Consider the following 200,059-nt stretch of genomic DNA (forward strand, 5'->3'; position numbering starts at 1 on the left):
CGAAATCCACCTCGAGACACTCGGCCGGAGCCCGGAGGAGATGGCGGAAGCCCTCGAACACTGGCTGACCGAGCGCGACATTGCCGAAGAGCAGTATGACAATGGCGGCGGTATCTGACGACGAGGCGATGCTGGGCGTCTTCGAGTGCCTTGCGCTCGACGCCGGGCGCGAGGTGATGCGGGTCTTCCACGAAGGCTGCGCCGTCGACAGCAAGGCCGACTCCTCGCCGGTGACGGAAGCCGACCGCGAAAGCGAGAAGATCATCCTCGCCGGCCTCCGCGCGGCCTACCCTGAAATCCCTTGCGTGGCCGAGGAGGAGGTGGCGGCCGGTATCGCCACGCCCGACCTCGAAGGTGCGTTCTTCCTGATCGATCCGCTCGACGGCACCAAGGAATTCGTCAATCGCCGCACCGACTTTACCGTCAACATCGCGCTGGTCCGTCATGGCGTGCCGGAAGTCGGCGTCGTCTACGCGCCGTGCACGGGGCGCTTCTTCAGCGGACGGCCGGGCAGGGCGGAGGCGCTTGAAGTCGATGCCGATTATCGGATTGCCGATCGACGGCCGATCGAGGTCAGGCAGGGCGCCACGCCGCTCGCCGTCGTCGCCAGCCGCTCGCACAACACGCCCGAGACCGACGCCTTCATCCGCGACCTGGGCGCCGCCGAGATCGTCTCGGTCGGCTCGTCGCTGAAATTCTGCCTGCTCGCTGCGGCGGAAGCCGACGTCTATCCTCGTTTCGGCCGCACCATGGAATGGGACACCGCGGCAGGGGACGCGGTACTACGCGCCGCCGGCGGCATGACCCGCACGCTGGACGGTGACCCGCTGGTCTACGGCAAGCGCAACCAGGCGAGCGACAGCGATTTCGCCAATCCGCATTTCATCGCGACGGGGAAGAGCGCGGGCGCGTAGTCAGCGTCGCTGCTCAGAGACTTCGATATGTTGGCGGGACAGCGCCCCCCTCTGTCCTGCCGGACATCTCCCCCACAAGGGGGGAGATCAGACGTCGCCTTGGCTTTCGCCAATCTCCAACGCTACAGGATGAAGAGGGGGTGCTGAAGCTGCCAATCTCCCCCCAAGTGGGTGAGATGTCCGGCAGGACAGAGGGGAGGATCGCGACCTCGCATCTCAGGCGTACAATCCGCGCCTAAGCCGCCGCGACATGCGCCGAGTTCGAACCGATGTAGTTCCGGATCGTCTCGATAATGCGGTCCTGGTCGGCTTCGCTGAGATAGGCGTGCATAGGAAGGCAGAGGATCTGCTTCGGCAGTGCTTCCGAGACGGCAAGACCAGTCGGCGTGCGCGGGTAATCCTTGTAGGCGACCTGCTCGTGCAGCGGCTTCACATAGTAGATCACCGATGGGATGCCCTTTTCGCCCAGATGGGCCTTCAGCCCGTCGCGCTTCGGCGTCTCGATGGCGTATTGCGCCCAGGCCGAACGGCCGTGGCCCAGATTGCGTGACGCCTTGACGATGTCGCCGAGGCCTTTGGCATACCGGTCCGCCACCACTTGCCGCGCCACCATCTCGTCCTCGAGGATGGCGAGCTTCTCGATCAGGATCGCCGCCTGCAGCGTGTCGAGGCGCGAATTGATGCCGACGCGGACATTGTCGTACTGCGTCTCGCCCTTACCGTGGAAGGCGAAGGAACGGAGCTTGTCGGCCAAGGCGCCGTCATTGGTGAACATCGCGCCGCCATCGCCATAGCAACCGAGCGGCTTGGCGGGGTAAAAACTTGTCGAGCCGACATGGCCGAAGGCGCCGCACATCTTGGCGTCGGCGGAACCGCCCATCGACTGCGCGGCGTCCTCGATCACCAGCAGGTTCTCGCGCTTGGCAATCGCCATGATCGCTTCGTAGTCGGCTGAAAGGCCGAACAGGTCGACCGGGATGATCGCCTTCGGCTTCAGCCGGCCTTCCCTCTTGATCATCTCGATCGCCGCTTCGAGGCTGGCGATGTCGATGTTGTAGCTATCACGGTCGACGTCGACGAAGACCGGCTCGGCCTTGGCCAGCGCCACCACTTCGGCCGTCGCGGCGAAGGTGAAGCTCGGCACGAACACCGCGTCGCCCGGACCGATGCCGGCCGCAAACAGCGGCAGCAGCAGCGCGTCGGTGCCGTTGGCGCAGGCGACCACATGCTTGACGCCGATATAGGCCGCGAGCTTGTTTTCGAATTCGGTGACCTGCGGCCCGAGGATATAGCGGCCGTCCTCGACGACGTGGTCGATCGCGGCTTCGAGCCGGTCGCGGATTCGTTCGCGCTGCGCGCCAAGATCGATGAACTGCATGTCGGCCTCGAATGCTGCCAATAAACCGGCCCGCTGGTACCAGACTTGGCGCGGCCGAGAAAGCCGGCCGGGTCCGAGGCAAATTGCCTATGTGTCGCAGCCTATTACCGCTCTTTGCCGGCGCAATGCCCGAAGAAACCGGAAAACCGGGCTAAAACGAGCATTTTTCAATGGTTTTTATCGCGCTGTTCCCAGCCGTGGAAACATAAAGTGATCGGCTACGGGAGGCCTTCGGGCCAATCCGGACAATCGCTTACGCGATTTCGTGCCGCCAGGGCGGGTTGGCGCCGGCCCGCGAAACCGTCACCGCGGCCGCCTTGGCGCCAAGTTCCAGCGCCTTGCGGATCGCATCTTCCGGCAGGGCGCCGATCGCCGCCTTGGTGAGCAGGCCCTGCTCGTGCAGCGAGCCGAGGATGCCGGCATTGAACGTGTCGCCGGCGCCGACGGTATCGACCACCTTCACCTTCTGCGGCATGACGGTGACCTTGTGCGCCTTGCTGTAGCCGACGGCGCCTTCGCTGCCATGCGTGACGACGATCAGCTTCGGTCCACGATCCAGCCAGTTGCGCACCACCACCTCATGTGAGCCGGCTTCGTCGAACCATTTGAGGTCTTCGTCCGAGAGTTTCACGATGTCGGCCATCGCCATCATCTCGCGGATGCGCCTGAGATGCTTCGCCTTGTCCGGGATGAAATTCGGCCGGATGTTGGGGTCGAGCATCATCACACGGCTTTCGTGCTCGCGCCGCATGAATTCCTCATAGGCCGAGCCCGCCGGCTCCGAGATCAGGCTGATGGCGCCGAACAGCATCGCCTCGATTTCCGTCCCGAGCTTCGGCAAATCCTCGATGGTCAGCATGCGCCCGGCGGTGTTCTCGTCATAGAAGGTGTAGGTCGCCTGGCCGTTGGTGAGCCGCACGAATGCGAGTGTCGTCGGGCGCGGCGAGGTGTGCGCATAGGTGGAGCTGACCTTGCTCGCCCCCAGCGCGTCGCGGAACTGACTGCCGAACAGGTCGGAGGAGAGGCCGGAGAAGAAACCGGCTGGAGCGCCGAGCCGGCCGAGCGCGATCGCCGAGTTGAACACCGCGCCGCCGACATAGGGGGCGAAGGCCGCTTCGCCTTCGGTGGTGGTGCGCGGCAGCATGTCGATCAGGGCTTCGCCACAGCAAAGGATCATGTCGTCTTGGTCTCCGGCGGATGGATCACGCCCTTGCGAATGATGATATTGGCAAAGAGCCTGGGTTCGCTGGTCGCCACGATGGCGTGTGCGGCCTTGACGCGTGCATAGAAGTCAGGCCCGGCCAGCGCAACCACCTTGTGGCCCGGCGCGCGTTTGGCGCACACCGCTTCCATTTCGTGATGCACCGGATCGGCAAGCGCCGGGTCGCCCTGCACCGAGGCGCGGAACAGTGCCTCCGGTACGGCCTCGTCCACCGGCAATACGCTCAGCACGGCATCGAGCACGGCGATCATGTGGTGGCCGTCGGCGCGGATCAGCCGGCGCGCCTGTTCCTCGGCCGGATAGTTGCCGTCGACGATCGCGATCTCGTCGCCATGGCCCATCGCCCTGAGCGTCGCCAGGAACTGTGGCCCGAGCAGCGAGGGGATGCCGATCAGCATGCTCAGGCGCCTCCGGTCGTGTTCGGTCCGATCAGGAAGCGCTCGGAAAGCGGCAGGCTGGCGCCGCCGAGCGCCCGAGCATGGATGCCGACCGTTCCCTCGCGCACGAAGGGCAGCTTCAGGCCTTCGGCGTCGATGCCGGCAATGGCCTGCCGGATTGCCTCGACGAGCCGGCGCCGCACATCGAGCGGCATCCAGCCGTCGATCACGGCCGCCTCGAAATCGATGACCGAGGAGGCGGCGACGATGGCATAGGCGAGCGCGCGCGAGGCGCTGGCGATCCAGTCGTCGAGCTCGGCGCCAATCTCGCCCCATTCCTGCGGCGAGGTCCACAGATAGGAGCCGTCGATGCCCTTGGCCGAAAGCGCTTTTTCCAGCATTGCGATCGAGGCGACGTCGATGAGCTGCGTCGGCTTGCCGTCAGGCCCGGGAACCGGCATCGAGCCGAGCGCGCCGGCATTGCCCTTCGGTCCGCTGTAGAGCCGGCCGTTGAGCACGATGCCGCCGCCGGCAAAGGCGCCGATGTAGAAATAGACGAAGTCGCGCGCCGCGCCCGTCTGGCCGAAGACCAGTTCGGCGCCGCAGGCCGAGGTCGCGTCGTTCTGCAGATAGACCGGAAAGTCGCATTGCCCCTGGATATCGGAGCGGATGTCGCGATGGCGCCATTCGTCCATGATTTCGCGCGGCGCGCCGGCCGTATCGGCCCAGTTCCACAGTTCGAACGGCATGGCGATGCCGAGCCCGGCAATGCGCTTGTCCTGCGCCGGCGTCAGTTCGCCGCGCATCGTCTTGATGCCGTCAGTGACGAACTCGACGGTCTCGCGTGGCGCGGGATAGCGGTAGGAGTGCTGCAGCATGGCGCGCACATTGCCGAGGAAGTCGATCAGCACGAGCTCGGCCGAGCGTCTGCCGATCTTGAGGCCGATGAAGAAAGCGCCTTCCGGGTTGAGCGCCATCGGGATCGAAGGTTGGCCGATCTTGCCGCGCAACGGCGCCTGGCGCACGAGCAGCTTGTCTTCCTCGAGCTCGCGCATGATGACGGACACCGTCTGGGCCGACAGGCCGGTCATGCGCGCGATGTCGGATTTGGCCAGGCTGCCATGCTGGCGCACCAGGGACAGCACGAGCCGCTCATTGTGGTCACGCATTCCGCTCTGGTTGGTGCCGCGATGCAGCCGGCTCTCCAAAGCCTCGGGCGAACCGTGCCTCGCAATGCCGGTCTCCACCCTGTTCCTCCCGTCTGTTTCCCCGCGATGCTTTTCGTTCAGAATGAGTGAACGGCGCAAGAGTGTCAATAATAAATAAGAGTGATTTAATTATTGACAGCCGTTCTATCCTGGTGTTTTTTGAGGTGTGTCCACGCTGGGAGAAATCGGTGGATGCGCTTGAGGCGCCGGGTGGCCGGCGTCCGGAACAGTTCCATTGGGAGGAATATCGTGACCAAGAAATCACTGCTGAAGTCCACTGTGTTCGCGGCCGCCGGCCTTGGCCTGATGGCGTTCGCTTCATCGGCATCGGCCGCCGGCGTCGGCGCCTGCCTGATCACCAAGACCGACACCAACCCCTTCTTCGTCAAGATGAAGGAAGGCGCGACCGCCAAGGCCAAGGAGCTCGGCGTTGACCTCAAGACCTATGCCGGCAAGATCGATGGCGACAGCGAAAGCCAGGTCGCGGCGATCGAAAGCTGCATCGCCGACGGCGCCAAGGGTATCCTGATCACCGCCTCCGACACCAAGGGCATCGTGCCGACGGTGAAGAAGGCGCGTGACGCCGGCCTGCTGGTGATCGCGCTCGACACGCCGCTCGATCCGATCGACGCCGCCGACGCCACCTTCGCCACCGACAATCTCGAAGCCGGCAAACTGATCGGCGCCTGGGCCGCCGCCACGCTCGGCGACAAGGCCAAGGACGCCAAGATAGGCTTCCTCGACCTCACCCCCTCGCAACCCACCGTCGACGTCCTGCGCGACCAGGGCTTCATGATGGGCTACGGCATCGACGTAAAGGACCCCAACAAGATCGGCGACGAGACCGACCCGCGCATCGTCGGCCACGACGTGACCAACGGCAACGAGGAAGGCGGCCGCAAGGCGATGGAGAACCTTCTGCAGAAGGACAACACCATCAACGTCATTCACACCATCAATGAGCCCGCCGCGGTCGGCGCCTACCAGGCGCTCAAGGCCGTTGGTCTCGAAAAGCAGGTTCTGATCGTCTCGGTCGACGGCGGCTGCCCGGGCGTCAAGTCGGTGACCGAAGGCGTCATCGGAGCCACCTCGCAGCAATATCCGCTGCAGATGGCGGCGCTGGGCATCGAGGCGATCGCCGCTTTCGCCAAGGACGGCACGAAGCCGAAGCCGACCGAAGGCAAGAACTTCTTCGACACCGGCGTCAACCTCGTCACCGACAAGCCGGCAAACGGTGTCAAGTCGATCGACACCAAGGAAGGCCTCGCCAAGTGCTGGGGCTGATGCCCTGACAGCTTGATAAACCTTGCGGCCGGGGGCTTGATCCTCGGCCGCATCGGGTGGACGATGCGCTTTCGTAAGCGCTGACAATCCTGGCGACAGACCGGATAGCGTTGACGGCGTGTGGAGCAGTGAGAAAGCTCCACGCAGACGGGAGGAGACATGTCTCAGATTCAGGAATTCGAGAAGGTGCTTTCGAGCAGCGACACCAGCGTCGCCGCCTTCGACGAGCACGGCAAGTCGTTCGTCAAGCGCGCCCAGCATTTCCTGCACTCCACGCCGGCGGCGGTGCCGCTGATCGTGCTGGTCTTGTCGATCATCATTTTCGGCATCGCCATCGGCGGGCGTTTCTTTTCGTCCTACACGCTGACGCTGATTCTGCAGCAGATCGCCATCGTCGGCATTCTCGGCGCCGCCCAGACGCTGGTCATACTCACCGCCGGCATCGACCTGTCGATCGGCGTGATCATGGTGATTTCGGCCGTCATCATGGGCAATTGCGCCATCACTTACGGCATGCCGACCATCCTCGCCGTTATCGTGGGTCTTGCCGCCGGCGGCGCCTGCGGGCTGCTCAACGGCCTTTTGGTCGCCTACATGAAGCTGCCGCCGTTCATCGTCACGCTCGGCACCTGGAACATCGTCATGGCCACGAACTTCATCTATTCGGCCAATGAGACGATCCGCGACGCCGATGTCGATGCCCAGGCGCCGCTGCTGCACCTGTTCGCAATGAGCTTCAGGGTCGGTTCCGCCGTGCTCACGGCCGGCGTCATCGCCACGGTCGTGCTGGTGGGAGTGCTCTGGTATGTGCTCAATCACACCGCCTGGGGTCGCCACGTCTATGCTGTCGGCGACGATCAGGAGGCCGCCAAACTCTCGGGCATCCAGACCAAGAAGGTGCTGATTACGGTCTACGCCCTTGCTGGGCTGATCGCCGCTTTCGCGGCCTGGGTTTCGATCGGTCGCAACGGCTCGATCTCGCCGTCGGCCGCCGTCACCGACTACAATCTGCAGGCCATCACCGCGACGGTGATCGGCGGCATCTCGCTCTTCGGCGGCCGCGGCTCGATCCTCGGCACGCTGTTCGGCGCCATGATCGTCGGCGTCGTCTCGATGGGCCTCAACATGCTGGGCGCCGATCCGCAATGGAAGGTGCTGCTCACCGGCGTGCTGATCATCGGCGCCGTGGCGGTCGATCAATGGATCAGAAAGGTTTCGGCATAATCATGACCCAGGAACCCATCCTCACCGCGCGCGGTCTTACCAAGCGCTATGGCCGTGTCACTGCCCTCGACAATGCCGATTTCGACCTCTATCCGGGCGAGATCCTGGCGGTGATCGGCGACAACGGCGCCGGCAAGTCATCGCTCATCAAAGCGATTTCGGGCGCGGCCGTGCCCGACGAAGGGGAAATCCGGCTTGAAGGCAAACCCGTTGCCTTCAAGTCGCCGATGGAGGCCCGGGAAGCCGGCATCGAGACCGTCTACCAGAACCTCGCTCTGTCGCCGGCGCTGTCGATCGCCGACAACATGTTCCTCGGCCGCGAGATCCGCAAGCCGGGTCCGCTCGGCAGCTGGTTGCGCATGCTCGACCGGCCGGCGATGGAAAAGCGCGCTCGCGACAAGCTGACCGAGCTTGGGCTGATGACCATCCAGAACATCAGCCAGGCGGTGGAAACGCTTTCCGGCGGCCAGCGCCAGGGCGTGGCGGTGGCGCGTGCCGCCGCCTTCGGCTCGAAAGTGGTGATCATGGACGAGCCGACGGCGGCACTCGGCGTCAAGGAAAGCCGCCGCGTGCTCGAGCTGATCCTCGACGTCAAGAAGCGCGGCCTGCCGATTGTGCTCATCTCGCACAACATGCCGCACGTCTTCGAGGTGGCCGATCGCATCCACATCCACCGCCTCGGCCGCCGCCTCTGTGTCGTCGATCCGAAGCAGATTTCCATGTCGGACGCCGTCGCCCTCATGACCGGCGCCAAGAAGCCGCCGGAGGACGCGCTGGCGGCTTGATCTCCAGTATGGGTAAATTGCCGCAGGGTTGGCCGGCGGCTCTTTTGCCTAAATCGATTGAACGCATGCTGCAATGCGATAGGATAGGCTGGGAGAAACGGTGAAAGCCGCTATGATCAGGCCAACCGAACGAGAGGCGATATGACATCCGCCATGACGATCGAAGCCCCAGCTCTCGACAATCCAGACCCCAAGACACTCGCCGAAGAGGTGTTGCTGTCGCTCAAATACCGGGTCGGCAAGGACACCACCGTCGCCACGCCCTATGACTGGCTGACGGCTTCGATCAAGGTGGTTCGCGACCGTGTCGTCGATCACTGGATGCAGGCGACCAAGGAAGCCTACGACCAGCAGGAAAAGCGGGTCTATTACCTTTCGCTCGAATTCCTGATCGGGCGCCTGATGCGCGATGCCTTCTCCAATCTCGGTTTGATGGAGAACATGCGCGAGGCGCTGTCCTCGCTCGGTGTCGACCTCGACCTGATCGCGGGGCTCGAGCCGGACGCCGCGCTCGGCAATGGCGGCCTTGGCCGTCTCGCCGCCTGCTTCATGGAGAGCATGGCGACCGTCGATATCCCCGCCCATGGCTACGGCATCCGCTACGCCAACGGCATGTTCCGCCAGGAAATCCAGGGCGGCTGGCAGGTCGAGCTGCCGGAGACCTGGCTCGACCACGGCAACCCTTGGGAGTTCGAACGGCGCGAGCGCTCCTTCGAGGTCGGTTTCGGCGGCTCGGTGGAATCGATCACCTCGAAGGACGGCCGGCTCGAACGCCATGTCTGGAAGCCGACCGAGCATGTTCTGGCGGTCGCCTATGACACGCCGGTGGCCGGCTGGCGCGCCAACCGCGTCAACACGCTGAGACTCTGGTCCGGCATGCCGATCGACCCGATCCTGCTCGACAGGTTCAATGCCGGCGATCACATCGGGGCGCTTGCCGAAAGCAACAAGGCCGACGCGCTGTCGCGCGTGCTCTATCCGGCCGATTCCCACATGGCCGGCCAGGAGCTGAGGCTGCGGCAGGAGTATTTCTTCTCAACCGCTTCGCTGCAGGACATCGTCCAGCGCCATCTCAGCCAGTACGGCGACCTGAAGTCGCTGCCCGACAAGGCGGCGATCCATCTCAACGACACCCATCCCGCGGTCGCAGTGCCGGAGCTGATGCGGCTGCTGATGGATGTCCACGGCATGGACTTCGACCAGGCCTGGGGCATCACCAAGCGCACCTTCGGCTACACCAACCATACGCTGCTTCCCGAAGCGCTGGAAAGCTGGCCGGTGCCGCTGTTCGAGCGCCTGCTGCCGCGTCACATGCAGATCGTCTACGCCATCAATGCGCAGGTGCTGCTCGAGGCGCGCGCCACCAACCAGTTCTCGGGCGATCAGATCGCCCGGATCTCGCTGATCCAGGAAAACGGCGACCGCCGCGTGCGCATGGGCAATCTGGCCTTTGTCGGCTCGCACTCGATCAACGGCGTCTCGGCCCTGCACACCGAGCTGATGAAGGAGACGGTGTTCGCCGATCTCCACAAGCTCTATCCCGACCGCATCAACAACAAGACCAACGGCATCACGCCCAGGCGCTGGCTGATCCAGTGCAATCCCGGCCTCACTGCGCTTGCCCGCGAGGCGATCGGCGACCGTTTCATGGACGACATCGAAGCGATCAAGGCGCTCGATCCGCTCGCCGAGGACGCCGCCTTCCGCGAAAAGTTCGCCGCGGTGAAGCGGCAGAACAAGGTAAGGCTCGCCAACCTCGTCGCCGACCGGCTCGGCATCAGGCTCGATCCCTCGGCGCTGTTCGACATCCAGGTCAAGCGCATTCACGAGTACAAGCGCCAGCTGCTCAACATCCTGGAGGCGATCGCGCTCTACGACCAGATCCGCTCGCATCCCGAGCGGGACTGGATGCCGCGCGTGAAATTCTTCGGCGGCAAGGCGGCGCCCAGCTACCACAACGCCAAGCTGATCATCAAACTGGCCAATGACGTCGCCAAGGTCATCAACGGCGATCCGTCGGTGCGCGGCCTGCTGAAAGTGGTGTTCGTGCCGAACTACAATGTCAGCCTGGCCGAGGTGCTGATGCCGGCCGCCGACCTCTCCGAGCAGATCTCGACCGCAGGTATGGAGGCCTCGGGCACCGGCAACATGAAGTTCGCGATGAATGGCGCGCTGACCATCGGCACGCTCGACGGCGCCAATGTCGAGATGAAGGAACATGTCGGCGCCGACAACATCTTCATCTTCGGCCTCACCACGGCCGAGGTCGCCGACCGCCGCAACAGCGGCTACAATCCACGCGGCGTTATCGAGGGGTCCCCCGAACTGGCGCAGGCCGTCGCGGCGATCTCGTCAGGTGTCTTCTCGCCCGACGATCCAAACCGCTACCGCGAGCTGATGAACGGTCTTTACCAGAGCGACTGGTTCATGGTTGCGGCCGACTTCGATTCCTACGCCGACTGTCAGCGCGAGGTCGACGACGTCTGGCGCGACAGCCCCGATTGGAACGCGCGCGCCATTCGAAACGTTGCCCGCATGGGCTGGTTCTCGTCCGATCGCACCATCCGCCAATATGCGAAAGAAATCTGGAACGTACCCGTCTGATGTGATTGCATGAGGTCACGAACAATGTGGCCCAGCGCAAGTCGCCCAAAGATGTCCAACGGATTTGGGACGGCCGGCGCAGAACAAAGGTGCCCGGGGAGGGCGACCGCCTGATGAGGAAGCCGCGCGTGACCGCTGCGACAAGCGGGCCGGACGGACTGGCGCCAGCCGGCGATGTCGCGGCGATTGTCGCCGGAACGCATGGTAATCCTTTCGCGGTCCTCGGCGTGCAGGAAGCCGGCAAGAGTTTTGCCGCGCGCTGCTTCGTGCCCAACGCCGAATTCGTCACCGCCCACACGCTGGCCGGCAAGGACGTCGGCGAGCTCTCGCGCCGCGACGACGCCGGCTTCTTCGAGGGCAAGGTCTCGATCCGCAAGCGTCAGCCGCTGCGCTATCACGCCAGGAATGCCGGAGGCGACTGGTGGCTGACCGATCCCTATTCCTTCGGCCCGGTGCTGGGACCGATGGACGATTACTACATGGCCGAGGGCTCGCATCTGCGGCTCTTCGACAAGCTCGGCGCCCACATCATCGACCACGAGGGCGCGACCGGCGTGCATTTCGCCGTCTGGGCGCCCAACGCAAGGCGCGTCTCGGTGGTCGGCGCCTTCAACGACTGGGACGGCCGCCGGCATACGATGCGCGACCGCAAGGACACCGGCATCTGGGAGTTGTTCATTCCCGATCTCGTCGCCGGCCAGCCATATAAGTTCGAGATCATCGGTCCCGACGGCGTGCGGCTGCCGCTCAAGGCCGATCCGTTCGCCTTCGAGTCGGAACTGCGTCCGGCGACCGCCTCGGTGACGGCGCCGCCGATGGCTCATCAATGGGGCGACGAGGCGCATCGCAGCTACTGGCGCAAGGCCGATACGCGGCGCGAGGCGATGTCGATCTATGAGGTCCATGCCGGCTCGTGGCAGCGCCGCGACGACGGCACGTTCCTGTCATGGGACGAGCTCGCCGCCCGGCTGATCCCTTATGTGGTCGAGACCGGCTTCACCCATATCGAGTTCCTGCCGATCTCGGAGCACCCCTACGATCCGTCCTGGGGTTACCAGACCACCGGCCTCTACGCGCCGACCGCCCGCTTCGGCGATCCCGACGGCTTTGCCCGCTTCGTCGACGGCGCGCATCGCGCCGGTGTCGGCGTCATCCTCGACTGGGTGCCGGCGCATTTCCCGGTAGACCAGCACGGCCTTGTCCAATTCGACGGCACCGCGCTTTACGAGCATGCCGATCCGCGCCAGGGTTTTCATCCCGACTGGAACACCGCGATCTACAATTTCGGCCGCCGCGAAGTGGTTTCGTTTCTCGTCAACAACGCGTTGTTCTGGGCCGAGAAATACCATGTCGACGGACTGCGCGTCGACGCGGTCGCCTCGATGCTCTACCTCGATTATTCACGCAAGGCGGGCGAGTGGATCCCCAACGAGAAGGGTGGACGCGAGAACCTGCAGGCCGTCAGCTTCCTGCAGAAGATGAACAAGGAGCTCTATGGTCACCATCCCGGCGTCGTGACGATCGCCGAGGAATCCACCTCATGGCCGAAAGTCTCGCGCCCCGTGCATGAAGGCGGGCTCGGCTTCGGCTTCAAGTGGAACATGGGCTTCATGCACGACACGCTGGAGTATCTCTCCAAGGAGCCGATCTTCCGCAAGCACCACCACAACGACATCACCTTCGGCCTGACCTACGCCTTCTCGGAAAATTTCGTGCTGCCGCTCTCGCATGACGAGGTCGTGCACGGCAAAGGCACGCTGCTCAACAAGATGGCCGGCGACGACTGGCAGAAGTTCGCCACGCTGCGCGCCTACTACGCCTTCATGTGGGGCTATCCCGGCAAGAAGCTTTTGTTCATGGGCCAGGAATTCGCCCAGCGCCGGGAATGGAGCGAGGAACGCGCGCTCGACTGGGACCTGCTCGAATTCGCGCCGCATCGTGGCGTCTGGCAGACGGTGCGGGATCTGAACTACCTCTACCGCTCGCGCCCGGCGCTGCATGCCCGCGACTGCGAGCCGGAGGGCTTTTCCTGGCTGATCGTCGACGACCGCGACAATTCGGTTTTCGCCTGGGTGCGCAACGCGCCGGACGGCGATCCGATCGCCGTCATTTCCAATTTCACGCCGGTGCCGCGCGAGAACTATCGCGTGCCGCTTCCGAAGGCGGGAAAGTGGCGTGAAATCATCAACACGGATGCCGCCGACTATGGTGGCTCCGGCATGGGCAATGGCGGCACGGTCGAGGCAAGCGGGGAAGGAGGCGGCGTATCGGCGACGATGCTGTTGCCGCCACTGTCGACGATCATGCTGGAATTCGTCGCGGACTGAAGCAGATGATGTTTCATCTCGCTCTTGCAACGGTCCGAGCAGCTTGTTTGGGAGGGTAACAAAATGGCAGAGATCAAAAGAACCCAGCCGCTGGCACGCGATGCCATGGCCTATGTGCTGGCCGGCGGACGCGGCAGCCGGCTCAAGGAACTGACCGACCGGCGCGCCAAGCCCGCCGTCTATTTCGGCGGCAAGACGCGCATCATCGATTTCGCGCTCTCCAATGCGCTGAATTCCGGCATCCGCCGCCTCGGCGTCGCCACCCAGTACAAGGCGCATTCGCTGATCCGCCACCTGCAGCGCGGCTGGAACTTCCTGCGGCCCGAGCGAAACGAGAGCTTCGACATCCTGCCCGCATCGCAGCGCGTTTCGGAAACGCAGTGGTATGAAGGCACGGCCGACGCCGTCTACCAGAACATCGACATCATCGAGGCCTACGGCCCGGAATACATGGTCATCCTCGCCGGCGACCACATCTACAAGATGGATTACGAGCTGATGCTGCGCCAGCACGTCGACGCCGGCGCCGACGTCACCGTCGGCTGCCTCGAAGTGCCACGCATGGAGGCGACCGGCTTCGGCGTCATGCATGTCGACAAGAAGGACAACATCATCGCCTTCGTCGAAAAGCCCGCCGATCCACCCGGCATCCCCGACAAGCCGGAATTCGCCCTTGCGTCGATGGGCATCTATGTCTTCAGGACCAAGTTCCTCATGGAGCAGTTGCGCCGTGACGCGGCCGAGCCCGGCTCCAGCCGCGACTTCGGCAAGGATATCATCCCCTATATCGTCCAGCACGGTAAGGCGATCGCGCATCGCTTCGCCAAATCCTGTGTGCGCTCCTCGCACGAGGCCGAGCCCTATTGGCGCGACGTCGGAACCGTGGATGCCTATTGGGAAGCCAATATCGACCTCACCGACGTCACCCCCGAGCTCGACCTCTACGACCGCGACTGGCCGATCTGGACCTATGCCGAATTGAAGCCGCCGGCAAAGTTCGTGCATGACGAGGACGGCCGCCGCGGCGAAGCGATTTCCTCGCTGGTCTCCGGCGACTGCATCGTCTCCGGCGCATCGCTGCGCCGCAGCCTGATCTTCACCGGCGCGCGCATCAATTCCTATTCCAAGCTCGAGGAAGTTGTGATGCTGCCCGACGTCCAGGTCGGCCGCAACGCGCGCCTCAAGCGTGTCGTCATCGACCATGGCGTGAACATTCCGGAGGGACTGGTGGTCGGCGAGGATCCGGCGCTCGACGCCAAGCGCTTCCGCGTTTCGGAGAAGGGCATCTGCCTGATCACGCAGGATATGATCAACAAGCTGTCAACCTGACAAGGTTGATCAATCTGTCGACCGGATCAGTTGATCAGCAAGCTGTCAGGTCGATCAACAGATTGTCACTTTGACCTGTCACTTTGAGATCGGAATGTGGAGCGCATGCAGGTTCTCTCGGTCACGCCCGAAATCTTTCCGCTGATCAAGACCGGCGGGCTTGCCGACGTGACCGGCGCCCTGCCGATCGCGCTTGGCCCCAAGGGCGTGGCGATGCGCACGCTGGTCCCCGGCTATCCCGTCGTGATGGCGGCCTTCACCAAGAAGAAGGCCGTCTACCAATATCCGCTGCTGCAGGGCGGCAAGGCTTCGGTCCACGCCGTCAAGATCGGCGATCTCGACCTCTTCGTGCTCGACGCGCCGCACCTCTTTGATCGCCAGGGCGGCCCTTACGGCACCGCTTCCGGTGCCGATTGGCCGGACAATTGGCGGCGCTTCGCGGCCTTGAGCCAGGTCGGCGGCGACATCGCCGGCGGCGCCATTTCCGGCTACCTGCCTGACCTCGTGCATGCCCATGACTGGCAGTCGGCGATGACGCTTGCCTATATGCGCTACGGCAAGGCGGTCGGCGTGCCGTCGCTGATCACCGTGCACAACCTTGCCTTCCAGGGCCAGTTCGGCGCCGGCATCTTCGGCGAGCTCGGCTTGCCGGCCGTGGCGATGCAGCTCGACGGCGTCGAATATTATGGCGGCGTCGGCTATCTGAAGGCCGGCCTTCAGGCCGCGTGGGCGATCACCACGGTAAGCCCGACCTATGCGCAGGAAATCCGCGCGCCGGAATTCGGCATGGGCCTCGATGGGCTGATCAACATGCGCGCCACCGATCTCTACGGCATCGTTAACGGTATCGATGTCGATATCTGGAACCCCGGGACCGACAAGCATCTGGTCGCCAAATACTCGGCGGCGACCCTCGAAGCCCGAGCTAAGAACCGCAAGGCGGTCGAGGAGCGCTTCGGCCTGGAAGCGGACGGCAGTCCGATCGTCTGCGTCATCAGCCGGCTGACCTGGCAGAAGGGCATGGACATCCTGGCGGCGGTCGTCGACGGCATCGTCGCCGCCGGCGCGCGGCTGGCGATCCTGGGCTCGGGCGATGCCGGTCTCGAAGGCACGCTGCTTGCCGCCGCCGCCCGCCATCGCGGCCGTATCGGCGTCGTCGTCGGCTATGACGAAGGCCTTTCGCACACCATGCAGGGCGGCTGCGACGCCATCGTCATCCCCTCGCGCTTCGAGCCTTGCGGCCTCACCCAGCTCTATGGCCTGCGCTATGGCTGCGTGCCGATCGTCGCCAGGACAGGCGGCTTGGCCGACACCATCATCGACGCCAACGAGGCGGCGTTGTCGGCCGGTGTCGCCACGGGATTCCAGTTCGCGCCCAACAATGGCGGCGCGATGGTCCATGCCATCCAGCGTCTGGTCGAGGTTCACGCCAAGCCGACTGTCTGGGCCTCGATCCAGCGCCAGGGCATGAAGGCCGATGTCTCCTGGGACAAGAGCGCCGAGAAATACATCGAACTCTATCGCTTGCTGCTTTCGAAAAGGGCTGCCTGAGGCATGATCAGAACCGTCCCCACCAAACCCTATACCGACCAGAAGCCGGGCACGTCCGGTTTGCGCAAGAAGGTGCCCGTGTTCCAGCAGGAGCACTATGCCGAGAACTTCATCCAGTCGATCTTCGACGCGCTGGACGGTTTTCAGGGCAAGACGCTGGTGATCGGCGGCGACGGCCGCTTCTACAACCGCGAAGTCATCCAGAAGGCCATCGCGATCGCCGCCGGCAACGGCTTCGGCAAGGTGATGGTCGGCCAGGGCGGCATCCTGTCGACGCCGGCCGCCTCCAACATCATCCGCAAATACAAGACATTCGGCGGCATCATCCTGTCGGCCAGCCACAATCCGGGCGGCCCGCACGAGGATTTCGGCATCAAGTACAATGCCGGCAATGGTGGCCCGGCGCCGGAGAAAATCACCGACGCGATCTTCGCCAAGTCGAAGGAGATCAAGAGTTTCAAGATCGCCGACATCGACCAGATCGACATCGACAAGATCGGTACCGTCAAGGCCGGCGGAATGACGGTCGAGATCATCGATCCGGTCACCGACTATGCCGAGCTGATGGAGAGCCTGTTCGACTTCGACGCCATCCGCGCCAACTTCAAATACGGCTTCCGCATGCGCTTCGACGCCATGCACGCGGTGACCGGCCCCTACGCCAAGGAGATCCTCGAACGTCGTCTCGGCGCGCCGAACGGCACCTGTCGCAACTTCAAGCCACTGCCCGACTTCGGCGGCCATCACCCCGATCCAAACCTGGTCCATGCAAAGCATCTCTATGACGAGATGATGGGACCCGACGCGCCGGATTTCGGCGCCGCCTCCGACGGCGATGGCGACCGCAACCTGATCATCGGCAAGGGCATCTTCGTCACCCCGTCCGACTCGGTGGCGATGTTGGCCGCCAACGCCACTCTGGCGCCCGGCTACAAGGAAGGCCTGAAGGGCATCGCCCGCTCGATGCCGACCAGTGGCGCTGCCGACCGCGTCGCCGAAAAGCTCGGCATCGGCATCTATGAGACGCCGACCGGCTGGAAGTTCTTCGGTAATCTGCTCGACGCCGGCATGGCGACGATCTGCGGCGAGGAGAGCGCCGGCACCGGCTCCAACCACGTGCGCGAGAAGGACGGGCTGTGGGCCGTGCTTCTGTGGCTCAACATCCTCGCCGCGCGCGGCGAGAGCTGCAAGCAGATCGTCACCGAGCACTGGGCGACCTACGGGCGCAACTACTATTCGCGCCACGATTATGAGGAGGTCGAGAGCGATCGCGCCAACGCGCTGGTGGATGAGCTGCGCGCCAAGCTCGGCTCGCTGCCCGGTACCAGCGTGCGCGGCCTCAAGATCGCCAAGGCCGACGACTTTGCCTATCACGACCCCGTCGACGGCTCGGTGAGCAAGAACCAAGGCATCCGGATCCTGTTCGAGGGCGGCTCGCGCGTCGTGCTGCGCCTCTCCGGCACCGGCACCTCCGGTGCCACGCTGCGTGTCTATATCGAGCGCTACGAGCCGGACAAGGAGCGGCACGACCTCGACACCCAGGAAGCGCTCGCCGACCTCATCGCCGCCGCCGACGACATCGCCGGAATAAAGAGCCACACCGGCCGCAACAAGCCGAGCGTGATTACTTGAGGGTGGGGGTGGAGGTTGCCCCTTCTCCCCTTGTGGGAGAAGGTGGCCGAGCGAAGCTCGGACGGATGAGGGGTACTCCCGCTTGGCGCAAACCTGCGCCCAGAACACCGGCGCCTCATTCCTTCCAACACCCCTCATCCGTTTCGGCGCTTCGCGCCGATCCACCTTCTCCCACAAGGGGAGAAGGGAAGGCGCGCCCGTGACCCAACTCGGCGCTACCGTCACTCCCGAAGGCATCCGCTTCGCCGCCTGGTCGTCGTCGGCGAGACGTCTCTGGGTCTCGATTTTTGACGACAGCGGCGCACGCGAAGTCGATCGGCTGGAGCTGAAACCGGCAGGCGAGGGCGTGTATGCGTTGCTCGTCCCCGGCCTCGCCGAGGGCACGCGATACGGGCTTCGCGCCGATGGCGATTATGCGCCGGAGCGCGGCCAGTGGTTCGATCCGAACAAGCTTCTCACCGACCCCTATGCCGTCGAGATCGATCGCCCCTACCAATATCATTGGCGGCTGGCGGCCAAACGCAACGAAGGCGCCGACACCGCACCCCTGATGCCCAAGGCGATCGTGGTCGCGCTGCCAAAGGCCGTGGCGCCCCGGCCGCCGCTGTTCCAGCCTGGCGGCCTGATCTACGAGCTCAACGTCCGTTCCTTCACCAGGCTGCACCCAGATGTGCCGGAAGCGCAGCGCGGCACGATCGCGGCGCTCGCCCATCCGGCCATCATCGATCACCTGCAGCGTCTCGGTGTCTCGGCCGTCGAGTTGATGCCGGTCACCGCATCGATCGACGAGCGCCATCTGCCGCCGCTGGGCCTCAGCAATGCCTGGGGCTACAACCCCGTGACCTTCATGGCGCTCGACCCGCGCCTGGCGCCTGGCGGCCTCAAGGATTTGCGCGACACCGTCGCAGCGCTCCGCAAGGCAGGCATCGGCACCATCCTCGACCTCGTCTTCAACCACACCGGCGAAAGCGACCGGCTTGGGCCGACGCTGTCGCTGCGCGGGCTCGATGCGCAGGCCTATTACCGGCATCAGCCGGACGGCCGGCTGGTCAACGACACCGGCACCGGCAACACCATCGCCTGCGATCATCCTGTCGTGCGCGAGATGGTGCTCGACACGCTGCGCCATTTCGTCCGGCTCGCCGGCGTCGACGGCTTCCGCTTCGACCTGGCCCCGGTGCTCGGCCGTATCGACGGCGCCTTCGATCCTGACGCGGCGCTGCTTCGGGCCATCGCCGACGATTCCGTGCTCGCCGACCGCGTGCTGATCGCCGAGCCCTGGGATGTCGGTCCGAACGGCTACCAGCTCGGCAATTTCCGGCCGCCATATCTGGAGTGGAACGACCGCTGCCGCGACGATGTCAGGCGCTTCTGGCGCGGCGATGCCGGCGTGATCGGCTCGATCGCCACGCGGCTCGCCGGATCCTCCGATGTCTTCGGCCGGGACGGCCGGCCGACGAGCCGCACCGTCAATTTCATCGCCGCGCATGACGGCATGACGCTGGCCGACATCGTCGCCTATGAGCGCAAGCACAACGAGGCCAATGGCGAGCAGAACCGCGACGGCCACAATGACAATCTGTCCTGGAACAACGGTGCCGAGGGCGATACGGACGACGCGGCGATCGCCAACGCGCGTTTCGATGACCAGTGCGCGCTTCTGGCGACGCTTTTCGCCTCGCGCGGCACCATCATGCTGACCGCAGGCGACGAGTTCGGCCGCACGCAAAAGGGCAACAACAACGCCTATGCGCAGGACAATGCCATCACCTGGCTCGACTGGGCGGGCCGCGACCTGGCGCTGGAACAATACGCTTCGTCGCTCGCCTCGCTGCGCCACGCCTTCCCGGTGCTGGCGGATCCGAATTTCCTGACCGGCGAGCCCGTGGACGGATCGGAAATCCCCGACGTGGCATGGCTGACCGAGACCGGCACGCCGCTCGGCGAGTCCGACTGGAACGATCCCGGCCGGCATCGCCTCGTCATGCTGCTCGGCGACAGCGGGGGCGGGCGCCTTGCGGTCATGATCAATGGCGACCGCCGCCAATCTGTCTTCAGTCTGCCGGCACGGGACGGATTTGAATGGCGCCCGGCAATCGAGACGCAGCCGGTCGACGTCGCGCGGCCGCTGCCTGGCCGAAGTGTGAGTTTCATGATTGAGCGGCAGGCGGCGAAGCCCCACGCCAGGAAGGGTTCGTAATGACTGGCGACAATCCGCAACAGGGCAACGAATGGTGGCGCGGCTGCGTCATCTACCAAGTCTATCCGCGCTCCTTCCAGGATACGAGCGGCGACGGCAGCGGTGACTTGAAGGGCGTCACCGCACGGCTCGCCCATATCGCTTCGCTGGGTGCCGACGCCGTCTGGCTATCGCCCTTCTTCAAGTCGCCGATGGCCGATATGGGCTATGATGTGTCCGACTATCGCGATGTCGATCCGACGTTCGGAACACTGGAAGATTTCGACGCGCTCATCGCCGAGGCGCACCGGCTCGGTCTGAAACTCATCATCGACCAGGTGATTTCGCACTCTTCCGACGAGCATGAGTGGTTCGTCGAAAGCCGCGCCAGCCGCGACAATGCGAAAGCCGATTGGTACGTCTGGGCTGATGCCAAGCCTGACGGCAATGCCCCCAACAACTGGCTGTCGGTGTTCGGCGGGCCGTCCTGGGAATGGGACGCCACTCGCCGGCAGTATTACATGCACAATTTCCTCGCCGCGCAGCCGGACTTGAACTTCCACAATCGCGACGTTCAGGACGCGCTTTTGGACACCGTGCGCTTCTGGCTGGAGCGCGGCGTCGACGGCTTCAGGCTGGACACCGTCAACTACTATGTCCACGACCGCTGGCTGCGCGACAACCCGCCCTTGGCGTCAAGCGTGGCCGGCACCAACGGTTCGACCAGCACCTATGGCTTCCAGGAGCATCTGTTCGACAAGACGCGCCCCGAGAACCTCGATTTCCTGAAACGCTTCCGAGCGCTGCTCGATGAATATCCGGACCGTGCCGCGGTTGGCGAGATCGGTGACGAGGAGCGTTCCCTGCAGACGCTGGCCGCTTACGTGTCCGGCGGCGACAAGCTGCAGATGTGCTACACCTTCGACCTGCTCAGCCCGCAATTCTCAGCCGCGCATGTGCGGGGCTGCGTCGAGGCTTTCGAGAACGCCGTCGCCGACGGCTGGGTGTGCTGGGCCTTCTCCAACCATGATGTCGTGCGCCATGTCAGCCGCTGGACCAGGCCCGGCGGCAATCCCGACACGGTGGCGAAATTCGCAATCGCATTGCTTTCCTGTCTGCGCGGCTCGATCTGCCTCTATCAGGGCGAGGAACTCGGCCTCGAGGAGGCGGAGCTCGCCTATGAGGATCTGCGCGATCCGGTCGGCATCCGCTTCTGGCCGGGCGTGAAGGGCAGGGACGGCTGCCGCACCCCGATGGTCTGGCAGGCGGAGGCGGACAATGCCGGCTTCTCCACCGGCAAGCCCTGGCTGCCGGTGCCGCAGACGCATCGTGCCCGCGCGGTCGACGTTCAGGATGGCGAGCATGGTTCGGTCGTGTCCGCCTATCGCTCCATCCTGGCGCTGCGCAGGCGCCATCCGGCGCTGGTCGGCGGCTCGATCCGCTTCCTCGATGCCGACGGCGATGTGCTGGCCTTTGTCCGCGAAGACGGCGGCGAGAGGCTGCTTTGCGTCTTCAACTTCGCCGGCGAACCGGCAGGCTGGACGCTGCCGGCGGAGATCGGGCAGATCGAAGCGATCGACCTCGCGGTCGATGCGTCCGGCTCTCCCGAGGAGGGAGCGCTCACGCTGCCTCCGCTCGGCTGTTTCCTCGCGCGGGTAGCCTGACGGGCAGCTTACTGGACGAGCACCGAGCGTCCGCAACTTGCGCCCGTGACACGCACGTCGGCCTCGCCGACATGCACGCCAAGTGCGCCAAGCACGTTGTAGACGAGGTCGTCGACCGGGGCGGTCACGCCGTTCAGCAGCGTCGTCACCGCCGGCTTCACCGTGCCGAGCAGGGCGGTCACGTCGATGCCGAGCCCCAGCGCATTGACCGACAGCGACAGATTGTTGACCAGCGATGTCGTCAGCGACTGCGTCAAATTCTTCGTCGACACCGTCTTGATCGTCTTGTTGGCGATGTCGGTGGCGCTATAGGTCAGGGTGGTCGGCGTCATGTTGGTGACCGAGAAGGCCGACTGCCCGTTGATCTGCAGAAGGTTGAGGTTGATCAGGAGCAGCTTGAGGCTGACATCCGCGATCTCCGCGTCGGAGAAGGATTGCGGCCTGGTGAAGTCGGCGAAGCCGCTGGCGCTGCTGTCGGCAAGGTGGGCCGCGACCACACCCGGCTGCGCGGCGATCGAAACCTTGATGCTGGAAGGGCCGGTCGGGCAGCTGATATCGGTCAGCTTGGCTTCGGCATAAGCGACCTCGACATTGAGCGGCAGGTTGACCGAAAGCAGCTTGACGCCGCCGCCCAGGTTTACGCCGGCGTTACCATTTCCGTTGCCGTAACCGTTGCCATTGTTGCCGTTGCCAATGCCGACGCTGGCGTTGAGCTTGATGCGCGTCTGTGCCGTGCGCACCACGGTGCCCGCTTCTCCCACCGCCAGCCAGGGCGAGTTCTGCATCGGCTCGCCGATAGCGATGGCAAGCGTCGTCGAGGTCAGCCCCGGCATGGTGGCGCCGAGATCGACCGTGGCCTGGTTCGTGCCGTTGGCGAGTGCTGCCGCCGCCGTCAGCATGCTGAGCGCGCTGGCATTCACCGATAGCCCGGCGGGTTGTTGTCCGAGGCCGAGGCTGCCCACCGAGCCCAGGTCGACGAGATTGCTGAGCGGAATCCTGGCCGTATTGGTGGCGCTCGAGGCCATGGTCTGCAGCGCGATCTTGGCCGTGCGGTCGAGCCCCGGCACATTGGCCATGGCGGTGGCGATCTGGCCGATCGTCGCCTTCGAGGCGAGCACGTCGGAATAGGAAACGCCGGTCAGTCTCAACTGCACGGCAAGCTGGTCGACGAAGGAGAGCACGTCGACGTCGGCCGAAATCAGCGAATTGTAATCCATCACGCTTAGCGAGATGTTGCCGCCGAGAAGGCTGCCGAGAAGCGCGTTGATGATGCCGCCATTGAGGCTGGCGAGCCGAGAGCCGACCGAAAAAGCCGCTTGCGGCTGGGCGCTGGCGATTGCCGTCGTGCCGATGGTGGGCGGTGCCATGATCGAGCCGGCGAAATAAAGCGTGCCCTGCTTCTTCAGCGACACCTGGACGGCATTGTAGGGCAGCTTGCCTGCCTCGAACCGGCTGCCGGCAGCAATGGTGCTGACGCCCGTGTAGCGCCCGGGCACGACCTGGACGACGGCCTTGGTGGCGGTTGGCGCTATGGTCTTGCCTTCTTGCTGCACGGCGACCGAGGTGATGCCGTTGTCGCTGAGCGTCGTCAGCACCGCCTGCTGGGCATTGGTGATGTTCGATGCCGCGGTGATGGCGGCAAGGTCGACGATCGACTGCGCGGCGCGTCGTTCGTTGTAAAGCGAACCCTCGTCGATCGCGAAGGCGGTAAGTGCCAGCGCCACTGGCGTGCACAGCGCCGTCATCACGGCGAAATTCGCGCTCCGGTCGGCGAGCAGCCGTCTGATCGCCGACATCAATCCCCCCTTGATGGCATCATATGCCTCCGACGCGGATCGTCGATTGACTCTGGATCGTCGTGCCTGGCAGCGGCAGAGTCCGGAACAGGTTCCAGATCGGCAGGTTGCGCGCATCGTAGCTGACCGAGACGATGAACTGGCTGCCGTCGGCGGCGCTGTCCTGTGCGTTGACGGTCAGCTTGTTCGGATCGACGAAGGGATAGCCCGCGACGTCGTGAGCGATGAAATCGGTAACCAGCGCCTGCCGTTCGGTCTGATTGAGGCCGGCAATCGCCGTTCGCGCTGCGTCGGCGGCGATCTGCTGCACCGAATGGCTGGCACCGAAATAGACACCATATGCAACCATGCCGAGCAATAGCAGGATGAAGATCGGCGCCAGCATGGCGAATTCGATTGCTGACGTGCCCGCGGCGTCCGCCCGGAAACGAGACCAAGAAACGGGGAGTTTTCGGTTCTTCAGCATGGTGCGAACAATGCCAAAACCTGCCTGCAAAAACAGAAAACGCCTCGAACAACCGGCAGGTGTGCCAAGTTGAAAGCAAGCTATAAGTTTTAGATATCGCTGTTTTAGCGCGATGACGCTCACTTAGCGTCAAGCAGGCAAATGGTTGAAATAAGATTTCGCTCTGTCTAGTCTCCTGCCACCAGTCGCCGGAAGAGACCGGCGGCACGCTTGAAACGGGGCTGTTTCAACGGTTCCGGAGCGTCAACACTTAAGTAGGCGCGGCTGAGGGGCTGCGCCGACAGGGAGAGACTTCATGCTGAAAAACATGCTGAAGGCGACGGTGTTCGCCGCCACCATGGCTCTGGCCACGGGTTCCTTCTATACGCACGCTTTTGCCGAAACCGTCTACAACCGCGGAAGCGCCGCCGAGGCGGAGACGGTCGATCCGCACAAGACGTCGACGACCTACGAAGCCGATATCATACGCGACCTGTTCCAGGGTCTCGTCATGCATGACCAGAAGACGAACCTCATTCCAGGTGCCGCCGAAAGCTGGACGGTGTCCGACGACGGCACTGTCTACACCTTCAAGCTGCGCAAGGATGGCCTCTGGTCGGATGGCAGCCCGGTGACGGCGGACGACTTCGTCTATTCGTTCCATCGGCTGGAAGATCCGGCCACCGCCGCCGAATATGCCTCGATGCTCTATCCCGTGAAGGGGGCCGAGGACTTCAACACCAAGAAGGGCAAGGCCGAGGATATGGGCGTGAAGGCGATCGACGCCAACACGCTGGAAGTCACGCTGAAGGCGCCAACGCCTTACTTCCTGGAGATGCTGACCCATCAGGCGACCTATCCTGTCAGCAAGGCCTCGATCGACAAGCTCGGCGCCGACTGGATCAAGCCCGGCAAGCTGGTTTCCAATGGTGCTTATACGCTGGCCGAATGGGTACCCAACGACCATCTGAAACTGGCCAAAAATCCGAAATTCTGGGACGCCGCGAGCGTGAAGCTCGACGTGGTCAACTACATTCCGACCGAGGATCGCTCGTCGGCGATGAAGCGCTTCGAGGCCGGCGAACTCGACAGCTATGGTGATCTGCCGACCGAACAGCTGGCCGATCTCAAGGCCAAATTCGGTGACCAGGTCCGTGTCGGGCCGTATCTCGGCACCTATTATTACGCGGTCAAGACCGACAAGGCGCCGTGGAACAATGTCGAGCTGCGCAACGCCATCTCGATGGCGATCGATCGCGACTTCCTCGCCGAGAAGGTCTGGCAGAACTCGATGCTGCCTGGATATTCGATGGTGCCTCCGGGTATCGAGGGCTACACGCCGGCACTGGCCAAATATGCCGACATGCCGCAGATCGATCGTGAGGACGCTGCCAAGAAGATCCTCGAGAAGCTCGGCTATACACCCGAGCATCCGTTGAAGATGGAAATCCGATACAATACCTCGGAGAACCATAAGAACACGGCGGTCGCCATCCAGGAGCAGCTGAAGCCTCTCGGCGTCGAGGTAACGCTGCTCAACACCGACACCAAGACCCACTACGGCTTCCTCGAGCAGAAGGGCAATTACGACGTCGCCCGCGCCGCCTGGATCGCCGACTACAAGGATCCGGAGACCTTCCTCGGCATCTCGCGCAAGGCGAGCGGCAACAACTACTCGAACTATGACAGCCCGGCCTATGAGGCCGCGATGGACAAGGCAGCCGCCGCCGGTGGCAAGCCTGAGGAGCGCATGAAGGACCTCTCCGAGGCCGAACGCATCCTCATCGACGACGTCGGCGAAATCCCGCTTCTCTACTACAGTTTCCACGACATCGTGTCCTCGAAGGTGCATGGCTTCGACGACAACGTGATGGACATTCATCCGTCCCGCTTCATCTCCAAGGACTGACAAGTAAACTTGGCCGTGCCGCCGCTCCCTTTTTGGGAGCGGCGGCCGCGGTCTGTCGTCGTGCCGGGCCGAAAGTCGGGTTGGATTTTCGGTGATGCCGGTGCGAAGATCAGAGATGCCAGCGCGCCACGGATCTTCGACTGGAGAGCTGTCGCCCTGGCTGAAGCGGGGCGCCGATGCTGCGTTATGTCTTCCGGCGGCTGTTGACCGCCATCCCGACGCTTTTCGTCATCGTGACGGTGGCGTTCTTCCTGATCCGCGTCGCCCCTGGCGGCCCGTTCAACCAGGAACGGGGCCTGAGCCCTGAGATCAAGGCCAATCTCGAAGCACAGTTCGGCCTCAACGATCCGCTCTGGCTGCAATATGTCCACTATCTCGGCAACCTTTTGCGCGGCAATTTCGGCCCGAGCTACAATCTGCCGGATTTCACCGTCACCGAGCTCTTCGCCAAGGGCCTGCCGATCTCGATCCAGATCGGCACCTCGGCGCTGGTGCTGGCGCTGCTGCTCGGCTCCGTCCTCGGCACCATCGCGGCGCTCAACCAGAACAGAATGGCCGACTATTCGGTGATCGCTTTGGCCACCGCCGGCAGCACTATCCCGACCTTCGTCATCGCGCCGGTGATCCAGCTCGTCTTCGGGCTGTCCTGGAAGCTGTTGCCGATCGGCGGCTGGGGCGACGGCGCCTTGATCAACAAGGTCGGTCCGGTGCTGACGCTGGCCTTGCCGCAGATCGCCATCGTCGCCCGCCTGATGCGCGGCTCGATGATTGAAAGCCTGCGCTCGCACCATATCCGCACCGCCCGCGCGCTCGGTCTGTCCGACTGGTCGGTGGTGGTCAAGCACGCGCTGCGCGGCGCCGTCCTGCCGATCGTCTCCTTCACCGGCCCGGCGGCCGCGGCGCTGCTTACCGGCTCGATCATCGTCGAGACCATCTTCTCCATTCCGGGCGTCGGCCGCTATTTCGTCGATGCAGCCCTCAACCGCGACTACACGCTGGTCATGGGCACCGTGGTGGTGATCGCGGTCTTCACCATCGTCTTCAACCTGATCGTCGATCTTCTCTACGCGGTCGTCGATCCGAGGGTGCGCTATGACTGACCTTGCAGTCGCCGTTCCGGAGCCGATCGTCGGCCGCTCGCTCTGGGGCAACGCCTGGGCGCGGCTGAAGCGCAACCGCGCCGCCATGTTCAGCCTTTATTACCTGGCATTCATCGCCGTCATCAGCGTGTTCGGCCCAATGGTCGTGCCGCACGAATACACCACCATCTACGGCGACTATGTGCGCATGCCGCCGAGCCTGTCGGCCTATCCGAAGCCCGACATGATCCAGGGCGCGCTGAGCGATGCCATCAAACGCATGCGCGCCGACATCAAGGAATGGCACCAGGACGGCAATCGCGTCATCGTCACCGTCACTTCGACCAAGCCGATCGACGACCGCAACATCCGCTATCTCGACCGCTCCGACGCCTTCGACGACACCAGGATCGAGAACAAGTCGGCCGACGGGCTGCAAGTGACGATGAGTTCGGCCATCAAGCAGCAATATTTCCTGTTCGGCACCGACAACACCGGCCGCGACCTGCTCTCGCGCACGCTGATGGCCGGCCGCATCTCGCTGGCGATCGGCCTGCTTGCCGGCGTCGTCGCCGGCGTCATCGGCGTCATCTACGGCGCGGCCGCGGGCTTTGCCGGCGGCCGGGTCGACGAGGTGATGATGCGCATCGTCGACGTGCTCTATTCGCTGCCCTTCATCTTCTTCGTCATCATGCTGGTGGTGTTCTTCGGTCGCAACTTCGTGCTGATGTTTTTGGCCGTGGGCGCGGTGTTGTGGCTCGACATGGCCCGCATCGTGCGCGGCCAGGCGCTGTCGATCCGCAGGCAGGAATACGTCCAGGCGGCGGAGGCGATGGGCGTCGGCCAGCGCGGCATCCTGTTGCGCCACGTCATCCCCAATCTGCTCGGCCCAGTCGTCATCTACATGACGCTGCTGGTGCCGCAGGTCATCATCCTGGAGAGCTTCCTCTCCTTCCTCGGTCTCGGCGTGCAGGAGCCGATGACCAGCTGGGGCGTGCTGATCTCGGTCGGCGCCAAGAACATCGGTTATGCCAATTGGCTGCTGCTGTTCCCGGCCTTCTTCCTCGTCTCGACGCTGTTCGCCCTGAATTTCGTCGGTGACGGCCTGCGCGACGCGCTCGACCCGAAAGATCGCTGACATGGCTTCTGAAACGATCCTCTCCGTCAAGGACCTGCGCGTCCGCTTCCAGACGCTCGACGGCGCCGTCGATGCGGTCAAAGGCATCAACATCAACGTCAAGGCAGGGGAGACGGTCGCCGTCGTCGGCGAATCCGGGTCCGGAAAAAGCCAGACGATGATGGCGGCGATGAACCTTCTGTCCTCCAATGGCGAGGCGACGGGCCATGTCGACTATCGCGGCCGGAACCTTCTGACCATGCCGAAGAGCGAGCTCAATAAGGTGCGCGGCCGCAAGATCAGCATGATCTTCCAGGAGCCGATGACCTCGCTCGACCCGCTCTACACCATCGGCAACCAGCTGATGGAACCGATCCGCCGCCACCGCGGGCTCTCCGGGCCGGCGGCACGCGAAGAAGCGCTGAAGCTTCTGCGGCTGGTGCACATCCCCGATCCCGAGCGGCGGATGAAATCCTATCCGCACGAAATGTCGGGCGGCCAGCGCCAGCGCGTCATGATCGCCATGGCTCTGGCCAACGATCCCGACATCCTGATCGCCGACGAGCCGACCACGGCGCTCGACGTCACCATCCAGGCGCAGATCCTGATGCTGCTCGCCGAATTGCAGCGCAAGCTCGGCATGGCGATCGTCTTCATCACCCACGATCTCGGCATCGTGCGTCGCTTCGCCGACCGCGTCTACGTCATGCGCCAGGGCGAGGTGGTGGAGGAGGGCGAGGCCGAAGCGCTCTTCGCCAACCCTCAGCACGCCTACACCAAGATGCTGCTCGCGGCCGAGCCGACCGGCACCAAGGCGCCGCCGCCGGCCAACGCGCCGGTGCTGCTCGAAGGCCGCAACGTCGAGGTCGTGTTCAAGATCGGCGGCGGCTTCCTCGGCGGCGAGCCGCTGATGCTGCGCGCCGTGGACAAGATCTCGATCCGGCTGAAGCGCAACCAGACGATCGGCATCGTCGGCGAGTCCGGTTCGGGCAAGTCGACGCTCGGCCGCGCGCTGCTCAGGCTGCTACCCAGCGACGGCGTCATCCGCTTCGGCGACCGCGATATTTCCGAGGCCGACAGGCGGGCGATGCGGCCGCTGCGGCACGAACTGCAACTGGTCTTCCAGGACCCGTTCGGCTCGCTGTCGCCCCGCATGACCATCGGCCAGGTGATCACCGAGGGCCTTTTGGTGCACGAGCCCGCGCTGACCGGCAAGCAGCGTGATCAGCGCGCCGTCGAGGCGTTGCGCGAGGTCGGCCTCGACCCCAATGCGCGCAACCGCTACCCGCACGAATTCTCCGGCGGCCAGCGCCAGCGCATCGCCATCGCCCGCGCCATGATCCTGAAGCCGAAAGTGGTGGTGCTGGACGAGCCGACCTCGGCACTCGATCGCTCGGTGCAGAAGCAGATCGTCGAGCTGTTGCGCAAGCTGCAGGCCGACCACCAGCTTTCCTACCTGTTCATCAGCCACGACCTCGCCGTGGTGCGCGCCATGGCCGACTACATCATCGTCATGAAGCAGGGAAAGATCGTCGAGGAGGGGCCGACGGAAGAGATCTTCGGCAGTCCGCGCGAAGCTTACACGCAGACGCTGATGAACGCGGCGATCGATTCGACACGGTTCCGCATGAGCGCTTGAAGCCTGGCGGCCGGCTCACTGCGCGGAGGCGCACCTTTGCTTCCGCGCCGCGCCGATCGCCTGCTGCTGCCGTTGCAGCCGTTCGATCTTCGCCGTTTCGCGATTGGCCACCGCCGTCTTCACCCGCTCGCCGCCGAGCAGCCACGTTGGGACACTGGTGTTCGCGACCCTGCCGCGGGCGATCGCGGTGCGCGAGATATCGGTCGCGATGTCGCCGAGTTCGCTGTTGAGCTCGACGCAGCTCATCCTGTCGTATTTCGCCGGACTGATCGACGCGACGGTCGACGAGCAGCCTGCCGCCAGAAGCAGCGTTGTGATCGAAATGGGGGTAAGCGTGAACTTCATTCTCTTGTTAAGGCGCTCCGCTGGGTCTGTGCTCGGTCAAACACGACAGAACGGCCATTAGGTCAAAGTAAGGGCCGGCTGTCGAGCACAATGGGCGGCGGCAGTCGTTCCAGCCGCGGTTCGACGCTGAAAGGTTAATGCGGGAAGGTGGGCGAAGCCAAAGGCAACCGTCGACCTGATGCTCCTGATGCGCGTCGCAACTGGGGCAATTGCAACAAAAGCATGTACCGGCGTTCCGCGAGAAATTACGTAAAAACAAAGGCTTAGAGATGCTCTGTGATTTTGGTAAATCGTGGAATGCTCTAGGTTGCCTGCCATTCGTGCCGTCGACCTGCCGGCGATGGCTGACGCGCAGTCTCTTTAGACCTCGGATAGGTTTTCCCGATATTTTTCGGGGAAAAGGAGCAGGAACGTCATGACCGAAATCTGGCACTCACTCCTCGCCAATCTTGCCCTGGTCTCCATCCTGGTCGTCGCCTGGGACCTTGTGGCCGATTTTACCGGACGCCTGCCGCGGCTGATACAGTCGCTGCTTCTCGGCTTGGTGATGTGCGCGGGATCGGTCATTTCGATGGCCACCGCGCTCAACGTCTCCGGCTTCGTCGTCGACCTGCGCGCCGCCTTTATCGCCGCCGCCGCGTTCTTCGGCGGATGGCCGGCAATGTTCGTGGCCACCATCGGCTCCGTCGCCTACCGCCTCTATCTGGGCGGGCAGGGCGCTAATGTCGGCGTCATGGGCATCCTGATCACCGCCATCGTCGGCATGGCGTGGTACCACGTCGTCGCGGTCCGCTCGCGCACCATGTTCGATATACTCGGCCTCGGCGTGTCCGTGGCGCTCGCCGGACTGATCACGCTCGTGGTGATCCCCCAGCAGGTTCTCACCGGCTTCATTCAGCAGAGCACGTGGCCCTCCCTCGTCTTCCGCTTCATCAGCACCTTCATCATCAGCGTGCTGCTCGACCGGCAGCAGCGACGTCGCGAACTTGCACTATCCAACATGGTCTACCGCGCCATGGTCCGCGAACTGCCGGATTGCCTCAACGTGAAGGATGTCGACGGCCGCTTCGTCGTCGCAAATCCAGCCACAGCCGAAATGGTGGGCGCCGCGTCGGTCGAGGACCTGATCGGCAAGACCGATTTCGATTTCTATCCGAAGGAGGTGGCCGAGCGCTTCAGGCAGGATGAGGCTGGCGCGCTGGAGGCCGGGCAGACGTCACGCATCGATCAGCCCGCGCAGTTCCCGGACGGCAGGCAGGGCTGGCTCTATACGATGAAGGCGCCATTCCGCGACCAGGCCGGCAAGACCGTCGGCGTCATCACCTACAATCGCGACATCACCGAGCAGAAGCGCAACGCCCAGCTCAAGAACGACTTCATCTCGACGGTCAGCCACGAATTGCGCACGCCGCTGACGTCCATCCGCGGCTCGCTCGGCCTCATTGCGGCCGGCGTCGCTGGCGAATTGTCGCCAAAGGCCGCCAACCTCGTCAACATCGCCCACAACAACAGCGAAAGGCTGGTTCTCCTGATCAACGATATTCTCGACATGGAGAAGATCGAATCGGGCGTGATCACCTTCAAGATCAAACAGATGGCGGTGCGTTCGGTGCTGGAGCAGGCCATAGCCGCAAGTTCCAATTACATGGCCGAGAACAAGATCCGCATGGTGCTGGTCGATGACGCCCCGCGCGCCGAGGCCAATATCGACCCGGACCGCCTGCATCAGGTGATGGCTAATCTGTTGTCGAATGCAATCAAGTTCTCCGAACCCGGCGGCACGGTGATGGTGAAGCTCCAGCGCCGCGACCGCGACATGCTGCGTATCTCGGTGATCGACCATGGCGCGGGCATTCCGGAGGCGTTCCGCAGCCGCATATTTGGAAAATTCGAGCAGGCGGATGCGTCGAGCACCCGCAAAAAGGGAGGCACCGGCCTGGGCTTGAGCATCGTCAAGACCATCGTCGAAAAGCTGGGCGGCGCCGTTTCCTTCGAAACCGAGGAGGGCAAGGGGACCTCGTTCCATGTCGACCTTGCCGAAGCGCACAGGCAGGCCGAGAAGCCGGTGATTGTCGAGCGCCGGGCGCGCAAGCGCGATGGTCGCCTGCGTGTCCTTATTTGCGAGGATGAGGCTGACATCGCTGTGGTGATCGCCGCTCTTCTCGACGCGGACGGCTTTTCCAGCGACGTCGCCCCCGATATCGACACCGCCAAGGCGCTTCTGAGCTCTCGCGACTATGTCGCGCTGACGCTGGACATCAAGCTTGCCGGCGAGTCCGGCATCAAGCTCTTCCATGATATCAGGGCATCACAGGCGAATTCCGACATTGCTGTCGTCGTCATCTCCGCCGTCGCCGACGAGGCCAGGCGTTCGCTGAACGGCACAGCCGTCGGCATCGTCGACTGGCTGGAGAAGCCAGTGGATTCGAAGCGGCTTCACGCGGCTCTCGCCAAGATCGTCGGCCGCAGGGTCGAGCCCAAGCCGCAGATTCTGCATGTCGAGGACGACGAGGGCGTGCTTGCGGTGATGTCGGAGGGGCTGGGTTCCGGCGTGTCGATCACCTCGGCAAGAACGCTGAAGGACGCGCGGGAGGCGATCGCGCGTCGTCGCTTCGATCTGGTCATTCTGGACATTGCGCTGCCCGATGGATCGGGGCTGGACCTTCTGACCGACCTACCGCTCGACACCGGGGTCATCGTGTTCTCGGCGGCGGAACTCGACCAGAAACTCGGCGACCGGGTGCAGGCGATCATGACCAAGACCAAGGCCTCGGAAATCGACGTCGCCAGGCTGGTCAAGAACATGCTGGCCTCGTCGCGCGACGGCGCCGCATTCGCCCATGCCAAGGAGTGACACCATGCCGGCAAGGATCCTCTATGTGGATGACGAAGACGACATCCGCGAAATCGCGCAGATGTCGCTGGAGCTCGATCCGGGATTCGAGGTGCGGTCCAGCGCCTCGGGCATCGAGGCGTTGACCGCCGCCGCCGCCTGGCAGCCGAACCTCATCCTGCTCGATGTGATGATGCCGGATATGGACGGGCCGGAAACCTTGAAGCGCCTGGGTGAAGCGCCGGCGACGGCATCGATACCGGTGGTGTTCATCACGGCGCGCACTCAGACGCATGAGGTGGAGCGCTATCTCGCCATGGGAGCGGTGGGCGTCATCGCCAAACCTTTCGACCCGATGGCGCTTGCCAGCGAAGTCAGGAAGCTGCTGTCGGCGGTCTGACGCGCCGTGGCGTTGGGAGAAGCTTGTCGGTTAGCTCAATATGGCGTTTACGCCTCCTATACCATGCCCCGATATTCATCTACTGATTGTATCGAAATGCGGCCGGCGCGAATCGCTTTGTATTTATGATTGCGCGGCCTTGGCCGGCGCGAGGTGGGTCCCGCGCGGCTTTCTGTTGTTGAACCGCTTTGGCGGATGTCGGTTCATATTTGGATTACTCCGGGGGGCGACGAGGCATAAACCGGAGCAGGACTGGTGGACGGAGCGAAGGCAAGAGTTCTGATCTGCGACGACGATCCCCTGTTGCTCGAGCTGATGGAATTCAGGCTGAGGGCGAAAGGGTACGAGGTCGACAAGGCCATGGACGGGGCCGAGGCGCTCTCGAAGGCGCGTGATCGGCCCGACATCATCGTGCTCGACGCGATGATGCCCAAGGCGGACGGCATCGAGGTGCTGGCCCGCATCAAGGGCGACCCGGCTCTGTCGGAAACCCCCGTCGTCATGCTGACCGCGCGCAAGGCGGAGAAGGACATCGTCGCGGCCCTGGAAAAGGGAGCCGACGACTATCTGGTCAAGCCATTCATTCCCGAGGAGCTTTTGGCCCGCCTTGCGCGTCTCATAGCCCGCAAGAGTGGGAAGCGCTGATGCGGCGCGGCCGGCGCGCAACCTTTGCCGCATGCATGTTCCTGGCGATCGTCGCGCCTTCCGGTGCCGCGTTGGCGCAGACCGTTGACGAGCTTTACGCATCCGCCGTCAAGGCAAGGCAGGCTGAGCATTTCGACGAGGCCGCCGACCTGCTCAAACGTGCGCTGGCGCTCGAGCCCGACAATGCCGATGCCCTGGTTCAGCTCGGCTTCGCCCAGCTGGGCCGCAACGATCTGACGGCGGCGCGCGATGCCTTTTCCAGGGCGCTCGCAATTGCCCCCACCTATCGCGATGCCAGTTTCGGCATGGCCGAGGTGGAGTTCCGCGCCGGCAATCTGGACGTGGCACTCCCGCTCGCCGAGAAGGTCGCTCAGGCCGACCCCGCCAATACCGACGCCGCCGCACTTGTCGAGAACATCCGCAAGGCCAAGCAGGCCGCTGGCGCCAAAGCCAAACAGGCCGCCGGCAGCAAGGCGAAGCCGACTGCAGCGGCAGATGCGCCGGCGAAGAAGCAGCAACGCGGGCCCGATCCGGTCGCTGGCCTGCTGGAGCAGGGCAGGCACCTGCGCACGGCAGGGAAGCTGTCTGAGGCCGAAACCGTCTATCGTCGCGCCCTCAAGCTTTCGCCAAGAAACACCGACCTTCTGGTCGCGCTCGGTCTTGTCGTGGGCTCCAGCCAGCGCTTCGACGAGGCCGGGCGCTTCTTCGACCGCGCGCTGGCCATCAGGCCCGGTCTGCTCGATGCGCGGCTGGGCAAGGTCCGCCTGGTGATCTGGCAGGGCGACACGCCGCGCGCCCGGGCGCAGGTCGACGACGTGCTGGCGACGGCGCCGAACAATGCCGAGGCGCTCGACCTCGACGGACGGATCGCTCTCCTCGACGGCGACGACGAGCGGGCCGGGCAATCGTTCCAGCGCGTGCTGGCGTCCGATCCGCGCAACACCGAGGCGCTGGTAGGGATCGGCGATGTGCGCCGCGCCCAGGGCGATGACGAGGCCGCGCGGCAGGCTTACAACCAGGCTTTAGCCATCGAGCCCGGCTCTTCCGAGATCGAGCAGAGGCTGGCCGTGCCGCCACCGCGCAAATGGCGGCTCGATATCGGCACAGAGGTGAGCGATCTCACCGATGGGCTCGGCGACTGGACCGACAGTTCGGCCGGCCTTGCCTATCGGCTGTCGCCGCGCACGACCATTTCGGGTCGCACGCGGCTGGCGACCCGCTTCGGCCACACCGACGTTCAGATCGAAGGCCGCATCGACCAGGCCTTGACTCCGGCCTTCTCGGCTTATGCGCTCGCCGCGGCGACGCCTGATGCCGACTTCCTGGCGCGCTATTCGGTCGGCGCCGGCGCGTCGTGGCAGATCGTGGCGCCGGCAAAGGCGTTCGGCCCGCTTTCGCTCAACATCGATGCCCGCTACGACAATTTCGCCGATGCGAACATCACCAGCATCTCGCCCTGGGTGCAGGGTTATTTGTTCGATGGACACCTGGGGCTTTCCGCCCGCTGGGTGCACGCCCAGGACAATATCGGCACACGCGCGGACGGCTATGTGCTGCGCACCGATCTCGCTGTGACGCCGCATGTCGACATCTTTGGCGGCTATGCCGACGCGCCCGAGATCGACGACGGCGCGCTGGTGCCGACCCGCACGGTCTTTGGCGGCATTTCCTGGGATGTCAGCGATCCGCTGACTCTGCGCGCCAGCTTCGCGCATGAACAACGACCTACATTCGACCGAAGCATATTCGGGCTCGGTCTGACAGCGCGGTTCTGATCATGTGGATGATCTGGGAGCTCTCCATTCTGCTCAGTGCTCTTTCCCTGCTGATCATGTTGTTCCTGATAGTCCGGCGGGTGCTGCAGGAGCACCGAGACAAGGCGGCGGCCGACCAGCGGCGCCAGCTTCTGACCGCGTTGATCGCCTTCACGGAAAACCGCGATAGCGAGGCCCTGAAGGCGGTGGTGCTCGGCGTGCCGGCGAGCGTTGCGATCAACGCCGGCTTCGAGTTCATTTCGCTGCTGCGCGGCGAGGAGCGTAACGGAGTGCTTGTCGCCTTCCACGAATGCGGTCTGCCAGCCCTCGTCGGCAGGCTGCTGGAACGGGGCAATGTGGCCGAACGCATCCACGCCGCCGAAATGCTGGCGGCGTTGGGTTCGGAGGATGCGACGGCAAGCCTGCTTTCGGCGCTCGACCATGACCGCTCGCGCGATGTCAGGATCGCGGCGGCAATCGCGCTTTGCGATCTCGGCAGCCTGCCGTTGCTCGGCATCGCGCTGGACAAGATCGGTGTGGCGGGGCAGCGCTCACGGCGCCTGATCGATCTGTTCAGGCGCTTTCCGCGCTCGCGCTTCAACGAGCTGGCGGTTCATGCATCGCGTGCGGACGCCGTGCCCTTCGTCAGGGCAGCCGCGATCGACGCGCTGGCGCGCACCGGCGGCTTTGGCTTTGCCGATTTCTTCGCCGGCCTGGCTCGCAGTGACTCGCCGGAGGTTGCCGCCGCGGCGCTGCGCGCGCTGGGCCTCACGGGGCACGGCGCGGCACCGGCCATCCTCGCTGTCGCAATGACGAACGCCGACTGGGATGTGCGCACCGCTGCCGCCGATGCCGCGGGCCGCCTCGGCCTTTCCGAGCTCGCCGCGCCGCTGTCCATGCTGATGGACGATGAGTTCTGGACCGTGCGCTATGCCGCGGCCAACGCGCTGCGTTCGCTGGGCAATCCGGGCGAGCGGCTGCTGCGCGAGATGGCCGGCAGCGAGGTCTCGCGCAGCCAGCGCACCGCTTCGCTTGTTCTTGCCGAGGGGCCGGCCGCATGATCGCTGATTGGAGCCACCAGATCGTTCTTGCCGCCACCATCCTGTCCTGGTTCATCATCGGGGCGGGACTGGCGCAGACGACGATCTATCTGCTGCAGCTGATCTTCGCCGGCTACGCGCTCTCCAAGCGCCCGCCGGTGGCGCGCTCGGCGCTGCTGTGGCACCGCTATGGCGACGTTGCGCCGCCGATCGCGCTCCTGGTGCCCGCCTATAACGAGGCGTTGAATGTGGTCGAGAGCGTCCATTCGATGCTGGCGCTCGAATATCCGAACTTCGAGGTGGTCGTCATCAATGACGGCTCGAAGGACGATACGCTGCAACGGCTCATCGAGGCCTTCAAGCTGACGAAGTTCCACCGGCCCTATGAGGAGGCGCTGGCGCATAAGCCGATCCGCGGCCTCTATTCCTCGCCGATGACCGAGCGGCTGTTCGTGGTCGACAAGGAGAATGGCGGCAAGGCCGACGCCCAGAATGCCGGCATCAATGTCTGCCGCGCGCCGCTCTTCTGCGTGATCGACGGCGACTCCATCCTCGAGCCCGATGCGCTGATGCGCGCCGCCCAGCCTTTCATCGACGACCCCGAGCGCACCATCGCCGTCGGCGGCACGATCCGCATCGCCAACGGCTCGAAGATCGAAGCGGGCAGGGTGCGCGAGATCCACCTGCCGCGCCGGCTGCTGCCGCTGTTCCAGGTGGTCGAATATCTCAGGGCCTTCCTCATGGCGAGGCTTGCCTGGAGCAGCATCAACACGCTGATGCTGGTGTCCGGCGCCTTCGGCATGTTCCGCCGCGCGGAAGTGGTGGCGGTCGGCGGGTTCACCAAGGGTTCGATGGGCGAGGACCTCGACCTCGTCATCAAGCTGCACCGCCACATGCGCGATATCGGGCGAAAATACCGCATCCAGTTCATTCCGGAGCCGGTGTGCTGGACCGAGGCGCCGGAAACGCTGAGCGTGCTTGCAAGACAGCGCTCGCGCTGGCAGCGCGGCGCGCTCGAATGCTTCTTCCGCTACCGCTCCATGCTGTTCAACCCGCGCTATGGCCGCGTCGGCTTCCTCGGCTTCGGCCACATCCTGATCGTCGACGTGCTGGGGCCGGTGGCGGAGGTGCTGGGCTACATCCTGATCCCGGCCTTCTGGCTGCTCGGCATCCTGTCGGCCGAATATCTCCTGGCCTTCACCGCGCTGATCTTCACCTATGGCGTCACCGTCAGCGTCTGCTCGCTGATTCTGGAGGAGGCCGAACTGCAGCGCTTTCCGCGCGCCAGGGATCTGGCCGTGCTGACGGCGGCGGCCGTGATCGAGAATTTCGGCTACCGTCAGCTCAACAATTTCTGGCGCGTGAAGGGCTGGTGGCAATATCTGCGCGGCAATCAGGGCTGGGGCGAGATGACCAGGACCGGCCTCGGCGGCGCCAAGAAATAGGCATGACCGGCCGTCCTATTTCAGCGTGCGCTCGATCTCCGCGATGAGCGCGTCGAGCGCGGTGCGGACCGTCCCCCCATCCGCCTGTTCGACCAGCAGCGTCTCCAACGCCGATGCTCGTGCGCTGATCTCGGCGTATCCGAACGTTCCCGCAGCGCCGGCGAGCGAGTGGGCGATCCGGATCAGCGGGTCGTTGGAACGGATAGGTGAGGAACCCTGCCCATCGGCGATGGCCTTCAGCTCGGCAAGCTGATCGGCGCACCGGGTGAGGAAACGTTGACGCAACGGGGCGAAAGGATCGTTCGAGATGAGGCTGCGCTCCATTCAGAGACATGTGTGCGCCAGCCGCGCCGAACGGTCCAGATGCTCACTTGTTTTTTCTGTGGGGGCGTCTTCAGGGCAGCGGAAACGCCAAATCGCTAACCCTTTGTTTTTTCTGGTCGGAGTGGCAGGATTTGAACCTGCGACCCCCTCGTCCCGAACGAGGTGCGCTACCAGACTGCGCTACACTCCGCGACCAGACCGCGGGCTTATAGCCGCCACTTTCCGATACTGCAAGCGGCAATGGTTGCACTTCTGTCGCATTTGTTCGCTTTCGCGAGAAGCCGGTCGGGTCCGCCGCGAAAATGCCCGGCCTTTGGTCCAATGGCTTCGCTCCGGATCGGCTTCCGAATCGGGTAAATACGACGTGGAGGCGGGTGTGCTATCGATCGACCAACTCCAGAGCGAGACCTGAATGAGCCAGCGCATCGTCAGTTTCGTCATGAGCGGCGGCGTCGGCTCCCGGCTGTGGCCATTGTCGCGCGAGGACAATCCCAAGCAGTTCCACGACTTCTCCGGCGACGGTTCGATGCTGGCCAGGACCTTGCGCCGGCTAGCGGCACGGCCTGAAGGCGCCACACCGATCTTCCTGATCGCCTCGGAACGCCACGCCGAGCGCGTCCATGCCGACCTTGCCGGTCTCGATCTCGGCGGCGGCGGACCGCTGTTCGAGCCGACGGGCCGCAACACGGCGGCCGCCGTGGCGCTGGCCAGCCTGCGGACGCTCTCCGAATATGGCGACGAGCTGGTGCTGGCTGTCCCTTCCGATCACGAGATCTCGACGTCGAACCAGTTCTGGCAAAGCATCGAGGCGGGCGCAGCCGCTGCCAACGTCGGCCGGCTCGTGGTGTTCGGCCTCAAGCCGACGCAGCCCGAGACCGGCTATGGCTATATCGAGGTCGGAGCCGACAAGGACGGCGTGTTCGATGTCTCGCGCTTCGTCGAGAAACCCGATCTCGCCACCGCGCAGGCCTATCTCGAGGCCGGCAGTTTCTACTGGAACACCGGCATCTTCCTGTTCCGCGCCGGCGCCATGCGCGATGCCTTCGCCGCGCTTGCGCCTGATATCTGGCAGGCGTCCGAAGCGGCCTATCGGGCCGCGACGAGCGATCTGTCCGGTCTCTACATGCCGCTGGATCTCTATTCCGCGATCCCGTCGACCTCGATCGATTACGCCATCATGGAACGTGCGAAAGACATCGCCATGGTGCCGGCCGGCTTCCGCTGGAACGATCTCGGCTCCTGGCAGTCGCTGCTCGACGTCGGCCCTTCCGACGGACAGGGCAATGTCATCGTCGGCGACGTCGTCGCCATCGATTGCGAGAACTCCTATATCCGCAGCGAGGGTCGCCTGCTGTCGGCGATCGGCATGAAGGACGTGGCCATCGTCTCCACCGCAGACGCGACTTTCGTCGCCCCTGTCAGCCACAGCCAGCACGTCAAGAAGATCGTCGAGCAACTGGAAAAGTCGGGCCGGCTGGAGACCAGGTTCACGCCCGCGCCCGACCGCGTCATCGAGACCGGCGCCTGGCAGCGGCGCGTGCATCACTGGCTGTTCGACGAGACGCTGCCGTTATGGTCGACATCGGGTGTCGACGAGCATTATGGCGGCTTTCACGAGGCGCTCGGCCTCGACGCCGCGCCGCTGATGAAACCCAAGCGCATGCGCACGCAGGCGCGCCAGGTCTATGCTTTCGCGGTCGCCAAGGAGCGCGGCTGGGACGGCCCGGCCGATCGGCTGATCGCGCACGGCATCGACTTCATGGCCGGTCAGGGCCGCACGAAGCGCGGCGGCTGGGTGCGCACGCTCAACATCGACGGCTCGGTCGCCGATCCGGTCGAAGACGCCTACGATCATTCCTGCGTGCTTCTGGCGCTGGCGCATGCTCATATCTCAGGCCATCCCGATGCCTTGCGGCTCGGTGAGGAGACCTTCGCCTTCCTCGACGCGCACCTCGAAGACAGCCGCATGACCGGCTTTCTGGAAACCTCCGACGGCGCGGACGAGCGGCGCTCCAACCCGCATATGCATTTTCTGGAGGCCTTCCTAGCCTGGCATCAGGCAACCGGAGATCGCGCCTATCTGCGCCGCGCCGCGCGCATCATCGACCTCTTCCGCAGTCATTTCTTCGATGCCGAGAGCTGGACGCTTGGCGAATATTTCGACGAGGGCTGGAGGCCGGCGGCTAACGGGAAGGGCAGCTGGACCGAGCCCGGCCATCATTTCGAATGGGCAGCGCTGTTGGTCGATTTCGCCGCCCGCAGCGGCCAGAGCGAGCTCAGCGGTTTCGCCCGCAAGCTCTACGCCTCGGCCATCGCCAACGGCCTCAACCGCGCCACCGGGCTCGCTTATGGCGCCGTCTCGCGCCAGGGCCTGCCGCTCGACCTGGTGTCGCGCAGCTGGCCGCAGGCGGAGGCGGTGAAGGCCGCGATAGCGCTCGACGGCTCCGGCGGGCCCGACCTCAAGCCGGAGATCGAGGCGCGAGTCGGCCGGCTGTTCCGCTGGCACATCGATCCGGCGCCGCTCGGCCTTTGGATCGACCGCATCGACGAGCGCGGCCGCTCGCTGGCGACCGACGTGCCCGCCAGTATCTTCTACCATCTGGTCTGTGCGCTGACGCAGTATCTGGACGGGACGGCGGAGAAGCCTCAGTAAGGCGCCGCCACGTCCCCCGTCTCGACATAGACCGCCTTCAGCTGCGAATAGAGCGCCAGCGCGGCAAGTGAATTCTCGCGGCCGATGCCGGATTGCTTGACGCCGCCGAAGGGCATTTCCACCGGCGTGAGATTATAGGCGTTGATCCAGCAGGTGCCGGCCTGCAACTCGGCGATGACGCGGTGCGCGCGCGGCAGGTCGCGCGTGAACACGCCGGCGGCAAGGCCGAACTCGGTGTCATTGGCGCGCTCGATCACCTCGTCCTCGCCGTCGAATTTCAAGACGCTCATCACCGGGCCGAAAATCTCTTCGCGTGCGATCCGCATGTTGTCGGTCACGCCGGTGAAGACGGTCGGCTCTATGAAGCAGCCCCCATCGAAGCCCTGCAATGACGGCACGTGGCCGCCGCAGGCGAGCTGAGCGCCATCCTGCTTGCCGGCTTCGATGTAGGAGACGACCTTGTCCTGCTGCGCCTTGTTGACCAGCGGCCCCATCTGCGTCTCAGGATCGAGCGGGTCGCCGATGCGGATCTTCTTGGTGCGCTCGACCAGCCGCTCGACGAAGCGGTCATGCAGGCCTGCCTGCACGAAGACGCGCGTGCCGTTGGAGCAGATCTGGCCGGAGGAGTAAAAATTGCCGAGCATGGCGCCGCCGATGGCGTTCTCGAGATCGGCGTCGTCGAAGACGATCAGCGGCGACTTGCCGCCGAGCTCCATCGTCGCGTGCTTCATCTTCGAGCCGGCAAGCGACAGGACCTTGCGGCCGGTCGGCACCGAGCCGGTCACCGAAACCTTGGCCACGACATCATGGCCGACGAGACCGGCGCCGACATCGCCATAACCCTGCACGACGTTGAACAGCCCGTCGGGCAGGCCGGCTTCCGAGTAGATCTCGGCCAGCGCCAGCGCCGACAGCGGCGTGTTCTCCGAAGGCTTGAACACCATGGCGTTGCCCATGGCCAAAGCCGGAGCCGATTTCCAGCCGGCGATCTGGATCGGATAGTTCCAGGCACCGATGCCGACGCAGACGCCAAGCGGCTCGCGCCTTGTGTAGGCGAACGGTCCGCCGAGATCGATCATCTCGCCGTTGAAGGTGGCCACTGCGCCGGCGAAATATTCGAGGCAATCAGCGGCCGAAGGCGCATCCGCCACCAGCGTCTCCTGGATGGCCTTGCCGGTGTCCAGCGTCTCGATCCGCGCCAGATCGGCATTGCGCGCACGCAGAATGTCGGCGGCGCGGCGCAGGATGCGGCCGCGCTCGACGGGCTTTATGCACGCCCAGGCCGGCTGCGCCGCGCGTGCCGCCTCGATCGCCAACTCCAGCACATTCGGCGTCGCCGAATGCAGCGTGGCGATTGTCTCTCCCGTTGCCGGATAGATCACCGGCAGTGGTGCGCCGCCCTCATCCTCGATATAGCGGCCGTTGACATAGTGCGAGGCCGTTGGCTGGGCGCGCATGCTGTTCTCCATTGATGGTCGCTGGGCGGGGAGGGCGCCCGCGCGACAATGCCCTATCGGTCCGCCACCTGCCAGCGCGGATTGATCCAGGGTTCCTGGTTGGACGGCGCCAGCGGCGTGCGGCCGAGAATGTGGTCGGACGCCTTCTCGCCGGTCATGATCGAGGGCGCGTTGAGATTGCCGTTGGTCACCCGCGGGAAGATCGAGGAATCGGCGACGCGTAGCCCCTCGACGCCGATCACCCGGCACTCCGGATCGACGACGGCGGTCAAATCGTCGGCGCGTCCCATCCTGCAGGTGCCGCAGGGATGGTAGGCGCTCTCGGCATGGTCGCGGATGAAGGCGTCGAGCTCGTCGTCCGACCGCACGTGACTGCCCGGCGAAATCTCCTTGCCTCGAAAACCATCGAAGGCCTTCTGGCCAAAGATCTCGCGCGTCAGCCGGATGCAATGGCGAAACTCGCTCCAGTCGTCCGGATGCGACATGTAGTTGAAGCGGATCACCGGCTTGGCGCGGGCGTCGGGCGAGCGCAGCGTCACCGAGCCCCTCGACTTCGAGCGCATCGGCCCGACATGCGCCTGGAAACCATGCGACTTCGCCGCCGCCTTGCCGTCATAGCGCACCGCCGCCGGGATGAAGTGGTATTGGATATCGGGATAGTCGACGCCGGCAGCAGAGCGCACGAAGGCCGCCGCCTCGAAATGGTTGGTGGCGCCCAGCCCGGTCTTGAAGAACAACCACTGCGCGCCGATCATTGCCTTGGAGAAAGGGTTGAGCACGGAATTCAACGTGATCGGCTTGGTCGCTTCCTGCTGGATGTAGAGCTCCAGATGGTCCTGCAGATTGGCGCCGACGCCCGGGCGGTCGGCGACCACCTGAATACCGTTTTCCTGAAGATGCGCGCCTGGGCCGATGCCGGACAGCATGAGGATCTTGGGCGAATTGATCGAGGATGCCGCGACGATCACCTCGCGCCGCGCCTTAACGACCTGAATCTTTTTGTTAGCTTCGATCTCGACGCCGATGGCGCGTTGATTCTCGATGACCACGCGGCGGGCGAAACCCTTGACCAGGCTAACATTTCCGCGCTTCAGAGCCGGCTTAAGATAGGCATTCGCCGCCGACCAGCGGCGGCCGCCCAGAATGGTCTGCTCCATCGGCCCGAAACCCTCCTGCTTCGAGCCGTTATAGTCGTCGGTGAGCTCGAACCCGGCCTGACGGCCGGCCTCGACGAAGGCGCCGTAGAGCGGGTTTTTGCGTGGACCGCGCTGCACGTGCAGCGGGCCGCTTTTGCCCCGCCAGCCGTCTTCGCCGCCGTCGGAATCCTCCATGCGCTTGAAGTAGGGCAGCACGTCGGCGAAAGCCCATCCGGTCGCGCCCTGTTCGGCCCAGTGGTCGAAGTCATGCGCATGACCGCGCACATAGACCATGCCGTTGATCGAGGACGAGCCGCCGATCACCTTGCCGCGCGGCGTCGCCAGCACGCGGCCGCCGAGATGCGGCTCCGGCTCGCTGGCAAAGCCCCAGTCGTAAAGGCTCATGTTGAGCGGGATCGACAGCGCCGACGGCATCTGGATCAGCGGCCCGATGTCGGTGCCGCCGAACTCGATGACGATCACCGAATGCTTGCCGTCCTCTGACAGCCTGTAGGCCATGGCCGAACCGGCGGAGCCGGAACCGATGATGACGAAATCCGCTTCAAGCATCGTTCATATGCGCCCATCGTTCATATGCGAGATGAAATCGGCGAGCGAGACATTGCCGCCGGTAGCCACAACCAGGACGGTCTTGCCCGCCACATCCACCTTGCCGCCGAGCAGCGCCGCCAGCGACGCTGCGCCCGAGGGCTCCAGCACCAGTTTCATCCGCTCGAAGGCGATCTTCATCGCACGCCGCACCGATTGATCGTCGACGGTGACGCCGCGCACGCCGGCGGCACTCACCGCCGCGAACGGCGCCTCGCCGGGTTTGCGCGCCATCAGCCCGTCGCAGATCGATTTCGGGCCGATCGGCATCGTTTCGATCGCGCCATGCGCCAATGACGAGCCCATGCCGTTGAAACCCTCGGGTTCGACGGCGATGATCTCGGTCTTCGGCGACAGATAGTGGAAGGCGAGCGAGACGCCGCCGATCAGCCCGCCGCCACCGACCGAACAGAAGACGAGATCGGCGTGAACCTTCTTCGCCGCCAATTGATCGAGCGCTTCCAGCCCGGCGCCGGCCTGGCCGGCGACGATCTCGGGATCGTCAAAAGGATGGAGAAGCGTGAGATGCTCGGTCTCGGCGATCTCGCGCGCCTTGGCGGCCGCGACTTCCTCGCGGGCGCGGTCGCCATGATCGGTCAGCACGACGCGCGCGCCGTAGCCGGCGGTGGCATCCCGCTTGGCGGCGGGCGCATCGATCGGCATGACGATGGTGACGGGAATGCCGAGCGCCTGGCCCGCCGCCGCCAGCCCTTGCGCGAAATTGCCGGAGGAATAGGCGACGACGCCCTTCTTCGCAGCATCCGCCGACAACTGCTTCAGCCGCCAATAGGCGCCGCGCACCTTGAAGGAGCCCGCCCATTGCAACGACTCCGGTTTGACGAAGACGCGCGCCGCGCCCATCTCCCTGGCAAGCGCTGCCGACTCCAGCAGCGGCGTCTCCTGCGTGGCCGCCGAGGTGACGGCATAGGCGTGCTTCAGATGATCGAGGGTTGGGACGAGAACGTCTGCCATCATTCGCCTCTCGGATACCGTTTGCTCTCTTCGAGATTGTCGAGGTTCATGTGATTGCGCATGTAGCGCTCCGACGCCTTCTGCAGCGGCTGGAAATCCCAGGGATAGTAGGCGCCGTTGCGCAGTGCCGGATAGACGACCCAGCGGCGCGCCTGGCTTTCGCGCACGGCGGCGTCGAAACCGGCCATATCCCAGCGGGCGCGGACCTTTTCCATGAACGCCGCCACCAGGGCCGCATTCGCCGGATATTCAGCCAGATTGTCGCGCTCGAGCGGATCGGCTTCGCAATCGAAGAGCTGCGGCGGGTCGAGCTCGCAATGGACGAACTTGTATTTGCCGTCGCGGACGGCGACCAGCGGTGCGTATGACCCTTCGGCGGCATACTCGATCAACACCGGCGCCGTGCGCGCCTTGCCGTCGAGCAGCGGCAGCAGCGACTGGCCATCGGTCCAAGGCGCGATTTCAGCGATGTCGATGCCGGCGAGGTCGCAGAGCGTCGGCGTCACGTCGAGATTGGAAACCGGCGCCTTGATCAGCCCTGCCGGCACGCCCTTGCCGGCGATCATCAGCGGCACGCGCGCCGAGCCCTCGAAGAAGCTCATCTTGAACCACAGGCCGCGCTCGCCCAGCATGTCGCCGTGATCCGAGCAGAACAGGATGGTGGTGTCGTCGAGCATGCGGGCGCGCTTGAGAACGTCCAGGAGCTCGCCGAGCTTGTCGTCGACATACGAAATGTTGGCGAAATAGCCGCGCCGCGAACGGCGCACCTGCTCAGGCGTAATCTCGAAGGATTGATAGTCGCTGGCGCGGTAGAGCCGCTGCGAATGCGTGTCCTGCCGGTCATGCGGAATGAACGGTGTTTCAGGATCGAGCGCCTGGCAGTTCTCGTACAGATCCCAGTACTGCTTGCGCGCGACATAGGGATCATGTGGATGCGACAGCGAAACGGTCAGGCACCACGGCCGGCGGCCAGCATCGTCCTGTTCGCGCGACAGCTGGTAGAGTTTCTGCGAGGCGAGGAACACGACCTCGTCGTCATATTCCATCTGGTTGGTGGTTTCAGCGATGCCGGCTCCGGTCACCGAGCCCATATTGTGATACCACCAGTCGATGCGTTCGCCAGGCTTGCGGTAGTCCGGCGTCCAGCCGAAATCAGCCGGGTAGATGTCCGTGGTGAGCCGCTCCTCGAAGCCGTGCAACTGGTCTGGCCCGACGAAATGCATCTTGCCGGACAGGCAGGTGTAGTAGCCGGCGGCGCGCAGATGATGCGCGAAGGTCGGGATCGAGGAGGTGAACTCGGCTGCGTTGTCGTAGACGCCGGTTCGAGACGGCAACTGGCCGCTCATGAAGGAGGCCCGGCCGGGCGCGCAAAGCGGCGAGGCGGTATAGTTGTTGGCAAAGCGCGCCGAGCGGGCGGCCAGCGCCTTCAGATGCGGCACATGCAGGAAGTCGGCCGGTCCATCGGGGAACAGGGTGCCGTTGAGCTGATCGACCATGACGATCAGGAAATTGGGTCGCCGGGTGATCAAGGCAGGCTCCGTCCATTGAGCTTGGTTTCGAGATAGTCCTCGACGAGCGCGATCGCGGTCTGTGCGTCGGGTACGCCATCCTTCAGCGCACGCCTGATGTAGAGCCCGTCGATCAGCGCCGCGGTCGCTTCCGCCACTCGATCCGCCTCGGCCCTTGGCAGTATGCCGGTCAGCCCGCTCATCAGGTTCGAATGCAAACGCCGCGCATAGATGCGCAGCAGCCGCCGCAGCTCAGTCGATTTCTGCGCCTCGACATAGAAGGCGAGCCAGGCGGCGATGATTTGAGGCTGGAACTGATCTTCGGAGAAGCTGACCGCAACGACGGCCGAGACGCGCTGGCGCGGCGTGACGGTGTGGCCCACCGCGCGTCGCGTGTCGATGTTGAGCTCGGCCAGGATATGCCGCATCGTCGCGAACAGCAGCTCGTCCTTGGCGCCGAAATAGTGGTGCGCCAGCGCCGACGACACGCCCGCGCGCCCCGCGATCTCCGACATCGTCACGTCCAGCGATCCGCGCTCGCCGATCGCAGAGATCGTCGCGCTAATCAGCGCCTTGCGGCGCACTGGCTCCATTCCGATTTTCGGCATTTGGGGATCCGGTTTGGCAGCTAGATTATTTTTTATTGACGGATCAATCAATAAAAAATCCGACCTCGGATCAACCGATCGTGTCGTTCTGGCCCATCGCGGACATCTGGAAAACGGTTCACTATTGAACAATATTGAATCACGTGCCGCGCGCGATCATGGTAGCGTGTGTTGAGGTTCAGGTCAGCCCGCGCCGAGAGTGGCGATTTTTCGAGTACCGGAGCGGAGCGTACTTAAGTACGTGAGCACCGGAAGCGCAGGAAATCGTCATTCGCAGGCCGGCATCACCTGAAGATCAACATACGCTGGGCTCGGCGGCAAATGGAGGCTGTTATGACTGCATGCATCGTCGGCTGGGCGCATTCGCGCTTCGGCAAACTCGAAGGCGAGACGCTGGAGGGGCTGATCACCAAGGTCGCCGTCGAGGCGCTCGATCATGCCGGCATCGGCCCGGACGATGTCGACGAGATCGTGCTCGGCCATTTCAACGCCGGCTTCTCGCCGCAGGATTTCACCGCGAGCCTTGTGCTGCAGGCCGACGACCGGCTCCGCTTCAAGCCGGCGACGCGCGTCGAGAATGCCTGCGCCACCGGCTCGGCCGCCGTCCGCCAAGGCATCCGCGCCATCGACGCCAACGCCGCCCGCGTCGTGCTGGTGGTCGGCGCCGAGCAGATGACGACCACGCCCGGGCCCGAGATCGGCAAGAACCTGCTCAAGGCTTCCTATCTGCCGGAGGACGGCGAGACGCCGGCCGGCTTCGCCGGCGTCTTCGGCAAGATCGCACAAGCCTATTTCCAGCGTTATGGCGACCAGTCGGACGCGCTCGCCATGATCGCCGCCAAGAACCATAAAAACGGCGTCGACAATCCCTATGCGCAGATGCGCAAGGATTTCGGCTACGAATTCTGCCGCCAGGAAAGCGAGAAGAACCCGTTCGTCGCCGGTCCCCTGAAGCGCACCGATTGCTCGCTTGTGTCGGATGGCGCGGCGGCCCTTGTGCTCACCGACACCGCGACGGCGCTGAGGATGCGCCGCGCCGTGACCTTCCGCGCCAACGAGCATGTCCAGGATTTTCTGCCGATGTCGAAGCGCGACATCCTCTCCTTCGAGGGCTGCGAGCGTGCCTGGGAGCAGGCGCTGAAGAAGGCCGGCGTGACGCTCGACGACCTTTCCTTCGTCGAGACGCATGACTGCTTCACCATTGCCGAATTGATCGAATACGAGGCGATGGGGCTGGCCAAGCCCGGCGAGGGCGCCAAGCTGGCGCTGGACGGCACCACGGCCAGGGATGGCCGCCTGCCGGTCAATCCATCCGGCGGCCTGAAGGCCAAGGGCCACCCGATCGGCGCCACCGGCGTTTCGATGCATGTGCTGACCGCCATGCAGCTGACCGGCGAGGCGGGCGGCATCCAGGTGCCGGGCGCGAAACTCGGCGGCATCTTCAACATGGGCGGTGCTGCCGTCGCCAACTACGTTTCCATTCTCGACCGCATCAGGTAGAAGCGGCCCGCGTAAAGCCGCGCCCTCTGGGGCGCGCGTGCGGGAGGCAACATGACAAATCCGGTTCTGGTCGAAGTCACACGCGGTGCGGTGATCGAAAGCGTTCATCGCGGCGCCGTCAGCGTGTTCGACGCCGACGGCAAGCCGGTCTGGGAGATCGGCGATACGGAGCGCCCGGTGTTCCCGCGCTCGGCCGTGAAAGCGATCCAGGCATTGCCGCTGGTCGAAAGTGGTGCTGCCGACGCCTACGGCTTTGGCAACCGCGAATTGGCGCTGGCCTGCGCCTCGCATTCCGGAGAGCCGGCGCATGTCGAATTGGCCTCGGCGATGCTCGCCAAGGCCGGCCTCGACAAAACCGCGCTGGAATGCGGCGCGCATTGGCCATCGAACCATGCCGCCGAGATCGCGCTTGCCCGCGCAGGCGGCGCACCGAACGCGCTTCACAACAACTGCTCCGGCAAGCATTCCGGCTTCGTTTGCACCTGCGTGCATGCCGGCATCGCGCACGCCGGCTATGTCAAGTCAGGTCATGCGCAGCAGGAGATGGTGCGCGACGCCATGCAAGCCGTGACGGGCGCGGCGCACGGCGTCGACAATAGCGGCATCGACGGCTGCTCGATCCCGACCTATGCCGTGCCGTTAAAAAGCTTTGCGCTGGGCTTTGCCCGCATGGCGACGGGCAGGGGCTTTGCGCCCGAACGCGCCAAGGCGGCAAAGCGGTTGCTTTCGGCCTGCATGGCCGAGCCGTTCCTGGTCGCGGGCACCGGCAAGGCCGATGTCGCGCTGATGCAGGCCGCGCCCGGCCGCATCTTCGTCAAGACCGGCGCCGAAGGCGTCTATTGCGCGGCACTGCCCGAGCTCGGCCTCGGCATCGCTTTGAAATGCGATGACGGTGCCGCCAGAGGGTCCGAGGTGATGATCGCCGCCGTGCTGGCAAAGCTGCTGAGCTCGGATGAAGCGGTTGCGGCAAAGCTCAGTGAACTCGCCCATCCCGCAGTTGAAAGCCGCATCGGCGCCAAGGTCGGCTTGCTGCGGCCGACTGCGGCGCTGAACTAGCGCGTTCGCCCACTCACGAGCATCTGCCGGGCGGGTAAGCCCAAGACAGAAATTATGTGCTAGCCTCCACCATCAACGGACGGCAGGTGCTGACCATGTTGGAAACGGACAAGGTGTTTGCCGGGTCGATCCCGGAAAATTACGATCGCCATATGGTGCCGTTGATTTTCGAGGCCTATGCCGCGGAGACCGCGCGGCGGGCGGCGTCCTTCTCACCCCTCGCCGTGTTGGAAACCGCCGCCGGCACCGGGGCTGTCACCCGCGACCTGGCACCGAAACTCTCGCGCGATGCCAGCTACACCGTAACCGACCTCAACCAGCCGATGCTCGATTATGCGGCTTCGCGCCAGGGTTCCGACAGTCGCATCTCCTGGCGCCAGGCGGATGCGCTGAAGCTGCCCTTCGACGATGCGGCCTTCGACCTCGTCTGCTGTCAGTTCGGCGCGATGTTCTTTCCCGACCGCTCCGCCGCCTATCGCGAGGCAAAGCGGGTCCTGAAACCTGGCGGACATTTCCTGTTCAGCGTCTGGGATCGCATCGAGGAGAACATTTTCGCCGACGACGTGACGAATGCCCTCGCCAGGATCTTTCCGAACGATCCGCCGCGCTTCCTGGCGCGCACGCCGCATGGTTACCACGACAAGGACCTGATCCGCGCCGATCTGTCAGCCGCCGGTTTCTCCGATCTGGCCATCGACACCAGGGCCGAGCAGAGCCGCGCATCCTCGCCGCGCGTTCCGGCCGTCGCCTATTGTCAGGGGACCCTGCTTCGCAACGAGATCGAGGCCAGGGAGGCCGGACGGTTGGCATCCGCAACCGACTACGCCGAATCCGTGATCGCCGACAGACATGGCCGGGGCGCGGTTGCCGCCAAGATCCAGGCGCACATTATCGTGGCCGTGGCCTAGCTTACCTTGTTGCGCTCGACGGTGAGATGCGCGTAGCCGGTATCCGTTGACTGGGACAGGTCCCCGGTCGCCGTATCGGCCCAGCGCTGGCCGACGATGGCGCCGTTCCGAGCGCCGTCGATGACGTTGTCGCAGATTACGGCGGTGCCGGACCCTTCGACGACCGAAACGACGATACCGGTACCGGCCTTGCGGATGATGTTCCCCGTTGCCACGACATTGCGCAGATACGGACCCCAGCCGAGTTGCATGCCGTAGAGCGGGGCGTTCTCGACCACATTGCCTGAAACCGTGGTGTCGGCTTCGGCGCTGATGCCGACACCTAAGCCGGGCGGGTCGGCCGTGTAGGGACCAACCGTCGTAAGATTGCGCACGATGTTGTTCGAGCAGACCGCCATGCGGCCGCCTTCGTTGAAGTTGACGATCGAGATGCCGTTGGCGGCGCCGTCGACCAGATTGTTGCTGAGGATCGCGCCCTCGAAGGAGAATTCCGAATAGATCCCGGTCTCGCCCGAGCGCGAGCAGGTGTTGCCGGTGATCTGCAGATTGCTGGCGCTGTTGGCACGGATCGCGGTGAAGGCGCAGTCGGAGACGACGTTGCCCGAGATGATCACATTGCCGGCGCGGAAGGCGTTGATGCCGTTGCCGTTCTGGCCGGTGCCGCCGCTTCTTGCGCCGATCCTCTGGACGCGGTTGCCGCTGACGATGGTGCCGTCCTCCGCCGCCTGCCAGCGATGCACGAGAATGCCGCCATTGGCGCAGTCCGAAACCGTGTTGCCGGAAATCTCCAGCCCGCCCGCCTCGACCGAATAGATGCCGGCATCGGCCGCGCCGGAAATATCGGAGCGGCCGACGCGGCCGACCGCATGCTCGAGCGCCAAGCCGTTCTTGCCGCTGCCGGTCACCTGGCAATTGTCGATGACCAGATGGGCGACGCGACGCAGGTCGAGCAGCCCCTGCGTGTAGTCGGCCAGCCATTGATTGCTGCCGTCGAAGACGAGGCCCGTGAGCTCGATATGCTCGGCCTGCTCGGCCATCATCAGATGGCCGTTGCCGCCATAGACGATGCGCGTCGCGCCGGGCACGCCCGACAGGCGCACGCGTGCGGGCAATTTGAGGTTCGAGACAAGATAGGTGCCGGGCGGCAAAAAGACCGGTTGGTCGCGGTCGCTGGCCTCGGCAAGCATCTTGGCGAAAGCCTTGCTCTGGTCGTCCAGCGCGCCCGGCTGCACGCCGATCTCGGTGGCGTTGATCGAGCCGCGCATCGCGGCCATCTCGATACCCGGCAGCGATTTCGCCGCTGCCTTGCCGAGGCAAAGGCCGGCCACGGCAAAGCCGGCCGTCTGGGCAAGCAGCGTTCGTCTGTTCAACATCGGCACAGGTCCTGGCGTCTCGCCTGACCTGTGGCAGGAATCGTGCCAAGCTCGTCGTTTGACTGTGACTTGTGCAGTCGCCTCGCCAAGCCTAAGTTCATCGCATGAGCAGAGCTTTTACTCGCGAAGAAGACAGCGAAAACGCCATTGCCGGCGTCGGCGAACGCCCCGTCAGTACGCATCGCAATCTGGTGACGGAGCGCGGCCTGGCGATGATCGAGGACAATCTCGCCGACCTGCGCGACATCCTGGCCAAGGCCGAAAGGAAGGGCGACCGCGAGCGCATCGCGGTGGTCTCCCGCGACCTGCGCTACTGGACCGCGCGGCGCGAGAACGCCGAGCTTTCGGTGCCGGAGCCCGGCAGCGACGTGGTGCGCTTCGGCATGGGCGTCACGCTGGAAGGCGATGACGGCAAGAAGGTGCATTGGCGCATCGTCGGCGAGGACGAGGCCGACCCGTCAAAGGGCAGCATTTCCCACGTCTCGCCGATGGCCGTCGCGCTGTTCGGCAAGAAGGTCGGCGATGTGGCCGCCGTGAACGGCAAGGAATGGGAAATCGTCAAGCTCTCGGACAAGGCCGAGAATTAATAGCCAGCCTCCTTTGCAAGCTTCTGTAGTGCAGCTTCGTACTTGTCCATGACAACGCGAGCGGCGTTGATTTGCCGTTTGTAGTTGTCGTGGCGGACTGGCCTTAGAATGACGCCGTCGTCGGTATCGATGATCTGGAGTTCATCGCCAACTTGAAGGTTCAAGCTGTCAAGCATTTCGCGTGGCAGCAGCACGGCCCCTCATCCGTCCTCAAGCCCATGGATGATCGTCTTGAACTTGATCGCGCCCTGGTTGTGTCTATTTCCATAGAACAACCTTTCGACCAAATCAGCAAGGCTTCAGCGATCAGCCAGCAGCCGATCCATCAACCGGTTCGCCGCCTCCGGGATGACGGTCCCAGGCGGGAAGATCTCGGCCGCGCCCGCCGCCAGCACCGCATCATAATCCTGCGGCGGGATGACGCCGCCGGCGACGATCAGCATGTTGGCATGGCCGAGCTTCTTCAGCGCTTCCTTGAGCTCGGGGATTAGCGTCAGATGGCCGGCCGCCAGCGAAGACGCGCCGATGATGTCGACGTCGTGCTGCACCGCCAGCCTGGCGATCTCGTCCGGCGTCTGGAACATCGGCCCGACGGTGACGTCGAAGCCGAGATCGGCAAAGGCGCTGGCGATCACCTTCTGGCCGCGGTCGTGGCCGTCCTGGCCCATCTTGGCGACCAGGATGCGCGGTTTGTCGCCGGACCTCTTCTCGAACGCCTCGATCTTCTCCTGCAGCCGGTCGAGCGCGGGGTTGTCGCCAAGCGCGTCACGGTAGACGCCGGAGATCGTCTGCACCGCCGCCGTGTGGCGGCCGAACACTTTTTCGAGCGCCAGCGAAATCTCGCCGACCGTCGCGTTGGCGCGCGCCGCGCGGATCGCGAATTCGAGCAGGTTCTCGCCGCTTTCGGCGGCACGGGTCAGCGCCGCCAGCGCATCCTCCAGCGCCGCGACGTCTCGCGTGCCCTTGAGCCGCTGCAGCTTTGCCAACTGCCGGGCTTTCACCTCGGCATTGTCGATCTTCAGCACGTCGACCTCGATGTCGGTCTCGGGCCGATGCGCGTTGACTCCGACCAGAATTTGCTCGCCGGAATCGATGCGCGCCTGGGTGCGCGCCGCCGCTTCCTCGATGCGCAGCTTCGGAATGCCCTTCTCGATCGCCGCCGCCATGCCGCCGAGGCTCTCGACCTCCTCGATATGGCCGAGCGCGCGCGCCGCCAGATCATGCGTCAGCCGCTCGACATAGGCCGAACCGCCCCATGGATCGATCATGCGCGTTGTGCCGGATTCCTTCTGCAGGATGAGCTGTGTGTTGCGCGCGATACGTGCCGAATGGTCGGTCGGCAGCGCCATCGCCTCGTCGAAGGAATTGGTGTGCAGCGACTGGGTATGACCCTGCGTCGCTGCCATCGCCTCGATCATCGTGCGGGTGATGTTGTTGTAGGGGTCCTGCGCCGTCAGCGACCAGCCCGATGTCTGGCAATGCGTGCGCAGAGACAGCGAACGCTCGTCCTTCGGCGCGAAATTCTTCTGCATCAGGCTCGACCAGAGCAGCCGCGCCGCCCTGAGCTTGGCGACCTCCATGAAGAAGTTCATGCCGATCGCCCAGAAGAAGGAGAGCCGCGGCGCGAAGCGGTCGATGTCGAGGCCTCCCGCAACGCCGGCGCGGGCATATTCGATGCCGTCGGCAATGGTGTAGGCAAGCTCGAGGTCGGCCGTGGCGCCGGCTTCCTGCATGTGGTAGCCGGAGATAGAAATCGAGTTGAATTTCGGCATATGCTTCGAGGTGTAGGCGAAGATGTCCGACACGATCCGCATCGATGGTTTCGGCGGATAGATGTAGGTGTTGCGGACCATGAACTCCTTCAGGATGTCGTTCTGAATGGTTCCTGCCAGATCCTTTTGCGCGACGCCTTGTTCCTCGGCCGCGACGATGAAGAGAGCCATGATCGGCAGCACCGCGCCGTTCATCGTCATCGACACCGTCATCTCGTTCAGCGGGATACCGTCGAACAGCTGCCGCATGTCGAGGATGGAATCGATCGCCACGCCGGCCATGCCGACATCGCCGGCGACACGCGGATGGTCGCTGTCATAACCGCGATGCGTGGCGAGGTCGAAGGCGACTGACAAGCCTTTCTGGCCGGCGGCGAGATTGCGCCGGTAGAAGGCGTTGGATTCTTCCGCCGTCGAGAAACCGGCATATTGCCGGATCGTCCAGGGCTGCTGGACATACATGGTGGGGTAGGGGCCGCGCACGAAGGGCGGCAGGCCCGGATAGGTCTCGAGATTGGCAAGCCCCTTGAGATCGCCCTGCGTGTAGAGGTGTTTGACGGCGATGCCTTCCGGCGTCATCCGCTGGCCCTTGAGCTCGACCGGCGCGCGACGCGGCTCCGACCAGCCGACCTTGCTGAAATCCGGGATCATGATCCGGCTCCGATCGACTGATCGATGCGCACCGGAAACAGCGGCTCGCAGATCGCCACGCCTTCCGTCAGCGCCGGCCGCCGCTGCTGCGGCAGCGTCTCGACCGGGCGCTCCCTGCCGACGCGGTACAGTGTCGTGCCGACAATGCCGCGCTCACCCGACCGATAAGCGGCGTTGCGCCTGGCGGCGGCCGTCTGCACGCGGTTCTGGATATAGCCCTGCTGCAGGCTGGCGAGCACGCCGCCCTCTGTCTCGATGCGCTGGAATTCCTCCCAGGCCGAGGCGCAGAGATCGTTGGTCAGCGCCTCGACGGCGCCCGAGCCGCTGGCCGGGTCGGCGACATGGTCGACATGGCTCTCCTCGGTCATGATCAGCTGGGCGTTGCGGGCGACGCGGCGGGCAAAGCCGGCCGGCAGCCCATGCGCGATCGTGTGCGGCAGCACCGAGATCGAATCGGCGCCGCCGGTCGCCGCGGCGAAGGCCGCGATCGCGGTGCGCAAGATATTGGTCTCCGGATCGGCCGTCGTCATCATGCGATAGGAAGTCTCGGCATGGATGCTGGCGATCGCGGCCGGGATCGAGCAGGCCTCCTGGACGCGAGCCCACAGCTTGCGCAATGCCCGCACCTTGGCGATCGAGACGAACTGGTCCTGGTCGACGCTGAGCGCGAAACCGATATGGGGGGCTGCGTAAACCAGCGGCTGGCGCGCCTTCTCGAACATCCTGAGATAGGACACGACCGAGGCCATCATCGTGCCGAGTTCCTGCGCCTCGGTGGCGCCGGCATTGTGGAAGACGCGGCCATCGGCCTCGAGCAGCACGCCCGGCACGCCCATCGAAAAGAAATGCGCCAGCGACTGCGGCATCGATTCCTGCAGCGCCTCGATCGAGGTGCGCAGCCGCCCGGTTCCGGCGAAGATCGCCGCCGGGTCGATGCCGAAGGAGAGGTTGAGCTTGGTCGGATCGGAGCGGCGGCGGCTCAGGAAGGCGAGCAGCCAGTCGGCCACGGCGCGGCTCCACGGATGCGCGTCGATACGCACCTGCACGTGATTGAGCGGCACGCCGTCGAGCACCGCCTCCAGCGCTTCCGCCGTGCGCGGCAGGCCGTAGCCGAACGCGTTCGGTGCGCCCTCGAACACCAGCGACAGGCCGGTCGCCCCTTGGGCGATGTCTTCAAGGGCTTGCGCTTTGGCCCGGGCGATGTCCGGGTCGTCGACGCGCTGGCTGACGATCCAGGACGCTGTCGGATTGGTGCGCGTCAGCGGCTCGGCGGTCGTCGAGCGCTGGCTGAGCGGCTCGATGCGGATCCCGTCATCGGTGCGGGAGACGAGCTTTTCCTCGAAGGAACCGCCGGCAAGCGCCTTCTCAGCCAGCGCCTGCCAACGCTTGGCGTCCGGGTTCGGAAGGTCGACATCCCTGGTCAAGGCGCCGGCGGCCATCGCACTCCTCGTCTCCGTTCGCATCAGCGGCTCAGCCAATCTAGGGCGCTCCACCGTATATCACAATGCGGCATCCGCCGTGGCCGCTATCCTGGTCCCTAACCCATTGCCAAACATGCGCAAAATCCGCAAGCTTCGCGGCCTCGATTTCGATGGCGCCCGCAAATTCTTTGGCGGGCATTGTCGCCCGGCGATAGCGTTACTATACCTCCGGTGAGACTAGGCATTTTTGGCCAAACAGATTGCGGAGAGCGGAACCATGGCTGACGAAACCAGCATTTTCATCGGCGCCAGTCGCAAGCCCGACGATTCCTACCAGCGCGCTGAAGAACTGCTCCTGCGCTACGGCAACCGCCACGGCCTCGTCACCGGCGCCACGGGCACCGGTAAGACGGTCAGCCTGCAGATCCTGGCCGAGGGCTTTTCGAACGCCGGCGTGCCGGTCTTCTGCGCCGACATCAAGGGCGACCTTTCCGGCATATCCATGATGGGCGACGCCAAGGATTTCCTGGTCAAGCGCGCCGCGCAGGTAAAGCTCGATCCCTACCAGTTCCAGGAATTCCCGGTCATCTTCTGGGATCTGTTCGGCGAGCAGGGCCACCCGATCCGCGCCACCATTTCTGAGATGGGGCCGCTGCTTCTGTCGCGGCTGATGAACCTCACCGAAGCGCAGGAAGGCGTCATGAACATCGCCTTCCGCATCGCCGACGAGGAAGGCCTGCTGCTGCTCGATTTGAAGGACCTGCAGGCGCTGCTCGCCAACATCGCCGAGCGCGCCGACGAGCTCAGCGCCCGCTACGGCAATGTCACCAAGCCTTCCGTCGGCGCCATCCAGCGCACGCTCCTGGTGTTGGAGCAGCAGGGTGCTGCGAACTTCTTCGGCGAGCCGGCGCTGCGCATCGCCGACATCATGCGCACCACCCGCGATGGTCGCGGCGCGGTCAGCGTGCTGGCCGCCGACAAGCTGATGATGAATCCCAGGCTCTACGCCACCTTCCTGCTCTGGCTGATGTCGGAGCTGTTCGAGGAACTGCCCGAGGTCGGCGACCTGGACAAGCCGAAGCTGGTCTTCTTTTTCGACGAGGCGCATCTCCTGTTCGAGGACGCGCCGAAAGTGCTGGTCGACCGCGTCGAGCAGGTCGTGCGGCTTATCCGCTCCAAGGGCGTCGGCGTCTATTTCGTCACCCAGAACCCGCTCGATATCCCGGAAAAGGTGCTGGCCCAGCTCGGCAACCGTGTCCAGCACGCGCTGCGCGCTTATACACCGCGCGAGCAGCAGGCGGTGCGCACGGCGGCCGACACCTTCCGGCCCAATCCCGATTTCGACTGTGCCACGGCGATCACCCAACTTGCCACCGGCGAGGCGCTGGCCTCGATGCTGGAGGACAAGGGCGTGCCGGCCATGGTCCAGCGCACACTGATCCGCCCGCCTTCCTCGCGGCTCGGCCCGATCACGCCGGACGAGCGCCGCAAGATCATCGCCGAGAGCCCGGTCGCCGGCCAGTACGACCGGGTGGTCGATCGCGAATCGGCCTTCGAGATGCTGCAGAAGAAAGCCAAGGAAGCACAGGACGCCGAGGCTCAAGCACAGCAGCAAAACAGCGGCGGCTCGCACTGGACCATTCCGGGCTTCGACGATGTTCTGGGAACCGGCAACCGGCGGTCTTCCAACCGCCAGACCGTCGCCGAAGCCGCCATCAAGTCGGTGGTGCGCTCGGTCGGCTCATCCGTCGGGCGCGCCATCGTGCGCGGCATCCTGGGCAGCCTGGCGCGCGGGCGCTAGGGCGGCGCGCTAGCCCGCCGGATCAAACGGCGTCCGTCCACTACAGTATGTGGCACGGTGGCGGGCGAGCAGCTTCGGATTCTGCATGTTGGCTCTCCCGCTCGCCGGGTCAAGCGAACTTAGATGGCGCCCTTACGCGTCAGAGCTGTCTTTGTTACCTCACGACGAAAAAATCTTACTTGAGAACAATCAGATAGCATCAGCGGCATCTAAAGTTTTCGTGAGAGAAGTTTTTCCTCGCCGAACCGCAATTTCATGAAATACCGGGTGACCCAAATCGTGGCCTTTGGCAGGGCTGCAGCCGGGGCAAACCCCGGTTGCCTGACAACCATACGCGCGATCACGAATTACTTTGCCCAGGGAACCGAAAACACACGTTCAGGTTGGGCTGGGATCGGCGGGGGCTAGGCATCAGGAGGCCGAGTTGCGGCGCGACGATGATCTGCCGGCCCGATTTTCGATCGATTCCCACAAGCCTCCGTTGCTGAACGCGAAAGGCGGGCTGTCGGCCAGGCACACCTACCAAATCCAGCAATTCCTGAAAGAGAATTTCTCGCGCAAGCTGTCGCTGGCCGAGATGGCGGCCGTGTGCGACTTGTCCCCCTACCATTTCGCCCGTGCCTTTTCGAAGACGTTCGGCGTGTCGCCTTATCAGTATGTTCTGGCTCTTCGCCTCGACCTTGCCGAAAAGCTGCTTGCCGACAGCCGCATGTCGATCACGGACATTGCCGATTTAAGCGGATTTTCGAGCCAGAGCCACTTCACCACCATGATGAGGAAGTATCGCCATGCGACACCTCAGCAGGTACGCACGGGGCGGCGCCGCTCCCAATCCGAAAAGTAAGATTATTCTAATTTAGAAAAGCGCAAGTTGAACGCTTGCTAATTGAATTTATTGCTTAAGTAACTCGCTGTTAACTACCGGTATCTCACGTAATATTTTTGGATAGAACAGCAATTTATTGGAATACCTGAGTCGAAAAACATGACCTCTTGAAGCGGTTCCGGTTGTTTCGGATTCTGATTTGGCCGCGGGGGAACATGAGCGACGACACGGCGATCCGCCGGAGCCTTTCCGAGGAGATCGGCTACTGGCTGGAGTCGGCCTCCAGGACGCTCGAGAAGCGCTACGGAAGCGGCGTGCCTGTGACCAAGCAGGATGTTCTGCTGGCGCATTATCTCTACGGCCTCACCGCCGTGGTCCATGCGAGTGATGCGCCGGCGGCCCATCTGGCGGCCGTGCGGTCCTACCTCCTTCGGCTCATCCCCGAGGAGCGGGTCACGCGAGCGCTCCAGGCCGTGCCCGAGGAGGGCGACACCTGGCTTGCGAACGCGCTCGATCGCGTCGAGGCGATCGGCGGGAAGCAAGGCTATGTGCTGCTCTCGCGCGGCGCCGACGTCGTCATTCCATTTTCGAGCAGAAACGCCTCGGCGGCAGGGTCGGCGGAACCTGTCGTCATTGAGCGCGACCCACCAAAGGAGGCATTCTCGCAATGAATCTCGGGCAAGGACGAACCATTCGGCGCGCTTCAAATGGCTTAGCTGGAAACTGGATTTCCGGCGCCGCCGAAAGCCGCTCGCTCCGGCGCCGCCTGATGGCGGCGCTGCGCAACGCGCATCGAGTGCTCGGCATGCGCCGCAAAGGTCTGGGGCTCGGCGCGCTGGGCGGCGGCAATATCCTGACGGCGGCGCTGGGCACGATCGCATTCGCGGGCCTCGCCACGCCGGCTTCGGCTCAGTATGCCGCCGGTGGCGGCACAGCGACCGGCAGCAATTCCGTCGCCGTCGGACCTGGCTCGACGGCAAACGGGCTGCGTGGGGTGGCCGTTGGAAATGGAGCGACACAGACCGGAATAGATTCTATCGCCCAAGGCACCAGCGCCAACGCTGGCAGCCAGAACGCCGTCGCGATCGGCTTCCAGTCGATCGCCTCTCAACTCAACTCCATCTATCTTGGCTCGCGGACTGTCGCAGGAACAGGTGCCACTGCCACGAGCGCCATCGGCATCGGCACGGATGTTACGGCATCGCAGGTCGACGCGATCGCGGTTGGACGTCAATCGCTTGCGTCGGCACAATATGCGGTCGCCATCGGCCTGAACGCCAAGGCCACCGGCACCGGCGGCGCGATGGCGCTGGGCCAAGGCACGGTCTCGAGCGGCGTCAATTCGGTCGCGCTTGGCGTGCAAGCCCAAGCAACCGGGGCCGGCACCAGCGCGCTAGGCACCTTTGCCGTTGCTTCGGGCGGCAATGCCACCGCGCTCGGCGTTAGCTCCTTGGCCAGCAACAATTATGCGACAGCCGCAGGCTGGTCCTCCGTCGCCAGCGGCGCCAATTCCACTGCCATGGGACGTCAGGCAACTGCCAGTGGAATAAACGCCTCCTCATTCGGGACCGGAGCGAATGCGGTAGCAGACAATTCTCTCGCTGCCGGTGTCAGCGCCAACGCTGGCGGAGTCGCCAGCACCGCGCTCGGCATCGGTACCTCGGCCGGCGGCGCCAGTTCGGCAGCCGTAGGCTTCCAGGCCCAGGCCGCCGGTACCAATGCCGTCGCCGTTGGTCCCCAGGCAAATGCATCGGCCTCAAACTCGGCGGCCTTCGGCAACGTCGCGACGGCCTCGGGCAATTTCGCGTTGGCTCTGGGCAATTCGGCTGTATCGAGCGGAGTAGGCTCGGTGGCAGCGGGCTCGGGAGCCCAGGCCACGGGCGTATCCGCCACGGCGCTGGGCAACAACGCCTCGGCGAGTGCCGCCAGTGCAAGCGCGCTGGGACTGGGCGCCACGGCGAGCGGTATAAACAGCACCGCGGTTGGCAAGCAGGCCAATGCGAGCGCGCAGGATGCCATTGCCTTCGGCACGAGCGCCAAGGCCGATTCCGCCGAGGCGGTCGCCATGGGCACCAACGCGGTGGCGACCGGCGGCAAGGCGGTCTCCATCGGCTCGGGCAACACCGCTTACGGTGACGGCGCGGTCTCGATCGGCGATCCGAGCTATGCCAGCGGCACCGGCGCCTTCACCGGCGGCGCCAACAACATCGCCAACAGCGACGGCACGGCAACCGCCACCGCCGCCAACCAGGCGGCAGGCGCGGTCGCGATTGGCAATAGCAACAAGGCGATCGGGCAGGGCTCCGTGGCGTTGGGCAATGGCTCGACAGCGGGTGCCGCAGGCTTCACCGGCAATGTCGCGTTGGGCAATGGCGCGACAGCGGCGGCAAGCTCCGGCGATGTCGCGCTTGGCTCCGGCTCGGTGACCGCCGCGGCGGTCGGCACGCCGAGTGCGGTGATCAACGGCACGACCTACACCTTCCAGGGCACCACGCCGACCTCGACGGTCAGCATCGGCGCGCCCGGCGCGGAACGCACGCTCACCAATCTCGCGGCGGGGCGCATCAGCGGGTCCTCGACCGACGCGGTCAACGGCTCGCAGCTCTTTGCGACCAATCAGGCCGTCGACAGTCTCGCCAGCACGGTCACCAACATCAACGCCGGTGGCGGCATCAAGTATTTCCACGCCAATTCGACGCTGCCGGATTCCCAGGCGCTCGGGACGGATTCCGTCGCCGTCGGCCCGAATGCCGTGGCCAACAACGCCGGCGACGTGGCGATCGGCCTGAATTCCGCATCCGGCACCACGACGGCGGTTGGCGGCACGACGATCGGCGGCGTCGCCTACACCTTCGCCGGAACCACGCCGGCCGGCGCGTTCTCGGTCGGCTCGGTCGGGGCGGAGCGTCAGATCCAAAACGTCGCCGCCGGACAGTTGAGCGGCTCGTCGACCGATGCGATCAACGGCTCGCAGCTCTTCGCCACCAATCAGCAGGTGACGAAGAACACGACCGACATCGCCGCCAACACCGCCGACATCACCAACCTCGGCAACACCATCAACAACATCAACACCGGCGGCGGCATCAAGTATTTCCACGCCAATTCGACGCTGGCGGATTCGCAGGCCCTTGGCACGGATTCCGTGGCGGTCGGCCCCAATGCGGTGGCCAACAACGCCGGCGACGTGGCGATCGGCGTGAATTCAGTCTCCGGCACCACGACCGCGGTTGGCGGCACGACGATCGGCGGCGTCGCCTACACCTTCGCCGGTACCACCCCGGCCGGCGCGTTCTCGGTCGGCTCGGTCGGCGCGGAGCGCCAGATCCAGAACGTCGCCGCCGGACAGTTGAGCGGCTCGTCGACCGATGCGGTCAACGGCTCGCAGCTCTTTGCGACCAACCAGCAGGTGACGCAGAACACCACCGACATCGCGGCCAACACGGCCGACATCACCACCCTTGGCAACACGATCAACAATTTTGCCGGCGACACCTCGACGGCCTATACCGACGCCAATGGCGACGGCATCCGCTACGTGCGCACCAACGACACGACGTTGCCCGTCACGGACGCCTTCGCGCAAGGGGTCGGCTCCTCCGCGCTCGGCTACCAGGCGACGGCCTCTGCCGCCAATTCGCTGGCGCTCGGCCGTGGCACCACGGTCTCCATCACCGACGGCGTTGCGCTCGGCTCCGGCTCGGTCTCCGACCGTGCGGTGGCGCCGGCTTCGGGATCGATCCTCGCCGGCACCGGCCTCGTCCCCTACAACACCACCGACGAGACCTTGCTCGGCGCCGTCTCGGTCGGCACCTCCACGTCCTATCGCCAGATCATCAACGTGGCCGACGGAACAGAGGATCAGGACGCGGTGACGCTTCGCCAATTGAAGGGCGCGCTGAGCTCCTTCGCGGTGACGCCGACCATGTACTTCCATGCCAATTCGACGGCTTCGGATTCGGTGGCGGTCGGCACCGATTCGGTCGCGATCGGTCCGCGCACCACCGTCAACGGCGACAACGGCATCGGCATGGGCAATGGCGCCATCGTCCAGCAGACGGCGCCCGGCGGCATCGCGATCGGCCAGACCGCGACCGTCAACGCGGCGGACAGCATCGCGCTCGGCACGAACTCGACCGCCAACGGCGCCCAGTCGATGGCGCTTGGCGCCGGCGCCACGGCCAACGAACCGGGCAGCGTCGCGCTCGGCGCGGGCTCGACGACGGCTGCGGCGGTGGCGACCACCGGCACGACGATAAACGGCGTCGCCTACACCTTCGCCGGAACCGCTCCGACGAGCACGGTGAGCGTCGGCGACGTCGGCAAGGAGCGCACCGTCACCAATGTGGCCGCGGGCAGGATCAGCCAGACTTCGACCGACGCCATCAATGGCAGCCAGCTCTACGCGACCAACCAGGCTGTCGAAGCCGTGCAGGGGAGTGTCGGCGATCTGAACGAGTTCGCGGTCCAGTACGACAAGAACCCGGACGGCACCAAGTCTAACTCGCTGACGCTCGTCGGCGGCGACGTGAATGCGCCTGTCGTCATCCACAATGTCGGCGCCGGCACCGCCAACACCGATGCAGTCAACGTGCAGCAACTCAATCTTGGGCTGGCGACCACGCTCGACAACTCCAAGACCTATACCAATCAGGTTGCAGCCACGACGCTTCAGCAGGCCAATGCCTATACCGACTCCAAGCTCAGCCAGCTCAACATGGACATGGGCGAGGCCAAGGGCGAGGCGCGGCAAGCTGCCGCGATCGGCTTGGCGGCGGCCTCGCTGCGTTACGACGACCGTCCCGGCAAGCTGAGCGTGGCGGCTGGCGGTGGCTACTGGCGCGGCGAGGGGGCCGTGGCGTTCGGCGCCGGCTACACCAGTGAGGACGGGAGAGCCAGGGCAAACCTTTCCGGCACCACGGCGGGCGGGCACTGGGGCGTTGGCGCGGGTGTCAGCTTTACCCTGAACTGAGTCGGTTGATGATCGGGCAAGCTGTCTCTGCCGTCGCGATATGCGTGACTTGCCTGCTCCTGTCCGGCCCATTCGCGGTCGGACAGGAGGCGGTCCAGAGCACCTATCGGATAAAACCGTCCGACGTAGCGGTGCCTCCGGACGTTAAGCTCGGCGAATATCAGCGAACCACACGTCCGTTCGAGAACTGGACGCTGATCTGCGACGAGAACCTGCAGGCCAGGAAGAAGGTCTGCAACATCAGCCAGTCCTTCATCGACCGGAGCCAGGCGCTGGTCTTCAGCTGGTCGCTCGCGGCCGACGAGAAAGGCAAGCCCTTCATGATACTGCGCACCCCCAGCCAGACCGGCGCAGGAAGCAAGCTTTCGCTGAAATTTGCTGGCCGCAAACTGCCGGTGGACGTCCAACTGCAGGGCTGTGACGCATCGGTCTGCGTCGCTTACCTGCCCGTGGGTCCGGTGCTTCGCGGAGAGATCGGCAAGGAGACCACCGTCGGGATTTCCTATTCCCTGCCGTCGGGAGCGGCCGTCAGCCTCGATGCACCTTTCAAAGGGCTCAAGACTGCCCTGTCGACGATCAAATAGAGAGATCTGCAAATGACCCGCCAATCCATCGAGCACAGGATCCTGACGCGCGGTGAGCCTGCTTTGCCGCCGGAGCCGCCTGCCAGTCCGACGCCGGCACGTTGGCCGGTCTGGCGGCTGGTGCGAAACGCAGCCTTGCTCGGTGCGTTCGCCGTGCTTGTCGCGGTGGCGGTCATATCGTCGCTTCGGTTCTATCCCGCGCTCGGAATGCTGGTTGCCGATACGGCTTCGGCGCAGTCGCAGGTGCCCGCCCAGGGCAAGCCATCTGAGGCGGGACCTGCGCCGGCGGATGCCGCGGCGAACAAGACCCCGTTTCAAGCGCATGTCAGCCAGGCGGGCGTGCACACCTGCGCCAATCTCTTTGCCACGCTCGGACAGGCTCTGACCGCGGGATCGACCTACGCGGTCCAGACGCAATGGGACAAAACCTCGCCCGACACCCACGCCGTGCAGGCGGTCGCTGGGATGAGCTACGACCTGCCGGACTATAAAACGCAGGCCGCCGGCGTCGTCTTTGCTTCGCCCGTCGGCCAGACCTGCGAGGGCGGCTTCGTGCGCGTGGCGCCGTTCCAGCGGTCTTGCCAGGAGGTCGCCACCACGCTCCCGAACGGCAGCCTTCTTGCGGACAATCTTTCGAACACGATGCTCTTCAACCTGGCCAACAATGGCGGCCAGGCGCTGCTGGTGCCGACCGGCAACACCTGCATCGTCGTCTCGGTCGCGCGCATGGGCGGATAGAAGCCGGCATCGCCAAGGGTTCAAGAATGGCCACAAGCTGGAGCACGAAAATGCTGATCAACCGTCGCCTCTCATTCCCGCTGCTGGCGGCCTTGGCCGGGCTTACGATCGCGGCCCACGCCGCCGACCTGGTGGCGCCGCCGCCGGCTGCGACAGGCGAGGAAAAAGGCATCTGGGGCGCGATCGCCTATTCGCCGGATGACGGTCGTCACGGCTTCTTCTGGGGTGCCGACAAGCGCCAGGAGGCCGAAGACATCGCGCTCAAATATTGCGAGAACGCGGACGGCAAGGGCTGCCGGGTGGTCGAAGTGTTCCGCAATCACCGCCACTGGGACGATGATGACGGCACCGGCTTTCCCTATGAGCACTGTGCGGCTCTGTCGGTTGGCAAGAGCCGTGGCGCGGCCACCCCGTTCTGGGGCGCCGCGTCGGCCACGACCCGCAAGGATGCGGAAGACAAGGCCACGGCGCAATGCGGCGGCGAGGGGAAGGAGTGCAAGATCCGCGAGTGGGTCTGCACCTGACGTCGCAGTGCGATACAAGTGGCTGAGAAGATCAGCCGACTTCGATGTTCATCTCGGCGATCAGCCGCTCGCGCCCGGCCAGCGAGTTCAGCGCCTTGTCGCCGAGCTCGCGGGCGACGAGGTTGAGCAGCGCTTCGCAAAACACGACATAGGCGCCCATGCTGTTCGAGTAGAAGCTGCTGGCATGCGGGATGAAGAAGGCATGCTCGGCCGGAGGGACCAGCGGCGAGGAACGGGAATCGGTGATCGCGATCACGCTCTGGCCGTTCGCTGCAGCGACGCGGCCGACCTCGGCGACGCTGCGCGTATAGGGCGCGCAGCTGGCTATGATCACGACATCGCCCGGCTCGAGCTGTGACAGCGCTTCGGCGACACCGAGGCGCGGCGCATCGAGAAGCGCCACGTCCGAGCGCACCATGCCGAGGCAATAGGTGAGGAAGCTCGCCAGCGAATGGAACTGGCGAACGCCGTGCACGCGCACGCGCCGCGCTCCGGCCAGCAGCCTGGTCGCGCCCTTCAGCGAGGCGGCGTCCAACTGGCCGAGGAAGCCGTCGACATTAGCCGCCGTTTCGCGCGCCAGCTGCTCGAAGACCTCGACTTCGGCGCCGCCCGCCGACGGCGTCGTCATCAGCCTGCCGGCCTGGCGGCTGTAGAAATATTGCTGGTCGTTGGCGATGGCCTTGCGGAAGACGGCCTGGAAATCGCTGAAACCTTCGAAGCCAAGACGCTTGGCCAGCCTGGTCAGCGTCGACGGATTGATGCCGAACTGATCGGCGAGTTCCGAGATCGTGCGGACGGCCGACTGTTCGGGCGCCTCGACCAGCTTGGCGAAGACATCATGCGCCTTGGAGCCGAGGGAAAAGCCTGCTTCGTCGCGGCCGACCGAGAGCGCCAGCGCCCTCAGATCCTCGATGGTGCGCGGCGGCTCCGCGACGGCGTCCTCTGGCATCGTTCCCGTTCACCCCGCGACAGGGACCAGCCCATCCCGCATGTCGAAGCGCGCTGCTTCGTGCGCCGCATCGTAGACAGCCCACTCGACCTTGTCAGCCCCGATGCGGAAGACGGCACTGGCCATGGTGTTCTCGACATCGCTGTCAGCCGGATCGGTGCGATAGATCGGCAGCTCCGGGTCGGCCGCGTCCCACAAGATGCCGAGCGCGCGGCGCTGCGGCTCGGACTGAGGCGTCTGCTCCAGCAGCGCTTCGCCCCGTCGCTGGCGCACGCCGGACGAGCCGGTGACGATCTGCGACATGCGCCCGGTGTCGGCATGGATGAGATGGTTCGAATGGACGCGCGCCGCTTCGACGCGATCGACCGACAGCGCCTGCGCGGTGAACTCGACGCTGAGCAGCCGCGCGTCGCCGGCCTGCCCCAGGGTCAGATGAAAGGCGCCGGCGCGCGGTACCGATTCGAGCAGGGCCAGCGCCGCGTCGAGGTCCGGTGCGTCGAGCACGGCGCGGGCGAGCACCATGCGCGGCGCCCCGGCGCCGCCGGCCAGAGGCCTGGTGTTGTTGACCGTCTGCACCAGCCCCGCCGACGTCGCCGCGAATGTGTGGCCGGGCAAGGAGCCGGGATAGACGAAGGCGGTGAATTGATTGCCGCCTTCGGCAGCCACATGGGCCAGGGCGCAATGGCCGGCGAAATCCGGATCGCCATCCTCATTGTGACCTATGACATGCGGCGATCCCGGCAATTGCACGGTCGTGCAGCCATCCGGCGCCATAGCCCAGATGTCGCCGCGGCAGTTCCACAGGAAGACGTCGTCGAACGCCAGTTCCAACCCGGCGGCGAGGCCTTGCAGTTCGGCCCAGTATCGCGGAAAGCGCTCTCGCACAATCGTCGCCATCGTGCCGATGCGCGGATCGGCGCGCCGCGCGTTGAGCTCGCGCCATGCTGCGGACGTCTGGAAATGGTCGTTGAGCGCTGTCCGGCCGAAGCGCCCGAGGGCGGCCCCGACGTCATGGGGCGACCCCGCGACATCGATGAAGGAAAGCCGGCGGCCGGCATCATGCAACATGCTGGAGAAACTCTTTCAAGCGAGGGTTTTGCGGGTTTGCAAGCAGCTCGCGCGGCTCGCCGTCGACGGCGATCTTGCCGCCTTCCATGAAGATCAGCCTGGTTCCGACCTTGCGGGCAAAGGCCATCTCGTGGGTGACGACGATCATCGTCATGCCTTCCTCGGCCAGCGCCTGCATCACGCGCAGCACTTCGTGCCGAAGTTCGGGATCGAGTGCCGAGGTCGGCTCGTCGAACAGCATCAGCTTCGGCTTGACGGCAAGCGCGCGCGCAATGGCGACGCGCTGCTGCTGGCCGCCGGAAAGCTCGCTCGGATAATGATGCGCGCGTTCGGCAAGGCCGACCTTGGCCAGCATCTCCAGCGCCTGTGTGCGCGCCGCCTGTCGCGTTTCGCCGCGCACGCGGCGCGGGCCGAAAGCGACGTTCTCCAGCGCCGTCATCTGCGGAAACAGGTTGAACTGCTGGAAGACCATGCCGGCCTCCTGACGGATCAGACGGACCTTGCGGCCGCCGGACTTGACGCTGATGCCGTCGACGACGAGGTCGCCGCCATTGATCTCCTCCAGCGCGTTGATGCAGCGCAGCAGCGTCGATTTGCCGGAGCCGGAAGGGCCGATCAGGACGACCTTCTCGCCGGGCTCGATCGAGAGATCGACCTGGTCGAGTATGGTGACCTGGCCGAAGCGCTTGGTGACTTTGTTGAACGCCACGATGCTCACAGGATGCGCATCCTCTTTTCGGTCAGCCGCAGGATGAGCGTAAGCGTGCCGGTCATGATCAGGTAGAACATCGCCACGGCCGACCAGATCTCGACGGCGCGGAAATTGGCCGCCATGATTTCCTGGCCTTGCCGGGTGAGTTCGCCGACGCCGATGACGATGAACAGCGAGGTATCCTTCAGGCTGACGATGAACTGGTTGCCGAGCGCCGGGATCATGCGGCGGAAGGCGAGCGGGCCGATGATGTACAAAAGCACTTTCCAGAACGGCAGGCCGAGCGCCAGGCCGGCCTCGCGCAAGCCGCGATGCACCGAAAGGAAGGCGCCGCGCACGATCTCGGCGATATAGGCGCCGGCATTGATGATGATCGCCATGATGGCCGCCGCCAGCGGATTTATGCGGACATCCGCCAGGATGGGCAGCGCGAAATAGATGAACATGACCTGCACGATGATCGGCGTGCCGCGAATGATCTCGATATAGATCATGGCGATGGCGTTGAGCACGATGTTGCCATAGGCGCGCGCCAATCCGGCGGCGAAGCCGATGAGAAGGCCCCCGGCGAGCCCGGCGAGCGCGATCAGCACGGTGAGGCGGGCGCCTTTAAACAGCTCCGGCAAGGCCTGCCAGATGACGGACCAATCGAAATCCATGTGAGCCATCCTTCAGGGAAGGCACGCCGGCCATGCCGGCGCGCCAGGAGATCCAAGGGGAACCCGGTGGATCAGCTCTTCGGCGGCTCGGTGCCGAACCACTTCTCGTAGATGGCCTTGTAGGTGCCGTCGCCCTTCAGCTTGGCGATAGAAGCATTGACCTTGGCGACGAGCTCGCTGCCCTTCGGGAAGGCGATGCCATATTGCTGGGCCATCATCTGCGGGCCGACGGTCTTCACTTTCCCCTGGCCGTTGGTCTTGATGTAGTAGAGCACGTTCGGGGTGTCGTGCATGGCGGCGTCGGCGCGGCCGGTCGCGACCTCGAGATAGGCATTGTCGCTGTTCGGGAACAGGCGCAACTCCGTGCCCTTGAAATGCTCCTTGGCATAGTCGGTCGCCGACGTGCCGGTCTTCACGGCCAGTGTCTTGCCGACGAGATCGTCCGGACCCTTGATCGTGCTGTCGACCGGCACCATCAGAAGGAAGCCGCTGTCGTAATAGCCGTCGGAAAAGTCGATGACCTTCTTGCGCTCGTCCTTGATGGTGATGCCGGCCAGACCGACATCGACCTGCTTGGTCTGCAGCGCCGGGATGATGCCGTTGAAGTCCATCGGCTGCAGCGTGTAGGTCACGCCGATATCCTTGGCGATCGCGGCCCACAGGTCGATGTCGAAGCCGACATATTTGTCGCCCTCCTTGAATTCGAACGGAACGAAAGCGGTGTCTGTCGCCACGATCAGGTCGTCGGCGAAGGCCGGCTGACCGAAGGCGAGCGTTGCCGCGACGGCCGCGGCGGCGGTGAGGCTTGCGAGTGCGAACTTCATTTTCGGGTTCCCCCTTTTGTTGGATTGCCCGGGAAGCCTAGCACCGTCGGTCTGGTGCCGCAAATCAAAAATGCATCTAACAGCAAAATGCATTTGATATTTGCACAATGTGGCCATGAGCGAGTTCTGCCGGCGATGCGCGTCAGGAAAGATTCAGATGCCTCAGGCAGCGCCCCATTGGCCTCTGAGCGTGTCCGCGTCGGCGAGAGCGAGCCCGCAGGCTTCGACCGCCCGCCTTGTGGCCGCAACGAGGTCCTGATTTCCGGAAGCCAGCGCCCCATCGGGTAGGAAGAGATTGTTCTCGAAGCCGACGCGCGCATGTCCGCCGAGCAGCGCTGCCGCCGTCACGCAGGCCGTCTCCTGGCGGCCGAAGGCGCAGACCATCCAATGGCTGGCTGCGGCAATGCCCGGCGCCAGGAAGGGCAGCAGGTCGGCGGGGCGGGACGTCTGCCTGACCGTGTAGCGGCCGAGCACATAGAGCACCGGCAGATTGTCGAAGGGGATCAGGCCGCGACCCGCAAGCGCCGCGAGATAGGTCGCCTCCTCGGGGGTGTAGAGGATGATCTGCGGCGTGACTTTTTCCACCCGCAGCGTTTCGAGGAACGACGCGAAAGCCGCCTCATGCATCGGGTCGGGCACGAGTTCGCGCAAGGCCAGCGAAACCGCTTCCGGCCGCGCTTCCAACACCACCCGCATCTGCTCTTCCAGTCGATAAAGACCCAGCGCCTCGCTGGTGATCTGGAGAACGAGCCTGTCGCCGACGCTCGCCCTGATCGCAGCGGTGGCGGCTCGGTAGGCTTCGGCGTCCAGCAAATGGCGTCCGTCGTGGTCGCGGACATGGACATGGATCATGGCTGCGCCGGCCTCGAGCGACGCAGTGGCCACATCCGCCAACTCATCCGGGGTGATCGGCAAGGCTGGATGGTCGGTCTTCGTGCGCCGGCCGCCATTTGGCGCCACGGCGATCGCGACGCGATTTTGGTTCGGCATCGATTGCTCCAATTGTAGCATATTGACAATGTGTGCAACATATATTGCACGATCATGCATTCGCGTCTATGGTTTCGGTATGATCCGCGCGCCGCTCACCGATGCCATCGTCGAGGTCTTCGACAGTCTGCCCTCGCAGTTGCAGGATGCTGCCCGCTATCTTCTGGACAATCCCGAGGACGTCGCGCTGCTGTCGATGCGCGAGCAGGCGCGCCGCGCCGGCCTGCAGCCCTGGACGATGGTGCGCCTGGCCAAGCGGCTGGGCTTCGACGGCTACGAGCCGCTGCGCTCGCTCTATGCCAATGCCATGCGGCAGGGCGAGCTCGGCTTCGCCGGCAAGGCGGGCACACAGCTCGCGCATCAGCAGGAAATTGGCGACCGGGCGTTGGCCGGCGAGATGGTGCGATCGCTGGCGGAGCAGATCGCAAGGCTTGGCGAACCCGAACAACTCGACACGCTTGTCGCGGCGGCCGAGCGGCTGCATGCGGCGCACCGGATCTTCTGCCTCGGGCTGCGCTCCAGCCACCCGGTCGTCGCGCATTTTTCCTACGTCATGTCCTTCCTCGGCGAGAAGACGGTGGTGCTCGACGGTGCATCGGGAACAGGCACCGACGCCATTCGCCTCGCGACCGCCGAAGATGTCCTGTTCGTGGTCAGCGTCGCGCCCTACACTAGGCTGACCGTCGACCTTGCCCGCCGCGCCGCGGCAGGCGGCGTGCCGGTGATCGCGCTGACTGACAGCGCCGTGTCGCCGCTCGTCGGTCTGGCGGCTTTGTCGGTGCTGGTGCCGACGGAAAGCCCGTCCTTCTTCCATGCCATGGCGCCGGCCTTCGTCGTCGGCGAGATTCTCGCTGCGCTGATCGCCGGCAAGGGTGGGGACAAGGCGCTTGCCGCCATCCGCCGCACCGAAGACCAGCTTTCCCAACTCGACATCCACATCTTGCCGCCGCGCGGCCGGAGGAAATCATGACGCATATCCTGCATCGCCAGATCAACGCAGCGCTCTCGGTCGCCAGCGGCGGCAAGGGCATCGAGCTCTTCGACAGCAATGGGCGCGCCTATATCGACGCCTCGGGCGGCGCGGCGGTTTCCTGCCTCGGCCACGGCCATCCCGATGTCATCGCCGCCATGCATCGGCAGGCCGACACGCTGGCCTACGCCCATACCAGCTTCTTCACCAGCGACGTCGCCGAGGCGCTCGCCGACCGGCTGGTCGCCGACGCGCCGGCCGGCATCAGCCATGCCTATTTCGTTTCCGGCGGCTCCGAGGCGGTCGAGGCGGCGCTCAAGATGGCGCGGCAGTATTTCGTCGAGATCGGCCAGCCGCAGCGCCGCAACATCATCGCGCGCAAGCAGAGCTATCACGGCAACACGCTCGGCGCGCTGGCGACCGGCGGCAACGAATGGCGGCGCGCCCAGTTCCGGCCGCTGCTCATCGAAACCCATCACATCGATCCATGCTTCGCCTATCGTTTCCAGGAAGCCGGCGAGAGCGACGAGGACTATGCCGCGCGCGCCGCGCAGGCGCTGGAAGACAGGATCATCGAGCTCGGGCCGGAGACGGTCATGGCCTTCGTTGCCGAAACGGTGGTCGGCGCGACGGCCGGCGCGGTGCCGCCGGTGGCGGACTATTTGCGCCGCATCCGCGACATCTGCGACCGTTACGGCGTGCTGCTGCTCCTCGACGAAGTGATGTGTGGCATGGGTCGCACCGGAACGCTGCATGCCTGCGAGCAGGATGGCGTCGCTCCCGACCTGATGACCATCGCCAAGGGGCTGGGCGGCGGCTATCAGCCGATCGGCGCGGTGCTGCTCAGCCAGAAAATCTTCGATGCCTTCGCCAACGGCTCAGGCCTCTTCCAGCACGGCCACACCTATATCTGCCACCCGATGGCCTGCGCCGCGGCGCTGGCCGTCCAGGACGTCATCGCCCGCGACAGGCTGCTCGACAATGTGAAGGCCATGGGCGCGCATCTGGCGCGCCGCCTCGGCGAGCGCTTCGGCAATCATCCCCATGTCGGCGACATTCGCGGGCGCGGCCTGTTTATGGGCGTCGAGCTGGTCGAGGACCGTTCGACCAAGCAGCCCTTCGATCCGAAACGCAAGCTCCATGCGCGCATCAAGAAGGCTGCCATGGCTAACGGTCTTCTCGTCTATCCCATGGGCGGTACGATCGATGGTGCATCTGGCGACCATGTACTCTTGGCGCCGCCCTTCATCTGCGACGAAGCCGCCATCGACGCGACCGTCGAGCGCCTCGGCGACGCCATCGGCGAGGCATTGCGCGGCTAGAGCAATCAGCAGCCCGCCCTACGTGGCCGGGCGCTTATAGGGCAGGGCGTTTGGCTACCGCCAGGCCGATGCCAAGCGCGATCATCGCGCCGCCCGACACCTCGCGCAGGCGGCGGATCATACCTGAACGCCCGGTCGCGCCTTGCCGGATTCGGCTCGCCGCCAAGGCGACCACGACATCGGCCAGCGTGTTGAGCGTCACCGATATGAAGCCGAGGATCATGAACTGCAGCGCGACGTGGCCGCCGCTGAGGTTCACGAATTGCGGAATGAAGGCCAGGAAGAAGGCGGCCGTCTTCGGGTTCAACGCATCGACCAGCACGCCCTCGCGAAACGCTCGCGCAGCACCGGCCGCAGGCACCGGCATTCCGCCTTCCAGCATGGTCTTTGCCTCTCGGCGGGCCGCCTGGAAGGTGCGGAAGCCCAGCCAGACGAGATAGTAGGCGCCGACCAGCTTCAACGCCGTGAACAATTCAGCGCTGGCGAGGACGATCGCTGAAACACCCAGGCTGCCGGCCAGCACATGGACCATGCCGCCCAGCCCGGTTCCGAAGCTGGAGGCGATGCCTTCAGCGCGTCCTCCGGAAAGCGTGCGGGCGGCCACATAGAAGATGCCCGGCCCTGGCGTGATGGCAAGCAGGAAAGCCGCGGCGAAGTACAAGGCGAACTGAGTCAGTTCCGGCATGACGGGCTCGTTAGGATAGGGTTTTACACTGGAATGAGCGACGCGACCTCGCGGTCGGACGGCCGCTCGCTTGCTGACAGCCCGGCGAGCACGCCGGCGCGGTCGGCCGCGTTACGGTTCTGGCTCATCTTGCGCTTGCCTTCGAGCCTGGTGATCGGCATGCGCAGGCCGACAATGCCCTTCAACTGCGACTGGATGAAATCCGCCGGTGCGTCCGACACGGCCCAGGGCGCGCTGCGGTCGCCTTCATGCAGGTTGGTCAGGCGCGTCACGACCTCGAGCAGCCTGTCGGCATCCTCGAAGAACTCGATCGGTCCGTGGGCATGGACGGCGACATAGTTCCAGGTAGGCACGACCTTCCCAGTCTCCTGCTTGGTCTGGTACCAGGCCGGCGTCACATAGGCGTCCGGCCCCATGAAGATCGCCAGGGCATCGCCCAGCGGCGGCACGCGCCAGTGCGGGTTTGCCTTGGCGACATGCCCGCAGATCACGCCATGCTCGCCCTCGCTCTCGTCGAGTAAAAGCGGCAAGGACGTCGCCAGCGGGCCCTCGGCCGTGGCGGTGACCAGGATTGCCAGCCGCGCGGCGCGGATCGTGGCCGTGAGGCTCTCCTTGTCGTCGTCGCGAAAGGCCGGCGGTGTGTACATGACAAAACTCCTTGCGTTGCAAGAAAAGATGCCGGATGTCTGGCTTGCTTGGAATATCCAGTTTTGAAAGTTTAGGTTGGTCCAGTTGGAGCAGGACGGCATCGCGCGCCGCATTATCGCGGCGATCAAGGAACAGATCCACAGCGGCGCCTATCGGCCGGGCGATCGCTTGCCTTCGACGCGGGCCTTCGCGGCCGAATGGGGCGCGTCGCGGACCACGGTGACGGCCGCCTACAACCAGCTCGATGCCGAAGGCTACTTGATCATCCGGCATGGCGCGCGCGCCATCGTTGCTCCGGGGTTGGAGCGGGCGTCGGGAGAGGCGCGCGTCTCGACTGCTTCGCCACGCAACCTCTCGGCATTTGCGCGACGATTGCTGGCGTTGCCTGCGCCTGCGGAAGGGCAACCGGCCAAGCTTGCGGATTTCCGCTATGGCGAACTGTCCGGAGCGGATTTTCCGGTGCTGGCCTGGCGCCGGGCGTCGAACAAGGCGATCCTGCGGCGCGCCGCGCGGCTGCGCTATGGCGATCCCCAGGGATCTTCCGTTCTGCGCAACGCGCTCCAGGCCTATCTCTGGCGGGCTCGCGGCATCAGTTGCACGCCGGACCAGATCGTCATCGTCAATGGCTCGCAGCAGGGGCTCGACCTCTGCGCGCGGTTGCTGCTCGACCTTGGCGACCCCTTCGTGATCGAGAACCCGGGTTATCCGCTGGCACGCCATGCCTTCGTGGCGGCGGGCGGTGTCGCCGTGCCCATTGCAGTCGACGCGGATGGGCTAAGGACGGATAAGCTGCCGCCGGCCCGTCTCGCCTATGTGACGCCCTCGCATCAGTTCCCACTCGGCGGCGTGCTTTCGGCGACGCGGCGGCGTTCGCTGCTGGCCTGGGCCGCCGGTGCGGGCGCCTATGTCGTGGAGGACGATTATGACGGCGAATACCGTCACGACATCAGCCCCATCCCGCCGCTCCAGGCGCTGGACGCGGACGCCGTCATCTATGTCGGCACACTGTCCAAGACGCTCTCGCCCACCTTGCGGCTTGGCTATCTCGTCGTCCCCACCAGCCTGCGCCGGGCATTCAGCGAGGCCAAGCGACTGACCGACCGGCATGCTCCGATGCTGGAACAGGACGTATTGGCCGAACTGCTGGCGAGCGGCGCCTACGAGCGCCATGTGCGCGGCATTCGCCGGAAGAATGCCGAGCGCAGGCAGGTCCTGCTGCACGCGTTGACTGATTATCTCGGGCAGGCGGTCACCGTCGCGGGGGCCGAGACCGGCCTGCATGTCGTCGCCTGGATGAACGGCATTGGTGCCGAACGCGAAGCGGCGATCATCGCGGCCGCGCGAGACGCCGGGATCGGCCTCTATCCCGTGTCGCCACTCTATGATCAGAGCGAGCCGCGACCAGAAACGGCCGGTTTCATTCTGGGCTATGCCGGACTTGACGCGGAGGCGTTGCGACGCGGCGTTGCGGTGCTGGCCACCATATTGGCCGAGCACCGCTGACGATCAGCGCATGTGCCCAGGATTGTCGGCTCAGAAAATCTCGTTGGTGAGCTTCTTCACCGGACCGAGCAGGATCGACCCCGTCGGCACGCCGTTGTCGATCGGGATGGCCTTGCGCTCGGGCATGTCCTCTTCGGGGGCGCCAATATTGGCCGTCACGATGACCGGGGTCTTGGTCGGCACGCGGTCGTAGAGGTCGATGATGTCCTGGTTCATCAGGCGTACGCAGCCCGACGACACCGATTTGCCGATCGACCACCATTCCGGCGAGCCGTGCAGGCGGTAGAGCGTGTCCTGGTTGCCCTGGAACAGATAGAGCGCCCGCGCCCCGAGCGGGTTCTTCAGGCCGCCCGGCATGCCGCCATTCTTGGCGCTGTACTGCGTCAGTTCCGGCTGGCGCGCGACCATCTCGTCCGGCGGCGTCCATTTCGGCCACTTCTGCTTCCACTGCACGACCGCGTCGCCTGACCATTCGAAACCGGCGCGGCCGAGGCCGACGCCGTAGCGGATCGCCTGGCCGCCTTCGCGCACCAGATAGAGGAAGTGTCCGGTGGTATCGACGACGATGGTGCCGGGACGCTGCCCGGTCGGGTCGGGAACGATCTGGCGCAGGAATTGGTGATCGATCTTTTTGATGGGGATAGGCGGAAGGTCGAAGCCACTGTCCGACATCGGTCCATACATCGTCTCATAATCGCCGAGCGGTGGTTCGACATAGGCCTGGGGTGGCGGCGTTTGGACGGGTGCGGGGCCTTGATCGCTGGTCGTGGTGCAAGCGGAAACCGCGGCCGAAGCAGCGCCCAGGGCTGTCAAATTGAGGAAGCCGCGGCGGCTGATGCGGAACGAAGCGTCTGACATGGTTGCCTTTTCTAGATCAGAACGACGTTTCGTCAAAATGCCGCTCTGAGCTAACTGTTTGTTGGAGCATGATCTTCTCCGAAAACCGGTTCCCACTTTTCGGGATCATGCTCTAGGTCTCAATTCGCAAGAAAGCATGAATGCGAAGGTTCATCGCCAGCGGCATCCATAACAGTCGGCGGCGATAGGCGGTTCCAATTCTGGCCTGAGGGTGGACAGAAAAAGGCGAAGCTGTGACCGTCCCGCAGCTGTTGCGCTGCAGCAACATCACACCTTCAGGCACCGGTCAGCAGGCCTTCGAGCGAGGGCAGGATCAGCCCCGGCGGAAAGTCGCGGTACTCGTCCGGCTGGTTGGTGCGGTTGATCCAGACCGTGCGGAAGCCGAACCTTGTCGCGCCCGCTATGTCCCAGCGGTTCGACGACTGGAACGACACCGCGCCCGGATAGAGTCGCCAGCCGGTGACCACCATGTCGTAGACCGACGGGTCGGTCTTGAATTTGCGCACTGCATCGACCGAGAAAACGTCGTCGAGGATCTGATCGAGTGCCGCGGATTTGACCGCGGTGGTGAGCATTTCCGGCGACCCGTTGGAGAGGATCGCAAGCTTCGCCCCCGAGGCCTTGAGCGCTTTCAGCACGGCGGGCACTTCCGGGTAGCAGTCGAGCCGCCAATAGGCTTCGAGCAGCTTGGCCTTGAGCGCCGGATCGGCCGAGGGCACTTTGCGCAGCGCGAAGTCGAGCGACTGCTCGGTCAATTGCCAAAAATCGGCATATGAGCCCATCAGCGTCCGCACCCAGGAATATTCGAGCTGCTTGGCGCGCCAGATTTCCGACAGCAGCTGTCCGTCCGGGCCGATCTCGCCGGCATGGCGGCGCACGGCGGCATGCACGTCGAACAACGTGCCATAGGCGTCGAAGACATAAGCCGCGTGGTGCATGGAAAGAGTTTTGCGGCGGGCAGGGGGATCGTGCAAGCGCCGATTGCGCTTAAGTGCCGCTGGCCTCAACGATTTTTGCCCATGTCGGTTGACGCCAACCGCCAAAGCATCGTCCTATGCCGGCCTGAAATCATCTTTATGGACGGCAGACATGACACTGGCGGCAGCGGCGCAAACCGCGACTTGGACCTATGTGGACGGCGACTGGTACGAGGGCAATGTCGCGATATTGGGTCCGCGCAGCCACGCCATGTGGCTCGGCACCAGCGTCTTCGACGGCGGCCGCTGGTTCGAGGGCGTGGCGCCGGACCTCGAGCTTCACTCCGCCCGTGTCAACGCTTCGGCGACAGCACTCGGCCTGAAGCCTACCATGACCGCCGAAGAGATCGTCGGGCTGACCTGGGACGGGCTGAAGAAATTCGACGGCAAGACGGCGGTCTATATCAGGCCGATGTATTGGGCCGAGCATGGCGGCTATATGGGCGTTCCCGCCGACCCGGCCTCGACCCGCTTCTGCCTCTGCCTTTACGAATCGCCGATGATCCCGCCGTCGGGTTTCTCGATCGGCGTCTCGCCGTTCCGGCGCCCGACCATCGAGACCATGCCGACCAACGCCAAGGCCGGCTGCCTCTATCCCAACAATGGCCGCGCCATCCTGGAGGCCAAGAACCGCGGTTTCGACAATGCGCTGGTGCTCGATATGCTGGGCAACGTCGCCGAGACCGGGACCTCCAACATCTTCCTGGTCAAGGACGGTCATGTGATGACGCCGGCCCCGAACGGCACGTTTCTCTCCGGTATCACCCGCTCGCGCACCATCAACCTGCTCGGCGACTATGGCTTCAGGACCACCGAAAAGACGCTATCGATCCGCGATTTCCTCGAAGCCGATGAGATTTTCTCGACTGGCAACCATTCCAAAGTCGTGCCGATCACCCGCATCGAGAACCGCGACCTGCAGCCCGGACCCGTGGCCAAGAAGGCGCGCGAGCTCTATTGGGAATGGGCGCATTCGACGTCCGCCGTATGAGCCGCCGGAGCGGTTCACCGCTTCACGGAAACGGCGAACCGCTTCGCCTCTTGTTTTTACCCAATTCCGAACGGAAAGACCGTTTCACACTTTTCCGGGAATTGCTCTAAAAAGTCGCACGGCGCTCCATTCCGGAGTTGCCCCGACCCATTCCAGACCTATCTTAGCTCGGTAGTATCACCGGACTTTTTCCTCGAGGGAGTATCATCCATGGCTTTTGAGTTGCCCGCTTTGCCTTATGACTACGAGGCCCTGCAGCCTTACATGTCGAAGGAGACGCTGGAGTATCACCACGACAAGCACCATAAGGCCTATGTCGACAACGGCAACAAGCTGGCGGCCGAGGCCGGAATGGGCGACCTGTCGGTCGAAGAGGTCGTGAAGCAGTCCTTCGGCAAGAATGCCGGGCTCTTCAACAACGCGGCCCAGCACTACAACCACATCCATTTCTGGAAGTGGATGAAGAAGGGCGGCGGCGGCAACAAGCTGCCGGGCGCGCTGCAGAAGGCCGTCGACGGCGATCTCGGCGGTTATGACAAGTTCAAGGCGGATTTCATCGCCGCCGGCACCACCCAGTTCGGCTCCGGCTGGGCCTGGGTTTCGGTCAAGAACGGCAAGCTGGAAATCTCCAAGACGCCGAACGGCGAGAACCCGCTGGTCCATGGCGGCTCGCCGATCCTCGGCGTCGACGTCTGGGAGCATTCCTATTACATCGACTACCGCAACGCGCGGCCGAAATATCTCGAAGCCTTCGTCGACAGCCTGATCAACTGGGACCATGTCCTGGAGATGTACGAAAAGGCTAAAGGCTGACAAATCGAAGAAAAGCCCCGCACGCCGGGGCTTTTCTTTTTCGGGCAAGGAGAAACCACACCGCAGCCAGCAAAATCGTCACGACGAAGGGGAATAATCCGGCTGTGACGCCCGTTAACATGCAGTCGCAAATTCTCTTCCCATGGAGCCAATTGAATGAGAAAGCTTGTCCTCGCCATCTCTATGCTCGCCTTTGCCGGTTCGGTCGCCTTTGCCGATCCGATTCAGGATCGCCGGGCCCTGATGAAGGAGCGCGGCAAGCTCGCCGGCCAACTGTCCAAGGTGGTCAAGGGCGAAGAGGATTTCGATGCAGCCGCCGTGCTGACGACGCTGAAGGCCCTGCAGGCGAATGCCGAGAAGTTCGATGCCGAGAAGCTTTTCCCGGCCGGCACCGATCAGGGCGACACCACGGCCGCGCCGAAGATCTGGGAAGACATGGCCGGCTTCAAGGCCGCCGAGGACAAGTTTCTGGCCAACACCAAGGAAGCGGTCGCCTCGCCGCCCGGTGATGTCGATGGTCTGAAGGCGCAGCTCAACACACTTGGCGGCGATTGCGGTGCCTGCCATCAGAGCTACAGGGTCAAGAAGGGCTGATCGCCTGAAATGGCCTGGCTGAAGAAGCTCGTCGGCGCCGTGATCGTGCTTGGCGGCGCCGGCGCGGTCGCCGGCTGGGCGCTGTCGGCGCCGGCCACGCTTGACGCCGGGACCGTCGCGCAGCTCGGTCCCGGCGACGCCGCCAAAGGCAAGCGCATCTTCTATGCCGGCGGCTGCACCTCCTGCCACGCCAAGCCGGGATCGCAGGGCGATGCTCGCCTGCAACTGACCGGTGGCCTCGAGCTGAAGACGCCGTTCGGCATCTTCGTGCCGCCCAACATCTCGCAGGACCAGAAGGACGGCATCGGCGCCTGGAGCGAGGAGGACTTCGCCAACGCCATGCTGAAAGGCGTCTCGCCCTCGGGTGAGCATTTCTACCCGGCCTTTCCCTATGCCTCGTATGCGCGCATGAAGCCGGCCGACATCGCCGACCTCTACGCCTTCATGAAAACGCTGCCGGCCGTTGCCGGCAAGGCGCCGGATCACAAGCTGTCCTTCCCTTTCAACATCCGCCGCGGCATCGGCCTGTGGAAGCTTCTCTATCTCAGCCCCGAGCCGGTGGTCGCGCTGCCCAGCGGCACGCCGGGCAAGGTTCTGGCCGGCCGCTATCTGGCAGAGGGTCCCGGCCATTGCGGCGAATGCCACACGCCGCGCGATTTCGCCGGCGGCGTCAAGAAGGGCGAGTGGCTGGCAGGCGCCGTGGCGGCCGAAGGCTCGGGCGTGGTGCCCAACATCACCCCCGACGGGAAGAGCATCAAGAGCTGGTCGGAAGCCGATATCGCCAACTACCTCGAGACCGGCTTCACGCCCGATTTCGATTCCGTTGGCGGCGCCATGGTCGAGGTGCAGAAAAACATGGCGCAGCTGACCGCGGACGACCGCGCGGCGATCGCCGCCTATCTCAAGGCCGTGCCACCGCATCCGAACGGCTACCCGGCGCGCAAGCCGGCGAGCTAGAGCAATTCCAGGAAAAGTGTGAAACGGTTTTCCGTCCGGAATTGCGTCAAAACAAGGAAATAGAGCGGTTCGCCGTTTCCTTGAAACGGTGAAAGGCTCTAGCCTCGCTCACCTGGCGGCCGCCATGTTTTACGGGTGGCGGTCGCCGAGGAAATCGAAGCCGTCTTCGAAGAAGTGATTGTAGTTGCAGGTCAGTTCCTCGCCAGGCGCGATGTCGCGCAACGCATACGTTTCTTCGGATGAGGAGACGTCGCAGTTCGGTTCGTCGTCGTGATTCATGTAGCGCGCGTCGTCGGCCTCGAAGACGATGAAGCTCGGATCGTGCCGGTCCGGATAGGAATAGCGGTCGAGATAGGATTTCACCGGGCCGATCTGACTTTCATAGGTGTCGACGGGTATCCGCCGATCGAACCGCGGATCGAGCTTCCAGATGAGCGTTCCCTTCGGGATGCGGTGCTTGGCGAAGACGCCGATACCCTGGATTGACGATTTGTCGAGATAAGTGTCGACGAGCAGCATGACGAACCTTGTGAATGGCAAACTGGCAGCCCGGAAGGCCGCGGCCGAAAAATGACCGGGCATTGCGTAACGCGCGGTCTTCCGGATTGCGAGCGGAAAATCAGGCCTTGCCGGTCACTTTCAGGGCATAGGCGTAAATGTAGGCGATCTCCTCCAGCCGCGAGAAGCGGCCCGACGCGCCGGCATGGCCGGAATCCATGTTGATCTTGAACAGGACCGGGTTGCCGCCCGCCTTGCGTTCGCGCAGTCGCGCCACCCATTTGGCCGGCTCCCAATAGGTGACACGGGGATCGGTGAGGCCCGCCAGCGCAAGGATCGGCGGGTAGTCGTGCGCCGCGACATTGCCATAGGGCGAATAGGCCGCGATCGTCTTGTAGTCGTTCGCCGACGCGATCGGGTTGCCCCATTCCGGCCATTCGGGCGGCGTCAGCGGCAGGCTGGCGTCGAGCATGGTGGTGAGCACGTCGACGAACGGCACTTCGGCGACGATGCCGCCGAAGTCGGCGGGCGCCATGTTGGCGATAGCGCCCATCAGCATGCCGCCGGCCGAGCCGCCTTGCGCCACGGTTCGGTCGTGCTGCGTGTAGCGCTCGGCGACGAGATGGCGGGCGCAGGCGATGAAGTCGGTGAAGCTGTTCATCTTGTGCGAGCGCTTGCCGTCGTCGTACCAGCCATAGCCTTTGTCCTTGCCGCCGCGCACATGCGCGACCGCATAGACGAAACCGCGATCGACCAGCGACAGGCAATTGGTGTTGAAGGCGGAAGGCACCGTGATGCCGTAGGAGCCGTAGCCATACAGCAGGCAGGGCGCGGAACCGTCGAGCGGCGTGTCGCGATGGTACAGCAGCGAGATCGGCACCAGTTCACCATCGGCGGCGGGCGCCATCAGCCGGCGCGTGACATAATGGTCCGGGTCATGGCCTGACGGCACTTCCTGCGTCTTCAGGAGCACGCGCTCGCGTGTGCGCATGTTGTAGTCGAACACCTGCGCCGGCGTCGTCATCGACGAGTAGGTGAAACGCATCACTTCGGTGTCGTATTCGTAGGAGCCGGAGAGGCCGAGCGAGAAGGCCTCCTCGTCGAAGGAGATGAAATGCTCCTCGCCGCTGGCGCGCTCGCGCACGACGATGCGCGGCAGGCCTTCCTTGCGCTCCAGCCTGACCATGTGATCCTTGAAACCGAGCACCGAGAGGATCAGCCGTCCCGGCTCGTGCGGCACCAATTCCTGCCAGTTGGCGCGCACCGGATTGGCGACCGGCGCTGTCATGATCTTGAAGTCCTTGGCGCCGTCGGCATTGGTCAGGATGAAGAAGATGTCGCCGCCTTCTTCCAGGTCGTATTGCAGCCCGGTCTCGCGCACCGCCACCAGCTTGGGCTCGGCCGATGGGTCGCTGGCTGGCAGAAGCCGATACTCCGATGTCTCGTGGTCGTTGATGCCGATCATGATCCAGTCATTGGCGCGCGTGCCGCCGACATCCATGAAGAAACCCGGATCGGTCTCCTCATAGATCAGCCGGTCGTTCTCCGGCTTGTCGCCGAGCGCGTGGAAGAACACTTTCGATGGACGATGGTTGTCGTCGAGACGGGTGTAGAAGAAGCCGTCATCGCCGGCGTTCCACACCCCGCCGCCACCAGTATCCGGGATCTGGTCGGCAAGTTCCTTGGCGCTGGCAAGATCGCGCACGCGCAGCGTGAAGAATTCCGAGCCCTTGTCGTCGAAGGCCCAGAGCAGCTTCCTGTGGTCGGCCGAATGGTCGACGCCGCCTAGGCGGAAATAGGCCTTGCCCTCGGCCTCCGCGTCGCCGTCGAGCAGGATCTCTTCGGCGCCGCCGTCGCGCGGCGTGCGGAAATAGCGCGGCTGCTCACCGCCCTGCCGGAAGGATGAGCCATAGGCATAAGGGCCGTCCTTCATCGGCACCGTCGAGTCGTCTTCCTTGATGCGCCCCTTCATCTCAGCAAACAGCTTGCCGCGCAGGTCCGCGGTGCCGGCCATCAGCACGGCCTGATAAGCGTTTTCAGCCTCGAGGTGGGCGCGGATCCGACCGTCGAGCAGGGAAGGGTCGCGGAACACGGCCTGCCAGTTGTCGGCCCGCATCCAGGCATAGTCATCGCGGCGGGTGATGCCGTGATGGGTGTCGGAGACCGGATGTTTCTCAGGCGTCGGCGGGTTGGCGGTCGGGAAGGCGGAAGCTCTGGTCATTACGTCTCGCTGCGGAATTTGCTTGAATGACGAATGAACACGCCGCTCAGCGGCTGTTCAAGGGGCGTGGTTCAGGTTGGTCGATAGGAGCTAAGTTGAAGGGGGAAAGATGAAATCCTCTGTTCTTACCGCCGTGGCTGTTGCCGTCGCCGCATCAGTTCTGGCTTTTTCAAGCCAGTCTCATGCAGCCGTCTTTGCCGCGTGGCAAGTGGCGGGTGTGCCGTTCGGCGACACGCTCAATGCGCGAAAATATCCTTCCAACGCGTCGCAGAAACAGGCCGCCTATCCGAACGGCACGGTGCTGCAGATGACCGGCCGCTGCACCGGTGGCGTAAGCCTGCTCGACATCGCCCGGCAGCCGGACTGGAAGCAGCGCCAGGCGATCCGCTATCGCTGGTGCGAGGTCTGGCACGACCCGGCTCAGAATGGCCATTTCGTTACCGGCTGGGTCTACGGCAAATACGTCGCGCCTTACTGAGGGATCCGTCACCCCGCCTTGGTCCGGCCGGCAAGGCGACATCCCCGCTCCGCTGCGCCGCAGGATTCGTCGCGCTGGCGCAACAGGCATGCAAGCATTGGTCAAGCATTGAGCACCGCGTCGAATGGCGATCGGATGTCTAACGCATGCATGACGTAACGTCACGGCATGCTGGTCTGGCCAGAGAAATCTCGCGAAGTTACACGGTGCACGAATTTTTGAAGCTGAATCAGCAATATTTGATGAATATCGGCGAATAGAAGTCAATAGGCGAATTGACTTACTTGCGATGCAGCGCCATTAAGATAACCCGACGCGAATCGCAGGCTTTCCTGCATGAAATTCGCGCGATGCCCGATCCTAGAAAAAAGGGCGCGGTTTTAGAAACAACTCTCGTTGGGGCCTTAGCACTATGGAAATCGTCGAAACACCTTCGAAAAACGGTGATGCGCTGATCGAGCTGACCGCCGATGTCGTCGCCGCCTATGTCAGCAACAACCCGGTGCCGGTCGGGGAATTGCCGAACCTTATCGCCGACGTTCATGCCGCGTTGGGCCGGGTCGGCGGCTCGCCGGAACAGCCGTCGGCCGAGAAGCAGAAGCCGGCCGTCAACCCGAAGCGTTCCGTCCATGACGACTATATCGTCTGTCTCGAGGACGGAAAGAAGTTCAAGTCGCTGAAGCGTCACCTGATGACCCACTACAATCTCACGCCGGAAGAATACCGGGAGAAGTGGGGCCTGGACGCCAACTACCCGATGGTCGCGCCCAATTACGCGGCCGCCCGCTCGCAGCTCGCCAAGAAGATGGGTCTCGGCCGCAAGCGCAAGGGCCGTTGATCGGTCTCGGCTCTTCAAGCAGTTCGACGGCGCCCTCTGGGCGCCGTTTTGCTTTGACGGGTATTGAAATGTCGACCCGATCAGGCCGTCTGCTTCAACGCTGCTTCCGCGTCGCGCTTGATGCGCTTGACCATCGAGCGCAGTCCGTTGGCGCGCTGCGGCGACAGATGCTCGTCGAGGCCGAGCTCCTTCAGCGTCGCTTCGGCGTCCGTGTTCTGGATTTCGCTCGCATGCCGGCCTGAAAACAGCGCCAGCATGATGGCGACGAGACCGCGCACGATATGGGCGTCCGAATCGCCCTGGAAGCTAATGACCGGATCGGTGCCGGCTCGCTGCTCGGTGGTGAGCCACACCTGGCTCACGCATCCAGGCACCTTGTTCGCGGCGGTGCGCTCCTCTTCGGGGAAGGGCGGCAAGCCCTCACCGAGCTCGATCACGTAGCGGTAGCGGTCCTCCCACTCATCGAGCAGGGAGAAGTCGTCACGGATCGTCTGGATCGAGGTGGTCATTGCCTCGCATATAGTGACCCGGCAGGGCTGCGTCACGGAAAAAGAAAGACGCCGCGGGCGTCGAGAGGTCGGACGGGCCCGCGGCGTTAGAGCAATTCCAGGAAAAGTGCGAAGCGGTTAGGTTCGGCGACTTCGCCGTAGCCTCCGTCCGGAATTGCGCCCAAAGGAGATAGAGCGAACGGCTGGCAAGAAATTCAGTTCTTCGCGGTCAGCGTAACCGGGATGTTGACCTTGGCGGGCAGCACGATGTCCTCGGCGACGCTGCCGGTGGTGGTGACGGAGCCATCCGCGACCTTCGTCTCGGGCGTGGCTGCCTTGCCGGACTGCTGGTCGTCGATCATGGCCGCGGCGATCTTGGCCGTTTCCTTGGCGCGAACGGTGATGGTGTACATGGCCGATTTGCCGGTCTCGCAGACGTCGGGCTTGCGCTCGCAGAGCCCTGCAATATCGCCGACCGCCTCGCGCGCCGCAAACAGCGCCTGGATCGGTCCGACGCTCTGCTGGCCGTCTTCGCCCGGGCCGACGCCGAGCGGCAGCGCCAGCAGCACCAGCGAAAACCAGAAAGCCATCCTGATCAGAAAGCCCATCTTACTTGCCTCTCATCCGGGATGGATCGTGTATCCATCCGTGACGGATCATGCATCCTCGGCATGACCTCTTTTATGGGCATCATAGTGGCACGCTCACGCAAAAGACGGCTTGCAGCGAAGCCGCGAATTTTCCTCAAATTTTAGGCAAATTCGAAAGAATTGGTTTTGATGTCGACTTGTGTCGAATCTCGTCGACCGCATTAACTTTACGATAACCATATATCCTATTGTTATTGAACGATTTTATCTAAGATGGCGGTTAGCCGGGTCAGGTTCCGGCCCGTTTTGGCACAGGCCTCGCGGCTAACCCGCCGTTTACCATGGCGCCAACTCGGCGTGCTTTGCGGGGCCGGCGTCACAATATTTGCCTTGGGCGGGTCGCCGGCTCGGTCAGCCTTATCCATTCCTTAAACGCTCGATGCGAGTTTCAAGCCATTGATTGAGTCACCTGCCAGGCAGGGCGTTTTTTACCACCGGGTACGCGTGCGTTGAGTTCGATTTCAGCCAGATACGTTCAATTGCCCGGCGCCGTTGCCGCCGGCTGCGAACGCATGGTTCATCCGACCGTGACGGGTGAGGCCGCGCGCCTGCGCCAGCGTCGCTTCATCGGCGTCATGCTCGCCGCGCCCTTCCTCGCCGCCGGCGCCGCTGTCACGCTGGTCACTTCGAGCCTCGGCGCGGCCCTCACCGTAGCCGCGATCTTCGCCGCTTTCGGCTTGTGCTGGTTCGCGGCGCTTCTGGTCGCGGCCACCGGCCATATGGCGCTTGCCGGCCGCATGGCGCTCGTGTTGGGCGGCCTTGCCCTTGCCGGCGCCATCGCGGCGGCGGGCGGATTGGCCTCGCCGGTCGCACTGCTTGCCGTCGCATTGCCGGTTGAAACCTGGTGGGTCTCGGGATCGCGGCGCGCCTCGTTGCCGGGCGCGCTGGCAGCACTTGCCGCCATCGTGCTGCAGGCTTTTGCCGGCTATGTCCTGCCGCTCGGCGAAATCGCCGCCTGGCATTGGCTGCTGCCGCTCGCCTGGACGCTGACGCTGTTGCCGCGCGCGGCCGCCTTCGCCAATCCGGCCAACTCCCTGCCGGCGGAGCCCACCGGGGATCGCCTCGAGGACGTCATCGACGCCGTCGTGCTGCGCATCGGGCGCCAGGGCGAAGTGCTCGACGCGTCCGCCAAGGCACGTTCGATCCTGAAACTGGCGCCGGAACTCCTGCTCGGCACCGGCCTGTTCGACCGCGTCCATCTTTCCGACCGCGTCGCCTATCTCACCGCTTTGGCCGACATGCGCGAGGATGCGCCGAAGCGGCGGCTGGAGCTGCGCATCCGCCTGCCGCGCGAGGGGTCCGGCGCGGCCGACAATTTCCGTCCGTTCAGCCTCGAGCTGATGCGTGGCGAAGCAGACCGTGACCTCTTCACCCTGGTCCTGCGCGAGAACGACGCCGTCTCGGCACTTCGCGAGGAACTGGCGGAAGCGAAGGAAACCGCTGCCGCCGCCGAAGTGGCCAAGGGTCGTTTCCTGGCCGTCGTCAGCCATGAGTTGCGCACGCCGCTCAACGCCATCATCGGCTTCTCCGACATGCTGCTGCATGAGATGTTCGGTGCCTTCAAGGATCCGCGCCAGAAGGAATATGTCGGCCTGGTGAGGGAGTCCGGCCAGCATCTTCTGTCCGTCGTCACCTCGATCCTCGATGTTTCGCGCATCGAGGCGGGCGCCTATGCGACCGAGCTGGAGCCGTTCCGTTTCGTCGAGGCCGTCGACATGTGCCGCTCGATGATGCGGCCGCTGGCTGACGCCAAGAGCATCGTGCTCGCCACGCAGATCGCGCCGGACGCGGGCGAGATCAATGCCGACCGCCGTGCGATCCAGCAGATCCTGATCAACCTGGCGTCGAACGCCGTCAAGTTCACGCCCGATGGCGGCAGCGTCGTGATCGGCGCCAAGCGCGTCGGCTCGCGCCTGCATTTCTGGGTCAGCGACACCGGCATCGGCATTGCCGAGGAGGACATGGCCAATCTCGGCAAGCCGTTCATGCAGATCCAGAACGACTACACACGCCGTTTCGAGGGAACCGGGCTCGGCCTGTCGCTGGTCAAGGGCCTGGTGGCGCTGCATGACGGCACGATGTCGATCGAGAGCGCGCCGGGCGAGGGCACCACGGTGACGATCAGCCTGCCGGTGAACGGGCCGAAGCGGCGTTCCGGTGCGCCTTCCGGCGTGCTGGCCATGCCGGCGGCGAATCCGAAGGGGGATAGAGATGGGGAGAGAAATGGCTCGCTCCGCAAAACGGCGTAAGGTCGTCGAACCCGAGCGCGGCGTTCTTGCCGAGGGCGCGGTTGCCGTCGGCCAGATGATCGCAAGCAATCCGGTTCTGGTCGGCGGCTCGACCGCCTTCCTGGTGACGCTGTTCTACGTTTCGGCCAACGCGCTCTGGTATCAGCCCTTTCCGCATACCAGTGCTTTCTTCGCCACCCGAAGCATCGAGAATTTTCCGCACACCGTTTCCGACGAACCGGAGACCACCATCAATATCGTGCGCCAGGCGCAGCCCACGCCCAAGCCGGATCCGGTCGTCGAGCAGGTGCAGGGCATCCTGAAGGACCTCAGCTTCTACGACGGTACGGTGGACGGTCTGACGGGCCCGGCGACGCGCAAGGCCATCCAGGCCTATCAGCTGAAGGTCGGGCTGCCGGGGTCGGGCGAAATCGACAACGCGCTGCTCGACCAGCTTGGCGCGCGCCAGACGACGGCGGCCATTCCTCATCCGATGCCGCGGCCGGCCGACGGCACCGCCAACACTTCCGCCGCCAAACCGTCGGTGATCCCGGTCTCGGCACCGGCCGACGGCGCGACGCAGTCGCCCGATGCCCGCATCGTCAAGATTCAGGCCGGCCTGAAGGCCTTCGGCAACAACGACATGCAGCTCGACGGCAAGGTCGGCGCCCGCACCAAATCCGCGATCAAGGAATTCCAGGCATTGTTCGGCCTGCCCGAGACCGGCGAGCCGGATGAGGCGGTGTACGTCAAGATGCGCGAGATCGGCCTGACCAACTGAGCGGTTGGCGGTCGTTTCGGTTCCTTCATCCCTGCTGTAAGAACCGCACATGAAATGCGGAAACCACCCATGCGCGTAACCACCGACCTCTGGGTCTCGGCCCTTCTGCGCCGTGTCTTCAGCGCCGGCGGCTTTGCCGCCGTGGTCAAGCGCGGCGCGACCGAGGCGGGCGCCGTCTTCGTGCTGTCGCGCGGGCGGATGGGGGAGGTGGCCCTCTATGGCCCGGCGCCGCAGACGAGCTACGATTCGGCCAAGCCCGACGAGCGCTTCTTCACCATGCTCGATGCCAGCGACGATGGCTCGGCTTTCGATGCGCGGCTGGAGCGCGAGAAGAAATTCGATCCCGACATCTGGGTGGTCGAAATCGAGGCAGGGACCGTTCCGTTCGAGGAGCTTCTTTCCGTGAAGGCGGAATAACCGCGTCAGGATGCCTTGAGGCTGGAAATCGCTTCGACGCTGTTGGACGCCTCATGATCGACGCCGGCTGTGTCGGACGCATTGCCGCGGATCGCCCGCGAAAGGGTCTCGGTCTTCCAGGCGCGCACCTTGTCGAGCGCCGCCTCGCGATGCAGCAGCCTGTAGCGGTCGAGGAAGAGCCGGATCGCCTGCGGATGCGGGAACTCGCCGGGATAGACCGCCACAGCGATCAGGAAGGCCCTGTCCTCGCTGAGGTCGAGGGCGCGCAGCGCCGCAAGCAAGGCGGCATAGCTTGACTGGCCGGTCACCGAGCGGGCCGTCGCAAAGTCGATCTCCAACGCGTCGGCAAGGGCCGTCTGGAAGAAGGCCGCGTTGCCGGTCAGCGCCGTCTCGCGCAGCCGAACATAGGCCGGCTGGCCGAGGAAGGCATTGACGTCGGCGCTGTCGCCGGCCGGGCGCATCATCGAACGCAGGCGGCGCCGCGCGTTCTCCGCTGCTTCGCCGGACGCCGGGTGGCCGGTGTGCGCTTTGGCCGCGGGTTCCGGTTTCGGCGCCAGTTGAGTGACCGTTTCCGGCGGCCGCGTCTTGACCAGCGTCGGTCTTTCCAGCGCGCGGATCAGGTCGGCGATCGTCGGGTTGAGCTCCTTGCGGCGCGCGATGGCGCGCGCATGCGGCAGCCCGTGCCGGCCGATCAGCGCAATCAGGTCGATGTCGCTCAGCGCGTTGGAGCGGGTGAGCAGCGGTGCCGCGATCTCGACCGGCTCTTCGGCCAGCCGCCGGACCAGCGCGGCCGGCGCATATTCGCATTCGGAAAGGGCGGCGGCGACATAGCGGCGCGACTCCACCGAGACCTGGTCGAACAGCGGCAGCGTCAGATCCTCGAGCTGGGCGATCTCGCGGCGTGACGGGCGGGTCAGCGAGCAGAAGGCCGACACGCTGGCGCGGAACAGCCTTTCAGCTTTTCCCGCTTCGGTCCGGATAGCGATTTGCCTGAAATCCGAAGATGACACGGAGGATACGCCCGACACTCGACACAATCCCGAACAGCGCAATCCAGCCGGGCCGGTTTCGCAACTCCAGGAAAAACAAACATCAAATTAGCCGCGATCCGTTAGCGCTCCGTTAACCCTCTAAGCCCCTTAATCAACTTTGGAGGCGTTGCGTTGTTGCTCCGGTCAAACCGAGAGGGAATGCGCGAACCATGGGCATGGTCCTGTCATTTGTGCCGCGAGCGGCACCTGTAAATCGAGCAAGTCACGACACCACGACGGCGGCGGCGGTCATCATTTTCCCCGGCGTCCGCTACGAATTGCGTCCGCAGGCCAGTGAGTCTCAGCCCGGCAGTCCGGACAAGCCCGGCACGCCGGCACCTTCGAAGCCGCATCACTAGGTCAGCCCGGCGCAATTCCGGACGGAAGGTTACGGCGAAGTCGCCGAACCAGCCGTCTCGCGCTTTTCCCGGAATTGCTCTAATAATCCTGCAATTCGCAGGCGCTCTGCTCGAGAAAGCGTGACACGATCGGCTTCCAGCTCTCGTCCGGCACGAAGGCGCGGACGACGAAAACACCTTCCTCGATCGGCGCCTCGACGAAGATCGCGCCTTGCAGATCCTCCGGAAGGTCGCGACGCACATCGATCATCTGCGCCGGCGTCAGCACCACCGCATCGAGCTTCTCGCCGTTGGCGTTGTGGTCGTTGAAGGAATAGATGTTGTGGCCGCTGCGGTCGTAGACCGAGGCCGACCAGAACGGCACGTCGCCCGGCGCCTTGATCCGCACCAGCCCGTCGGCGAGGTCGAAGCGGCAGGCGGCGGCATAGAACAGCGGATCGACCGATTTCACCACTGGGGCGCCGCCGGCCTCGGCGTCCAGCCGCGTCATCTTGTAGAGGTCGGAAGCCATCGCCAGCCTCGACCAGGCATCGCGTTCGGAAAATTCCGGCACCAGGAACAGCACCACGATGTGCACGATGCCGGCGCCGAGCAGGCCGAGAATCAGGGCGTGCAGCATGCTACGCATTGCAGCCAACCTTCAATATGCGCGGCAGCGTCACGTCCGAGAGGCCGGTGCTCGAGGCGATCGGCGTGTCGTAGAAGGTCAGCACGAAATACATCTTGCCGGAGCCGCCGGTAAGCAGCCAGTTGCCGGGGGCGGGGCGGTTGCCGGCGGTGATGACGACGGAATTGTCGGGCTGGCGCAGAACCTCGTAGGACTGCAGCGCCGATTGTCTCGTCTTGCCGGTGTCGATCACGCCAAGCGATTGGTCGGCGGCATAGAGCGTCCAGAACCGGGCGGTCGGATAGCCGCCCTCGATCGAATAGGTGCATTCGCGCTTCAGCGGCTCGCCGGCTTCGTCACGCTCGGCGACGAAGGCAAGCCCCTCGGCCTGACCGAGCGCCAGCACGCCCGAGCGCGCCACGCGGGCCTTGGAGTAGGGGTCGGCGGCCAAAGTCCCCATTTCGGGAAAGGCGGTCCACCGGCCAATGCGGATCGCGCCCACACCATCCTGCGCATTCAGCGCATACCAGACGCTGTAGCCGCCAAGCCCGATGGCCATGGCAAGCGAAAGCAGCGTCAGGATGGCGTTCTTGAGCATGAGAGCCGCAAACAGAGGAGGTCGCCCGGGATATCGCGGCGCGGGGTGCTGTGGCAAGCCGGCTTCACGCGAGAGCCGTCCTAAAGCGCCGACAGCGTTTCCGGCGAGGCGGGAGCGTCGAGGACAGGCGCCGCCTCGAACACCTTGGTCATTTCCCGCAGCATCTGGGTCGTGCGGGCAGAAAGCACCGGCGGGCGCTCTGCTTCGGCCTGGGCGGTAGCGGCGTCCGCGTCCTTCTTCGCCGCTTCCTCGGCCTTGGCCGCGACTTCCGGATCGACGAACGGGTGATCGATGCCGGGTATGGGCTTCAGGTCGATGTTCTGGTGCGCATAGACCATCAGCCGCTGCCAGACCATCGCCGGCAACGAACCGCCGGTCATTTTGTTGGTCGGCGTGAAGTCGTCATTACCCAGCCAGACGGCGGCCGTGTAGTTGCCGGTGAAGCCGACGAACCAGGCATCACGGTAGGATTGCGTCGTGCCGGTCTTGCCGGCGACCACGATGTTGGGAATCTGGGCGCGCCTGGCCGTGCCCATCACCGGCACGGCGGCAAGCATGGTGTTCATCGATTTCAGCGCCTGCTCGGACAGCACGCGATGCGGCGGCGGCGCGTCCTTGGTCCAGTCATAGACGACGTCGCCGGTGCGGGTGACGAGCTGCGTTATGCCGTGGCGGCTGCCGACAAAGCCGTTCTGCGCGAACACGCTGTAGCCGGTCGCCTGGTCCATCACCGTCATCAGGGATGTGCCGAGCACCATGGTCTTGTGCGCTTCCAACTGCGACTCGACGCCGAACGACTCCGCCGTGGCCTTGATCGGCGCGATGCCGAGATAATCCTTGGCGAGCCTGACCGGCACCGTGTTGATCGATTTGGCCATCGCCACGATCAGCGGCAGCTTGCCAGCGGATTCGCCGTTGTAATTGTGCGGCGACCAGTTGCCCCAGCTGATCGGTCCGCCGGAAATGATCGAATTCGGCGTAAAGCCGTGCTCCATCGCCGTGGCGTAGACATAGGGCTTGAACGACGAGCCGGCCTGGCGCAGCGCCTTGGTGGCGCGGTTGAACTGGCTGGCGCCATAGTCGCGGCCGCCGACGATGGCGCGCACCGCGCCATTGGTCTCGATCACCACGACAGCGCCTTCGGTGACGTTGTATTCCTTGCCGAACTGGCGAAGGTGGAACTCGACCGACTCCTCGGCCGCCTTCTGGATGTTGGCGTCGAAGGTGGTGTGGGCGACCAGCGAGTGCTGGCCGGGCTTGGCGATCTTCTTCACCTCGTCGAAGGCCCAGTCGAGGAAGTAGTCGGGGCTCTTCTGCTCGCCGCGGTCGACGACGTCGGCCGGATGCAGCCGTGCCTGCAGCACCTGGCCTTCGGTCATGAAGCCGGCGTCGACGAGGTTTGACAAAACGACATTGGCGCGGGCGCGCGCCGCCGGCAGGTTGATGTGCGGGGCGTATTTGGTCGGCGCCTTGAACAGGCCGGCCAGCATCGCCGCCTCGGCCAGGTTCAGATCCTTGACGCTCTTGCCGAAATAGAAATCCGCCGCCGCCTCGATGCCGAACGTGCCGCCGCCCATATAGGCGCGGTCGAGATAGAGCTGCAGGATCTCCTTCTTGGAGAGATTCGCCTCCAGCCATAGCGACAGGAAGGCTTCCTTGATCTTGCGCTCGAAGGTGCGCTCGTTGGACAGGAACAGGTTCTTGGCGAGTTGCTGGGTGAGGCTCGATCCGCCCTGGACCACAGAATTGGCGCGGACATTTTCGAAGATCGCGCGCGACAGGCCGAGTATGTCGATGCCGTAATGCTCGAAGAAGCGCCGGTCCTCGGTCGCCAGCACCGACTTGATGACGATGTCGGGCATCTCGTCCACCGGCACGGAATCGCGCTGGATGATGCCGCGCTGGCCGATCTCGTTGCCGTAGCGGTCGAGGAAGGTGACGGCGAAGTCGCCCTGGTTGCGCCAGTCGCCGGTGGTGATGTCGAAGGCCGGCATGGCCAGCGCGAGCAGCACCACGAAACCGCCGGCGCCCATGGTGAAGCCTTCGCTCAGCACCTCGATGATGGCGCGGCGCCAGCCGTGCACGCGGAAACGGCGCGAAAAGATGGTCGCCGCTTCCCAGAATTCGCGCGCCTTGAAACCGATCTCGTAGAGCGAGGTATCGAGCCACGCATCGATGCCGAGCAGCGCCGAAGCGATCCGGCCTCTTCTCCTGCGTGGTTTCGAGGGATTGTCCATTCCAGAATTCCACCCCGGTGCACTTCCGCCCGAAACTGCCGATCACGGTTCCGAGGCGCCCTCCCTGCCAGACTAATCGACCATCTTAGCACCGCTCACAAGGGCAGCGAAGCCACACACAAGCTTTGTTGAACGCTAAGGTTGATGGCAGGCTGGAGCGATATCACCGCGCCGCGATGAAGCGCATGAAATGCGCCACATCCGCTTCGGTCGGTTCCAGTCCGGTGAAGGCGCGCAGATAGGCGGCGAGGTGGCTGACCCGCGCTTCGACCGGCTCCTTGAGATCGAGCACGTAATAGCCGATCTGCATGTAGTAGAGGACGCGGGCGCGGATGAAGGCGTCCTCGCCGTCATAGCCGTGGCGCTGGTACATGTCGCGGATGGCGAGCAGGCGCTCCTCGTCGGCCTGGTCGATCACGCGCCGCACGTCGGCCGAGCGTCTGGCCCATTCGCGGATGGCGAAATCGAGGCGCGGATCGAACAGGCGCTCGTCGGCCCAGCATTCGAACACGTTCATGACGCCCATGATGATGGTTTCGGCCGGCCGGCGCGCCCGCTCGACGATCGCCTTGGTGTTGGTGTCCTGCCAGTGCCTGAGCAGTTGATCGAGCAGATCCTGCCGGCTTTCGAAATACCAGTAGAAGCTCGATCGCGACACGCCGAGCTTCTGTCCGAGCGTAAGCACGCGCACGCTCTCGATGCCGCCGGAAATCAGCGTCCGCAGCGCGAGGTCGATCCAGTCGGCGCGGGTCACCTTGATGTTGCCGGCCGCCGGCTCGTCCTGGGGATTAGTCATGGTCATGACCGAACAAGTGGCACGGCGCGGGGCCGCGCGCAAGCTCTGGACAGAAGTGTCTAGACACATGTGTACAGACCATGTATCGTGCAGCTTCCTACGAGAGGGAGAGGCTCGTGAAGTCGCATTATCGCGCGGTGGTCATCGGGGGAGGCGTGATCGGCGCCTCGGTGCTCTATCACCTGACACGTTTCGGCTGGAGCGACGTGGCGCTGATCGAGCGCGCCGAGCTGACGGCCGGCTCGACCTGGCATGCGGCGGCCGGCTTCCACGCGCTCAACGCCGATCCCAATGTCGCGGCGCTGCAGGACTACACCATCCGGCTCTACCGCGAGATCGAGGCCGAGTCCGGCCAGAATGCCGGCCTGCACATGACCGGCGGCGTCAACATGGCGAGCGACCCGCAGCGCTGGGAATGGCTGAAATCGGCCTGGGCGGTGTTCCAGTCGGTCGGCATCGAGACGGCAAGGCTGGTGACGCCCGAGGAGATCAGGCAAATCTGTCCGATCGCCGATGTCACCGGCGTGCTCGGCGGTCTCTATGATTCCAACGAGGGCCATCTCGATCCTTACGGCACCACGCATGCCTATGCCGGCGCCGCCAGGAAACGCGGCGCCGACGTCATCCTGCGCAACCGCGTCGTCGAGTTGAGGCAGCGTGCCGATGGCGCCTGGGACGTCGTCACCGAAAAGGGCACGATCGTCGCCGAACACGTCGTCAATGCCGGCGGCCTGTGGGCCAAGCAGGTCGGGCTGATGGCCGGCGTCGACCTGCCGGTGACGCCGATGGAGCACCATTATTTCATCACCGAGGACATTCCCGAGATCGCCGCGCTCGACAAGGAAATCGGCGTCGTCGTCGATCTGGACGGGTTTTCCTATCTCAGGCAGGAGCGCAAGGGCATCCTGCTCGGCGTCTACGAGCAGAACCCGAAGCATTGGAACATGGACGGCGCGCCCTGGGATTACGGCATCGAGCTGATCCCGGAGGATATCGACCGCATCAGCCCGGAGCTTTCCAAGGCCTATGAGCGCTTTCCCTGCCTTGCCACGGCCGGCATCCGCAAATGGGTCAACGGCGCCTTCACCTTCACGCCGGACGGCAATCCGCTGGTCGGCCCGGTCAAGGGAGTGCGCAATTACTGGGTGGCTTGCGGCGTCATGGCCGGCTTCAGCCAGGGCGGCGGCGTCGGCAAGTCGCTGGCCGAATGGATGATCTACGGCGAGCCGCAGGCCGACATCTTCGGCATGGACGTCGCCCGCTACGGCGCATTCGCAGCCAACCGCGAATATCTCAAGCAAACGACGCGCCAGTTCTACGCGCGCCGCTTCGTCATGACCTTCCCCAACGAGCGGCTGCCGGCCGGCCGGCCCTTGAAGCGGCCCGGCGCCTATGACGGCATGAGCGCCGCCGGCTGCGAATGGACGGCGTCGTGGGGGCTGGAAATCCCCGCCTATTTCGCGCCAATGGGTTTTCGCGAAGAGACGACGCTGAAGCGCTCCAACGCTTTCGACATCGTCGGCGACGAAGTGCTGCAGGTGCGCCGCGCAGCCGGCCTCGTCGATACCACGGCCTTCTCGCGCTACGCCGTGTCGGGACCGGGCGCTGCGGCCTGGCTCGACCGGCTGCTCGCCTGCCGGCTGCCTAAGCCCGGGCGCGCGAAGCTGGCGCCGATGCTTGGGTCCGACGGCCGGCTGAAGGGTGATCTCACCGTGCTCAACTGGGGCGGCGAATACTGGATCATGGGTTCCTATTATTTGCGCGAATTCCACATGCGCTGGTTCGAAGCCCATCTGCCCGATGATGTCACCGTCACCGACATTTCCGACGCCATGTCCGGCTTCCTCGTCACCGGGCCGAATGCAAGGAAGATCGTCGAGCGCACCACGCATCAGGATATCTCCGCCAAGGCTTTCCCTTTCATGGCTTGCGGCACCTTCGACATCGGCATGGTTCGCGCCCGGGTCTCGCGGCTGTCGATTGCCGGCGAGCTTGGTTTCGAGATCAACTGTCCGGCCACCCTGCATGCGAGCCTGCGTGAGACACTGCTGGCCGCCGGCGAGGACCTCGGCCTTGCCGAGATCGGCTACTACGCGCTGAATTCGCTCAGGCTGGAAAAGAGTTTCGGCATCTGGTCGCGCGAATTCACGCAAGGCTACACGCCCGGCGAGACAGGGCTCGACCGCTTCATCGCCTTCGACAAGGGCGATTTCATCGGCCGCGAAGCGGCGCTCAAGGAGCGCGAGGGAGATGTTTCGCGGCGCATCGTGACGCTGGAAGTCGATGCCGTCGATGCCGATGCCAGCGGCTTCGAGCCGGTCTGGTCCAAAGGCCGGCGCGTCGGCTTCGTCACCTCCGGCGGCTATGGCTACACGCTCGGCAAGAGCGTCGCCCTGGCGCTGCTCGATGACGATTTCGCCGGGGAGGGGACCGAGCTTTCCGTACACATTGTCGGGGTCGAACGGCCGGCGCGCGTCATCGCGGCCTCGCCTTACGACGCGCATGGCAATGCGATGCGGCAATGAGGAGGAACCGCCATGATTGACGAGGCCGCACGTGATCTCAGGCGCGAACGCCGCCGGGGGCGCAGCGAGGCTGGCAGCGAGTCGAGCCGTCACCCGAACTACCGCACGCTGAAGAACCCCTTCCTGCCGCAGCCGATCTTTTCCGACGACCACGTCGCGGCCATCCACGACACCGCGCTGCGCGTGCTGGAAGAGCTCGGCATCAAGGTGCTGCTGCCCGAGGCGCGGGCGATCTACGCCAGGGCGGGCGCAATCGTTGACGAAGGGGGCCAGATGGTGCGCATCGGCCGCGACATGGTCGCGGCAGCGTTGGCTGCTGCGCCGCGCTCCATCCTCGCCCATGGCGGCGCACGCGAGCGTGACCTGATGCTAGAGCTTGGATCCATGACCTTTCTCGCCGGAGCAGGCGCGCCCAACGTCACCGATCTCGAACGCGGGCGCAGGCCCGGCACCTTCGCCGCCTTTGAGGAACTGACCAAGCTCATTCAGCATTTCGACGTGCTGCATATGCTTTGTCCCTCCGTCGAGCCGCAGGATGTCGACACCCGTTTTCGTCATTACGCCACCAATCGGGCTCAACTGACACTCTCGGACAAGTTCCCCTTCGTGTTCGCGCGCGGCACGCCGCAGGTCGACGACAGCTTCGAGATGCTCCGGCTGGCACGTGGCCTTACGGAGGACGAGTTCCGGGCCGGCGCCTATTGCTACACCGTCATCAACACCAATTCGCCGCGCCAGCTGGACATCCCGATGGCGCAAGGCATCATCGATTTCGCCAAGGCCGGCCAGGTGTCGATCATCACGCCGTTCTGCCTGGCCGGCGCCATGGCGCCGATCACGGTCGCCGGCGCGCTGACGTTGCAGCATGCCGAGGCGCTGGCCGGTCTGACGCTCGCCCAGATCGTGCGGCCCGGCGCGCCGGTGGTCTATGGCTCCTTCTCGTCCAATGTCGACATGAAGTCGGGCGCGCCGGCCTTCGGCACGCCTGAGCACATCAAGGCGACGCTGGGGGCGGGGCAACTCGCCCGCTACACCGGCTTGCCCTGGCGCTCCGGCGGCGGCAGCGCCGCCAACGTCTCCGATGCTCAGGCGGCCCACGAGACGCAGTTCGCGCTTTGGGGCTCGGTGCTTGCCGGCGCCACCGTCTGCATCCACTCCGCCGGCTGGCTGGAAGGCGGCCTGAGCGTCTCGATGGAAAAGCTGATCATAGACATCGAGGCGCTGCAGACCATTGCCGAGCTTTGCGCCGCGACACCCGGCGATGCCGACGCCATCGGCTTCGAGGCCATCGCCGAAGTGCAGCCGGGCGGCCACTTCTTCTCCGCCGCCCACACCATGTCGCGCTATCGCACCGCCTTCTACGAGCCGCTGGTCGCCGACTGGTCGAATTTCGGCAATTGGACGCAATCCGGTTCGAAGACGGCGACGGAGCGCGCGACCGGCATCTGGAAGCGGATTCTCGCCGACTTCCAGCCGCCGCCCGCCGCAGCAGCCACGGCCGGTGTGCTCGACGAGTTCATCGCCAAGCGCACTGAAGAGGGTGGCGCGGCGCCGGTCTCATAATTTGATGAAACGTAATAAATTCGAGACCTTCGCCATTCACGTTGTAGCCGAGACGATTCGCGATCTGGCATCCGGTTGCGAGCACGGCTAGGTTGCCGCTCGGATCGGCAATTGGGTTGCCGATCGGATCGGCAATGGAGACATGTTGGCGATGGGAGAGAAATGACGGCGCCTGGCGATTTGATGCAGGCCTTGTTCCTGCGGCTGAAGACCGACGCCACGCTGTCGGCGCTGCTGGGCGGCGTCGGTCTGCTCGAAAGCGCGAGCGACAAAGCGGCATTCCCTCACGTCACTTACGGCCGCACCAGCGCCTTCAATCTGGAAAGCGGCTCCGACAACGACCACGATCAGCTCGTCACCTTCCATATCTGGTCGAAAGCTCAGGGCGAGGGTGAGACGCGCCTCATCATGGACAGCATCAGGGCGCGCCTAGATGGCGCGGCATTCTCCATCGGCTCGCGCGGCCAGACGCGCCTGTCGCTGGAATTCGCCGAAGCGCGCTACGACGAGGACCTGACCGTCCATCACGGACTGCTGCGCTTTCGCGCGCTGACGCAGGAAGCCGCCTGAGCGATTGCCGCCCGAAGGTCAGAGCTGCGCCTGGATGGCGGCCTTGTCGATGACCGACCAGACCTCGCTTATGCGGCCGTCGCGAAACTCGTAGAAAACGTTTTCGGCGAACGAAACCCGTTTGCCGTGAACCGGCAGCCCGAACAGCACGCCTTTGGGATGGCAGTCGAAATGCAGGCGCGCCGCCACGCGCGGCGGCTCCGAGATCAGAAATTCGATAGTGAAGCGCAGGTCGGGAATGGCCTCGAAATCACCCTCCAGCATGCGGCGATAGCCCGAAGGCCCGATCGTCTCGCCATTATACTGCACCTCTTCGCCGACGAAGCGGCCGAGATTGTCCCAGTCCTGGCCGTTCAGGCAGGCGATGTAGCCCCGGTAGAGATCGGCAATATCCTCGCGCGTCATCGCATGCTCCCATGGTCGGCGGGCCGTTCTACACTAGCTAGGGCTAGAGCGATTCCAGGAAAGTGTGAGCGGTTAGGCTCGGCGACTTCGCCGTAGCCTTCCGCCAGGAATTGCGTCAAAACAAAGAGATAGAGCGGTTCGCCGTTTCCGTGAAACGGTGAAACGCTCTAGGCGCGGAATCCGCAGCCGAAAAGCGTGGCGGATCGAATGATTTTCCGGCTATGAATTCGGAAACCGGGATCGAGGGAGGCCCTGGCATCGACACGCGCGCAGGGGGAATGGCGAGCATGGAGTTTCGGGTGTTCACCGTTCATTTCACGTTCAGCCCGTATGCGTTAGAACCGTGATTATGAAAAACCTTGGCTCACATCTCCGCAAAGCAGCGCTGGCGCTTGCCGCAGCCAGCCTCTTTGCCTCGCAGGCGACCGCCCTGCCGGTCGTCGAGCCGTCGGTCGATCAGCCAGTCGTGCTCGCCGCCGGCGATTGCTATGCCATCGGCCAGCAGGTCGCCGCGCAAAATGGCGGCACGCTGGCCAAGGCGTCGCAGGCGACGCGGGGCGGCCAGCCGGTCTGCGTCATCGTCGTGCTCGTCCCCGGTAAGGACGGCCAGCGGCCGCGTCGCTCGGAAATCGTCGTCCCGGCGGGCTGACGCACTCGTTTCCCAGGCCAGCGGAATCGGCCTATACGTCTATCCAGCAACAGGCTTCAACCCATGCGCGTGCTCGTCGTCGAGGATGACAAGGATCTCAACCGGCAACTGGCCGACGCGCTGGTCGACGCCGGCTATGTCGTCGACCGTGCCTACGACGGCGAGGAGGGGCATTTCCTCGGCGACACCGAGCCATACGATGCTGTCGTCCTCGATATCGGCTTGCCGCAGATGGACGGCATCAGCGTCGTCGAACGCTGGCGCCGCGGCGACCGCAAGATGCCGGTGCTGATCCTGACCGCCCGCGACCGCTGGAGCGACAAGGTGGCCGGCATCGATGCCGGCGCCGACGACTACGTCACCAAGCCGTTCCACATCGAGGAGGTGCTGGCGCGGGTGCGGGCATTGATCCGCCGCGCCGCCGGCCACGCTTCGTCGGAACTCACCTGCGGGCCGCTCCGGCTCGACACCAAGGCGTCCAAGGCCGATGTGAACGGCGTGCCGCTGAAACTCACCTCGCACGAGTTCCGGCTGCTCGCCTATCTGATGCATCACATGGGCAAGGTGGTGTCGCGCACCGAGCTGGTCGAGCATCTCTACGATCAGGATTTTGACCGCGATTCCAACACCATCGAGGTGTTTGTCGGCCGGCTTCGCAAGAAGATGGGCATCGACATGATCGAAACCGTGCGGGGCATGGGCTATCGCATGCGCGAGCCGGAGGCGTGACGCGGAACCGCTGAAGCCAACCATGAATACGCGGCTGTCGAGGCTGCGGCTCTGGCCGCGCTCGCTGACCTTTCGCGTCATCGGCTTTTCCACCATCTGGGCGATCCTGACGCTGGTCGTCATCTTCACCCTCATCACCACGCTTTACCGCCAGGCCAGCGAACGCGGCTTCGACAGTCTGCTGTCGGCGCATCTGTTCAACCTGATTGGCTCCGTCGGCATTTCCGACAATGGCGCGCTGACCGGTTCGCCCGACCTCGGCGACCTGCGCTTTTCCCAACCGAATTCCGGCTGGTATTGGTCGGTGGAGCCGGCCTCGGAAGACGTGCACGGCGAACTTCATTCCTCCTCGATGACGACCTCGCTCCTGTCGCCCAGCGTCGCCGAAGTGCCGTTCAATTCGAACTTCCAGCGCAGCTACTCGATGGAAGGCATCAAGGGCGAGCAGCTCCAGGTGTTCGAGAGCGAGTTCGTTCTGGACGCCAAGAACCGCGCCGCCCGTTTCCGCGTCATGGGCAACCACAGCGAGCTCGAGCAGGAGATTGCGAGCTTCCAGCGCCGCCTGCTCACCTATCTCTCGCTGTTTGGCGCCGGCATGATCGCCATCAACGCCATCGCCATCCTGCTCGGCCTGCAGCCGTTACGACGGGTGCGCAACGCGCTCGCCATGGTGCGCGAAGGCACCGCGCAACGGCTCGACGGCAGCTTTCCGGCCGAGATCGAGCCGCTGGCCAACGAGACCAATGCGCTGATCGAGAACAACCGGCGTATCGTCGAACGTTCGCGCACGCAGGTCGGCAATCTTGCCCATTCGCTGAAGACGCCGCTTGCCGTGCTGATCAACGAGGGTCGCGCGCTCGGCGGCGCCAAGGGCCAACTGATCGCCGACCAGGCCGCCTCGATGCAGAAGCAGGTCGACCACTATCTGCAGCGCGCCCGCGTCGCCGCGCAGCGCGACAGCGTTGTCTTCCGCACGCCTGTATCTCCGCTGGTCGAACGCATGGTGCGCGTGCTGCAAAAGCTCAACCCGCAGACGAAGCTGACACTGTCGCCGCCGCCGGCCGAGATCGTCTTTGCCGGCGAGCGCGAGGATTTGGAGGAACTGCTCGGCAACCTGCTCGACAATGCGATGAAATGGGCAAGGAGCGCTGTTGCCGTTTCGGTCGCGCTTGCGCCGGGAATGAGCAACCTGTTCGAAATCGTTATAGAGGACGATGGCCCGGGAATTCCGGAAGACAGCGCGCGGGAAGTGTTGAAGCGTGGCAAGAGACTCGACGAGACGAAGCCGGGAACAGGGCTCGGACTGGCCATTGTCGCCGACCTCGTCAACGAGTATGGAGGCTCGCTGGCGCTGGAACGGTCCGGCATGGGCGGCTTGAGGGCGGTGGTGAGGTTGCGGAGCCTTCAATGATGTTTTTTATCGATTTGCGTGTTGCGGCCAACGGCCAAATTTCCGACAAATATCAATACTATGGGCTCGATATCCTCCCCGATGACGCAGCCCCAGCTCATCCCGCTCAAGAGAACCGGTTGTTGGCATGAAGATTCGCGTCGCGCTCGTTTCCGCCCTGCTTGCCGTTTCCGGTTGCTCGACGCTCAGCCGGAGCGGGCCAACCTCTCCGGTCACGCCTGTCTCCACGCCGCCCACCGGCGGCAAGGTGTCGACCAGCATCGTCTCGGCCATGAATGGCGGGCTTATCGGTGGATCGATCGGCTCGGGCCTGAGCGATGCCGAGAAGCGCAAGGGGCTGGAAGCCGAGTACAAGGCGCTGGAATACAACACCAGCGGCCAGAAGGTGACGTGGAAGAGCGACAACTCCTCGCATTACGGCGAGGTGACCGCCGCCCAGCCTTATCGTGTCGGCTCGCAGGACTGCCGCCAGTACACCCACACCGTCTACACCAGCGGCGCCGGCGTCACCGCGCGCGGCACCGCCTGCCGCAATGCCGACGGCAGCTGGACACCGCTGACCTAGAAAGGAAACCGGGCCGGCCTCATTATTCGGTCAGGTTGACGTCGATCAAGGTGAGACTGTCGATCTGCCGTCAAAGCGTCGCACTACGCTTGTGTTGGCAGGGCTGAGCTCTGCCTTTATTGGAAGAGCCATGCTGTTCTGGGTCATAGCCGCAATCCTCACGCTGGGCGCCAGCCTGGCGGTGCTTTTGCCGCTTGCCGGCGGCACGAAGGGCGCGTCGCCGGCCGGCGACCACGACCTCGAAGTCTATCGCGATCAGCTTTCCGAGCTCGACCGCGACACGGCACGCGGGCTGATCCAGCCGGGGGAGGCCGAAGAGGCGCGCGCCGAGATCGGCCGCCGCATCCTGCGTCTCGGGGCGGTCGCGCGGTCGGGCTCCACCAATTCCACATCTTCGCGCGGTACCAGATTGCTCGCCGGCGTGGCCGTGCTTGCCGTTCCGCTGCTGAGCTGGGGGCTTTACGGCATACTCGGCTCTCCCGACCTGCCCTCGCAGCCGCTGGCTGAACGTCTGGCCAAGAACCCGGCCGATTCCTCGGTCGACGAGCTGGTCGCGCGCGCCGAGGCGCACCTCGCCGCCAACCCGTCGGACGGCAAGGGCTGGGACGTGCTGGCGCCGATCTATCTGCGCTTGCAGCGCTTCCCCGACGCGGTGACCGCCTATCGCAACGCGATCCGCCTCGACGGCGACAGCGCGGTGCGCCAGGCTGGCCTCGGCGAGGCGATCGCCAGTGCCGCCGGCGGCGTCATCTCTGCCGATGCCCAAAACGCCTTCGAGGCGGCCCTGAAGCTCGATCCGGCCAACGCCAAGGCGAATTTCTACCTGGCGGTCGGCCTCGCCCAGGAGGGCAGGAAAGCCGAGGCTGTCGCCGCCTGGCAAAAGATGCTCGGCCAGCTCTCGCCGGACTCGCCCTGGCGCAACGCCGTTCAGCAGGCGCTTGCCGAGGCGGGTGAGCCGGCGGTTGCGGCGGATACGCCGGCGAACGGCCCCGACGCGCAACAGATGGACGCCGCGCAGCAGATGTCGCCGCAGGACCGCCAGGCGATGATCGAGACCATGGTCGCCGGCCTGGACGACAAGTTGAAGCAAAACCCCCGTGACGAGGAAGGATGGATGCGCCTCATTCGTTCTTATGTCGTGCTCGGCAAGGCCGATCAGGCGCGCGACGCGCTCGGCCGCGCTGTCGCCGCCTTTGGGGCGGACAGCGAGCAGGCGAAGAAATTCACCGCCTTCGCCGCCTCGCTCGGCGTCACGGCGACGGAGTGAGGCAATGACGCGCAAGCAGAAGCGATTGTCGGTGATCGTGGCGGGGTTGGCTTTCCTCGGCGCCGCTGCCGGCCTTACCTTCTATGCGCTCGGCCAGAAGGCGTCCTATTTCTACATGCCGGCCGATCTCGCCGCCGCAAGCGTGCCGCCGGGGCAGCGCATCCGCCTTGGCGGCCTGGTCGAGAAGGGCACCATCGTGCGCGGGCAGGGCGCCACCGTCGCCTTCTCGGTCACCGACACGCAAAAATCGGTCAAGGTCACCTATACCGGCATCCTGCCCGATCTGTTCCGCGAGGAGCAGGGTGTCATCACCGAAGGCGCTTTTGGCCCCGACGGCGTGTTCGTCGCCGACAGCGTCCTGGCCAAGCATGACGAACGCTACATGCCCAAGGAAGTCGCCGACGGGCTGAAGGCCAAGGGCGTCTGGCAGGAAAGCACCAATTGATGAGCAGGTTCCGCAAAAGTGCTAAGCGGTTTTCCGACCAGAACCTGCGGCAGGCGACCAATGGTTGAGACCGGACATTTCGCGCTCGTCCTGGCATTCGCGCTGTCGCTGGTGCAGATTCTGATACCGCTGGTCGGCGCCCGCACCGGCAACCAGCGGCTGATGGCGGTCGGCGGTCCGGTCACGGTCACCGGCTTCGCGCTGACCGCGTTGTCCTTCGCCGCTTTGGCGAGCGCCTATGCCGGCTCGGACTTTTCGGTGGCAAGCGTGTGGGAGAACTCCCACTCGCTGCAGCCGATGATCTACAAGATCACTGGCACCTGGGGGAACCACGAAGGCTCGATGCTGCTGTGGGTGCTGATCTTGACCTTCTTCGGCGCGCTCGTCGCCGTCTTCGGCAACAATCTGCCGGCAACGCTCAAGGCCAATGTGCTGGCCGTGCAAGGCATGATCGGCGCCGCCTTCTTCCTGTTCATCCTGGCGACATCCAACCCCTTCATCCGCCTCAATCCGGCGCCGATCGAGGGCCGCGACCTCAACCCGGTCCTGCAGGATCTCGGCCTCGCCATCCATCCGCCGATGCTCTATCTCGGCTATGTCGGCTTCTCGATCTGCTTCTCCTTTTCGGTCGCGGCACTCATCGAGGGTCGCATCGATGCCTCCTGGGCGCGCTGGGTGCGGCCGTGGACGCTGGTCGCCTGGATGTTTTTGACCGGCGGCATCGCCATGGGCTCCTACTGGGCCTATTACGAGCTCGGCTGGGGTGGCTTCTGGTTCTGGGATCCGGTCGAGAACGCCTCCTTCATGCCGTGGCTCGCCGGCACTGCGCTGCTTCATTCGGCGATCGTCATGGAGAAGCGCTCGGCGCTGAAGATCTGGACGCTGCTGCTCGCCATCCTGACCTTCTCGCTGTCGCTGCTGGGCACCTTCCTAGTGCGCTCCGGCGTGCTGACCTCCGTGCACGCCTTCGCCACCGACCCGGCGCGCGGCGTCTTCATCCTGTGCATCCTGACATTGTTCATCGGCGGTTCGCTCACGCTCTTCGCGCTGCGCGCTTCGACGCTGACCGCCGGTGGCCTGTTCCACCCGATCTCGCGCGAGGGCGCGCTGGTCCTGAACAATCTTTTCCTCACCACAGCCACTGCAACGGTGCTGGTCGGCACGCTCTACCCGCTGGCGCTCGAGGCATTGACCGGCGGCAAGATCTCGGTCGGGGCTCCTTTCTTCGACCTGACCTTCGGCCCGCTCATGCTGCCGCTGCTCGCGATCGTGCCATTCGGCCCGTTGCTCGCGTGGAAGCGTGGCGACGTGATTGCCGCCTCGCAGCGCCTGATGGCGGCCTTCGCCGTGGCGATCGCCGCGATGCTGGTGACCGGCCTGTTCATCGATGGCGCCTCCGTCTTCGCAGCGCTCGGCGTCGGCCTCGCCGTCTGGCTGGTTGCCGGCGCGCTGACCGACCTTGCCGTCAAGTCGGGCGTCGGTTCGGTGGTGCCGTCTGTCATGCTTCGTCGCTTCATCGGCCTGCCGCGCTCGGTGTTCGGCACCGCGCTCGCCCATCTCGGCCTCGGGTTGACGCTGCTCGGCATCGTCGGCACGCTGTGCTTCGGCACCGAAAAGATCCTCACCATGAAGCCAGGCGAGACGGTGGAGCTGTCCGGCCACAGCGTTCACTTCGAAGGGCTTTTCCCGCAAAAGGGCCCGAACTTCACTGAGGATCGCGGCCGCTTCGTGCTGATCTCAAACGGCATCGCGGATGGCGAGATCACCTCGGCCAAGCGCTTCTATCCGGTGCGCCAGACGGTGACGACCGAGTCGGGCATCCGGACGCTGGGCTTGAGCCAGCTTTATCTGTCGCTCGGCGACGAGAACAAGGACGGCTCCGTCGTCGTGCGCCTGTGGTGGAAGCCGCTGGTGACGCTGATCTGGGGCGGCGGCCTGGTGATGATGGCGGGTGCCGCCATGTCGCTGCTCGACCGCCGGCTGCGCATCGGCGCGCCGGCAAAGCGGCGCAAGCCGGCTGCCGCGTTGGCTAGCCCGACATGAGGCCGAGATTCTCGCTCGCCTCGATGGTCCTGCTGCTGGCCCTGTTGTTCGCCGGCGCAGCCCAGGCGGTGAAGCCTGATGAAGTGTTGCAGGACCCGGCCTTGGAAACGAGGGCGCGTGCGCTCTCGGAGGGGCTGCGCTGCATGGTCTGCCAGAACCAGTCGATCGACGAATCCGACGCCGATCTCGCCCGCGATCTGCGTATCCTGGTGCGCCAGCGGCTGGTGGCCGGCGACACGGACCAGCAGGTGATGGACTACATCGTCTCGCGCTATGGCGAGTTCGTGCTGCTCAAGCCGCGCTTCAGCCTGCGCAACGCGCTTTTGTGGGGCACGCCGCTGCTCCTGCTTCTGGCCGGCGGCTTGTTCATCGTGCTGAGCGCCCGCTCGCGCCGCCCGGCATCGACCACGCTTTCAGCCGAGGAGCAGGCGGCATTGGACAAGATGCTTAGCGATTAGCGCATCGCTGACGTTGATGATTGGCTGCACTCGGCCCGTGATCGTCATTCTATGGAATGACGACGTCGCGAGGTAACCGGCCAATCTCCAAGGGCGACATGCGTTACACCTTGCGTGTCCGCTCGGCCTCGATCACCGCGTCGATTTCCGCCATCGCAGCTTCGCGAGGCAGCACACGGCCCGCCCTTGCGTCGGCTATCCTGCGCTTGATGCCTTCGATCATCTTGGTCTCCCAATCGACTGGGACTCGGGCTCGGTTGGTATGGCCTGCCTTCATTTTGAAACCTCGTGATCTCGCGCATCGGAGCCAATTGCCAACATTACAAAACTTTCATGTACCGGAAATGGCGCCGTAATGTGCGGCTCTCTAATCCTCTTGCCCGAGGATGCTTCGCCTGAGCGCATCCGCTTCGATAGAGGATAAGAAACCCCATGAATAATGCCCCCAATTCATTTTCCAGCACCCGAAAGCGCCTGATGGCGGCTGCAGCGTCCTTGGCCGTTATCGGCGCGGTCGGCGCGGGCGCGCTTGCAACCGGCACCGCCCCGGTGCTGGCCGACGCCGTGCGCGTCGAAGCTCCGCAGATGCCGAGCTTCGCCGATGTCGTCGAGCACGTCTCGCCGGCGGTGGTCAGCGTCAAGGTCAAGGCCAAGTTCCAGCCGACGGCCGACGACGGCTCCGACGACCAGAACGGCTTCGACAACCTGCCCGACAATCCGCAACTGCGTCAGTTCTTCAAGCAGTTCCGCGGCTTCGGCGACCAGGGTCAGGGCGGCCAGTTCGGCCAGCGCCACTTCAACCACCGCGATCATGGCAATGGCCAGCCGCGCCCGGTCGCTCAGGGCTCGGGCTTCTTCATCTCCGAGGACGGCTACCTCGTCACCAACAACCACGTCGTCTCGGAAGGTTCGGACTTCAGCGTCGTCACCAATGACGGCAAGGAGCTCGACGCCAAGCTGATCGGCACCGATCCGCGCACCGATCTCGCCGTGCTCAAGGTCGATGGCGGCGGCAACAAGTTCACCTACGTCGACTTCGCCGACGATTCCAAGGTCCGCATTGGCGATTGGGTGGTTGCCGTCGGCAATCCGTTCGGCCTCGGCGGCACCGTCACGGCCGGCATCGTCTCGGCCCGTGGCCGCGACATCGGCGCCGGCCCCTATGACGACTTCATCCAGATCGACGCTTCGGTCAACCGTGGCAATTCGGGTGGCCCGACCTTCAACCTCAACGGCCAGGTGATCGGCATCAACACCGCCATCTTCTCGCCGTCGGGCGGCAGCGTGGGCATTGCCTTCGACATCCCGGCCTCGACCGCCAAGCAGGTCGTCGAGGACCTGATGAAGAGCGGCTCCGTGCAGCGCGGCTGGCTCGGCGTCGAGATCCAGCCGGTCACCTCCGACATCGCCGAGTCGCTCGGCCTGAAGTCGGACAAGGGCGCGCTGGTCTCCAGCGCCCAGGATTCCGGTCCGGGCAAGAAGGCGGGCATCACCGCCGGTGACGTCATCACCCAGGTCGACGGCAAGGATGTCGCTTCGCCGAAGGAACTCGCCCGCTTGATCGGCGGCTATTCGCCGGGCAAATCGGTCGACGTCACCGTCTGGCGCAACGGCAAGGACGAGACCGTCAAGGTCGATCTCGGCACGCTGCCGGCAAGCGACAAGCAGGCCTCGAACGACGACAACAACAAGCAGTCGGCGCCCGCCGCCAAGGCGGATACGCTGGCCGATCTCGGCCTGACCGTCACCAAGGCGGAAAACGGCAAGGGTCTCGTGGTCACCGATGTCGATCCCGACAGCGACGCGGCCGACCGCGGCATCCAGCCGGGCGACGTCATCACCTCGATCAACTCGAACGACGTGAACACCACCGACGACGTCTCCAAGGCGATGACCGAGGCCGCCAAGGCCGGCCGCAAGGCGGTGCTGATGCAGATCACCCGCGACGACTCGAACCGCTTCGTCGCGCTGCCGGTCGGCAAGGGCTGACATCGCGTGCATGACCCCGAACCCTCGCGGGTTCGGGGTCATGCGCCACTAGAAAACTTTCAGCTTTTCCCAGTGGCGGTATCAACACCCCCGAGCCGCCACCGGGAAAACATGGGGCCGAGCACGTAAGTCAGTCACCGTGTTTCGCTCCCGGCGGCAGCGGGTTTCCCATCACCCGCTGCCGCTTTATCGCATGTCGCCCAAAAGTGGTCGCCGGTTTTGGGAAGAAGACATGCGACTAATGAATGCAAGGTATCAAGAATGACTGCCCCTCAACCTTCCAGTGAAATCGCGTATAACGGTCCCATGAAGATTCTCGTCATGGAAGACGATCGCGAGGCAGCGGACTACTTGCAGAAAGCCTTCGCCGAGGCGGGTCACACCGCCCATGTCGCCGGCGACGGCGAGACCGGCTTCGCGCTTGCCGATGCCGGCGACTATGACGTGATGGTGGTCGACCGGCTGATGCCGCGCCGCGACGGCCTGTCGGTGATCGCGGCGCTTCGCTCGCGCGGCAACACAACGCCGGTGCTGATCCTTTCGGCGCTGGGCGAGGTCGACGACCGCGTCACGGGCTTGCGCGCCGGCGGCGACGATTATCTCACCAAGCCCTACGCCTTTTCCGAACTGCTCGCCCGCGTCGAGGTGCTGAACCGCCGCGCCAGCGCCCGCGAGTCCGAAACCGTGTACCGCGTCGGCGATCTCGAGCTCGACCGGCTATCGCATTCGGTCAAGCGTGCCGGGCGCGAGATCACCCTGCAGCCGCGTGAGTTCCGCCTGCTCGAATATCTGATGCGCCATGCCGGCCAGGTGGTGACGCGCACCATGCTTCTGGAAAATGTCTGGGACTACCACTTCGATCCGCAGACCAACGTCATCGACGTTCACGTCTCGCGCCTGCGCGGCAAGATCGAAAAGGGCTTCGACAAGCCGATCCTGCACACGATCCGTGGTGCCGGCTACATGCTGAAGGGCGGGTAGAGCCTATTATGGCATTATCCTTGCCGGCCATCATGAAGACGACGGCGGCCCGGCTCTCGGCGCTTTATCTTCTGCTTTTCGCGCTCTGCGCCGTGCTGCTCGTCCTCTACATGACGTCGCTCTCGGCGCGCATGCTGACCGCGCAGACGCAGGAGACCATCAACGACGAGGTGCTGGGCCTGGCCCGCGCCTACCAGCGCGGCGGCCTGCCGGTGCTGGTGCGCGTGGTCGAAAATCGCTCCCGCCAGCCCGGCGCCAACCTCTATCTGATCGCCGACGCCAATGGCCAGATCCTGACCGGCAATGTGCAAAGCCTGGCGCCCGGGGTCATCGAAACCGAGGGCTGGACCACCGAGCCGTTTTCCTACCAGCGCTTCGGCGAAGGTGAGCTCGATCGCCTGCGCAGCGGCAATACGGACCAGCCAGCACCTCAAGCCGGCGAAAGCAATCCGCAGTCGGAAGGCGCGAAGGGCCATAACGCCATCGCGCTGGTGCTGAGGCTGCCCAACCAGATGATCATGCTGGTCGGCCGCGACCTCGGCGAGCCCGAACGCTTCCGCGCCGTCATCAGCCGCGCGCTGACGCTGGCGCTGGGCATGATGGGCCTGGGCGGCATCCTGATCTGGTTCTTTGTCGGGCGTGCCGCGCTGAAGCGCATCGACAGCGTCTCGGACGCCAGCCGCCGCATCATGGGCGGCGATCTATCCGGACGGTTGCCGGTCACCGGCGCTGGCGACGAATTCGACCGCCTGTCGGAAAATCTCAATTCGATGCTGGCGAGGATCGCCATGCTGAACGAGGGGCTGAAGCAGGTCTCCGACAACATCGCCCATGATCTGAAGACGCCGCTGACCAGGCTGCGCAACCGCGCCGAGGCGACGCTTGCCGGCCGGCATAAGACGGAAGACTACCGGCAGGCGCTGGAAGGCACGATCGCGGAGTCCGACCAACTCATCAAGACGTTCAACGCCATTCTGATGATCTCGCGCCTCGAGGCCGGCTATTCCTCGGAACAAACCGGTCCGGTCGACCTCGCCGCGACGGTGAGCGACGTCGTCGAGCTGTACGAGCCGGTGGCGGAGGAGGCGGGCGTCGCGCTGAAAACGACCGTGCCCGAAGCCCTCACGATCAACGGCAACCGCGAGCTGATCGGCCAGGCGTTGTCCAACATCGTCGACAACGCCATCAAATACTCGACCGACGCGGCCGAAACGCCGAAGGTTCGGGTGGCGCTGGAGCGCGCCGGAAGCGAGATCAAGCTTACCGTTACTGACAATGGCCACGGCATTCCGGAAGACGCCGATCGCGCCCGGGCCACCGAGCGCTTCGTGCGTCTGGAAAAGAGCCGCTCGCAGCCGGGTTCGGGCCTGGGCCTCAGTCTCGCCAAGGCAATCATGACTTTCCACAACGGAAGGCTTGATCTTTTGCCCGCCAATCCCGGATTGTCCGTGGTCATGAGTTTCCCGTTGCGGGAGACGCATTGATGGCACGGATAAATGGCGAAGAAGAAAATCGAAACCGAGTTCCGGCTTAGCCCGACACTGGCGCTCCGCCCCCTCGATGCGGACCACGCCCGGCGCGAGCTGTCGGAAATCGCCGACGCCGCCGAGGAAGAGGGGCTTGCCCGGCTCGCCGCCTTCCTGGCGGGCGAGGGGCCGCTGCAGGACCTCCTTGCGGCCGTCTTCGACCTCTCGCCTTTCCTGCGCGATGTGGCGCGCCGGCGGCCGGCAATTCTCGACACGCTGTTCGACCAGACGATCGAAGGTCGGCTCGGCGCCATCGGCGAGGCGATCGGCGGCGCTGCCAACGCGGACGACGCCTCGGAATCCGGGCTGATGATGGCGCTGCGGCAATGGAAGACAGAAGCGCATTTCCTGATTGCGCTCGCCGATCTTTCGGGCGAGGCGGAGACGTCGGTGACGGTGCGCCGCCTCAGCGATCTTGCCGACGCCTGCACATCCGCCGCCGTCGATTTCCTGCTGCTTGACGCGCATCGACAGGGCAAGCTGAAGCTGCCGAAACCGGCGCAACCGGCGAAGGATTCAGGCTGGATCCTGCTCGGCATGGGCAAGCTCGGCGCGCATGAGCTGAACTTTTCCTCCGACATCGATCTCGTCGTCTTCTTCGAGCCGGAGGCACCAGCCGTCGTCGATCCGCTCGACGCGACCGAGCTGTTCTCCAGGCTTACGCGTCGTCTGGTGCGCATCCTGCAGGACCGCACCGAGCACGGCTATGTCTTCCGCACCGATCTCAGGCTCCGGCCTGACCCCGGCTCGACGCCGCTGGCGATCCCGGTCGAGGCGGCGCTTCGCTATTACGAGGGGCGCGGCCAGAACTGGGAGCGCGCGGCCATGATCAAGGCACGGCCGGTGGCCGGCGACCTTGCGGCGGGCGCGGCCTTCCTCAAGGAACTGCAGCCCTATGTCTGGCGCAAATATATGGACTATGCGGCAATCGCCGACGTCCATTCGATCAAGCGCCAGATCCATGCCCATAAGGGCCATGGCGAGATCGCGGTCAAAGGGCATAACGTCAAGCTCGGCCGCGGCGGCATCCGCGAGATCGAGTTCTTCGTCCAGACCCAGCAGTTGATCGCCGGCGGACGCTTCCCGGAGCTGCGCGGCCGCGAGACGGTGCCGATGCTGGGCGCGCTCGCCGCGCGCGGCTGGATCACCGCCGACGCGCGCGATGCGCTCACGCGGCAATACTGGTTCCTGCGCCGCGTCGAGCACGCCGTCCAGATGGTGGCTGACGAGCAGACGCACATCCTGCCGGACAGCGACGAGGAGCTGAAACGCATCGCCCTGATGCTGAGCTTTGCCGGCGAGGCGGAATTCACCGAGGCCTTTCGCGCCTCGCTGCAGCAGGTCGAGCGCCACTATGCGGCATTGTTCGAAACGGCGCCCGAGCTTTCGGCCGGCGTCGGCAATCTGGTCTTTACCGGCGATGTCGACGATCCGGATACGCTGCAGACCCTGGATCGCCTGGGTTTCCAGCGCCCGAGCGACATCTGCCGCGTCATCCGCGGCTGGCATTTCGGCCGCTACCGTGTCACCCGGTCGGCGGAGGCTCGCGAGCGGCTGACCGAGCTCACCCCGGCGCTGCTCAAGGCCTTCGGCCAGACGCGGCGCGCCGACGAGGCGCTGATTCGCTTCGACGAGTTCCTCGCCGGCCTGCCGGCGGGCATCCAGCTTTTCTCGCTGCTGCAGTCGAACCAGGCGCTGCTCAAGCTGATGGCGACGATCATGGGCGCCGCACCCCGGCTGGCGGCCATCATCACGCGTCGCCCGCACGTCTTCGACGGCCTGCTCGATCCGGCACTGCTGACTGAGTTGCCGAACCGCGCCTATCTCTCGGCGCGGCTCGCCGCCTTCATCGAAGGCGACCGCGTCTATGAGGATGTGCTCGACCGCCTGCGTATTTTTGCCTCCGAGCAGAAATTCCTGATCGGCGTGCGCCTGCTTGCAGGTTCCATCGATCCTGCGCGGGCAGGGCGCGCCTTCTCCGATCTCGCCGACCTCACCATCGAGGCGGCGCTCGATGCGGTGATTGCCGAATTCGCGCTCCGTCACGGCAGGATCGCCGGCGGTAGGGTTGCGCTGCTCGGCATGGGCAAGCTCGGCAGCCGTGAGCTTACCGCGGGCTCCGATGTCGATCTCATCCTGCTCTACGACCATGACGCAGATGCCGAAGACTCCGACGGCGAGAAGCCGCTGGCGCCTTCGCATTACTATACCCGCATGACGCAGCGCCTGATCGCTGCCGTCTCGGCGCCGACGGCCGAAGGTGTGCTCTACGAGCTGGACTTGCGCCTGCGTCCTTCAGGCAACAAGGGGCCGGTCGCCACCCACATCGACGCGTTCAAGAAGTATCAGCGCCAGGATGCCTGGACCTGGGAGCATATGGCGCTGGCACGGGCCCGCGCCATCGGTGGCGACAAGGAACTCTGCACCGAGCTCGACGATGAGGTGGCTGGGGTGCTGGCGCAGCCGCGCGATGCCGCCAAGGTGAAGGCCGAGGCCTCGGACATGCGGGCGCTGATCGAGAAGGAGAAGCCGCCGCGCGACCTCTGGGACATCAAGCTGATCCCCGGCGGCCTGATCGACCTCGAATTCATCGCCCAGGTCGCGACCATCACCGGCAATGTCGAGCCTGGTCGCCGGGTGACGGCGACGGCCGACATTCTGGCGCGGCTGGCCCCCGGTTTCGCGGACGGAGATATCCGCGAAGAACTCGGCGAAGCCTACCGTCTTTATCTGGCGCTGACCCAGATGATCAGGCTCTGCCTCACCGGCGAGTTCCATCGCGACGATGTCCCTCCGGGGCTCTCGGACCTGCTTCTGGCGGTCACCGACCTGCCGGATTTCGCCGTGCTGGAGGCACATCTCAGGGAGACGTCGCGGAAGGTGAGGAGGGATTTCGATCACCTGCTTCGCGCGGGGGCGGCCTCGCGAAAGTAGCGGACGTTGATGCCGTCAGGCAGCCGCCTTCACCGTCGGCGGCGCCTTCTTCAGCGGGATTCGCACCGACACGATGGTGCCGGCCCCTTCGGTCGAGCGGATCTTCAGCGCGCCGCCCTGCAACTCGGCCAGCGAGCGCGAGATGGCGAGCCCGAGGCCCGAGCCGGTGTGGTTCTTCGAGAACTGGTTCTGCACCTGCTCGAACGGCCGGCCGAGTTTGCTCAGCGCCTGCTTGGGGATGCCGCAGCCATTGTCCTCGATGGTGAGCAGCAGCGCGCCCGACGTGTTGCGCGCCCTGACCGTGATCTTGCCGCCCTGTCCCGTGAACTTCACTGCGTTGGAGAGCAGGTTGATGGCGATCTGCTTGATGGCGCGGCGGTCGGCGTAGAGCCGCATCGTATCGGCGATGCGTGTCTCGACATTGATCGACTTTTCCGCCGCCTGCAGCGAGATGACCCGCACCGTCTCCTTGATCAGCGGGCAAAGATCGATCTCCTCGCGGTCGAGCGAGAACTGGCCGGCTTCGATCTTCGACATGTCGAGGATGTCGTTGATGACGCCGAGCAGGTACTTGCCGCTGCCGTTGATGTCGGTTGCGTATTCCTCGTAGCGCTCGGAGCCGAGCGGCCCGAACAGGCCCCGCTGCATCAGTTCGGAGAAGCCGATGATGGCGTTGAGCGGTGTGCGCAATTCATGCGACATGTTGGCGAGGAACTCCGACTTGGCCCGATTGGCCGCCTCGGCGCGCTCGGTTTCCTTCATGTATTTGCGGTTGAGCTCGACCAGCTCGCTGGCGCGTTCCTCCTCGGCTCGCCGCGCGAGGCTGAGATCGTGGATCGTCGCCATCAGCCGGCGCTCGCTGTCGACCAGCTTTTCCTGGTGCAGCTTGATCTGGGTGATGTCGGAGCCGACCGAGACGATGCCGCCGTCGCGGGTCCGGAGCTCGTTGACCTGCAGCCAACGGCCGTCGGCAAGCTGGCGCTCGAGGGTGACGCCGCCATGCGGCCCGTTGGCGTTGGCAAGCCTGCGCTCGGAGGCGAAGGCCAGCATCCGCTCTTCCAGCGTATCGCGAACGACGCCCGGCATGACATCGCGGTCCGACAGTCCGTTGTCCTTCTGGAACTTCGAATTGCACATGATCAGCCGCTCAGTGGCATCCCACAGCACGAAGGATTCGTTGATGTTCTCGATCGCGGTCCTGAGCCGCATGTCGGCCGCTTCCGAACGCAGCGCCAGATGCCGCTGCTCGGTGACGTCGACCGCGATGCCGATCAACTGGATTTCGGGTGCTTCCGGGTCGATCACCTGGGCTCGAGCCCGCATCCACACATATTGCCCGTCGGCGTGGCGCATGCGGAACACCTGGTCGATATGGTCGATCTCGCGTTCGACGATGCGGTTGGCGAGCTCGAACAGGTCGCCGTCGTCGGGGTGGATTATCTCGTCGACCTCGCCGAAGGAGAGCATTGAATCGCAGGGCTCGTAGCCCAGCATGTCGTACATCGAGCGCGACCAGTACATCTTGCCGCGCACCATGTCCCAGTCCCACAGGCCGCAGCGGCCGCGCACTAGCGCCATGTCGATGCGCTGATGCGCCTCGAGATAGATGCGATCCGCCGCCTGGGCGCGCGCCGCCTGGCCGAAATAGGCGTAGAGGATGACGATCAGCACGCCCGCCGTCAGCACGAACAGCGTCACGTTGAGCGACATCGACTTGCGCCAGCCGTCGAACACCGCTTCCTGCGGCACCAGCACGGCAGCGGCATGCTTGCGGTCGCCCGTGAGGCTGACGGCCGCGAACCAGTCCTGTCCGGCGATGCTGACATCCATCACGCCGGCGCGGTCGCCGAACATGAACAGCGGTTGGCCGCCGAGCACGAGACTGTCGAGCGTTCGGCCCTGCCAGCCCGTCGACAGCGGCGAGACGGCGATGACCTTGAAGGCGTCGTCGGTGATGGCCAGCACATGGGCACGGCTCATGGCGCCCTGGCGACTGGTGCTTTCCAGCAGGCTTATGGCATTGGCGCCGGCCGCATTCGGGTCCGCGGTGATCGCCTGCGCCATCTGGCCGGCGGCCAGCGCCAGCACGGCCTTGGAGTCGCGCTCGATCTCGTCATGCTCGTTCATCAGCGACAGGAAGCGCAGCGCCGCGATGACGACGAGGAAAATCACGATCAGCGCCGGGATCGACCGGCGCAGCAGCGGCTCGGCGGCCAACAGCCGCTGATAAGTGGGTTCGGCGATCAGGCGCGTGTTGCCGGCAAGTCCATCGCTCCTTGCCTTGCGACGCGCAAAAGCCTTCCCTCCGGGCGCGCCCCACGCGTCCGCCTTGGCCATAAATGGCACTCCCCGATCTGCCGTATACTGGATGATCCGGATACGCCGCACGCCCGAATCGCCATTAAAGAATCAAAGGTGATTCGCCTTGTCCAGAGGCGCGGGCGAAAAAGATTAAAAGTTGATTGAAATTTGTCTTTTTCCCTTCTCCCCCTGTGGGGTGAGAAGCGGTCCGCGTTAGCGGACGAAAAGCCAATTGCTTGGCTTTTCGAGCTTCGAACGCCCTGAGCCTGCGAAGGGCCGGGCGGCGTCGCCGAAGGCGACGGATGAGGGGTGTTCCAGGGAAAGCCAACGTCTCATTCCTTCCAGCACCCCTCAACCGTCCCGGCGCTGCGCGCCGATCCACCTTCTCCCACACGGGGAGAAGGAAGAGTGCTACGCCAGCGTCCGCTCCACGATATCGCGCAGATCGGCCGACAGGTTCTCGGCCTTCGCCATGTCGAGCAGCGCCTGCTTGGCCTTGGCCTGGCGTCCAGGCTCCAGCGCGCGCCAGGACCTGAGCGCCGTCGCCAGCCTTGCCGCCACTTGCGGGTTACGCTTCTCGACCTCCAGCACCGTCTCGGCGAAGAGGCGATAACCTTCGCCGTCGGGGCGATGGAAGCCGGTCTGGTTGGCGCTGGAGAAGGTGCCGATCAGCGAGCGCACCCGGTTCGGATTGGCGATCGAAAAGGCAGGATGCCGCATGAGCGCACGCACTTTCTCGAGGGTCTTCGCGCCCGGCACGCCGGCCTGGATCTGGAACCATTTGTCGAGCACCAGCGCGTCGCCGCGATAGCGGGCCTCGAATGCGGCGAGCGCCTGTTCGGCCTCGGCCGTACCTGAATGGCGATGCGCCAGCACCGTGAGCGCCCCGGCGCGATCGGTCATGTTGGTGGCGGCGTTGAAGTGCCTCGCGGCCAGCGTCGCGCCGCCCGGCAGCAGCGCAAGGTAGTCGAGCAAGGTGTTGCGCAGCGCCCTGCGTCCGGCGCTCGCCGCGTCCGGGCTGAACGGGCCGTTGTCGGCAAGGTCTTCGTAGAGCGCCAGGAAGGCCTCGTGGTTTGCCTCGGCGATCGTCCGCGCCAGCGCCTCGCGCGCGGCGAAGATGGCGTCGGGATCGATGCCCTTGCCGATGTCGCGGGCAATGTCGGCTTCGCCGGGCAGCGCCAGCGCCAGCGCTCGGTAGGCCGGCTCCAGCATCCCGTCGCCGGCGATCCTGCCGGCGAGCTCGGCGAGCTTTGTCACAAAGACCGGTTGCTTGCCGCCGAGCACCTGGCGGAAGGCCGCGATCAGCGCGTCGGTCAAAAGCGTGTTGAAGGCCTGCCAGCGCGAGAAGGCGTCGCTGTCATGCGCCGCGAGGAAGAACTGGTCTTCCGGTTTCTGCTGAACCGAAAGCGTGATCGGCGCCGAGAAGCCGCGGTTGAGCGACACCGAGGGCCGTTCCGAAACGCCCGTAAAGCGCACCGTATGCCGGCGCTTGCGGATATGGATGACGCCGTCATCCACCGTTGCGCCCTCGACGGCCGTCCAGGTGACCGGCTTGCCGCCGGCGCCGACCAGGCCGAAGGCCAGGGGAATATGCATCAGCCGCTTGCGGCTTTCCGACGGCGTCGCCGGCACCGACTGCTCGATCTCCAGCGTGAACTCCTTGGCCGCCGCATTATGCGCCGAGCTCACCGTCAGGTTCGGCGTGCCGGCCTGGTGATACCAGAGCGCGAATTGCGCCAGGTCGCGCCCCGACACGTCTTCGAACACTTTGAGAAAATCCTCGATCGTCGCGGCTTCGCCGTCATGTCGCTCGAAATAGAGATCCATGCCGGCACGGAAGGTTTCCGGCCCGAGAATGGTGCGGATCATGCGCACCACTTCCGAGCCCTTCTCGTAGACCGTGGCCGTGTAGAAGTTGTTGATCTCGCGGTAGCGGCGCGGTCGCACGGGGTGCGCCAGCGGCCCCTGGTCCTCCGGGAACTGATGCGCGCGTAGCGTGCGCACTTCGGCGATGCGCTTCACCGCGCGAGAACGCTGGTCGGCGGAGAATTCGTGGTCGCGGTAAACCGTCAGCCCTTCCTTCAGGCAGAGCTGGAACCAGTCGCGGCAAGTGATTCTGTTGCCAGTCCAATTGTGGAAATATTCATGCGCGATGATCGCCTCGATATTGGCGAAGTCGGCATCCGTCGCGGTCTCTTCGTCGGCCAGCACATATTTGTCGTTGAAGACGTTGAGGCCCTTGTTCTCCATTGCCCCCATGTTGAAGTCCGACACGGCGACGATGTTGAAGACGTCGAGATCGTATTCGCGGCCGAAGGCTTCCTCGTCCCATTTCATCGAGCGTTTCAGCGCGTCCATCGCATAGCCGGCAAGCCGCTCCTTGCCCGGCTCGACATAGATGCCGAGCTCGACCTCGCGGCCGGACATTGTGCTGAAGCTGTCCGTCACCTTGCCCAGCGCGCCCGCCACCAGCGCGAAGAGGTAGGAGGGTTTGGGGAAGGGGTCGTGCCAGACCGCATAGTGCCGGCCGTTGGCGAGCGCGCCGCGTTCGACGGGATTGCCGTTGGAAAGCAGCAGCGGCGCCTCGTTGTGCGAGGCCTCGATGCGCACCGTGTAGACCGACAGGATGTCGGGCCGGTCGAGGAAATAGGTGATGCGGCGAAAGCCCTCGGCCTCGCATTGCGTGCAATAGACGTTGCTGGAGCGATAGAGGCCCATCAGCGCCTCGTTGCGCGACGGCGCGATCTCCGTCTCCAGGCGAAGTTCGAAGCTCTGTGCCGCCGGCGGCTTCAGGATCGTCAGCCGGTCCTGCGTCGCCTCATAGTCGCCGGCCGGGAGCGCACGCCCATCGATGGCAACGCCGAGCAGCGTCAGCCCGTCGCCGTCGAGCACCAGCGGCGCCGCGGCGGCGACACCCTCGCGCCGCTCGATGGTGAGCAGCGCGGTGACATGGGTCGCGTCCGGCGACAGGCGGAAGTCCAGGCTGGTCGCCGGGATGAGATAGTCACTGGGGCGATAGTCTTCGAGCTTGAAGACATGGCCGGTATCTGTGCGCATTCCTTGGGCTTTTCCTGTCGATTTCGGGCGGCCAGCGGGCTCGCTGGTCCAAGAATTTTGAGGTGCGCGCTCTTTACACGAAAGAGCCACTCGACAAAACTGCGCAAAGGCCTCATTTGCGGCTTCGTTTTCCGACCATCGACACGAGGCAAGATGACCGTCGATCATGCCGTCGGCCACAGCACGCTGCGCGGCATTACGCTGAAGATCGTCTCGGTGACGGTCTTTGTTGGCATGCAGACCTGCATCAAGGCGGCTGGCGACGTGCCCGCCGGACAGATCGTCTTCTTCCGGTCCTTCTTCGCCATCTTCCCGATCATCGCCTTCCTGGCCTTCAAGGGAGAGCTCGCCACCGCATTCACGACCAAGCGGCCGTTCAACCACATCGCGCGCGGCCTTGTCGGCGTCGGCGCCATGGGACTTGGCTTCTTCGCGCTGACCAGGCTGCCGTTGCCGGAGGCGATCACGCTGAACTACGCCCAGCCGCTGCTGGTGGTGGTGTTCTCCTCGGTCTTTCTCGGCGAAACGATTCGCGTCTACCGCTGGAGCGCGGTCGCGGTCGGCCTGATCGGCGTGCTGATCATCTCCTGGCCGGAACTGACGCTACTCAATTCCGACGCGGCGCTCGACGACCAGGAGGTGCTTGGCGTCATGGCGGCTTTGATCGCCGCGGCGATCTCGGCCGTTGCGATGCTACTCGTTCGCAACCTCGTGCAGACCGAGAAGACGGCCACCATCGTGCTGTGGTTCTCCTCGACGGCTTCAGTGCTGTCGCTCTTGACGCTGCCCTTCGGCTGGCAGGCGCTGACGCCGATGCAGGCGGCGCTGCTTGTTTTCGCCGGCTGCTGCGGCGGGCTCGGCCAGATCCTGATGACGGCGGCCTATCGCCATGCCGAGGCTTCGGTGGTGGCGCCGTTCGAATACACCTCGATGATCCTCGGCGTCGTCGTCGGCTTTTTCGTCTTCGGCGACGTGACCTCGCTCAACACGCTGATCGGCGGCGTCATCGTGGTCGCCGCCGGCATCTTCATCATCTGGCGCGAGCGGCAGCTGGGCCTGGAGCGCACCCGCACCAGGACGGCGACGCCACCGCAGGGGTGATCAGGCCGGCGCCTGCCCATGTGGGAAATCAGGTTGCGCCTCTGGCCGCGACAGGCGGAAGGCGTCCAGTCGGCTGCAGCGCTGCTCGATGGACCCGAGCAGCGGATAGGATGAAAGATCACAGCCCAAGCGGCGGGCGTTGCCCATTTGCGGAACAAGGTGCAGATCGACCCATCCCGGTTCATCGCCAAAGCAGAACGGCCAGTTGACGACACGGCGTCTAAGCGTTTCCTCCAGGGCCGCAAAGCCAAGGCCCAGCCAGTGCTGGACCCAGCGATCGATGCCGGTCTGGTCGACGGCAAGATCGGCCTCCAGGAAACGTCGAACACGTTGCACCGTGATGGCGTGCATTTCCGACGTGATGTGCGCCGCGAAGGCGCGGGCCTCCGCGCGTATGATCGTGTCGGACGGCAGCAGGCTCGGTTCGGGATAAACCTCCTCGAGATATTCGAGGATGGCGGGTGACTGGGCGACGATCCTGCCCCCGACGTCGAGCGCCGGCAACAGTCCTTGTGGATTGAGGGCTTTGTAATCTCCGGGGGCCAGGGAACTCACCGGCACATAGTCGAACTGCAGCCCCTTCAGGCGAAGCGCAATGCGGACTCGCTCACCGGCCGAATTCTGCCAACGGGACAACAGGCGCATCGGGCATCTCCGACGGATGGATTATGGTGCCAGCCCGCGGCTGCCGGGCCGGAAGGACGTCTGCAACGGACAATCGTTCATCTCACGACGTCCGCTCCTTCGCCAACCGCACCAGCACCGCGCGTGTCTGCTCGTCGGCCGGGAAAAAGGATTCGATCGCCAGCTCGGACAGGGTGACGTCGAGCGGCGTGCCGAACACGGTGATCGTGCTGATGAAGGAGAGCACCGTATCGCCATGCGCGAGCCGCAGCGGGTGGACGATGCCGCTCGGCTCGACCGACGCCGGCCGGCTGCTCTTCAGCCCTGACGGATAGGCGCGCAACGCGCGCTCCAGCTCGATCAGCACCGGATCGCCGGTCGCGTCGTTCTGGCGCTTCAGCCGTTCGAGCAGGTGTGCGCGCCATTCCGCGAGGTTGACGATCCTTGGCGCGACGCCGCCCGGATGCAGGCTGAGCCGGAGCACATTGACCGGCGGCGCGAGCAGGGACGGCTCGGAAATATCGAACAGGAACGGAGCGATCGCTGCATTGGCGGAAACCAAGTTCCAATGCCGGTCGACCGCCAGCGCCGGAAAAGGCTCGTGGCCCCTGAGCACGGTCTCGACGGCGGCCATCGCCGGCGCCAGCGTCGCGTCGGTCAGTGATTTTTCGCTGAAGCTCGGCGCGAAACCCGCGGCGAGCAGCATCTGGTTGCGCTGCCGCAGCGGGATCGCCAGCTGTTCAGCTAAGTGGAGCACCATATCGCGCGACGGCTGGGCGCGGCCGCTTTCGACGAAGGAGAGGTGCCGCTGCGAGATGTCGGCTTCCATGGCAAGGTCGAGCTGGCTCATGCGGCGCCGCGTGCGCCATTCGCGGATCAGGCTGCCGGCGGAAGGGTCGGATGTGGTCATGGAGCAGGACTAAGCCGGGCAGGGAGGGATTTCAATTACCTGGGAGGTTATTGGGGAGATTGGCGAAGGCCTCGGCGCCGGCCAATCTCCCCCCTTGTGGGGGAGATGTCTGGCAAGGCAGAGGGGGGCGCTGTCCCGCCAACTTGTCAGCGTTTAGGCTGCCGCCCGGAGAGAAATAGGATGCCGAGGCCGTGATCTTTCGCGCCCCCTCTGTCCTGCCGGACATCTCCCCCACAAGGGGGGAGATTAGCTAATCGCCCTCAGCTTCGCCTTGACCTCGAGAAAATCCCGCCACGCCAGCTTCTTGTGCGCCGGCGTCCTCAGGAGGTAGGCCGGGTGCAGCGTCGGCATCGCCGGAATAGCGATCCCCGAAGCCGTCGTATGCGTTCGCCAGTTGCCACGCAGGCGCAGGATGCCTTCGGTCGTGTTGAGCAGGGTCTTGGCAGACGGGCCACCGAGATTGACCAGCACCTTCGGGTTGACCAGCTCGATCTGCCTTTCGATGAACGGGCGGCAGATTTCGGTCTCGTGCGGGGTCGGCGTGCGGTTGCCGGGCGGCCGCCAGGGAATGACGTTGGCGATATAGGCAGAGCCGCGGTCGAGGCCGATCGCGGCGAGCATGCGATCGAGCAGCCGGCCGGAGCGGCCGACGAAGGGCAGGCCCTCCAGATCCTCGTCGCGGCCCGGCGCCTCGCCGACCAGCATCAGGTCGGCATTGGGGTTGCCGTCGGCGAAGACCAGGTTCTTGGCGGTGAATTTGAGGTTGCAGCCATCGAAGGCGGCCATGTGCTGGCGCAACTCGTCGAGCGTCGCGGCGCTGGCCGCGAGCTGCCGCGCCGCGGCCGCCTGTGCTTCGTCGGGAACGGTCGCGGATGCCGGCAGCCGGGCGGGCGCGTCCGGAATATTGCTCGCATCGAGGCCGGAGGGCGGCGCTGGCGGGTTCTCGGCGCGCTCCGGAGCCTGCCCGGGTGGCGGTCGGCTCTCGGGGCCGGGTTCGCGGCGCAGCGCGCCAGGCGCGCGCTCGGCGTGACTGCGTTCGGCCGGACCGCGTCCAGCCGGCCTTGCCGCCGGTTCCGCAAACCGGTTGATCGGCGCGTCTTCCAGCGCGTCGTCGACGCCGGCGCTGGCATAGAACGCGAGCAGTTCGGCGATCTCGGCTTGTGTGTTGGGGGAGGCGGCAGTCATGGCGCCACCATCGTCCGCGCGGTTTGAATTTGCAACCGCGATGAGATCATCCTGTCGGTATACGCGGATCCTGCACGATGTAGAACGTCCAGCGCGGCGTGTAGTCGGTGACCAGGAAATCGAAGGTCGCCGTCTTCAGCGGGTCGACCTTCCCGTTCCTGAACAGCAACTGGTCGTAAGGTTCGAACTTGCGCTCGAAATCGGCGAAGTTGCTCGACCAGATGTTGTCGGGCGTCTTGTTGCGCTGGTCGAAGGACAGGCCGTCGCCGAACACGCTCGGCTGGTCGAGGATCTCCTGCAGCTCGAACTGGAACTCCACCCAGGGGAGCGCGCTGTTGTTGAGCACGTCGATGCGCATATACATCACGCCGTTGGCGACCTCGCCGGCCTTGCCGAAGGGCTCGATCGGCTTGGTGGCACGGATGGTCAGCGTCACCGGCGTCGCCGTGTTGAGCTCCTCCTTGATGACCAGCGGATCTTCCTTGGTGCCGATGCCGGACACCCCGGTGATGCGGAAACCGCCCAACTCGTCGGAAAAGGAATAGGCGCCGGTCGGCCAGACCTTCACCGGATCGGCCCGGACTTGCATGGTCAAAAAGGCCGGCACGGCCAAAAAGAGGAGCGGAAGAACCGCGCGCCAGGCCAGGCCGGGCGTGAAGAGTAAGCGCTTCGATGGAAAGCCGGACGGCTCTGGACTGCGCATGGCGTGAAGTATTGCCGATAACCAAGCCGTCGAACAATTAAAAACATGCCGGCGCGGCTTGGCCTGCCAACCGATTGGCGCTGGCCTATGCTTGGCTCGGGCCATGCCATCAGCCGTCCCGCATGCAAAACCGCGACTTTTTGTCGAAATCGGCGTTGTCACGTCAGCGCCGGTTTCGCGTCGTGAATTGATGCGCTATGCAGCGCGTGAGCCAGCAGAATGCGAAGACATGGCGAGCCAGTGAGGGGCCGATGAGCGAAATCGAACGCGAGAGCATGGAATTCGACGTGGTGATCGTCGGCGCGGGCCCCGCCGGCCTCGCCGCCGCGATCCGTCTGAAGCAGCTCAACCCGGAGCTCTCCGTCGTCGTGCTGGAGAAGGGCGGCGAGGTCGGCGCGCACATCCTGTCCGGCGCGGTCGTCGATCCGATCGGCATCGACCGCCTGCTGCCCGGCTGGCGCGAGGAGAACGATCATCCGTTCAAGACGCCAGTAACGGCGGACCATTTCCTGGTGCTTGGGCCCGCGGGTTCGTTCCGCCTGCCCAATTTCCTGATGCCGCCGTTGATGAACAATCACGGCAACTACATCGTCTCCCTCGGCAATGTCTGCCGCTGGCTGGCGACCAAGGCCGAGGCGCTCGGCGTCGAGATCTATCCGGGTTTTGCCGCGGCAAGCCTGGTCTACAACGACGCCGGCGCCGTCACCGGCGTCATCACCGGCGACATGGGCGTCGAGAAGGACGGCACGCATGGCCCGGCTTACGCTCCGGGCATGGCGTTGATGGGCAAATATGTGCTGATCGGCGAGGGCGCGCGCGGCTCGCTCGCCAAGCAGCTTATCGCCAAATACCAGCTTGCCGACGGCCGCGAGCCCGGCAAGTTCGGCATCGGCCTCAAGGAACTGTGGCAGGTCAAGCCGGAGAACCACAAGCCGGGCCTCGTCCAGCACTCGTTCGGCTGGCCGCTCGACATGAAGACCGGCGGCGGCTCCTTCCTCTACCATCTCGAGGACAACCAGGTGGCGGTCGGTTTCGTCGTCCACCTGAACTACAAGAACCCCTATCTCTCGCCCTTCGAGGAGTTCCAGCGCTTCAAGACGCATCCGGCGATCAAGGGCACCTTCGAGGGCGCCAAGCGCATCGGCTACGGCGCGCGCGCCATCACCGAGGGCGGCTGGCAGTCGGTGCCGAAGCTGTCCTTCCCGGGCGGCGTGCTGATGGGTTGTGCCGCCGGCTTCGTCAACGTGCCGCGCATCAAGGGTTCGCACAATGCGGTGCTGTCCGGCATGCTGGCGGCAGAGCATGTGGCCGAGGCGATTGCAGGCGGCCGCGCCAATGACGAGCTTGCTTCCTACGAGCAAGCCTGGCGCGGCACCGATATCGGCAAGGACCTGAAGAAGGTGCGCAACGTCAAGCCGCTGTGGTCGCGCTTCGGAACCATCGCCGGTGTCGGCATCGGCGGATTGGACATGTGGCTGAACACGCTGTTCGGCTTCTCGCCCTTCGGCACGCTGAAGCACGGCAAGGCCGACTATGCGGCGCTCGAGCCGGCGTCCAAGCATCAGAAGATCGCCTATCCGAAGCCGGATGGCGTCTTGACCTTCGACCGCCTCTCCTCGGTGTTCCTGTCCAACACCAACCATGAGGAAAACGAGCCGACCCACCTGATCGTCGGCGACATGGCGCTGCAGCAGCGCTCCGAGCACGATGTCTTCGCCGGTCCTTCGACGCGTTATTGCCCGGCCGGCGTCTATGAATGGGTGGACAAGGACGGCAATGCCGCCGCCGATCCGTCGGCCAAGGATGTGCGCTTCGTCATCAACGCGCAGAACTGCGTCCACTGCAAGACCTGCGACATCAAGGATCCGAACCAGAACATCAACTGGGTGCCGCCGCAAGGCGGCGAGGGCCCCGTCTATCAAGGCATGTGAGCCACATTCCCGACCGGGCCGTGTCGACCGCGTCGACCGGCCGGGGGGCGCCTCGACAATATATGCCGCCCGACCAACGTTGTTGAAACGGAAACGTGGCTGTGGTTCCTTCTATCCGCGATAGGGGGAGAAAATTTATGCGGCTGAAGGTTCTGACGTGTCTCCTTGCCATCGGCGCGCTAGGCGCGCCGCAGGCCTCGGCCGGCAGCAGGATCCAGGTCGAAACCCGCACCTATGACGTCAGCGGCGACTCCGGCGCCGCGCTCATTACGGCCATCAACCGCAAGGGCCCGAAGCGCGGCTTCATGGCGCATGCCATCGCGCAGACATCCTACACTGCCAACTGGGATATGGTCGTGCTTCAGGACAAGGGCTCTTGCCTGATACGGCAGGCGAACGGCGCGATGGATCTGCTCTACACCTTTCCCCGCGTCGTTTCGCCAATGACGCCGGCGCTGAAAAAGCGCTGGGGCCGGTTCTTCGCCGGCGTGCGGGCGCACGAGGAGACCCACGGCCGCATCGCCAGGCAAATGATGCGCGCCGCCGAGCGGTCGGTCGCCGGCCTGAAGATCGCTAGCGACTCCTCTTGCAACAAGGCGCGCCGCGAAGCGCGGCGCCGCATCGAGGCCGTCTATGCGCAGTACGAGGCGAAGCAGAACGCGTTCGATGTCAGCGAGCATCGCGACGGCGGCCACGTCGAGCACCTGGTCATGGCCTTGATCAAGCCTTGATGGGGCGCTCCACTCCGCGTCCTTGTGCTCCGGGATGACGAAGCGAGTGTGTCAGCCTCGCGGCTCTGCAGCGGAGACATTCTGCGCCAGCGCCGACTTATGCTCGTCCTCCGGCGTATTGCTGTTGGGCCGCAGCGTGAACTCGACCAATACGGGAAGATGGTCGGAGCCGGTATCCTCCAGCCGGGCCGACGACAGGATCGTCACCCCGCCCTTGCTGAACACCTGGTCGATCGGCAGGCCGGCATAACGGCGCAGGAAGTCGGGCAGCGTGCGGTGGATCCAGGTCGGGCCGGCCGAGGGCATCAGCGTCATCCCGCTGAGCCGCGCCACCCGCCGCACCGCCGCGCTCCACGGCACCGCGTTGCAATCGCCGGCCATGATGGCGGTTTCGCCGAGCGCGGCCAGCGACTCCGACAGTTCGCCGATCTGCCAGTATTGCTCCATCGGCCAGGGCCAGCTCAGATGGATCGCGGCGACGTTGACGGGGACGCCGTTGAAATCGATCATGGCGGTCGCCATCGCGCCGCGCGGCTCGCAACGCGGCGCGGTGCCGGCGGCAAAGGGGCGGCGCGACAGCAGCGCGACGCCGAATACGCCGTTGGGATAGTCGCAAAGGATGCGATAGGGGTAGGCGCTGGCGATATAGCCGAGTTCGGTCGCCCACATCGAAGACACTTCGTCCAGCGTGATGACGTCCGGATTGGTCCGGCCGATCAGCGACAGCACCTTCTTCGGCGTCGGGTTGTTGAAGCGCAGGTTCATCTGCAGCAGGCTGTAGACGATCCGGTCGGCCGGCTTGGCAACCGCCTGCTGCGTCGACAGTCTGGGCAGCGCGCTCATCGTCGTGGCGAGACAGGCAATGGCGAAGAGCAGCACCGCCACCGCCTGCAGCCGGTACGAGCCGGCAAGCAGCACCAGCGCCAGCAAGGCCGTCAGCACGCTCAGATGCATGCGGAAATGCGAGAAGGAATCGAAGGCTGGATGCAGCGCGCCGAAGAACCCGGCCAGAAGCGCGGCCGAGCATCCCATCATTGCCAGGAATGTCAGCTGAGCCATCATGCTCAAGCGCGCGCCGCCCGTTGTCATTTGCTCCGACCGCCTACAGCGTTTTCACCGTTTCACCGAAACGGCGAAATACCCTATGCCCTTTGTTCCGCCGCAATTTCGAACGGAAAGCCGCTGCGCGCCTTTCCTGAAATCGCTCTTGGCTATCCGTTCCGACCGCTTATCGGCCAAATTGCGGCTCAAGCAAGACGACCGGCTGCCTCACCGTGTCCCTGCAACCCCTGCTGCTATTGGAAGGCCGTCTCGGAAAAGCTTCTGAGCTTGCGCGAATGCAGCCGTTCCATCGGCATTTCAGCCAGCTTTTCCATCGCCCTGATGCCAATGGTGAGATGTTGCGCCACTTGCCGCTTGTAGAACTCGGTCGCCATGCCGGGCAGCTTCAGTTCGCCATGCAGCGGCTTGTCGGAGACGCACAGCAGCGTCCCGTAGGGCACGCGGAAGCGGAAGCCGTTGGCGGCGATCGTGGCCGATTCCATGTCCAGCGCGATGGCGCGCGACTGCGACAGGCGCTGCACCGGTCCGCGCTGGTCGCGCAGTTCCCAGTTGCGGTTGTCGATGGTGGCGACGGTGCCGGTGCGCATGATGCGCTTGAGGTCATAGCCGGAAAGGCCGGTGACCTCGGCAACCGCCTCCTGCAACGCCACCTGGATTTCGGCCAGCGGCGGGATCGGCACCCAGACCGGCAGGTCGTCGTCGAGCACATGGTCCTCGCGCACATAGGCATGCGCCAGCACATAGTCGCCCAGCGCCTGTGTGTTGCGCAGGCCCGCGCAGTGGCCGAGCATCACCCAAGCGTGCGGCCTCAATACCGCGATGTGGTCGGTGATCGTCTTGGCGTTGGACGGCCCGACGCCGATATTGACCATGGTGATGCCGCCATGGCCGGGCTTCTTCAAATGATAGGCCGGCATCTGCGGCAGGCGCGGCGGCGGCGTGCCTTCGCTCGGCGCGCCGGCCCCAGCCTTGGTCACCACATTGCCCGGCTCGACGAATTCGCTGTAACCGCCACCGCCGCTTTCCATCAGTTCGCGGGCGCGGGCGACGAACTCGTCGATGTAGAACTGATAGTTGGTGAACAGCACGAAGTTCTGGAAATGCTGCGGGCTGGTCGCCGTGTAATGCGTCATGCGGTGCAGCGAATAGTCGATGCGCTGCGCGGTGAACGGCGCCAGCGGCCGCGGTTCGCCGAATGCCACCTCGAAGGTGCCGTTGGCGATCTGGTCGTCGGTGCCGTCGAGATCCGGCACATCGAACAGGTCGCGGATCGGCCGCTTGATGCGCTCGGCGGCAGCGCCGTCGACATAGGTACCTTCCAGGAACGCGAAATGGAGCGGGATCGGCGTGGCCGATTCCGACACGGTCACCGTCACGCCGTGATTGCGCATGATGAGCTTCAGCTGCTCGATGAGATAGTTTTCGAACAACTGCGGCTGCGTGATCGTGGTGGAGAAGTTCCCCGGCGTCGGCATGTGGCCGTATGCCTGGCGCGAGTCGACCTGGCTGAACGAGGTCGTGGTGACGCCGATCTGCGGATAGAATGCCCGGTAGCGCTTGCTTTCGTCGCCGCCCGCGGCAAGGGCTGTGAAGGAATCACGCAGGAATTTGGTATTGCGGTCGTAGAGCGTCTGCAGCGCCGCGACGGCCTTTTTGGCGTCGTGGAAATCCTGCTTGCCGAAAGGCTCCGGCATGACGACCGATTCGATGGCTTGGGGGTAGATTCGCTTTTCCATGGCTCAATATAGAGACTCAGGAGAGCGCTTGGGAGGGGGCGGCGGCGCCGCGAAGGCCGACAGCGTCGATTTTCTTCAGACGTGTTCAAGGCGGGTTCGGATTGGAGATGGCCGGCCCGACAACGTATCCTATAGAGCTTGCCCGCGCTGCAGGCTGACCAGCAGCACAAAGCCGACGCTCCTGTTCTTGTGCGCCGGCGCCTCGATCCGGTGGCCAGTGTCGGCGCGCATCATCGGCACCGCCAGCACCGGGGCGGCGAGCAGCATGAGGATGAGCGTCGCCCGCGGCAGCAGCCTGAGGACATTCGTTGCGGTGGCGGCGATACGGTTCATTTTGGTGGTGTCCCTGTTTTCAGCTTGGTGGCTTTTCAGCTTGGTCGTTTGAGCGCTTGATTTGGTTCACCGAGCCGAGAACACGGCCGCGGGCCGTTCCCACGAGCGAACGGAATGGCCGGCCTGCGCCACCAGGATGGCGAAGAGCATGCCGAACAGGCTCATCAGCAGGCAGACGATGGTGAAGCGACGCGCAAGCATTTCTCTCTCCTTCAATGCGGGAGAGAATGCCCCGATGCCTCTGAACCGGTTCTGAGACCGGTATTCATCTGCGGTTCAAATTGATTGACGAGGGTTTGAACGGGCGCTGGAGACCCTGGGGCGGGTTAGCGAAGCGCTGCCGGTGCAAAAGAAAACGGGGCCGCAGCGGCCCCGTTTCGGATGGTCTGGAGTTTGGCAATCAGAGCTTGTGCCAGGTCTGGCTCTTGCAGATCAGGCCGCCGAGCACGCAGCCGCTCATCTTGAGCGTCGTGCCCGTAAGCGTCGCCTTGCCGGAATAGGTCTTGTCGTTGGCCGGGTCGGTGATGTTGCCGGCATATTTATTGTCGCCGGCCGCCTTCAGCGAGCCGATCGTCTTGCCGGCATATTTGCCGGTCTTGAGCGTGATCGAGAAAGAACCGCTGCCGCCTATCGCCGCGGTGTCGCCGGCCTGCGTCTTCCAATTGCCCTCGATCGGGTCGGCCCATGCGGCGCCCGTCATGATCAAGGTGGCCGCCAGGGCCATGCTCATCTTTCGAAACATGTTGTCCTCCTCCTATGGGCTGCGGCGGGCTCCGATCCGCCTTCCTGCCCCTTACGCAAAGGTAAAGCTAATCCAGCTCCCGCCAAAACAAAAGCGGTGCCGCCACGGAAGGTTGCAAGGATTTTCGACGCGCGGATGGCTGAAAATAAACGCGACCGGAAAACGCTTCGGTTTCCGTGGTTAGCGAAGTCTTGATTCCGCTCGCGGCAATTTTCATCGAATTTGATGCAAAACGGCTGAAACGCTGGATTCCCATGCTTAACAGTTTTTCGCGTTTACCTCTTGTTTTAGCTTTGTTTTCCTCAAATTAAGCAAGCCATTTAACGACGGATTCAAGGCCAACCGTCATCCTCGAAAGCATCGAAAGAGCGGCCCGCCCCAAGCGACACCAAGGGAAAAGGAGGCAGCTCTCGGGAGCCAGACAGGGGATTGAAATGGCACGTTTTGAAATGCTGGAAGACGGCTTCGGCGCCATGGGGGCAACCGCCCAGGCCGACATTCTCTTCGAACTGGGCATGATGTATGCGACCGGCCGCGATTGCGACACCGACGTCGTCGCCGCCCACAAATGGTTCAACATCGCTGCGATCAAGGGCTCGGCCCGCGCCGCCGAGCTGCGCTCGGAACTGTCGGCCACGATGTCGAAGATCGAGATCGCCAAGGCGCTGCGCGAAGCGCGTGAATGGATGACCATGCACTGATCCCGCGGGCCTCAGACCCGGAAGTCTTCAGAGGATAAGGCCGCGACAAGACGACCGGTTTCCAAGAGCAAGAATGCAACAGGCCGAACCGGGCGTAGTTGCGCGAAATAACAGGGAAGCGAGCGGGTTTCAGGCGCGGGGGCGTCTGGGGAGCTCGACTGCAAAAGCCGTGACCGACCGAAACAAGGTCGGCGCGGCTTTTTGCATTACGTTTGGTAATCATGCGCTTGGCCCAAGAAATCCTCGCCGGAATGAACCAAAACCGGCCTCACTGTGCTCTCGACAGTTTCTGCGAAGGGTGAAATTGTCCCGGCTCTGTGGAAGCAGCGCCGCCGGAGCCGGCGCGCGCAAGTGGAGGAGTTCTTATAGTCATGAAAAAATTGGGTATTTTGAGCGCGGCCGCATTTGGCCTGATGATGAGCGCGTCGGTTGCCTTCGCCGACGACATCACCATTTCGGTGGTCGGCCCGATGACCGGGCAACTCGCCACCATCGGTGACCAGTTCAAGCAGGGCGCGCAGGCCGCCGCCGACGCCATCAACGCGGCGGGCGGCGTCAACGGTTCTCAGATCAAGCTCGACATCGAGGACGACCAGTGCGATCCGAAGCAGGCGGTTTCGGTCGCCAACCGCATCGTCGCCAATGGCGTCAAGTTCGTCGACGGCCATGCCTGCTCGGGCTCCAGCATTCCGGCCTCGGCCGTCTATGCCGAGGCCGGCACGCTGATGATGAGCCCGGCCTCGTCCAACCCGGTGCTGACCGACGCCGCCGCCAAGTCTGGCTGGCCGACGATCATGCGCCTCTACACGCGTGACGACGCGCAGGGCGCCTTCATCGGCCCGTGGATCGCCAAGAAATATGCCGGCAAGAACGTCGTCGTGCTGCACGACAAGAGCGCCTACGGCCAGGGCGTGGCCGATGCCGTGAAGGCGACGATGAATGCCGGCGGCCTCAAGGAAGTCGACTACGAAGGCATCAATGCCGGCGAGAAGGACTATTCGGCGCTCGTCACCAAGCTGAAGGAGCTCAAGGCCGATGTCGTCTATTTCGGTGGCTATCACCCCGAAGCGGGCCTCATCCTGCGTCAGGCGGCCGAGCAGAACGTCAAGTTCCAGCTGATCATGCCGGACTCGATCGCCTCGCCGGAATTCTGGCAGGTCGCCGGCCCGGCCGGTGAAGGCACCATGTTCGTCTTCCCGTCGGACCCGCAGTCGAAGCCCGAAGCAAAAGACGCGGTCGCCAAGATCAAGGCCGGCGGCTTCACCCCGGAAGGCTTCACGCTGTTCTCCTATGCCGTGATCCAGGCCGTTGCCGAAGGTGTCAAGCGCGCCGGCACCGACGATCCGGCCAAGGTCGCCGAGGCGCTGAAGGACGGCAAGCCGATCAGCACCGTCGTCGGCGACGTCATCTTCGACGAGAAGGGCGACTTGAAGAACGCCAGCTACGACATCAACCAGTGGCACGACGGCAAATACGCGCCGATCCAGCAGTAATCGGTCCTGTTTGTGCGAAAATGGCCGGGCTCGTCCCGGCCATTTTCGTTAGAGCAATTCCAGGAAAAGTGTGAGCGGTTTTCCGTCAGGAATTGCGTCAAACAAAGAGATAGAGCGGTTCGCCGTTTCCGTGAAACGGTGAAACGCTCAGCCCTGGCCGTCCTCCGCGAACCGCACCAGCACCGTGCCGTCGCTGACCTGCGCGCCCTCGGTCGCGATCTCGGCGATCACCCCGTCATGCGGGGCGGCGATCATATGTTCCATTTTCATTGCCTCGAGGATCAGAAGCGGTTGGCCCTTGATAACGGCATCGCCCGCCGCGGCGCGTACCAGCTTGACCAGCCCCGGCATCGGCGCGCGCAGGCTACCCGAGGCGGCCCCTGCCTCGTCGGCCTTGGCCAGCGGATCGGGAACCGCGAACGTGTATCCGACCGCGCCCTCGAAGACGGTGACGTGGCCGGGCCAGCGGGCGGTATGCGGCATCGTCCTCAAATCATGCGTATTCACCGCATCATGCGGCGCTTCCAGCGCCACCTGGAAGCGGCCGTCCGGCCGCGCCGAAACCCGCGCCAGGATGTTCTCCTCGCCATGGCGCAAGCGAATGCGGCGCGCGAGCGTGTGGAAATGCGCATAGCCCGAAAGCGTCGCCCACGGATCGGCTGCCGGACCTGGCGCGCCGGCGTCGGTCGCGGCCAGCGCCGCGGCGGCGATCGTCTCGTCGCTCGGCGCGGGAATGGCGGTGAGCGCCTCCTGATGGCGGCCGATCAGCCCGGTATCGATATCGCCCGCTGCGAAATAGGCGTCAGCCGCCAGCGCCGCCAGGAAGGCGGTGTTGACGGTCGAGCCGGCCACTTCCGTCCGCGCCAGCGTCTCGCGCAGCGCGCCGAGAGCCGTGGTCCGGTCCTTGCCGTGCACCACCAGCTTGGCGATCATCGGATCGTAGAAGGGCGAGATCGCGTCGCCGGCACGCACGCCGGTCTCGATGCGCATTGAGCCCCCTTGCGGCCCTGCGCCGGGAAATTTGAGATGGTGCAGCGTGCCGGTCGCCGGCAGGAACCCTTTCGCGGCGTCCTCGGCATAGAGGCGCGCCTCGAAGGCGTGGCCCGACAGCGTGATTTCTGCCTGCGTCTTCGGCAGTTTTTCGCCGGAAGCAACGCGCAACTGCCATTCGACGAGATCGACGCCGGTGACCATTTCGGTGACGGGATGCTCGACCTGCAACCGCGTGTTCATCTCCATGAACCAGAAGCGGTCGGCCTTGAGCCCCTGCGAGGCATCGACGATGAACTCGATTGTTCCTGCGCCGGAGTAATCGATCGCCTTGGCGGCCTTCACCGCCGCCTCCGTCATCGCCTTGCGCAGCGCCGGCGTCATGCCCGGGGCAGGGGCTTCCTCGATCACCTTCTGGTGGCGGCGCTGCGCCGAGCAGTCGCGTTCGTAAAGATGCACCGCATTGCCGAAATTGTCGCCGAACACCTGCACTTCGATATGGCGCGGCTTGTCGACATATTTTTCCACCAGCACGCGGTCGTCGCCGAAGGCAGCCTTGGCCTCGCGCCGCGCGCCTGACAGCGCCTCGGAGAAATCGTCGGGGTGGTCGACACGCCGCATGCCCTTGCCGCCGCCGCCGGCGCGCGCCTTGATCAGCACCGGATAGCCGATCTCGCGCGCTTTGGAAGCAAGCAGCACGATCTCCTGCGCCTCGCCGTGATAGCCGGGCACCACCGGCACGCCGGCCGTTTCCATCAGCCGCTTGGCGGCGTCCTTCAGTCCCATGGCGCGGATCGAGGCGGCTGAGGGGCCGATGAAGACGAGCCCGGCCGCCGTCACATGGTCGACGAAGTCGGGGTTTTCGGACAGGAAGCCGTAGCCTGGATGGATGGCCTCGGCGCCGGTCGCAAGTGCCGCCGTGATGATCCGATCGCCGCGCAGATAGCTCTCGCCGACGGGCGAAGCGCCGATATGCACTGCCTCGTCCGCCATCTCGACATGCAGGGCGCGGGCATCCGCGTCCGAATAGACGGCGACGGTCCGCACCCCGAGCTTGCGGGCGGTGCGGATGACACGACAGGCGATCTCGCCGCGATTGGCGATCAGGATCTTGCCGAACATGGAACCTCCCGGTTTGGCCTCGGGCGGCGCCAGTCCTGCGGGCGCCAGCCTATTTCGAAACCGCGATTGCGCAGCCGCCGCTCGCGGTTTTGACCTTCCACTTTTTCAGGCCGTACTGGCAGTTGCGCAAGGCGATCTCTTCCGCCGCCTTCTGGGTCGGCGCGTTGAGTTTCGCTCCACAGATAATGTAGAGATCGACGACGCGAGAATAGAAGGTCGTCGCGTAGGCCGAATGCCCGCTCGCCGCTTTGTAGGCGAGATAGGCTTTGTAGCAGGCTTCCTTTGGATCCAGCGACAAATTCGGAGCAAACCGCTTGTCGCCGATCTTGCCGGCCAGCGATTCTGCCGTGGCCGTGCCGGCCGTTGTCGCGACAAGCAGCCCGGCCAGCAGCGACACGCCTACCAGTTTGGTCCTTGCGAAATTCATTCCGGTCCCCCCAGGGCGAAAAAAGCGGTCTGATGTCTATTTCGATGCCGCGATTGCGCAGCCGCCGCTCGCCGTGTTGAGCCGCCACTTCTTCAGGCCGCCCTGGCAGTTGCGCATCGCTGCGTCCTCCGCGGCCTTTTGCGATGGTGCGTTGAGCGCTTTGCCGCAAACGACATAGAGGTCCCTGACGCGCGTATAGAAAGTGGTCGCATAGGCCGAATGCCCGCCCGCCGCGACATAGGCATTGTAGGCAATCCTGCATTGGTCCTTGGCATTCATCGCCAACGGCGGCGGAAAGCGCTTGTCGCCGACGCTGCCTGCCAGCGATCCGGCAGCCATGCTGATGCCGGACGCCGACGCGACCAGCGCCGCCGCCATCATCGCCGCAGCCGCTCGTCTCATGTCTATTGATTTCATTCCGCCCCCCTTGGGAAGAAAAAGCCTGTGCCTCATAACCTATTTGGATGCGGCGACGCCGCAGGCTCCGGCCGTGGAAACCTTCCACTTCTTGCGACCGGATTCGCAGGATTGAAGAGCGCGAGCCTTTGCGGCTTGCTCCGAAGGCGCATTGATCGCGATGCCGCAGATCGTAAATTCTGTCGCCCAGTTGAAGGGCGTCATGGCGAAGGCGGAATGACCGCGCGCCGCGATATATTCGCCATAATGCTTGCCGCAGCCGCCGGTCGAGCCCGGCGATATGTATACAGGGAAGTGGATATTGCCCTTGCTGCCCGACAGTGTTTCGGCCGCCCAAGCGTTCGGCGCCACAAATATTAGCAATCCCGCGAGTGCTGAGACGGTCCACTTGCTGCAATATTTCAAGATCATTTCCACCCCACCCCATTTGCCCAGTGCAAGATGAGGAATAGCGAATATTTTTTTCCGGCGCTAGCGGGTGCCCGGAAATTCGCATTTGCCTGTATTGAGGAATCATTTGGGCCATAAGTTCAACCTTCCCCAAGGTTAGCAACGGTTAGCCGGTATAGTTCAGCGGTCTGCGCATCGAAGCAGCAGAAGGTAACGACGTCCGGTAGCGTGTTTTGCCGCAGGAAGCCGCTTGACGTGCCGACGGCGATCCTGGTCGCCTCGTCCTTGGGAAAGCGGTAGATGCCGGTCGAGATCGCCGGAAAGGCGATCGTGCGGCAGTCATGCGCTTGGGCGATTTCGAGCGAGCGCCGGTAGCAGGAGGCGAGCAGTTCGGCCTCGCCCTTTTCACCGCCCAGCCAGACCGGCCCGACCGTGTGGATGACATAGCGGGCCGGCAGCCGGTAGCCCTTGGTCAACTTGGCATCGCCGGTCTTGCAGCCGTGAAGCATGCGGCATTCGGCGACCAACTCCGGCCCGGCCGCGCGATGGATGGCGCCGTCGACGCCGCCGCCGCCGAGCAGCGACGAATTGGCGGCGTTGACGATGGCGTCGACCGCAAGCTTGGTGATGTCGCCGGTGTGGATGCGGATCCTGTCGGTGACGCCGCCCATCGTCACATCCTGAACACGCCGAACTTCGTTTCCTCGATGCCGGCGTTGAGCGCCGCGGAAAGGCTCAGCGCCAGCACATCGCGGGTTTTGGCCGGATCGATGATGCCGTCGTCCCAAAGCCTTGCCGAGGAATAGAGCGGGTGGCCCTCATGCTCGTATTTCATCAGGATCGGTTTTCGGAATTTGGCTTCCTCCTCGGCGCTCCATTCACCGCCCTTGCGCTCGATGCCTTCGCGCTTGACCATGGCAAGCACCGTCGCCGCTTGCTCGCCGCCCATCACCGAGATGCGCGCGTTCGGCCACATCCACAGGAAGCGGGGCGAATAGGCGCGGCCGCACATGCCGTAATTGCCGGCGCCGAACGAGCCGCCGATGATGACGGTGAGCTTGGGCACACGTGCCGTGGCGACCGCCATCACCAGCTTGGCGCCGTCCTTGGCGATGCCGCCGGCCTCATATTTTCGCCCGACCATGAAGCCGGTGATGTTCTGCAGGAAGATCAGCGGGATGCCGCGCTGGCAGCAGAGCTCGATGAAATGCGCACCCTTCAGCGCGCTTTCGGAAAACAGCACCCCGTTGTTGCCGATGATGCCGACCGGCATGCCGTGCAGATGCGCGAAGCCGGTGACCAGGGTGGTGCCGTAATTCTGCTTGAACTCGTCGAACTCCGAGCCGTCGACGAGGCGGGCGATCACCTCGCGCACGTCATAGGGCTGACGCAGATCCGTCGGCACGACGCCGTAGAGTTCATTCGGATCGTGAAGCGGCGGTGCAGCTTTCCGCAGATTGAGGCTTACCGCCTTGTTCCGATTGAGGTTCCTGATGATACGCCGGCAAATCGCCAGAGCGTGCTCGTCGTCCATCGCATAGTGGTCGGCAACGCCGGAAAGTCTCGTGTGCACATCGGCGCCGCCGAGCTCCTCGGCGCTGACATCCTCGCCGGTGGCCGCTTTCACCAGCGGCGGGCCGCCGAGGAAGATGGTCGCCTGGTTGCGCACTATGATCGTCTCGTCCGACATCGCCGGCACATAGGCGCCGCCCGCCGTGCAGGAACCCATGACGCAGGCGATCTGCGGGATGCCGGCGGCCGACATGTTGGCCTGGTTGTAGAAGATGCGGCCGAAATGCTCGCGGTCCGGGAAGACTTCGTCCTGGTTGGGCAAATTGGCGCCGCCGCTGTCGACAAGGTAGACGCAAGGCAGATTGTTCTGCAGCGCGATTTCTTGCGCCCTGAGATGCTTCTTCACCGTCAGTGGGTAGTAGGTGCCGCCCTTCACGGTCGCGTCGTTGACGACGACCATCACCTCCGTGCCCTCGACGCGGCCGACGCCGGTGATGATGCCGGCGGCGGGAATGTCCTCGCCATACATCGACCATGCCGCGAATTGTCCGACCTCGAGGAAGGGCGAGCCGGTGTCGAGCACTTGCGCCAGCCGCTCGCGCGGCAAGAGCTTGCCGCGGCCCTGGTGGCGCTCGCGCGCTTCGTCGGAGCCGCCCCGCTCGACGCTTGCCGCCTTCTCGGAAATGTCGGCGACCAGCGCCCGCATGCGCTCGGCATTGGCGCGGAAGGTTTCGGAGGAGGAGGAGATCTGGGTTTGCAGTACCGCCATCGCCAAACTCTATGCTTGAGCCAGGAGCTTACCGTTACGGCGCTCGAAAATCTTGTCGGACAGCAGGTTGAAGCCGTCCTTGAACGTGACGTCTATCATCTGCCGGGCAGCGTTCTGGGCATTCGGATTGCTCGCGTCGAAGACGAACAATTGGTCCCGGCGCGGCAGCGCGAACAGAACATCGCCGGGGAAATGCGGCTTGATGGACATCCAAAATTCGTCGAGAAGAATAAGGCTCGTAGAAAGCATCGTGTTGCCTTCTACATAATACAGATAAGCGATGCCGACGTCACCGTCTGAAACAATCTTTGGCAGCCATTTCTTCACATTGTTCAGTGCGACGTCACGCAAATCCGAAAGTGCTCTCCCTGGAAAATCCTTTGATGAAATAGGAGAGATTGAATCGTGAAGATCGGCCATATATACAATTGCGAGTTCTCCTACCAACGGCTCGTAGAGTAACTCCGTGCCAGGTGATTTGAGCTGATCGGCATACTGAAGCGTTCGCACCACAGCGATAAGATTATTTTCGCCAACCTTGGTAAGATGTGCGGCAGTCAAGACCCGGACAAACCGGTCGATGGCGGCTTCGGCGTTCTCGTCGGGATAGGAGTTCAGGTAACCGAAGATGTTTGTAACGTCCGAAGTTACGTCCTCGTTGCCGATTCTCGTGTTGATTTTTGCGGGATCGGATGGATCCGCCACAGCACTTTCGACGCCTGGCAGGCGTTTGATGGCGGCGATGACGATTTCCCTGAATTCTGCGATGTCGGGGAAGCGCTGTTCCGTTGCCCTGGTGCGTCGCAGAAGGCCCGCAAATGACGCAAACAATGCCATAGAAAATAGTCCTCGCCGCGGGATATCGCCACCTGCCATCACACCCCCTCCTTCATGATCTCCCGCCCAATCAGCCAGCGGCGGATCTCGCTGGTGCCGGCGCCGATCTCGTAGAGCTTGGCGTCGCGCAAAAGCCGCCCGGTCGGATAGTCATTGATATAACCGTTGCCGCCGAGCAGCTGGATGGCGTCGAGCGCCATCTGCGTCGCTTTCTCCGCCGCGAACAGCACGCAGCCGGCGGCATCCTTGCGGGTGGTCTCGCCGCGGTCGCAGGCGGCCGCCACGGCATAGACATAGGCGCGGGCCGCATTCATCGTCGAATACATGTCGGCGAGCTTGCCCTGCACCAGCTGGAAGCTGCCGATCGGCTGGCCGAACTGCTTGCGTTCGTGCACGTAGGGGATCGCTACGTCGAGACAGGCGGCCATCAGCCCGATCGGGCCGCCGGAAAGCACCGCGCGCTCGTAGTCGAGGCCCGACATCAGCACCTCGACGCCGCGCCCTTCCTCATGCAGGACATTCTCGAACGGCACCTCGACATTCTCGAACACCAGCTCGCCGGTGTTGGAGCCGCGCATGCCGAGCTTGTCGAGCTTCTGCGCCACCGAGAAGCCGGCCATCGTCTTTTCGACGATGAAGGCGGTGATGCCGCGCGAATGGCGCTCCGGATCGGTCTTGGCATAGACCACCATCGTCCCGGCGTCGGGACCGTTGGTGATCCACATTTTCGAGCCGTTGAGCACATAGCGGTCGTTGCGCTTTTCGGCGCGCAGCCGAAGCGACACCACGTCCGAGCCGGCGCCTGGTTCCGACATCGCCAGCGCGCCGACGGTTTTGCCCGAGCAGAGGCCGGGCAGGTACTTCTCCTTCTGCGCCGGCGTTGCCCAGCGGTTGATCTGGTTGACGCAGAGGTTGGAGTGCGCGCCATAGGACAGGCCGACCGAGGCGGAGGCGCGCGAGATTTCCTCCATCGCCACGACATGCGCGAGATAGCCCATGCCGCTGCCGCCGAAATCCGGATCGGCGGTGATGCCGAGCAGGCCGAGCGCGCCGAGCTCGCCCCACAGATGCGCCGGGAACTCGTTGGAACGGTCGATCTCGGCCGCGATCGGCGCGATCCGGTCCTGGGCGAAGCGCCGCACGGTGTCGCGCAATGCCTCGATGTCGCTATCAAGTCCAAAGTTCAGCGTATTCGTGTACATGCCGTTCCTCCCTGCGCACGCCCCGGTTTTCGCGGATCATGCCTGTATCAGAGTGCCACGGCGTCCCTGGCGCGCCCGGAGGGACGCGCGGTGCCATGGCTGATTGTCGCGCCGACTAGGCGCATTGTCATCGAAAGATATGATGCCGTGACTTCAGTGACGGACAGCCGCTCACCGGGCCGGAACCAGACGATGACGCCGGTCATCATCTGGATCAGCGCCATGGCGGTCAGCCCAGTATCGTCGATCTCGAAAACGCCGGCCTCGGCGCCGTCGCGCAGGATCGCGCGCAACTCCTTCTCATAGGCCGTGCGCATCTTGAGGATTTGCGTCAGCCGTTCATGCGACAGGCTGCGCAATTCCATGTTGGAGACATGGGTGGAGTGGCGCCGCTCTATGTGGAAGGCGATGTGGTTTTCGACGTAGGCGGCAAGCCGGCTCATCGGATCAGCCGCGGCCGGTCGCGCCGTGCTCCAGGCTTGCTGCAGGCCTTCCATATGCTCGCGCATCAGCGTGAACAGAAGGTCTTCCTTGGTCGGGAAATAGCGATAGAGCGCCGCCGCCTGCACGCCGACCTCCGCCGCCAGCTGTCGCATCGACATCGCCTCGTAGCCCAGGCGCGCGATCAGGTTGACCGCCGCCTCGCGGACGGCCGCCTCCGTTTTTTCTCCGTCGGAACCCGTGGTGCGCGCCATGATTGCCTCGTCGATCGTGAATTAATAAAACGAACGTTCAATTAATTCAAGCCCCATACTGTGAAGCCGGCAGGACCTGTACCTTCCGTTAGACGATTATCCTGAAGTCGGCAGGCGCATCGCCGGCGCTGTCCTCGATCTCGACCTTTGACACCTCAGCACCTCGCGGTCCTTGCCACAGGCGATCGATCATCGCGGCAACCGCCGCATCGGCGCCGGCGATCAGCGCCGATACCGAGCCGTCGCTTTCGTTGCGCACCCAGCCCGTCAATCCGAGGCGCACGGCTTCGCCGCGCGTCCAGACCCGGTAGCTGACGCCTTGCACGTGTCCGGAAATACGCGCCCGAACGATTCTATGCTCGACTTGCATGGGCCAAGCTCCGCGTTGATGCCTGGCGGAATCTGGCACAGCGAAAGGCAAAGGCAACTATTGCTTGGGCTTGTTGCCGCGCGCAGCCGCCAACGCTCCGGGCAATTCCTCGGCGAAGATGTCTAGCTCATGGTCGAGGCCGACGCTGACCCGGATGCAGCGGTCGAGCCTGGGCGCCATCGGCTTGCGGATGAACACGTCGCGCGACAACAGACCCTGCATCACTTTCAGCGCGAAGGCGCCGTCGCGGCGGCAGTCGACGGTGACGAAGTTGGTTGCCGACGGCAACGGCTTCAGGTCGTTCTGCCTGGCGATGCTCGAAATGCGCTCGCGGCCTGCGGCCACGCGCGCCACCACGGAGCGCAGGTAATCCTGATCGGCAAGCGCTTCGAGGCCGGCAATCTGCGCCATGCGGCTGACGCCGTAGTGGTTGCGGATCTTTTCGAAGTCGCGGATCACCTCGGCCTCGGCCACGGCGTAGCCGCAGCGTATGCCGGCGAGCCCATAGGCCTTGGAAAAGGTGCGCATGCGGATGACGTTCGGCCGCGCGACATCGATCGGCGGCAGCGCCGAGGCCGGTCCCAGCTCGCCATAGGCTTCGTCGAGCACCAGCATCGTGGTTTCCGGCAGTGCCTCGATGAAACGGACGACATCCGGCGCCTCCCACCAGCTTCCCATCGGATTGTCGGGATTGGAGAGATAGACCAGCGGCGCCTTTTCGCTGGCGACTTTGCTCAGAAGTCCGTCCAGGTCTTCCTTGTCATTGGCATAGGGCACCGTCACCAGGCGGCCACCGACACCGGCGATATGGAAGTTGAAGGTGGGGTAGGCGCCGAGCGAGGTCACCACCGCATCGCCCGCCCCGACATACATGCGCGCCACCAGGCCGAGCAGGCCGTCAATGCCTTCGCCGACGACCACGTTTTCGGTTGCCACGCCGTGGTGCGCAGCCGCCGCCACCTTCAGCTCGTAATTGTCGGGGTCGCAATACATCCACTGGTCGCGGGCGACGCTCTCCATGCGGGCGATGACGCGTGGCGAAGGCCCGAAACTGCTTTCATTGGCGCCGATGCGGGCGCGGAAAGGCCGGCCGCGCTCGCGCTCCTGCGCCTCCGGCCCAACGAACGGCACCGTGGTGGGAAGCGCGCCGATGATCGGCGTTAAGGAAGGGCGCTGGCGCATGGCAAGGGCTCACTTGAAAAGGGTCTACTTGCTAGCGTGAGCGAGAGGTGGGTGCAAGCTGGCAGCGCTGTTTACGCACCAAACCTCACATAGGCCAAGCGTGAGGCTGCTTCGACTGGATTCTTCTCGCCCCTTTTGCTAGCGAGGCGTCATGAGCAACCGATTACCGCCCGCTTGGGCAAAGCACCTCAAAACCAAACGCCCCGCGAAGGCGATGCCGCCGAGAGCTGTGCCGCCGGAAATCCAGCCGACGTCCGGTTCGCTGCGCAATCCGTCCGATGACCTGGTGCTGAAGCAGGCGCTCGAGCTGCAGGACGCCGGGCGACTGACCGAGGCTGAGGAACTATGCCTTCGCGTGCTGGCAAGGACGCCAAACCATCCGCTGGCCCTCTATATCCAGGGAACGCTCGGGATCGGCTATGACGATGAAAAGGCGCTGCGCTATTTTGCCCGCGCGGTCGCGGAGGAGCCTCGAAATCCCTACTATCACCTTAGCCTCGGCGGAACCTATTTGAGGCTCAGCGAATTCACGCCGGCGATCAAGCACATTCGGCACGCCCTGGATTTGAAGCCGGATCTCGTGGAAGCGATCTGCACTCTGGGCGATGCTTACAATTCCTTTGACAAGGGGGAACTTGCGCTGCCGCTCTTTGAAAAGGCGCTGAAGATCAATCGGGATCATCCTGTGGCCCGGTTGGGGCTGCCCCGCGCGCTTGCAAGCCTTGGCCGCATGGACGAAGCCGCGGTTCATCTGAAGGCGGCGATAGAACGGCGCATTGCGGTGCCGGCTGCCTACAATGCACTAGTGCACACACGCAAGTACCTTGAAGAGCCGCCGGAGCTGGCGGCGATCCTGGCCGAGCTTCAGCACCCGGAGCATGGATCGGAGGGAGCGGCAGAGCTCCATCACGCCGCCGGAAAGCTGCTCAACGACCTCCATCGCTACAAGGAGGCCATGCAGCATTTCCAGAAAGGCAACCAAGCCAGAGGCCGTAAATTCGATCTGGAAGCCCACCGCCGCTGGGTCGATGCCACGATCGAGACCTTCACACCGGAATTGGTGGCTTCAATGGCCGCTTTCGGCAATCCCTCGGAGGCGCCTGTATTCGTCGTTGGCATGCCCCGCTCCGGCACAACGCTGACCGAGCAGATTTGCGCCAGCCATCCTGGCGTCCATGGCGCCGGTGAGCTCAACAAGCTTGCACGAACAGCCAACGGGCTCGGGCTCAAGGACCGCGCCGGCGCGGACCTCAGCAAATCGATCGCGGCCATTAGCCCCGAACTGACCAGGACGCTGGCCGATGGGCATCTCGCCTATCTGCGCGAGCGGGCTCCTGAGGCGCTGCGAATAGTCGACAAGATGCCCCACAATTTCGAGCTGATCGGCCTGATCACAATCCTCTTTCCCAACGCGCGCATCATTCATTGTCGCCGCGATGCCATCGACAACTGCATTTCCTGCTACGTCCTGCAATTCAACGAGGCGCATAGCTACAGCGCCGACCTCGAGACGCTGGGGCTTTACTACAGGGAGTATGATCGCCTGATGCGGCATTGGGACAAGGTCCTCCCAGGCCGGATCTTCGAAAACCGCTATGAGGCTTTGATTGAAAATCAGGAGGAGCAGTCGCGCCGGCTCATAGACTTTCTCGGCTTGCCTTGGGACGAAGCCTGCCTGCGCTTCTTCGACCGGAGCGGCTCCGTGAACACTTACAGCAATTGGCAGGTCCGCCAGCCGATCTATACGTCCTCGGTCAAGCGATGGAAGAATTACGAGAGTGAGATCCAGCCTTTGATCGACGCGCTGGGGGATCTCGCCGACGCCTGACCTTAAGTTTCTGTCGGCGGGTTAGGTCTTTATACAACCGCAGCAGCTTGAAATGGCATTCACGCAAATAAACCCGGCGGTCGCCCGCCGGGTTTTCGATTTCGATCAGACAGCGCCTGTTAGAACGAGCGCTGGAAGCGGAGCATGCCGCCGACGCTGTTCTTCTTGTCGGCATTAGTGAAGTTTACGACGTCGGCGCCCGAAACCCACTCGTCGAACTTGCCGAAGTGATCGTAGTCGACTTCGGCAGTGACCGTGAAGCCGGGAACGAGGTCGTACGCGACGTTCGCCGCCACGCCGTAGTTCTTGTCCTGATCACCCGACACCTGGAGGTTGAACGAAGTTTTTTCGTTGAACTTGTAGGTGCCGCCGGCCCAGAACGCCCAGTTGCCGCCCCAGATTTTGTAGAAGCCGCGATCATGTGCGTCGATGGCGTTGGTCGGGTCGTCGAGGTTGTTGTCGGTGCCGTAGCCGAACATGCCGAACACCGACAGTTCATTGCTGAGGTTGACGTCCACACGGACCTTGCCGGCGACTTCCTCGTAGTTGCTGTCGTAAGCCACGACACCGCTGATTGCGCCCCAGCCCTGCGTGTACTTCACGCCGCCGACGACATGCGGAACGTAGCTGTCGATGGTGCCGACGACGCCCTCGCCTTCTTCAAGCGAAACCACGGCGGAGAAGCCGTTGCCGGCGTCGAAGTAGTACTGAACCACGTTGGTGTCGAAGTCGCCATAGGGGACAATCGTGTCGTTGATGACGTTGCCGGCATAGCCGATGAACGTATTGAAGGCCGATTCGTCCTTACCGACGCGGAGACCACCGAGCTGGATCCAGGCGAAGTTCAGCGAAACTCCGCTGTTGCGCGCCGTGTTGTAGTAAACGGCAGCATTCCGGTTGGCGAAGTTGAAGCGGGTCTCGGTGTAGGTCTTCAACGTGCCGAGTTCGGTTTCCTGGCCGGTCCAGGTCTTCAGGGTGAAGCGGGTGTGCTTCTGGAAGGTGCTGTTTTCGCTGCCGTCCTGGTGGTCGGCGGTCTTGGCGCCGTCGAACGAGCCGACATCCCCGACGCCGATGTCGTAACGGACATAGCCGCCGATGCGCAGGCAGGTCTCGGTGCCGGGGATGTAGAAGTAGCCCGAGCCGTAGACGTCGCAGATCTTGACGTATTCCGCCGGTTCCGGCTCGGCGACGGTCACAGCGTCGGCGGCGCGAGCACCGGAAACTGCGACGAGGGCCGCAGCTGAGCCGAGAAGAAGGCTCTTGATGTTCATTTTCTGACCTCCAGTCAGAATCGAACGGCAGCGTTGAGGAAAAGAAGGCTAGTTAGGCTGTTTCCTTTCAATTTCAGATGGATAAGTCCTGAATCAGTCAGGAGGGTTCAGTCCGCCAAAACCGTTTGTTGGCGAAGGCCTGCCGGATCCGGTCTTGAAATATTGCTCGAGTTGCCGCGCGTTGGCCTCGGTTTCGACCCCGATGTAGGCCTTCAAGGTGACAGGCAAATAAGCCTTGGTCGAAGTCACCTGTCCTGATTGATGCGATTCGAAACGACCCGGAGATCGTTTGTCGATCCGACATAGACATCGCCGTTATGGAGCTGCGGGAAATAGACGTACCACATGGTCCCCCCCACGCTACTTCGTAGCTTCGGGCGACACTCCCACGCCCAAATGCGGTTCCGGGTGGCCTGCCACCCGAAGCCCGCAGGGGCGTAGGGTGGCGGAGAGGATGGGATTCGAACCCACGAGAAGCTTTTGACCTCTACTCCCTTAGCAGGGGAGCGCCTTCGACCACTCGGCCACCTCTCCGTCGCGCCGGTGGATAAAGAAAAGCGTCGGCACAATCAACAAGCCGGCGCCATAATCAGCGAAAAATCGGCAGGCGGGCACGGTCCCGCCGTTCCAGATGGCGATTCTGCGGCATCTGCCTGGCGCGCGACTCGCCGACATGCCGCAATTCGGTCCCGCCATTGCCGGATTCGGCCCGATTCCGGCGCTGCAAGGCCTCGATGGTTAACGAGAGCTTTCGGAGTGAGGCCAAATCGTGTCATTTGTGCAACAACCCCCGGGGATAGCGTCCGGACAGCTGTCCCGCCGATACGATCGTGGTTGAACGGCGCCGGCTCATGGGTAAAGGTCATGTTCGAAGGAGCGGCGCGGTGCGCATCTTTTTCGGTAGTGGGGATGGGGCAGGGAACGCTGTCCTTCAGCAAAAAATACCCAGACCCGTTTTTTAACTTTTGACTGGAGGTCAGAAAATGAACATCAAGAGCCTTCTTCTCGGCTCAGCTGCGGCCCTGATCGCAGTTTCCGGTGCTCGCGCCGCCGACGCTGTGACCGTCGCCGAGCCGGAACCGGCGGAATACGTCAAGATCTGCGACGTCTACGGCTCGGGCTACTTCTACATCCCCGGCACCGAGACCTGCCTGCGCATCGGCGGCTATGTCCGTTACGACATCGGCGTCGGTGACATCGGCTCGTTCGACGGCGCGGCGACCGCCGACCATGAGGATTTCTCCCGGCAGGAAACCTTCCAGAAGCACGCCCGCTTCACGCTGAAGACCTGGACCGGCCAGGAAACCGAACTCGGCACGTTGAAGACCTACACCGAGACCCGCTTCAACTTCGCCAACCGGAATGCTGCCGTCCCCTACAACACGGCGCGCAACAGCGGTGTTTCGCTGAACTTCGCCTGGATCCAGCTCGGTGGCCTTCGCGTCGGTAAGGACGAATCGGCCTTCAACACGTTCATCGGCTACGCCGGCAACGTCATCCAGGATACGCTGGTTCCCTACGGCGATTTCGACACCAACGTCGTCCAGTACTACTTCGACGCCGGCAACGGCTTCTCGGCGGTCGTCTCGCTCGAAGAAGGCTCGGGCGTCAAGGGCACCATTGACAGCTACGTTCCGCATGTCGTCGGCGGCGTGAAGTACACGCAGGGCTGGGGCGCCATCACTGGCGTCGTTGCTTATGACAGCAACTACGAGGAAGTGGCCGGTAAGGTCCGTGTGGACTTCAACGTCAACGACGCGATCTCGCTGTTCGGCATGGTCGGCTATGGCAGCGACGACAACCTGTCGGATCCGACCTGGGCAATCCCTGGCACCAGCGGCATCCCAGGGGCGCAGGGCCGCGGCTTCTTCAAGCAGTGGGGCGGCAACTGGGCCTGGTGGGTCGGCGGCACCTACAAGTTCAACGAGAAGACCTCGTTCAACGCTCAGGTGTCGGGTGACGACGACAAGAACTACGCCGTTGCGGCAAACATCGCTTACGACGTCGTTCCCGGCTTCACCGTCACGGCCGAAGTTGACTGGGCTCACGACGGCAAGTTTAACCAGTTTGGTAACTTCAACTGGACTGGCGCCGACAAGAAGAACAGCGTCGGCGGCCTCCTCCGTTTCCAGCGCTCCTTCTAAGGGCTGGACTGCTACAACTGAAATCCGGCCCGGGCGTCTCCACGCCCGGGCCGTTTTGCTTTCGCGACTGGTTCAACGCAACGAAAGGATGGGGGTGAAACGGTAAGCTGATTGGGTCTGTCGGATGATTTTGTGGGATCCACTCCGGTGGATGGGATTGGCCGCAAGACTCGAAAACTCTTGAAAGGACATCTCCAAACGGTTAGGGCTGGTCCCTTAACCACAGGGGGTGTGGCTAAGAATGTCGAACGAAGCGGTTCAAGAGGCCGAGGCCTCTGGTCATTTTGCGTTCTTTTCTTCTCAGAATTCGAAGTTCAACTACACGTTTAACAAGATCAGAGAAGTAAAGTCGTATCGGATCGGGGAGCTTTTTGCAGCTTATCGAGATATACTCTGGGATGATGGGCGGCATAAATACAATGTCAGCTCTTTCATCGGTGAAATAGACGAGATCCTTCTGGGAGAGCGTTTCAGCACCTTTGACCAGAACACCCTGGACAATCTTATCGGTACATTGCGCCAGCGCGGCAACAGCAACGCAACCATCAATCGCAAGATGGCTGCCCTCAGCAAATTGCTGCGTAAGGCGCATAAGATGGGAGATATCCACAGCCTGCCCGAGTTCCGCCGCCAGAAGGAGCGGGCGGGACGGATTCGTTTCCTCGAAAGGGACGAAGAGGCGAGGTTGTTCGCGGCGATCAAAAGCCGCAGCGAGGATGCCTACCGGCTTTCCGTCTTCCTGGTCGATACCGGCTGCCGCCTCGGTGAGGCGCTCGGCCTGATCTGGAACGACATCCAGGAGCATCGCGTCTCCTTCTGGATCACAAAATCCGGCCGCAGCCGCACCATTCCGATGACCGAACGGGTCAAGGACGTGATCAAGCTGCCGCCAAACACCGAAGGGCGTCGGCCAAAGGGCCCGTTCACCAAGCTCACCCAGGCGCAGTACCGCGCGATCTGGAACGAGGCGAAGACGGAAGTCGGCCTCGGCGCCGACGAGCAGGTTGTGCCGCACATCCTGCGCCACACTTGTGCCTCGCGCCTCGTCCAGGGCGGCATCGACATCAGGCGCGTGCAAATGTGGCTGGGCCACCAGACGCTGTCGATGACCATGCGTTACGCGCATCTGGCCACCAACGACCTCGATGGCTGCGTCGTCGTGCTCGAAAAGCCGCGCGGTGACGGCTCGTCATCGCACTCGGCGGAAGCTTCCGCGTTTGCGTCGCCCCTCACGACGCCGACCTCCGCCCCGTCGTCGCGAAAAGAGCAAGGACCGGAACCGGCCAAGGCGCCAAAAAAGCGCTCGAAAGGCAAATAGGCCCGATCGAACCGGGTTCGCCAGCGGCAAAAATCTATATTTAGCGGCAGAGCCCGGGACCGATATAGTCTCGGGCTTTACTTCTATTCGACTTGATTTTCGGCCCGATCGAGGAATGCCGCTATCTTCTGTGGCAGGCCGCCGGTCTCGAGGAAAGGCGCATGGCCCTGGCCTTCGACGATGATCGCCTCCATGCCGGGGTGCCGCCGTTGCATCTGCTCGAGTGTTGCCGTGGACAGAAGTTTCGAGTTGGCGCCGCGGATGGCAAGCAGCGGCACGGCGGCAAGCGCGTCGAACTGCGGCCACAGATCCTGCAGCGGTTTCGAGAAATCGACGCCGGCCAGCGTGTCGACCAAAGCCGGGTCGAAATCCGGCACAAATCCCGCATCGGTCTCGCGGCAGATCGCAGCCACCATGCGTGCCCAGTCGGCGTTGCCGAGCGCGGGGAAGCTGGCGCCGTGCACGCTCCGCTGAGCTTCGACCGCCTGGGCGAATGTCTTCGGTCTCGGCGCACGGTCGAGGTAAGCGCGGATATGGGCGAGACCTTCCACCTCGATGACCGGACCGATGTCGTTCAGCACGATGGCCTTCAGCACGGTCGGCTTCATCGCGCCGAGTACATGGATGATCAGGCCGCCGCGCGAGGTGCCGATGAAGGCGGCCTGTTCGATGCCTAGCGCCGACAGCCCGGCAAGCACGTCGCCGGCTTCGACCCCGACATTATAGTGGCCGATATCCGGATCGTAGTCGGATTGGCCGCGGCCGCGATAGTCGAACGCGATGACTTTGCGTGGGCCCCTCGACATGCTCGAAAGGTAGAGCGCCAGTTCATGGAAGTCGCGGGCGTTGCGGGTGAGGCCGGGCAGGCAGACGACGGGAAGGCCGGAATTCGCCTCGCCATGGATTCGGACATGCAGCTTCAGGCCGTCAGGTGCGGGATAAAAGAAGTCGGAGAAACCTTCGTCGCTCGCCATCGGACTGTCGCTCTTCGCTAGGTGAAGCGAGTGCTACAGGCGAGGGTAGGGATCGTCAAATGGGAAGCTCTTGCCTTCTCCCCTTGTGGGAGAAGGTGGCCTCGCGAAGCGAGGTCGGATGAGGGGTGTTCCAGGGAACGCCAACGCCCCACTTCGCTGGAACACCCCTCATCCGTCTCGGCGCTGCGCGCCGATCCACCTTCACCCACAAGGGGAGAAGGAGAATCCCCTCAGCTGCGTCCGTTCACGAGATCCCCAACGATGTCGTATTTGCCTGAAATACGCATCTTGTAGACCTCGTAATTCTCCATCACGCGCTGAACGTAACTTCTTGTTTCCGTGTAGGGAATCCGTTCGATCCAGTCGACGACCTCGTCGACCTGCTTGCCGCGCGGATCGCCGTATTTCGCCACCCACTGGGCGGCGCGGTTGGGGCCGGCATTGTAGCCGGCGAAGGTCAGCACGTAGGAACCGCCGAAGCGGTCGAGTTGCTCGCCGAGAAAGGCCGAACCCAGCGTCGCATTGTAGCCGGCATCGCTCGTCAGCCGCGCCTGCGAGAAACTCATGCCGGCCTTCTTCGCCAATTGCTTGGCCGTGCCCGGCATCAATTGCAGCAGGCCGCGCGCGCCGGCGCTGGAAACGGCGCCGATATTGAACTCGCTTTCCTGGCGGGCGATGGCATAGGCGAGCGCCTTGCCGGGCCCGGAAATGTTGGCCGAATCGGGGATGACGCCGAGCGGATGCGACAGCGCGCCGACGTCGATGCCGCGCTGGGCGGCAATCTTGCCGACCTTCAGCGCCATGAAATGGTTGTCCTGTTTTTCGGCCAGCACGGCAAGCAGCGCCAGCTCGCCCGGACTCGTCAACTGACCGGCAAGGTCGCGATAGAGCGTCTCGGCATAGCGGTCATAGCCCGCTTCCTGCAGCCGCTTGATCGCGCTGACCGCCTCGCGGCCGTCAAAGCTCTGGCGGTCGGCCGCGCTCGGCTTCGGATAGGCGATGTTGAGGGTCCTCAAGCCCACGCGTTCGCCGGCGAGCTGGCCGTAGAAGGTCGTGCCGTAGCCGGCCGCGCGCGTGAAATAGTCCTTGGCGCTGCCGGGACCGCCGACCTCCGCCGCGCGGCCGAGCCAGTAATAGGCGCGCGCCAGCGACACCGGTCCCTGGGCGAACTCGGTGATACGTGTGAAGTGGCCGGCGGCGGTCACAGGGTCGTTGAGGCCGCGCAATGCATACCAGCCGGCATGGAATTCGGCTTCGGCGGCGTTCAGCGAGCTCTCGGCGGCATGCATGGAGACGATTTTGTAGGCGGTCTTCATGTCGCCCTGGTCGACCATCTCGCGCGATAGCACGCGGCGCTCGACCCACCATGCGTCCGGGTCGACCAGCGAATCGCGGTCTGTCGGCGCCTTCATCACGACGGAAGCCGCATCGGCGAATTTCTGCTGCTTGCGCAGATATTCCGCCTCGGCGAAGAAATAGCCGGCCGAGCGCTGTGCCGCCGGCACCGCCTTCAACAGCTTGGCGGCGTTCTTGTCACCCTTGTCGGCCGCCGCCCAGGCGTCCGCCAGCGGCTGCGCGCCGGCGAGACCGGCGACGCGCAGCGCCGAGGACGGCCGGTCGGCATAAAACATCCGCTCCATGCGATAGCGGTGGTCGGCCGCCGGGATCAGCGCGCCGAACTCCTTGATGACGGCCGCCTCGTCCTTGGCTTCCAGCTTCTCGCTGCGCCAGAACGGTACCAGCACCGCGCGGGCCGCAGCTTGGTTGCCCAGCGCCACCTGCGAGCGGGCAAGGATGATCACGCCCTCCGGCGTCAGCGGCTGGCTGCGGCCGAAGGCCTGCACCACCACCTGCGGCGGCGGATTCTCGCGATAGAGCGCGCGCTCGCTGTTCTTGCGGAGCGCGATCGTGCCCGGCCATCCCGGCAGCATCTTGGCCGCGTCGGCGATCTCGCCGCTCGGCACCTGGTCGCCGCCGTAAAGCGCGATCGCCCAGGCAAGGATATGCCGGTCGAGCGAAATGGCGGGCAGCGTATCGCGGGCATTGCGCGCGCCGGCGATATTGTTGGCGGCGAGCGCGTCGAGCCCGCTCTTCAGTTGCGCTATGTCGGGAGAGGGGACGGCCGACGTCTGGCCGGGAGCATCAGGCGCGTTGGGCATGGGAATAGAAGCCGTGACACGCGCATCGACGCTTCCGCCGATCGCCATGCTAGGCGTCAGCGCGGCGATCGCGCCCAGAAGCGCGAAGAGATGAGGCCGCCTCGTCGGCATTTTACAATCCTAGCACATCGTCAGCAGGCGCGGGCACTCAAAACCCGATGCAAAGCCTAAAGGTAGGTCGTGAAGGGCTCGTAAACAAAAGGTTATCGAGGCCGTTCGAATTGCGCTTGCTGGCGTCCCGATTCTGAAATTCGCATGACCTTGATATCGGGCGCGGCGCGAATTTCAGAATCGCAAGGACACCAGCCAACTGTCGAATCCAGTGTCGTTTTGGTTTTCGATGTTCGCTCCGAGCCTGATATCGACGCCTGGCGAACATCGAAAACCACGACACTGGCACTATTGCGATCCTTGCCGCTGAACCATGTCGAGACTATGGTGCGCGGCTTCGCTTTCGGTTAGAAGGCGCGCAAACAAACCGACCAATGAAACACCAATGCATGTCGCCCAAAAGTGGGAACCGGTTTTGGGATAGCGACATACATCAACCAACAAAGTGCATGTCGCCCAAAAGTGGGAACCGGTTTTGGGACAACGACATGCATCAACCAACAAAGTTCCAAGGAGTTTGGAAGACATGCTGAGAGGCTCGCTGACCGCGCTCGTCACACCGTTCGAAAAGAGCGGGCGTTTCGACGAGAAAGCCTTTCGCGCTTTCGTCGAATGGCAGATCGCGGAGGGCACCAAGGGTCTCGTGCCGGTCGGCACCACAGGCGAGTCGCCGACGCTCTCGCATGACGAGCACCGTCAGGTCGTCAAGGTCTGCATCGAGGTTGCCAGGGGCCGTGTTCCGGTCGTCGCGGGCGCCGGTTCCAACAACACCGAGGAAGCGGTCGGGCTGGTGCAATATGCCGAAAAGGCAGGCGCCGATGCTGCCCTTGTCGTCACGCCTTACTACAACAAGCCCACGCAGCGCGGTCTCTATGAGCATTTCGCCGCCGTCGCCAAGGCGACCAAGCTGCCGATCATCATCTACAACATCCCGCCGCGTTCGGTGATCGATATGAGCCCGGAAACGATGGGCAGGCTGCGCCACGACTTCAAGAATATCGCCGGCGTCAAGGACGCGACCGGCAAGGTCGAGCGCGTCTCCTATCAGCGCATGACCTGCGGCAAGGATTTCATCCAGCTTTCCGGCGAGGACGCGTCTGCTCTAGGCTTCAATGCCCATGGCGGCATCGGCTGCATTTCGGTGACGTCGAACGTGGCGCCGCGGCTCTGCGCCGAGTTCCAGGAGGCGACGCTCTCCGGCGACAGCGCCAAGGCGCTCGACCTGCAGGATCGGCTTCTGCCGCTGCATGAGGCGATCTTCATGGAGCCCGGCGTTTCCGGGTCGAAATATGCGTTGTCGAAGTTGGGCAGAATTGAAAACGTGGTGCGCTCGCCGCTGGTCACGGTCGAGACCTCGACTGCGCAAAAGATCGATGCGGCGCTTAAGCACGCCGGCCTGATCAATTAGCGAGCCCGTTTGGAAACTCTACTCCTGCGGCCATCTGAAGGCGCCACCTGCGCTTCCGGTGCTCACGTACCATATGTACGCTCCGCTCCGGTTCTCGGTGACACCTTCACCTGACTCGCAGGAGCGAGTTTCGAAACGGACTCTAGTCGTTATGAATCAAGTCAAGAAAGCCGACCCCAACAACAAGACCGTTGCCGAAAACCGCAAGGCGCGCTTTTCCTACGAGGTGCTCGACACGATCGAGACCGGCTTGGTGCTGACCGGCACCGAGGTCAAGTCGCTGCGCCAGGGCCAGGCCAACATCCAGGAATCTTACGCTTCGGCTGAAGGCGGCGAGATCTGGCTGATTAATTCTTATCTGCCGGAATATCTGCAGGCCAACCGCTTCAACCACGAGCCGCGCCGGCGCCGCAAATTGCTGGTCTCGAAGCGCGAGATGGCCAAGCTCTCGCAGAGCGTCGAGCGCGAAGGCATGACGCTGGTGCCGCTCAAGATCTATTTCAACGACCGCGGTCGCGCCAAGCTGCTGCTCGCGGTCGCTCGCGGCAAGAAGCTGCATGACAAGCGTGAGACCGAAAAACAGCGCGACTGGTCGCGTGAGAAGGGCCGGCTGCTGAAGGAGCGCGGCTAAAGCAATTCCAGGAAAAGTGCGTAGCGGTTTTCCGTTCGGAATTGTGTCAAAACAAAAGAGTTTCTCTGGGACCGGTCGCATCCGGCCGCCTGAAAAAAGCCACCCGCCGGTTCTCTGGTCCGGCGCAATCTCACTTTCCGACGGGGGACGGTCTTGGGGAAGCGGGTTGTTTTCTGTGGCCTTGCCGGCGTGGTTGTCGCCTGTGCCATCGCGGCGGGCGCCTATTTCTGGTTCCGCGGCTTTTCCCCTGACCGCGCCGAGTTCCCGATCCGGGGCATCGACGTCTCGCACCATCAGGGAACGATCGACTGGCGGCGCGTCGCGGCCGACGATGTCGCCTTCGCCATCATCAAGGCAACCGAGGGCGGCACCCATGTCGATACTGAGTTCGCCACCAACCTGCGCGAAGCCCGGGCAGCCGGCCTGGCGGTCGGCGCCTATCACTTCTTCACCTTCTGCCGCCCGGGCGCCGATCAGGCGAGGAACTTCATTGCGGTGGTGCCGCGCGGCGAACCGCTCTTGCCGCCGGTGGTGGACATCGAGTTCGGCGGCAATTGCCCGCAGCGTCCGTCGCCGCAGCAGCTGAACGCCGAGCTTGCCGCTTTCCTCGGCCCGGTCGAGACGGCGTTCGGCAAGCAGGCGATTTTCTATCTGACCGACGAGGCGGCCGAGGCCTATTCCGGCGAGATCATCGCGCGGCGGCGCTGGCTGCGCTCATTGGCGATCAGGCCGAGCGGGAACGGCTGGATCTACTGGCAGTATCACAATATGGGCCGCGTCGACGGCATCAAAGGCGATGTCGATCTCAACGTGCTGAGGGGCAGCCGCCAGACGCTGGCCGGGTTGTTCGCCCTAACGCCGTGAGTGCTCGGCGGCAGCCTCGAACCTGTTTCTGCGGCTTTTTGCGTATATCGCTGAAAAGCCTCACGATCCGCGTGACGCCGGTACATTCAGGCTTGCGCTGGTACCAGGTCTCCCGATCGCCGAGATGGCCATTCCCGCTGCCATGATCGCGATGGCCGCGAACTGGATCGTCATCGGTGTTTCGCCGAGCACCGCCATGCCGACGAACACCGTGGCGATCGGTATGCAGGGCAGGAACAGAGACGCCGCCTGCGGCCCCAGTTGCCGGACGATGTAAGTGTAAAGGAACATGGCCGCCGCGCCGGCCAGGATCCCCTGGATCACGATCTGGCTGACGATCTCCGTAGCGGCTGCGGCATGGATATGGCTTGGCGCGAAGAGATAGAGAGCCGGCAGGGGCAGGCAGGACAGGAACACCACCGCGGCCGTCGCCGTGACAGGATCGGCACGCCAGCGCCTGACAAGAACGGCATAGGTCGAAAACATCAATCCCGATCCGATGAACAGCATATCGCCGAAGAGGACGCCGCCGGTGCCGTCGCGCGCCGGCGCAATGAACAGCGACAGGCCGGCGATAATCGCCAGGACACCGATGGTCCGTTGCCGTGAAGGGCTGTCATTGAAGACGATGCGTGACAGCAGGAACGAAAAGAAGACGATCGACGCTGGACAAAGCGCCGCCGCGTGGGCAGCAGGCGCATGGGTCAGGCCCCAGTTGATGATCAGCGGGTAAGGCAAGCCTGCCAGCGCCGCCAATATCAAGGCGCGTTGCCAGCCTAGCGCCCTCATGCTCGCCAAGCCGCCGCGCCAGACGATCGGCACAAAGACTGCGCCTGCGCCGCCAAAGCGCAATGCGGCCAGGTCCGTCGCCGTCAGATGCTCCCTGAGGCTGAAGCGCGCGGCGACGAATTGCACGGCGTAGATGCCGATCATGGTCAGGCCGGCAACAATGGCCAGTCTCGTGTTTCCTGCGTCCCCTGCGTCTGCCACGACTTGCCACCCATATGTCGCCGAAGATGAAGACCGTCTCCACCACTGCGGCGAAAGCGCAGGCTATTGTTCAGGCTTCTGCGTTGAAATACGCTCCTTTCAGAAAATGATAGTGGAATTCACACCAAAAAGGCAGTTTTAGAGTGAATCCAGAAGCAAGCGATCTCGACAGCGTCGACCGTACTCTCCTTCGGCTGCTGCAGGAGGATGGGCGCCGCACCACGCTTGATCTGGCGGCGCGTGTCGGCCTGTCGCCGACCGGCGCCAGCCTGCGGGTGAAGCGGCTGTTTCGGGAAGGCTACATCACAGCGGTCAGGGCCGTGCTCAATCCGGCAAAGATCGGGCGCGGCACGCTCGTCTTCATCGAAGTACGTCTCGATCACACGGCGCCTCATATTTTCGAACGCTTCGCCGAAGCGGTGACCAAGGCGCCCGAGGTTCTCGAATGCCACATGGTCGTCGGCGGTTTCGACTATCTGGTGAAGGCGCGCATTTCGGAAATGGCCGCTTATCAGCATTTCCTGACCCGGGTCATCCTGCCGTTGCCGGGAGTGAAAGAGACGCACACTTACGCCTCGATCGGCGAGGTGAAGCCGGATGCCCTGCTGCCGGTCTGAACTGGCTTGGGACTTCAGGGCACTTGAATCTAGGTCTTCAGGAACGCAGCAATCTCCTTGAACACATTGACGAACATCTCTTCGGTCAACACGCCCGTATTGGTGTTGTAGCGCGAGCAGTGATAGCTGGAAAACAGCGCGGCGCCACCGGCCTCCTGCCGTCCGCCATGACGGAACGGAATGGCCGCGACGCGCTCGCCCAGCGCCCGCACCGTCGACTGGTGCGCGATCGAGCCCAGCGTCAGGATGGCGCGCAAATTGGCGAAGCGCGCGATGGTCGGCTTCAGAAAAGTCCGGCAGGTGGCGATCTCGGCGCCGACCGGCTTGTTCTCTGGCGGCACGCAGCGCACCGCGTTGGTGATGGCCGTGCCGACGAGCTGCAGTCCGTCATCCGGCCTTGCCTTGAACTCGCCGCGGGCAAGGCCATGCGCGATCATCGTGCCGTAGAGCAGGTCGCCGGCATAGTCGCCGGTGAACGGGCGCCCCGTGCGGTTGGCGCCGCGCAGACCGGGTGCCAGCCCGACGATCAGCAGCTTGACCGAATCCTCGCCTTCCGGCGGCAGGAAAGTCGGCACTGGCGCGTTGAACCAGCCTGGTTCACGCTCGCGCCAGCCGGCGATGAAACCGTGCAGTCGCGGGCACAGCGGGCAGTCACGGCCGGGTTCGGGGGAGGGCGCGGCGGTCAAGGCCACCGTCCGTCAATAATCGTCCTCGTCGACTTCGGCCGGTTCCGGCCGGCGCGCCGGCCGTTCCGACGGGTCACGGCCGACTTCGCTCTTCAGCGTCATCAGGTCGATGAAATGATCGGCCTGGCGGCGCAGGTCGTCCGAGATCATCGGCGGCTGCGAAGCCATGGTCGAGATGATCGACACCTTGCGGCCGCGCCGCTGCAGTGCCTCGACCAGCGTGCGGAAGTCACCGTCGCCGGAGAAGATGACATAGTGGTCGACGACGTCGGCAAGCTCAAGCGCATCGACGGTGAGCTCGATATCCATATTGCCCTTGATCTTGCGGCGTCCGGTCGAGTCGGTGAATTCCTTGGCGGGCTTGGTCACCACCTTGAAGCCATTATAGTCGAGCCAGTCGATCAGTGGCCGGATCGACGAATATTCCTGATCCTCGACGAGCGCGGTGTAATAATAGGCGCGCAAGAGATAGCCGCGCTTCTGGAAACTCGACAGAAGCTTGCGGTAGTCGATGTCGAAGCCCAGCGCGCGCGACGTGGCGTAGAGATTGGCGCCGTCGATGAAAAGAGCGATCTTTTCACGGGGATCGAACATCGAAAAACATTCCTTTCGAAAATTTCTGTCGTCTAAAAGCGTCTGACGAATAGGTCCGACAAATGGTCCTTGCTGCCGTCACATCCGAGATAACGCGCAATTTGTGGATATCCAAGGGCACGGCCCGCATTGCAAGCAATTGTGATCGCGACTATGTGAGCAGTCTGATGGCGTGGCGCGATGATGAGCCGGGCAACGGCCCACAAAGCTGACGCCGCCGCCATAAAGCTTGTATTTCGGCCGCGCCCGCGTTATGGAGCGCGCCAGCTTTCCATCAAATCCATCGCATGAAAGGGGCAGTCCATGGCCCGCGTAACCGTTGAAGATTGCATCGACAAGGTCGACAACCGATTTGAACTCGTGCTGCTCGCTGGCCACCGCGCCCGCCAGATCAGCCAGGGCGCGCAGATCACCGTCCCGCGCGACAATGACAAGAACCCGGTCATCGCGCTGCGCGAGATCGCCGACGAGACGCTGTCTCCCGACGACCTCAAGGAAGATCTGATCCACTCGCTGCAGAAGCATGTCGAGGTCGACGAGCCGGAAGCCGAGGGCGAGGCGATCGCCGATCAGACCGGCGCGACCGCCGTTGCCGCCGACACCGACGACGCCGAGGAGAACGTCACTTTCGACCGCATGAGCGAGGAAGATCTGCTCGCCGGCATCGAAGGTCTGGTACCGCCGGAAAAGAGCGACGATTACTAAGAGCTTTTGATAATTCTACGCAGCCGGTCGCCTGGCGCGGTTTTCTGCGCTTCCGGTGCTCACGGACCTGAACGTCCGCTCCGCTCCGGTTCTCGAAAACCACACCATACGACTCGGCTGAGCGAATTCTAAAAAGCTCTTATCGGAACTTGCCTGGATCAAGCATCGGGCACTTCCGTCTCGTAAGTTTCGTGGCTATCTATGGGATGCGTCGCACCTTGGTGCGGCGCATCAATCATTTCAGCACCGCGAGATTCCGCCCATGATGCGTCAGTATGAGCTTGTCGAGCGCGTCCAGCGCTACAAGCCTGACGTCAACGAGGCGCTGCTCAACAAGGCCTACGTCTATGCCATGCAGAAGCATGGCCACCAGAAGCGCGCCTCGGGCGATCCCTATTTCTCGCATCCGCTCGAAGTCGCCGCCATCCTCACCGACATGCACATGGACGAGGCGACCATCGCCGTCGCCCTGCTGCATGACACGATCGAGGACACGACCGCGACGCGCGCCGAGATCGACGAATTGTTCGGTCCGGAAATGGGCAAGCTGGTCGAGGGCCTGACCAAGCTGAAAAAACTCGATCTCGTCTCCAAGAAGGCGGAGCAGGCGGAGAACCTGCGCAAGCTTCTGCTCGCGATCTCCGAGGATATTCGCGTCCTTCTGGTCAAGCTCGCCGACCGCCTGCACAACATGCGCACGCTCGACCATATGCCCGAGTCCAAGCGCCTGCGCATCGCCGAGGAGACGATGGACATCTACGCGCCTTTGGCCGGGCGCATGGGCATGCAAGGCATGCGCGAGGAACTGGAGGAAATCGCCTTCCGCTACATCAATCCGGAGGCCTATCGCGCCGTTACCGCAAGGCTTGCCGAGATTTTCGAGCGCAACAAGGGCGTCCTGCAGGAGATCGAGACGGCGCTGTCGGGCCTGTTCGAAAAGCATTCCATCAAGGCGAGCGTGAAGAGCCGGCAGAAGAAGCCATGGTCGGTGTTCCGCAAGATGGAGGCCAAGGCGCTCTCCTTCGAGCAGCTCTCCGACATTTTCGGCTTCCGCGTCGTTGTCGATTCCGTCGACGACTGCTATCGCGCGCTCGGCGCCATCCACACAACCTGGTCGATGGTGCCCGGCCGGTTCAAGGACTACATCTCGACGCCGAAGCAGAACGACTATCGTTCCATCCACACCACCATCGTCGGCCCGTCGCGCCAGCGCGTCGAATTGCAGATCCGCACCAGGGAGATGAACAAGATCGCCGAATACGGCGTCGCCGCGCATTCGATCTACAAGGACAGCGGCGGTAAGATGAACGGCGCCGGCCACGCGATCTCCAAGGAGACCAACGCCTATGCCTGGCTGCGGCGCACCATCGAGCAGCTGGCCGAAGGCGACAATCCGGAGGATTTCCTCGAGAACACCAAGCTGGAGCTGTTCCAGGACCAGGTGTTCTGCTTCACGCCCAAGGGCATGCTGATCGCGCTGCCGCGCGGCGCCACGCCGATCGACTTCGCCTATGCCGTCCACACCGATGTCGGCGACACCTGCGTCGGCGCCAAGGTCAATGGCCGCATCATGCCGCTGATGACGGAATTGAAGAACGGCGACGAGGTCGAGATCATCCGCTCCAAGGCGCAGGTGCCGCCCGCCGCCTGGGAATCGGTCGTGGTCACCGGCAAGGCGCGCGCCGCCATCCGCCGCGCCACCAAGAATGCGATCCGCAAGCAATATTCCGGCCTCGGCGCTCGCATCCTCGAACGCGCTTTTGAGCGCGCCGGCAAGACCTTCACCAAGGAAAGCCTGAAGCCGGTTCTGCACCGGCTGGCGCGCAAGGACATCGAGGACGTGCTGGCTTCGGTCGGTCGCGGCGAGCTGAGCTCGACCGATGTCATGAAAGCGGTCTTCCCCGACTACAAGGACGAGCGCGTCACCGTCGCGGCGCCCAAGCAGCGCGAGGAGGGTTGGTCGAAGATCCGCAACGCCGCCGGCATGCTGTTCCAGATGCCCGGCACGCGCGCCGCGCGCAAGGACAAGAACCAGCCGCGCGACGGCGCCGTGCCGATCCGTGGCGTGCGCGGTGACCTGCCGGTGCGCTTTGCGCCGGAAGGCGCCGTGCCCGGCGATCGCATCGTCGGCATCATCCAGCCGGGAACCGGCATCACCATCTATCCGATCCAGTCGCCGGCGCTGCAGGCCTTCGACGACCAGCCCGAGCGCTGGATCGACGTGCGTTGGGACATCGACGAACGCACCAAGGAGCGGTTTCCGGCGCGCATCTCGGTCACCGCCATCAACGCGCCGGGGTCGCTGGCCGACATCGCCCAGGTCGTCGCGTCCAACGACGCCAACATCCACACGCTGTCGATGATACGCACCGCGCCCGATTTCACCGAGATGCTGATCGACCTCGAGGTCTGGGATCTGAAGCATCTCAACCGGCTGTTGTCGCAGCTCAAGGACAATTCGAGCGTCAGCGATGCGCGGCGTGTGAATGGATGAACGGTAGTGAATAGTGAATAGTGAATAGTGAATAGTGAATAGTGAATAGTGAATAGAAGGTTGCTCTCACTACCATTCACCATTCACCATTCACCACTCGCCAGGGTACGGAGCGAACAAATGAACACCGACGAAGTGCTGGGCATTTTTCGCGAGGCCGGCGCTGTTCTCGAAGGGCATTTCATCCTGACCTCCGGCCTGCGCAGCCCGGTCTTCCTGCAGAAGGCGCGCGTCTTCATGCATGCCGACAAGACCGAGCGCCTGTGCAAGGCGCTGGCCGAAAAGATCCGACAGGCGGTGCCCGGCAGGATCGACTATGTCGTCGGCCCGGCCATTGGCGGCCTGATCCCGGCCTATGAAACCTCGCGCCATCTCGGCGCGCCGGCGATCTGGGTCGAGCGGGAAGGGGGCGAGTTCCGGCTGCGCCGCTTCGAGATCGCCGAGGGCTCGCGCGTCGTCATCGTCGAGGACATCGTCACCACCGGCCTGTCGATCCGCGAGACGATCGATTGCCTGCGCGAGATCGGCGCCGAGGTGGTGGCGGCCGCCTGCATCATCGACCGCTCGGCCGGAAAGACCGATGTCGGCGTGCCGCTGATCGCGCTCGCCGAATATGAGGTGCCGGCCTACCCGGCCGACCGCTTGCCGCCCGAACTTGCCGCCATTCCGGCCGTCAAGCCTGGCAGCCGCAACATCTGATGTCGTGATGTGCAAAAACAAGCACTTGAGCGCGTCGCTTGAATCTCTTCGCCAGCGGCATGTGTCGAGATCGCGGTGATAGCAGGCATCGACCATTTCGTGCTGACGGTCCGCTCGGTTGAGGCGACCTGCGCCTTCTACGAGCGTGTGCTCGGCATGCGGCGGCTCGGACAACCGAGCCGGCCGACAGCGCTTCTGTTCGGCTCGCAGAAGATCAACCTGTACGAAGCCGGCCGCACTTTCGAACCGAAGGCGAAGACGCCGACGCCGGGTTCCGGCGATTTCTGCCTCGTGGCGGCGGTACCGCTTGCCGAAGTCCAGGCCAGTCTCGAAGCCAATGGCGTGGCGATCGAAGTCGGTCCCGTCGAGCGCATCGGCGCGCGCGGCGCGATGATGTCGGTCTATTTCCGCGATCCCGATGGCAATCTGGTCGAGGTCAGCGAATACCTGAAGTAGCCCTCGACAGGCTTATCTGAGATCGAGCCGCATCGCGCAGCGCTGATCCGCAGGCATGCCGTGCTCGGCCTCGTTGCTGAGCAGGTTTGCGAGCCGTTCTCCGATCTCTGCGCCTTCGAGCACGCGAAATCCGAACTTGCGATAGAAAGGCGCGTTCCAGGCGACGTAGCGAAAAGTGGTCAAGGTCACCGCGGCCAGGCCGCGCTGCCTGCCGCCCTCGATCGTTTGTTCAAGCAAAGCCCGGCCGATGCCGGAGCCCTGCCGGTCGAGGCGCACGTCCAGTTCCCAGATGTGTAGTGCATCGCCCTCTATCCCGGCGCTCAGGAAGCCGACCGGCTGGTCATGGTCGTCTGCGGCAACCCAGCACGCGCCTTGCGTGATCAGCGCGCGATGCCGCTCCGCGCTGATATTCTCTCCATCGGCGAGCCACGCCAGTTCCGGGATGGCGCGGAACGCCAGTCCGGCGGACTGTTCGATTCGCGGCAGTGCCTCGGCTTCCTCGGCTCGCGCCGGTCGAATGGTGATCATCAGCTCCGCATCCCGGTTGTTTTCCTCAGTTTCGCCGGAATGACGGTGTTGTTACACCTGCGGCAGACCATCGCGGTGGCGTTTCGTTGTTACGCGGCCTGGCTGTCTCTATATCAAAGTCTTATTGCCTTTCTGCGCCCTCGGAGCGCAAGATGTGTTGGCGCGACCCGGTGGGCAGGGGCAGCGCGTGTTGGACCGGGAACTGGAACAGAGTGCTTTTTCGACGCCGAGAGCCTGATGGCCTCATTGAGCGGGTGCGTACTTATCTATGGCCGCGCCGCTCGTTTTCGCGTTCCGTGCAGTATTTCTCCAAACGCATCCTGCGGCTGAAGGCGACGCCGCATTCGGTCGCCGCCGGCGTCGCCGCGGGCGTCTTTGCCTCATTCTTTCCGCTTGGCTTCCACTTCATCGTCGCCGCCGTGCTGTGCTGGATAATCGCCGGCAATCTGGTCGCGGCGGCGCTCGGCGCCGTGTTCTTCGGCAACCCGCTGACCTTCCCGCTGCTGTGGGGCGCGTCCTGGGAAACCGGCAAGCTCATCCTGCATGAGCGCCTGCCGAAGCACGGGCCGCCTGAGCATCTTGGTGAAATGATGCACAAGCTCTCCTTCGCCAAGTTGTGGCACCCCGTCCTGGAGCCGATGCTGATCGGCGCGGTGCCGCTCGGTCTGATCTTCGGGCTCCTATTCTACGCCGTCACGCGCTGGGGCATGACCGTGTTTCGCGAGCAGCGCAAGAAGCGCATGGCCGAGCGCGCCGAAAAGAAGGCGCGGCAGGGCGGACGGGAAGTGCCGGCGGAATGATCATCGGCATCGGCAGCGATCTCATCGACATCAGACGTATAGAGAAATCGCTGGAGCGGCACGGACAGCGCTTCGTCCAGCGTATCTATACCGAGGTCGAGCAGGCCAAATCGGAAAAGCGCGCTGCCCGCGCCGCGTCCTATGCCAAGCGCTTCGCCGCCAAGGAAGCCTGCGCCAAGGCGCTGGGCACCGGCATGGCCGAGGGCGTGTTCTGGCGCGACATGGGCGTGGTCAACCTTCCGAGCGGCGCGCCGACCATGGCGCTGACCGGCGGCGCCGCCGCCAGGCTGGAGAAAATCCTGCCGAAAGGCCACCGTGCGCTGATCCATCTCACCATCACCGACGATTTTCCGCTTGCTCAAGCCTTTGTGATCATCGAGGCAGTGCCCGCCGAACAAGCGCCACATTGATTCCATCTGACCACGAGCGGCACGACGTTGCTCAGCGCGCGCCGAGACTCTATACCAACATCGCACAATCGAGGACGACATGAGCGTGGCTGAAAAATCGCAGAAGAAATCCGGCGGGCTTGGCGAAACGCTATCCGTCATCATCCAGGCGCTGCTGCTCGCGCTCGTCATCCGCACACTGCTCTTCCAGCCTTTCTCCATTCCGTCCGGCTCGATGCGGCCGACGCTGCTCGAAGGCGACTATCTCTTCGTCACCAAGTGGGCCTATGGCTATTCGCGCTATTCGCTGCCGTTCGGGCCCGACCTGTTCTCGGGCCGTATCTGGGGCTCGGAGCCCAAGCGCGGCGACGTCGTGGTGTTCAAGTTCCCGCCGGATCCATCCATCGACTATATCAAGCGCGTCGTCGGCCTGCCCGGCGACAAGATCCAAATGAAGAACGGTCAGCTCTTCATCAACGGCGAGGGCGTGCCGCGCGTGAAGACCGGCCAGATCGAAAATCCCGATATCACCGAAGTGCCCCAGCCCGTCGACGTCTACCGCGAGACGCTGCCCAACGGCGTCAGCTACGACACGCTCGACCTGTCGCCCGACTCGATCACCGACAACACACGTGAATTCGATGTTCCGCCCGGGCACTATTTCATGATGGGCGACAACCGCGACAACTCCTCCGACAGCCGCCTCAGCGTCGGCTACGTGCCGGCGGAAAATCTTGTCGGCCGCGCCAACATCATCTTCTTCTCGATCGCCGGCAAGGCGAGCCCGCTCGAGGTCTGGAAGTGGCCGTCGCTGATGCGCGTCGGGCGCCTGTTCAATTTCGTCCACTAAGGTCATGGCGGCCAGCAAGCGTTTGACCGCCGATGCCCTTGCCGAAGCGCTTGCCCCGCGCACCGGCCACGTCTTCGCCGACCGCCAGCGCCTGCAGCGGGCGCTCACCCATGCCAGCGCGCGCTCGAGCCATGCCGGCGTCGACTACGAGCGTTTCGAATTCCTGGGCGACCGCGTCCTCGGTCTCATCGTCGCCGACATGCTGCTCGTTGCCTTCCCCGATGCCGCCGAGGGCGAGCTTTCGCTGCGCCTCAACGCGCTGGTCAATGCCGAGGCGCTGTCGGAAATCGCCGAGGAGATCGGTCTGCCGGAACTGGTCCGCGCCGGCTCCGACGTGCGCAACCTCGAAGGCCGCAAGCGCACCAATCTGCGCGCCGACGCGCTGGAATCGTTGATTGCCGTGCTCTATCTGGATGGTGGCCTTGAGACTGCCCGCGCGTTCATCCACCGCTACTGGCAGCCGCGCTCGCAGGCCATAGGTGCTGCCCGCCGCGACGCCAAGACCGAATTGCAGGAATGGGCGCATCAGGCAGCCGCCGGCGCCGCGCCGGCCTACCGCGTCGATGGCCGCGAGGGGCCGGACCACGATCCGCTGTTCACCGTCAGCGTCAAGGTCGGCGCTTTCGCTCCGGCAACCGGCAGCGGCCGCTCCAAGCGCGAGGCCGAGCAGGCCGCGGCGGCTACTCTTTTGCTGCGCGAAGGCGTATGGAGCGCGGCATGACAGAAATTGAAAACCCTGAAGCACCCGCGACGCGCTCCGGTTTCGTCGCCCTGATCGGCGCGCCCAATGCCGGCAAGTCGACGCTGGTCAACCAACTGGTCGGCGCCAAGGTGTCGATCGTCACCCACAAGGTGCAGACCACCCGCGCCATCGTGCGCGGCATCGCCACGCATGACAGCGCGCAGATCGTCTTCGTCGACACGCCCGGCATCTTCAAGCCGAAGCGGCGGCTGGACACCGCGATGGTGACCACTGCCTGGGGCGGCGCCAAGGATGCCGATGTCGTCGTGCTTTTGATCGACGCCGAGCGTGGCATCAGGGGCGATGCCGATGCCATCCTCGACCGGCTGAAGGACGTCCGCCAGCCGATGCTGCTCGTCCTCAACAAGGTCGATCGCGTCAAGCCGGAAACGCTTTTGGCGCTGGCCGCGGCCGCGAACGAACGCGTGCCGTTCAAGCGCACCTTCATGGTGTCGGCGCTGACCGGTTCCGGCTGCAAGGACCTGCTCGACTATCTCGCCGAGGCGTTGCCCGCCGGCCCCTGGTACTATCCGGAGGACCAGATCTCGGACCTGCCGATGCGCCAGCTCGCTGCCGAGATCACCCGCGAAAAGCTTTATCTGCGGCTGCATCAGGAGCTTCCCTATTCCTCGCATATCGAAACCGAGAAATGGGAAGAGAAGAAGGACGGCTCGGTGCGCATCGAGCAGGTCATCTATGTCGAACGCGACAGCCAGAAGAAGATCGTGCTCGGCCACAAGGGCGAGACGATCCGCGCCATCGGCCAGGCCGCGCGCACCGAGATCGCCGAGATACTCGAGCAGAAGGTGCACCTCTTCCTGTTCGTCAAGGTGCGCGAGAATTGGGGCGACGACCCCGAGCGCTATCGCGAGATGGGGCTGGAGTTTCCCCATTGATGCATGTCGCCCAAAAAATGTGAAGCGGTTTTGGGATGACGACATGCAAATTGATGCTTGTCGCGTAGAAGATCCCGGCAACGGGTCCGCGGCATGCACAATCCAGGGATAACCATCGACACCGCTCTCGTGCGCCGGCTGGTCGACGTGCAGTTTCCGCGATGGCGGCATCTCCCGGTCAGCCCGGTCGCCTTCGGCGGCTGGGACAACCGCACCTTCCATCTCGGCGATGCGATGACGGTGCGGCTGCCGAGCGCTGAGCCTTATGCGATGCAGGTCGAGAAGGAACAGCGCTGGCTGCCGAGACTCGCGCCGCTGCTGCCGCTGCCCATTCCGACACCGGTGGCCTGGGGCGAGCCGGCCGAGGGCTATCCGTGGCATTGGTCGGTCTACCGCTGGATCGAGGGCGATACCGCCAGGAACGGGCGCATTGCCGATCTCAATTCTTTCGCGGTCGCGCTCGCCGATTTCCTCGTCGCGTTGAGAGGCATCGATGCGACGGATGGACCTGCGCCCGGCCAGCATAATTTCTACCGCGGCGGACCGCTGAGCGTCTATGACGGCGAGGCGAGGCAAGCGATCGACGCGCTCGAAGGCCGCATCGACACGCAGGCCGCCACCACTGTCTGGGAAGGAGCGCTTGCCGCCACCTGGCACGGTTCGCCGGTGTGGTTCCATGGCGACGTCGCCTCTGGCAATCTGCTGGTCGAGGACGGCCGCTTGAGCGCCGTCATCGATTTCGGCACGTCCGGCGTCGGCGACCCATCCTGCGACCTCGCCATCACCTGGACCTTCTTCGAGGGCGACAGCCGCGAAGCCTTTCGCGCCCGCATTGCGGTGGACGACGCGACCTGGGCGCGCGGCCGCGGCTGGGCGCTGTGGAAGGCGCTGATCACCGTCGCCGGACATGACGCCAACCAGGCCGAGGCCGAAAGGCAGCGTCAGGTGATCGAGGAGGTGCTCGCCGATCATCGGAAATTTGCTTGATGGGCTCAGGCGACGGCAAGCCGCGCCCCCGGCCGGCGCACGAAGCTTTCGGTGCCGTAATAGGCAACGATCGCGGAGGCGATGATCGCCCAGATCGCGACGCCGATCCACTGCTGCTGCACATAGTCGCCGTCGACGAACGCCTTGCCGAGGAAGCGCACGCTGTTCTGGTGTGTGACATGCATCAGGATGGCGAGAAGCACGCTGCCGGTGTTCTGATAGAGCCACGTGAAGACGATTGCCGCCAGCACGACATTGATCGTGCCGTAGAGCGAGAGGTCGCCGACAAGGCCGAGCGGGAAGTGCCAGATGGCCCAGATCGCGCCGAGGATCAGGCTGGCGGCGAGTGCCGAATGGTTGGCCAGCAGGCGAGGGGTCGCAAAGCCGCGCCAACCGGGCTCCTCGCCGAGCGGGCCGCTGAAGACCGCATAGAGCGCGACGATCGGCAGGATTTCGGAGAAAGCCGGGATATTGCCCCAGGCCGGCGGCGCCGAGCCGAACAGCGGATTGATCAGGATCGAGGCGAGCTGCGCTCCGAACGGCAGGCCGAAGGCAACGAGATACCAGATCGGCCGAACGCGCCATTTCACCATCGAGGCCAGGATGGCCTTCACCGCGCTCCAGCCGCCGGCAAGTGCGGCGACGATGAAGCCCGAGACCGCCGGTCCGAAGGTGAACCAGGGAATGCTCTCGCCATGCGACAGATAGAAGGGGATGAACGCCAGCCATGTCAGGCCGAGCGCCAGCGCAAAGAAAAAGGTCAACCGGTGCTTCCACACCAAGTCCAGGAAGGAGCTCATGTCGAATCTCTGGTCGGGCCATGGTTGCGAAAGGTCGCCCGCCCGCGAGGTCGACGCTTCGGGAAAGGCCGGCCGAACCCGTTCGGCGGTCTGCGCCGGCCATCCATCCGGTCAACGCGTCTGTATCTGGCGCCTTCGTCGCCCGGAAATCCCGAACGCTTTCTGAGAAAATTCCGATATTTTGGTGTGGCAGCAGTCTCGCCGCCTGTGCCCGGCCAATCTTGATTTCGCCGCGCAACGGGTGAAAAGCTCAAGTCTATGGAATGGCGCGACGAGGGGATCGTTCTCGGCACTCGCAGACATGGCGAAACCAGCGCCATCCTCGAGGTGATGACGCGCGCCCATGGCCGCCACCTCGGCCTGGTGCGGGGAGGGCGCTCGCGCAAGCAGCAGCCCGTGCTGCAGGCCGGCAACCGTGTCGACCTTCTGTGGCGGGCACGGCTCGACGAGCATCTCGGTGTCTTCCAGGCCGAGGCGATCGAGATGAACGCCGCGCGGCTGATGGACAGCGCCGTCGCCGTCTACGGCCTGCAGACCATGGCCGCGCATCTCAGGCTTCTGCCCGAGCGCGACGCTCATGGCGGCCTCTATGAGGCGCTTGCCGTAATGATCTCCCATCTGGACGATGCCGACGCTGCGGGCGAGCTGGTGGCACGCTTCGAACTGCTGATCCTCGACGAGCTGGGCTTCGGCCTCGACCTCAGCCAATGCGCGGCGACCGGCACGCGGCAGGATCTGGCCTATGTCTCGCCGAAATCCGGACGCGCGGTCTCGCGCGCGGCGGGTGCGGCTTGGCACGACAAGATGCTGGCGCTGCCGGCTTTCCTGCAACGCGGCTCCGGTCTGCGCGCCGATGCGGCGGCACTGGAAGATGCCTTCCGGCTCAGCGGCTTCTTCTTCACCCGCCATGTCTACGAGCCGCGCGGCCTCGAGCCGCCCGACGCCCGCGCCGGCTTCCTGGCCGCGCTGCGCCGGCATCATGCGGCGACGAAGGCGATTGCGAGTGAGGCAGGGTAGCAGGAAAGGCGCTTAATCCGAGCCGCGCCGCTCCAGGAAATGGTCGAGCATGGGGCGCTGGCCTTTGAGGATCTTGAGGCCGGCTTTGGGAGGTGAAAACCAGCCGGCCCGATCCACTTCGGGAAACGCCTTCATGCTTCCCGATTTCGGCGGCCACTCCATGGTGAACATGTTGCTCTTGATGGCGTTCGCGTCGACATCGGCCTCGACGCTCCACGCAATGACGATTTTTCCGCCCGGCTGCTTGTAGCTGCCGAGCGGCTCGAAATCGCCCGCGATGGCGACGCCAAGCTCTTCTTCGGCCTCGCGCTTGGCGGCTTCGAGTTCGTCCTCCTCATCGCCGATCAGCCCCTTCGGGATCGACCACGCGCCCTCATCCTTTCGCGCCCAGAACGGCCCGCCCGGATGGACCAGCAGAAATTCGAAATCACCGGCGATGCGCCGGTAAATCAGCAGGCCAGCGCTTCGCTGCGGCATTCGAGATTCCCATGGCATTTCTTGTGAACGCGTGAAGATAGCACGAGTATTTCGCGACAGGCGCCAGGCAATCTCGCAGGCATGCCTCCGCCGCTTGCCATGTCGGCTTTGGATAAGCCTGCCGACCCGCTGGTCATCGGCCGTAAAACATGCTCGATCTTACCGGCCGGTAGAGCGCTCATTTGGTAGCCGTCTCATTGCCGCATTTGTCGGCCACGACTGGTCTGGTTTTGAGGGAAACCGCCATGTTTTTCAGCCTGATCGCCATTGCCGCCGTCATTGCTCTTTTCGTCATCGTTTCACGTCAGCAGAACCGCATCAGCCTGATCGAACGCGAGTTGGGCGCGTTGCGCAGCTTGGTGCTCTCAGGCGCCGCGCTGCCCCCGTCCAAGGCCGCTGAAGGCGCCCCGGGCGAAGTTATACCTGCGGCTGTCGCCGCTGAGCCTGCGGCTCGGGACGCCGTTGCTACCGAGCCCACCGCCGCGAAGCCGGGTGCCGCTGAAGCCGAGGTCGCGGCCGGGCCGTGGAAGGGCGAGGCGGGCAAGGACGGCGCGGCGGAATCCAAAAAAGCCGAACCGGCCGGCGCCGCCGCGCCCGCCGGGACAGCGGCGCCCGCCAAAGCCGCGCGCCAGACGGATGTCGAGACGGCGCTGGGCACACGCTGGGCGGTCTGGGTCGGCGGCATCGCGCTGGCGCTGGGCGGCGTCTTCCTGATCCGCTACACCATCGAGGCCGGCATTTTCGGCCCCGGCGTGCGCCTGACGATGGCCGCCATCCTCGGCCTTGTTCTGGCTGGCGGCGCCGAATTCATCCGCCGCACCGGCTTCAAGGTGCCGGTGCAGGGCGCCGCCGGCGCCTATATCCCGGCAATCCTCACCGGAGCCGGCGCCTTTATCCTGTTCGGCACGGTCTACGCCGCCCACGGCATCTATGGCTTCATCGGCCCGGCGACCGCCTTCGCTCTGCTTGGCGTCATCGGCGTCGCGACCATTGGTGCTTCGCTCGTGCATGGCTTGGCGCTGGCCGGCATCGGCCTCGTCGGCGCCATGGTCACCCCGGCGCTGGTATCGTCGCAGGCGCCCAATCCCTGGGCGCTGTTCGTCTATCTGGCGATCGTGCTCGCGGCGACGGCGGCGATCGCGCGCATCCGCGACTGGCAGGCACTGGTGGCGGCCGCCTTCGCCGGCACCGGCATCTGGACCATTCTCTATATGACCGACGCGCCGGGCGTGAACCTCGCAGCCGTGCTGTTCATCAGCCTCGCCACGCTCGCCGTGCTTGCCTTCGTCTGGCTTGCCCCGTTCTTGACGACTGGCCGCGACGACACGGAGCGAGGCTTCGATTGGCCGTCGATCGTGCCTGGCTTCTTCATCGCCTTGAGCGCGCTCGGCCTGTCCGTCGATCCGGCCTTTGCCAGTGCCGGCGATGCCTTGCACGGCGCGGTCCTGTTGGCCGCGCTGGTCGCGGTGGCGCTCTACCGGCCGCGAGCGCTGCCGCTGGTCTTTGCCGCCGGGATCGCCACCGTGCTGATCCATCTCGGCATCATCCCGCCCGCCACGATCGGCGCCAATGCGCTCGATGTCGGCCTGGATGCACAGCCCTTGGCCTCGTCCGACGCGCTGACTTTCCGCGTCGGCATCGCGCTCGGCCTGGTCTTCCTCGCCGCCGGCTTCTGGGCGGCACGCCGCTTCGCTGTCGCCGCGCCGGTACGCGCTGCTTGCTGGGCGGCCTGGGGTGTGATTGCCCCGCTGGTGGTGCTGCTCGCGCTGTGGCTGACCTTCGGCGATATCGACCGCGACCTCGGCTATGCGCTGCCGGCGCTGCTGCTGGTGCTGGCCCTTGCCGCTGGCGGCGAATGGATCGCGCGCGCCGAGGCGCCGCCGCTGACTGGCGGTCCGGCCGTGTCGTTCGCGCTTGGCGGCGCCGGCGTCGCCGGCCTGCTGATGCTGCACATGGCCTTCGGTTCAGGCTGGACGACCGTGCTGCTTGGGGCGGCGGCCATCATTCCAGCTTTCGCGACGCGATGGCGGTCTTACCCCGTGCTGGGCTGGATCGCGGTGGGCACGGCGGTCGCCGTGCTTGGCCGCGTTGCCTTCGATCCGACCATCGTCGGCGCGGCCTTTCTCTCCAGGACGCCGGTCTTCAACTGGCTGCTGCCGGGCTATGGCGTTCCGGCGCTCGCCTTCGGTTTCGCCGCCTGGCAGCTCGCCCGCACCACCAACGGCCGGCCGCGTCTTGCCATGGAGGCGGCCTCGGCGCTGTTCGCGCTACTCACCATTGCCATGCTGGTGCGCCATGCCATGCATGGCGGCGTCATCGATGCCGGCGCCGTGACGCTTGCCGAGCAGGCGATCTACACGCTGATCGCCCTCGGCGCCGGCGCCATACTGGTCGCCATCGACATGCGCTCGCCGAGCTCGGTTCTGCGCTATGGCTCGATGGCTGCCGGCGTGGTCTCGGCCGGCTTGATCGCGGTTCAGCACTTCGTCGTGCTGAACCCGCTGCTGACGGACGAGTCGACAGGCACGATCCCGGTCTTCAACCTTTTGTTCCTCGCCTACCTGCTGCCGGCCATCGCCGCCGGCGCGCTGGCGCTCTATGTCCGCGACAAGCGTCCGCGGTGGTATGCGGCAATGCTGGCGCTGATCGCCTCGCTGCTTGCCTTCGCCTATGCGACGCTCTCGGTGCGGCGCCTGTTCAAGGGCGAGTTCATCGCCTGGTGGAGCGGGCTTGGCCAGCTCGAGACCTACACTTATTCCGCGCTTTGGCTGGTCATCGGCGTGGCGCTGCTCACCGCCGGCGTCTGGCTGAAATCGCAGGTGCTGCGCATCGCCTCCGCGGTGTTGATCGCGGTCGCGGTGGTGAAAGTCTTCCTCTTCGACATGTCGGAACTGGAAGGCGTGCTGCGCGCGCTCTCCTTCATCGGCCTCGGCGCCGTGCTGATCGGGATAGGCCTGTTTTATCAGCGGCTGCTCACGCGGGCGGCGAGGGAGGGGAGAGCGGGCTAGGGTTTGCTCGGACCGTTGCCGTTATTTCCGGACAATGCCACGCAGCCGACGCTGGTTGGCTGCCTCTTTGATGAGGCCAGCAATCTTGCGCACGAACGCCGGACTGAAAGAACCGATCGGCTTGGTCGAGACAGGTCGTAAGCTTCGTCAGTCCGCACCCGGTTGTATTCGTCGAGAATCAGCCATGACGGAAAATCGAGGCCACCCCTCCGGCACTCGATCTCACTGACGGCAATATACGTGCGGGTCGCATCGGGTTGCTGCGAGGTGAGCGGGAACACGAACAGCGCTGCTGGCGTAGTGGGCGTTCTGACCACGATGCAGACCGGGCGCGCCTTGCGGCCGGATTCTTCGCCGGCGTCAGCCTGCCGCGCCCACAGATAGTAGTATCGAAGCAGATCGCCGGGTTTAAACATCATCCGGCTCATCACCGGCTATGATGGCTTCCAACCCCGACATCAGTTCGTCGTGGACCTCGTCCGGTGCGCCTTCCAGCGTGTAAGCGGCGGCATGAGACGAACCGACGAGCTGCCGGTATTGTCTGGCCGATAGGATGATCAGCTTTTCCTTGCCGCGTTTTGTAAGAGCGACGGGCTCGATCATTGCGGTTTCGAGGATTTCACCCGACGCGCGGTTCATATCTGAAAAAGTGAATTGCTTCATCGGCCACCATCATACGTAATATACCTAGTATACCTATATCACGTAATCAAACAATCCATCCTGCGCAGCTTTGGGCCGGGAATAAACCAGCCTGCGCCATCGTTTTGCATGTGCTTGGGTAATCGCAGCGGTTCGGCCGCTTCGCGCTGACGCTTGCACCGCGCCGGAAAGGCGCGTTCTATCGGGATGGAAAGCGACCTCGAAACAAGCGGTCATGGACGACAAGAAGGCAGCGATCCTGAGCGAAATACCGCGGTTGCGGCGCTACGCGCGCTCGCTGCTGCGCGATCGAGATTCCGCCGACGATCTCGTCCAGGATTGCCTGGAGCGGGCGCTCGTGCGGCTCGACAACTGGCAGACGGGAGAAAGCCCCCGGAGGTGGCTGTTTACGATCATGCATCACTTGTTCATCGACCAGATGCGCAAGGTTAACCGGCGCGGCGAGGCGGCGATGCTGCCTCTCGAAGCCGGGGAAGCCCAAGCCGCACCCGCCGATCAGGTCGAGACCATCGCCTCGCGCGAGATCATGGATGCCTTGCAGGCGATCAGCCCCGATCGCCGCGCGGCATTGGTGATGGTCGCCATCGAGGGCTTTTCCTATGCCGAGGCCGCCAACATCCTTGGCGTGCCCGCCGGCACGCTGATGTCGCGCATCGCGCGCGGCCGCGAGGAACTGCGAGGACTGCTCGACGACTCATCGCGCCGCCGCTCGATAAGGATCGTTGAAAAATGACCCGCCGCGATTTTTCCGAACGCGATATCCACATGGCCCTCGACGGCGAGCTGCCGGGCGAGGAGCGCATGGCCTATGAAGCCTGGCTCGAGGCCAATCCCGAAATGAAGGCGAAGTCCGCGCGCTACATTGCCGATCGCACCGCCATGCGCGCCGCCTTGGCCGGCGTGATGGACGAGCCGGTGCCGGCAAGGCTGCGGCAGGCGCTGTTCGGTCAGGCGCCAGCGAAAGCACCGGCGTGGCGCTCGCGCTGGTGGCTCTCGGCCGCGGCTGCCGTGGTGCTCGCCGTCGGCGGGTTGGGTGGCTATGTCGCCGGCATCGATAGCACCAGTCGCGGCGGCGAAGGCGACGACCAACTCGCCGAACAGGCGATCGCCGCCCATGTCATCTACGCCGCCGAGAAGCGCCATGCCGTCGAGGTCCCGGCGAGTGACAAGGATCATCTCCAGACCTGGCTGTCGAACCGCGTCGGGCTGAAGCTGGTCGCGCCCGATCTGGCGGCTCAGGGCTTCCAACTGGTCGGCGGCCGGCTGCTGCCTGCCGGCGAGCAAGGCAAGGCGGCGATGCTGCTCTACGAGGATGCCAAGGGTGAGCGGATTTCGCTCTTCGTCACCGCCGAATCGGCCGCAACCTCCAAGGGCACCTATACGGCCGAGGGGGGCGGACCGGAGGCGGTCTACTGGCTCGACAAGGGCTACGCTTGCGCCGTCGTCGGCTCGTTGCCGCCGGAGCGGCTTTCGGATGTCGCAAAGAGCGCCTATGGCCAGCTCCTGGCCGGCATATCGAGCTGAACCGGCTGCGTTTTTCGCCGGCCGGCCGCCCTTCGAACGGCAATTCTGTTCAAACACTTCGCCCTTTCCTGCCGTGGCGGAAACTGTCACAATTCGGCCCTAATCAAGGAGCGATAGCGCTTGATGAATGCTGGCGTTTCGGCCGGTGTTCGCGACGCATCCATCGGGGCCGTTTCCACAACCCAATCGAGGTTTTCCCAAGCCCGCATGCCTGCCGAGATTCGAAAGGCCCGCGCGTCAGACGTCGATGACCTCGCCGCCATCGAGAAGGCCGTCTTTCCGGGCGACAGGCTCTCGCGCCGCTCCTTCCGTCAGTTCATCGAACGCGAGACCGCCGAGATGCTGGTGGCCGAGAGCGAGGGCCGCGTCGCCGGCTATGCGGTGGTGCTGTTCCGCAAGGGCAGCGGCGTGGCGCGGCTCTATTCCATCGCTGTCGGTCCCTTCTTTGGCCGGCTCGGCATCGGTCGCCTGCTGCTGGTGGCGGCCGAGGAAGCCGCCTTCGAGCACGACAGGCTGTTACTGCGCCTCGAAGTGCGCGAGGACAACGATCGCGCCATCCGCGTCTACGAGCAGGCCGGCTATCGCAAACTGGGGCGCGAGCCCGACTATTACGAGGATGGCGCCACGGCGCTGCGCTACGAAAAGACGCTGCGCGGCGACACACCCACGGCGACCAAGGTGCCGTTCTATCAGCAGACCTGCGAGTTCACCTGCGGCCCATGCTGCCTGATGATGGCGATGGCCAATTTCGACATTGGCTTCGTGCCGGACCCGGTAATGGAAATCCGCCTGTGGCGCGAGGCGACCACGGTCTTCATGATGTCGGGCCCTGGCGGCTGCGAGCCTTTCGGCCTGGCGGTCGCCGGCTATGAGAGCGGGCTCGCCGCCGAGATATTCGTCTCCTTCTACGGCGCGCTGTTTCTGCAGTCGGTAAGGAGTGAGGACAAGCGCCGGGTGATGGAGCTTGCCCAGGTCGATTTCCGCCGCCGGGCGGAGCTTTACGGCATCCCGGTCAATTACCGTCCGTTCGGCATCGACGACATCCGCCAAGCCCTTGCCGAGGGCAAGCTGGTGGTGGTGCTGATCAGCGGCTTCCTTATGTTCGGCAAGAAGGTGCCGCATTGGGTGCTGGCCATCGGCGACGATGGCGACCATATCCTGATCCACGACCCCTGGGTCGAGGATGAAAGGCAGGAAACGATTCTCGATGCCGCGAACATTCCAGTGCCCTACGACATCTTCATGAATATGGCGCAGTTCGGCCGCGACGGTTTGCGCGCCGCCATCACTCTGGGAAAACGCTGAACAATGACCTGGGTAATCCTGACAGGCAGGCAGAACGATCTCGATCAGGTGGCCACACCCCACAAGATCATCACCAACCGCGACTATCTCGCCCATCCGGCGCTGTTCCGCGGCCAGCGGCCGAAAGTGATCAACCTGTCGAACAATTACGGCTATCAGAGCCGCGGCTACTACGCCTCGCTGCTGGCCGGCTCGCGCGGCCACAGGGTGATCCCGACGGTCGAGACGATGATCGACCTCTCGGAGCGCAAGCTCTACGAGCACGCGCTGCCGGAACTCGAGCTCGCTTTGAACAAATGCCGCAAGGACCTCGGCGGGACGTTTCCGGCCAAGGCGGCGATCTTCTTCGGCATCGGCCCGTCGAAAGTCTGGGACCGTTTCGCCAAGCTGTTGTTCGACTGGTTCCGCGCGCCGGCGCTGGAGGTCCATATCAAGGACAGCGCCGAATGGGCCTCGATCCGCAAGATCGGCTTCCTGCCGCTCGCCCGCATGACCGAGGGCGAGGAAGAGCTCTTCCTGCAATGCCTCGACACCTACACCAATCGCGAATGGCGCGACACCAAGGGCCGCACGCCGGCGCGCTACACGTTCGCGACGCTGGTCGACCCGCATGAGGAATTGCCGCCGTCGGAGATTTCCTCGCTGCGTTATTGGGCTCGAATCGCCGAGAAGATGGGCGTCGAGGTCGAGCCGATCACCAGGAAGGACCTCGCCAAGCTCGCCAATTACGACGCGCTGTTCATCCGCGAGACGACCTCGATCTCCAACCACACCTACCGCTTCGCGCGCCGCGCCCAGCAGGAAGGCATGCCGGTGATCGACGACCCGCTGTCGATGATCCGCTGCACCAACAAGGTCTATCTCAACGAGCTGATGACCTACAACAAGGTGCCGGTGCCGCCGACGGTGATGATCGCCGGCACGTCCGACTTCGAGGTGGCGGCGCAGACGCTGGGCTTCCCGCTGGTGCTGAAGATTCCGGATTCATCCTTTTCGCGCGGCGTCAAGAAGTGCGAGAACATGGCCGAGCTGACCAAGCTCGCGACCGAGTGGCTGGACGATTCCGATCTGCTGATCGCGCAGAAATTCATTCCGACCGAATATGACTGGCGCGTCGGCGTGCTCGGCGGCCAGCCGCTGTTTGCCGTGCATTACCTGATGGCGAAGAAGCACTGGCAGATCGTCAACCACAAGGCGAACGGCAAGCCAGACCAGGGCGGCATCAAGACCTTCACGCTGAAGCAGACGCCGCCGCATGTCGTCGAGACGGCGGTCCGGGCAGCAAAATGCATCGGCGACGGCCTCTACGGCGTCGACCTCAAGGAGACCAAGGACGGCGTCTTCGTCATCGAGGTCAACGACAATCCCAATCTCGACCACGGCTGGGAGGATTCCGGCGAGAAGGACGAGCTGTGGGTACGGTTGACGCAGTGGTTCCTGGAACGCCTGGAGCGGCCGGAGAAGTAATGGGGAACTGAAGAACTGAAGAATTGGAGCGGCTAGGGGAGGCCATCGGGCCTGACTTCCTCAGTTCCTCAGTTCCCCAGTTCCCGTTTCAAGATCACTCAAACCGAGGCAAAGAATGCTGTTCTTCGTGATCGAGGATTTCCACGGCGCGGACCGCAAGGAAATCTACCGCCGCTTTCGCGACAAGGGCCGCCTAAAGCCGGATGAACTCGTCGTGCATCACAGCTGGATTGCCGGCGACATGAGCCGCTGCTTCATGCTGGTGGAAGCCGACGATGCGACGGTGCTGCAGCGCTGGGTCATCGAATGGGCGGATCTCGTAGAGTTCGAGATCGTTCCGGTGGCCAGCAGCAAGGACATGGTTGTTGCACTGGCTGGTCACCTCTAAGCCGGGTTTGCTTTGCCGCCGTCAGGTCGATGGAGTGACCAGTGCCGCCGATCCGACGGCGCGCGCGCATTCCCCGATCAGCCATTCCCGGAACGCGGCCACGACGTCGCGCCTTGCGCCGCGTTCCGGGATCGTCAGGCAATAGGGCTGGCGCAACGCCAGCGATCGGGCGACGGGCCGGACCAGCCTTCCGTCTTCCAGTGCCTGGGCGCAGTAGACGCCTTGCGCGAGCGCCACGCCCAAGCCTGAAATGGCGAGATCGAGCGCTGCCCGTGACGAGTTCGCGGAGAGACCGCGCTGCGCCGCGCGGCTTGGCTCGCTTCCCGCGGCCTCGAACCAGTTGCGCCAGGATGGAAAGGATGCTCCGGTTGGTCCCCAATCGGTGTGGATGAGCGGCAGGCCGGCAAGGCTTTCGGATTTGGTCGCGCCGGCGAGCGTTGGCGCGCAGACGGGATAGACGGCGTCCCTGACGATCTCCTCGCTCGGATGGTCCCGGTAATGGGGTCCGTAGGAGAGGCGGATGTCGATAAACTCGTGGTCGAACGGGACGGGGTCGTCATCGCCGCGCAGAGAAATGTCGGCCGCGCCATGGCCGGCGACGAAGCCGGCGAGCCGCTCCGACAGCCAGCCCATCGCCATCGAAGGCGGCACCGAGATGACGAGCCTTGGCCGGAACGCATCGCCGCCGACATCGCGCGCGACGCTCCCGATTTCGCGGAAAGCCATGCTGAGCCTCGGCAGCATCTCGACGCCGGCCTCGGTAAGCACCGCGCGCCGGTTGACGCGGTGGAACAGTTTTCGCCCCATCTGCTCCTCGACGGTGCGGATAAGCTGGCTGACGGCCGCCGCCGAAACCGACAGTTCCTCCGCGGCGGCGGCAAAGCTGCCTGTCCGCGCCGCCGCTTCGAAGGCCTGAAGTCCGCGCAAGGAGGGAAGAGCGACCATGGCAATCCAAAAGATAAGGTGAGCTTATCTGTTTTACAGAAATCATCGTTTTTCGAAAGGTTTCTTTCTGGGTATCGTGAACGCATGAACGCAATCGACCACGACGCAACCGTCGACCATCGCTACGTCATAGCTTCGCTGACCAATGAAGAGCGCGGCCGGCTGACCGGCAAATCGGATGGCCCGGGGCTTGTCCAACTCGCTCTCCATCTCGGCGCGATCAACGTTATCGGCGCGCTGATCGCGGCCAAGGTGCCGTTCTGGCCGGTCCTGATGCTGCCGCAGGGCATCCTCATCGTGTTCCTGTTCACGCTGCTGCATGAAACGGTGCACCGCACTGCGTTCGAAACGCAGTGGCTGAACGATATGGTCGCGCGTTTCTGCAGCCTGGCGATCGCGCTGCCCGCCGACTGGTTCCGTTATTTCCACTTCGCCCATCACCGCTTCACCCAGGATCCGGAGAACGATCCGGAACTGGCCTTCCCGAAGCCCGAGACCTTGCGACAATACATCGTCCACGTTTCAGGCCTGCCGGTATGGCGGGGCCATTTCATGACCCTCTACACCAATGCGACTGGCGCCTGCCGCGACAGCTATGTGCCGCCCAAGGGCCTGCCCAAGGTGAAGGCCGAGGCGCGGGCGATGATAGCCTTCTATGTCGCGGTCCTGGCGCTTGCCGTCTGGTTCAAGGCCTATGTGCTGCTCTATGTCTGGATCGTGCCGGCGCTGCTTGGCCAGCCGTTCCTGCGGCTCTATCTGCTGGCCGAGCATGGCCGCTGTCCCTTCGTCGCCAACATGCTAGAAAATACGAGGACCACCCTGACCAACTGGTTCGTGCGCAAGCTCGCCTGGAACATGCCTTACCATGCCGAGCATCACGCCTATCCCGGCGTGCCGTTCCACCAGTTGCCGGAATTCCATCGGCTGATCGAGCGGCATCTCAAGGTGGTCGAGCCCGGCTATGTGAGCTTTCACGAGAAATACATCGAGGCGTTGCGCTGACCGCAGGGCTCACCCGGACTGGCGCAGCGCCCGCTCTCAGTGGGCCCATTCGGCACGATGAATGGCACGGTTCGGCTCTTTGCGGACATCAATGCCAATACAAGAAAGCCGTCTTAGGTCGCTTCGGAAGTCATTTCTTTTGCCACCTCGCTGATCATCGAACGCAACCACCTGTGGGCCGGGTCGTGGCGATAGCGAACGTGCCAGGCCATCTGCACCGGAAAAGTGCCGAGATCGACGGGCGCCGGTAGTACCTTCAGGCGCGGATCCCGTGCAAGATTCCGGCAGACAAGGCTCGGCAGCGTTGAGCAGTAGTCCGTGACGGCAAGCATCTCAGGCACGGCAAGGAAGTGCGTGACCGAAACAGCGACCTCTCGCTTGAGGTTTTGATGCTCCAATGCCTGGAAGAGGCCCGCGCGCAGCCGGCCCGGTGGGAGCACGTTGACGTGCTTGAGCCTCTCATACTGCTCGCGAGAAATGCGGTCCTGAATTTCGGGATGGTCCTTGCGCACCACGCAGGCCAGCCCATCATCCATGAGATGCTGGACGACAAGGTTGTCCGGCGGTTCGACGATCCGGCCAAGCACCATGGCCGTGGTGCCGGAAATGACGCCGGTCTCGGCGAGATCGTTGCCGAATGCCGTCATGCGCAGCTTGATCCCCGGCGCTCGCTCACGCGTCCTCGCCACGAGGGCCGGCATCAACACCAGCTCCACGTAGCTGTTGGGGGCGAGCGTGAACAGTCGCTCGGCGTCGGCCGGCTGAAACTCCTGCTGGTTCGAAATGAGATCGTCCAGTTGCGCCAGCGCTGCTTCGATCGTTGGAGCGATCTCCTCGGCGAGTTGCGTCGGCCTTATGCCGTACCGTTCCCGGATGAACAGCGGATCCCGCAGTGTGTCTCGCAGGCGGTTCAGCGAATTGGACAGCGCTGGCTGGGTGATGCCCAGTCGCGCCGCTGCCCGTGTCACGCTGCGCTCCTCCATCAGGGCCACGAAAACCGGAAGCAGGTTCAGGTCGTATCTCATTGAGATATATTCTTATATGAATATCTGAAATCAAAGAAGTAAATTTCTGAAATATGTAGGTGAGTGCCATTATCCGCTTGTCGATTAGCCGATGCGGCTGATCGAGCTACAAATCAACCGGCGGCGATGCCCTCACGGCGCGGCATCTGACGAAAGGATCCGACAATGAAAGTCCTCATGGTACTCACCTCCCACGATACGTTGGGCGACACCGGCAGGAAGACCGGCTTCTGGCTCGAGGAACTGGCAGCGCCGTACTACGTCTTCAAGGACGCCGGCGCCGAGATCACGCTGGCCTCGCCGAAGGGCGGCCAGCCGCCTCTCGACCCGAAGAGCGACGAGCCGATGTTCCAGACCGACCTTACGCGGCGCTTCAACGCCGACGAGGTCGCCAAGGCGCAGCTTGCAGAAACGGTGCGCCTGGACAGCATCGACCAGAAGGATTTCGATACGGTATTCTACCCTGGCGGCCACGGTCCGCTGTGGGATCTGGCCGAAGATCCGAATTCGATCGAGCTGATTGAATCCTTCATCGCGGCCGGCAAGCCGATCGCCCTGGTTTGCCACGCGCCGGGCGTCCTGCGTCACGTGACCAACCCTGGCGGCAGCCCGTTTGTTCAAGGCCGCTCCGTCACCGGCTTCACCAACGCCGAGGAAGAGGCCGTAGGTCTCACGAAGGTCGTGCCTTTCCTCGTCGAGGACGAACTCATCAGCCTCGGCGCGGTCTTCTCCAAGGTCAAGGATTGGGGCGTGCACACGGTGGTCGACGGCCGGCTCATCACAGGTCAGAACCCGGCCTCATCGGGTGAGGCGGCGGAGGCGCTTGTGGCTGCCCTGAGCCAGATGAGGACCAAGGCCGCCTGAGCTGGCTCGAGCATCGTGATCTGCCGACGGCTTGCGCCGGTGGCAGATCACTCTCGGAGACCGGAGTTTGTCATTGCTTGTCCAGCATCACGCCTATCCGGGCATGCCGTTCCATCAATTGCCGGCATTCCACGACCTGATCGAGCGCCACCTCAAAGTGGAACCCGGTTATGTCAGTTTCGGCGAAAAAATGCATCGAGACGCTGCGTTGACGGTGCTTGGCATCAACCGGATTGGCGCAGCAGCGCCTGTGAGCGCAGCAGCCCGCCTATGTCGGACGCCTTGGTTGGCACCCCGATCAGATAGCCTTGCGCTTCGCCGCAGCCGGCTTTGCGCAACATGTCGAGCTGAGCTTCGGTCTCGACGCCTTCGGCGGTGACGGTGATGCCGAGCTCCAAGCCGAGCCCGATCACCGTGCGCACGATCGCCGCCGTGTCGCGCTTGTCGAGGTCGCGGATGAAGGAGCGGTCGATCTTGATCTTGTCGACGGGAAAGCGGCGCAGATAGCCGAGCGAGGAATAGCCGGTGCCGAAATCGTCGAGCGCGATGCGCACGCCGAGGCCGCGCAACTGGCTGAGCGTCTTCAGCACCGCGTCGCTTTCGTCCATCATCACCGTCTCGGTGATTTCGAGCTCCAGCCGCTCGGCCGGCAGGCGGGAAAAGGCAAGCGCCGAAATCACGCTGCGGGCGAAGCCGCCGCTCTTGATCTGCGCGGCTGAGACATTGACGGCCATGCGCATGTCGGGCGGCCAGCTTGCAGCCACGTTGCACGCCTTGCGCAGTGCCCAGTCGCCGAGTTGCACGATCAATCCGGTCTCCTCGGCGACCGGGATGAAGTTTTCCGGCGAGACGAGGCCGCGCGCCGGCGAGCGCCAGCGCATCAGGGCTTCCGCGCCGACGATTGCGCCGGAGCCTATGTTGAGGATCGGCTGGAAATCGAGCTCGAATTCGCGCTTGGGGAGTGCTGCTTCGAGTTCGACCTCGAGCGCCCGGCGCTCCCGCATCAGGGCATCCATGCCCGGCTCGAAGAAGCGATAGACATTGCGGCCTTCGCTCTTGCCCCGGTAGAGCGCCATGTCGGCGTTGGTGAGCAGCGTGTCGGCATCGTGCCCGTCGCCGGGATAGAGCGCGATGCCGAGGCTCGCGCCCACATGCATTTCGCGCCCCTTGTCGCGATAGGGCTTGCCGACGATCTCGACGATGCGCTTGGCGAGCTTTTCGGCGTCGGCGGCGCTCTTGATGCCGGACTGGATGATGGCGAACTCGTCGCCGCCGAAGCGCGCCACCACGTCCTTGCTGCCGCGCACGGCGTGCTGCAGCCGCTTGGCGACGCATTTCAGCAGCCAGTCTCCGGCCGGGTGGCCGAATGTGTCGTTGACGGCCTTGAAGCGGTCGAGGTCGAGCGAGAAGATCGCCAGCGGCCCGGCCTTGGCCTCGCCGAGCGCCTGGTCCAGCCTTTCGCGAAACATCGAGCGGTTGGGCAGGTTGGTCAGCGTGTCGTGATGAGCAAGATGCGTCATGCGCTCTTCGACGCGCCGCCGCTCGGTGACATCCTCGAAGGTGGCAACCCAGCCGCCTCCGGCGAGCGGCCGGCGCGAAACAAACAGCGTTCGGCCATCGACGAACTCGCGATAGCTCGAGCGCGACTGGCCCGCGTCCAGAGCCGCCTTCGTCTTTCCCACCTCGATATCGATTTCAACGGGCATGAAGATGCGCAGGGCAACGAGTTTCTCCAGCATCTGGCCGTGCGTCATGCCAAGCGCGAAATCCGCGGCCTTGGCGTTGCACAAATCCAGGAAGCGCTGGTTGCGCACGATCAGCCGGCCCTCGGCGCTGTACATCAGCAGGCCCTGCGACATGTTGGCCAGCGCGGCGTCGAAGCGGCGGTGCTGCTCCTTCAATTCCGCTTCGGCGCGCCGCTGTTCGGTCACATCCTCGTAGATCGACACCCAGCCGCCGACGGCGATCGGCCGGTGCGAAATGACGATAATGTGCCCATCCGACAGCACTTCCTCGTAGGTCGAGGGCCTGGCGCCGTCGATATAAGGCTTGCGGATCGCGTAAAGCGCCGCCGCGCTTTGCGCGGCAATGCCGATATCGACGCTGTGCTGCAGGATATCGAAGAAGCGTATGCCCGGTTTCACCATCTTGGCGTCGAGATGGAAGATGTCGATGTAGTTGCGGTTGCAGATGATCATCCGCTCGTCGGCATCGAACATGCACAGGCCATGCGACATGTTCTCGACGGCCGCCGAAAAGCGTTCATTTTGTGCACGAAGTTCTTCCGCTATGCGTCGAGCCGGACCAATACCGGCCGTTCTTCGCCTGCCGGCGGCCGAGCCAGTCTTGACATGTGCGCCAGGCATGAGCACGCCTTCGGACCGTGACCGAACGCAATACTGTCGTGGTCGCCGGTTAATTTAGCGTTCTTTTATGGGGCTGGTTCATGGCAGGAAAGTTTGCTTCTGACCGGGCGCCGTCAAGCGTTCGTCCGGGATGGCTCTCTAGCGCTGTTAAAAGCCGCGGTCTTCATCGTGCGGCTTTGGCGCCTGGAGATCCTGTAGACGGAAGCAGGCGGGACATTCAACATCGTGCGCCCAACATACGTCGCCGCGAGGTCCAGTCCTTCGAGGATAGGTCGCGCGACCGGACAGCGGGGCCCATAAGTGAATTGGTAGAATGCCGCGCCGGGTCGCAGATGCGCGAACGCGCCGTCGAGAATTGCTATCACCTTCTGGTCGGGCATGCTCAGCAACGGCAGGCCGCTGATCACGGCCCCCACCGGTGCATCGCGAAATTCCAACTCTCCCACACAGGCCGCGTCCATCCGAAGCACGCGGGCCCCAGGATATCGAGCTTCCAGATGTCGAGCGAAGTTCTCACCATATTCAACCAAAGTGAGGTCTTCCGGCCGCACGCCGCGCTCCAAGAGTTTTGCCGTGAAGACGCCGGTACCGGGTCCCAACTCGATCACCCGTCCCGTCTCGGAAGTGATGTCCTGGGTGATGATCCTGGCGAGCGCGTTGCCGGATGGAGCGATGGCAGCCACCCGCAGCGGTGCGGCCATCCAGGACCGAAAGAACATCCAGAAATCGCTTTGCATTGAGCCTCCTCGGAAGAGCCTGTGAGTTTCTTGAATGAATGTCGTGGCCGACAAAGCGAGAATTGCCGGCCCGCGACTTCCGCCTGGTCCTGCTAAAGCGCCGCGATGGTATGTTTCCTCGGAGTGCCCTGAGCCGCGTTCGACAGAGCCTGCCACGCCTCCCAGGTGGCCAGACGGTCGGCATAGGCTGCGCGGGCGGCCGGCAGCCCTTCGGTGCCGACAAAGAAGCGCAGCGGCGGCTCTTGTAGATCGACGATCTTCAGTACGGCTTCGGCCGTGGCCTGCGGATCGCCGAATTCCATTGCCGCGCCCGCGGCGAAGACCTGAGCCTTAAGCGCCGCATAGGCCTCTATACCGCCGGACATTCTAAGCGACGATTGGCTGGAGAAATCCGTTGCATAGGCGCCGGGCTCCAGCAGCGTCACCTTGATGCCGAAGCTCTTGACCTCCTGGGCGAGGCTTTCGTGCAGAGCCTCGAGCGCCCATTTGGAGGCGTTGTAAAAGCCTACTATAGGGCTTGCCACGATGCCCGAGACGCTGGAGACGGCCAGGATATGGCCGCTGCCTTGTTCACGCAGCAGTGGCAGGGCGGCCTGGATTACGTGCAATGCACCAAAGAAGTTGGTTTCGAATTCGGCGCGGACGGCCACTTCGGCCGCTTCTTCCACCGCGCCGACCAGCGCGTACCCGGCGTTATTGAGGACGATGTCGAGGCGGCCGAAATGGCGATGCGCCTGCTCGACCACTTCGGTGGCCTGACCGCTGTCGGTCACGTCGAGGGCCAGCGGCAGTAGGGCGTCGCCGTAATTCTTCTTGAGGTCGGTCAGGCTCGCTGGGTTGCGAGCCGATGCCGCCACCTTGTCACCGCGCTTCAGCGCGGCCTCGGCCCAGATGCGGCCGAAACCGCGCGATGCGCCTGTGATGAACCATATTTTGTCGGACATATCTTCCTCGTCGTTCGGGTTAATTCGACGAGGGTTTGGTAGCGCTCTCGGGTGGATCCCGCAGTGACGAAGGGCGCCAACCGACTTGCGTAAAGCGCCAATGGCGCGGCAGACCCCAAGACAGTGCGAGATGCGATTTTAGTGAATGAGGCCGCCCGCAACAGCCGGTTTAAAACGATCGAAATTGAGCTCCCGCCAACGGTTGGGCGTCGTACCCTCCCAGTCGCGGAAGGCACGATAGAAGGAACTGGTATCCTGGTAACCGAGCAGGCAGGCGACCTCGTCGATGTCGGCCGAGGGGTCGGCCAAGAGCTGTCGGCCGAGTTCCTGTCGCGCGTTGACGAGAAGCTCGCGAAAGCTCGTTCCTTCCTCGGTAATGCGCCGCTGCAGCGTGCGTTCGCTCATGCCAAGCTCGCGCGCGATGTCGGAAAGCTCGGGCCTTCCGCTGGCAAGGCTTCGCTTCAGAACGATCTTCACCTGCTCACTGGTCGAGCTTTGCGCCTGGAGCTCGCCCAGCGCAGCGGAAAGTGCAGGGGTGAGAATCTCGAGAAGCTCGGGGTTGTGGCCCGGAAAGGGGCGGTCGAGATCGGCGGAGCGCAGAACCAGCAGGTCGCGAGCCGACCGGTAGCGGATCGGACATCCGAAATAGCCACGATGCGCGTCGCTCCTGTCCTCGGATCGCGTGAGTTCGACACGAAGAGGCAAAAGATGCTGCCCTGTTCCCCGTCGGCCAAGTTCGACCAGAAAGGCAAACGCGACGTCGGTGGCAACCGCGGGCGTCGGTTCGGCGGCGTAGATCCACTTGGAGCTTATCGCGCATTCACCGTTCTCTTCGGCGACATGCAGCTGCTCGGGCGAGCAAAGGCGTTTAAAGCGAGCAATCCGGCCGATGCCGTCCCGATAGTTGCGCGCGTGGAAGGCGGCGAGCGTGGAGGGCGGATGGATCGCGGTGTCGGCGACCTCGACCAGCCGCAAGCCCAGATCCGGTTTCGCGTAGAGCTCTTCGAGAGCCCTCCACAGCGCGAAATATTGGGCGGTCGTGACGAAAGCCTGTTCGTTGAGGTGAAGGGTGGCGGGAAGCCGGGCCTGCCGCAACACGGCTGGCGCGGGCAGGCCGACACGCTCCACAGCCCGCCAGAATGCGCGCGGCACCTTGCATCTGTCGCCCGGAACGCCGCTCATACCCGGTTTCTCCTGTTCGCGCAGCTTGCGCCGCTCATTTCATCTGGCTGAGGATCAGGCGGTCGAACATGCGATCGCCGAACCACTTCCTGACGCCGATCATCATTTTCGCATACTTGCCGGCGGCGTAGCGCGTCCGCGGCCTGCCCGATCGCACAGCCGCCGAGACCACGTTGGCGATAACGCGCGGGTGGCTGCCGAGCCCGTGGCCGTAGCTCGCTTTCGTCGCCTTCGCCACCGTCTGGGCCACCTTCGCGTAGACGCTGGCGCCGGATCGCTTCAAAAGCCCGTCAGCGACGACATCGCCGAACCCGGTTTCGATAAGGCCCGGCTCGACGACCACGACCTTGATGCCGAAAGGGGCAAGCTCGAGCCGCAGGCTGTCCGACCAGCCTTCGAGCGCATGCTTGGTCGCGTGATACCAGGCGCCAAGCAAGGTATAGATTTTGCCGCCCATCGAGGTGATGTTGACGATCGTGCCTGCCTTCTTCCGGCGCATCGCCGGCAGCAGGAGCTGCGTCAGGCGGGCAGGGCCGAAGACGTTCACTTCGAACTGATAGCGCGCTTCGTCGATGCCGATATCCTCGACCGGCCCATAGAGCCCGAAGCCCGCATTGTTGACGAGGACATCGACACCGTCGACTTCGGCGAGGATGCCGGTGACCGCCGCGCCGATATCGGAGTCCTTCGAAATGTCCATGCGTAGCGGGCGTGCCCCGAGCGCCGCTAGGTCTTCCATCTTCTCCGTCTGGCGCGCGGCCACGTAGACCTGAAAGCCGTCCTTGATCAGACGCTTGGCGATTTCCTTACCCATGCCGGACGACGCGCCGGTCACCAGGGCTGTCTTCTTGTTCCTGTCAAACATGATTGCCTCTCTCATCTTGCTTGACGGAAATCTAGGACCAGGCGCTGGTCTGTTCATTGACGAAGCGCGCCATCACAGCAGCAGATTACGCCAAAGCGACGGCTGGTAGGTCCCCTGGGCAATTCCAGGAAGAATGTGAGCGGTTTCCGTCCGGAATTGCATCAAAACAAAGAGATAGAGCGGTTCGCCGTGTCCGCGAAACGGTGGAACGCCCTAGGTCGTCGAATTCACCGCAAGCGAAGACTGGCGCTTGGCTTCCAGCGTCTTGAAACGCTTGAGAAAAGCCGTTTGCGCCCAGGTCACGGATTTTGGCGTGACGTCGAAGCGGTCGGCGGAAAAGCCGCGCGGCCGGCCGAAATACTCGGTCGCCTCCGCGGTCGAAAAGCCGGCCAGCAGCGTCGCCTCGTAATAGGCGGCGATCTGGTCGGCGCGCTTGATGTCCTTGCCCAGGGAGGCAGTGAGCTCCGCCGGCAGCGAGAAACGCTGATGGATGGCGCGCTGCAGGCGCGACTCGCAGTCCTTGTAGGAGCCGCCCATCACCGATTTGAACGGCGAGATCATGTCGCCGATGACATATTCGGGCGCATCGTGCAGCAGCGCGGCAAGTCTTGCCTCGGCGCTGGCCTCCGGCGCCAGCTCGCCATAGAGCGCCTCGACCAGCAGCGAATGCTGCGCGACGGAGAAAGCGTGATCGCCGCTGGTCTGGCCGTTCCAGCGGGCGACGCGGGCAAGGCCATGCGCAATGTCGGCAATCTCGATGTCGAGCGGCGAGGGGTCGAGCAGATCGAGCCGCCGGCCCGAAAGCATGCGTTGCCAGGCGCGCGGCGGCGCGCCGGCCCGGTCGGCCGCCATCAGGCCTCCTCCGCGCTGGCCGCATCCTGCGGGAAGGTGAATTTTGCCCAGGCGGGGATCGCGAGCGTTAGCGGGGTCTCGCTGGCTATGATCCCCTCGCCGGAATCGAGCGCCGCCTTGACGCGGTCGATACGGGCGATGGCAAGACCGGTCCGGCCGCCGACGGACCCGAGCGTGCCCACTGGCCGGCCGGCAACGGTAAGCTCGGTTCCCGAAGCGGGCAGGGGACTTTCGGCCGAGGCGATCAGCACGCGGCGCCGCGCGGTGCCACGATGCTGCATGCGCGAGACCACTTCCTGGCCGATATAGCAGCCCTTCTTGAAGTCGACGCCGCCGGTTTCGTCGAGCAGCACGTCATGCGGGAAGGCGTCGCCGAGCTGGTAGTCGGAACCGCTTTCGGCAATGCCGTTGGCGATGCGCAGCGCCTGCCATGCTTCGGGATCAGCGCCCTCCTTTGGTTCACCGCCATAGCTGCGCCTTACCGCAACATCGCGGAAGCGCGTGTCGGCGAGCGCCGTTGAATCAGAAACTGAGCCGCTTGAATCATCGCCCCACGCAACCGTGACAAGGGTCTGATCCTGCTTGGCAATATCGGCCTTCGCCCTTAGCCGGTAAAGCATCAGCCGGCGCATGAAATCGTCGGCGATGTCGGCCCGGCATTCCAGCTGGAAGCCGTTGTCGATGGTGCGCGAGATCAGGAAATCGAACAGGATCTTGCCCTGCGGCGCCAGCAGCGCGCCTGGCTTTGCCTGACCCGGCCCGAGCGCGTCGAGATCGGTGGTGAGGATGTTCTGCAGGAAATGCTCGGCATCGGGGCCTGACACGGAAATGAGCGCGCGGTCTTTGAGCTGGGCAAAGGGCATGAGGGTAAAATCGGCCTGATCTTGCAAAACGTTCGGTCATTACGTAAGCCGGCCACACTCCCCCCGCAAGAGATTGGACCTGCCAATGGCAACCACCTTCGACCTCATCCTGACAGGCGGCACGGTGGTCAACCACGATGGCGAGGGCGCGCGCGACATTGGCGTGAAGGCCGGACGCATCGCGCGGATCGGCGATCTCGGCCAGGCCTCGGCCGGAGAAACCATCGACTGCACGGGTCTGCACATCCTGCCGGGCGTCGTCGACAGCCAGGTGCATTTCCGCGAGCCGGGACTGGAGCACAAGGAAGACCTGGAGACCGGCTCCCGCGCCGCGGTGCTCGGCGGCGTCACTGCCGTCTTCGAAATGCCCAACACCAATCCGCTGACCGCCAGCGAGGCGGCGCTCGCCGACAAGGTGCGCCGCGCCACGGGGCGCATGCATTGCGATTTCGCTTTCTGGGTCGGCGGCACGCGCGACAATGCCGGCGATGTCGGCGAACTGGAACGGCTGCCGGGAGCGGCCGGCATAAAGGTGTTCATGGGCTCGTCCACCGGCGATCTCCTGGTCGAGGACGATGAAGGCGTCGCGTCGATCCTGCGCAACACCCGCCGCCGCTCCGCCTTCCATTCGGAGGACGAGTTCCGCCTGCGCGAACGGCTCGGCGAGCGCGTCGAGGGCGATCCGTCGTCGCATCTCGTCTGGCGCGACGAGATCGCCGCGCTGCGCTGCACCGAGCGCCTGGTCCGCATCGCCAGACAAACGCGCGCGCGCATCCATGTGCTGCACATCTCGACGGCCGAGGAGATCGTCTTCCTCGAACAGCACAAGGATGTCGCGACCTGCGAGGCGACGCCACATCATTTGACGCTGAGCGCCGACGACTATGCGCGGCTTGGCACGCTGATCCAGATGAACCCGCCGGTGCGGGCCCCGCGCCACCGCGACGGCGTCTGGCAAGGCATTTCGCAAGGCATCGTCGATGTGCTGGGGTCCGACCACGCGCCGCACACTCTGGCCGAAAAGGCAAAGACCTATCCGGCCTCGCCGTCGGGCATGACCGGCGTGCAGACGCTGGTGCCGATCATGCTCGACCATGTGAATGCCGGCCGGCTCACCTTGCAGCGTTTCGTCGACCTTTCCAGCCATGGCCCGCAGCGCATCTTCGGCATGGCCAGAAAGGGCCGCATCGCCGCCGGCTACGACGCCGATTTCACCGTCGTCGACCTGAAGCGGCGCGAGACCATCACCAACGCCCAGGCCGGCTCCAAGGCGGGCTGGACGCCCTATGATGGCAAGCAGGTGACCGGCTGGCCGATCGGCACCATCGTGCGCGGCACGCGCGTCATGTGGGAAGGCGAGATCGCGACGCCCGGCCAGGGCAGGGCGGTCGAGTTTTCCGAGGCGCTTCCGGTTTAGCCTGCCAACATTGGATTTGTTAAGCGCTCTGCATTATCTTGGGTGCGCTATGACCGCCAATATTGCGCCGATTATTCCTGCAGAGTTTCCCGAGCTCCAGGCGCTCGCCTGGAACCGCGATGTTGCGCGCCCCATCCCGGCGAAAGAGGCCTTTGCGCTTTACGAGCGCAACTGGCGATTTGTCGATCAAAAGCGCCTTACGGCGCGTGAGAAGCTGCTTATCATGAAGTTGGCTGACGAATTCGGCCACGGTATCCTTCTGACCACATCGTGACAATCCATCTTTCTGTCCTGGACGCGCGCAATCACTGCGCCCGACAATGCGGGTAGAAATCATGAAGGCGTTCGGAAAACCGGAACATAGGGTAATTGCCGAAGCCCTCGGATTGATGGATCGCGACTTTCTAACGGCCAACCAATGCTGGTTTGGCGGCGGCACAGCCATTGTCATGAAGCTCGGCGAATATCGTCGGTCACTGGATCTGGATTTTCTTTGCGCCGACGCTGGCGGCTACCGCGAGCTGCGAACACGAGCATCGGAACGCGGTGTTCGGGCGTTTTTTCGTGAGCCCGTCGAAGGTATCCGGGATTTCCAGATCGACCAATATGGTTTGAGAACAGTTGTGCGTCTCAAAGGGCAACCGATCCGGTTCGAAGTCGTCCGGGAGGGCCGCATCGATTTGCGCGGTCATTTTGACGATGATCTTGGAATACCGGCCCTTGTCCCTGCAGACATGTTTGCGGAGAAGCTGCTGGCGAATGCCGATCGATGCCAGGATCGCGCTGTCGCATATCGCGATGCCTTAGATCTCGGCATGCTGGTCAAGGCCTACGGAAATATCCCGACCGAAGCCCTGGACAAGGCGCAAACCGCCTATGGCCCTGACATCGAACGCAAAGTCGTTTGGGTCGTCGGCAAGCTACGGGACAAGGGCGAATTGCGCGACGCGGCCAATGCCCTGCAGATGGATGTCGCGGTGGCAATCAACGCTATTTCGGCCTTGCGAGAGGAAGCGGCTCGCATATGGCCCGAGGCCGCAAGCGATGAGTTTCTGCTTTAATCCCCGGCGACGAAGAACAGCCACTGGCCCGTCGGCGTGATGCCGACGCGGTAGAAGATGTAGGCACCGAACTGCTTCATGTCGTCATAGTCGCTCGCCGTGACCAGCTTGAACAATTCGACACGCTGCCTGGCATCGAGCTTGTCGAGCGGCAGCGCGAAGAAATACGGCCAGACATAGAGTTCCTGCGGCGTGCCGGTGTCGACATGGACATAGCCGGCCGACATCACCTCTTCGAGGATGGCGAGGATTTCCTGCCCGTCGCCGTCGCCCGAGAGGCTTTTGAGGAAGGTGACCGGGTCGCCGTCAATGTCGCCCAGCGACAGTTGCGTCATGGAATCGCCCTTGCCGATCAGCGGCCTGAGCTTCTCGATGTCACCGCTCCTGCAGGCCTCGATGATCAGCCCGTGCATGCGCTTGACCGGTTCGGGAAGCATGTCGAGGTCGTAGACGACTGCGGGTGGCGGCGCATCGGGATCGGTGCGCGGGCTGGTGATGCCGCCATTGGCCGGCGGCGTTTCCGGCTCGGACTTGTCGGTATCGTCGGCCGGCTGGCCGCTGTCGGAAGGCTTGGAGCCGGGTGCTTCCGGCGTGGGTACGGTGATGCCGGGCGCGGCGCTGGCGGGCGGAGTGACCGGGGAAGGCAGGTCCTCGCGCTGGATCTCGCTCAGCGCGTAGGATGGCGTGCTGGTAAGACACATGGACAGTGCGAGGCAGGAAGCGGCGATCAGGATGTTGAGGGTCAGCCCGCATGGCTGGCCGGACATCGAAAATCTCACCGCTTGCTTCTCCATTGTTACCCGGCCTGATCCGGGCGGCGCATCAAATGATCAAGCGCGTTGGGCATGATGCCCAAACGGCGCGCCCCCGTCAAAAATTCACTGTCGAAATCGCTGTCGAAAAAAGGGCTAGTGCTTGAGCCGTTCCGGCTCGAACGCGCCGGCAATCACCTTTTCCCGCATCCGGTCGAGGAGCGCGAGCGCCGAGGTCTCGCCATTGGCGCGCAGCATTTCGCCGAAGGCGGTTTCCAGCGCGGCCTCGGCGATGATTTCCGGTTCGATGCCAGCCGACAGGCCTTCCGCCCAGGCTTCGCTGTGGCTCTCCACGGCGGTCAGGCGCTTTTCTTCCCTGACCAACGCGTCGATGTCGCTGACACCATGTTCCATTGCGATGTCCACCTTCTGCAAGCGGCGATCCGTCCAACGGATCCGGCTTGGTCTATCAGTCTGTTCGCGGCCTCACTTAAGTCTTTGTAAATACGACATTTTTAGGGTCAATATCTACATTGCCGGCGAGACTGCCCTCAATTCATGCCGAGCTTAGCCGATTAGACCGGCTTGCGGCATCAAAACCTTCAGTTTGAGTTAATTCCACAATTGCGCGCTAACGTTTCATTAACGCTGTTGCGCAAGTGCAACACATGCTTGCACCAGAGCGGGACAGGAGACAATAAGGCACGTCACATTGACGCCGTTTCTCGCAAAGAAATCTGGGCAAAACGTGCTGCCGTCCGAGCGGCCTCAATTGCCGTAGCGGGAAGCGATGTCGCGCGAGAGCGTCTCGCCTTCCTTCATGTAGCGGGCGATGGCCTCGGTCGCCGAAGGCGTGCATTGCGTGTAAGTGCCGCTGAAGGAGCGGTAGCCGCGGTTGAACGAGGCGATGAAGCGGGCGCGCCGGTCGGGATCGGGATTTTCCGATTCGAGCAGCTTTTCCATCTCGACCCGCCACTGGTCGCCCTTCTCGCCGCAGAGATTGCGCAGGAAATGCAGCGAGCCGAGCACTTCCGCCAGCCGCATCAGCCCGGGTTCGAACGGCGCCTCGGCCGCGATCGCCGGCCGCGCCACGACTGCCATGCTGATGGCAAGACATGCGGCAAAAAAGGGCGAGGCGCGGGTCATCAAGGCCTTGGCGTGAGGGAGCTAAACCTTTGTGGCGAAACATTTTGTCGCCTGCAAGGCGATTTTTGCCGGTTGTGCACGCGTCCTAACCGCGTCCGAGCAAAGCCTCGGCCACCGAGAAAACCTCGCCGGCAAGCGGCATCTCAGCCATTTCCGCCAGCGTATAGAAGGCCGCGGTCTCGGCATCGTCGCTGGCCACCGGCACGCCGCCGATATAGGCCGCGCCGAACACCGTCAGCAGATAGTCGACCGGGTGACCTTCGCCGCTGCCGTCGATATGGATGTCGCGTAGCCGGCGATAGTCGCTGGCCTCCAATCCCGTTTCTTCAAGCAGTTCGCGCGCCGCAGCTTGCGGCAATGTCTCGCCGCCCTCCACTTTGCCGCCCGGATAGGCATAAACCCCTTGCGATGGTGGGCGCGCGCGCTTGACCAGAAGCACCGTGTTGCCGCGCAGGACGGCGACGGAAACGGCGAGGATTGTCGTTCGCGGCTCATTCATCGGTCTGATCTGCTTTTGTGGCGCGTTGCGGCATCATCCTGTATCCTCGGCGGATGACGAAGGAGGCTTCCGTGGCCGAAGACGAAGAAGATGCGCAGCGGAAATTCCTGATGGCAAATGGCTGGACCGAGAAGCAGCTATTCTATCTCGAAGTCGGCCGCGCAAGCTTCGAATTGGATTATTACCATCGCTGGGATGCAGATCTCTATGCTGCCAGGCTGGCGGCCAACGCGCTGGCTGAGGGCGATGCCGAGGGGCATCGTTTCTGGGAAGCGGTTGCGGCAGCCCTCAGACCGCGCGGCATCGCCGCTTAGCTCATTCTAAGCCCGTCCTTTGTGGACGAGCCAGTCGAGAGCTGCTTTTTTGCGGTTGCGGTGCGGTGGTTCCATCGCCACCTTCTCCTCGAAATCAATTTCAACGAGCCCGATCCATGGCCGGACGCTTCGCCCTGACCGCCACACCGGAACAGACCGCGGCCTGCCTCGGCCTTGCCGAATTGGAGGCATTTCCGTCCCGCTACAACATCGCGCCGACTCAGCCGGTGCTGATGGTGCTTGCCGGCCCGCAGCGGGAGCCGGGCTCGAACCTGCCGGACCGCCAGGCGATGCTGGTGCGCTGGGGCCTGATCCCCGCCTGGTCGAGGACACCAGCGCGTTTCCTCTGCTGTTCAACGCCCGTTCCGAAGGCGTGCTGCAAAAGGCCTCGTTCAAGTCCGCCATGCGCCATCGCCGCGCTCTTGTGCCGGCGTCCGGTTTTTACGAGTGGCAGCAGTCGGGCGGCGGCAGGGGGCAGCCCTACTGGATCCGCCCGCGACGCGGCGGCGTGGTCGCCTTCGCCGGCCTGATCGAGACTTTTTCCGAGCCGGGCGGCTCGGAGATGGACACCGGCGCGATTCTAACGATCGAGGCCAGTGCCGGAATTGCTCACATCCACGACCGCATGCCGGTGGTGATCGACGAGCGCGACTTTTCCCGCTGGCTCGATTGCCGCACGCAGGAGCCTCGCGACGTGCTCGATCTGCTCAAGCCCGCCGAGCCTGATTTCTTCGAAGCGATTCCGGTTTCGGACCTCGTCAACAAGGTCGCCAACACCGGGCCTGAGATTCAGGAGCGGGGCGTCGTCGGGCCACAGACCGAGAAGGCTGGGCGCCAGAAGCCTGGCGCGGACGAAGACCAGATGAGCTTATTTTAGCGAAGGCTGCTTCTGGAGGCCCTCCCGTCCCGGGCGCTGTTCAGCGCCCTCATCGCCGGCGTCCCCATCGTCGGGGACCGTGCCGGTTCTGCCTTTTCAGGCAGCGCGCGGAGAGACGATCTTCTGCGCGGGCTTCTTTTTCTTCGCGGTATGAAGAAGGGCTGCGACGATGGCCGCCGGGCCGATCGCGCGGTAGTGGCTGGCCAGTGCGGGCTGCGTTTGTCGGTTCTGTTCCTGCTTGTTTCGAGCCATTGTTCTCTTCCCTGGTAACGGTTTCGTGTTCAGCGTTTGGCGGTCGATTCGGACCAAATCGTGACGTGCTGGCGGTCTAGCCGACGAATGTTTCATCACTGTGCCGACATGTTTAATAAAATGTTTCGCCCGGTCTTTACCTGTGATCCAACGACGTCTTTCCCAAGTGCAGCGACTTGACGGCAACACCTGCCGGCGCGATAAAGCCGGCCATGAAAACGTCTTTCGCCATTTGTGGCATTTGCATTATTGGCTAGCCTCGCGCTGGTCCGGACGTTTTCGCCTCATCTTTCCCTAGAGTGGACAAACGCCCCGGCCAGCAGGCTGGAGCCAGATTTGTGCTGCGGCGCGGATTCGGTTTCAGCGAACCCAAATTAAGGACCGGGACCGTATGTCAGACGCATCGAAAGGCCTCAGCCTCTACAATACGCTAACGCGGGCGAAGGAACCTTTCGTTCCGATCGACCCGCAAAATGTGCGCATGTATGTTTGCGGCCCGACCGTCTACGACTTTGCCCATATCGGCAATGCGCGTCCGGCGATCGTCTTCGACGTGCTCTTCCGTCTGTTGCGCCAAGTCTACGGTGAAACGCATGTCACGTATGTGCGCAACGTCACGGACGTCGACGACAAGATCAACGCGCGCGCGCTTCGCGATTTCGGCGACGACATCGCGGCCGGAAAACTGTCGCTCAACGACGCCATCCGCAAGGTCACCGAAAAGACCGCCGACCAGTACCACAAGGATGTCGCGGCACTGGGCTGCCTGCAGCCGACCTACGAGCCGCGGGCGACGGAGTTCGTCGCGCCCCGCGCGGACGGCAAGGCCGACATGCTGTCGCTGATTTCACAATTGATCGAGCGCGGCCACGCCTATGTCGCCGGCGGCGAGGTGCTGTTCGACACCGCCTCGATGCCGGACTATGGCGAGTTGTCGAAGCGCAATCTCGACGAGCAGCAGGCGGGCGCCCGCATCGCGGTCGACGCGCACAAGAAGAGCCCCAGCGATTTCGTGCTGTGGAAATTGTCGAGTCCGGAAGAGCCCGGCTGGGAAAGTCCGTGGGGCAGGGGCCGGCCGGGCTGGCACATCGAATGCTCCGCCATGTCGGCCGCCTATCTCGGCGAGGTCTTCGACATCCATGGCGGTGGGCTGGACCTGATCTTCCCGCACCACGAGAACGAGATTGCCCAGTCGCGCTGTGCCCACGGCACCAGGGTCATGGCCAATGTCTGGATGCACAACGGCTTCCTGCAGGTCGAGGGCCAGAAGATGTCGAAGAGCCTCGGCAATTTCTATTCGATCCACGAATTGCTGGAGACCGAGACTTTTGGCGGCCGCGCCTGGCCGGGCGAGGTGCTCAGGCTGGCGATGCTGATGACGCACTACCGCGAGCCGATCGACTTTTCCGTGCGCAAGCTGGAGGAAGCGGAAAACACCCTGCGCAAATGGAAGCGCGCCGCCGACCTCGCGCCCGCGGCGGCAAAGGACCTGCCGGCCGAGGTGGTGGAAGCGTTGTCCGACGATCTCGCCACTTACACGGCGTTCCAACGCCTGACGCAGCTGGCTGGCGAGGCAAGCGAGGTTGGCGGCGATGGTGCTGCCGCTTCGCTGAAGGCCACGCTTGCCTTCCTCGGCTTCGATACCGGCGCAGCCAAAGTGGATGAGGTTGCGGTGGCCAAGGCGATCGCCGATCGCTTGGCGCTGATCGCGGCGAAGAACTGGGCCGAGGCTGATCGGGTTCGCGACGAGCTATTGGCGCAGGGCGTACAGTTGAAGGACGGCAAGGATCCCGTCACCGGCCAGCGCGTGACGACGTGGGAGATCAAGCGGTGAGGGTAGCGGGTCTCATGGTTGAAACGGAGAGGCTGGC

At 64.1% G+C, this 200,059-nt stretch carries 185 protein-coding genes, 2 tRNA genes and 1 pseudogene (1 of these 188 cut by a window edge); 100 read left to right on the forward strand and 88 right to left on the reverse strand.

Going from position 1 to position 200,059, the window contains the following annotated elements:
- Together cysN and cysQ are read left to right on the forward strand one after the other, a co-directional pair.
- A protein-coding gene (gene cysN / locus DPM33_RS03320) for a sulfate adenylyltransferase subunit CysN (RefSeq protein WP_146770191.1) crosses the window boundary here: on the forward strand, positions 1-118 show its 3' end. It extends 1,820 nt beyond the left edge of the window; 118 of the gene's 1,938 nt are visible here — the last part of the coding sequence; its start codon lies beyond the left edge, outside the window; the stop codon is at positions 116-118.
- 10 nt (positions 119-128) lie between these two features.
- The gene (cysQ, locus tag DPM33_RS03325) at positions 129-914 is read left to right on the forward strand and encodes a 3'(2'),5'-bisphosphate nucleotidase CysQ (protein WP_167448945.1); all 786 of its coding nucleotides are present in this window, start codon (positions 129-131) and stop codon (positions 912-914) included.
- A 235-nt stretch (positions 915-1,149) separates the two neighbouring features.
- Here cysQ and DPM33_RS03335 read toward each other — a convergent pair whose 3' ends face one another.
- From DPM33_RS03335 to DPM33_RS03350, 4 genes are all read right to left on the reverse strand, one after another.
- Positions 1,150-2,292, reverse strand: a complete 1,143-nt coding sequence (locus DPM33_RS03335) for a DegT/DnrJ/EryC1/StrS family aminotransferase (RefSeq protein ID WP_112095958.1) — start codon at positions 2,290-2,292, stop codon at positions 1,150-1,152.
- Between the two features lie 253 nt (positions 2,293-2,545).
- A complete protein-coding gene (locus DPM33_RS03340; RefSeq protein WP_112095497.1) occupies positions 2,546-3,469 on the reverse strand; it encodes a carbohydrate kinase family protein in 924 nt (307 codons plus the stop codon).
- Positions 3,466-3,912 (reverse strand): RbsD/FucU family protein, encoded by a 447-nt coding sequence (locus DPM33_RS03345; protein WP_112095499.1) that lies wholly within the window; start codon positions 3,910-3,912, stop codon positions 3,466-3,468. Before DPM33_RS03345 ends, DPM33_RS03340 begins: the two co-directional genes overlap by 4 nt.
- Positions 3,913-3,914: 2 nt before the next feature.
- Positions 3,915-5,138, reverse strand: a complete 1,224-nt coding sequence (locus tag DPM33_RS03350; RefSeq protein WP_112095500.1) for an ROK family transcriptional regulator — start codon at positions 5,136-5,138, stop codon at positions 3,915-3,917.
- A gap of 267 nt (positions 5,139-5,405) precedes the next feature.
- On the opposite strand from DPM33_RS03350, the gene DPM33_RS03355 reads away from it, so the two are divergent.
- The 10 genes from DPM33_RS03355 (at position 5,406) to bglA (ending at position 21,678) form a co-directional block, all read left to right on the forward strand.
- Complete coding sequence (locus DPM33_RS03355) at positions 5,406-6,383, forward strand: sugar ABC transporter substrate-binding protein (RefSeq protein ID WP_167448946.1); 978 nt, start codon at positions 5,406-5,408, stop codon at positions 6,381-6,383.
- A 159-nt stretch (positions 6,384-6,542) separates the two neighbouring features.
- Positions 6,543-7,607, forward strand: a complete 1,065-nt coding sequence (locus tag DPM33_RS03360) for an ABC transporter permease (RefSeq protein ID WP_112095501.1) — start codon at positions 6,543-6,545, stop codon at positions 7,605-7,607.
- Between the two features lie 2 nt (positions 7,608-7,609).
- Entirely contained in the window at positions 7,610-8,392 is a 783-nt protein-coding gene (locus DPM33_RS03365) for an ATP-binding cassette domain-containing protein (RefSeq protein ID WP_167448931.1), read from the forward strand.
- 141 nt (positions 8,393-8,533) lie between these two features.
- Positions 8,534-10,996 (forward strand): glycogen/starch/alpha-glucan phosphorylase, encoded by a 2,463-nt coding sequence (locus tag DPM33_RS03370; RefSeq protein ID WP_112095503.1) that lies wholly within the window; start codon positions 8,534-8,536, stop codon positions 10,994-10,996.
- 113 nt (positions 10,997-11,109) lie between these two features.
- Positions 11,110-13,323 carry a 1,4-alpha-glucan branching protein GlgB gene (glgB, locus tag DPM33_RS03375; protein WP_112095964.1) on the forward strand — a complete coding sequence of 738 codons (2,214 nt, stop codon included), beginning with the start codon at positions 11,110-11,112 and terminating at the stop codon, positions 13,321-13,323.
- Between the two features lie 63 nt (positions 13,324-13,386).
- Positions 13,387-14,652 carry a glucose-1-phosphate adenylyltransferase gene (glgC, locus tag DPM33_RS03380; RefSeq protein ID WP_112095504.1) on the forward strand — a complete coding sequence of 422 codons (1,266 nt, stop codon included), beginning with the start codon at positions 13,387-13,389 and terminating at the stop codon, positions 14,650-14,652.
- Between the two features lie 105 nt (positions 14,653-14,757).
- Positions 14,758-16,203: a glycogen synthase GlgA gene (gene glgA / locus DPM33_RS03385; RefSeq protein ID WP_112095506.1), complete on the forward strand. Its 1,446-nt coding sequence runs from the start codon at positions 14,758-14,760 to the stop codon at positions 16,201-16,203.
- A 3-nt stretch (positions 16,204-16,206) separates the two neighbouring features.
- The gene (locus DPM33_RS03390) at positions 16,207-17,835 is read left to right on the forward strand and encodes an alpha-D-glucose phosphate-specific phosphoglucomutase (RefSeq protein ID WP_112095508.1); all 1,629 of its coding nucleotides are present in this window, start codon (positions 16,207-16,209) and stop codon (positions 17,833-17,835) included.
- Between the two features lie 199 nt (positions 17,836-18,034).
- On the forward strand, positions 18,035-20,035 hold the full coding sequence (gene glgX, locus DPM33_RS03395) for a glycogen debranching protein GlgX (protein ID WP_112095509.1): 2,001 nt from the start codon (positions 18,035-18,037) through the stop codon (positions 20,033-20,035).
- Positions 20,035-21,678, forward strand: a complete 1,644-nt coding sequence (gene bglA / locus DPM33_RS03400) for a beta-galactosidase BglA (RefSeq protein ID WP_112095511.1) — start codon at positions 20,035-20,037, stop codon at positions 21,676-21,678. Before glgX ends, bglA begins: the two co-directional genes overlap by 1 nt.
- Positions 21,679-21,686: 8 nt before the next feature.
- On the opposite strand, the gene DPM33_RS03405 is transcribed toward bglA, so the two are convergent.
- Both DPM33_RS03405 and DPM33_RS03410 read right to left on the reverse strand, forming a co-directional pair.
- Positions 21,687-23,474 (reverse strand): TadG family pilus assembly protein, encoded by a 1,788-nt coding sequence (locus DPM33_RS03405; protein ID WP_112095513.1) that lies wholly within the window; start codon positions 23,472-23,474, stop codon positions 21,687-21,689.
- A 19-nt stretch (positions 23,475-23,493) separates the two neighbouring features.
- Positions 23,494-24,063: a TadE/TadG family type IV pilus assembly protein gene (locus DPM33_RS03410; protein ID WP_245441977.1), complete on the reverse strand. Its 570-nt coding sequence runs from the start codon at positions 24,061-24,063 to the stop codon at positions 23,494-23,496.
- 172 nt (positions 24,064-24,235) lie between these two features.
- On the opposite strand from DPM33_RS03410, the gene DPM33_RS03415 reads away from it, so the two are divergent.
- The 4 genes from DPM33_RS03415 (at position 24,236) to DPM33_RS03430 (ending at position 29,663) form a co-directional block, all read left to right on the forward strand.
- Positions 24,236-25,828 carry a peptide ABC transporter substrate-binding protein gene (locus tag DPM33_RS03415; protein ID WP_112095517.1) on the forward strand — a complete coding sequence of 531 codons (1,593 nt, stop codon included), beginning with the start codon at positions 24,236-24,238 and terminating at the stop codon, positions 25,826-25,828.
- 176 nt (positions 25,829-26,004) lie between these two features.
- Positions 26,005-26,928 (forward strand): ABC transporter permease subunit, encoded by a 924-nt coding sequence (locus DPM33_RS03420; RefSeq protein WP_112095519.1) that lies wholly within the window; start codon positions 26,005-26,007, stop codon positions 26,926-26,928.
- The gene (locus tag DPM33_RS03425) at positions 26,921-28,045 is read left to right on the forward strand and encodes an ABC transporter permease (RefSeq protein ID WP_112095521.1); all 1,125 of its coding nucleotides are present in this window, start codon (positions 26,921-26,923) and stop codon (positions 28,043-28,045) included. Before DPM33_RS03420 ends, DPM33_RS03425 begins: the two co-directional genes overlap by 8 nt.
- 1 nt (position 28,046) lies before the next feature.
- Positions 28,047-29,663 (forward strand): ABC transporter ATP-binding protein, encoded by a 1,617-nt coding sequence (locus tag DPM33_RS03430; protein ID WP_112095523.1) that lies wholly within the window; start codon positions 28,047-28,049, stop codon positions 29,661-29,663.
- A gap of 15 nt (positions 29,664-29,678) precedes the next feature.
- On the opposite strand, the gene DPM33_RS03435 is transcribed toward DPM33_RS03430, so the two are convergent.
- Entirely contained in the window at positions 29,679-30,008 is a 330-nt protein-coding gene (locus DPM33_RS03435; RefSeq protein WP_112095525.1) for a hypothetical protein, read from the reverse strand.
- Between the two features lie 415 nt (positions 30,009-30,423).
- Here DPM33_RS03435 and DPM33_RS03440 point away from each other — a divergent pair, with 415 nt between their 5' ends.
- From DPM33_RS03440 to DPM33_RS03465, 6 genes are all read left to right on the forward strand, one after another.
- The gene (locus DPM33_RS03440; RefSeq protein ID WP_112095527.1) at positions 30,424-32,862 is read left to right on the forward strand and encodes an ATP-binding protein; all 2,439 of its coding nucleotides are present in this window, start codon (positions 30,424-30,426) and stop codon (positions 32,860-32,862) included.
- 4 nt (positions 32,863-32,866) lie between these two features.
- Positions 32,867-33,241, forward strand: coding sequence for a response regulator (locus DPM33_RS03445; protein WP_112095529.1), 375 nt, complete (start codon positions 32,867-32,869; stop codon positions 33,239-33,241).
- 255 nt (positions 33,242-33,496) lie between these two features.
- Entirely contained in the window at positions 33,497-33,886 is a 390-nt protein-coding gene (locus DPM33_RS03450; RefSeq protein WP_112095531.1) for a response regulator transcription factor, read from the forward strand.
- Positions 33,886-35,661, forward strand: coding sequence for a YaiO family outer membrane beta-barrel protein (locus tag DPM33_RS03455; RefSeq protein WP_112095533.1), 1,776 nt, complete (start codon positions 33,886-33,888; stop codon positions 35,659-35,661). Before DPM33_RS03450 ends, DPM33_RS03455 begins: the two co-directional genes overlap by 1 nt.
- 8 nt (positions 35,662-35,669) lie before the next feature.
- Positions 35,670-36,701, forward strand: a complete 1,032-nt coding sequence (locus DPM33_RS03460) for a HEAT repeat domain-containing protein (protein ID WP_245441978.1) — start codon at positions 35,670-35,672, stop codon at positions 36,699-36,701.
- Positions 36,698-38,125, forward strand: coding sequence for a glycosyltransferase family 2 protein (locus DPM33_RS03465; RefSeq protein WP_167448932.1), 1,428 nt, complete (start codon positions 36,698-36,700; stop codon positions 38,123-38,125). The genes DPM33_RS03460 and DPM33_RS03465 overlap by 4 nt, the downstream gene beginning before the upstream one ends.
- A gap of 15 nt (positions 38,126-38,140) precedes the next feature.
- Here the strand turns inward: DPM33_RS03465 and DPM33_RS03470 are convergent, their stop codons facing one another.
- Positions 38,141-38,449, reverse strand: coding sequence for an Hpt domain-containing protein (locus DPM33_RS03470; protein WP_112095537.1), 309 nt, complete (start codon positions 38,447-38,449; stop codon positions 38,141-38,143).
- A gap of 113 nt (positions 38,450-38,562) precedes the next feature.
- Positions 38,563-38,639: transfer RNA gene (locus DPM33_RS03475), tRNA-Pro, on the reverse strand.
- Positions 38,640-38,861: 222 nt separating this feature from the next.
- Between DPM33_RS03475 and DPM33_RS03480 the strand changes: the two genes are divergently transcribed.
- A complete protein-coding gene (locus DPM33_RS03480; RefSeq protein WP_112095539.1) occupies positions 38,862-41,102 on the forward strand; it encodes an AGE family epimerase/isomerase in 2,241 nt (746 codons plus the stop codon).
- On the opposite strand, the gene betB is transcribed toward DPM33_RS03480, so the two are convergent.
- The 5 genes from betB to betI are packed head-to-tail and all read right to left on the reverse strand — an operon-like array spanning position 41,096 to position 47,392.
- Complete coding sequence (betB, locus tag DPM33_RS03485; RefSeq protein WP_112095541.1) at positions 41,096-42,559, reverse strand: betaine-aldehyde dehydrogenase; 1,464 nt, start codon at positions 42,557-42,559, stop codon at positions 41,096-41,098. The genes DPM33_RS03480 and betB overlap by 7 nt on opposite strands.
- 53 nt (positions 42,560-42,612) lie before the next feature.
- On the reverse strand, positions 42,613-44,265 hold the full coding sequence (betA, locus tag DPM33_RS03490) for a choline dehydrogenase (RefSeq protein WP_112095543.1): 1,653 nt from the start codon (positions 44,263-44,265) through the stop codon (positions 42,613-42,615).
- Positions 44,266-44,268: 3 nt separating this feature from the next.
- The gene (locus tag DPM33_RS03495; RefSeq protein ID WP_167448933.1) at positions 44,269-45,279 is read right to left on the reverse strand and encodes a threonine/serine dehydratase family protein; all 1,011 of its coding nucleotides are present in this window, start codon (positions 45,277-45,279) and stop codon (positions 44,269-44,271) included.
- Positions 45,276-46,805, reverse strand: a complete 1,530-nt coding sequence (gene betC, locus DPM33_RS03500; protein ID WP_112095545.1) for a choline-sulfatase — start codon at positions 46,803-46,805, stop codon at positions 45,276-45,278. The genes DPM33_RS03495 and betC overlap by 4 nt, the downstream gene beginning before the upstream one ends.
- Positions 46,802-47,392 carry a choline-binding transcriptional repressor BetI gene (betI, locus tag DPM33_RS03505; RefSeq protein ID WP_112095548.1) on the reverse strand — a complete coding sequence of 197 codons (591 nt, stop codon included), beginning with the start codon at positions 47,390-47,392 and terminating at the stop codon, positions 46,802-46,804. Before betI ends, betC begins: the two co-directional genes overlap by 4 nt.
- 333 nt (positions 47,393-47,725) lie before the next feature.
- On the opposite strand from betI, the gene DPM33_RS03510 reads away from it, so the two are divergent.
- The 3 genes from DPM33_RS03510 (at position 47,726) to DPM33_RS03520 (ending at position 50,856) form a co-directional block, all read left to right on the forward strand.
- A complete protein-coding gene (locus DPM33_RS03510) occupies positions 47,726-48,892 on the forward strand; it encodes an acetyl-CoA acetyltransferase (RefSeq protein WP_112095550.1) in 1,167 nt (388 codons plus the stop codon).
- 51 nt (positions 48,893-48,943) lie between these two features.
- Complete coding sequence (locus DPM33_RS03515; protein ID WP_112095552.1) at positions 48,944-49,948, forward strand: asparaginase; 1,005 nt, start codon at positions 48,944-48,946, stop codon at positions 49,946-49,948.
- A 95-nt stretch (positions 49,949-50,043) separates the two neighbouring features.
- A complete protein-coding gene (locus DPM33_RS03520) occupies positions 50,044-50,856 on the forward strand; it encodes a class I SAM-dependent methyltransferase (protein WP_112095970.1) in 813 nt (270 codons plus the stop codon).
- Here the strand turns inward: DPM33_RS03520 and DPM33_RS03525 are convergent.
- Entirely contained in the window at positions 50,853-52,229 is a 1,377-nt protein-coding gene (locus DPM33_RS03525) for a TIGR03808 family TAT-translocated repetitive protein (RefSeq protein ID WP_112095554.1), read from the reverse strand. The genes DPM33_RS03520 and DPM33_RS03525 overlap by 4 nt on opposite strands.
- Positions 52,230-52,333: 104 nt before the next feature.
- Here DPM33_RS03525 and greA point away from each other — a divergent pair, with 104 nt between their 5' ends.
- Positions 52,334-52,816: a transcription elongation factor GreA gene (greA, locus tag DPM33_RS03530; RefSeq protein WP_112095556.1), complete on the forward strand. Its 483-nt coding sequence runs from the start codon at positions 52,334-52,336 to the stop codon at positions 52,814-52,816.
- On the opposite strand, the gene DPM33_RS03535 is transcribed toward greA, so the two are convergent.
- The 3 genes from DPM33_RS03535 to DPM33_RS03545 all read right to left on the reverse strand — a co-directional run bounded on the left by DPM33_RS03535 (position 52,813) and on the right by DPM33_RS03545 (position 56,678).
- Positions 52,813-53,010 (reverse strand): AbrB/MazE/SpoVT family DNA-binding domain-containing protein, encoded by a 198-nt coding sequence (locus tag DPM33_RS03535; protein WP_245441979.1) that lies wholly within the window; start codon positions 53,008-53,010, stop codon positions 52,813-52,815. The two genes, greA and DPM33_RS03535, sit on opposite strands and share 4 nt — an antisense overlap.
- A 105-nt stretch (positions 53,011-53,115) precedes the next feature.
- Positions 53,116-55,239: a methylmalonyl-CoA mutase gene (gene scpA / locus DPM33_RS03540; protein ID WP_112095560.1), complete on the reverse strand. Its 2,124-nt coding sequence runs from the start codon at positions 55,237-55,239 to the stop codon at positions 53,116-53,118.
- Complete coding sequence (locus tag DPM33_RS03545; protein WP_112095562.1) at positions 55,236-56,678, reverse strand: methylmalonyl-CoA mutase family protein; 1,443 nt, start codon at positions 56,676-56,678, stop codon at positions 55,236-55,238. The genes scpA and DPM33_RS03545 overlap by 4 nt, the downstream gene beginning before the upstream one ends.
- 259 nt (positions 56,679-56,937) lie before the next feature.
- Between DPM33_RS03545 and DPM33_RS03550 the strand changes: the two genes are divergently transcribed.
- From DPM33_RS03550 to DPM33_RS03580, 7 genes are all read left to right on the forward strand, one after another.
- Positions 56,938-58,461 carry a helicase HerA-like C-terminal domain-containing protein gene (locus DPM33_RS03550; RefSeq protein ID WP_112095564.1) on the forward strand — a complete coding sequence of 508 codons (1,524 nt, stop codon included), beginning with the start codon at positions 56,938-56,940 and terminating at the stop codon, positions 58,459-58,461.
- A gap of 424 nt (positions 58,462-58,885) precedes the next feature.
- Positions 58,886-59,305: a helix-turn-helix domain-containing protein gene (locus DPM33_RS03555; RefSeq protein WP_245441980.1), complete on the forward strand. Its 420-nt coding sequence runs from the start codon at positions 58,886-58,888 to the stop codon at positions 59,303-59,305.
- A 197-nt stretch (positions 59,306-59,502) separates the two neighbouring features.
- Positions 59,503-59,958: a hypothetical protein gene (locus DPM33_RS03560; RefSeq protein ID WP_112095568.1), complete on the forward strand. Its 456-nt coding sequence runs from the start codon at positions 59,503-59,505 to the stop codon at positions 59,956-59,958.
- Positions 59,955-64,259: a YadA-like family protein gene (locus DPM33_RS03565; protein ID WP_112095571.1), complete on the forward strand. Its 4,305-nt coding sequence runs from the start codon at positions 59,955-59,957 to the stop codon at positions 64,257-64,259. Before DPM33_RS03560 ends, DPM33_RS03565 begins: the two co-directional genes overlap by 4 nt.
- Before the next feature lie 8 nt (positions 64,260-64,267).
- A complete protein-coding gene (locus DPM33_RS03570) occupies positions 64,268-64,843 on the forward strand; it encodes an invasion associated locus B family protein (protein ID WP_112095573.1) in 576 nt (191 codons plus the stop codon).
- Between the two features lie 12 nt (positions 64,844-64,855).
- Positions 64,856-65,581: a hypothetical protein gene (locus tag DPM33_RS03575; protein ID WP_112095575.1), complete on the forward strand. Its 726-nt coding sequence runs from the start codon at positions 64,856-64,858 to the stop codon at positions 65,579-65,581.
- Positions 65,582-65,631: 50 nt separating this feature from the next.
- Entirely contained in the window at positions 65,632-66,105 is a 474-nt protein-coding gene (locus tag DPM33_RS03580) for a DUF4189 domain-containing protein (protein WP_112095577.1), read from the forward strand.
- Positions 66,106-66,136: 31 nt separating this feature from the next.
- On the opposite strand, the gene DPM33_RS03585 is transcribed toward DPM33_RS03580, so the two are convergent.
- The 6 genes from DPM33_RS03585 to DPM33_RS03610 all read right to left on the reverse strand — a co-directional run bounded on the left by DPM33_RS03585 (position 66,137) and on the right by DPM33_RS03610 (position 71,307).
- Positions 66,137-67,054: a MurR/RpiR family transcriptional regulator gene (locus DPM33_RS03585; protein ID WP_112095579.1), complete on the reverse strand. Its 918-nt coding sequence runs from the start codon at positions 67,052-67,054 to the stop codon at positions 66,137-66,139.
- A 9-nt stretch (positions 67,055-67,063) separates the two neighbouring features.
- Positions 67,064-68,122, reverse strand: a complete 1,059-nt coding sequence (locus tag DPM33_RS03590; RefSeq protein WP_112095581.1) for a C45 family autoproteolytic acyltransferase/hydrolase — start codon at positions 68,120-68,122, stop codon at positions 67,064-67,066.
- Entirely contained in the window at positions 68,112-68,840 is a 729-nt protein-coding gene (gene glnQ / locus DPM33_RS03595; RefSeq protein ID WP_112095583.1) for a glutamine ABC transporter ATP-binding protein GlnQ, read from the reverse strand. Before glnQ ends, DPM33_RS03590 begins: the two co-directional genes overlap by 11 nt.
- A complete protein-coding gene (gene glnP / locus DPM33_RS03600) occupies positions 68,837-69,493 on the reverse strand; it encodes a glutamine ABC transporter permease GlnP (RefSeq protein ID WP_112095585.1) in 657 nt (218 codons plus the stop codon). The genes glnQ and glnP overlap by 4 nt, the downstream gene beginning before the upstream one ends.
- A gap of 71 nt (positions 69,494-69,564) precedes the next feature.
- Positions 69,565-70,317, reverse strand: a complete 753-nt coding sequence (glnH, locus tag DPM33_RS03605) for a glutamine ABC transporter substrate-binding protein GlnH (protein ID WP_112095587.1) — start codon at positions 70,315-70,317, stop codon at positions 69,565-69,567.
- Positions 70,318-70,479: 162 nt separating this feature from the next.
- Positions 70,480-71,307 carry a beta-keto acid cleavage family enzyme gene (locus tag DPM33_RS03610; RefSeq protein ID WP_112095588.1) on the reverse strand — a complete coding sequence of 276 codons (828 nt, stop codon included), beginning with the start codon at positions 71,305-71,307 and terminating at the stop codon, positions 70,480-70,482.
- Between the two features lie 79 nt (positions 71,308-71,386).
- Between DPM33_RS03610 and DPM33_RS03615 the strand changes: the two genes are divergently transcribed.
- A complete protein-coding gene (locus DPM33_RS03615; RefSeq protein ID WP_112095590.1) occupies positions 71,387-72,277 on the forward strand; it encodes a MurR/RpiR family transcriptional regulator in 891 nt (296 codons plus the stop codon).
- On the forward strand, positions 72,274-73,599 hold the full coding sequence (locus tag DPM33_RS03620; RefSeq protein WP_112095592.1) for an aspartate aminotransferase family protein: 1,326 nt from the start codon (positions 72,274-72,276) through the stop codon (positions 73,597-73,599). Before DPM33_RS03615 ends, DPM33_RS03620 begins: the two co-directional genes overlap by 4 nt.
- Positions 73,600-73,633: 34 nt before the next feature.
- Here DPM33_RS03620 and DPM33_RS03625 read toward each other — a convergent pair whose 3' ends face one another.
- Entirely contained in the window at positions 73,634-74,284 is a 651-nt protein-coding gene (locus DPM33_RS03625) for a LysE family translocator (protein WP_112095594.1), read from the reverse strand.
- Positions 74,285-74,307: 23 nt separating this feature from the next.
- Complete coding sequence (locus DPM33_RS03630; protein ID WP_112095596.1) at positions 74,308-74,931, reverse strand: FMN-binding negative transcriptional regulator; 624 nt, start codon at positions 74,929-74,931, stop codon at positions 74,308-74,310.
- A 76-nt stretch (positions 74,932-75,007) separates the two neighbouring features.
- Here DPM33_RS03630 and pdxR point away from each other — a divergent pair, with 76 nt between their 5' ends.
- Positions 75,008-76,435, forward strand: coding sequence for a MocR-like pyridoxine biosynthesis transcription factor PdxR (gene pdxR, locus DPM33_RS03635; protein ID WP_112095598.1), 1,428 nt, complete (start codon positions 75,008-75,010; stop codon positions 76,433-76,435).
- 30 nt (positions 76,436-76,465) lie between these two features.
- On the opposite strand, the gene DPM33_RS03640 is transcribed toward pdxR, so the two are convergent.
- Together DPM33_RS03640 and DPM33_RS03645 are read right to left on the reverse strand one after the other, a co-directional pair.
- Positions 76,466-77,293 carry a L,D-transpeptidase gene (locus DPM33_RS03640; RefSeq protein ID WP_112095600.1) on the reverse strand — a complete coding sequence of 276 codons (828 nt, stop codon included), beginning with the start codon at positions 77,291-77,293 and terminating at the stop codon, positions 76,466-76,468.
- Positions 77,294-77,568: 275 nt separating this feature from the next.
- Positions 77,569-78,231, reverse strand: coding sequence for a haloacid dehalogenase type II (locus tag DPM33_RS03645; protein WP_112095602.1), 663 nt, complete (start codon positions 78,229-78,231; stop codon positions 77,569-77,571).
- A 151-nt stretch (positions 78,232-78,382) separates the two neighbouring features.
- Between DPM33_RS03645 and DPM33_RS03650 the strand changes: the two genes are divergently transcribed.
- From DPM33_RS03650 to DPM33_RS03665, 4 genes are all read left to right on the forward strand, one after another.
- The gene (locus DPM33_RS03650) at positions 78,383-79,261 is read left to right on the forward strand and encodes a branched-chain amino acid aminotransferase (protein ID WP_112095604.1); all 879 of its coding nucleotides are present in this window, start codon (positions 78,383-78,385) and stop codon (positions 79,259-79,261) included.
- A gap of 210 nt (positions 79,262-79,471) precedes the next feature.
- Entirely contained in the window at positions 79,472-80,074 is a 603-nt protein-coding gene (locus DPM33_RS03655) for a superoxide dismutase (protein WP_112095605.1), read from the forward strand.
- Between the two features lie 156 nt (positions 80,075-80,230).
- Positions 80,231-80,668: a c-type cytochrome gene (locus DPM33_RS03660; RefSeq protein ID WP_112095607.1), complete on the forward strand. Its 438-nt coding sequence runs from the start codon at positions 80,231-80,233 to the stop codon at positions 80,666-80,668.
- Between the two features lie 9 nt (positions 80,669-80,677).
- Entirely contained in the window at positions 80,678-81,625 is a 948-nt protein-coding gene (locus DPM33_RS03665) for a cytochrome c (protein WP_112095608.1), read from the forward strand.
- A 129-nt stretch (positions 81,626-81,754) separates the two neighbouring features.
- On the opposite strand, the gene DPM33_RS03670 is transcribed toward DPM33_RS03665, so the two are convergent.
- Positions 81,755-82,144 carry an SET domain-containing protein gene (locus tag DPM33_RS03670; protein WP_112095971.1) on the reverse strand — a complete coding sequence of 130 codons (390 nt, stop codon included), beginning with the start codon at positions 82,142-82,144 and terminating at the stop codon, positions 81,755-81,757.
- 100 nt (positions 82,145-82,244) lie between these two features.
- Positions 82,245-84,344: a S9 family peptidase gene (locus DPM33_RS03675; protein WP_112095610.1), complete on the reverse strand. Its 2,100-nt coding sequence runs from the start codon at positions 84,342-84,344 to the stop codon at positions 82,245-82,247.
- A gap of 109 nt (positions 84,345-84,453) precedes the next feature.
- On the opposite strand from DPM33_RS03675, the gene DPM33_RS03680 reads away from it, so the two are divergent.
- Positions 84,454-84,822 (forward strand): SH3 domain-containing protein, encoded by a 369-nt coding sequence (locus tag DPM33_RS03680; protein ID WP_112095612.1) that lies wholly within the window; start codon positions 84,454-84,456, stop codon positions 84,820-84,822.
- Positions 84,823-85,234: 412 nt separating this feature from the next.
- Positions 85,235-85,660: a Ros/MucR family transcriptional regulator gene (locus DPM33_RS03685; protein ID WP_027164827.1), complete on the forward strand. Its 426-nt coding sequence runs from the start codon at positions 85,235-85,237 to the stop codon at positions 85,658-85,660.
- A gap of 80 nt (positions 85,661-85,740) precedes the next feature.
- On the opposite strand, the gene DPM33_RS03690 is transcribed toward DPM33_RS03685, so the two are convergent.
- Both DPM33_RS03690 and DPM33_RS03695 read right to left on the reverse strand, forming a co-directional pair.
- Entirely contained in the window at positions 85,741-86,169 is a 429-nt protein-coding gene (locus tag DPM33_RS03690) for a SufE family protein (protein ID WP_112095614.1), read from the reverse strand.
- A gap of 194 nt (positions 86,170-86,363) precedes the next feature.
- The gene (locus DPM33_RS03695; protein WP_112095616.1) at positions 86,364-86,756 is read right to left on the reverse strand and encodes a DUF5330 domain-containing protein; all 393 of its coding nucleotides are present in this window, start codon (positions 86,754-86,756) and stop codon (positions 86,364-86,366) included.
- A gap of 554 nt (positions 86,757-87,310) precedes the next feature.
- On the opposite strand from DPM33_RS03695, the gene DPM33_RS03700 reads away from it, so the two are divergent.
- The 3 genes from DPM33_RS03700 (at position 87,311) to DPM33_RS03710 (ending at position 90,224) form a co-directional block, all read left to right on the forward strand.
- On the forward strand, positions 87,311-89,047 hold the full coding sequence (locus tag DPM33_RS03700) for a sensor histidine kinase (RefSeq protein ID WP_112095973.1): 1,737 nt from the start codon (positions 87,311-87,313) through the stop codon (positions 89,045-89,047).
- On the forward strand, positions 89,022-89,807 hold the full coding sequence (locus DPM33_RS03705) for a peptidoglycan-binding domain-containing protein (RefSeq protein WP_112095618.1): 786 nt from the start codon (positions 89,022-89,024) through the stop codon (positions 89,805-89,807). Before DPM33_RS03700 ends, DPM33_RS03705 begins: the two co-directional genes overlap by 26 nt.
- 69 nt (positions 89,808-89,876) lie before the next feature.
- Positions 89,877-90,224, forward strand: coding sequence for a DUF1491 family protein (locus DPM33_RS03710; protein ID WP_112095620.1), 348 nt, complete (start codon positions 89,877-89,879; stop codon positions 90,222-90,224).
- 5 nt (positions 90,225-90,229) lie between these two features.
- Here the strand turns inward: DPM33_RS03710 and DPM33_RS03715 are convergent, their stop codons facing one another.
- The 5 genes from DPM33_RS03715 to DPM33_RS03740 all read right to left on the reverse strand — a co-directional run bounded on the left by DPM33_RS03715 (position 90,230) and on the right by DPM33_RS03740 (position 95,858).
- Entirely contained in the window at positions 90,230-91,234 is a 1,005-nt protein-coding gene (locus tag DPM33_RS03715) for a DUF2336 domain-containing protein (RefSeq protein ID WP_112095622.1), read from the reverse strand.
- Between the two features lie 459 nt (positions 91,235-91,693).
- Positions 91,694-92,242, reverse strand: a complete 549-nt coding sequence (locus DPM33_RS03725; protein WP_112095627.1) for a DUF1254 domain-containing protein — start codon at positions 92,240-92,242, stop codon at positions 91,694-91,696.
- A complete protein-coding gene (locus tag DPM33_RS03730) occupies positions 92,235-92,819 on the reverse strand; it encodes a DUF1214 domain-containing protein (protein WP_112095628.1) in 585 nt (194 codons plus the stop codon). The genes DPM33_RS03725 and DPM33_RS03730 overlap by 8 nt, the downstream gene beginning before the upstream one ends.
- An 80-nt stretch (positions 92,820-92,899) precedes the next feature.
- The gene (locus DPM33_RS03735) at positions 92,900-95,056 is read right to left on the reverse strand and encodes a transglycosylase domain-containing protein (RefSeq protein ID WP_112095630.1); all 2,157 of its coding nucleotides are present in this window, start codon (positions 95,054-95,056) and stop codon (positions 92,900-92,902) included.
- Between the two features lie 163 nt (positions 95,057-95,219).
- Positions 95,220-95,858: a TetR/AcrR family transcriptional regulator gene (locus DPM33_RS03740; protein WP_112095632.1), complete on the reverse strand. Its 639-nt coding sequence runs from the start codon at positions 95,856-95,858 to the stop codon at positions 95,220-95,222.
- 110 nt (positions 95,859-95,968) lie between these two features.
- Here DPM33_RS03740 and DPM33_RS03745 point away from each other — a divergent pair, with 110 nt between their 5' ends.
- The 3 genes from DPM33_RS03745 (at position 95,969) to DPM33_RS03755 (ending at position 100,510) form a co-directional block, all read left to right on the forward strand.
- On the forward strand, positions 95,969-98,377 hold the full coding sequence (locus DPM33_RS03745) for a GcvT family protein (protein ID WP_112095634.1): 2,409 nt from the start codon (positions 95,969-95,971) through the stop codon (positions 98,375-98,377).
- Positions 98,378-98,389: 12 nt separating this feature from the next.
- A complete protein-coding gene (locus DPM33_RS03750; protein ID WP_112095636.1) occupies positions 98,390-99,940 on the forward strand; it encodes a trimethylamine methyltransferase family protein in 1,551 nt (516 codons plus the stop codon).
- A 162-nt stretch (positions 99,941-100,102) separates the two neighbouring features.
- Entirely contained in the window at positions 100,103-100,510 is a 408-nt protein-coding gene (locus tag DPM33_RS03755; protein WP_112095638.1) for a DUF3168 domain-containing protein, read from the forward strand.
- A gap of 18 nt (positions 100,511-100,528) precedes the next feature.
- Here DPM33_RS03755 and DPM33_RS03760 read toward each other — a convergent pair whose 3' ends face one another.
- Positions 100,529-100,915, reverse strand: coding sequence for an ester cyclase (locus DPM33_RS03760; RefSeq protein ID WP_112095640.1), 387 nt, complete (start codon positions 100,913-100,915; stop codon positions 100,529-100,531).
- A gap of 349 nt (positions 100,916-101,264) precedes the next feature.
- Here DPM33_RS03760 and DPM33_RS03765 point away from each other — a divergent pair, with 349 nt between their 5' ends.
- The 13 genes from DPM33_RS03765 (at position 101,265) to DPM33_RS03820 (ending at position 115,912) form a co-directional block, all read left to right on the forward strand.
- Positions 101,265-101,564: a hypothetical protein gene (locus DPM33_RS03765; RefSeq protein ID WP_112095642.1), complete on the forward strand. Its 300-nt coding sequence runs from the start codon at positions 101,265-101,267 to the stop codon at positions 101,562-101,564.
- A 63-nt stretch (positions 101,565-101,627) separates the two neighbouring features.
- Positions 101,628-102,293, forward strand: coding sequence for a response regulator transcription factor (locus DPM33_RS03770; protein WP_112095644.1), 666 nt, complete (start codon positions 101,628-101,630; stop codon positions 102,291-102,293).
- A 22-nt stretch (positions 102,294-102,315) separates the two neighbouring features.
- On the forward strand, positions 102,316-103,704 hold the full coding sequence (locus tag DPM33_RS03775) for an ATP-binding protein (protein WP_112095646.1): 1,389 nt from the start codon (positions 102,316-102,318) through the stop codon (positions 103,702-103,704).
- On the forward strand, positions 103,701-103,835 hold the full coding sequence (locus tag DPM33_RS37360) for a hypothetical protein (protein ID WP_281004770.1): 135 nt from the start codon (positions 103,701-103,703) through the stop codon (positions 103,833-103,835). The genes DPM33_RS03775 and DPM33_RS37360 overlap by 4 nt, the downstream gene beginning before the upstream one ends.
- Positions 103,832-104,269, forward strand: coding sequence for a hypothetical protein (locus DPM33_RS03780; RefSeq protein WP_112095648.1), 438 nt, complete (start codon positions 103,832-103,834; stop codon positions 104,267-104,269). Before DPM33_RS37360 ends, DPM33_RS03780 begins: the two co-directional genes overlap by 4 nt.
- Before the next feature lie 130 nt (positions 104,270-104,399).
- Positions 104,400-105,536 carry a c-type cytochrome biogenesis protein CcmI gene (ccmI, locus tag DPM33_RS03785; protein WP_112095650.1) on the forward strand — a complete coding sequence of 379 codons (1,137 nt, stop codon included), beginning with the start codon at positions 104,400-104,402 and terminating at the stop codon, positions 105,534-105,536.
- A gap of 4 nt (positions 105,537-105,540) precedes the next feature.
- A complete protein-coding gene (gene ccmE / locus DPM33_RS03790) occupies positions 105,541-105,981 on the forward strand; it encodes a cytochrome c maturation protein CcmE (protein ID WP_112095652.1) in 441 nt (146 codons plus the stop codon).
- Positions 105,982-106,041: 60 nt separating this feature from the next.
- Positions 106,042-108,024: a heme lyase CcmF/NrfE family subunit gene (locus DPM33_RS03795; protein ID WP_112095654.1), complete on the forward strand. Its 1,983-nt coding sequence runs from the start codon at positions 106,042-106,044 to the stop codon at positions 108,022-108,024.
- Positions 108,021-108,482 carry a cytochrome c-type biogenesis protein gene (locus DPM33_RS03800; RefSeq protein ID WP_112095656.1) on the forward strand — a complete coding sequence of 154 codons (462 nt, stop codon included), beginning with the start codon at positions 108,021-108,023 and terminating at the stop codon, positions 108,480-108,482. The genes DPM33_RS03795 and DPM33_RS03800 overlap by 4 nt, the downstream gene beginning before the upstream one ends.
- A gap of 432 nt (positions 108,483-108,914) precedes the next feature.
- Positions 108,915-110,471, forward strand: coding sequence for a Do family serine endopeptidase (locus DPM33_RS03805; protein ID WP_112095658.1), 1,557 nt, complete (start codon positions 108,915-108,917; stop codon positions 110,469-110,471).
- Between the two features lie 306 nt (positions 110,472-110,777).
- The gene (locus tag DPM33_RS03810) at positions 110,778-111,452 is read left to right on the forward strand and encodes a response regulator transcription factor (protein WP_040991372.1); all 675 of its coding nucleotides are present in this window, start codon (positions 110,778-110,780) and stop codon (positions 111,450-111,452) included.
- Positions 111,453-111,460: 8 nt separating this feature from the next.
- Positions 111,461-112,936 carry a sensor histidine kinase gene (locus DPM33_RS03815; protein ID WP_112095660.1) on the forward strand — a complete coding sequence of 492 codons (1,476 nt, stop codon included), beginning with the start codon at positions 111,461-111,463 and terminating at the stop codon, positions 112,934-112,936.
- A gap of 12 nt (positions 112,937-112,948) precedes the next feature.
- Positions 112,949-115,912, forward strand: coding sequence for a bifunctional [glutamine synthetase] adenylyltransferase/[glutamine synthetase]-adenylyl-L-tyrosine phosphorylase (locus tag DPM33_RS03820; protein ID WP_112095662.1), 2,964 nt, complete (start codon positions 112,949-112,951; stop codon positions 115,910-115,912).
- A 15-nt stretch (positions 115,913-115,927) separates the two neighbouring features.
- Here the strand turns inward: DPM33_RS03820 and DPM33_RS03825 are convergent, their stop codons facing one another.
- The gene (locus DPM33_RS03825; RefSeq protein WP_112095664.1) at positions 115,928-118,249 is read right to left on the reverse strand and encodes a PAS domain-containing sensor histidine kinase; all 2,322 of its coding nucleotides are present in this window, start codon (positions 118,247-118,249) and stop codon (positions 115,928-115,930) included.
- Positions 118,250-118,624: 375 nt separating this feature from the next.
- Positions 118,625-121,270 carry an aminopeptidase N gene (gene pepN, locus DPM33_RS03830; protein ID WP_112095665.1) on the reverse strand — a complete coding sequence of 882 codons (2,646 nt, stop codon included), beginning with the start codon at positions 121,268-121,270 and terminating at the stop codon, positions 118,625-118,627.
- A 153-nt stretch (positions 121,271-121,423) separates the two neighbouring features.
- On the opposite strand from pepN, the gene DPM33_RS03835 reads away from it, so the two are divergent.
- The gene (locus DPM33_RS03835) at positions 121,424-122,371 is read left to right on the forward strand and encodes a DMT family transporter (RefSeq protein WP_112095667.1); all 948 of its coding nucleotides are present in this window, start codon (positions 121,424-121,426) and stop codon (positions 122,369-122,371) included.
- Here DPM33_RS03835 and maiA read toward each other — a convergent pair whose 3' ends face one another.
- The 4 genes from maiA to DPM33_RS03855 form a co-directional block, all read right to left on the reverse strand.
- Positions 122,372-123,016, reverse strand: coding sequence for a maleylacetoacetate isomerase (maiA, locus tag DPM33_RS03840; RefSeq protein WP_112095669.1), 645 nt, complete (start codon positions 123,014-123,016; stop codon positions 122,372-122,374).
- A gap of 82 nt (positions 123,017-123,098) precedes the next feature.
- Positions 123,099-123,905 carry a helix-turn-helix domain-containing protein gene (locus DPM33_RS03845; RefSeq protein WP_112095671.1) on the reverse strand — a complete coding sequence of 269 codons (807 nt, stop codon included), beginning with the start codon at positions 123,903-123,905 and terminating at the stop codon, positions 123,099-123,101.
- A gap of 246 nt (positions 123,906-124,151) precedes the next feature.
- A complete protein-coding gene (locus tag DPM33_RS03850; RefSeq protein ID WP_112095673.1) occupies positions 124,152-125,090 on the reverse strand; it encodes a uracil-DNA glycosylase in 939 nt (312 codons plus the stop codon).
- Positions 125,091-125,136: 46 nt separating this feature from the next.
- Positions 125,137-125,793, reverse strand: coding sequence for a hypothetical protein (locus tag DPM33_RS03855; RefSeq protein ID WP_112095675.1), 657 nt, complete (start codon positions 125,791-125,793; stop codon positions 125,137-125,139).
- A 251-nt stretch (positions 125,794-126,044) separates the two neighbouring features.
- Between DPM33_RS03855 and DPM33_RS03860 the strand changes: the two genes are divergently transcribed.
- Positions 126,045-127,724 carry an electron transfer flavoprotein-ubiquinone oxidoreductase gene (locus tag DPM33_RS03860; RefSeq protein ID WP_112095678.1) on the forward strand — a complete coding sequence of 560 codons (1,680 nt, stop codon included), beginning with the start codon at positions 126,045-126,047 and terminating at the stop codon, positions 127,722-127,724.
- Positions 127,725-127,861: 137 nt separating this feature from the next.
- A complete protein-coding gene (locus DPM33_RS03865; RefSeq protein WP_112095680.1) occupies positions 127,862-128,455 on the forward strand; it encodes a DUF922 domain-containing protein in 594 nt (197 codons plus the stop codon).
- Between the two features lie 51 nt (positions 128,456-128,506).
- Here the strand turns inward: DPM33_RS03865 and DPM33_RS03870 are convergent, their stop codons facing one another.
- From DPM33_RS03870 to DPM33_RS03885, 5 genes are all read right to left on the reverse strand, one after another.
- Positions 128,507-129,517 (reverse strand): endonuclease/exonuclease/phosphatase family protein, encoded by a 1,011-nt coding sequence (locus DPM33_RS03870; RefSeq protein ID WP_167448934.1) that lies wholly within the window; start codon positions 129,515-129,517, stop codon positions 128,507-128,509.
- 233 nt (positions 129,518-129,750) lie between these two features.
- Entirely contained in the window at positions 129,751-131,211 is a 1,461-nt protein-coding gene (locus DPM33_RS03875; protein WP_245441981.1) for an AMP nucleosidase, read from the reverse strand.
- A 171-nt stretch (positions 131,212-131,382) separates the two neighbouring features.
- On the reverse strand, positions 131,383-131,586 hold the full coding sequence (locus DPM33_RS03880; protein ID WP_112095686.1) for a hypothetical protein: 204 nt from the start codon (positions 131,584-131,586) through the stop codon (positions 131,383-131,385).
- 66 nt (positions 131,587-131,652) lie between these two features.
- A complete protein-coding gene (locus DPM33_RS37365) occupies positions 131,653-131,787 on the reverse strand; it encodes a hypothetical protein (RefSeq protein ID WP_281004771.1) in 135 nt (44 codons plus the stop codon).
- Between the two features lie 199 nt (positions 131,788-131,986).
- Complete coding sequence (locus DPM33_RS03885) at positions 131,987-132,328, reverse strand: DUF2147 domain-containing protein (RefSeq protein WP_112095688.1); 342 nt, start codon at positions 132,326-132,328, stop codon at positions 131,987-131,989.
- A 434-nt stretch (positions 132,329-132,762) separates the two neighbouring features.
- Between DPM33_RS03885 and DPM33_RS03890 the strand changes: the two genes are divergently transcribed.
- Both DPM33_RS03890 and DPM33_RS03895 read left to right on the forward strand, forming a co-directional pair.
- A complete protein-coding gene (locus DPM33_RS03890) occupies positions 132,763-133,029 on the forward strand; it encodes an SEL1-like repeat protein (RefSeq protein ID WP_112095690.1) in 267 nt (88 codons plus the stop codon).
- Between the two features lie 371 nt (positions 133,030-133,400).
- A complete protein-coding gene (locus DPM33_RS03895; RefSeq protein ID WP_112095692.1) occupies positions 133,401-134,522 on the forward strand; it encodes an ABC transporter substrate-binding protein in 1,122 nt (373 codons plus the stop codon).
- A 147-nt stretch (positions 134,523-134,669) separates the two neighbouring features.
- Here the strand turns inward: DPM33_RS03895 and DPM33_RS03900 are convergent, their stop codons facing one another.
- The 11 genes from DPM33_RS03900 to DPM33_RS03950 all read right to left on the reverse strand — a co-directional run bounded on the left by DPM33_RS03900 (position 134,670) and on the right by DPM33_RS03950 (position 144,435).
- The gene (locus DPM33_RS03900; RefSeq protein ID WP_112095694.1) at positions 134,670-136,634 is read right to left on the reverse strand and encodes an acetyl/propionyl/methylcrotonyl-CoA carboxylase subunit alpha; all 1,965 of its coding nucleotides are present in this window, start codon (positions 136,632-136,634) and stop codon (positions 134,670-134,672) included.
- Positions 136,635-136,683: 49 nt separating this feature from the next.
- A complete protein-coding gene (locus DPM33_RS03905; RefSeq protein WP_112095696.1) occupies positions 136,684-137,061 on the reverse strand; it encodes a hypothetical protein in 378 nt (125 codons plus the stop codon).
- Positions 137,062-137,097: 36 nt separating this feature from the next.
- Positions 137,098-137,463, reverse strand: a complete 366-nt coding sequence (locus DPM33_RS03910; protein WP_245441982.1) for a hypothetical protein — start codon at positions 137,461-137,463, stop codon at positions 137,098-137,100.
- Between the two features lie 54 nt (positions 137,464-137,517).
- Positions 137,518-137,889, reverse strand: coding sequence for a hypothetical protein (locus DPM33_RS03915; protein ID WP_112095698.1), 372 nt, complete (start codon positions 137,887-137,889; stop codon positions 137,518-137,520).
- A 119-nt stretch (positions 137,890-138,008) separates the two neighbouring features.
- Positions 138,009-138,539, reverse strand: a complete 531-nt coding sequence (locus DPM33_RS03920; protein ID WP_112095700.1) for an O-acetyl-ADP-ribose deacetylase — start codon at positions 138,537-138,539, stop codon at positions 138,009-138,011.
- A gap of 2 nt (positions 138,540-138,541) precedes the next feature.
- Positions 138,542-140,149, reverse strand: coding sequence for a carboxyl transferase domain-containing protein (locus tag DPM33_RS03925; protein ID WP_112095701.1), 1,608 nt, complete (start codon positions 140,147-140,149; stop codon positions 138,542-138,544).
- Positions 140,150-140,158: 9 nt separating this feature from the next.
- Positions 140,159-141,025 (reverse strand): DUF1444 family protein, encoded by an 867-nt coding sequence (locus tag DPM33_RS03930; RefSeq protein ID WP_112095703.1) that lies wholly within the window; start codon positions 141,023-141,025, stop codon positions 140,159-140,161.
- Positions 141,025-142,188, reverse strand: coding sequence for an isovaleryl-CoA dehydrogenase (locus DPM33_RS03935; RefSeq protein WP_112095704.1), 1,164 nt, complete (start codon positions 142,186-142,188; stop codon positions 141,025-141,027). The genes DPM33_RS03930 and DPM33_RS03935 overlap by 1 nt, the downstream gene beginning before the upstream one ends.
- A gap of 47 nt (positions 142,189-142,235) precedes the next feature.
- Positions 142,236-142,883: a TetR/AcrR family transcriptional regulator gene (locus tag DPM33_RS03940; RefSeq protein WP_112095706.1), complete on the reverse strand. Its 648-nt coding sequence runs from the start codon at positions 142,881-142,883 to the stop codon at positions 142,236-142,238.
- Positions 142,884-142,971: 88 nt separating this feature from the next.
- Positions 142,972-143,253: an acylphosphatase gene (locus DPM33_RS03945; RefSeq protein ID WP_112095707.1), complete on the reverse strand. Its 282-nt coding sequence runs from the start codon at positions 143,251-143,253 to the stop codon at positions 142,972-142,974.
- A 57-nt stretch (positions 143,254-143,310) separates the two neighbouring features.
- Complete coding sequence (locus DPM33_RS03950) at positions 143,311-144,435, reverse strand: pyridoxal phosphate-dependent aminotransferase (RefSeq protein ID WP_112095709.1); 1,125 nt, start codon at positions 144,433-144,435, stop codon at positions 143,311-143,313.
- Positions 144,436-144,586: 151 nt separating this feature from the next.
- On the opposite strand from DPM33_RS03950, the gene DPM33_RS03955 reads away from it, so the two are divergent.
- Positions 144,587-146,263: a tetratricopeptide repeat-containing sulfotransferase family protein gene (locus DPM33_RS03955; protein WP_112095710.1), complete on the forward strand. Its 1,677-nt coding sequence runs from the start codon at positions 144,587-144,589 to the stop codon at positions 146,261-146,263.
- A 119-nt stretch (positions 146,264-146,382) separates the two neighbouring features.
- Here the strand turns inward: DPM33_RS03955 and DPM33_RS03960 are convergent, their stop codons facing one another.
- The 3 genes from DPM33_RS03960 to DPM33_RS03970 all read right to left on the reverse strand — a co-directional run bounded on the left by DPM33_RS03960 (position 146,383) and on the right by DPM33_RS03970 (position 148,068).
- A complete protein-coding gene (locus DPM33_RS03960) occupies positions 146,383-147,534 on the reverse strand; it encodes a porin (protein WP_112095712.1) in 1,152 nt (383 codons plus the stop codon).
- 93 nt (positions 147,535-147,627) lie between these two features.
- Positions 147,628-147,783 (reverse strand): hypothetical protein, encoded by a 156-nt coding sequence (locus DPM33_RS36790; RefSeq protein ID WP_245441983.1) that lies wholly within the window; start codon positions 147,781-147,783, stop codon positions 147,628-147,630.
- A 194-nt stretch (positions 147,784-147,977) separates the two neighbouring features.
- A tRNA-Ser gene (locus DPM33_RS03970) sits at positions 147,978-148,068 on the reverse strand.
- Positions 148,069-148,517: 449 nt separating this feature from the next.
- On the opposite strand from DPM33_RS03970, the gene DPM33_RS03975 reads away from it, so the two are divergent.
- On the forward strand, positions 148,518-149,678 hold the full coding sequence (locus DPM33_RS03975; protein ID WP_112095713.1) for a porin: 1,161 nt from the start codon (positions 148,518-148,520) through the stop codon (positions 149,676-149,678).
- A gap of 241 nt (positions 149,679-149,919) precedes the next feature.
- Positions 149,920-150,996: a tyrosine-type recombinase/integrase gene (locus DPM33_RS03980; protein ID WP_112095715.1), complete on the forward strand. Its 1,077-nt coding sequence runs from the start codon at positions 149,920-149,922 to the stop codon at positions 150,994-150,996.
- Between the two features lie 83 nt (positions 150,997-151,079).
- Here the strand turns inward: DPM33_RS03980 and DPM33_RS03985 are convergent, their stop codons facing one another.
- Positions 151,080-151,970 (reverse strand): alpha/beta fold hydrolase, encoded by an 891-nt coding sequence (locus DPM33_RS03985; RefSeq protein ID WP_112095717.1) that lies wholly within the window; start codon positions 151,968-151,970, stop codon positions 151,080-151,082.
- A 230-nt stretch (positions 151,971-152,200) separates the two neighbouring features.
- On the reverse strand, positions 152,201-154,240 hold the full coding sequence (locus DPM33_RS03990; protein WP_112095720.1) for a lytic transglycosylase domain-containing protein: 2,040 nt from the start codon (positions 154,238-154,240) through the stop codon (positions 152,201-152,203).
- A 144-nt stretch (positions 154,241-154,384) separates the two neighbouring features.
- Here DPM33_RS03990 and DPM33_RS35740 point away from each other — a divergent pair, with 144 nt between their 5' ends.
- The 4 genes from DPM33_RS35740 (at position 154,385) to DPM33_RS04005 (ending at position 157,143) form a co-directional block, all read left to right on the forward strand.
- Entirely contained in the window at positions 154,385-154,591 is a 207-nt protein-coding gene (locus tag DPM33_RS35740; protein WP_146770193.1) for a hypothetical protein, read from the forward strand.
- Positions 154,592-154,766: 175 nt separating this feature from the next.
- Complete coding sequence (dapA, locus tag DPM33_RS03995; protein WP_112095722.1) at positions 154,767-155,648, forward strand: 4-hydroxy-tetrahydrodipicolinate synthase; 882 nt, start codon at positions 154,767-154,769, stop codon at positions 155,646-155,648.
- 151 nt (positions 155,649-155,799) lie between these two features.
- Entirely contained in the window at positions 155,800-156,279 is a 480-nt protein-coding gene (smpB, locus tag DPM33_RS04000) for an SsrA-binding protein SmpB (protein ID WP_112095724.1), read from the forward strand.
- A 153-nt stretch (positions 156,280-156,432) separates the two neighbouring features.
- Positions 156,433-157,143: a glycoside hydrolase family 25 protein gene (locus DPM33_RS04005; protein WP_112095726.1), complete on the forward strand. Its 711-nt coding sequence runs from the start codon at positions 156,433-156,435 to the stop codon at positions 157,141-157,143.
- A gap of 60 nt (positions 157,144-157,203) precedes the next feature.
- On the opposite strand, the gene DPM33_RS04010 is transcribed toward DPM33_RS04005, so the two are convergent.
- A complete protein-coding gene (locus tag DPM33_RS04010) occupies positions 157,204-158,133 on the reverse strand; it encodes a DMT family transporter (RefSeq protein WP_112095728.1) in 930 nt (309 codons plus the stop codon).
- 143 nt (positions 158,134-158,276) lie between these two features.
- On the opposite strand from DPM33_RS04010, the gene DPM33_RS04015 reads away from it, so the two are divergent.
- Entirely contained in the window at positions 158,277-158,750 is a 474-nt protein-coding gene (locus DPM33_RS04015) for an Lrp/AsnC ligand binding domain-containing protein (RefSeq protein ID WP_112095729.1), read from the forward strand.
- A gap of 29 nt (positions 158,751-158,779) precedes the next feature.
- Here DPM33_RS04015 and DPM33_RS04020 read toward each other — a convergent pair whose 3' ends face one another.
- Positions 158,780-159,436, reverse strand: coding sequence for a uracil-DNA glycosylase (locus DPM33_RS04020; RefSeq protein WP_112095975.1), 657 nt, complete (start codon positions 159,434-159,436; stop codon positions 158,780-158,782).
- Positions 159,437-159,448: 12 nt separating this feature from the next.
- On the reverse strand, positions 159,449-160,030 hold the full coding sequence (locus DPM33_RS04025) for a LabA-like NYN domain-containing protein (protein WP_042637844.1): 582 nt from the start codon (positions 160,028-160,030) through the stop codon (positions 159,449-159,451).
- A gap of 303 nt (positions 160,031-160,333) precedes the next feature.
- Here DPM33_RS04025 and rpoZ point away from each other — a divergent pair, with 303 nt between their 5' ends.
- The 4 genes from rpoZ (at position 160,334) to DPM33_RS04045 (ending at position 164,384) form a co-directional block, all read left to right on the forward strand.
- Positions 160,334-160,735: a DNA-directed RNA polymerase subunit omega gene (gene rpoZ / locus DPM33_RS04030; RefSeq protein WP_112095731.1), complete on the forward strand. Its 402-nt coding sequence runs from the start codon at positions 160,334-160,336 to the stop codon at positions 160,733-160,735.
- A 262-nt stretch (positions 160,736-160,997) separates the two neighbouring features.
- On the forward strand, positions 160,998-163,229 hold the full coding sequence (locus tag DPM33_RS04035; RefSeq protein ID WP_112095733.1) for a RelA/SpoT family protein: 2,232 nt from the start codon (positions 160,998-161,000) through the stop codon (positions 163,227-163,229).
- Positions 163,230-163,349: 120 nt separating this feature from the next.
- Positions 163,350-163,928, forward strand: coding sequence for an orotate phosphoribosyltransferase (gene pyrE, locus DPM33_RS04040; protein WP_112095734.1), 579 nt, complete (start codon positions 163,350-163,352; stop codon positions 163,926-163,928).
- A gap of 75 nt (positions 163,929-164,003) precedes the next feature.
- On the forward strand, positions 164,004-164,384 hold the full coding sequence (locus tag DPM33_RS04045; protein ID WP_112095736.1) for a VOC family protein: 381 nt from the start codon (positions 164,004-164,006) through the stop codon (positions 164,382-164,384).
- Positions 164,385-164,396: 12 nt separating this feature from the next.
- On the opposite strand, the gene DPM33_RS04050 is transcribed toward DPM33_RS04045, so the two are convergent.
- Complete coding sequence (locus tag DPM33_RS04050) at positions 164,397-164,912, reverse strand: GNAT family N-acetyltransferase (protein ID WP_112095738.1); 516 nt, start codon at positions 164,910-164,912, stop codon at positions 164,397-164,399.
- A 212-nt stretch (positions 164,913-165,124) separates the two neighbouring features.
- Between DPM33_RS04050 and DPM33_RS04055 the strand changes: the two genes are divergently transcribed.
- The 6 genes from DPM33_RS04055 (at position 165,125) to DPM33_RS04080 (ending at position 169,576) form a co-directional block, all read left to right on the forward strand.
- A complete protein-coding gene (locus DPM33_RS04055; RefSeq protein WP_112095740.1) occupies positions 165,125-165,712 on the forward strand; it encodes a DUF2062 domain-containing protein in 588 nt (195 codons plus the stop codon).
- Positions 165,709-166,122: a holo-ACP synthase gene (gene acpS / locus DPM33_RS04060; protein ID WP_041009542.1), complete on the forward strand. Its 414-nt coding sequence runs from the start codon at positions 165,709-165,711 to the stop codon at positions 166,120-166,122. Before DPM33_RS04055 ends, acpS begins: the two co-directional genes overlap by 4 nt.
- Positions 166,123-166,201: 79 nt before the next feature.
- Positions 166,202-166,951, forward strand: a complete 750-nt coding sequence (lepB, locus tag DPM33_RS04065) for a signal peptidase I (protein WP_112095741.1) — start codon at positions 166,202-166,204, stop codon at positions 166,949-166,951.
- Entirely contained in the window at positions 166,938-167,672 is a 735-nt protein-coding gene (gene rnc / locus DPM33_RS04070) for a ribonuclease III (RefSeq protein WP_425373470.1), read from the forward strand. The genes lepB and rnc overlap by 14 nt, the downstream gene beginning before the upstream one ends.
- Positions 167,657-168,589, forward strand: a complete 933-nt coding sequence (gene era, locus DPM33_RS04075) for a GTPase Era (RefSeq protein WP_112095746.1) — start codon at positions 167,657-167,659, stop codon at positions 168,587-168,589. Before rnc ends, era begins: the two co-directional genes overlap by 16 nt.
- Before the next feature lie 93 nt (positions 168,590-168,682).
- Entirely contained in the window at positions 168,683-169,576 is an 894-nt protein-coding gene (locus DPM33_RS04080) for an aminoglycoside phosphotransferase family protein (RefSeq protein WP_112095748.1), read from the forward strand.
- Positions 169,577-169,581: 5 nt separating this feature from the next.
- Here DPM33_RS04080 and DPM33_RS04085 read toward each other — a convergent pair whose 3' ends face one another.
- Entirely contained in the window at positions 169,582-170,340 is a 759-nt protein-coding gene (locus DPM33_RS04085; RefSeq protein ID WP_245441984.1) for a CPBP family intramembrane glutamic endopeptidase, read from the reverse strand.
- A gap of 294 nt (positions 170,341-170,634) precedes the next feature.
- Here DPM33_RS04085 and recO point away from each other — a divergent pair, with 294 nt between their 5' ends.
- Positions 170,635-171,393: a DNA repair protein RecO gene (gene recO, locus DPM33_RS04090; protein ID WP_112095753.1), complete on the forward strand. Its 759-nt coding sequence runs from the start codon at positions 170,635-170,637 to the stop codon at positions 171,391-171,393.
- Positions 171,394-171,405: 12 nt separating this feature from the next.
- Here the strand turns inward: recO and DPM33_RS04095 are convergent, their stop codons facing one another.
- On the reverse strand, positions 171,406-171,870 hold the full coding sequence (locus DPM33_RS04095) for an NUDIX hydrolase (protein ID WP_112095755.1): 465 nt from the start codon (positions 171,868-171,870) through the stop codon (positions 171,406-171,408).
- A gap of 245 nt (positions 171,871-172,115) precedes the next feature.
- On the opposite strand from DPM33_RS04095, the gene DPM33_RS04100 reads away from it, so the two are divergent.
- Positions 172,116-174,878 carry a DUF2339 domain-containing protein gene (locus tag DPM33_RS04100; RefSeq protein WP_112095757.1) on the forward strand — a complete coding sequence of 921 codons (2,763 nt, stop codon included), beginning with the start codon at positions 172,116-172,118 and terminating at the stop codon, positions 174,876-174,878.
- On the opposite strand, the gene DPM33_RS04105 is transcribed toward DPM33_RS04100, so the two are convergent.
- Together DPM33_RS04105 and DPM33_RS04110 are read right to left on the reverse strand one after the other, a co-directional pair.
- Complete coding sequence (locus DPM33_RS04105; RefSeq protein WP_342634314.1) at positions 174,875-175,306, reverse strand: hypothetical protein; 432 nt, start codon at positions 175,304-175,306, stop codon at positions 174,875-174,877. The two genes, DPM33_RS04100 and DPM33_RS04105, sit on opposite strands and share 4 nt — an antisense overlap.
- Positions 175,287-175,541 carry a type II toxin-antitoxin system Phd/YefM family antitoxin gene (locus DPM33_RS04110; protein WP_112095759.1) on the reverse strand — a complete coding sequence of 85 codons (255 nt, stop codon included), beginning with the start codon at positions 175,539-175,541 and terminating at the stop codon, positions 175,287-175,289. The genes DPM33_RS04105 and DPM33_RS04110 overlap by 20 nt, the downstream gene beginning before the upstream one ends.
- A gap of 214 nt (positions 175,542-175,755) precedes the next feature.
- On the opposite strand from DPM33_RS04110, the gene DPM33_RS04115 reads away from it, so the two are divergent.
- The 5 genes from DPM33_RS04115 (at position 175,756) to DPM33_RS04135 (ending at position 180,225) form a co-directional block, all read left to right on the forward strand.
- A complete protein-coding gene (locus DPM33_RS04115; RefSeq protein ID WP_112095761.1) occupies positions 175,756-176,274 on the forward strand; it encodes an RNA polymerase sigma factor in 519 nt (172 codons plus the stop codon).
- Complete coding sequence (locus tag DPM33_RS04120) at positions 176,271-177,065, forward strand: anti-sigma factor family protein (protein WP_112095762.1); 795 nt, start codon at positions 176,271-176,273, stop codon at positions 177,063-177,065. The genes DPM33_RS04115 and DPM33_RS04120 overlap by 4 nt, the downstream gene beginning before the upstream one ends.
- A 207-nt stretch (positions 177,066-177,272) precedes the next feature.
- Positions 177,273-178,370 carry a GNAT family N-acetyltransferase/peptidase C39 family protein gene (locus DPM33_RS04125; RefSeq protein WP_112095764.1) on the forward strand — a complete coding sequence of 366 codons (1,098 nt, stop codon included), beginning with the start codon at positions 177,273-177,275 and terminating at the stop codon, positions 178,368-178,370.
- A 3-nt stretch (positions 178,371-178,373) separates the two neighbouring features.
- Positions 178,374-179,837 (forward strand): RimK family protein, encoded by a 1,464-nt coding sequence (locus DPM33_RS04130; protein ID WP_112095766.1) that lies wholly within the window; start codon positions 178,374-178,376, stop codon positions 179,835-179,837.
- Positions 179,838-179,952: 115 nt separating this feature from the next.
- Entirely contained in the window at positions 179,953-180,225 is a 273-nt protein-coding gene (locus tag DPM33_RS04135; protein WP_112095768.1) for a DUF3303 domain-containing protein, read from the forward strand.
- A 21-nt stretch (positions 180,226-180,246) separates the two neighbouring features.
- Here the strand turns inward: DPM33_RS04135 and DPM33_RS04140 are convergent, their stop codons facing one another.
- Positions 180,247-181,170 carry a LysR substrate-binding domain-containing protein gene (locus DPM33_RS04140; RefSeq protein ID WP_112095770.1) on the reverse strand — a complete coding sequence of 308 codons (924 nt, stop codon included), beginning with the start codon at positions 181,168-181,170 and terminating at the stop codon, positions 180,247-180,249.
- Positions 181,171-181,254: 84 nt separating this feature from the next.
- Between DPM33_RS04140 and DPM33_RS04145 the strand changes: the two genes are divergently transcribed.
- Positions 181,255-182,172 (forward strand): fatty acid desaturase family protein, encoded by a 918-nt coding sequence (locus DPM33_RS04145; RefSeq protein ID WP_112095772.1) that lies wholly within the window; start codon positions 181,255-181,257, stop codon positions 182,170-182,172.
- A 113-nt stretch (positions 182,173-182,285) separates the two neighbouring features.
- Here DPM33_RS04145 and DPM33_RS04150 read toward each other — a convergent pair whose 3' ends face one another.
- Complete coding sequence (locus tag DPM33_RS04150) at positions 182,286-183,197, reverse strand: LysR family transcriptional regulator (protein ID WP_112095774.1); 912 nt, start codon at positions 183,195-183,197, stop codon at positions 182,286-182,288.
- 165 nt (positions 183,198-183,362) lie between these two features.
- Here DPM33_RS04150 and DPM33_RS04155 point away from each other — a divergent pair, with 165 nt between their 5' ends.
- Positions 183,363-184,061, forward strand: coding sequence for a type 1 glutamine amidotransferase domain-containing protein (locus tag DPM33_RS04155; RefSeq protein WP_112095776.1), 699 nt, complete (start codon positions 183,363-183,365; stop codon positions 184,059-184,061).
- A gap of 70 nt (positions 184,062-184,131) precedes the next feature.
- Here DPM33_RS04155 and DPM33_RS37370 read toward each other — a convergent pair whose 3' ends face one another.
- The 8 genes from DPM33_RS37370 to ygfZ form a co-directional block, all read right to left on the reverse strand.
- A complete protein-coding gene (locus DPM33_RS37370; RefSeq protein ID WP_281004773.1) occupies positions 184,132-184,257 on the reverse strand; it encodes a hypothetical protein in 126 nt (41 codons plus the stop codon).
- Positions 184,258-184,285: 28 nt separating this feature from the next.
- On the reverse strand, positions 184,286-186,280 hold the full coding sequence (locus tag DPM33_RS04165) for an EAL domain-containing protein (RefSeq protein ID WP_245441985.1): 1,995 nt from the start codon (positions 186,278-186,280) through the stop codon (positions 184,286-184,288).
- Positions 186,281-186,540: 260 nt separating this feature from the next.
- Positions 186,541-187,164: a class I SAM-dependent methyltransferase gene (locus DPM33_RS04170; RefSeq protein WP_112095780.1), complete on the reverse strand. Its 624-nt coding sequence runs from the start codon at positions 187,162-187,164 to the stop codon at positions 186,541-186,543.
- A 92-nt stretch (positions 187,165-187,256) separates the two neighbouring features.
- On the reverse strand, positions 187,257-188,108 hold the full coding sequence (locus DPM33_RS04175) for an SDR family NAD(P)-dependent oxidoreductase (protein WP_112095781.1): 852 nt from the start codon (positions 188,106-188,108) through the stop codon (positions 187,257-187,259).
- A 138-nt stretch (positions 188,109-188,246) separates the two neighbouring features.
- The gene (locus tag DPM33_RS04180; protein WP_112095783.1) at positions 188,247-189,290 is read right to left on the reverse strand and encodes an AraC family transcriptional regulator; all 1,044 of its coding nucleotides are present in this window, start codon (positions 189,288-189,290) and stop codon (positions 188,247-188,249) included.
- A 34-nt stretch (positions 189,291-189,324) separates the two neighbouring features.
- Entirely contained in the window at positions 189,325-190,155 is an 831-nt protein-coding gene (locus DPM33_RS04185) for an oxidoreductase (protein WP_112095784.1), read from the reverse strand.
- A gap of 213 nt (positions 190,156-190,368) precedes the next feature.
- Positions 190,369-191,007, reverse strand: coding sequence for a YfbR-like 5'-deoxynucleotidase (locus tag DPM33_RS04190; protein WP_112095786.1), 639 nt, complete (start codon positions 191,005-191,007; stop codon positions 190,369-190,371).
- Positions 191,007-191,870 carry a CAF17-like 4Fe-4S cluster assembly/insertion protein YgfZ gene (gene ygfZ, locus DPM33_RS04195; protein ID WP_112095788.1) on the reverse strand — a complete coding sequence of 288 codons (864 nt, stop codon included), beginning with the start codon at positions 191,868-191,870 and terminating at the stop codon, positions 191,007-191,009. Before ygfZ ends, DPM33_RS04190 begins: the two co-directional genes overlap by 1 nt.
- Before the next feature lie 85 nt (positions 191,871-191,955).
- Here ygfZ and DPM33_RS04200 point away from each other — a divergent pair, with 85 nt between their 5' ends.
- Genes DPM33_RS04200 through DPM33_RS04210 form a run of 3 tightly spaced genes read left to right on the forward strand, consistent with a single transcriptional unit; the run spans position 191,956 to position 194,348 of the window.
- Positions 191,956-193,287: a dihydroorotase gene (locus DPM33_RS04200; RefSeq protein WP_112095790.1), complete on the forward strand. Its 1,332-nt coding sequence runs from the start codon at positions 191,956-191,958 to the stop codon at positions 193,285-193,287.
- Positions 193,288-193,336: 49 nt separating this feature from the next.
- Positions 193,337-193,561, forward strand: a complete 225-nt coding sequence (locus DPM33_RS04205) for a hypothetical protein (protein WP_112095792.1) — start codon at positions 193,337-193,339, stop codon at positions 193,559-193,561.
- A gap of 46 nt (positions 193,562-193,607) precedes the next feature.
- Positions 193,608-194,348, forward strand: a complete 741-nt coding sequence (locus DPM33_RS04210; protein ID WP_245441986.1) for a nucleotidyl transferase AbiEii/AbiGii toxin family protein — start codon at positions 193,608-193,610, stop codon at positions 194,346-194,348.
- On the opposite strand, the gene DPM33_RS04215 is transcribed toward DPM33_RS04210, so the two are convergent.
- From DPM33_RS04215 to DPM33_RS04230, 4 genes are all read right to left on the reverse strand, one after another.
- Positions 194,345-195,127, reverse strand: a complete 783-nt coding sequence (locus DPM33_RS04215) for a YML083C domain-containing protein (RefSeq protein WP_112095795.1) — start codon at positions 195,125-195,127, stop codon at positions 194,345-194,347. The genes DPM33_RS04210 and DPM33_RS04215 overlap by 4 nt on opposite strands.
- Positions 195,128-195,256: 129 nt before the next feature.
- Positions 195,257-195,514: a hypothetical protein gene (locus tag DPM33_RS04220; RefSeq protein ID WP_040984202.1), complete on the reverse strand. Its 258-nt coding sequence runs from the start codon at positions 195,512-195,514 to the stop codon at positions 195,257-195,259.
- A 354-nt stretch (positions 195,515-195,868) separates the two neighbouring features.
- Complete coding sequence (locus tag DPM33_RS04225; RefSeq protein WP_112095797.1) at positions 195,869-196,246, reverse strand: TIGR02301 family protein; 378 nt, start codon at positions 196,244-196,246, stop codon at positions 195,869-195,871.
- An 85-nt stretch (positions 196,247-196,331) separates the two neighbouring features.
- Complete coding sequence (locus DPM33_RS04230) at positions 196,332-196,745, reverse strand: NUDIX hydrolase (RefSeq protein ID WP_112095799.1); 414 nt, start codon at positions 196,743-196,745, stop codon at positions 196,332-196,334.
- Between the two features lie 71 nt (positions 196,746-196,816).
- Here DPM33_RS04230 and DPM33_RS04235 point away from each other — a divergent pair, with 71 nt between their 5' ends.
- Complete coding sequence (locus DPM33_RS04235; RefSeq protein ID WP_146770194.1) at positions 196,817-197,059, forward strand: hypothetical protein; 243 nt, start codon at positions 196,817-196,819, stop codon at positions 197,057-197,059.
- Positions 197,060-197,175: 116 nt separating this feature from the next.
- Positions 197,176-197,936 (forward strand): annotated as a pseudogene (locus DPM33_RS04240) (SOS response-associated peptidase).
- Positions 197,937-198,032: 96 nt separating this feature from the next.
- Here the strand turns inward: DPM33_RS04240 and DPM33_RS04245 are convergent.
- Positions 198,033-198,188: a hypothetical protein gene (locus DPM33_RS04245; RefSeq protein WP_112095803.1), complete on the reverse strand. Its 156-nt coding sequence runs from the start codon at positions 198,186-198,188 to the stop codon at positions 198,033-198,035.
- 391 nt (positions 198,189-198,579) lie between these two features.
- Between DPM33_RS04245 and cysS the strand changes: the two genes are divergently transcribed.
- Positions 198,580-200,022: a cysteine--tRNA ligase gene (gene cysS, locus DPM33_RS04250; RefSeq protein ID WP_112095805.1), complete on the forward strand. Its 1,443-nt coding sequence runs from the start codon at positions 198,580-198,582 to the stop codon at positions 200,020-200,022.
- Positions 200,023-200,059 lie beyond the last annotated feature (37 nt).

It is taken from the genome of Mesorhizobium hawassense, assembly GCF_003289945.1.
Classification (GTDB): Bacteria; Pseudomonadota; Alphaproteobacteria; order Rhizobiales; family Rhizobiaceae; genus Mesorhizobium; species Mesorhizobium hawassense.

Coding starts and splice junctions, on each gene's coding strand:
- DPM33_RS04130 (WP_112095766.1), top strand. CDS start 178,374: ATGACCTGGGTAATCCTGACAGGCAGGCAGAACGATCTCGATCAGGTG.
- DPM33_RS03445 (WP_112095529.1), top strand. CDS start 32,867: ATGCCGGCAAGGATCCTCTATGTGGATGACGAAGACGACATCCGCGAA.
- DPM33_RS03880 (WP_112095686.1), bottom strand. CDS start 131,586: ATGAACCGTATCGCCGCCACCGCAACGAATGTCCTCAGGCTGCTGCCG.
- rpoZ (WP_112095731.1), top strand. CDS start 160,334: ATGGCCCGCGTAACCGTTGAAGATTGCATCGACAAGGTCGACAACCGA.
- DPM33_RS03855 (WP_112095675.1), bottom strand. CDS start 125,793: ATGCGCAGTCCAGAGCCGTCCGGCTTTCCATCGAAGCGCTTACTCTTC.
- DPM33_RS03900 (WP_112095694.1), bottom strand. CDS start 136,634: ATGTTCGGCAAGATCCTGATCGCCAATCGCGGCGAGATCGCCTGTCGT.
- cysS (WP_112095805.1), top strand. CDS start 198,580: ATGTCAGACGCATCGAAAGGCCTCAGCCTCTACAATACGCTAACGCGG.
- DPM33_RS03345 (WP_112095499.1), bottom strand. CDS start 3,912: ATGCTGATCGGCATCCCCTCGCTGCTCGGGCCACAGTTCCTGGCGACG.
- DPM33_RS03640 (WP_112095600.1), bottom strand. CDS start 77,293: ATGTCAGACGCTTCGTTCCGCATCAGCCGCCGCGGCTTCCTCAATTTG.
- DPM33_RS03915 (WP_112095698.1), bottom strand. CDS start 137,889: ATGATCTTGAAATATTGCAGCAAGTGGACCGTCTCAGCACTCGCGGGA.
- DPM33_RS03710 (WP_112095620.1), top strand. CDS start 89,877: ATGCGCGTAACCACCGACCTCTGGGTCTCGGCCCTTCTGCGCCGTGTC.
- cysQ (WP_167448945.1), top strand. CDS start 129: ATGCTGGGCGTCTTCGAGTGCCTTGCGCTCGACGCCGGGCGCGAGGTG.
- DPM33_RS03690 (WP_112095614.1), bottom strand. CDS start 86,169: ATGACCACCTCGATCCAGACGATCCGTGACGACTTCTCCCTGCTCGAT.
- DPM33_RS04165 (WP_245441985.1), bottom strand. CDS start 186,280: ATGTTCGATGCCGACGAGCGGATGATCATCTGCAACCGCAACTACATC.
- DPM33_RS03480 (WP_112095539.1), top strand. CDS start 38,862: ATGAGCCAGCGCATCGTCAGTTTCGTCATGAGCGGCGGCGTCGGCTCC.
- dapA (WP_112095722.1), top strand. CDS start 154,767: ATGCTGAGAGGCTCGCTGACCGCGCTCGTCACACCGTTCGAAAAGAGC.
- DPM33_RS03885 (WP_112095688.1), bottom strand. CDS start 132,328: ATGTTTCGAAAGATGAGCATGGCCCTGGCGGCCACCTTGATCATGACG.
- DPM33_RS04120 (WP_112095762.1), top strand. CDS start 176,271: ATGACCCGCCGCGATTTTTCCGAACGCGATATCCACATGGCCCTCGAC.
- DPM33_RS03735 (WP_112095630.1), bottom strand. CDS start 95,056: ATGGACAATCCCTCGAAACCACGCAGGAGAAGAGGCCGGATCGCTTCG.
- DPM33_RS03580 (WP_112095577.1), top strand. CDS start 65,632: ATGCTGATCAACCGTCGCCTCTCATTCCCGCTGCTGGCGGCCTTGGCC.
- DPM33_RS03340 (WP_112095497.1), bottom strand. CDS start 3,469: ATGATCCTTTGCTGTGGCGAAGCCCTGATCGACATGCTGCCGCGCACC.
- acpS (WP_041009542.1), top strand. CDS start 165,709: ATGATCATCGGCATCGGCAGCGATCTCATCGACATCAGACGTATAGAG.
- scpA (WP_112095560.1), bottom strand. CDS start 55,239: ATGATCCCGGATTTCAGCAAGGTCGGCTGGTCGGAGCCGCGTCGCGCG.
- pyrE (WP_112095734.1), top strand. CDS start 163,350: ATGAACACCGACGAAGTGCTGGGCATTTTTCGCGAGGCCGGCGCTGTT.
- DPM33_RS04115 (WP_112095761.1), top strand. CDS start 175,756: ATGGACGACAAGAAGGCAGCGATCCTGAGCGAAATACCGCGGTTGCGG.
- DPM33_RS03425 (WP_112095521.1), top strand. CDS start 26,921: ATGACTGACCTTGCAGTCGCCGTTCCGGAGCCGATCGTCGGCCGCTCG.
- DPM33_RS03835 (WP_112095667.1), top strand. CDS start 121,424: ATGACCGTCGATCATGCCGTCGGCCACAGCACGCTGCGCGGCATTACG.
- DPM33_RS04080 (WP_112095748.1), top strand. CDS start 168,683: ATGCACAATCCAGGGATAACCATCGACACCGCTCTCGTGCGCCGGCTG.
- DPM33_RS35740 (WP_146770193.1), top strand. CDS start 154,385: ATGACCTTGATATCGGGCGCGGCGCGAATTTCAGAATCGCAAGGACAC.
- DPM33_RS04175 (WP_112095781.1), bottom strand. CDS start 188,108: ATGTCCGACAAAATATGGTTCATCACAGGCGCATCGCGCGGTTTCGGC.
- DPM33_RS03510 (WP_112095550.1), top strand. CDS start 47,726: ATGACTGCATGCATCGTCGGCTGGGCGCATTCGCGCTTCGGCAAACTC.
- DPM33_RS03875 (WP_245441981.1), bottom strand. CDS start 131,211: ATGCCGGAGCCTTTCGGCAAGCAGGATTTCCACGACGCCAAAAAGGCC.
- DPM33_RS04245 (WP_112095803.1), bottom strand. CDS start 198,188: ATGGCTCGAAACAAGCAGGAACAGAACCGACAAACGCAGCCCGCACTG.
- DPM33_RS04150 (WP_112095774.1), bottom strand. CDS start 183,197: ATGAGATACGACCTGAACCTGCTTCCGGTTTTCGTGGCCCTGATGGAG.
- ygfZ (WP_112095788.1), bottom strand. CDS start 191,870: ATGCCCTTTGCCCAGCTCAAAGACCGCGCGCTCATTTCCGTGTCAGGC.
- DPM33_RS03755 (WP_112095638.1), top strand. CDS start 100,103: ATGACGGCGCCTGGCGATTTGATGCAGGCCTTGTTCCTGCGGCTGAAG.
- greA (WP_112095556.1), top strand. CDS start 52,334: ATGAGCAGAGCTTTTACTCGCGAAGAAGACAGCGAAAACGCCATTGCC.
- DPM33_RS04225 (WP_112095797.1), bottom strand. CDS start 196,246: ATGACCCGCGCCTCGCCCTTTTTTGCCGCATGTCTTGCCATCAGCATG.
- DPM33_RS03820 (WP_112095662.1), top strand. CDS start 112,949: ATGGCGAAGAAGAAAATCGAAACCGAGTTCCGGCTTAGCCCGACACTG.
- DPM33_RS04125 (WP_112095764.1), top strand. CDS start 177,273: ATGCCTGCCGAGATTCGAAAGGCCCGCGCGTCAGACGTCGATGACCTC.
- DPM33_RS03590 (WP_112095581.1), bottom strand. CDS start 68,122: ATGTTGCATGATGCCGGCCGCCGGCTTTCCTTCATCGATGTCGCGGGG.
- glgB (WP_112095964.1), top strand. CDS start 11,110: ATGAGGAAGCCGCGCGTGACCGCTGCGACAAGCGGGCCGGACGGACTG.
- DPM33_RS03405 (WP_112095513.1), bottom strand. CDS start 23,474: ATGTCGGCGATCAGACGGCTGCTCGCCGACCGGAGCGCGAATTTCGCC.
- DPM33_RS03725 (WP_112095627.1), bottom strand. CDS start 92,242: ATGCGTAGCATGCTGCACGCCCTGATTCTCGGCCTGCTCGGCGCCGGC.
- DPM33_RS03515 (WP_112095552.1), top strand. CDS start 48,944: ATGACAAATCCGGTTCTGGTCGAAGTCACACGCGGTGCGGTGATCGAA.
- DPM33_RS03845 (WP_112095671.1), bottom strand. CDS start 123,905: ATGACCACATCCGACCCTTCCGCCGGCAGCCTGATCCGCGAATGGCGC.
- DPM33_RS03925 (WP_112095701.1), bottom strand. CDS start 140,149: ATGGCGGTACTGCAAACCCAGATCTCCTCCTCCTCCGAAACCTTCCGC.
- DPM33_RS03685 (WP_027164827.1), top strand. CDS start 85,235: ATGGAAATCGTCGAAACACCTTCGAAAAACGGTGATGCGCTGATCGAG.
- DPM33_RS03975 (WP_112095713.1), top strand. CDS start 148,518: ATGAACATCAAGAGCCTTCTTCTCGGCTCAGCTGCGGCCCTGATCGCA.
- DPM33_RS03460 (WP_245441978.1), top strand. CDS start 35,670: ATGATCTGGGAGCTCTCCATTCTGCTCAGTGCTCTTTCCCTGCTGATC.
- DPM33_RS03630 (WP_112095596.1), bottom strand. CDS start 74,931: ATGTACACACCGCCGGCCTTTCGCGACGACGACAAGGAGAGCCTCACG.
- DPM33_RS03645 (WP_112095602.1), bottom strand. CDS start 78,231: ATGCACCACGCGGCTTATGTCTTCGACGCCTATGGCACGTTGTTCGAC.
- DPM33_RS03545 (WP_112095562.1), bottom strand. CDS start 56,678: ATGGCCGCCGGCGCCTTGACCAGGGATGTCGACCTTCCGAACCCGGAC.
- DPM33_RS03660 (WP_112095607.1), top strand. CDS start 80,231: ATGAGAAAGCTTGTCCTCGCCATCTCTATGCTCGCCTTTGCCGGTTCG.
- DPM33_RS03550 (WP_112095564.1), top strand. CDS start 56,938: ATGGCTGACGAAACCAGCATTTTCATCGGCGCCAGTCGCAAGCCCGAC.
- DPM33_RS03565 (WP_112095571.1), top strand. CDS start 59,955: ATGAATCTCGGGCAAGGACGAACCATTCGGCGCGCTTCAAATGGCTTA.
- DPM33_RS04230 (WP_112095799.1), bottom strand. CDS start 196,745: ATGAATGAGCCGCGAACGACAATCCTCGCCGTTTCCGTCGCCGTCCTG.
- DPM33_RS03670 (WP_112095971.1), bottom strand. CDS start 82,144: ATGCTGCTCGTCGACACTTATCTCGACAAATCGTCAATCCAGGGTATC.
- DPM33_RS03525 (WP_112095554.1), bottom strand. CDS start 52,229: ATGTTGAACAGACGAACGCTGCTTGCCCAGACGGCCGGCTTTGCCGTG.
- DPM33_RS37365 (WP_281004771.1), bottom strand. CDS start 131,787: ATGCTTGCGCGTCGCTTCACCATCGTCTGCCTGCTGATGAGCCTGTTC.
- DPM33_RS04050 (WP_112095738.1), bottom strand. CDS start 164,912: ATGATCACCATTCGACCGGCGCGAGCCGAGGAAGCCGAGGCACTGCCG.
- DPM33_RS03415 (WP_112095517.1), top strand. CDS start 24,236: ATGCTGAAAAACATGCTGAAGGCGACGGTGTTCGCCGCCACCATGGCT.
- DPM33_RS03440 (WP_112095527.1), top strand. CDS start 30,424: ATGACCGAAATCTGGCACTCACTCCTCGCCAATCTTGCCCTGGTCTCC.
- DPM33_RS03850 (WP_112095673.1), bottom strand. CDS start 125,090: ATGACTGCCGCCTCCCCCAACACACAAGCCGAGATCGCCGAACTGCTC.
- DPM33_RS04205 (WP_112095792.1), top strand. CDS start 193,337: ATGACCGCCAATATTGCGCCGATTATTCCTGCAGAGTTTCCCGAGCTC.
- DPM33_RS04180 (WP_112095783.1), bottom strand. CDS start 189,290: ATGAGCGGCGTTCCGGGCGACAGATGCAAGGTGCCGCGCGCATTCTGG.
- DPM33_RS04035 (WP_112095733.1), top strand. CDS start 160,998: ATGATGCGTCAGTATGAGCTTGTCGAGCGCGTCCAGCGCTACAAGCCT.
- DPM33_RS03740 (WP_112095632.1), bottom strand. CDS start 95,858: ATGACCATGACTAATCCCCAGGACGAGCCGGCGGCCGGCAACATCAAG.
- DPM33_RS03795 (WP_112095654.1), top strand. CDS start 106,042: ATGGTTGAGACCGGACATTTCGCGCTCGTCCTGGCATTCGCGCTGTCG.
- DPM33_RS03430 (WP_112095523.1), top strand. CDS start 28,047: ATGGCTTCTGAAACGATCCTCTCCGTCAAGGACCTGCGCGTCCGCTTC.
- DPM33_RS03575 (WP_112095575.1), top strand. CDS start 64,856: ATGACCCGCCAATCCATCGAGCACAGGATCCTGACGCGCGGTGAGCCT.
- DPM33_RS03355 (WP_167448946.1), top strand. CDS start 5,406: ATGGCGTTCGCTTCATCGGCATCGGCCGCCGGCGTCGGCGCCTGCCTG.
- DPM33_RS04170 (WP_112095780.1), bottom strand. CDS start 187,164: ATGCAAAGCGATTTCTGGATGTTCTTTCGGTCCTGGATGGCCGCACCG.
- DPM33_RS03800 (WP_112095656.1), top strand. CDS start 108,021: ATGAGGCCGAGATTCTCGCTCGCCTCGATGGTCCTGCTGCTGGCCCTG.
- DPM33_RS03980 (WP_112095715.1), top strand. CDS start 149,920: ATGTCGAACGAAGCGGTTCAAGAGGCCGAGGCCTCTGGTCATTTTGCG.
- DPM33_RS03930 (WP_112095703.1), bottom strand. CDS start 141,025: ATGGCAGGTGGCGATATCCCGCGGCGAGGACTATTTTCTATGGCATTG.
- recO (WP_112095753.1), top strand. CDS start 170,635: ATGGAATGGCGCGACGAGGGGATCGTTCTCGGCACTCGCAGACATGGC.
- DPM33_RS03905 (WP_112095696.1), bottom strand. CDS start 137,061: ATGAATTTCGCAAGGACCAAACTGGTAGGCGTGTCGCTGCTGGCCGGG.
- DPM33_RS03560 (WP_112095568.1), top strand. CDS start 59,503: ATGAGCGACGACACGGCGATCCGCCGGAGCCTTTCCGAGGAGATCGGC.
- DPM33_RS04140 (WP_112095770.1), bottom strand. CDS start 181,170: ATGGTCGCTCTTCCCTCCTTGCGCGGACTTCAGGCCTTCGAAGCGGCG.
- DPM33_RS03620 (WP_112095592.1), top strand. CDS start 72,274: ATGACGCATATCCTGCATCGCCAGATCAACGCAGCGCTCTCGGTCGCC.
- DPM33_RS03655 (WP_112095605.1), top strand. CDS start 79,472: ATGGCTTTTGAGTTGCCCGCTTTGCCTTATGACTACGAGGCCCTGCAG.
- DPM33_RS03750 (WP_112095636.1), top strand. CDS start 98,390: ATGATTGACGAGGCCGCACGTGATCTCAGGCGCGAACGCCGCCGGGGG.
- DPM33_RS03920 (WP_112095700.1), bottom strand. CDS start 138,539: ATGGGCGGCGTCACCGACAGGATCCGCATCCACACCGGCGACATCACC.
- DPM33_RS03860 (WP_112095678.1), top strand. CDS start 126,045: ATGAGCGAAATCGAACGCGAGAGCATGGAATTCGACGTGGTGATCGTC.
- DPM33_RS03810 (WP_040991372.1), top strand. CDS start 110,778: ATGAAGATTCTCGTCATGGAAGACGATCGCGAGGCAGCGGACTACTTG.
- DPM33_RS03895 (WP_112095692.1), top strand. CDS start 133,401: ATGAAAAAATTGGGTATTTTGAGCGCGGCCGCATTTGGCCTGATGATG.
- DPM33_RS04210 (WP_245441986.1), top strand. CDS start 193,608: ATGCGGGTAGAAATCATGAAGGCGTTCGGAAAACCGGAACATAGGGTA.
- DPM33_RS03585 (WP_112095579.1), bottom strand. CDS start 67,054: ATGCCAGAGGACGCCGTCGCGGAGCCGCCGCGCACCATCGAGGATCTG.
- DPM33_RS03760 (WP_112095640.1), bottom strand. CDS start 100,915: ATGACGCGCGAGGATATTGCCGATCTCTACCGGGGCTACATCGCCTGC.
- bglA (WP_112095511.1), top strand. CDS start 20,035: ATGACTGGCGACAATCCGCAACAGGGCAACGAATGGTGGCGCGGCTGC.
- DPM33_RS03870 (WP_167448934.1), bottom strand. CDS start 129,517: ATGATGGCTCAGCTGACATTCCTGGCAATGATGGGATGCTCGGCCGCG.
- DPM33_RS03390 (WP_112095508.1), top strand. CDS start 16,207: ATGATCAGAACCGTCCCCACCAAACCCTATACCGACCAGAAGCCGGGC.
- DPM33_RS04155 (WP_112095776.1), top strand. CDS start 183,363: ATGAAAGTCCTCATGGTACTCACCTCCCACGATACGTTGGGCGACACC.
- DPM33_RS37360 (WP_281004770.1), top strand. CDS start 103,701: ATGATGTTTTTTATCGATTTGCGTGTTGCGGCCAACGGCCAAATTTCC.
- DPM33_RS03335 (WP_112095958.1), bottom strand. CDS start 2,292: ATGCAGTTCATCGATCTTGGCGCGCAGCGCGAACGAATCCGCGACCGG.
- DPM33_RS04190 (WP_112095786.1), bottom strand. CDS start 191,007: ATGGCGGCCGACCGGGCCGGCGCGCCGCCGCGCGCCTGGCAACGCATG.
- DPM33_RS03470 (WP_112095537.1), bottom strand. CDS start 38,449: ATGGAGCGCAGCCTCATCTCGAACGATCCTTTCGCCCCGTTGCGTCAA.
- glnH (WP_112095587.1), bottom strand. CDS start 70,317: ATGAAGTTCGCACTCGCAAGCCTCACCGCCGCCGCGGCCGTCGCGGCA.
- DPM33_RS03945 (WP_112095707.1), bottom strand. CDS start 143,253: ATGCAAGTCGAGCATAGAATCGTTCGGGCGCGTATTTCCGGACACGTG.
- DPM33_RS03805 (WP_112095658.1), top strand. CDS start 108,915: ATGAATAATGCCCCCAATTCATTTTCCAGCACCCGAAAGCGCCTGATG.
- DPM33_RS03825 (WP_112095664.1), bottom strand. CDS start 118,249: ATGGCCAAGGCGGACGCGTGGGGCGCGCCCGGAGGGAAGGCTTTTGCG.
- DPM33_RS03365 (WP_167448931.1), top strand. CDS start 7,610: ATGACCCAGGAACCCATCCTCACCGCGCGCGGTCTTACCAAGCGCTAT.
- DPM33_RS03695 (WP_112095616.1), bottom strand. CDS start 86,756: ATGGGCTTTCTGATCAGGATGGCTTTCTGGTTTTCGCTGGTGCTGCTG.
- pepN (WP_112095665.1), bottom strand. CDS start 121,270: ATGCGCACAGATACCGGCCATGTCTTCAAGCTCGAAGACTATCGCCCC.
- DPM33_RS04110 (WP_112095759.1), bottom strand. CDS start 175,541: ATGAAGCAATTCACTTTTTCAGATATGAACCGCGCGTCGGGTGAAATC.
- DPM33_RS03700 (WP_112095973.1), top strand. CDS start 87,311: ATGGTTCATCCGACCGTGACGGGTGAGGCCGCGCGCCTGCGCCAGCGT.
- DPM33_RS03730 (WP_112095628.1), bottom strand. CDS start 92,819: ATGCTCAAGAACGCCATCCTGACGCTGCTTTCGCTTGCCATGGCCATC.
- DPM33_RS03940 (WP_112095706.1), bottom strand. CDS start 142,883: ATGGCGCGCACCACGGGTTCCGACGGAGAAAAAACGGAGGCGGCCGTC.
- DPM33_RS03935 (WP_112095704.1), bottom strand. CDS start 142,188: ATGTACACGAATACGCTGAACTTTGGACTTGATAGCGACATCGAGGCA.
- DPM33_RS03495 (WP_167448933.1), bottom strand. CDS start 45,279: ATGATGGCAGACGTTCTCGTCCCAACCCTCGATCATCTGAAGCACGCC.
- smpB (WP_112095724.1), top strand. CDS start 155,800: ATGAATCAAGTCAAGAAAGCCGACCCCAACAACAAGACCGTTGCCGAA.
- DPM33_RS03775 (WP_112095646.1), top strand. CDS start 102,316: ATGAATACGCGGCTGTCGAGGCTGCGGCTCTGGCCGCGCTCGCTGACC.
- glgC (WP_112095504.1), top strand. CDS start 13,387: ATGGCAGAGATCAAAAGAACCCAGCCGCTGGCACGCGATGCCATGGCC.
- DPM33_RS04145 (WP_112095772.1), top strand. CDS start 181,255: ATGAACGCAATCGACCACGACGCAACCGTCGACCATCGCTACGTCATA.
- DPM33_RS03890 (WP_112095690.1), top strand. CDS start 132,763: ATGGCACGTTTTGAAATGCTGGAAGACGGCTTCGGCGCCATGGGGGCA.
- DPM33_RS04185 (WP_112095784.1), bottom strand. CDS start 190,155: ATGTTTGACAGGAACAAGAAGACAGCCCTGGTGACCGGCGCGTCGTCC.
- DPM33_RS03675 (WP_112095610.1), bottom strand. CDS start 84,344: ATGACCAGAGCTTCCGCCTTCCCGACCGCCAACCCGCCGACGCCTGAG.
- DPM33_RS03985 (WP_112095717.1), bottom strand. CDS start 151,970: ATGGCGAGCGACGAAGGTTTCTCCGACTTCTTTTATCCCGCACCTGAC.
- DPM33_RS03705 (WP_112095618.1), top strand. CDS start 89,022: ATGGCTCGCTCCGCAAAACGGCGTAAGGTCGTCGAACCCGAGCGCGGC.
- DPM33_RS04220 (WP_040984202.1), bottom strand. CDS start 195,514: ATGGAACATGGTGTCAGCGACATCGACGCGTTGGTCAGGGAAGAAAAG.
- DPM33_RS03950 (WP_112095709.1), bottom strand. CDS start 144,435: ATGCGCCAGCGCCCTTCCTTAACGCCGATCATCGGCGCGCTTCCCACC.
- DPM33_RS04100 (WP_112095757.1), top strand. CDS start 172,116: ATGTTTTTCAGCCTGATCGCCATTGCCGCCGTCATTGCTCTTTTCGTC.
- DPM33_RS03650 (WP_112095604.1), top strand. CDS start 78,383: ATGACACTGGCGGCAGCGGCGCAAACCGCGACTTGGACCTATGTGGAC.
- DPM33_RS03770 (WP_112095644.1), top strand. CDS start 101,628: ATGCGCGTGCTCGTCGTCGAGGATGACAAGGATCTCAACCGGCAACTG.
- DPM33_RS03960 (WP_112095712.1), bottom strand. CDS start 147,534: ATGAACATCAAGAGCCTTCTTCTCGGCTCAGCTGCGGCCCTCGTCGCA.
- DPM33_RS03990 (WP_112095720.1), bottom strand. CDS start 154,240: ATGCCGACGAGGCGGCCTCATCTCTTCGCGCTTCTGGGCGCGATCGCC.
- DPM33_RS03435 (WP_112095525.1), bottom strand. CDS start 30,008: ATGAAGTTCACGCTTACCCCCATTTCGATCACAACGCTGCTTCTGGCG.
- DPM33_RS03615 (WP_112095590.1), top strand. CDS start 71,387: ATGATCCGCGCGCCGCTCACCGATGCCATCGTCGAGGTCTTCGACAGT.
- DPM33_RS04105 (WP_342634314.1), bottom strand. CDS start 175,306: ATGAGCCGGATGATGTTTAAACCCGGCGATCTGCTTCGATACTACTAT.
- DPM33_RS04200 (WP_112095790.1), top strand. CDS start 191,956: ATGGCAACCACCTTCGACCTCATCCTGACAGGCGGCACGGTGGTCAAC.
- DPM33_RS03955 (WP_112095710.1), top strand. CDS start 144,587: ATGAGCAACCGATTACCGCCCGCTTGGGCAAAGCACCTCAAAACCAAA.
- DPM33_RS04025 (WP_042637844.1), bottom strand. CDS start 160,030: ATGTTCGATCCCCGTGAAAAGATCGCTCTTTTCATCGACGGCGCCAAT.
- ccmI (WP_112095650.1), top strand. CDS start 104,400: ATGCTGTTCTGGGTCATAGCCGCAATCCTCACGCTGGGCGCCAGCCTG.
- DPM33_RS04135 (WP_112095768.1), top strand. CDS start 179,953: ATGCTGTTCTTCGTGATCGAGGATTTCCACGGCGCGGACCGCAAGGAA.
- DPM33_RS03360 (WP_112095501.1), top strand. CDS start 6,543: ATGTCTCAGATTCAGGAATTCGAGAAGGTGCTTTCGAGCAGCGACACC.
- DPM33_RS03420 (WP_112095519.1), top strand. CDS start 26,005: ATGCTGCGTTATGTCTTCCGGCGGCTGTTGACCGCCATCCCGACGCTT.
- era (WP_112095746.1), top strand. CDS start 167,657: ATGGAGCGCGGCATGACAGAAATTGAAAACCCTGAAGCACCCGCGACG.
- maiA (WP_112095669.1), bottom strand. CDS start 123,016: ATGCGCCTGTTGTCCCGTTGGCAGAATTCGGCCGGTGAGCGAGTCCGC.
- DPM33_RS03765 (WP_112095642.1), top strand. CDS start 101,265: ATGAAAAACCTTGGCTCACATCTCCGCAAAGCAGCGCTGGCGCTTGCC.
- DPM33_RS03865 (WP_112095680.1), top strand. CDS start 127,862: ATGCGGCTGAAGGTTCTGACGTGTCTCCTTGCCATCGGCGCGCTAGGC.
- DPM33_RS03910 (WP_245441982.1), bottom strand. CDS start 137,463: ATGAGACGAGCGGCTGCGGCGATGATGGCGGCGGCGCTGGTCGCGTCG.
- DPM33_RS03570 (WP_112095573.1), top strand. CDS start 64,268: ATGATCGGGCAAGCTGTCTCTGCCGTCGCGATATGCGTGACTTGCCTG.
- DPM33_RS37370 (WP_281004773.1), bottom strand. CDS start 184,257: ATGCATTTTTTCGCCGAAACTGACATAACCGGGTTCCACTTTGAGGTG.
- DPM33_RS04095 (WP_112095755.1), bottom strand. CDS start 171,870: ATGCCGCAGCGAAGCGCTGGCCTGCTGATTTACCGGCGCATCGCCGGT.
- DPM33_RS03625 (WP_112095594.1), bottom strand. CDS start 74,284: ATGCCGGAACTGACTCAGTTCGCCTTGTACTTCGCCGCGGCTTTCCTG.
- DPM33_RS03465 (WP_167448932.1), top strand. CDS start 36,698: ATGATCGCTGATTGGAGCCACCAGATCGTTCTTGCCGCCACCATCCTG.
- betI (WP_112095548.1), bottom strand. CDS start 47,392: ATGCCGAAAATCGGAATGGAGCCAGTGCGCCGCAAGGCGCTGATTAGC.
- DPM33_RS03680 (WP_112095612.1), top strand. CDS start 84,454: ATGAAATCCTCTGTTCTTACCGCCGTGGCTGTTGCCGTCGCCGCATCA.
- lepB (WP_112095741.1), top strand. CDS start 166,202: ATGAGCGTGGCTGAAAAATCGCAGAAGAAATCCGGCGGGCTTGGCGAA.
- glnP (WP_112095585.1), bottom strand. CDS start 69,493: ATGGATTTCGATTGGTCCGTCATCTGGCAGGCCTTGCCGGAGCTGTTT.
- DPM33_RS03520 (WP_112095970.1), top strand. CDS start 50,044: ATGTTGGAAACGGACAAGGTGTTTGCCGGGTCGATCCCGGAAAATTAC.
- DPM33_RS03610 (WP_112095588.1), bottom strand. CDS start 71,307: ATGCCGAACCAAAATCGCGTCGCGATCGCCGTGGCGCCAAATGGCGGC.
- glgA (WP_112095506.1), top strand. CDS start 14,758: ATGCAGGTTCTCTCGGTCACGCCCGAAATCTTTCCGCTGATCAAGACC.
- betA (WP_112095543.1), bottom strand. CDS start 44,265: ATGCTTGAAGCGGATTTCGTCATCATCGGTTCCGGCTCCGCCGGTTCG.
- DPM33_RS03370 (WP_112095503.1), top strand. CDS start 8,534: ATGACATCCGCCATGACGATCGAAGCCCCAGCTCTCGACAATCCAGAC.
- DPM33_RS03665 (WP_112095608.1), top strand. CDS start 80,678: ATGGCCTGGCTGAAGAAGCTCGTCGGCGCCGTGATCGTGCTTGGCGGC.
- DPM33_RS03780 (WP_112095648.1), top strand. CDS start 103,832: ATGAAGATTCGCGTCGCGCTCGTTTCCGCCCTGCTTGCCGTTTCCGGT.
- DPM33_RS03455 (WP_112095533.1), top strand. CDS start 33,886: ATGCGGCGCGGCCGGCGCGCAACCTTTGCCGCATGCATGTTCCTGGCG.
- ccmE (WP_112095652.1), top strand. CDS start 105,541: ATGACGCGCAAGCAGAAGCGATTGTCGGTGATCGTGGCGGGGTTGGCT.
- betB (WP_112095541.1), bottom strand. CDS start 42,559: ATGCGCGCCCAGCCAACGGCCTCGCACTATGTCAACGGCCGCTATATC.
- DPM33_RS03815 (WP_112095660.1), top strand. CDS start 111,461: ATGGCATTATCCTTGCCGGCCATCATGAAGACGACGGCGGCCCGGCTC.